Genomic DNA, 230,686 nt, shown 5'->3' with positions numbered 1-230,686 from the left:
TGCTTTTGATCTGGTCAATGGCCCAGGAGCCAAGTACCATCGTACCGATTTTGCCTTGAGCCAAATCCGCCTTGGAGGTCTCCCAATCCGTCGTGGTCGGGTCTTTTTCAATCAGACCATTTTTAGCGGCATCGTACATGATCTTATACAGCTCATAGTGAGGCTGACCCTTCGTGAAATTGTCGTCTGTACTCGGCTGTGTGACATTCACATATTCCTTCGTACCCGCCACTGTAGCCAAATCAGCTTCCCACTGGGTCAGTGCCCACCCGGAGGCATAGTTCGTAAACAGCGGCACTGCCTTGGTTTTGTCCTTAATCTGCAGTAGCGCTTTCAAAAATTGATCCGGGGTTTTAGGAAGTTGCGTGATCCCCGCATCCTTGAACACATTTTTGTTATAAATCACACCGGAATACGTCATTGCTACCGGAATACCGTAGACATTATTGTCCACCATACGTTCTTCAATGCCGGTATACTTGCTTTTCATCTCCTCATAAGTGCCCAGTGGTTCGAAAAATTCAGGTAGTTCTGCAATGGGAATGCTGGTAGGAATAAGCAAAACATCTCCGTAATCCCTGGTGCCCATCCGAATTTTAATTTGGCTCTCATAATCGGCTAATGCCTGAAAATTGACCTTCACCTTCGGATAAAGCTTGTTAAATTCCTTGGCGTAGTCCTGAAACACCGTATCCACAATGTCTGTCCGTTGTGTAATGACCGTGATTTCACCCTCCACATCCTTCGGATCAGAGCTGGCTGCTGGCGTATCTGATCCCTTTGGGGCACAACCTGCAAACAACCCCGCTAACAATAGCACCGATAGTAACGGCACCAAAACCTTGGACAACTTCATAAAACGACCCCTCCTGCTTTTCGAAATAAGGTTATCGTTAAACTAACAAAATCATTTTATTATGACAACGCTTACTATGTCAATTTTATTATTTTGTGAATATATAAGCAGAGCTATAAAAGTTTCATAATTTCAATACAATCCGGACAGTGCTTCCCACCCAGAGTAATAACGATAGCAGCACAGCTGCCCTGCAACATAACCATTAGCCTTGGGGTAACAGTTATGTTTCAGAAGAGTTGACAGCTTTGAAATACGTGATTATGATTTTAAATAAAGTTAACGATAACCTAATATAATTTACTAAGGAGGGTTTTGCCTCTTGGACACGTTGCTACATGAGATCAGACAGGAATGGAAGGATCATATACTCCCGTTCTGGCTAAGGTTGAAGGATGAAGCGCATGGTGGATTTTATGGTGAGGTGGATGTCGATCTGCACATCCATACGGAGGCGAACAAGGGTGGGATTGCTACTGCACGGTTACTCTGGTCATTCTCCGCGGCAGCCCGTGTGACCGGGGAACGCATCTATAAGGATGCCGCACGACACGCTTTCCTGTTTCTGCAAGAACACCTGATAGACCCGGTATATGGAGGAATGTACTGGATGGCAGATCATACGGGCCGTCTTGCCGACACATGCAAGCACGTCTATGCACAGGCATTCGCCATTTATGCCTTGTCCGAATATGCGCGGGCAACGGGCGACCCCGATGCACTGCCACTAGCTAAGGAGCTGTTTCACCTGCTGGAGCAAAAAGGATATGATCGCACCCGCCAGGCATACGGTGAACAATTTGACCGTATGTGGAACACACAGCCTAATGAGCTGCTCAGCGAAAACGGGGTTACTGCGCATATCACCATGAATACACATATTCATGTTCTGGAAGCGTATACCCAATTACTGCGCGTATGGCCGGATAAAAGCGTGCGAGATGCACTGGCGAATGTACTGGACATTTTATACAGTCGTGTTTACGATGCTTCCGCCCGGCGGTTGGGGGTATTTTTCGACAGTGACTGGCGCTCTCTGCTCGACCTGACCTCGTACGGTCACGACATTGAAGCTAGTTGGCTGATTGAGGAAGCTATGAACGTACTGGGGCACCATCCCCCGGAATATGTAGACATGATGGTGGATATCGCCCATGCGGTAGCCGAACGTGCTATTCAGCCAGATGGTTCACTGATCAACGAACGGGAAGGCGATCAGGTAGACACCTCGCGCATATGGTGGGTACAGGCAGAAGGAATCGTCGGCTTTTACAATGCGTATCAACGAACACAGGACGAACGTTTCTTACAGATTGTACGGGATTTGTGGGCCTACACTCGGCAGTATATCGTAGATCCACGTCCTGGAGGTGAATGGTTCTGGTCCGTTCAAGCGGATGGCAAGCCTGATCCAAAAGAAGTTGCTGGGCCTTGGAAATGCCCTTATCACAACAGCCGATTTTGCATCGAAATGCTGGAAAGGATGGGAACGAAATGATTCATACCCAATACAATAAGCTGCTTGCGCAACAAGAGGAACTGATTACACGCCCGAATGAGGTCAACACCACCTTTTACAATGGCATCTACGAACGCTACCGTTACCCTGTACTCACACGTCATCACGTCCCGCTGCACTGGCGGTTTGATTTGAACGAGCAGACGAACCCGTTTTTCATGGAGCGTCTGGGTGTGAATGCAGCGCTAAACCCTGGCGCGATCTATCATGAGGGCAAATATATTCTGGTTTCCCGCACCGAGGGGCTGGATCGGAAATCGTTTTTTGCCCTGGCCGAGAGCGATAACGGTATTGACCAGTTCCGGTTCATCGATGCTCCATTAATATGGGACGATATCGACCCGGACGAAACGAACATGTACGATATGCGGCTGGTGAAGCATGAGGATGGCTGGATCTACGGCATTTATTGTTCGGAGAAAAAGGACCCTGACGCACCAGCACACGACACCTCCAGCGCTGTCGCTCAGGCCGGACTGGTCCGCACCCGCGACCTTCGCACATGGACCCGTCTACCGAATATCTCCACTCGATCACCGCAACAACGTAACGTTGTCCTGCACCCCGAATTCGTGAACGGCCAATACGCCTTTTACACGCGTCCGCAGGACGGATTTATTTCCACCGGCTCGGGCGGCGGCATTGCCTTCGGTCTGTGCGAGGATATTACACAGCCTGTGATTGAGAGCGAAGCAGTGATTGACGAGCGCTGCTATCATACAGTGTACGAAGCCAAGAACGGACAAGGGCCCGCTCCGATCAAGACCAGCCGCGGCTGGATTCATATCGCTCATGGCGTACGCAATACCGCCGCTGGTTTGCGATATGTGCTGTACACCTTTGCCACCAGCCTGGAGGACCCTTCGCGCGTCATCGCCAAGCCCGGCGGGCATTTTATAGCCCCCTATGATGAAGAGCGTGTCGGGGATGTCTCGAACGTTATTTTTTGCAATGGAGCAGTGGTTAACGAGCAAAATGAAGTCTTTATTTACTACGCCTCCAGTGATACCCGTATCCACGTGGCAACAACGACCGTCGCCCGCTTGGAGGACTACACGTTCAACACACCGCCTGACCCACTGCGTTCACTCGGCAGCGCCGCTGTCCGACGTGAGCTGATTCAGCGGAATGAAGCGCTATTGCAAGCACGCCCTCATTCTTCGCAGCGGACATAAGCCGCAAGCTTTATCCTGCCTGCGGAACCATGTATACTATCCAGAGAACAACTGTTATCCGCAGGCTAATGGTTGTTCTCTGGGCAGCTATGCTGCTAATCTTTATGTTTACAGGGCAGCCATGCTGCTGATTTTTTCTCGATAGGGCGGCTACGCTGCTGATGTTGATCTTTTTTAAATTGGAAGGCGGAACAGGAAATGAAGAGCAACGTAACGATGCGGGATATTGCAGAAAAGCTGGGGGTTAGCAGCGTGACCGTGTCGAAGGCGCTCAATGACAAGGATGGAGTTAGCGATGAGCTAAAGGAGCGCATCAAGACGCTTGCGGGCGAAATGGGCTACCGTTTCAATACCGCTGCCAAGTCCATGAAGGAGGGCCTCACCTATAACATTGGTGTTGTCATTCCCGAGCGTTTTACCGGCCCCGGCCAATCGTTTTATCTGCACATCTATCAGCAAATTTCGCGGGAACTCGAGCAATACGGCTACTACGGCATTCTTCACATCCTCCATCGCGAGGACGAAGAACAGCTTCATCTGCCACGTATCTATTACGATCGCAAGGTGGATGGCTTCATTCTTCTGGGACAAGTGAGTAAGCCATATATTGAGCTAGTGCAGTCCATGGACCTGCCCAAAATGTTTCTTGATTTTTATGATGAGCATGCCGATATTGACTCCGTAGTAACCGATAATTTTTACGGAGCCTACGAGCTGACCAACTATTTGATCGCCCAGGGACACCGGGACATCGCATATGTGGGTAATCTCTACTCCACCAGCAGCATTCAGGACCGTTTCCTCGGCTACTATAAATCCTTGCTGGAGCACAGGCTGCCCCTGTGTAACGAGTGGGTGCTCAGCGACCGGGACGACGAGGGCGTATACGTTGATATGGAGCTGCCTCAGCCACTGCCGACCGCCTTCGTATGCAACTGTGACCAGGTCGCGTACAACCTGGTGCAAAAGCTCATTGCTCTGGGATACCGTGTGCCTGAAGATTGCTCTGTGGTTGGCTTCGACAACGATGTATATGCCACCCTTATTGTTCCGCAACTGACTACCGTTGGAGTGGACATTGAACAGATGGCACGTACTGCCATTGAATCGATGATGAAAAAAATAAGCCATCCCGGCAGTCGTTTTGGCCGGGTCCTTGTACAAGGTCACATCGTGTATCGCGATTCCGTGCAGCGCATGGAGAGGCCGTGATCGATGTATGCCTTGGACAATTGGCCCTATTCTCAAAGCTTCACAACCAAAAGCCGCTCAGCATGTCGCTGGAGCGGCTTTTGATGTTCATAGATTCTACACACGTGGTCAACATACTCGCCTTTACTCAGGAGCGTTGGGCCACAAAAGAGTTGCCCGTTCGATTGAGAATCGGGAGCATCCGCGTTTCCTGTCCCATGGAGGCTTGGCAGAACGGACAAACCGGTTCGCTCAAAAAGGTGAAATCCGTCCGCATCCAGCCGTTGCAACCCTCGTTGGTACACGACCAAATCGCCGTATCTTCCTCTGGGATAATCTCCGGAGCCTGGCGTCTGTACATCTACATTCCCCCCTCGGTTTTATGGGGTAATCCCCTACATTAGAAGGGAGCCCCGCCCAACGAAGCGGCAAAGAGGCTCCTCTGATCCAGCTCGTCCTGACCGTTTTTAGCTGGTCTTGGTGACATGCTCCGCCTGCGGCCCGCGCTGGCTTTCCACCACGTTAAATTCCACATGCTGGCCTTCGTCCAGCGTCTTGAAGCCTTCGCCGTCGATAGCGCTGTAGTGGACAAAAATATCCTGGCCCTCTGTCTCGATAAAGCCGAAGCCTTTATCTGCATTAAACCATTTGACTGTTCCTGTTGGCATATTGTTAAATCCCTCCTGTGCGGGTATTAATATGCTCCATCCTCTGAAAAATATGCGTATTTTTCCAAAATGTTTACTTGCGGATCGCCTTGGTCCAGAAACCGCCATGAAACTGCTTCGGCTCCACTGTAATGACAAAGGCCTTGGGATCAATATCCAGAATGGATTGGTACAGCTTGTTCTGATTTTTTCGCTTAGCCAAAATTTCCATCACCAGTCGATCTCCATCCCGCCCGCTGCCCAGCCAGGCTGTAACACCGTACCCTTTGTCACGCAGCGCATTGGCGATACCTCCGTTGACCTCATTGCTGATCACCTTGACAGTTACGTAGCCGAGCGCTATTTTTTCCTCAATCCATGCTCCAATGAGAATACCAAGCGCATAGCCGATGGCGTAAACCGCGAGACTTGCCACCTGATCCAAATACTTAAGCACCATGTTCAGGCCCAGCACATAGATCGTAACTTCTACAGTACTTATGAGCGCAGCAACGTACTTCTGTCCTTTCAGCGTCAAAATCATACGCAGTGTATACGCAGATACGTAAATAATTTGAATAACAAAAATAAATAACAAAATTTTAAGCATACGCCCACTCCTCATTTCACGTTCTGATTTGGCCTGTATCCATCATTATACCCTTGTATGTCGCACAGCTTTCCGTTTCGCATCACCCTCGTTCGGGTAAAGACTAACTACAGCATGCTGAATGAATGTTCGATCATTATAAGGAGGGCTACAACATGAAGGATAACGGAATCAGCGATAAAATCAAAGGTAATGTTAACAAAGCCAAAGGTGAAATCAAGGATCAAATCGGGAATGCCATGGATAATAAATCCCTTCAAGCCGAAGGTAAGCTGGATAAGGCCAAAGGCCATCTTCAGGAAACAGCAGGCATGCTGAAGGACGGCAAATAATTCGTGCTTTGGATATGAGCTTTGACGCAATATTTTCCCATCAAGCCTCGCTGTCTTGTGCAGCGGGCTTATTTTGTTTGACTTGTTTTGTTTGACAACTTTTCAAAAAAACTTTTACGAAAACAGGGCAACTTTTACTGTTGCTGTTGCGTCTAACCAATATAAGCACATCTGCTAATATCCCTCCAAACGTGTTGGATTTTGTAGGCATTAATGTTACTCTAGTCTATGAACTAGGCTATAATTCTTAAATAAAGGGGTAGACCAACGAATGAAATCATTGAAATCTATGAAAAAGCCTGTCATCATCACTGCCGTATCCGCCTTGGCCATATCGGGGGCTCTTTTCAGCCAATCCACATATGCCGCGCAAGTGACTAAGCCGATCCAAGCAGTTTATAACAATATCAAAATCATCTACAACGGAACTGAGGTTCCTTATGATGCAAAAACAGAACCATTTATGCTGGATGGCGTGACTTATCTCCCGCTTCGTCTGGCAGGTACAGCTTTGGATAAAAAAGTAGATTGGGACGGTACCAACAAACGCGTAGTCATTGCTGACAAAGGCGTTCCGATTGATCAATCTACAGTTACAGCATTGAACAACCAGATTACGACGCTGACTCAGGAACTGAACACAGCGAAAGCAGCGAACACAACTAAAGACGCTACCATCGCTCAATTGCAAAAAGACAATCAGACGCTAAAAGATGACGCAAGCAAAAGCAGCTCTAGCTCCTTGAAGGATCTTCAAAAGGAACTGAACGATGATCACAGCGATGACTACAACACCAACTCTGATATCTCGCTCAGTGGCAATAAAAACTCTATTACCGTGACCATCGAAATGACGAAATCCAGATGGACTGACCTATCCAGCAGTAAACAAAAGAGCTACCTGGAGGACATCGTTGACGATATTTTGAAAGAGTACAAGGATGCCGATGTTGACGGTACGGTTAAGAATTCCAGCAATAACGATAAATTAGCGAGCTTCTCAACCAACAGCAGAGGCGATGTTACGATTAAAAAAATAGGTACATCTTTCGACGCAAGCACGATCCAACGTTCTTTGTCCGACAGATACGGCAACTACGCCGGGTACGGCTTTGATTTCAACGTAAGAGGCGACAGCAGTGACGCCTACGTGGATGTGTTTGTAAATTCGGATGATTGGAATAAGCTCTCGAATTCGCAAAGAAGCAACCTGACAGATGGCGTTACTGATTATCTGAAAGACAGAGAGTCCATTGATAGAGTCAGTGGAACTATCCGCAACAAGGACAACCGCAACCTAATTACTAACTTCTAAATATAAATAAAAAAGCGACAAAGGCTTTATAGCCCTTGTCGCCTTTTTTTATGATACACAACCATCATGCATTCAATTATTTAATCAGCCTACCCACAGAAGTAATATATTTTATATAATCTTTATCCGCATCGGTTGTATCGATATTTCTCGTATAAACCAAATTACCGGGGCTGGTTATGTTAACTTTATAATTCATATTGAATTTAGAATAAGGATTTACACTATAGGTCCCTTTGCTATAAACAATCATAGGATTAAAGTCGATTTGCCTGGGAGCAGGTGATAAGCCGCCCTCGTACATAGCATAAATATCCAATATGCCTTTCTTGCGATCCCAATCAAAGGAAGTAAGATCAAACGCATTCGCATCCATGACCTGGGCCAAGTCTTGTCCCTTAAATTTCATAAGAACTGGACTTTCCGTAAAGCTATCATGCCTTAGTTTCCATAAGCCACGCTTGGGATCCCACTCCATCTTCGCATCTGTATCTTTCAACAAAATGGATACCGGCAAAAACATCGCATTACTTTTCATGATGGGGACTGTGTCCATTGTCACTGGCTCACCATTAACCGATATTTCGGGTGATCCGATCATAGCCGTTACATTACGGCCCAACAGATCAACAGAAGCGGTTTTGCTCGCTGCATTGAAAGTTACTTTACCACCCAGTATATCCTCAGCCGCTTGGAGCGGTATAAGCAGTCTGTCCTTCTTATCCAAAAAAGGTGATGCAGGGTAAGTATATAGAACGTAATGATCATTGACCTTCAAGTGTATGGGGGTTTGGCCTTGAGCTTGAGCAGATGCCAAATTCGTGTTTGTAGCAACAAAATTCAATACGATCATAAGGCAGATTAATAATCTAATTTTCATAATGCCCTCCTAGTTATTTTTTCGTAAGTAGTCTACTCCTACAAACATAGAATTTCAACCAAAATTTATAATATTTACCTCAATAAAGAATATTTATTTTTACACATAATGATGTATAGAAGGTTCAATTACATAACAAAAAGAGAGCACCGTTCAGCGCTCTCTTCGAATAAAGCATATAAAATGTAAGGAATATTAATAGGCCAATGCAAAAAGTCCTTTGATGTGGGACAGGTAACGGATGTTACTGCCTTCCTTCATCAAAGTGGCTACAGCGCCTTTCAGTTGGGTGCCATTCGCACCAACCGTACCGATCGCGTCTGTTCTGCCCAAGCTGCCCAGCGTACCGGAGAACACTGGTGTGAAGCGTTCCATTTTCGCTCCGTTGAAGTAAGCAAAAATGTTGTAACCAACCGTTTCGCCCATTTGCCAAGCCAACTGTGCAGTTGGAGGGTATGGACGCTCGCCTTCATCTGGGAACACCACTGCGCTGTCGCCAGCGAGGAAGATGTCTTCATGGGAAGTGGATTGCAGTGCACCGTTCACGGTTGCGCGGCCACGGTTCACTTCGATACCGGATGCGCCAACCAGTGCGTTGCCTTGTACGCCGCCTGTCCAGATCAGGGTGTTCGTTTGGATCGAACGTCCGTCTTTGAGCAGAACTTCGTCGGCTTTCATTTCTGTAATTGGAACACCGGCTACGATTTGAACGCCACGTTTTTCAAGGCTTGTTACTGCACGATCAACCAGTGCTTGAGGGAAGCCTGCCAAAATAGATGGTCCAGCTTCTACGCAATACAGGTTAATATCTTCGTAGTTAATGCCTTTTTCACGACAAACCGCAGGCAGCTTGTCAGCATATTCGCCCACCAGCTCGACACCAGTCAGACCGCCACCACCGATAACGATTGTAGCGTCCGCTTTGTTGCCGGATTGCTTGTAAGCATCCAGACGAGCTTCTACGTGTGCGCGAATGCGATTCGCTTCTGCCACTGATTTCAGCGTGAAGCTGTGTTCTTGCAGCCCCGGAATACCGAAGTAAGCCGTTTCGCTGCCCAGGGAAATGACGAGAGCATCATAGCTCAACGTAGCGCCACTGGCCAGAGTTACTTTTTTATCATCCGGTTTGATTTCCGAAACCGTATCCACTTTCAGGATAATTTCTTTGTTACGCAGCAGTTTCTCCAAAGGAAGCGCAACAGCTTTCTCGGCAATTGTACCTGCCGCCAAACGGTGCAGCTCCGTAATAATTTGGTGAGACGCAAAGCGGTTTACCACTGTAATGGTTGCTTGGCTAGCGTCCAGATGCTGGCGTGCTGTCAGAGCGGCCAGCAAGCCGCCGTATCCGCCGCCCAAGATCAAAATTTGCTTCGACATGTCCATCCTCCGTTCTTGATCAGGTAATTATTTGCTCTCGCGTTGGCGCTCATTCAGAATATCCAGGAAAGCCTGGCTGAAACGCAGCGTTTTTTGTACATTTGGATCTTTAAGCATTTTGAGCAGGCCAAACAGACCTACACTGCCGTCTGTAGTTTGTACGCGGTCTCCTGCTTCAATGGCAGCAGAAGCCAAGCCTTTAGCCGACTCTGTAACAGGCTTCACAAACTCTCCCATGGAACTTTTCATATCGCCGATAAATACAGGGTCGGTTGCCAAACTACGGGCTACATCATAAGCGTCGGTCATCAAAGTAACCATCTCAGTCAACTTGGGCAGATTCTCAACCAGTACGGTCAGCGATTGCTGAACCTCCGGTTTCATCAATTGGTCCAATACATCCCGAGACTCTTTAGTAGCTTCTTGTGTTACAGCCACCTCTTGTTGGTTTTCAGACATGCGTGAACGTCCTCCTTTACTGTGAAAATAGAAGTCCATTCCTTTCTCGTAACCTGTATCCATAAACTCTAGCAATAAAACGTTCATTGAATTCACGCCCTTAAACATGCAAGAAGCACAGCTAAAACCGGCCTATACCCAATGGGGCAAGACTGATTCATCGCAAACGCCAATTGTATATGTTCAGACGGTATTCTGTTGTTACTGCTGCGGAATATCCCACGAAGCGCTCCTTCGTGACTACAACAGGCCGAAACGGAACCCTATACCTCTATATTACACTGTTTACAACACAATCGTCGAAGAAATTTTAAATTTGCACAAATTTCTACAAAATTTTTATTGTTATTTTAGATAAAAATTAGAATAAAATTAGATTTTGTCCAATTTTCCGCAAAAAAAGGGTCATTTCATAGCATGGAAGGGTGATAGAGAGAGTGAATTTCATATCGCGATCACATGAAAATCACCACAAAATATGTATACGGAGGTTTGATACGATGGCTAAAACATTTTCAGATAAGGCGGAACAACCGCATGGAAGGAATCCGGCTTTGAGGTCGAGCTGTACTCAAGACCGAGAAACCGACACCCTCAGAAGCGCCGCCCGGCTTTCATAGGGAGTCCTCAGGGGGCATCGGAATCATCAGGAGATGGCAACGGCACACCAGATTCGATGAATTCATCGACATCACGGGCCGCCTTGAATTGATTGCATTCGTTGCAAGCACATACACAATTGACGGGCGTAGTGTGTCCCCCTTTGGCACGGGGCAGCAAATGATCAATGGTAGCACCATAACCCCCGCAGAAAAAGCAGGTATAGCGATCACGCTTGAGCACATATTGACGGAATTCCTTATTGCTGTAGAGTCTGCGGATGGTGTACGGATTAACAACCACTGCCATGCGCTCTCTGACCAGTGTAACCGCCAGATCAAATTCAATCTCCTGATGCCAACGTCTCCCCTGATCAGTTTTGCCCCTTAGCCGAATCATACCGTTACGGTTGAGCCGCAGAACCTTGGTATCCGCAGGCTTCAGCCTGCTGAGCAAATGTCGAACGCGCTGCCGATGACGCTCACGGGCTTTATCCGTGACTGGCTTCCTGCGTGGCGGCTGAGGCTGCACGTCAGGCTGTGCGGACGCCTCCATGCCTTGCACGACTGCCTCATCCCCAGCGCCATGCGATGCCAGGGAAGCCGTGAGGGGCTTTCTTCCCTCGCCGGAAGGAGCGGACGCAGACGCACGTTCTTGCGCCGCTAACCCCCGGCAGGAACGACAAGGACCACGCCGGGAATAAGGACCGGCCCGGCGACCGGTTCTGCGCTGAAATTCCGTTAAAGGCTTCAGCTCCTGACAATACGTACATTTTTTCATCAGCGGTTTACCCGCTTCGTTACTGATTGACTGCGATTCCGTCATGTCCGCCCCTCCTTTCCCTGTTGCTCACGTTTACCGAATACCTGAAACCCGAACCTTTGTTAAGTTAAATTCATTCTACCGTTTTCACGTTCCCTTTTCTAGCTATCGAATATATATACTCTCAAGGTATAACAAATTTTAATCATTTGGCATACGTTATACAGCGATCCCTGTTCTTCGTTCGGCAGCTTATTAACCGCCTGACGTTTAGCCCCCCTTGCTTGGTGGGTAACTTGTTATATATGAAGGAGGGACGCATGATGAAAAGGAACCATACGATGATGCAGTTTTTCGAGTGGAACGTCGAGGCTGACGGCTCCCACTGGAAGAAACTTGCCCGCCTGGCACCGGAATTGAAGGCCAAAGGAATTGACGCGATATGGATTCCACCTGTCACCAAGGGCCAATCCCCCGAGGATACGGGATACGGCGTCTATGACCTTTACGATCTGGGTGAGTTTGATCAAAAAGGTGCGGTGCGCACCAAATACGGTACAAGGGAAGATCTGCTGGAGGCTATTGCTGCCTGCGTTTGCCACGGTGTAGCCGTCTATGTCGATCTGGTCATGAACCATAAAGCTGGCGCGGATGAAACCGAAGTATTCAAGGTCGTCGAGGTCAACCCGGATAACCGCAATGAGGTCATTTCCGAGCCGTTCGATATCGAAGGCTGGACTAAATTTACGTTCCCCGGTCGTCAGGGTCAGTATTCCACATTTCAATGGAATTTTGAGCATTTTAACGGAACAGATTACGATGCAAGTCAGGACCGAACGGGAATTTATCGTATTTTAGGCAAAAACAAAAGCTGGAGCGAGCATGTAGATGATGAATTCGGTAATTATGATTATTTGATGTTCGCCAATATTGACTATAATCATCAGGAAGTGCGCAAGGAAATGATCCGCTGGGGCAAATGGCTGGTGGATACCCTACAATGCAACGGATTTCGGCTGGACGCAATCAAGCATATCAATCATGAATTTGTACGGGAGTTCGCGACGGAAATGATCAAAAAGCGCGGACAGGACTTTTATATGGTCGGCGAGTTTTGGAAACCCGATCTGGAATCATGTCAAAAATTTCTGGACACCATTGATTATAAAATCGACCTGTTTGACGTATCCCTCCACTACAAACTACATAGCGCTTCCTTGGGTGGAAAGGATTTCGATTTAAGCACCATTTTCGAGGATACGCTAGTCCAGACTCATCCCCTGAACTCCGTTACTTTTGTCGATAATCATGATTCCCAGCCCCATGAAGCTCTGGAATCGTGGGTAGAGGACTGGTTTAAGCCCAGCGCCTACGCGCTCATCTTGCTGCGCAAGGACGGTTACCCCTGCGTATTCTACGGCGATTACTATGGCATTCAAGGGCAAACGCCCGTGAAAGGCAAACAGGCCGAGCTGGATCCGCTCCTGTACGCCCGATATCATAAAGCCTATGGTGAGCAAAAGGATTATTTGGATGATCCCCATACGATTGGATGGGTTCGTCAGGGCGTGCCTGAACTGAAGGGCTCCGGCTGTGCCGTGGTAGTCACCAACGCCGACAACGGAGAGAAGCGTATGTTTGTGGGAAAACACCGCGCAGGAGAGCATTGGACCGATCTGACGGGCCGTCACGACCATATCGTACAGATTGAACAGGATGGCTACGGCGTATTCCCGGTTCGTGCTGGCAGTGTATCGGTGTGGGCGCTTCCCGCCGAGGATGACAGCCCGGAAGCAGACGACGAAGTGGACGCTTAACTTATACCCAACCCAAAGAGGACAGGATGCGAGGATGCGCCCTGTCCTCTTTTTTTATCGAAAATCACTCCGTCACCTTGCTTTGGTTAGCCACAACCTGTTTTTTCGCCTCCACATGACTCGGATCACCAAGATAGAAGCGCCGAATGGGATCTATATGCTCGTCCAGCTCATATACCAGCGGAATGCCAGTCGGAATATTCAAATCCAGCAGTGCGGTTTCGTCCAAATTCTCCATGTACTTGATCAATGCCCGCAGGGTGTTGCCATGCGCGGAAATAATGACCCGTTCCTTTTTTTGCACCAAGGGCACAATCCGCTGCTTCCAAAACTCACCGACCCGATGCACGGTATCCTCCAAACTTTCCCCAAGCGGCAGCTCTTCCGGCTTAATGTTACGGTATCGTTCCTCCCTGTGAGGACTGCGTTCATCCTGTTCATCCAGCATGGGAGGCCGTACCGTCAGGCTGCGCCGCCAGATATGAACCTGCTCCTCGCCGTATTGGACGGCAGAATCCAGCTTGCTGAGTCCCTGAAGAGCACCATAATGGCGTTCGTTCAGTTTCCACGACTTCTGCACGGGTATCCACAAATGATCCAGCTCGTCCAAAATGTGATACAGCGTACGAATGGATCGTTTTAGCACCGAAGCGAACGCCAGATCAAACGTATACCCGGCCTCCTTGAGAATACGGCCCGCCTCTATAGCTTCATGGGTTCCCTGCTCGGTCAGGTCGACATCCGTCCAGCCTGTAAACAGATTTTGGCGGTTATATACGCTTTCTCCATGCCTCACCAGCACCACTTGATACATAGGCCCCACTCCTTTACTTACTGTCGTTATGTTTTACCTAACTTCTATGTATTTAACGTAAAATGCAGTTTTTAAACAGGTTCTTTTACTACTCGCAAAAATAGGAGGTTTCTCCATAGCCTGATCACACAAATTTGTGTGCTTTTTTTGGATAGTTTTTGTGGACAGGATTTTGCAAAATTCGATTCCAGTCGCTCCGAAGTGCAATATATAGACGAACTAGACCATCTCGATCTATATATTGTTCATTGGAAGTCGCTTATTTGATTTTTGCAAACTCCTCGGGAATGAAATACTTAAAAAATGGAACAGCAACTCAGAGTTAAAAACAAAAACAAACAACTTTGACCGATGACGAGAGCAGCTCGCAGCAGAACTTCTTTAAATCAGCTTCATCCAGAACCATTTCCCAGAGATCATCCGAGGCTTTACGGCACGTGCAGGCAGGCAAGGTACCAGTTAACCAGCGGAAACATGAACAGCCTGGTCAGAACCCTTGCGCGGTTCAATTCCGTAGCGTGCCTCATTAAGATATTGGAAGTTGATTAATCAAGGCTTTTCTATCCTTATCTTGGAAAGAGGGGATCACTTTTATTAACTCAATAAGGAAATTTATGACTGGTTTAGAGTAAAAACAAAATTTGAAAAAGAGAGTAGGTTTTGTATATGAAGAACATTAAAAAGGCTTCTTTGCTTTCGGTCTTGTCTTTAGCTGTTGCAATTCCATTAACTGCTTCTGCAGCAGCTACGACTGATGTGAATGCGCCAAAAGTGGGGGATCACGTCATTACTCCTCAGGCCACTAATAAGGTACTAGCTAAGTCTCTTGGGAATACTGACATGTCAGAGCGTTTCTACATTGATCCGGGATATGGATATGCTAGAGTGTTTGTGTCAAATGACGGGAGTGCCCCAATTAATATAACAGTAACTCAGGGATCAGCTAGTGGTCCAGTTAAGATGAGTGGAAAAGTACAGCCGGGTAAAACATTTGATGAAATTAACGGAAGCGCTTGGTCTACTGGTAATTTCTATCTTAACCTTACTTCACCCGGAGGTATTATGAAGGGCGGATGTTTCATTGGGCATCCGATTCTGTACTGAATGTTTCCAGGCCATGAAAAACGGTGAGAACATGGGCAAGCGTACCGCTTGGGACAATTAGCATTGAGAAAGTGAGCAAACGCCAGCTTCTTGTGGTTTAATCGTTCATTTTCCGGTTTCTACCGATTTTTGCTCTTTGACGGTCATTTTCAGTAATCAGTAAAATGATCTTGTCATTCCTCTCTAGTAACTAAGTACAAATGCTTTTATGCAACAGCACAGCGTTTTGCATCCCGCTTACGGGAATAGGTCTTATTGCTGTTTCTTTTTCGGGTTTTAAATAAGCGCCTGTGTTCATTTGGTGCACATAAAGTATATAAAGCTTAATATAAAAGTCAGATATCGGTATTCTCATGCTGATAACCGTAATACATAGACAGATAAGTCGCTCAATGATGAGTGGCTTTTTTTATTGCCTTTTGAAAGGTTGAATAGGTTTTGAAGAAAGCAGCTCATACGCAGCCATGAGGTCATTCACTTCCTCCAAGGTCAATTTATTATTCTGTCCACTCTCTCCTAAATGATATATCCACCGACAACCATAGCCTTTTCTGAGTCTGTTCCATCAGATATCACACTTTGCAGTTAATAAAAAAACAAATTTTATATTTTATTACATAGGAATGTATTTTTATTTTTTTCTCAAATAATTCATTTTATAGAATAATTATGAGCGTTATGTGGGATTGGGAAGAGGAATATTTTTGCATACAAAGGATGTGGCTTCTAAGGTTTCTGACTGAACATAGTGGTGATGTAACTTCTTAGTCTGATACATACGATTGTACTGATTAATTAGTTCGTCCAAAATCATAGCCTGCTCAAGTACGCAAGCATGTCCAAAACCATACTGTTCATAAAGATCATGCAATCGTTGACGTGCGCTTTCCAACTGTTGATTTATCGTTAAAGTTTCATCTATGTTCATGCCTTCAACCTCCTAATGAATTTCATTTTAGAGGATAATGAACAAATACAGCATGATCATTTTTTAGCCAAAAAGCTACAAAAAAAAGACCAGCCAAAGGCTGGCCTATGGTAATAAATCGATACTTGCTTAAAATGTCCCAATGTGTCCTTGAACTTGGATTGTGCTTGAGCTTGGGATTCCGATTGGAACTGGTAGTGCGAATACCAGTAAAAAGCTAATCGCTACAAATAGCAAAGCCGTCTTTTCGATCATTTCTTTCCCACATGTTGTACCGAACTAGTATTCCAGGTTCAGCATTTGCTCTGAAACGCTCAAACAAACCAACACAATTAGCAATAAGAAGTGCATGTTTAAGAGTAATGGCTTTTTCAAAAGCATCTATTAAACATTTGAAACCATATGAGTATCTGCCTCTATTCAGGTTGTACTTGGCTAACTTATACCAGAATCGTACATTTTCTTCGAGTATAACTTGCCGCTCTGCTAATGTACTCGTATAAGCTTGGTTTCGATAAGCTGCAATTTGGGGTTCAAAGTGCTGAAGAATATGATCAATGTCGATGTCGTATCGATTAGCTACTTCTATGACGTTTAAAAGTTCAGCAAAAATATGTTTTTCGCCTAATATGTGCTCAACGTAATCCGGTAGAACGCTAATATCTCCAGACATAAGCCTGTTTACGTAAGTATTAATTTTAGCCCATTGCTGAAATTGGTTTTTCCAATAAAGTGATTCATCGTCATTCTCTTTTACCCAACTTAGATCAGCATAACCTTGAATATGTTCTATTGCCTGTTTATGGTTTCCTTTCGCATCACAAGCATGTGCGCACATCAGTTCAGCGTAGGCTATGTATGCAAACAGTGGTCCAGAACGCAGTTTAGTTTTCGGCCTAGTTTCTTTTTTAGAGTTATGAGCCAAATCATATTGAATTTGTCCTAATTTATACATTTGGCATGTTTGCAACAACGGAACAGCTGACAAAGTATCAAAATATCTTACAGGGAGTGCATTCACATGAGAAAAACATTAGTAGTTACATTTATGCGGATGACATTTTTTAGTATTTTGAATCCGGTTTCTTTTCCTTCTTCAAATTCAACCATTGTTCCTTTCAATCACGGTGTTAACGGGTAACTGCAAAGGCCACTTGCATCAGCAGGTGGCCCTCAGCCGTCCTCTTCTCCTTATCCTGCACCTATCAGCACGTGAAGTGAAACTATTCATGAATCGCAGACACTTAGTCTCTCTTACTGAATTTGGACAACAGCTCCAAAATCCGCACATACAGCCACACTAAAGTCACCAGCAATGCAAACGCGCCATACCACTCCATATATTTCGGTGCGCCTTGATCCGCTTGCTCCTCGATGAAATTAAAATCCAGCAGCAGATTCAAAGCCGCTATCACAACGATAAACAGACTGATACCGATACCAAGCCAGCCTGTCTCATGAATATACGGAACATTCATCCCGAAAAAGTTCAAAATAAAGTCGACCAGCGTCACCAGGAAAATCGCCAACGTACACAAGACAACGAAGGAGATAAAGCCCCGGGTAACCTTAATGATTCGCTGTGTATACATAAAGAGCATCAAAAACAAAATGCCCACCGTCAGCAAAATCGCATTCGCCACGATGCCGGGATAGTCATATTCCATAAAAGCTGAAATTCCGCCTAAAGCAAAACCGCTCAGAATCGCGTAAACAGGCGATAGAAACGGGGCCGATTTTGGAAAAAAGGATATAGCCAGCGCTACTCCGACCATGCCAAGTGAGCCTGCGGTGATCAAGGATAATACCTCTACTGTACCTTGGTAGGTCATATACCAGGTGATACTGCCCGCGATAATCAGCAGAACCAGCAGGAGCAGCGTTTTGTTAATCGTGCCCCCGATGGTCATGCGTTGTTCGCTAGCTTCTCTTTCATCTTCACGCACGAAGATGTCATCACGTAAAACCGGATTGCTAAAGCTCATAAAGGGGATGCTCCTTTTCGATGTGTATTTACTATGCCATATGTATATATCGGCACAACCTAAAAAAAGTTTCAGAAAATTTTCAAAGCAAAAAACTCTAGCTCACCTTACGGCAAACTAGAGCTAGAGGAACAGATCGTTACAGCTTAAAAATCAGCTGTCGCAATCTGGATCGTACCCGTAGCTGCTCCAGCTGCGGTAGTCTGAAGAGCGGCTACCAGTAGTAAAGCAACAGCCAACGTGAGACTGTTAGTTGGAGGGATAACATAAGTGATCACGGGTGCGTTGACACGAGTAACGACAAGATTGATCGGAGCCGGACCGTTATTATTAACGGTAATTGTAGCATTCGCGCCACCGTTCAGGTTTTCAAAGTATGATTTACCAATATTAGCAGCGAGAGAATAGAATTGCTGAGGTAATAGAATCGCCATAGGATTCACCTCCCTTGCGCTTGATAGTGTATTCTATGCTTCCAATCTATGAACGCAACGTCAACTGACTCAGCAATAATACACAAATTAACAGACTCATAGATTAGAGTCCCTATACACAGGCCAAAAAAGGGTTGCCTTCTCAGATCCTTTGCAGAACCTGATCGACAACCCCTTCTTAAATAAACGAAGAAATAACCTACATCATATATCGTTAAATGTTCTTCATTTTAACTCTACTGCACATGAATACTCACTTCCTGCGGACTAAAACGAGATGGCGCGGAAACCTTCACGCGGATATTGCCAGCCTCACCCTTCGTACGAATCCAGAACGCAATACGCCCACCAATTAGCGATAGGCTGGACGGACCGATTAATTCACCCGCTCCCTCGACCTCCACGGAAACCGGATCAGCATAGAACGGCAAGACGTTGCCGTATTCATCCAGAGCATCCACTACAACTCGCGTGACATCCCAATCTCCCGCTTCCAGCACTGTATCGTCGGCAGCTACACGCAGCTCCGTGGGTACGGGATTACGGGAATAGCGTCTGCGAACGACCTCTTGACCGTCCACGTACCCGATGAACACGGCATCTTCCCACTTCATGCCCCAGTGGCCTGTCAGCTCGTCGATGACGACGGGAGGATTCGGAAGCGCCGGATACTTTTCCTGGTTTGGACGATAGACGCCCTTGCGCTCGTCACCATAAATGAATTCCACCTCATCACAATTGGTGAACACAACCAGCGGCACAACGCCCCCGATGTTCCGTTCGCCACGTGACCAGTAAGTGACTGGCTCCAAAATGACTTCCTGCTCGACCCGCTTCTGACTGCGATACACGTTCGCTGCGAATTTGGGCAGGCGGAACATATCCATGACACCGTGGTAGCAGATTTTATCGCCAGAACCAAAATCCGCGTGGGTATTGTAGTCAAAAGCGCACCAGCCAATCGCACCAGCAATACCTTCATCGGCATAGGAGGCGTTCTGGACCCGCGTATGGCGCAGCGCGTGCTCCATTACCCGTTCCTCCTGATCAAAACGTTTGGTCGGATACATATGCCCGTTATATTCCGTCACCAGATAAGGGACTGGGTGATCCAGCTTCGTGACGAGGGAAGGCTGACGCAAGCCTGTCGTTTCGCCATCTACGCCTTCTGTATCGTCGTACGTATCGAAATTGCGAATTTCCTTCGCCAAATATTTTTTATGCCCACCGTCATGAACAAAATCGTTCATCGTATACACATCTTCCAGCAGCTCGCTGCCTACAATATAGCGCACGCCGCCAGTCGCACGAGTCGGATCAAGCTTGCGTGCAAGCTCATTAGTACGTGCGTACAGCTCATGATCATCCTGCGATTCATTAATCCGCACGCCCCAGATCACAATAGACGGATGATTACGATCACGGATAATCATGTCCTCTACATCCTTTACCGCCTGTTCCTTCCACGCTTCGCCGCCGATATGCTGCCAGCCCGGAATTTCCTCAAAAACGAGCAATCCGATCTCATCGCAACGGTCCAGGAAATGACGGGACTGCGGGTAATGCGATGTCCGCACCATATTCAGGCCCAATTCCTCTTTGAGTACATCGGCATCACGGCGCTGCGCTCTTTTCGGCATGGCATAGCCGACATACGGGTAAGACTGATGGCGGTTCAAGCCGAGCAGCTTGATCTTTCGCCCGTTCAGGTAAAATCCATCCGGCTGGAATTCGGCTTCGCGGAAGCCAAAGCGCACATTCAGCCGATCCAGCTCTTCCCCGTCTCTTAGCAGCGTCAGCTCTGCTTCATACAGCTTGGGATCATCTATATCCCAAAGCTGCAGGCCGCCCAGCTCGTTCAGTTCCAGCGTCACCTCCGCTGCCGCCACTGCTGTCGGCCCGGTCTCCGCCTTCACGTTCGCTCCGTCCAGCAGTCGCAGGGCAACCGTCAAATCGTTCTCCTGATCACCAATCCCCTCCAGCTCCAAGACCACGCGTACCGCCTTGCTTGCCGCAAGCGGCTCCGGTGTTTGGAGGAATACCGTGCCGAGATGCACAGGCTCGACAACTCGCAGCTGCACCTCGCGGTAAATACCACCGTAGGTCAGATAGTCAATAACTGCCCCAAAAGGAGGGATGTCATCCCGTTCCGTGGAATCGACAATGACCGTTAGCACGTTGGAGCCGCCATATTCCGCAAGTCCGGTCAATTCAATACTGAACGGCGTGTAGCCACCTTTATGCTCCCCCGCTTTTACCCCATTCAGATATATCTCCGCATAAGTCATGACCCCTTCAAAATCGACGTACACCCGTTTCCCCTTGGCATCCGTCGGAATGTCCAACTCCCTTTTATACGTGGAAACAAACTGAAACGCCTTGTCGTCAAAATAGTTATACGGCAGCTCTACATTGGTGTGTGGCAGCAGAATGGGCTCATACCGACTCGCATCAATTCCTGCGCTTATTTCGCTCTCAACATATTCAGGACGGTAAAACCACTGGTCATTCAACGGCAAAATGGTACGCATGGGCAGTCACCTCAACCTTTTATTTTCCAATCTGATACCATAGTAAAATATTCAAGTAAAAATAACGAGTAAAACTTAGTAAAATAAATATATTTTTAATGTAAGCATTTACAAAGTATTTGTCAATTCCGTTTTTTTCATCTGTCCATACAAAAAAACAGCCCCGGCATCCGGAGCTGTGAAGATCATGAAATACACAATGGAGCACATTTCTATATCGAAGCCGTAAACGGCGACGCACTGCTGTTACGAATCATCAGCTCGGTCGGAATGGTGACCTTGCGACCGACCTCATTTGGACCGTTGCGCACCGTATGCAGCAAGAGCTGAACGCCCGTTTCTCCCATCAATTCGGTATACGTCTTGACCGTCGTCAGCGACGGTGTCAAATATTCCGCTGTCGGAATATCATTGAAGCCGACGATTGAAATACGTTCAGGGACAGCAATTTGGTGCTGCTCCAGCGCCTTTAATACGCCAATCGCCACCGAATCGCTCGCAACAAAGAAGGCTGTAGGCAGGTTCCCTGGCCCCGCCAGAATGGCCGCTTCCATCGCACGAAAGCCGTCTGCCGCCGTTCCGCCGCACACATGAACGTCGTTCGACGTGCATAGCCCATGCTGCCCTTTATACCGCAAAAAGGTCTCATAGCGGGCATCCATCTCCGCCTGATCGGAATCATGGGCCTGCTCATCCTTACCCATGCCCACATAACCGATGTGGCGATGGCCCGCGTCCATCAAATAATCCAGCGCGTCCGCCGCAGCACGAGCGAGGTCAATGACGACATAGTCCGCCCCCGTACGCTCTACCGGGTGATCCAGAAAAACACAAGGAACAGGAAGCTCCAGCATACGCTCCACTTCCTTGCTGCTAAAGTGCCCGAGAACGATCAGCCCGTGCAGCTCTTCGGACAGTGTCTTTAGTGCGGACAGGTCTTCCCGCCGAAAAATGCGCTCCAATTGCGCTCCGCTCTGGCGGCATTCCTTTTCCACGCCGAATCGGATGGACAGATAATACGGGTCCTCCAGTTCCTGATACGCGCTAAACCAATGAACCATACCGAGCCGGATCGGCCCCTCGGCCTTTTTACGAGGCTGACGCCCGATACCGCCATTTTTACGTTTAACAGTCGTATATTTCATCCGTTCGGCAACTTCAAAAATTTTACGCCGCGTTTCCTCTGACACTGACAATGTTTCATCATAATTCAATACCCGAGAGACTGTTGATATGGAAACTTCCGCCTCCTGAGCAATATCTTTTAACGTAGGCATTGCATACTCCTTTGATGGTTTTACTCCATTTTTACGTTCTTTTACTGTTATCTTACTCGTCGTCTCTGTACAACACAAGCTGTCGTTTTAGAAGGTTAAGCCAAATTTTTCATATAACAAGTCCAATCATGATAAAATATGGTTCATATCAGAAATGACACCAAGGAGGATATACGTATGAAACAGGAACTGATTGAACGCCTGACCACTTATGTTCAGGTAGATACCCAAGCCGATGAAAGCAGCAATACTTGCCCAACCACGCCCGGACAGCTCACACTGGGCAACCTGCTGGTCAACGAACTGAAAGCCATTGGTATGGCGGACATAACTATGGACGACAACGGTTATGTCATGGCAACCCTTCCTTCCAATACGGATAAAGAAGTTCCGGTTATCGGCTTTTTGGCCCATCTCGATACCGCTACCGAAATGACTGGCGCAGGGGTAAAGCCTCAATTGATTGAAAACTATGATGGGGGCGACATTACGCTGAATACGTCGCTGGGTGTGACACTCTCTCCGCGCGAGTTTCCCGAGCTGCCTCAATATAAAGGTCACACCCTGATCACAACGGACGGTACCACATTGCTTGGTGCAGATAACAAAGCCGGGATCGCAGAAATTATGACAGCCATACATTATCTGCTGGATCACCCGAAGATCCAGCACGGCAAGATTCGCGTCGCATTTACACCGGACGAGGAGATTGGAAGAGGACCGGAACGGTTTGATGTAGCTGCTTTTGGTGCTGAATATGCGTATACAGTGGATGGTGGACCGCTTGGAGAACTGGAATATGAAAGCTTCAACGCCGCAGCCGCCCATATTACTATTCATGGCGTTAATGTCCATCCTGGTACAGCCAAAAACAAAATGATTAACGCCGTCAAAATTGCCATGGAGCTGAACGGACGATTGCCGGCGAATGAAGCTCCGGAATACACGGACGGATACGATGGCTTTTATCATTTGCTGGAATTTGAGGGTACGGTAGAACAAGCCAAACTGTACTATATCATCCGTGATTTTGATCGTGAAAGCTTTGAAAACCGGAAGGCTTACTTAACGAACGTGGTGAAAGAGCTGCAAGCCGCATATGGAGAAAACCGTATCGTTCTGGAGCTGAGAGATCAGTATTACAACATGAAGGAGAAAATCGAGCCCGTCAAGCACATCGTGGATGTTGCCCATGAAGCGATGACAAAGCTGGGCATTGATCCGATCATCAAGCCGATTCGCGGCGGTACAGATGGTTCACAGCTGTCCTATATGGGACTGCCTACACCGAATATTTTTACAGGTGGGGAGAACTACCACGGCAAATTCGAGTATGTCTCTGTGGACAACATGGTGCTTGCAACCAAGGTCATTGTCGAAATCGTACAATTATTCGAACAGCGCGGCGAGTGAACCGATTACAAGAAGCTTTTGCATCATCATAAAACGAAAGGGCACATCATTTCCTTGCTGGAAACGGTGTGCCTTTTTTCTGAAACTCTCATACTCGTTAAAATTTTCAGTACTTTTATTACTTTTATCATTCTAAAGACCGATAATAAATATATAACTATAAAAAATATATTTAGTAAAGAAAGGTAGGTAATCTATTTGAATACAGTAGATGCATTAATTGCATCCATTTCCTACATACAACAGATTATGCGTGAGAAGGTAACCCTTTGCCTCTTTGACCGTACTCATGTACTGGCTTATAGCGAGTCGGAGGGGATGGAGCTCGGCTTTGAAGTCGGCTCAGAGCTGCTCAAGGGCTACCAAAATTTTTCCATGCTTAAAAATGGGCGTGAGCCCAGCCTGACCCACGTTCCTGCTGAACTGCTGGGGTATCCTCTTGATATGGTCAGTATTCCTGTGTTTGACGAAAATGGCGAGGTCGTTGCAGCATTTGCTGCTTCCTATAATTTGACTAACAAGAATCAGTTGGATCAAATCGTCACTGAGAACCTTTCCATCACCGAGCATCTCATTGACATGGTGCAGCATGTAGCAGCGCATTCCGAGGAGCTACAGGCTACCAGTGAGCAGATTTTGAAGAATACCCAAATTGCCGTACAAAACTCGGGTAAAATCAATCAGGTCGCTGTATTCATCAAAGAAATCTCCGACCAAACCAACCTGCTTGGATTAAATGCTGCCATTGAAGCGGCACGTGTCGGAGAAGCAGGAGCAGGCTTTGGTATCGTCGCTCAAGAAGTGCGTAAGCTCTCGGTAGAATCCAAAAAAGCGACAGTTGACATTGAAGCGGCTCTCAAGGATGTACAAAACTCCGTTCGTCAGATGGAAGAGGAAATTGAGCAAATTGTTGCTTCTTCGCAGGAGCAAGCGACGCTCGTAAACTCTTTTACCGAAATAATGGAGCGTATGCAACAAGCGAGTGAAACGATGCAGCATCTGGCGAAGAACTTGACTTCCTATATCGTAAAATAACATAGTTTACACATGAGGAGTTTGCAAAATCCTGACATGAAAAAGGGAGCCACTTATCGCATCATTTCACATGCGTTAAAGTACGCTCCCTTTATTTACAAAATCCCTGCCGGGACTTATCAATCCAATCAAGTTTAAACAGTAACAGAGAACACCCCATGATTGGCAGGATTCACGGGGTCTAGCTCACCCAGTACAGTTCCCGCCGGAATCACAATACTAAGAAACACCAAGACCATAGTTACCGAGATTAAAGCCTTTTTCATTATGAAGCCCCCTTAATAAAATGGTTTGATATTGCTCTTGCTGTGACGATGTTGCCAAATCTCGATAAGCCTCAAACAGAGCGACCAGTGTCCTGAAATCGGCATCTGCTTCTACACTAACAGAGAATTGCAGAGAAGCAAGGACATAATTTAACGCAACCGTGTACTGCTCCTGTTTGAAATAATAAATGGCTAATTGGTTAACCAGCTTTAAATAATATACGCGGTTTCCTCTATCTTCATAACCTTCAAATATCTCAATATCATGGGCAAAGTCATTCAGCAGATCGTCAATATTCCAATTATTCAAATTAGCTGCTTCGGCAATACCGACCAATCCTGGAAGCAGTTCCTCATCATTGGCGTGAAGAAATTGAACATATTCGGGCAGAAGCTCCCGTTTTCCCGAAAGCAATTCAATCGTGTACAGGTTGGCCTTGGCGAGAAAACGAAATCTTTCCACTTCTTCATGGCCGCTCTCATCCAGCCCCATAAACCAACCCATTTCGCCGTACTTCATAATATATTCTCTGGCTTCTTGATACTTACCCTTATTCTGAAAATAAATAGATTTAGCCAAATAACTGTATGCATAATAAAATACCAATGGATGTTTGGTATTCAATATCTCGTGCTTGCCGTCCGCAGCATTTCTCAGTTGGATGTGATACAGGCTTTCAGCCAAAGCATGCAGATAGTCTGCAACCTTGTTCGCTTCATCCCAATCGTTATGTGTGTAGCTGATTCTAAACAACTCACAAGCCTTGTCGAGTTCGTGGCTGTCCGACAACAAATAAATAGCTTCCCTTTGATTCAGGACCTCTTCCACTAAAACCCGCCTCCCTATCCTGAAAATGACGTTTACCCATGTATTCTCATCAGGAGCATCCGCGTTGTCATTCCTCTAGCATACCAGTATATTACAAATATAGACAAAAGCTAACTTGAAGTCAATTCAATCATAGATATGCAGTTTCTTTTGCAACCTAACATAGTCATGTATGGTTTATAGCCGATGAATAAATGAATCCTGCTATAGAAATAATCCATAACAAAGATGTGAATCAGGCCCTCCAAAGGAGGTCAAAAAGAAGTCATAGTATCGTCAGGGTAACTACGTTACGAAATAGTGCGTACTTTTCAATCGGATACCGGGGGCTTACAATCAAACCTGTGCATGAAACCAAAGTATTCACAGCACTCAACAGAGCATGTACCTGTTCATCCAATACAAATTCACTAAAGGAGTGAAGTTAATAACATGGAACTTCAATTGGCTTTAGACTTAGTAGATATCCCGCAAGGCATTGCATTGGTAAAAGAAGTAGAATCGTATATTGATATCGTAGAAATCGGTACGCCGATTGTCATTAATGAAGGACTTCATGCGGTAAAAGCAATGAAAGAAGCATTCCCGAATCTGAAAGTGCTGGCTGACCTGAAAGTTATGGATGCAGGCGGTTACGAAGTGATGAAAGCTTCCGAAGCTGGCGCAGATATCGTTACGATTCTGGCTGTAGCTGAAGATGCAACGATCAAAGGTGCGGTAGAAGAAGCGAAAAAACAAGGCGGCAAAAAAATCCTGGTGGACATGATCGGTGTTAAAAACCTGGAGCAACGCGCGAAAGAAATCGACGCTCTCGGCGTAGACTACATCTGCGTGCATACAGGCTACGATCTGCAAGCTGAAGGACAAAGCCCGTTCGAAGCACTGCAAACGGTTAAAAAAGTCGTGAAAAACTCCAAAACAGCGGTTGCTGGCGGCATTAAGCTGAGCACACTGGCTGAGGTAGTTAAGGCTCAACCGGATCTGGTTATTGTGGGCGGCGGGATCACTGGCGAGGACGACAAAAAAGCCGTTGCTTCCCAAATGCAGCAGCTCATTAAACAAGGTTAATTCCAATGGAAACCTCTCAATATTTATCCGAGGTGCTCAAGGAGCTGCAATGGGTTCCACAGCTAGTCAGTGATGAGGAATCAGAGCAACTGATCCAGTCCATTGCCTCAGCGAATAAGGTGTTTGTCGCAGGCGCAGGCCGTTCCGGGTTCATGATCCGTTCGCTGGCGATGCGGCTGATGCATATGGGTGTTCAGGCTTATGTGGTCGGGGAAACGGTAACTCCCGGCTTGGGCGAAGGCGACTTGCTGATTATCGGTTCAGGCTCTGGTGAAACCAAAAGTCTGACCTCGATGGCAGAAAAGGCGAAAAAGCTGGGGGCTTCTCTGGCACTTCTGACCACTTCCCCTGGATCGACCATTGGCAAGCTGGCTGATATTATCGTCAAGCTTCCAGGCGCACCCAAGGACCCATCCAACAAGGATTACCAAACCATTCAGCCCATGGGTTCACTATTTGAGCAAACCTTGCTGCTGTATGGCGATGCATTGGTGCTCAAAACGATGGAGCTACGCAAGCTGACTTCTGAATCTATGTTTGGTCAACACGCCAATCTGGAGTAGAGTCGCTATACTTTTACGATAACCAGGCAGGCCGTCTTTTACATGTCACATGAACATACGAAGACGGCCTGTTTTTCTGCGCTATAAAGTCGGAAGGTCCATCGCTTTACTATGCTGCTATTCGTTTCTCCCCGCAGGCAAGGGTGGTACTTTGGACGGGTCAACAAGCGCCCAATAGGCATATTTGGCCTTTAACCGTTCGTCGAACAGCAGCGGCTTATCCAGCCGGGCAATCGGGAACATACTGAGCCACGTATTTCCATCATCCGTACCCCAAATCGTCACATTACTGATATGCTCCTGCTGCCTTGAAAACATATCGAACAACGCCCGATAGCGGTAAGCCTGCCGGATCAGCATGGCTTCAGGTATCGTTTCGTAGCGATCTGTATCATTAGAATACAGGCCCATATCCAGCTCCGTAATCTGATTATCCAGGCCGAGCGAAGCAAACTTTTCAATGGACTGCTCAATCTCGCCAACAGCAGGAAACTCCAGTCGGATATGTGATTGGTGACCTACGCCATCGATCGGTACACCTTTAGCGAGCAAATCACGCACTAAATTGTATAGAAAATCCCGTTTCTTCGGTTCATGCGTGTTGTAATCGTTAATGAACAGTCGGGCGTTCGGACCTGCCGCTTCCCTCGTGACACGGAATGCTTTGTCAATATAATCCGTGCCGGTAATCTGATACCACTTGCTGCGGCGCATACCGTCCGGCTGGTCGGGATCAATGACTTCATTCACCACATCCCAGTCGGTGATTGCATTTTTATAACGGGCTGCAACAGCACGAATATGCGTCTCCAGCCGATCCAGCAAAAGCTTTTTATTTTCCGCGGTCGGTGTCATCGGCTGTCCATTCTTATCCTTAAACATCCAGTCCCCGGTCTGGTTATGCCACACCAGTGTATGGAAACGGATAGCAATCCCATGCTGCTGTGCAAATTGCACAATCCGGTCTGCTTCTTCCCAATGGAACTGTCCTTCGGACGGCTGCAAGGAGATCGGCTTCATCGCATTTCCGGCGGCGACGCTGTTAAAATGCTTCTGCACCAGTTCCCCGTAAGCCCCTTCTGTCTGGAAAGCTTCAATAGCCGTACCGAGGCTGAACTGTCCCTGATACAATCCATGCAAAGAGGGAATGTCCTTCTCAATAGCCAGCGGCGGCACAAGCGACAGCTCGAAATCATCCATGTAAAAGGAAGCCTTACCTTCTGCCGTTTCAAAATACATAGAGACGGTATCTGCCTCATGCGCGAGAGTATACGTTCCGGACAAATGCGTCCATCCCCCAGTTGTGATAGCCGTGTTGCCTACCACAGTTTCATACGTACTTTCACCTTGATGATCGCGCTGCACGCTGAGCCGCACCTTGGCAGGCTGCTGCTCGCTCGGTGCCAGCTTTACCCAAGCGCTGACCATGTAACGGCTGCCTTTTTGCACCGTAGCAGTCACGTCCAGCTTTGGCCCGGCATATGTTTGTTGTCTGCCTGTCGTCAACAGACTGTACGATCCGGTTCGTGCATCGACATTCGACACCTGCACCGTCTCGGTACCCATACGGGATACCCAGCCTTGAGCCGTACCATCTTCGAAACCGGATACGATACCACTTGTCGGCTCCGTTGGCGTTTCTGATACCTGCCTGATTTCCACCTCATCCAGATAATAGGCCTGCGCGGGATTCGAGCTTTCCACATACAGCTTCAATGCATCCATCCCCCCGGTGAACGTATATGTTCCTTGAAGTTTGACCCACGATGTATCCATCGTCTCCTTCTGCGCAATCGTTTTCCATGTCGTAGCCCCGCCTGTCGGCTGCTGCTCCATCGTAAACTTAATCAAGCTCGGCGTCGTAGAATTGCCGTCCAGCTTCACATAGCCGCTAATCTCATATTCCACACCCGGCTGCAACAGCGACTTCACAGCCAACTCCGCACCGTTCCAAACCTCCGTGCGAGCGGTTACCTTCAGGCTGTGTACGCTGCCATATGCAGCTTCTGAGACGGATGCGATTTGGGTATAAGTCCCTCGAGGCTTCCAGCCCTCACCGTTGCCTTGCTCAAATCCATACGTCCCGATGGTCTTATTCACACTTCCAGTCGGCAGAACCGTATCCGCAACTGGCGGGGAATGTTCCACAGTTGGGGTCGCCTCCGCTACAGACGGGCCCCACCACCCCACTGGCAATAACAGCACCCCGACCAGCACCAGACCAAAAGATTTGTACAAAAATGACCTCAACACAATCCCTCCCATGCCCATATTTTCAAAATATAAGAAAGTGAGTTTCACACATTTCCGGTCCTTGCTTATCCCTTGACACCACCCAAAGTCATACCCTTCACAAAATATTTTTGCAAAAAAGGGTAAACTAAAATAATAGGCACAGACGCCACAATCGTCATCGTGGCACGAATGGAAGTAGGAGTGACCGACTTCGCCAGATTTTCCGAGCCTGCGAATTGGCTGGCATAATCCTGAGCGTTCACGGACGTGTTGGAATTTTGCAATATTTTCATCAGCTCATACTGGAGGGTGCTCCACTGCTCATACGACGAATTGTACAAAAATACATCGAACCAGGAGTTCCATTGCGCCACCGCCGTGAACAGCGACACCGTTGCCAGCACCGGGACACACAGCGGCAAAACGATACGCATAAAAGTCGCAAATTCGCCCGCCCCATCTATACGCGCCGACTCCAAAATCCCTTCCGGTAAGCCTTCAATAAAGGAGCGAATCACAATCACATTGAACACCCCGATCAGCCCAGGCACGATATACACCCAGAAGCTTCCAAGCATCCCCAGCTCACGAATCAGGAGAAAGTTTGGAATCAATCCACCGTTAAAATACATCGTCAAAATAAAAGCAATCGAGACAAATTTGCGCAGCACATACTCCGGCCGACTGATCGTATACGCCACCATCGCACAACAAAACACCGAGGTCACCGTACCCGTCACCGTACGCAGCACAGAAATTAACGTGGCATGAAAAATCGTCGCTTCCTTGAATATAAATTCGTAATTACTCCACGTAAATTCACGCGGCCACAAATAAATACCACCCCGAATCGAATCATTCGCTTCATTCAGCGAAACCGCCAGCGTATTCAAAAATGGATACAGCGTGAACACCATCAGACATAGCATAAATACAATATTGCACGCATCAAACATCCGATCCGATGGCGCCCGAAACCGCCCATGCAACGCTTTTCCTTTGCCCATAACTCCCTCTCCTTTCTAAAAAATAGCTTAAGCACTCTAGTTCGATTAATTGTTATTGGAGCTGTTGGTACTGTTATTTGGAACGGTTATATGAGTAGTTAGATGTGTGGCAATTTGAGTGGATTATTGGGGATTATTATCTCTATTAGAAGTTGTAATTCAGTTCGTCCATAAGGCCTTGGTAAGGTCCGCGAAGCGGCCTGTTAAAAATCCACTGACCTGCACCTGTAATATGCATGAACACGCACCTTCTGTTATCACCACCACTAGCTCAGTCCTAAAAACAAGCGATAGCGAAGCTGAGCCATCCATCATGACGCAGTTACCCAAGGGAGCGCGAGCACGCGCCTTCCCTCAAGTTCTCCCCTGCTACCACTCTCAGTTCTTAAAAAAAGTGACTTTATGGCGGGTAGCAGCGGAGCGGGCAGAATTGTTCTGAAGAAGCGGCAGCGGTCGGAAGAACAATCTGCACGCGAAGCGACGATACACCCTCCCCATAACTCACTCTTTTCTCAGAACAACCTCTCCTCCCCTAACCGCTTCGCAATATGATTGGCGCTAAATAGTAAAATAAAGCTGACTACTGTTTTAAACATCCCGGCAGCAATCGAAAGCGAGAAGTTACCCATCTGAATACCATATTTCAGTACAAAAATATCCAGATTTTCCGAGTAATCCACGTTCATGCCGTTACCCAATAAATATTGCGGCTCAAAGCCCGATTCCAGCAGGTTGCCGATGTTCATAATGAGCAGGATGATGAACACAGGCTTTAATCCTGGCAAGGTCACATGCCAAATCCGCTGAAAACGCCCGGCTCCGTCCATCTCAGCCGCCTCATACTGTGACGGATCAATCATCGTCATCGCGGCCAAATAAATGATGGTGTTCCAGCCGACATTTTTCCATACTTCCGATGCACCGAGAATGCCCCAGAAATAGCTTCCCTCGCCCAGCCACAGGATAGGCTCCTTGATCAGCCCCAGCCACATCAGCACCTCATTGACAATGCCGCCATCCGCAGACAGCGCCGTACTGATAATGCTCGCCGCGACGACCCACGAAATAAAATGCGGCAAGTAGCTGACCGTCTGCACCACTCGCTTGAATACGATCTGACGAAGCTCATTCAGCAAAATTGCCAATATTATAGCAGTTACAAAGCCCAGCACCAGATTAATGAAGCTCATCGCCAGCGTATTGCGCATCACCCGCAGAAAGTGTTCATCCTGAAACAGAAAACGGAAATGCTTCAACCCAACCCACTGCTGATCGAGCAGCTTACGGGCAGGCTTAAAATCCTGAAAAGCAATCGTCCAGCCCCAGATAGGCAAATATTTGAAAATAAACAACCAGATTAAAAAAGGGATGGACATCCATACCAGTGCCCGCTGCTGGTTCAGCTTGTGCATAAATCCGCTAAAGCCAGTTCGCCGTGAGGGCGGCAAATGGCTCTGTGAGGTCGTGACAGGTGCCGTGTTGCCCATAGCTGCTTCCTCCTTTATTTTTTACCAGCAGTTTCGATTTTTTTGGCAACCTCCTTCGTAATCAGCTCCTCATACTCCTTCACATCCAGCTTGATGAATTCAGTAGTGTACTCATTCCAAATCGCCTCAAACTGCCCCGGTGCAGACAGCACTAAACGTGGGAAATATTTGCGTTGCAGGTCGCCCTTCTTTTGCTGGAAGAGCTGCGCAGGTGAGCCTTGGGCAATCGGGATACTCCAAGCCGGATACCATGGGCGCTTGTCTGGGGCAGAAAACATTTGCGAGAAGGACTCTACACCATAGGCTTTTAGCAGCTTTTTATCTCCCTCCGTGTAGGACATACGCGCAACCTCAGGCTGCCGCCCCGGGCCAACCGAGTTACCATCAGGCAGGGAAGAACCGTTGCCATATCGCGGCCAATTGTATTCAAAATATTTGAACCCGAATGTCTCGCGGAACGCATCCTTACCAGTCTCAGTAATCTGCTTCTCAGTACGATAAAAGCGTCCCTTTTCATCTACCTCATAGGTCTCGCCCTTGATTCCCCAGTTGGATAACACCTGATTTTCATCTGTCAGCAGGTTGTCAAAAAATTGGATCATACGCACCGGGTCCTTGGCGCTAACCGTAATTCCAATGCCCCGGTTATTAATGAATGATGGAGGATCAAGATACTGATCCTTAATATTTTGATCGTACACAACGGGCAAAGCCACATATTCCAGATCGTCATTACCTGATTGCTTGGAAGCTTCCTGAAGATTACTCAACGCCTGCCCCGCCTGCCAGCGATAATCGAAGAAGCCAAGCACCTTGCCCGAAGTCAGCTTCGCCAAATATTGATCGTAATTGTCCACAAAGGACGATTTATCGAACAGGCTCTCTGTGTTGAGCTGATTCAGCTCTTTCAGATACCGTTTAGTGATGTCCTCATCTCCGTAATCCGTGGCCTGGTGCGATTGCATATCAATAATCGTGCCGCCATCGTTTGGATAGCCTGCCAGATGCATCGGCGCGTTCGTAAAAGCAAAAAATTTATCCTGCGTTGTTAACGCCAAGTATCCGGTCAATCCTTCGCCTGCATGCTTTTTCGCATAGTTGCGAATCAGAACCACATATTCGTCGAACGTTTTAATTTTTGGATATCCCGCTTCTTTCAACACCCTGCGTTGCACCCAAAAAGCTCCCTGCTCAATATTGGGCGCGGGCAAATAATCGCCTATCACCGCACTGAGCGGCAAAAAATAAATGTTCCCGTCCTCCGCCTTCATCAGGTTGTAATAAGGTCCGTATACGCGCTTGATATTCGGTCCATATCTGTCAATCAGGTCATTGAGGGGAATGAAAGCTCCGGCATCCAGCAGCTTATCAATCGTGCCCTCAGGTACAAGTGCGTCCGGGTAATCATTACTGGCAATGAACGTACCGATCTTCGTGTTGGCATCCCCCACCAAATGCTCCAGCTTCCAGTTTACCCCCGTCTGATCCTCCAATATTTTGCCGATCCGCGTCTCATTCGTGTTCATGTCCTTGCCCGAGTTAGCGTTAAAATACGTAAAGGTCACCTTTTCCTTGCTATCTCCCGGCGCAGGCTCCTTGCCCGAGCTTCCTGAGCAGGCAGCGATCATAGATGCCATCATGACCATAACTAGACTGATGATCCCGAACCTTTTGCTTGTCATGTCAGACTTCCCCTTTCAGCCTCTTTTGTCGGTTGTGTGTGAACATTGTACGGACATACCTCAAGCACTGGAAATTCCGCACACTCTAAATTGTAAGCACTTTCATTTTATAAAATGCCGTGAATTTCGTTCACCCACCAATCTAAAGGTGTTACTTAGGAAACTAAAGGAAGCAGGCCTCATTTCACATCTGCCGGAATCAAAATACGAATCTCTGTCCCCTCGCCGGGTGCGCTGCAAATATCAAGCTCAAAGCGGCTTCCGTAGTAAAGCTTCAGACGATAGATGACATTCTGCAGACCGATACGCTCGCCCATTTCCTCCTGTCTGTGCATGTAACCGTACAGCCGTTGTACCTGTTCCACAGACATGCCAACTCCATCATCTCGTACCGTTAGCATCAGCCGCTCCTCCCTGTGCTCAAAATGAATCTCGATGCGCCCCCCATGCTTCAGCGGCTCAATGCCATGAATGCTTGCATTTTCAACCAGCGTAAGCACAACCATTTTGGGAAGCAGATAGTCCAGGTCCTCGGGGCTCGCCTGCACTTCGTACTGTATCCGATCCCCAAATCGATATTGCTGGATTTCCAAAAAACAACGAATGAGTTCCAGTTCCTCCCGCAGCGTGACCCTGTCCTTGTTCCACACCAACGAATTGCGGAAAATTCGTGCCATGTTATGGATAATGCGGGCTGTCTCGTCTTCATGCTTCATCAGGCTTCGCATACGTATCGTCTCCAGCGCATTGAACAGAAAATGAGGGTTAATCTGGCTGTGAAGTGCATTCAACTGGGCATGCCTGCGTAGAATCTCCAAATTTTTTCGCTGAATATCCGCCACATAGACATCGTTAATCAGTCGCTTTATTTTCAGTGTCATCCGATTAAATTCACCTGTTAACTGCCCAATTTCATCTCGCGATTCTGTACCGGGGATCAGTTCAAAATGCTGATTTTTCACCTTTTTCATATGCTTCAGAATACGATGAATGCGCACGTTCAGCGAACGTGTAATCCAGATGATGATCAAGGTAGGCAGCAGCATATTCATGCAGGTTAACAGCAGCACAAAATTGCGGGATTTCTCCATTTCATACAGCACTTCATCGCCCGACACCGCAGTCACAATGCTCCAGCCATTGAGATTACTCGTCAGCACATAATTTGTCTTGAACTCTATAGTGTCCTTGGACTGCTGGAGGGTGCTATAGGCCACGACCTTATGATTGATATCAATCCTGGAATCGGTCGTATATTCGATTTCCCCCCGTTCGTTGAGCAGAAAGAGACTGCCCCGCAAATTCAGATTATGGAAAATCTCTTGAATGGACGACATTCGCAGCTCTATTTTCAGTATTTTCTCGCGGCCATTTTGGGAATAAAAATAGTTCATCCGCCGAATCAGGCTAAAGGGGTGCAGTTGTTCGCCCGTACCGTCGTCAGTACGTACAAATATAGGCTTGGACTGCCGTCCGGGCGGGATTTTGGCATACCAGGACAAGCTTTTAACCCGCTCATCTATAAAGCTGATTCCCCCGGAATCCAGTAGAGTCGGATTATCTGTGTAGATCGTCATTCCACCCACAGAATGGTATACAGGACTGTAAGTATTGTTTAACATACGACGTAAATAAGAATCATAGGCGGCAATATATTCAGCAGGATGGGGGTATGTTTGCTCCAATAGTTCGTTTAGCTGATGATCGGTATAAAAGATAGACGAGATCTCCATCGCATCTTCAAACTCACGGTAAAACTCAATTTTGATCTGCTCCAGCGCACGGGAAATATCCTGCATACGCTGTTCCTTCACATTTTGCGAGGTGACGTGGTAAAAAATCAGATTGGTCAGCACCACTGGCGCAAATACACAGAAAAAATACAGCAGCAGCATTTTATCCCGCAGGCGGACATGGTCAAGGGTTGAGCGCAGCATACTCATTCGCTGCCCCTTTGCGGCTCCACACGGGTATTCAGGCTACTGCGGTATTCGCTTGGCTTGGCCTGCACCAATTTCTCAAATTGGGTGACAAAATAATCCGGGCTACCAAAGCCCACACGCTCGGCAATTTCATAAATGCGCAAATCGGTCTGACGAAGCAACCGTTTAGCCTCCTGAACCCGCAATTGCAGCAGGAATTCGTTAAAGTACACCCCGTACGTTTTTCTGAACAATTGGCCCAGGTAGACCGGATTCATGTAAAAGCGGGCTGCTATACTTTTCAGGTTAATATTCTCTGCCGCATGCTGCTCAATGTAGGTGCGGATGTGCTGAATTCCTCCCTGTTGACGCTCCTTGCGCAACACCCCAATCATTCGACTGCTTTCCTCGGCAAAAGCTGTAAATAGCCGCTGTAATTCACCCAGCGACAGGTTCATATCCTGCCAGCCCATCATCGGTTCTAAGGACAGAAGCGAGCGTTCATCGCCCTGCATATTTTGAATGACCCGCACGATGCTGATTACGCATTGATGCAAGTTCATTTTCACACCCTCCGGGGCGTAATGTTGCTCACGAAAGCTGCAAAACAGATGATCTACGGTCGAATATAGCTCCTCCAACCGTATCTCCTCTATCTGCTCCGTCAAGCAATCCAGTACATCCTGATGGATCGTCCTATAGTGGAGCGTTGGCATTCCCTCCTCCTGATACAGGACAATGCCGCTGCGGTCATGAATGTATTTATGGAGCGCCGCTTCCTTGGCACGTTCATAGGACCGATGGATATCTTGCAATCGTTGAACAGGGCTTCCCACGTATATAAAGACCCGGTTCCCCATCTGATTTTTCAGTAACTCCAGCTCCTCCAATTCTCGTTGTAGCGCTTTCATAAAAGCGTCTGCCCTGGATTCAAAGCACTTCAAAAAGAAGTCCGGCACTATGATGCCAATCCGATTACGGTGCTCATGGACATAGAGAGGATACTTACCGTCAATCAAACGATAAAGTGCCTGCTCTACAAGCTCTCTGAATTGGAAAAGCGACAGCGGAACAGCGTTGCCATCGGGACGCCACGGATGTTGATCATTCAGCTCGACGAGCACATAGTACATATGTGCAGCTTCTCCAAGACGTAGCTGCTGTTCCCAAGCCGTCACCACGACGTCATCTTCCCCATTCATCATCAGTGTCTCCAACAGCTCACCTGTACGGCGACTCTGATAGAGCTGTGCATTCTGCTGCTCATGATGCAGCCTTTTACTCAGCCTGCGCAATGTAGCCGAAAAGTCCTTCTCATCAATCGGCTTGAGCATAAAATCGTGAACCCCGTAACGAAGTGCCTGCTGTGCATAAGCAAAATCGCTGTAGCCGCTCAAGATAATAAACGCAGGATGATCCGCCCCCCGTCCGAGTACACAACGGATCAGCTCCAATCCGTCCAGCACAGGCATACGAATATCGGTGATGACCAGATCAGGATGGACGCTGCCGATCAGTTCAAGTGCATCCTCACCGTTATCCGCCTCCCCAACGACCTCAAAGCCGCAGGCTTCCCAATCCATGAGTTGAAGCAGTCCTTTGCGAGTGAATATTTCATCATCCACTACAATGGCTCGATGCAGTTGCATAACCTACTTCCTCCTTTTGGTTTGTGCATCACTTTATTTTGGTTAACTATTCCAATTGTCTCTAGCAATATGGTAATGTGGAAACATCGGGAATTGGAAATTGCTGTTACACCTATCATATGACAAATGGGGCGGTGCAAAGCATGCGCATGGTATTTCGTTGGTTCGGTGAAGGAAACGATACGGTAACGCTGGAGCAAATCCGACAAATTCCGGGGGTAGAAGGGATCGTGTGGGCGCTACACGATATTCCAGCCGGAGAAGAATGGCCTTTGGAGCGTATTGTGGCATTTCGAGAGCAGGTTGTACAGGCGGGATTTCACAATGAGGTCGTTGAAAGTGTGAATGTGCATGAGGATATCAAGCTCGGACGATCGACGCGCGATCAGTATATCCGTAACTACATACGTACATTGGAAAAGCTCGGCCACAACGGCGTGAAGGTCGTCTGCTATAATTTTATGCCCATTTTTGACTGGCTGCGCACCGATTTGCAGAAGGAACTGGAGGACGGCTCGACGGCTCTCTTCTTCGAGAAGTCACGAATTGAAGATCTTGATCCGTTCGAACTGGTACGCCGAATTAACGAAAATAGCTCGTTAACCATGCCCGGTTGGGAACCGGAGCGACTGGAGCATCTGACGGCTTTGTTTGAAGCGTACACCCACGTCACGGAGGAAGACCTGTGGCGGAATCTGGCTTACTTTCTGGAGGCCGTTATTCCCGCTGCCGAACGCAGCGGCATTCGGATGGCTATTCACCCCGATGATCCGCCATGGTCTGTATTCGGACTGCCACGCATCATCACAAGCCAGGCTCATTTGCGCAGGCTGCTGGCGCTGTACGACAGTCCCGCGAACGGGATTACCCTATGCTCTGGCTCGCTGGGAGCCAACCCCAAAAATGAAATCGTTTCTATGATTTATGAGTTCAAGGATCGTATTCCGTTTGCCCATATCCGCAATGTGCGTGTTTCCGCTAACGGAGATTTTATCGAAACATCTCACCGAACTCAGGATGGAACCGTCGATATTGCGGGCATTGTCCAGGCGTATCACGATGTTGGCTTTACGGGCTACGCCAGACCGGACCATGGTCGCCATTTGTGGGGAGAACAATGCAGACCCGGATATGGACTGTATGACCGCGCACTTGGGATTATGTATTTATGGGGGCTGTGGGATGCATTGACATGTAACCAGGTCCGACACAATTCTCCTGTTTCCAGGACGGAAACCACGCTGACCGGATCAGTCCATACGAAGGAGTCGACCCTATGAGCACACTTTCTCTACACCCTTCACTGGCAGGCAAAACAGCAGTAGTTACAGGCGGTGCCGGAGTGCTATGCAGCGCGATGGCCCGCGAGCTGGCAAGGCAAGGCGTGAAGGTCGCTATTCTGAACCGAACGGAAGAAAAGGGCCTGCATGTAGTCCATGATATTCAGGCCGCAGGCGGAGAAGCGATGGCTGTGGCCTGTGACGTCACCGAAGCTGACAGCGTTCGGCGGGCCGAACAGGCGGTACGCAAGCAATTCGGCGCTTGTGATATTCTGGTCAACGGAGCCGGAGGGAATCATGCGAGCGCCAATACCACCCGCGAAACATTCCGGTTGGAGGACTTGACGCAGCCCGATATCACCACCTTCTTCGAGCTGAGCATACCCGGTTTTCGCCAGGTGCTGGACGTCAATTTTATCGGAACGCTCATTCCGACACAAATATTCGCACAGGGCATGACAGGACGTTCAGGAGCAGTCGTGCTGAACATTTCCTCTATGAGCGCTCCCAGCCCGATGACCAAAGTTCCGGCTTACAGCGCAGCCAAGGCTGCCATTAACAACTTCACACAATGGCTGGCTGTCCATCTGGCTGAAGCGGGTATTCGCGTCAACGCTATAGCACCGGGCTTTTTTCTCACAGAGCAAAACCGCAGTCTGCTAACCCGCGAGGACGGCTCCCTCACTGAACGTGCGGATAAAATCATCGCCCACACCCCCATGCGCCGCTTCGGCGTACCGGACGATCTGCTTGGCACCCTGCTGTGGCTCGTGGATGAACAGACATCCGGCTTTGTTACGGGCACAGTGATTCCGGTAGACGGCGGGTTTATGTCGTATTCCGGGGTATGAGCAGCACCCCAAAAGCCGCTTGAGCGCTTGAGCCAGGCGGCTATCGACACAGCTTTCCTTTCCTATCTTTTTCCCGATTACATAGACTCCGAGAATCGCTTGAAAACAACCTGCATCACACCTCCACAACACGATCGAATCCTTCAATACTCTAAATTTAAAAAATTCGATATTGACTATTTCTATCATTATTAAGTATATTGATAATGATAATCATTATCATTTTAGACGAATGATGATGCACATCAATGGATCCTAATGGATTTTTTTACTATACCAATATATTTTCAGGAGGGAACAAGATTGCTGAAGGTTTGGAAGAAAAAATGGATTGCAGGCTTTCTCATCGCCTTACTCGTAAGCAACACCCTGTTTGCCGCAGGATTAGGCTTCGCGGCGGCAGCTACAGATGAGAATAACGTTGTACCTACACTGGCTAGTACAGATCAGACAACCAGTGCAGTAGCAAACGCAGACCCTAGTGAACCTAGCTTTAAAGAAAAGCTAGAAAACGGGACCCTAAACAACAGCGGAATAGGCAAGAAATCCGTTGCAGAAGCAACCTATGAAGCATCAGAAGAAACCAACGTTACACAAGCCACCTACGAACCCTCAGGGAAAGTAACCGTGATTGTGGAATTACAAGGAGCTCCGCTCATTTCCAGTGCTTCCCCCAAAGCTTTCGGCAATCAGCTGAATGCTCTAAGAAGCAGCGAGCGCACCCTCACAACCCAGCATGAATCGGTAAAAAACCAGATTCGTGCACTCTCCATCAAAGACTCCTCTTCGTTAGGCGCTTTAGGCTTAAGTAAAGTCTTGGCCCCCAAACTAGAAGTCATTTACGATTATTACATGGTTATGAATGCGATTTCGGTAAAGGTAGACTACCAAGAGCTGAAAGAAATTCGAAAATTGCCTGGCGTGAAAAACGCATGGGTAGCCAACAAATATGAAAAAATCGTTCCTAAACAGTCTATGGAGACTTATATGGCCAATAGCTCCGCGATGATCGGTTCTCCTGAGGCTATTGCAGCAGGATATACAGGAAAAGGTACGACTGTAGCTGTCATCGACACCGGTCTGGATTGGAAGCATGAAGCATTTTCCACGCATATGCCTCCCGCATTGACCCTGAAACACACCCGCCAAAAGGTTAGCGACATTCTGAGCAGTGCCGATATGTCTGCAGGCAAAGTAAGCATAGATGATGTCTACATGGATGATAAAGTTCCTTTCGCCTATGACTACGCAGATAAAGACACCAATGTCATTCCTTCTGCCAGTTCTGATAACGCCCACGGTACCCATGTGGCAGGCACCATCGCCGCTAACGGCGATAAATTAAAAGGGATTGCTCCTGACGCCCAATTAATGATCATGAAGGTGTTCGATGATCTCAATGGATTCACCACGGATGCTGACATTATTGCCGCCTTGGATGATTCCGTTAAAATGGGCGCAGATGTCATCAATATGAGTCTTGGTTCCAATGCAGGCTTTTCCACAGCCGGGGAAGCAAGTAAGGATGACATGTACAGCAGGATTGCGAACGCTGGAATCAATCTTGTGGTAGCTGCTGGAAACAGTTACAGCGCCGCTTATCAAAACCAGTCCGGTTCCAACCTTCCCTATGCGAACGAGCCTGACAATTCAATTGTTTCTGCTCCTTCCACATACGATGCTGCTCTATCCGTAGCAAGTATGATTAATACCGCTACATCAGATGCCCCTTATATTCTGGCAGGGGATCGAAAGATTATATTCAACGACACCTCCACTGCCGCTGACCCCAAAATACAGGCACTAAACCGTACATATGATTATGTAGATGCCGGTTTTGGAACTGCGGAAGACATTAAAAAGGCGGGGGATTTAAAAGGTAAAATAGCCTTGATGTCCCGTGGCAACCAAATAGGCTTCCAGCAAAAGGTCGGCGCTGCGTATTCTGCTGGTGCCGTTGCTACCGTTATTTATGATAATGAATCAGGCAGAGCCAACATGGATATCAGCTCCTACTACATTCCAGCCGTATCCATTACCAAGGATGACGGACTGTATCTGTTGGAATTGGCAAATAAACAACTGACGCTGGATGAAAAATTCAAGACAGACGCACCCAATGCGGATGCATATAAAATGTCGGAATTTTCTTCATGGGGCGTTTCGCCGGACTTAAAACTGAAACCGGAAATCACTGCACCCGGTGAAAATATCTACTCTACCGTTCCCGGCAATAAATATGAAAATATGAGCGGTACGTCTATGGCATCTCCTCATATCGCCGGAGCCGAAGTCTTGGTGAAAGAGTATGTTACCAGCAAACTGAATATTTCAGACCCTATTGAACGAGAAAAGCTGGTACATACCCTGCTGATGAGCACTGCCCATCCAGCCAAGGACGAGGATCAGCAATATTATTCTCCCCGTAAGCAAGGCGCGGGCTTGGCCAATGTGAACGGAGCAGTCACTACCGGAGCCTATTTGACTGTACAGGGTAATGACAGACCCAAAGCTGAATTGGGCTACAACAAGGCAGGTGTCTACTCCTTTACCTTCGATATTCACAGCATCTCCGATCAGGCGTTGACCTATGACCTGAATACGGCCACTTTATCGGAGAAAATAGTGACGAAGGATGGCAAGAACCTCTTTTCACAGCACTCCACAGATTATGCTGGCAAAGGCATCCAAGTGCAATACAGCGGTGTAACGGACGGAAAAGTAACCGTACCTGCACGCGGCACAGCAACGGTTACCGTGAAAATTACGTTGTCGGATGCACTCAAAGCACAGTTCGATCAGGCTACTAAAAACGGAACCTTTATTGACGGGTTCGTTATGCTGAATGCGGAAAAAGGCGTGAACCTCTCCATGCCGTTCGTCGGCTTCTATGGAGATTGGGGACAACCTCGCATTTTCGATGGTACGGAATATGGCAAAGATGGATACTCTATTAAAGGCAGTTCCCCTTATAATTTGTACCCCGGTCAAGGGTATCTTCTGGGCCAAAACCAAGTAGCCATTGCGCTTGGTCAGGAGTGGGGTGTCATGCCGGAGAAATTCGCTATTTCGCCTATAAGTCTGGGCAATTCATACAGAATATTGGGAGTGGCAACAGGTCTTTTGCGTAATGCGGAAAGCCTGAAATATACCATTACAGACCGAGACGGGAATATTGTCAAGGAATTCGATTATTCGCAAGTGCCTAAATCGCTTTATTATGTAAGCTCCGGTGTCGTTAGCTGGGCGGAGGCTCTTCTGAACGATAAGCCTTCCTTTGACGGACTGGATCAAAATAATAACGAAGTACCGGAAGGAATATATGCCTTTAAGGTTACCGGGGTAGTCGCAGGTACAAACGGGCAGGGAACCGATTCCTGGACCTTTGATTTTGCCTATGACAAAACAGGCCCTACCTTAGCCGATTACAGCATTTATAAGGAAAACGGTAAGACGTTCTTAAAAATGATTATCAAGGATAACCACTATACCAGCGGATTACAATTAGCCACAGAAAATGGTGGTGCCCTGTCCAATCTGGTGGCTATCAAGGATGCCGATGAAAAGCTGGCGGACGGAACATCCGTCAATACGGTGACCATGGATATCACCGATCTGAAGGATAAGCTGACGAATAATGGCCTTCCTACCGACAAGATCCAAGTAGACATGTTTGACTATGCATTCAACAGCAGTAGCGCAAGTATTGTTCTTGAACCGATTGGAACGGAGGGCATCACGCTGGATAAGGAAGCCCTATCCTTAGTCGTCGGTACAACCGAGGATCTGACAGCGAATATTACGCCAGTTAACGCTACGTACAAAACGGTTACCTGGGCAAGCTCTGATCCGGCCATAACCACTGTAGATACAGAGGGAGCCGTTACAGGCGTAAGTGCGGGAACGGCCAGGATTACCGCCACAACTAATGGAAAGTCCGCTTCCAGCCAGGTTACGGTCACACCGATCGGAGGCCAGGGAATTGTGCTGAACCGGGCTGCGTTGAAGCTGACCGTTGGCTCGAACAAGCCCTTGAAAGCCACAACCAATCCCGAAGTGGTTTCTGGTCCGATCACCTGGACCAGCTCCAATGAGTCCGTTGCCAGTGTGGATCAGAATGGAATGGTGAAGGCAAAAGCGGCCGGAACGGCAACCATTACAGCAACAGCCTCGGGGAAATCCGCCACCAGCCGAATCATGGTAGAGGGAGCCTCCAGCTCCGAATTCACTATCGTGAGTGGAGTTTTGACGAGCTATAACGGCTCTGGCGGCCACATTGTCATTCCAGATCATGTGACGGAAATCGGCGAAGAAGCCTTTGCCTACCGTGAAGATATTTTGTCCGTGAAGATTCCGGACTCGGTGAAAAAAATCGGCAGGGCGGCATTTGCCTATAACAAGGAGCTTAAAGTTGTCACCTTATCGGAGGGACTGGAAGTGATCGGGGAAAGCAGCTTTTCCGATCTCGCCAAACTTGAACAAATTACGCTGCCAAGCACGGTGAAGGAAATCGGCGATAATGCCTTTGCCCGTGACACAGCTCTGAAAGCGATGCATCTGCCGGATGGTTTAACCCGAATTAATCAGGGCGCCTTCCGGGAAACCAGTAATCTCGTTTCCATTAATATTCCGGACAATGTAACGGAAATTGGCGACCATGCATTTTTCCTTACGACAAGCTTGAAAGAAATTAAGCTACCAAGCCATCTGACCTCGATTGGCCGTGCAGCCTTCTCTTCCTCGGCGATCAGATCCGTCGAAATACCGGACTCCGTCACTTCCATCGGGGACGAAGCCTTCTGGGGAAGTCGTATCGCTTCCGTCAAATTGGGCAGCGGGCTACTCACCATTGGGCAAAGGGGCTTTGCGGAAACGCTGATCTCTTCTGTTGTCATTCCGGACAGTGTAACCACCTTGGGCTACGCCGCATTTGCCGAAAATGCGAAGCTGGCCAATGTTTCCATCGGGAAGGGCGTAACCCAAATGGGACAGCAGGCATTTGACAGCACGGGAAACTCAAGCCTAAAAAATATCGAAGTGTCTGTGGGCAATACAGCCTTCTCAAGTCAGGACGGGGTGCTTTTCAACAAGGACAAAACGACCTTGGTCCGCTATCCCGCCGGACACAGCCGAGATGCCTATACGATTCCTGACACCGTGACCAAAATTGAAGACTTTGCCTTTCATGTTGCAGCCAATTTGAGCTCCATCACGCTTACGGATGGCCTGCAAAGCATTGGAAATCAGGCCTTTGATTCCAGCGTCAGCTTGCTTTCCCTGACGATTCCCGACAGCGTCAAAACGATCGGGAAAGCGGCATTTACCCACTCCGACAAGCTGGAAAAAGTGAATTTGGGAGATGGGGTAGAAGAGCTGGGTGCGTATGCATTCGCTTATAACTTCAAGCTGACCAGTATCGATCTTGGCAAGGGAGTCAAAAAAATTGGCGACTATGCCTTCCAATATAACAGCAGTCTGGTGGAAATCACCTTCCCGGATCAAGTGCAGTCTCTGGGCAGCAATGTACTGGGCAACTCCGAGCGGCTGTCCATTGTGAATATTGGAAAAGGCGTGACCTCCATCGGCGGTAATCCTTTTGCCAGCTCACTGATGATCAAGAGTGTCAATGTTGCGCAAGATAATGATTTTTATGCCAGTGAAGATGGTGTGCTGCTGGATAAAGCCAAAACCAATTTGATTTTATACCCTGCGGCTAAGCCGGATGCTTCTTATCAAATTCCGGCGACCGTAAAGGAAATCAGTAATTATGCTTTCCAAAGGGCACAGTTCCTTACAGACATCCAATTTCCTGAGGGATTGCTGACCATTGGTACTTCTGCCTTTAGCAGAACCAGCAATCTGAAATCTGTTAAACTGCCTGACAGCTTGACGGAAATCGGAAGCTTTGCTTTTTCCGATACAGGCATCGAATCACTTGTGTTGGGAAGCAACCTAACGAAAATTAACGACTGGGCTTTCGCTTTCTCCAATCATTTGAAGTCAGTCGCCATTTTGGACAGTAATACTACACTCGGAGGCTTTGCCTTTGTCGGCTCCCCCAACCTCAGAGTGGTGATTTTGGGCGAAGGCGTGTCCAACATCGGCTGGGGAGCGTTTAATGATACGACAGATCTTACCCTTTACGGTTGGCAGGGTTCTGCGGCAGAAGAGTACGCCGGAAGCAACTCCATTCCATTTAAGGTGTATACGCCATTATCCGTACATTTAAAAGCCAATCATGAAGCTTCAGAAGGCACCATTGCTTTGAGTGCTGAGGCTACTGGGGGGATCGGGAACAAATCGTACTCCTTCCGGGCGTGGAATGAAAGTACACAGCAGACTGTAACGCTCGACACTTATTCTGCAGGCAATGCCTACCAGTGGCCGACTCCACAGGCCGGCAAGTATATCGTTTATGCAGATGCGAAGGATGAAACCGGAGTAAGCAAAACCGGTACCCGGCAAATAGAGGTGCTGGCGTCGGGTGAAGTGATTATTTCGGCCATTCCGACCACGATCAGTCCAACAACCCACAACTTTGACCTTGACCATCCAATGGATGTGACCACGGAAATTACCTGGAACGAAGCCCATAGCGTCACACAAGCGGTCTATGGAGTGAACCAAGGTCCTAGCCGAAGTGTCACAGAAGCTGTTTATGACAGGGACGCTCTGATCCAAGGTCATGATTATACCGTTAACGGAAATACTCTGACGCTGAAAAAAGGCTTCCTTTCCGGCTTAAATCTGAAAGAAGGCGACACCGTCAGTGTTGAGTTGCTCTTTGACTTTGGAGACAAAGCGGTATTGACCATTCGGGCCATCCAAAATCCTGTGGAGGTAGATGCAAGCATTAGCCCGAAAACAGCCAGCTTTGACAAAAAAGCGAGCAATCAGGCAGATGTAGAAACGACCATCACCTGGAACAGTGCATCGTCTATTACAGATATCAAGCTGGAAGGGGCATCCATTGGAGAAGCGGCTTACACCGTAAACCAGGATGTGCTCACGATTAAGAAAGAGTATCTGGCAACACAGCCGAAGGGCAACCTTCCGTTGGAAGTACAATTCGATAAGGGCAACGATGCTATATTGATGATTAACATTTCTGACACAAGCAGCAACAAAGATGACGACGACAGCACGGATACGGATTCTAGCCCTGATACTAGCACAGGCAGTGGTACTGCTATTAGCGGTGCTGGTAGCAGTTCCAGCGGCAGCTCCACAACCGGGACACCGAGCACAGCCTCGTCTGTCCGCGTGTTGGATGCCAAGGGTAATGCCATTGAATCATTTAGTACCAAGCTGAACACCAGCACAGGTGTAGCTACGATAACGATGGATTCTGACTTCCTGAACAACGCCTTCGCCACATCCCAAGCGGATGGCAAAGGAATGAAAACTGTAGAGGTCACCGTGGAATCCAATCAAGCGAAATCCTATGAGCTGACACTGCCAGCAAGCTTTGTAACCGCAGCGGATGCTTCCCGTGCCATTAAAATCAAAACGGGTATCGCGGTTGTAACCCTGCCAGGTAACATGCTTGGAACGGCTGGAGCAGCAGGTGCACAAAACATCACGCTCGAATTAAGCTCCGGCAGCAAAAACAAGCTGGATGCACAAGCGAAGTCCGACATGGGTACTCGCCCTGTCGTTGAACTGAACCTGAAAGCAAACGGCAAGCTATTGCCTTGGAGTAACAACAATGCAGCTGTAACTGTAGCTATTCCTTATACACCTACAGCAGCCGAGCTGAAAAATCCAGAGCATATAGTCATCCAATATGTAGATGCAGCAGGTCATGCAACTCCGGTGACTTCAGGAAAATATGATGCGGTAACTGGACAAGTCAGCTTTACCACTCATCATTTTAGCCAATTCGCTGTAGCCTATGTCGAAAAATCCTTCCAGGATTTGAGTCAATATGCTTGGGCCAAGAAACAAATTGAGGTACTGTCTTCCAAGGGAGTCATCAATGGAACAACAGATACTAAATTCTCCCCTGCGGCCAAGATCACGCGGGCGGAATATCTGACACTATTGGTGAAAACACTGGGATTAAGCACAAGCTTCGATAGCAACTTTGCCGATGTTAAGCAAGGAAGCTATTACTACGAAGCAGCAGGCATAGCCAAAAAACTGGGTATCGCAGGCGGCTCCGGTGACAACAAATTTAATCCCAATGCACCTATATCCAGACAGGATATGATGGTCTTGACGGACAAAGCCCTGCAAAAAGCAAATAAACTGGCGATTACATCTTCGACGGCTGCACTCGAATCCTTCAGTGATCGGGCAGACATCGCCAATTATGCTGCTGCAAGCTTGGCTGCGCTGGTGCAGGAAGGTCTCATTACAGGATCAGACGGCAAAATAGCTCCGAAAGCACCAACTACTCGTGCCGAGGCTGCCGTATTCCTGTACAGAATCTATAACCAAAATTAAAATCTTCAAAAATAAATTTAGTCTGACATAGCAGCACATTCACAAAAGGAGACGAATCCCTGATTGGGGTTTCGTCTCCTTTATTCCTATTTGCCCAAAAAAGCTTCATTATTCTCCTATTCGGGACTTCAGACTATCGCTCAGCGATTATACTGACCGCTTGCAGATGGTCGGCGTGCTTTACAAATTGTTTGCGCATACCCATAACTCTAGCTCGGGCAGCGCGGTTTCGCATAAGGTTAAAGGCAATTTTGCCAAATCTCAACCAGCCCTCATCCTGAATGATACGTGGCAGATGCAGTAAGTGCATGGGAACCGTATAGATTTTAACAACCTTAAAGCCTTCCTCTTTCAGCAGCTGTTCCCATTCCAGTACCGTCAACGGTGTCGCATTAACTCTCATGGCTACAGCTAAATCCTTGTAAATCTGCTTTCTGATCTCAGGCTCAATATCATTTGAAGCTAAGCACATCTCATGAATAGCATACTTCCCGCCCGGTTTCAGAAGTCGTTTGGCTTCCGAAATAATCTGTGCTTTCTTGACCCTTGTCTGCATAGTCAGCATAGCTTCCCCATATACCACCGTCGCAGAGGCATCCGGCAACGGAACCTGTTCAGCATCGGCAATAATCACTTCCCGGTTTGCTCCACTTACATACGTTTTCACGATAGAAGCCGCCTTCTCATTCTGTTCAATCGCAATATAACGGCGGGGATTCAGTTGCAGTGTCATTTGGGCAGTTATGCCCAATCCGGGAGCAAACTCAATAACCTCATCTTTCCCGGTTACGTCAAGCCCTTCTATCATCCAGCGTGTCGTTTTCAACCCTCCGGGCCTGAGCACGCGCTTACCGAGACTTGCCAATATCCAGTGCCCTGGCACCTGTGTGTAATCTACTGTCTGCATCGGCCACAAACACCTCTTTCAATAATTTGATAATGATATTCATTATCAATATATGCGTAAAAAAATTTAACACTTTTTATTTTTATAATTTATATAGCTACGGTGATGTACCCTCTTTATATATTTTGCGCATAGCTTTCACTTGGCGTTTTGGTCAACACCACATGCAGGCTGGAATTCGCCTCCGCACCACCGCGATAGGAAAAGCGCTCATCTCCTGTAACATGGATCATATCCCCTTGGACAACTTCCGTTTCTTCACCATTCACAGTTACAGTACCGGTACCTTCAAGAACAAGCAAATATACATTCGCTTCTGGATGATTATGTGTTGGCAGCTCAGCATTAGGAGTAAAGTTGAGAATAAAAATTACATTGTCGGCTTCCTTATGCACAATTCGTTTTGTAAACGCAGCTTCTTTATATTCCTGAAACTGAATGAGGTTTGATTTCTTCATGTAGGTTCACTCTCCTGTTTGAAATTGATTTGCCTATGATGGATTGGATACCTGGCATGTTCTCAGGTTTCAATCTATATGGTCTTATTGTATTTGATTATTACGCTCGCCTTGTGATTGCAATCACAAATATAAATTTAAGTAAAAAATACTTTTAAATATTCAAAAATTTGATTTCAATCCTCTTTTCCATCGACACATCCAACTAGAATCGAATGGTGTTAGACAAACAAAAACAAGCAGGAGGTTGTTCCTATGAAGCCCGGATTTCAACTGGCAAAGGATATTTATTGGGTAGGAAAAATTGATAATCGCGAGGTTCCCTTTCATCGTCTTCTACTATCTAAGGGTACAACCTATAATGCATATCTATTGAAAACTGGAAAACCAACCATTGTGGATACCGTGGATATGGCGTTTGGCAGGGAATTTGCCGAAGCTGTAACCGAATTGATTGATCCGCTGGACATTCAATATATTATCGTCAATCACACGGAACCAGATCATTCGGGCGGATTGGCAGCACTTGCTTCCAAAGCAACGAACGCTACGATTGTCTGCACTGAGATTGCTGTTCCGGAAATTCAACAAATGTACAAGCTTCAGCATCGCAACTTCCTGGTGATCAAGGACGGGGATCAACTGGATATTGGAGGCAAGACGCTGCTGTTCAAGGAAACACCTTACCTCCATACGGAAGAAACCATGATTACGTACTGCATAGAAGATAAAATCTTGTTCCCTTGTGATATTTTCAGTACACACGTGGCTGTAGAGCATCTATTTGCCGATGAGGCGGGTTTTGATATTACCGAGGACTTTATCGGATACTATCAGGCTATTATTCATCCGCATCGCAGATATGTGCGTAAATTAATCGAAGCTGTTTCTGACCTGGATATTGAGATGATTGCTCCTTCCCACGGCTTCGCGATCCGACATGACATTGCCAAGTTTATTGATTTGTACGCCTCTATGAGTACCGAAACTAAGGATGATAAAAAAGTAGCGATTGTCTATGCCACTTTAAAAAATAATACTAAAAAAATGGCAAACATCCTGAAAGACTGCTTTTTGGAAAACCAAATCAGGGTGGAGCTATGGGATGTAGATAAGGCGGATGAAACGGAGATATTGAATAGTATTGCCTCAGCGGATGCTGTTTTCGTCGGTAGCTCTACCAAATATGCGGACATGACGGGCAAGCTGGAAGACCTGCTGCAAAAAATGCAAAAGATGAATCTGGAAGGTAAGCTTGCCGCTGCCTTTGGTTCCTACGGCTGGAGCGGGGAAGCCATTGAAGTCGTACAGGATTACTTAATCGGTACCAATATGAAGGTCCAAAGCACTTCTGATGTCATCAAGTCGACTGGTATGACGCATGTGGAATTCCCGGTACGCATTCGCTTCTCTCCTACAGAAGATGAAAAAGTAAAGAAAATTAAAAATGCCGCTGAATTTGTCTCAGATTTACTGCTTAGCGTCATTTGAACAAAGGCAGCGTATAGCGAAATAGGAGAGATGCTGAATGGGTAACCAACATTACGTTATTATCGGAGGCAGCGTTGCCGCCGTCAACGCGGCGAAAGCGATTAGAGATCATGATGAGCTAGCCGAAATTTCTATTTACGGGGAAGAAACATCCCTTCCGTATAACAGAGTCAAGCTTTCCAAGGGATTATTCACTGACTTGCACAGCGACAAAATCCTGATCAAAAAGGAAAAATGGTTTGCCAATCAACGAATTAATGTTTATTCCGGCATAAAGGTCACCGCGATACATGCAGAGGACTGCACCATTGAAACAGCAAACGGGCAAATCGTTGCTTATGACAAGTTACTGCTGTGTACAGGAGCCCACAACCGTAAGCTTTTACTGGACGGAGCTTCACTAAGGAATGTTCACAATATCCGTTTTCGACAAGATGCAGACAGACTTAAAACGGAATTGCAGAAAGGAGACCGGATATGTATCATCGGCGGTGGTATTCAGGGCATAGAAACCGCCTGGTCCTTCCAGCAAGCCGGGTATGCTGTAACCATTTTGGAAGCTTCGCACCGGCTTATGCCACGCCAGCTAGATGAGAAGGCCTCTTCTATTTTGACCCATCGGATTACTGAACGGGGCACGAAGGTAAGCCTTGGACAAGGCGTAAAGCGTATTACAGGCACAGATCATGTAGACGGTGTAGAACTACAGGACGGCTCTGTAATTCCCTGCGGGCATGTCGTGTATTCTATCGGAATTGTACCTAATACTGAGCTTGCTCGCCAAACCGGACTTGATATTGGACACGGCATTCTGGTGAATGCACAGATGGAAACCAGCTTCGCCAATATATATGCGGCAGGTGATGTAGCCGAGTTTCACAATAGAGTGGATGGATTATGGGAAAGTGCTATAGAGCAAGGAAAAGTAGCAGGAGCTAATATGACGGGTGCATCCGTCAGCTACCAGTGTCCCATCCCTGTAACTCTATCGAACAGCTATGAATCCCCTCTCTTTTCCATTGGCCTAGTAAATGAACAGGAATGCGACACCAGCCTGACCAGTGAAAATCAAGCTTCTTATACACGAATGTTCATACAAAACGACTCTATCTGCGGCGTGATCGGTTTTGGGGATGCCCTCACTTCACTTCCATACAAAACAGCCATCATTCAGGGACTCAAACCGGACGCGCCAGAGCTTACAAAAATTTTTGGTGACAAGGAGAGCTAAAGATGAAAAAATATGTATGTCAACCCTGTGGATACATTTATGATCCTGCTTTGGGGGACCCCGATGAAGACATTATGCCCGGTACAGCGTTTGAGGACCTTCCGGAAGACTGGGTTTGTCCAGTCTGCGGTGAGGATCAAAGCCATTTTGCCCCAATAGATGATACAGAATAACAAGAACGCACTATACTTTTTAGTTTCCGGTTTATGAATGGAGTGAATGAATGTGAATGAGATGTCCTGCCCCTGCCAGTGCGAAAAGGAGCCCTGTGCCCGCAAAGTGCCTATCTTTTCCTCTTTGTCCTGCGAAGATTTGTGTAAGGTCAGCTCCATGATCCGACACCGGAAATATCAGAAAGGCGAGGCCTTGATTATCGAGGAACAAGCATCCGATACGCTGTACATTATTAAAAGCGGGCATGTCAAGCTTCTGAAAATGACACCTCAGGGCAAAGAACAAATTCTGCACATTCTGACAACTGGCGATTTTTTTGGCGAGTTGAACATATTTAACAGCGATGAGCTGAGTAACTTTAGTGCGTATGCCTTAAAAGATACTGATATTTGTATGCTCACCAAGGATGATATGGAGCAGTCGATTCACAACAATCCCGATATCTCTTTGAAGCTGCTCAAAACCATTACTAAACGCTTGGCACATACCGAAAAGCTGGCTCAAAGCCTGGCTACCAAAGACCCGGAAATCCGTATCGCTTATATGATTCTTGAGCTTGGGCATAAATACGGAAAACCGGACGGCTCCTACATTAAAATAAATCTCCCCCTTTCACGCGAAGAAATGGCTAATTATGTGGGTGTCACACGCGAAACCATCAGTCGCAAATTCGCAAAATTTGAACAGCTGGGGATTATTCATATTAAGGGTACACGAGAGATTACCATTTGCGATGTACAGAAACTGAACGAATATATGGATTGAGGTACATCCAATGTTGTTCTGGCATGAAGAGCAACAAAAAAGCCGCTTCTTTGGCTTAATGGTTTATGGCTGGTATACCTGCCACTTCCATTTCGCCAAAGGGCGGTTTCCTTTTTTTCACCCTATATAATGGGCTATCTTTCAATCGTTGTGTTCACACCTTGGGGAGACGCTCCCCATACGTGCTTCCCAGAAGGAAGCTCCGGTGCAGCCGTGTCCTCGGCGGACTTGGCCTGAATCGTGGCGGACTTGGAGCAATCCCATACCACTTTGACCAGATATCCAAACAGCAGCACGTTCAACAACGAGGTCACACATAGAATAACTCCATAGCTGTCCTGAGAGTTCGAGCTATAGAAAATATCGAAGGTGTTCAGGAAAATCGTGAGACTGAATCCACCCGCAAGCCATAAAAATCTCCGGTCCCGCAAATACAGATACGCCAGCACTGCCAACGCCGCGGCCGGGAACAGATACCGTTCATGCATGCTGGAAGCGAAGGTGAACACACCCGCAATCTGCACCAGTGCAGCCGCGGCCACAAACTCTGGTTTGCCACTGCATGCATACATCCACCACGTAAACAAAGTCACCAACACAATGCCGATCATGCCCCATGTGTGGTAGCTGAACAGGAACAACGTCGTTGTGTCCTGCGTGTAGTTGCCACCAATCAGTGCGAAGAAATTATATGCGTTCACAGAAGCATACGGATACTCACCAACCGTTCCTTTGTATAAATCAAGCAGCCATAATGGCTCCTGCCCCCATGAAAATGGCAGCACGACCAGAATTGTCGTCACAACCGCTGCACCTACAGCCAGCAACCAAGGTTGTACTTTGCGTTGTCTCAGCAGCTCGAAGAACAGAATCGGGCCATAAATAATCCCCTGTGGCTTCATCAACACCGCTATCGTAAACAATACGGTGGACCAGCCTACTCTGTTTTCCACCAACAACACAACCATACCCACAATCAGCAATGTAAAGAATGAATCTACTTGTCCCCAGAAGGTCGAATTGATAAATACCGCCGGGTTAAATACATAGAACAATGCCAGCCCGATGCTGATTCCAAAGCCGACTCGTTTGCTCGCCAACCGATACAGCATGTACGCTGTCGCGATATCGGCTAATATATTCGGAAGCCGTAGCAGCACGGACATATAGGGACTGAAAGCGTCCGTAGAGCCGATTTTACCGATCACATATAAAATATAAATATAGAACGGCGGATAATCACTTGATCCGTTCGTGTAAAATCCCGTTAAGCTGTCCGCTGCCGTTGTAGCCCAGTTACGGAATAGCATTAAATCCATGTGCCCCGAAATCCACGGCGCTATCGCCATTCTTAAAAAGAATCCCACGCCAAGCACGGTCCATAACATCAGCCCCCGGTTACGTTCCCCGATCTTCCATACACTGGCCCGAAAACGGTACACAATGAATACAAACGCACCGAAGAACAAAGCGGCAAAGATCGCCAGCGGAGTCGCATAAGCAGATGAAGACTGTCCGCCTCTTCCACCACTCATACCACCGCCGGGTCCGCCCATGCTCATACCAGGGCCGCCGTTACCGGACATACCGCCCGGACCTCGCTGTTGCCCGTCTCTGACAGCACCGTTGCCTCCGGAGGTAGATGTGTCATTCCCGGCCGTTGTACCTTTGTCACCCGATGTCGATGTACCTTGGGTGGATGAATCGGCAGATTGGCCTGTCGTACCTTGACTCTTACCGTCAGAGCTGTCCATGGTATCCGTCGATGTCGAATTGGAGCGGGTATCCTGCCCTACATTTCCTGCTCCACGATTTCCAGCGCTCTGTCCGTTCGAGGGGCGTTGCCCCGGCGCTCCCATGCCTCTACCGGGTCCGCCGCCTCCTCCAAATCCGCCGGACGGGCCCTGTCTAATAGCAGCAGACTGGGATGCCGAGCTGCCAGAATAACTCCATAACGAAACCACACTAACCACAGCACACAATATGAGACTGAACAGAAGTATATATTTCAGGCGGTTCTCTTTCCACACGTTCAAATCCGATGCACCTCTCTCTGTATCTATTTTCCTCATATTGTATCTGTCATAGCTGAGGGCATCGTGAGTTCTGGCTGAAAGTTGGCTGAATACAGAATCATTTCTTCACAAATTGCCGCTCCATCTCCTGAATGGCCCGTTCGATTGAGTCCTGTGGATGTTCAAGCAGGTTGCCATGTCCGACAGCCAGTAGAGATGGCTTGAATCGCGCCAGCTTTTTGGCGCTTTCCAGTGAAATTTCCCTGTTCCAGGTGGCCAGTGCGGGAAATGGAAACAGCGGCTTAAGCCTCCCTGACACCGCAACGCCGCCTCGGACCTGGAGGGCATCGCCTGCAATCAATGCACGGGTACGAGTGTCCAGAAATGCCATCGAGCCTGGCGTATGTCCCGGTGCGCTGATCGCCAGCAACGAACCCACATGATCCCCTTCTTGCAGCAGAACGTCAGGCTGTGTACGGATGTTTTTGGGCACACTGCCCCGAATCGGAGTATTCGGTTCACCCGTATCCAGCGATACATCGCCCTTTAACAGCCGCGCATCCCGTCTGGAAATGAATACTTGCACATCCGGATGCCGTGCCTTCAACCTATCCAGTGCACCCACATGATCCTCATGGGCATGAGTAAGTACAATTCGTAGGATTGGCTGCCCCATCCGCGCAACAGCCTTCTCGATACCATCTGCACTATAAGGAAGTCCGGCATCTATCAATGTTAGCCCCTCCTTTTCCTGCACCAAATAGCAGTTCACCGGGAACAGTCTCGGCAGAAACGTCAATTGAACTACATGCTGCACCTGAACAACACGCATCCATCTCATCTCCTCATCTTGTTTAAAACTAATTATATTAGTATTATAAATAATATCATTAGTTTTAAACAAATCTTTTCGCAGATATTCCGCAGCAAAAAGGCAGACCCGGAATAACATCCCTGGTCTGCCTCTCTCCAACTATGATGTGAATGCTCCTAAATCCATCAACCCTGCTGGACAGCCTCAGCAATGGGCGTGCTGCCTGACGCCAGATTAATCGCACGGTGATACGTCTGCCGTTCATCCAGTGCCGCTACTACCACTGCGGCTACATCCTCACGGGAAATGGTACTAACGGAAGGATCATCCTCCGTAGCGACCTTTCCAACACCGGGATCATCTGTCAGTCCACCCGGACGAAAGATCGTGTAGTCCAGATTACTCGCTTCCAGCAGGCGGTCTGCATAATGCTTCGCCACGTAGTACGGCTTAATCGACTCAGGCCATTGCTCCCGATTCTCCGCATGCCTTGCGCTGACCATAATGAAGCGGCGGATGCCCGCCTGCTCGGCAGCCTCCATAGCCTTGACCGCTCCATCGAGGTCGATGAGCAGGGTTTTGTCCGCGCCTGTTTTGCCACCGGAGCCAGCCGTGAACACGATAGCGTCGCTACCCTTTACGGCTGCGGCAATGTCGTCAACCGTTCCTTCGAGGTCAGCTATCACCGTTTCCGCGCCCAAGCGTTCAAGCGCTTCGGCCTGATCCTGATTGCGGATCAACGCCTTTACGCGATGCGCTCCATTTTCACCCAACAGACGAACGAGATGTCTGCCTACTTTTCCATTTGCGCCAATCACCAGTACGTTCATAATATCCCTCCTGTATTCGCAGTCTCTCTTCTACATTATACAGAAGTATTTTACCCGTATGGTTCAGGACGCAATCAGATGGGTACGCCGAGTTTGTGATCAAGCGTTGCCTTAAAGCTTGGTTCCCCGCTCCCAGCACTCCACTTGCTCTAGCCCCGGAATGCTATCTTTATAGAAGACAGGGTCCTGACCCGCCTTTTTCTGCCGTGAATAATCCTTTAAAGCTGCAAAAGCGACTCGGGATAAAAGGGCAATGGCAATCAGATTGACAACGACCATCATCCCCATGAATAAATCGGCAATATCCCACACCAGCTGCACCTTGGCCACTGCTCCGAAAATCACCATGCCAATTACAGCAGCGCGATACAGCCATACCCAGATTTTCTTCGATTTCATAAACTCAATGTTCGTTTCGCCGTAATAGTAGTTACCGATCAATGTGCTAAAAGCGAACAGGAATACCATAATGGCAAGAAAACCGGACGCCCACGGGCCGATGTGCACACTCAGAGCCGCCTGGGTCAGCTCAATCCCGCTAAGCCCCGGCTTCGTATACGCCCTGGATAACAAAATAATCATTGCCGTGCTTGTACAAATAATAAGCGTATCCGTTAACACTCCAAAAGCCTGAATCAAGCCTTGCTTGACCGGATGGCTGGTGTCTGCGGTAGCTGCCGCATTCGGTGCGCTCCCCATTCCTGCTTCATTGGAAAACAAACCACGCTTGATGCCGTGCATCAAGGCTGCCCCGAGGGAGCCTCCCGCAACCTGCTCGAAACCGAACGCACTGCGTACGATCAGGGACAACACCTGCGGCAATTGCTGAATATTAATGATTACAATAAACAGCGCAATTCCGATATACAGCACTGCCAGTACAATGACGATATATTCCGACATTTTGGCAATCCGCTTGATCCCCCCAAAAATAATGACCGCAAACACAGCCGCCATCAGCAGACCCACAACCAGCCGACTCGTGCCGAAGGCATTTTCGAAAGCTAGCGTAATCGTGTTGGACTGCACCGCGTTAAAGACCAGACCAAAGCTCAGTGTAATCAGTATCGCAAAAACAATACCCATCCACCGCTTCTTCAATCCGATCTCCATGTAATACGCGGGGCCACCGCGGAATCCATCTTTGTCCTTCACTTTATATACTTGGGCTAATGTGCTTTCAACGAAGCTGGAGGCTGATCCGATAATCGCAATGATCCACATCCAGAACACCGCACCCGGCCCACCCAGCGCAATGGCAAGAGCAATCCCCGTAATGTTACCCGTACCCACACGTGCCGCCATGCTGATACAAAATGCCTGAAAAGGCGAAATGCTGTCCCTGGAGCCGCGTTTTGACTCTTTTAGTACCCGGAACATATCTCCGATCATTCGTACTTGCAGACCCTTAGTGCGGAACGTAAAAAATAGTCCCAATGCGATCAGCATGACAATTAACAACTTGGACCAGAAAAAGTCGTTAATTACACCGAGCACATCCTGTAAAACCTGTTGCATCCACAATCCCCCAATATCCCTTGATTCATTCTCTCTGTAGAACCGGTTCCATACTCGGCCGTTTAACAGTATTTTTTGAGTATACCAATTTTTAGCCACACAGAACAGATAATTATACATTTTATTTTATAGAAGCCATTAACAGGAAACCTCACAGAGTTTGAACCTCATGTTATACTCATTTCTGTTGCACACGCAAACCTGCCAAAAAAGTGTTCATCATGACTTCAATACTCCGATCCACTTCTACGGGTAAACCGAAGCCGCCCTTCTGTTCGAGCGAGGCAAAACCGTGAAGCAGACTGCGGAATCCCCTCGCCGCATGAACACAATCCTCTTCCTTAAATCCGTAGCCGCTGGACAGAACAGAAATGACAAGCTCCGCCACACGATCCGCAGCCTGCCTCACTTCGGTATTATTTCGATCAGTTGCATACAGCATCGCTTCATACAAACCGGGTCGCTCGCGGGCATATCGCATATAGGCTTTCCCCATAGCGGTCAGTGCATCGTCACCCGCTCTGCCAACCGCCGCGCTCATCAAAGCTTCTTCCAACTGTCCCAGGCTGTGTAGAGCCAGCACTTGGCGCAGTCCGTTCAACCCGTCCACGTGGTTATACAAAGACGGGGGGCGAATGTGCAGCTTCTGCGCCAGCGTGGTGAGCGTGACATCGCCCATCCCCCGTTCATTGGCAATGTCCTCGGCAGCCTGTAGAATATCGTGCAGCTTCACTCCGTTTCTGGGTGACATCAGCATTTCTCCTTTAATCGAATTTCTAATTTCTATGTAAGGCATTGACGTGAGCATTTTGCATAAAGCGTCGGGAATCGAATGATGCAAAATGCTGACGTATAAAAATACAAAATGAGCCTGATTTCTATTTTAGCTAATCCTATTAGTTTACCTATTAGTTTATACAAAAAAGCTATGGTTTGAAAGCATATCAGCTTTTACTGATATAATGAACGAAGCAAGATCATAGAGCGGGTCTGACCACTTTTTCGATCCCATGTAAAGGAGATAGCTATATCTATGGATCCCAAGCCACTTCCAGCCATTGAATTTAAGCACATCACCAAATACTTCATCGGGTCTGAACGTCAACGTGCTGTCCTGAATGGAATTACGGCAAAAGTTTCTCCCGGCAAAATCACCACGCTGGTTGGCCCGTCCGGGTCTGGTAAAAGCACGCTGCTTTCACTGTGTAATCTTCTACTGACGCCGGATGAAGGGGAAATCAGCGTATTCGGCAAGCCCCTTTCCGAATGGGAAATCCCTGAACTGAGACGAAAGGTCGCACTGGTTTTTCAGGATGCCCCCATGCTGCAAGGAACCGTTCTGTATAATCTTCAGACCGTAGAACGGTTGCATGGCACGGTGCTGCATGATCCAGGCGACTTGTTAGAGCGTGTAGGGCTTACCCGCGATCTACTGGAGCAAAAGGCGCAGGAGCTATCCGGAGGTCAAAGACAGCGCTTGGCCTTGGCGCGAACGCTTGCGAACCTCCCGGATATTTTACTGCTGGATGAGATTACTTCCGCACTGGACCCGGCCTCGGTCAAAGAGGTAGAGGAACTGTTGCTTCAAATGAACAAAGAAGAGGGAACGACGATGATCTGGATTACGCATCATATGGAACAAGCCCGCAGAGTAGGCCATGAAACATGGCTGATGATCGACGGAAAGCTCGTAGAGCAAGCGGATACCGAGGCTTTTTTCGATGCACCACAGCACAATGAAACCCGCAGGTTCATAGCAGGAGAATGGGTATGACAATTGTTGCCCTGATTCTTTCTCTCGGTTTTGTGTTCATCGCCATCGTCATGTCCAAATCCCTCAAGCTCGGTTTGGATCGGGATATTATCATCGCCACGATCAGGGCATCGGTTCAGTTGCTGGCCATCGGCTATGTGCTGCACTTGATTTTCGGGATGCAGAGCTACGGATTTATCGCATTATTCATTCTGCTCATGATCACCGTAGCCTCCCAAAATGTGGCACGCAAAGGACGATTTATTCCCGGCCTGATGTGGAAATCATTCCTGACGCTGCTGTGTGTGGAAATCGTTACACAGGCATTCCTGATTAGCCTGCATATCATTCCGGCGACAGCCCGGTATATGATTCCGATTAGCGGCATGATCATTGGCAGCTCCATGATTTTGTCCAGTCTGCTGGTGTCCCGGCTCAAGTCGGAGGTGCTGCTGCGCAAGCCTGAAATCATGCTCATCCTGGCACTAGGTGGCACACCGAGACAAGCCATTTTCCCTATACTCAAGGATTGCATACGCTCCAGTATGATTCCAACCATTGAGGGACAGAAAACGCTGGGGCTTGTCCAACTTCCCGGCATGATGACCGGGCAGATTATCGCAGGAGCCAATCCCATTGCCGCTGTCCGTTTGCAGCTGCTGATCGTATTTACCACCATGACCTCTGCTATTCTGACCAGCGTGCTGCTCAGCCTGTTCATTTATCCGGCATTATTTACCCGCCAGCAGCAGCTTCGCACAGAAGCATGGGAACGCTGATCCCTATCAAACTCCGGCGCAAAGGCGTTGAAATCCAAAGACATGGAGTTTATATCGTTTTATTGTGCAAAAGTCTATCTGCCAGATGATCGGCAGGTAGGCTTTTTAGTGTATATTCTGGTCCCTGCACGACAAAAAATACTGTGATTTATACCAACATCAGGCTTATAATATACATATATAGGTTAAATATCAATTAACGTTCATTTTTCATCAAGAGAGTAAACTATTGCAAACATTATCCTTCCGAGAGGGGGCATAGAAGCTTGGGTTTCGTGCAGAGCAAAAGGGCTAATTTTGATATTGTATGCCTCGTCATCTAACAACACACAAAGGAGATAAAAAGATGAACCATCGCTTATTAATCCAAAACGGCTGTGTACTCACGCTCGATAAGACAATGGGTGATTTTAAGAAAGCGGATATTCTTATCGAGGGAAAAAAAATTGTCGCTGTTCAACCGGAGCTGGAAGCATCCGATTGTGAAGTTGTTGACGCTACAAACATGATTGTTATGCCGGGATTCGTAGATACACATCGTCACACCTGGGAGTCTGTCGTTCGGAATGTAGGTACTGATTGGTCTCTCGAAAAGTACCTGGGGCGTATGTACTATGGCAATATTGGAGCTAAATTACGTCCGCAGGATGGACATGTAGCGAATCTGCTGGGCGCGCTGGAAGCGTTGGATGCAGGGGTTACCACGCTACTAGATTGGTCGATGATTAATTCACCCGAGCATACGGATGAGCTGATCCGGGGCTTGCAAGAATCGGGAACACGAGCGGTCTTTGCCCACGGAGTTCCTGGTGATGGCGAATATTGGTCCAGAGAAAGCCAGATACGACAATCCGATGACAGCAGACGGGTGAAAAAGCAGTATTTCTCATCAGATGACCAGTTGCTTACCATGGGGTTAGCCATAAGAGGACCAGAATTTAGCGCATGGGAAACAACAGTTGATGAGATTCGATTCGCTCGGGAGCTTGGTGTGCTGTGTACAATGCATTTAGGGTTCGGGACATGGGGTTCGGTGGATCGATCGATTGAAAAATTGCATAAGGCTGGACTGCTCGGATCGGATCTTAACTTTGCCCATGCCAATACACTCAGCTATGAGGAGTATAAGCTAATCGCAGATTCGGGCGCCTCCATTTCCGTTACTCCAGAAATCGAAATGATGATGGGACATGGCTATCCGGCTACAGGGCTATTTATGGAGAACGGAGGAAGACCCTCACTAGGAGTCGATGTTGTAGTATCAACCGGTGGAGACATGTTTGCACAAATGAAGTTCGCCTTGCAAGCAGAACGTTCCAGAATCAATGGAAAGATTTTATCCACAGGAGAAATGCCGGTGGAACTCACCATTTCAGCACGGGACATTATAGAATTCGCGACGATTGACGGTGCCCGAGCATTGGGACTGGATCATAAGATCGGTACGTTAACTCCGGGAAAAGAAGCCGATCTGATTATGATTCGAACCAACGATCTGAATATGTTTCCGGTAAATCATCCAATCGGTGCTGTTGTGCAATGTGCAAACACGAGCAACGTCGATTCAGTGTTTGTGGCTGGGAAAGCTGTCAAACGGAACGGAAAAATGCTGCATGTAGACATCCAACGCTTGCGCAAGTTAGCCAATGAGTCCAGAGATTATATTTTCGCACAAAACGGGGTGCCTGAAGAAGCATGGCCAATCTGATTTGCTGTAGGGTGCCATGCAACTCAAGTCAAATATTCCTGCATTCCGCCTGTTAAGATGGAATCGAAAGGAGGGAACCATCGTGTACGAATGGAACGAAATGGTCCAACTCATGATTGATTGGATTGATAATAATCTTACTTCAGCACCATCGTTGTTGAGAATGTCCAATCAGTTAGGCTACTCTCCTTATTACTGTACAAAACAGTTCCATTCTCTTACAGGAATGACGTTAAGGGATTATGTGTGGATGCGCAGGATTAGCCGTGCAGCCCTTGAACTCCGGGATAGCAATGCCCGCATCCTCGACGTTGCCATAAAGTATGGGTTTTCTTCACAGGAAGCTTTTACACGAGCATTTGTAAAAGCCTTTGAAGTAACCCCGGCTGTATATCAAAGAGGGCCAAGACCTATTCCGTTAGCGATTCGTGTTGAAGTGTTCTCTCCTTATCATTATCATTTGAAGGAGCGGGATCAGATGGTTAAGGAACATTTGCAAGAAGCCGAAATCAAAATTGAGCGTATACCAGCACACAAATTTATTGGAATCTGGGATACCTCTTCTCGAAACTACGGTGATTTCTGGAGAAACGGTCATAATTGTGATGAAATTTGCGGAACACTGGAAAGCATGTCTCATCTCAAGCTACCCGAACAATTGGGTCAAACCGCAGGCTGGTTCTATCAGGATGGTCAGAAGGGCTATCTCTATGGAATACCGGTTGCCGCTGATTACGCTGGAGAGATTCCAGCAGGAATGGAGTGCCGGAGCATTCCCGAATCAGATTATCTGGTGTTTTTTCACCCGCCCTTCAATTATTTAAAAAACAATGGAGAGGTTATGAGAATTGTGGAGGAGAAGGCTTGGAGCTTTGACCCTACCAGCATGGGATATGAATGGGATGAGGAAACGAAGCAGGATTATCAACGGCATTTCCCGGAGGGATACGGCTACGCAGTGTTACGTCCAGTGAAAAAAGTGTAGAGAAAAAGAATCCCAAGAAGCAGCTACGATCAGGATGCTGTTAATCGTCTTGCTAAAGTCTATTGAAAAATAAAAACGGTTTATTACTAACGGGTTCCGTTTTGAGGTGCAATACACATCGCATTGACATTGTGGACACAATACGATGTAAATATAGAATAAACCGATCACTGAATCATACAGTTGTCGGTTTATTCTTGATCAGTATTTTTATTTTGCAAGTGAATATCAATGATTTTAACCCAATCCGGTAAAAATGCCACATGATGTTTTATCGTTTCACTATCTGATTCCAATACAATCACGCCATCTGAGCTGCTGTTGTCAATGACAATTAAATGATCGATAAGCTTCAGATGTGATAGTAGATTACCCAGTGAGGTCTGATGCCGTCTTATAATATCAGCGGTATCAATATGGTGACCCCCATTTCGAACTCGTGCAGCAACTCGCTCGATATTAAGACGATAATCACCTAGACCCACATAAAACATGATGACTTCAAAGCCATTTTCTTTTGCCACACGCATTTGTCGAATCACATTGCCACCAGCAAGTGTCGTCTCTACGGTAAAATCCCGTTTATTTCTTATACAATCCCGCGCTAGTTTAATCGCTTCCTTTCCTGCCGATACTTTGCGTCGATCAGGGTTTTCACGATCAATCCCTCGTGCTAATGCATCGGGATCGATATTAACACTTACACCAAGTTTATCAACGATTAGATTACGTATTGTACTCTTACCACTTCCGTTGTTCCCTGCGAATACAAACATAGTAGCAAACGGATCACTCATGATAAATATCCTGTTCATTGATTCGTTCAACTTGACCATTACTGTACTCTTTAACAAACTGACCATCCGGCGTTTTATAGACAATATAGGTGCCATTTGCTTTAGCGTCTAGTTTAGCTCTATCTCCAGTTAGTTTGATTAACTTGCCTAGGTCATGTGTACGATTCATTCAGCCATCACCATCCAATTCAAATTATATATCGAGAGTATATCATAAATCGAAAGGCCATAGAGAACTCATTCAAAAGCATACCGATACCAGACAATATGACTATGCAAATTAGTGGGACCAAAAAACACACTATCCAAATCTTATAGCTTTCCCTCTACTTTCAGCTTTTTTATTCGTCTATAACAACAAATACAATTACGGAGGTATAGAAAATGAACTCCATCTCGAAAATGGCTTGCATATCTATTTTAAGCCTTACTTTACATGGTCCCATTAAATGCTGTTCAAAGTTTACCTGGTGTATCCATCCACCAAGACAGTGACAATAGACCGTAGCGGTGAAAAAACGCTATTGAAAGTTGGACAAAAAAATGCAACGCTTGGTTCAAAAAATATAAGCTTGCCCGTTGCCACTACTTTGAAAAACGGACGGGTTATGGTCCCTCTCCGATTCATTGCTGATTCATCCGGTGCGTATGTCTCCTGGAATCCAAAATCTCAGACGGCCTATGTAGCGAAAGCAAGCAATGAAATAAAAAGCAAATATACATCGGATAAGCTTAATGTATCCAGAGGAGCAGCAATCAAACTTCCTAAAGTTAGCAATTTAAAAGAATTTACACCCAAAGGGTATGAAAATCTGAATACAGACTATTATTTTCCTGAAGGCAAATCAGATTCGTTTTTTATTCAGGAGATGGATGTAATTTCATACTATAAAATTAGCAACGATCGTAGTGAATTAATATGGACAGCACGTTTTGACTCAACAAAAAAAGAAAGCAGCGGTCTATCCTTTTTGCCTTATAAATTGCTGGAACAAGACGGCCAGAAACCTACAATCCAAGGTCGAATCAACCATTTTAATTTCATGGCCGCCATTGGAGAAATCAGTTACAATCTCATTGACAATAATGGGAAAGAAATAAACCCAGGGCAAAAACCAGTTGATCCAACAAATTTCTTTTTTGATATCCCTGATGAACAAAAATAAATCGAATTGACTTTGCATGCGTGCTCTATAATAGCCTAATGCTTTCATGATGCCCGCATGCGGATAGCTACAAATTATCTTCTAAATTATCGTCTACCTTCTCAGGCTCATACTCGACCGTTTTATAGTCAGGGGATGAAGGAATCATATTTACCACAACATTCCTCATCTTTAACTTGTACTTCCCTTCCTCAAAAGCAAGAATATGCTTGATAGGAGGTAACTCCATATCCGCATACTTCGTTATCAACGAAACGATAATCATCAGACAGTGAAAGCATCTTATCGTAATCGCGACTCATAGAAGCGTTCATATATTCTGAAAATGTCGAGACAGCAGCTTCTTTGGGCTTATCGGGAAGTTTATAAGGTTCTTTATTCCCTCCAAAACCTGTAGCCATTACAGTCAAAATCCCTCCCAAGACAACCAAGCAAGCCAACTTTTTGCATGGTCCTTCACGCTAAGCCTGAAGGAGCTCATACAGAAACATCCCGATGCCAGACAATATGACTATGCAAAATGGCTTGGCGTGTCACAAGGACGTGTATCTCAACTTAAAAAGTTACTGTAAAATGCAGCATAACTTCTTGAAAACCCCATTCATTTAAATCCAAGGCCATCCTTTTAAAATAATTTTATTTTAACGTGAATACTCACTGAATACCTTTGTTACCTTATGTAAGGTCGTCTTCTCATCCTGTAAACTAAGTTTCATCAAGCGATAACCGCTGGATCATAGAGAGGATGAGATATTCATGAGTGTAGAAAATAGAGTTTTAGCGATACAAGATGGTCTGGACGGACGTGTGAATGCAGTCATAGATCAAACCCTTGCCGAGAAGCGCCTGGTTGGCGCAGTCGTCATGATATATATGGATGGTTCACCCGTGTATGTGCGAGCGGCCGGGCTGGCTGATCGAGAAGAAAATATTCCTATGCGCGAGGATGCTTTATTTCGGCTCTCTTCTGTATCCAAGCCGATTGTATCTACAGCGGCCTTGGTTTTGGCAGCCCAAGGACAGATTGGACTCGATGAATCCATTGAACGCTGGTTGCCGGACTTTCGCCCCCGCTTGATCAGCGGCGAGCAACCATCCATTACGGTACGGCAATTGCTCACACATACTGCCGGGCTGACCTATGGCTTTTTAGAGGAAGAAGGCGGAGGCCCCTATCAACGTGCAGGCGTATCGGATGGCATGGATTTCTCAAATCTTACGCTTGAAGAGAACTTGCAACGTTTGGCTTCTGTGCCTCTGTTGTATACACCGGGTAAAGCATGGGGTTATTCCATTGCCACCGATGTACTCGGTGCAATCATTAGTCGCGTATGCGGCACAACCCTTGAGCAGGCTGTTAAAAAGCTCGTTACAGAACCTCTCGATATGCATGATACCCGTTTCTCGGTCGCTGATGCCGGACGACTTGCGGCTCCTTATGTTAACGATACAGCCGAACCCCGGCGGATGCGTGAGCTTGAGGTTCCGCAGGTGTTTGAAGGCACGGCGGGACTTCGTTTTCAGCCTGCACGCGCCTTTGATCCCACGGCTTTCCACTCTGGCGGCTCTGGTATGATTGGCAGCGCAAAAGACTTCATGCGGCTGCTGGAAACACTGCGAAACGGCGGCAATCCATTACTTTCAGAGGAATGGGTCCGTGAAATGGGCACCATCCAGACCGGGAATCTCTCCTTGGCAGGCTGGCCGGGGCGGGGCTTTGGACTGGGATTCACCGTACTCCAAAATCCCGACGAAGGCGAAACAGCAGAATCCCCCGGAACGTGGCGCCTCGGAGGAGCTTACGGTCATTCATGGTTCGTTGATCCCGCGCAAAGACTCAGCGTTGTTGCCTTTACCAATACAGCATTTGAAGGTATGTCGGGTCCGTTTACAACCGAGCTTTGCCAAGCCATTTACGGCAGCTCAAATAGGGTCTAATAAAGCGGGAGTTACATGTTTAAGCTCTACAGGCGAGGATAAGACGATTAACGTGGTAGAGTGACCGTGCTTTCCGCACTCATCCCCGAATTGCTCCAGCTTAAGCATGGATTCGACCATAACCTTAAGTAAATAATTTTGCTCACCGCTAATTCGATGACACTCAATGACTTCAGGCGCAGATTGGCAAAACTCAACAAATGAGTTGCATTGATTCGTGTGCACGAGCACATGAGCCATGATCGGCTTTCCGACTTTCTCATGTGAAACCATGGCACGATATCCAGTGATAATGCCTTTATCCTCCATGCGCCTTACTCTTTCCGTGACAGCGGGCTGGGAAAGTCCAACCTCCTTGCCCAGCTCGGTCATAGAGATGCGTGCCTGGTTTTGTAGACATAACAAAATTTTATGATCCACTTGGTCCATAGGTAATCTACTCCTTAAATACAAGGTTATATTGCATATATACTTTATTTTTTATCATCTATTCAGACAATGGCTTTGAATTATATCCAACAATCGAATATTACCATGTAAAACTATGACGGTAAAGAGAACTGCTATAGAGAAGGACTTGATACCCTATAGCCAAAGAAAACCGGCTAACACGATGCATATGTGTTAGACCGGTTTTTGTTTAGAAAACAGGTTCCCTACCTGTTGATTGCGTGTGGCTTGGATTAGATCAGCGTGTAGCCGCCATCCGGGAACAGCACGCTTCCGGTGGTGAACTTGTTCGTCATCAGATACAGCACGGTATGCGCGATTTCCTCGTTATAACCCACCCGATGGAGCAAGGTTACTTCCTTATATTCCTCAAAAGCTTGCGCCCGCTGTTCGCCCTCGGGACCGTCTCTCCAGATGGTGCCGGGAGATACAACATTGACCCGTACCGGAGCCAATTCTACCGCCAAAGCTTTACCCAAGCTTTCGATTGCGCCGTTAGCCGCCCCGTATGTAGCGCCAAAGCCCATCGGCCGCTGGCTGAATGCTCCAGACATGAGGACGATGGAGCCTTCCTTGGAAATATGCGGAACCGCATGCTTGGCAGCGAAATATTGCGGCCAGAATTTCCCCTCAAACGGCGTCTTCGCCTTTTCCGTATCAATCGTGATCGGACCACGTGTGTAGCTCGCGCCTGGTGTAAACAGATGGTCGAATGCGCCGACCTTTTCAAAAAATGCCTGCACTTCCTCCTCCTTCTGATTATTCAGTTGGAAGGTTTCCACCAATTCGGCAGGGATAACTTTCTTCGCCTGCTCCAGTTTCTCCGCAGAACGTCCAGCGATCACGATACTCGCTCCCTGCTTTGCTGCTTCTATCGCTGTTGCCAGCCCTATACCTGCACTGCCGCCAATGACGACGACACGTTTATGATGTAAATTCATACAATTCTCAGCTCCTTTGTACGGATTATATCATAACTATTTTATTAGCATACATAATTTTATTCGGATGGGCTTTCCTGCACCGTGCTTTTGCGGTAGGATGTCGGCGACTGACCGGACCAGCGCTTGAATTGCCTGCTAAAATGCGCAATGTTCCCGTAGCCGAGCATATCGGTAATTTGCTGCACCGTCCATTGGGGATCTGCTAATAGTAACTTGGCCTCGTGCAGGACAAGGCCAGACAGATACACACGGGGAGATACACCGAAGACACTACGAAATACACGATTACAATGGGAAACGCTAATCCCTAATTCCGATGAAATGCCTTCAATCCCATCATGCTTTTCTACAGAGTCGATTTGTCCAAAATGCTGATTCACTCTGCCCTGAAGTCGGCTGGCAATCTGATAGGCAAGCTCAGCCTGCACGTATCCGCGCCCCGGCAGATGTGCCGCTTCACTGGACACCGCCTCCCACAACGTAGCGAACAGCTCAAATACGGCAGATTGTATCCGCATACGCTTCGCCACCGAATCTCCTGCTTTTTCGGCATCGGGCGTGGAGAGGTCGAGCAGCTTATCCAGCGCTGGTCCCATCTGCCTCGCTACCGCACCTTCGGCTGGAAACAGCACTTGCTCCAGACGACTCAGCAACGAAAGAAACAACTTGTCATCAATGTCGAAATGCATGCAAAAATACGTAAAGCCCTCCCCGCTGCTGTGGCTGGAGTGAAAGATTCCCGGTCGCAGCAGCACCAGATCCCCCTGCCGCTGTGTATAGCTGCGACCATTCACCACCATCACCTGCTCTCCTGCAAGCACGATATTAATTTCATATTGAGGATGCTCGTGTGGTGGGTAGTTCCAGTCCCTTCCGACACTTCGCGTATGAATGGCAAACAGATTGACCGTCGTTCGCACATCGGGAAAAAAGAATTCCTCTCCAGTAGCTGTAGGATCTGGATGGTCTGGGCGATTCGGTACACGTGGTGACGACATGCTTCCCCTCCTTGCGTACATAGGATTTTACTCCAGTATATCGTTTTCGGCGCGATTTAGATAAATTAATGCGCGATTTGACAATGGCTCCCCGGAGCGTAGCATGCTAGGCTCTATATGAGATCAAGTGAGTATAGCATATGGCGAATATATGAACATGCTGCAAAATACTTTTGTATATGAAAGTCACTCTTTATGTTGAAAGGGGTTTCATTATATGACGAAAAATATATTTTATAACACGCAACACTCACCTATCGGAGCCTTCTCCAGCTTTACGCTCGGGTTCAAAGGTAATCGGGGTGGACTCGGCCTGGAGCTGGGCAAGCCAGCAGATGAAAATGTATATATCGGGCTGCAATCCAGAGACGGTGAGGTATATGAGGCGCTTCCCTTTTTTACAGTCGCACAGGACGAAAGCGCCCGATACGATGTGGAGAAAAAGGATAAACGAACGGAGCCGCAGCTCGGTGCCTTTGCCGATCAAGACATTACCCGTGAGCTGAAAGCGGGCACGGATACATGGAGTGCTGGAGATTTAACGTTCCGGCTGTATTCTCCTGTCCGTCCGGTGCCGGAGCCGGGAAAAGCGGATGCGGATGAGCTGCGGGCAGCGCTGGTTCCGGCGGTATTTGCCGAGCTTACGGTCGATAATACGCAGGGAACGGCTGCGCGGAGAGCTTTTTTCGGCTATCAGGGCAGTGATCCGTACAGTGGCATACGCATTGTAGGAGAAGACCCACGCAGGGACGCTGTGGATTCTCCCCACTCGCAAAGACTCACGGGCGTTGGCCAAGGGCGCAGCACAGCTATTGTGACTAATAGCAGCGAAGCGATACCTGCAAGTGGATTTGCAATGGAGAACCTTCTCGGGGAAAGCATGGACGAGAATTTATCCTTTGGCCTGGGCGTGACGGGTGCGCTCCTCATGGACGTTCCCGCAGGCGAAAAGCGCACGTATTCCTTCGCCATATGCTTCTATCGCGGCGGTATCGTGACGACAGGCATCGAGGCGACGTATTACTATACTCGTCTATTCAAGGATATTGAAGACGTGGCGAGCTATGCTTTGGAGCATTTTACAGACCTGACCGCAGCCTGTATTCAGACTAATCGCTGGATGGAGTCGGTAAGCTTGAGCCCGGATCAGGAATTTATGCTCGCGCAGGCGATTCACAGCTATTACGGCAGCACCCAGTTGCTTAGTCAGCAAGCGGATGGAGAACCGATCTGGATTGTGAACGAAGGCGAGTATCGGATGATGAATACGCTCGATCTGACGGCGGATCAGCTCTACTATGAATTGATTTTGAACCCGTGGACGGTACGCAACGAGCTGGAGTGGTTCGTCAAACGGTACAGCTACCGGGATGAGGTACGGTTTCCGGCAGACGAACAAACCTATCCGGGCGGCATCACGTTTACGCATGATATGGGCGTGGCAAATGTGTTCTCCCGTCCGGGGTACTCCTGTTATGAGCTGGCAGGGATTGACGGTTGCTTCTCTTATATGAGCCACGAAGAGCTGGTGAACTGGCTATGCTGCGCCACAGTGTATATCGAACAGACACAGGACCAGGCGTTTACGACGCGTATGCTGCCTATCTTGCGTGAATGCTTTGATAGTATGCTACAGCGGGATCATCCAGACCCGGCACAACGAAACGGCTTAATGGGCTTGGATAGCTCCAGAACCCTTGGAGGCACAGAAATTACAACCTACGATAGTCTGGACGTATCGCTGGGCCAGTCCCGCAACAATATTTATTTGGGCAGCAAATGCTGGGCGGTATATGTTGTGCTGGAAAAGCTATTTGCCTCAGAAGGGCTTGCTTCCCTTTCACGGGAAGCAGGCTTACAGGCAGACAAATGCGCAGCAGCGATCACGGCGCAGATGACAGACAAGGGCTATATTCCTGCCGTCATTCAGGAGGGCAATGATTCACAGATTGTCCCTGCGATTGAGGGGCTGATCTTCCCTTACTTCACAGGCTGCGAAGAGGCACTTCAACTCAATGGGCGATTTGGCGGATATATCCAAGCGCTGCGACGCCATTTGGAAACGGTGCTGGCACCGGGAGTTTGCCTGTTCAAAGATGGAGGCTGGAAGCTGTCATCAACCAGTAACAACTCCTGGCTGAGTAAAATCTATCTGTCGCAGTTTATTGCCCGTGAGCTGCTGGAGCTGCCTTGGGAGGAAGCAGGGCAGGCCGCAGATGCTGCCCATGTCTCATGGCTCCTGCACCCTGAGGAATCCTATTGGTGCTGGAGCGACCAAATGCTCTCCGGTATTGCCCACGGCAGCAAATATTATCCGCGCGGAGTTACCGCTATTTTGTGGCTGTATGAAGGCAAGGGCAACCGTCTGGTTCTTCCCCGGCACATGAGTCTGGATCAGGAGCAGCATGCCTGACACTAACCTTCACCTGCCCAAAAGGAGGCCCCAAATATGAGCAAGCGCAGGGATATGCAAAAAGAGAGCGGCTATGACGCTTGGCTGCATTATCACCGCAATCGCAAGGTGGAGGATTTGCCCGCTTGGTGCAGAGTCATCGTGGTTCAAGAGGCAGATGAAGTGCTTCACACGGCTGCGAGTGAGCTTCAGCACGGATTGACCTCCATGTTCGGACAGCAGCCGAAGATTAGTACCGTTCCTGTGAATGCGCCATTCATTGTGCTAGGTACGTTCGGAGGGCACCCGTTGGCGGCAGAACGATTTAGCGCAGAAGAACAGGCAGATGTGAGCGCAGAAGGCTACCGAATTCGTGGGATAGGGATTCCGCACCCGGCACATTCAGCTTCGTATGACTACGATGATGATGACATAAAGAGAGCGTACGTCACGATCGCCGGGCAGACCACCAAAGGCGTATTATACGGGGTTTTTCATCTGCTGCGCTACCTGCAAGGAGGACTGGATGGTGAGCTGAAGCCCGTCACCGAATCCTTGCACGCCCCCCTTCTGGATGTGTTATCCAATCCGGCTAATCCCATCCGCATGATCAACCACTGGGATAACATGGACGGTAGTGTGGAACGCGGATATGCGGGAACATCCATTTTTTTCGAAAATAATGCCTTTACTACAAATATGGACCGCCTTCGAGACTATGCCCGTCTACTTGCCTCTGTTGGCATTCAGGCGCTGTCCATTAACAATGTGAATGTCCATCACGTAGAAACAGAGCTGATTACAGACACATTTCTACCAGATGTGGCCAAAGTGGCTGCGGTGTTTCGCGCCTATGGCATCCAAATCTATTTGAGCATTAATTATGCCAGCCCTATTCAGCTCGGCGGGTTAACCACCGCGGATCCTCTGGACCCTGGCGTAGCTGAATGGTGGCAGGCCAAAGCCCGGGAAGTTTACGCCGCCGTTCCTGATCTGGGCGGCTTCGTGGTAAAAGCCGATTCCGAGAATCGGCCCGGGCCGTTCAGCTACGGGCGTCATCACGCCAATGGAGCCAATATGCTGGCAGATGCGTTGCGGCCCTGCGGCGGACGGGTGATTTGGCGTTGCTTTGTCTATGACTGCAAGCAGGACTGGCGTGACCGCAAGACGGATCGGGCTCGCGCGGCCTTTGACCATTTTAAACCACTGGATGGGCTGTTTCGGGAAAATGTCATTTTACAGATTAAAAATGGTCCCATGGATTTTCAGGTGCGGGAGCCTGTCTCCCCCCTGTTTGGCGCGCTGGAAGCTACCCAGGTATTGCTGGAATTCCAGATTGCACAAGAATACACGGGACAGCAGCGGCATCTGTGTTACCTTGTTCCGCAATGGAAGGAGGTACTGGATTTTGACACCTACGCACAGGGAAAAGGCTCCACCATCAAGCGCATCGTGAACGGCGCTCTGCATAGCAAGAGCGATTCTGCTTCTCCTTCCTCCACCAAACACACCAACTATGGGATCGCAGCTGTATCCAATATTGGAGCGGACACCAATTGGACCGGACATCTGCTCGCCCAGTCCAATCTTTATGGCTACGGTCGGTTGGCATGGGACCCGGAGCTATCCGCAGACGAAATCACTGATGAGTGGGTTCGGCTGACGTTTGGCGGACAAGGAAAGAGTGACAGCGATACAGATTTCATTCCTGCTATTAAGCAAATGCTGCTCGATTCATGGAATATCTACGAGTCCTACACCGCCCCGCTTGGGGTCGGCTGGATGGTCAGCCCCGGTCACCACTATGGGCCGGATGTAGACGGCTACGAATATTCGATGTGGGGCACCTATCATTTTGCTGATTGCCGTGGCATCGGGGTGGATCGCACGACCGCAACTGGAACGGGCTATGCAGGACAATATTTTTCTCCCCATGCCAATATCTACGAATCTACTGAAACCTGCCCGGATGAGCTGCTATTATTCTTTCATCATGTTCCTTATACGCACGCGCTCCACTCTGGTCAAACCGTCATTCAACACATTTATGATACACATTTTGATGGTGCAGAACGTGCGGTCGGCCTCAGAGACACATGGATTAGTCTGCGGGATCATCTTGATGAAGCGATCTATGAACAGGTACTGGAGCGGCTGGAGCATCAGGCTGAGCACGCCAGGGAATGGCGGGATCGGATCAATACGTATTTTTACCGAAAAAGCGGCATTGCTGACCAGAAGAATCGCCCTATTTATTAAGCCTGGATTTTGAAAAATCCTCAAGCAGTAATAACCCTTGCAATACTTTCATACAGGCTGGAACAAAGCTTCTATACGTCTAGGTTCTCTTTCCCCTATGCTGGCATTGGCTATCCGCACATTACTAAAAGGCATGCGTCTTACTCAGACCTATGCCTTATTTTTTTGCCTGAACTCATATTAAGGACACGGTTGCTAACTCAAAATGTCATATTTCTCCACCTCGAGTGTGCAATAAATTCTTCTTTTTGTGCAACCGCTTGCTTTATAATCATTTTGTAAACGTTTACAGAATGTTATCGAAATAGACTATGCTTTGGGGAGGATGATCGGTTTGACCTTGTATCGAAGTCTATGGAACAAAGGGTGCCTGATTCTGCTAAGCCTTGTGCTATCTCTGACCGCCTTCATTGGCTCACCCTCCAATACGGCAAGCGCTGCGGTTGCTGACGATTTTCAGGCTTCCGTCATGGGGCCGCTGGCGAAAATCAATGACTGGGGCGCATTCAAAAAGCAACTGCAAACGCTGAAAAGCAATGGCGTGTATGCCATCACCACCGACGTCTGGTGGGGTTATGTGGAGAGTGCAGGAGATAACCAGTTCGATTGGAGCTACTACAAGACCTATGCAGATGCGGTTAAAGAAGTGGGCCTGAAGTGGGTTCCCATCATCTCTACGCATAAGTGCGGTGGAAATGTAGGTGACGACTGCAGCATCCCGCTGCCAAGCTGGCTGTCTAGCAAGGGCAGTGCAGATGAAATGCAGTTCAAGAACGAAAACGGCTATGTCAATAATGAAGCCCTTTCGCCGCTATGGAGCGGGGTCGGCAAGCAATATGATGAGTTGTATGCCTCGTTTGCTGAAAATTTTGCCGGGTACAAAAGCATCATTCCCAAGATTTATTTAAGCGGTGGCCCTTCCGGTGAATTGCGATACCCGTCCTACTATCCGGCGGCAGGATGGAGCTACCCGGCACGCGGCAAGTTCCAGGCCTATACCGAAACAGCCAAAAATGCATTCCGCACGGCCATGAATGAAAAGTATGGATCATTGGACAAGATTAATGCGGCTTGGGGTACCCAGCTAAGCAGCCTTAGCCAAATCAATCCGCCGACTGACGGGGACGGATTTTACACGAACGGCGAGTATACTTCCACCTATGGGAAGGATTTCTTGTCGTGGTACCAAAGCGTGCTTGAAAATCATCTGGGCGTCATCGGAGCAGCTGCCCACAAAAACTTCGATTCTGTGTTCGGTGTCCGCATCGGAGCGAAGATTTCCGGCCTGCACTGGCAGATGAACAACCCTGCAATGCCTCACAGCACAGAGCATGCAGGTGGATATTATGATTACAATCGTCTTATTCAGAAATTCAAGGATGCCGATCTGGATTTGACCTTTACTGCACTGGAGATGAATGACAGTGGCACAGCACCAAATTATTCGTTGCCGTCCACACTGGTAGATACCGTCTCCTCGATCGCGAATGCCAAGGGCGTTCGCCTGAATGGTGAAAATGCGCTCCCAACGGGTGGCAGCGGATTCCAGAAAATTGAAGAGAAAATCACAAAGTTTGGTTATCACGGCTTTACGCTATTGCGCATCAACAATCTCGTCAACAGCGATGGCTCACCAACCGGTGAACTGGATGGATTCAAACAGTATATTATCAGCAAGGCCAAGCCAGGCGATAACGGCGGCGGTACAGGCAACAAAGTAACTGTATACTACAAAAAAGGCTTAAACTCGCCTTACATTCACTACCGCCCGGCTGGCGGAAGCTGGACGGCTGCACCTGGCGTGAAAATGCAGGATGCCGAAATTAGCGGCTATGCTAAAATCACTGTCGATATCGGCTCTGCCTCCCAATTAGAGGCTGCCTTTAATGATGGCAATAACAACTGGGACAGCAACAACACCAAAAACTACCTTTTCAGCACGGGGACTTCTACCTACACTCCAGGCGACAGCGGCAAAGCAGGAGCCGTCACATCAGGTGCTCCATCCGGTACCAATCCCGGAGAAGGCGGCGGTACAACCAACAAGGTAACTATATACTACAAAAAAGGCTTCAATTCGCCTTACATTCACTACCGCCCGGCAGGCGGGAATTGGACTGCCGTGCCTGGTGTAAAAATGCAGGATGCCGAGATTAGCGGCTATGCTAAAATTACTGTCGATATCGGTTCTGCCTCCCAATTGGAAGCCGCTTTTAATGACGGTAATAACAACTGGGATAGCAACAACACCAAAAACTACTTCTTCACCACAGGTACTTCTACCTACACGCCCGGCTCTAACGGAGCCGCAGGATCTATCCAAACGGGGTCGCCTTCGGGCGGCTCCACTCCCACCGAACCGAGTAATCCCCCCAATCCATCTCCCCTTGGTACAGACTGGAGCAAGCAGAGCATTTACTTTATCATGACAGACCGATTCAGCAACGGGGATACATCGAACGATAATTACGGTGGCTTCAATTCCAACAACAGCGACCAGCGCAAATGGCATGGCGGCGATTTTCAAGGCATTATCAACCAGCTCGACTACATTCAAAATATGGGCTTTACCGCCATCTGGATTACTCCGGTAACGATGCAAAAGAGCGAATTCGCTTACCACGGCTATCATACGTATGATTTTTATGCGGTAGATGGACATCTTGGTACAATGGACAAGTTCAAGGAGCTGGTCCGTAAAGCACACGATAAAAATATGGCTGTTATGCTGGACGTAGTCCCCAATCACACGGGCGATTTTCAACCAGGGAACGGCTTCGCCAAGGCTCCTTTTGACAAAACAGACTGGTATCATCACAACGGCGACATCACAGGGGCAGACTACAGCTCCAACAACCAATCGAAAATCGAAAACGGTGACGTGGCCGGATTAGATGACCTGAATCAGGACAACCCCGCAACAGCAAACGAGCTCAAAAACTGGATCAAATGGTTGTTGAACGAGTCAGGAGTCGACGGACTGCGGGTGGACACTGCCAAGCATGTACCCAAAGGCTTTTTGAAGGATTTTGACCAAGCAGCCAATACCTTCACCATCGGTGAGATTTTTAGTGGCGATCCCGCTTATGTGGGGGATTACACCCGATATCTCGATGCCGCACTGGATTTTCCAATGTATTATACGATCAAGGATGTGTTTGGACGCGATCAATCCATGACCAAAATCAAGGAACGCTACTCGGATGATCGTCACTATCGCGATACCCAGACCAACGGCGTATTTATCGACAATCATGATGTGAAACGTTTCCTCAACGAGGCCTCCGGCAAGCCTGGTGCCAGCTCTGACAAATGGCCGCAGCTCAAGGCCGCCTTGGGTTTTACTTTGACATCGCGCGGGATTCCAATTATCTATCAAGGCACCGAGCAAGGATTTAGTGGCGGAGATGATCCTGCCAACCGGGAAAACGCCGTTTTTAACGCCAATCATGAGCTGTACCAGTACATTGCCAAGCTGAACCGTGTGCGCAACAGCCACCCTGCCCTGCAAAACGGCAATCAAAAGGAAAAATGGGCAGATGACTCCTTTTACAGCTTCCAGCGCTCTAAAAACGGCGACGAGGCCATCGTACTCATCAACAACTCGTGGAACAGCCAAACCCGCACGATCGGCAACTTTGACAACCTGTCCAACGGCACCCGTCTGACCAACCAATTAAGCAACGACTCCATTCAGATCAACAACGGTTCGATCACCGTGACTCTCGCTCCGAAGGAGATTAAAATTTTCACCAAATAACCGCCGCATTTGGTTACATCGATTATTCAAATGTGCTAAAATAAATGATAGAAGGATATACTAAAAAAGAGCAAGGATGCTGGTAACATCCCTACTCTTGGCAACAGCCGCTTTGAAGAGCGGTCGGCTGAACAGGGCTAGCTCTATTAGAAATAGACCGTTTTTCCTTGTCCAGGGCGGTCTATTCCTTTTTGTTTTGGTTCAACGCAATAACAATCGTAACGATTAATCCGATCAACGCTACTAATAGCGTGCCGAACATCATCATTAATGTCAGAGCATCTTTAACCTCCACAGGCATCACCTCCCTTCCGGGAGACTTAGCCGACCGCCACCTAAGCCATTCTGTTGTTAATAGAATTATAGCACGTAAAAACGTCCTTCGGCGACTGTATTTTACAGTTGACTCTACTAACCTCAGACGATCATTCATCATCTTCCTTCTCATACATACTCTACTTCTTCTCTAATGGATAACCTATAAAACAAAACAGGGCACCTGCAACGAAGCGTACACTTCGTTGCAGGTGCCCTGTTTATATATAAACAACGTGGGATTACTTAGGCCTCAGTAGCCACGTTGATATTGTTCAGGAGCAGAAGAACGGAAAGAGATTCCCCAGCCGAGGTATCTCCGTATTTTGCGTTATGTAGCTATGATATATGTTGTATGTCGCAGATATATTGTACACAATCTATTATCCACAACTTAATAACTTTTTGCAAGTATATATTTAAATAATATTAGATATTTTTTTGTTCAGATAAGTTAAACTCAAAAACTATACAAAAAAAAGACGCCCTTACGGACGCCTTAGCGCGAAACCAGTTTTATTGTGCCGAGCCTAATTGCACCCATGCTTTTTCAATCTCAGCAACTGCCTGATCCTTGTTCATGTTGCCGCTGATATAAGCCTGCATCAGCTCACCAAATTTTTGATGGAACGTGTCCAGCGAGTAGTTGACAGACAGATCACCAGACTTCGACGTTTTCAAAATGCTTTCCATTTCCTTAGGCATTTCCAGATCAGGAAGCGGCGCATCCTTGATTGGAGGAATGACCTTGGCTACCTGAGAGAACCAGTTCTTACCGTATTCCGAAGTGTACAGCCAGTTGAAAAATTCAATCGTCTCCTTGGCTACTTCCGAATCCTTGTTAATACGCAGCGCTTGGTCAGCACCGGTAATGATGACCGATTGATCAGCCTTGTCACTTACCGGATAGCCCATAATGCCAATCTTGAGGTCAGGATTAATCTTCTTGATCGCTTCCTCATCCCATGCGCCTTTCCCCGTCATAAACGCAGCTTTACCGGATGCAAAATCACTCACTTCCGCATTACTGTCTCGTTCCAGCGGCTTATCCGTGCCATGCTTCACCGTCAAATCAATAAAGCTAAAGAAGTTGTTGTACAGCACCGGATAGTCCTTGATTTTCGCTTTGCCTGCAATAAAATCATTGACGAGCTGCTTCGGCTCTACACCTGCATCCTGCGCGGCGGCATCTACATAGTGCTGGAAGATGTGCTTCCATACCCACCACTCTTTATATGCATTTGCAAATGGTGTAATGCCCTTCGCCTCAAGCTTGGTGACTGCGTCCTGCATTTCTGCAATCGTCTTCGGCGGGGAGGTTACCCCAGCCTTGGTAAGCAAATCCTTGTTGTAAATCAGCGTAAACAGGTTCCCCTTCACCGGGAAGCCCAGCACTTTGCCGTCACTGGAGCTCATATTCGCTCGAACGGCATCCGTCATGGCTGCCGCCAGCGGCTCATTCGTCAGATCGGCGCTATAATCAGCATACGTGTCGATATCGCCTCCTGCCGTGGTCTGGAATACATCTGGTGTACTGCCTGAGGCAATTTTGGATTTGAGAATGGTGTTATAGTCCGCCTGCATAATTTCCAGATTGATCTTCACATTTGGCTTGACCTTCTTATACTCTTCGATATACGCGTTAAAAGCATCGGTATACTCCGGTGAGGCTGTGAACATATTTATTGTAACCGTTTTCAATTCTTCTTTGCCGCCAGCATTCCCTTTCGCCGCATCTGAGTCGCCGCTGCTTCCGCATCCGCTCAACAAACCGACCGTCAAAAGCAAACTGCCGGATAACGCCATCATCTTCTTTAGCATGGATACTCCCCCATTTATTCGTGATCAACGTCCATGCGCTCATTCTAAAAAATATAGTCCGATTTAAAAAGGCAGATTAGTGAAGCATTAAGGGTAAAAAAGTGGTTTATTGCAAGCTCACACGATACTCCGACGGTGACACCTGATAATAATTACGAAAAGCCTTGCTAAAATAATTCTTGTCCTTGTAGCCAAGCATATCGGAAATCTCTTGAATTTTCAGGCTGGAATCGCCTAGCAGCTCCTTCGCCTTGTCCATTCTGACCTTCTGCACATATTCGTGAATGCCGTAACCAAACTGCTGCTTGAACAGCTTCATCAAGTATTCCCGACTTAAAAAATACGTTTCGGCAAAAAATGAAATTTTGATATCTTCAAAGTAATATCGGTCAATATGCCGTTTGATCTCCGTAATATCAAAGGGCTGACTCCCCCCTTGAGCATGCTGAACCCCGGCAATGTAAAGCTCCAGCATCCGATGCAGCCGCTGTCCATACTGGCCAAAGTCCGTAAAGTCCGCAGCAATATCGCCCTCAGCCACGCTTTTTCTCTGTTCCCCCGAAGCCCCCTCCGGCTCAGACACAGATGCAGATACATATATGAATGCACCCGGCTCCGTAGCCGCTTCTCTCAGTAAAAAATGAAACTCGCCCATCATCCGATCTGCATCCTGCAAACGAAAAGCAGAGCCAGATGCCAACTGCTTCAGCAGGTCGTTTAGCAGTACCTTCGCCCGATTCGCCTGGCCTGTCTGGGCATCCTTCTGGATCAACAGCAGCCGATCCGTCCACGACACTTCCTCTGGCATCATTTCCTGCCGGCGCACGGTATGGATGACCGATGTCCCTGTCAGCTTCAATACGTCCGTGCTGTGGATATGCGCCTTGGCATCCGTATAAGCAGCTGCCAGATCCAGTATGTCCGTACAAGGCTTACCCACCCCCGCAGCTACCACCATGCCAAACAATCCATGCAGATTCGTCACCGCCTTCTGTGTCACTTGTGCCAGCAGAAGAGGCATATGTTCTTCCTGCCCCGGAGACAATGTGCAAATCGAAACGACCTCGCGCTCCCGTCTCGGATGAGGAAAGCTAAAGCAGCTCAGTCGCTCATCCGAAGTCTGAGCCATGACGTTCGTCACGGCAAAATCCATCAGATCGGTCTCCCCGTGAAAACGTGTCATGCGAACCTCATCCCTGTTCAGCAACCGCAGCACGATCACCCCAAAGCGGTTCCCCGGTTGATCTGCACCGATCATGGGGAGTAACGCCGCATTCGCCTGTCTCTTAAAGCTACCGTCCAGAATGGACAAATATAGCTTCTCCTTGAGCTTCGGCAGCGACATATTCAGCGTAATGTTCTGGCTAATGAATTTGCTTTCGCTTTGCTTGCGGCTTTCCAATATATCTACCGCTGTGCGCAGCGCCTGATTCAATTCCTGCCGATTGATCGGCTTGAGCAAATAATCTACCACTCGGGATTGAATGGCTTGCCGTGTAAACTCAAAATCGTCATAGCCGCTAATGACAATCGTCAGCAAATTAGGATACGCCTTCTCGATGGCACGAAGAAATTCGATACCGTTCAGCTCCGGCATTTTCATATCCACCATGACCACATCTATTGGGTGCCGTTCCAGCAGCTCCAGTCCAAGTCTGCCATTCGTCGCCTCAAACACCTGCCCGATGCCGAGGTTGTTCCAGTCTCCGACAATGCGAATAGCTTCGCGCAGCGGCTCCTCATCGTCAATGATCAATACGTTATACATGACTACTTCCTCCCTGGGGGATGCGCATTTGGATTTCTGTTCCCGTTTCATCCGTATGTATGGATAGTCCCGCCTGATCTCCATACAACAGCTTCAATCGTGTATTCAGATTTTTTAAGCCGATATGCTCACTCTCCCGTTCCTCCCATTTCTCTTCGAACGAATCCAGCACCTGTCTAAGCTTATCCTCCGAGATCCCCGGGCCGTTGTCCCGGACTGTAATCGTGGCATCTGTAGAGCTGGATTCGGCTGAAATGACAATCAGAATATCGCTTGATACCTTTTCCAGCGCATGCTTGATCGAATTTTCTACCAACGTTTGTACGGACAACCTCGGGATTCGCAGCTCCATCAGCGTGTCCTCCCACTCCAGCTCGATTCGCAGTCTTGTCCCGAACCTTGCCTTTTGCAATCCCATATACCGTTCAATATGCTGGAGTTCTTCGCGGGCAACCACGATATCCTTGCCGTTGATGGAATACCGCAGGGTTTGGGCCAACGCATCGACCATATCCGCCATATCGAACATCTCACGCTTTAATGCCTGTGTGGATATGGCTTGTAGCGCATTGTACAGAAAATGGGGATTAATTTCAGCCTCCAGCGCCTTGAGTATAGCGTTTTTCTCGACCAGCTTCATTCGGTAGCGCTCATTAATTAATTCTTCGGTTCTTTGGACCATTTCGTTAAAATGCAGCGACAAATACGCAATCTCGTCATGGCCCTTCACAAGGGCAGTTGCCCCGAAGTCCCCGGTACTAAACCGCTTCATCTGGGTGGACAGCTTGTGTAAGGGACTAGTAATGGCATTCGAGGTCAGCGTTACCAAAATAATAGACACCCCTAAAAACAAAATCCCGATCACGTAGCTCCAATTTCGTGTCGTCGTAGCCGCTTCGTAAATTTGACGGTATGGGATCGGCTTGACGAGCCGCCAGCCTTCTTTTTTCCCGGCATCATACACGACCAGATACTCCTGGCTGCCGCTACTGTCCGACCATGTTACTCGTCCGCTCCCTCCCTGTCCAATCTGTGCCAGCACCCCCGAGTCCCGCATTCGCTCGTATAACGGAAGGCTGTCCACGTAAAAGGGAATACGTTCAGGACTTAGCAGCATGAGATGGTCCCCTTTGCCGAGTGGAATGTTCTTCATGATATCGTCCACAGCGCTCGTATTGTAATAAAAGGACAACACCGCCTGCGGGTGACGAGATGCAATCGACCTCAGCACCCGATGGTACGCCATAAAGCTGGCCTGTGGTGCTACATACCCCATATCCGAGCGGGAACCCACAAAGGATTGAAACGATTCGTTGGCCGTGCTCGCCATCGCCTCCTTATACCAGGGCAGCTTGGGAATATCCGTGTTCATCCCTTGGCGCACCGTAATATTGTACGTCTCCCGGGTCACCACATAATATTGATGGCGATCTGCCACGTACAGATAAATAGCTTCCAGATCACTGCGGGAATAAAACATGCTGCGCAAGTAATTTTCAATGACCATTCGGGAAGCATAGTCCCGATTTTCATTCGCAATCGCGTTCATAATATCGTTATAACGAAGCTGCGGCAGGGCCAACTGCTGCATCCCCTCCAGATAATCCTCCAGGTTCTGATTAACCAGCAGCAGATTATTCGTTGTGCTGGCAATGCTATGATTCACCGATTCCCTTTCAATCATCTGATAGGAGATAATCGTCAGCGAGCCTACCACCAGAATGATCACCGAGGTAAAAAGCAAAATAAGCTTGTTCACCAATTTTTGCGTTATTCGTCTCCACATGGATCTGAGAACTGCACCTGCTCGTTCTGGTATCACGATAAAATCGCCCCTTTTGAAAGCGTACACATTTTTACCCTCAACTGTTTTCTTAAATCCATTGGTCCGGCCCCAGGGGCTATCCTATACTTTCATTATATCTCAAACGGCTTGGAACGAAAGATCGGAAAATGTTGAGAAAAAGAGGTGCGTTATGCTGAAAAAAAGGGGAAGCCGGGGCGATAAGGGCAGTAAATTGGAGTTTGGCTTGTTCACACTGCCCGTCATCCTGTGCATTACGATTGCATTTTATATTCCGTTTTTGATGACGATACGCTATTCCCTGACCAAGTGGAATGGAATATCCAAGCATCCGAAATTTGTAGGCCTGGATAATTTCAAACAAATCCTGCTCGGAGACGCCAACTTCGCCCATGCGGCCTGGTTTACGGTCAAATATGCGATTTTGTACATTGTGCTGGTTAACGTGCTGGCTATCTTGCTGGCACTCGTCCTCGACATGAAGCTGAAAAGCTCGGCTTGGCTGCGGGCGGCCTTTTTTATCCCTTATATCCTCAGTCTCGTGATTGTCGGATTTATCTGGAAGTTTATCTTTATGCAGGGCTTTGAGTCACTGGGAAACAGCACAGGCTGGGGCATCTTCCAGCTCAGTTGGCTGGGGCAAGAAGGGCTCGCGTTTATTTCCATTTTGGCGGTATCTATCTGGCAATCCATTGGCTTTTATATGGTCATTTACATTGCAGGCTTGCAGTCCGTACCGGAGGATCTGAAGGAAGCCGCTATTGTGGACGGAGCGGGGCCGATTCGGAGATTTTTCAGTATTACGCTGCCACTGCTGGCCCCTTCCATCACGATCTCGGTTTTCATGGCTCTGACCAACTCGATCAAGGTGTTCGACGTCATTCTATCCCTGACTGGCGGCGGGCCGGGAGGTACAACATACAGTATTGCGTATGATATTTATCGGGACACGTTCCAGAACAATCTGTACGGCTATGGAACAGCCAAAGCGTTATTATTATTCGTCGCAGTGCTGATCATTACGATCATCCAATTGTCTATTTTCAAACGCAGGGAGGTTGAAGCCTGATGCAACGCAGACGTATGGGACGTATTTTGCTGGAAGCGGGCATGATTGTATTATCGCTGTTATTTTTGTATCCGCTGTTTCTTGCCATTAACAATTCGTTCAAAAGCTTCGCTGAGGTCATGACCGACGTCATTGCGCTGCCCAAGCAGCTTTCGCTGGATAACTACGTATATGTATGGAAATTCATTAACTATCCACGCTTATTTCTGAATAACACGATCATTACCGTAGTCGGGCTAGCAGGTATCGTACTGGTATCCTCTATTGCCGCCTATAAGCTGGCACGGACCAAAAGCAAATGGAGTTCCGCAATCTACATGCTGTGCATTATGCCAATGTTAATCCCGTTTCAGTCCATTATGCTGACTGTCTTGCGACTCGCGAAAGACCTGCATCTGGCGGACAGTACCTGGGGACTTGGCCTGCTGTATTGGGGCTTCGGCGCACCGCTGGCGGTGTTTATCTACCACGGGTTTGTCAAAGGGATTCCCAACGAGATTGACGAAAGCGCCAAGATCGACGGAGCCTCAGGCTTCCGGCTTTTCTTTTCGGTGATTTTCCCCTTGCTAAAATCCGTCACCGCCACCATTGTGATCATCGACGTGATGTGGATTTGGAACGACTTTCTGCTGCCCCTGCTCATGGTTAACGGCTCACCCAGCACCAAAACGCTTACGCTGGCGGCCTATACCTTCGTCGGACAGTATACGTCAGACTGGCAGTATGCCATGACAGCAATGGTGATGGCTGTGCTGCCTTCCATCGTCGTATTTATTTTCCTGCAAAAATACATCGTCAAAGGTGTTGTCGCGGGAGCGGTCAAAGGCTGAGTACAAAGTGGCGATACCTGGCGAATTTAAAAAGCCGACGTATACGAGTATATGAAGCCAGATAGCCAAAAAGAGGACTTGCGTGTTGTTTGCGCAAGTCCTCTTGGTTTCAGTCTGGATGCCCGGAAGACTCTGTTATCTAACACTTCCCGCTAAGGAAGCGGGATGAATCGGTGTATCCGAAATTGAAATTCTATCCATAGATGTACGTCTGGTGGACGTGCCGCGCCCGCCATTCGTATCCTTTGGATGAGTCGAAGCCGAGGCCCTGTTCTCGTCTGCATCGTTTGTAATGCGGAAATGCTGTATTTCCGACATTAGCTGGGCAGCCATATGACGCAGCGAATCGGCAGAATCTGCGATGACCTTCATAGAAGCGAGCTGCTCCTCGCACACAGCCGCAGCCGACTCCGATTCCTCTGCAATCTCACTGGACAAGCCTACCAGCTTTTGCTCCGAGTCCAGCAGTTGCCCGGTAATGGCAGACAATTCTTCGGTCGCAGCCGACACCTCCTGCGTATGCTCAGCGACCGTTTGTACTGCTTCATGTACTTTGCTAAACGTCTGCCCGGTGCGATGAATCAGATCTGTTCCAGCCTCAACCTCGCTGGAGCCTTTCTGGATCGAGTCCACGGCCTGGTTCACTGTATCCGCCATGGCGTCCATAAAGACAGCAATCTGCTGGGATGCTTGACCTGTCTGTTCCGCCAGCTTCTTCACTTCACCCGCCACGACAGCAAAGCCCTTACCCGATTCCCCGGCTCTGGCCGCTTCAATGGAGGCGTTCAATGACAGCAAATTGGTTTGCTTGGCGATATCGCGAATGAACTGCGTTACACTTTGGATTCTCTTCGATTGCTCGCCCAAGTCCTGAATGACCTTGACCGAGTCCTTCATCGTATCCTGAATATGGCGCATCTGCATAACCGTTTCCTCCAGGTCTGCATTGCCGCGCTCTGTCTCGTGAATCGCCCGCTCGGACAGCTCTGCGGTAATGGATGCGGATTGGGCAATCTTTTGAACGCCTTCTGCGCTTTCCTTGACCGCCTGCTGGTTTTCACGATTTCGCTCAACCTGATTGCCCGCCGAATCATGGATTCCCTGTACCGTCTCCGCCATCTGCCGTGTACCTTCCGCCACCTGTCCGGAGCCATTGGACAGCTCACCCGAAGCCAGCGTAACTCCCTGTGCGTTTTGATAGATCACTTGCAGCAGCGAACGAAGCTGGCGTTTCATATCGTTAAAGCTCTGCGCCATTTCACCAATTTCATCTTTCTGCCGAATTTGAATATCCTCCTGTGTCAGATCCCCTTCTGCAATACGCCGCGCAGCTTGAGCCACCTGAACCACCGGACGGGCAATCATACGGGTGATTACATACGCCAATACGATCCCGATTACCAGTGCAAGCGCCATCGCAATGATAATCATCGTCTGTACATATTGAAGCTTCTCACCCTGCTCGACTTGGGATTGATTCAGTAGGTCCATCTGGTATTGCTCCATGACCTGTGACTGCTGCTCCAGTGCAAGTGCCATCGGCTTACATTTTTCCTCCACTAATCTCGTGTAGGTCGAGACATCCCCCTGCTGCTTATATGAGGTAATTTCCTTTACGATATCTGCATATTCAGCCTCCATCTGCTGGAGCTTTGCTGCCATTTGCTTGGGCTTGTCCAGTGCTGGCGTTGATTGCAGCTTCTTCATGGTCGTTGCAAAGGTTTCGCGTGCTTTCAGATAACTGTTCATTTCATCCTGATCGCCAGTCACCAGATACCCGCGAAAATACTTAGTCTGGCTCGCAGCATCATACTGCAATTCTTTAATAATCAAAATTTTATCGACTCTGTCATCAATCATGCTTTGATAAGATGTATGTAAAGACGAAGTAGCATACTCACCAATAACGCCCACAACCAATGTAAGCAATAATACGGCTGCAAAACTAATGGATAGTTTTTTACCAATCTTCATTCTAAAATATCTCCTTTGTATGGGACAATTTTCTTAGGTCTAATGAGTTATTATACGCCTATTTGTCATTTGAAGCAGTTAAATATAATTCGTAAGTTTCAATTATTGAAATACAACTTTTCAGGTATGATACGGCACCCAATAACATATAGATCACTTCCTTTTGTTCATTTTTTCTCCCCTTTCCTTACAGCCTCCCTTGACATTTCCCTTCATTAATGATTTACTGATTTTATTATTCGTAATTATTACGATTAAAAGAAACCGACAAGGATAGCATTGTAGCTTCCCTATCTGACATTGTAGCCACTACAACACAATCAGCATTTCATGAACACTTTCGAAGGGATGAGTGATTATGTTGGCAAACACTATGGAATTGGAAAAGAAAATACCGGTGACGGTACTTAGCGGGTACCTCGGTTCAGGCAAAACTACGCTGCTCAATCATGTGCTGAATAATCGGGATGGCTTGCGGGTAGCTGTCATTGTCAATGACATGAGCGAGGTGAACATTGATGCCGATCTCGTTCGGGACGGCGGAGGATTATCCCGCGTTAATGAGAAGCTGGTGGAAATGTCCAACGGCTGCATCTGCTGCACCCTGCGAGAAGACCTCTTAAAAGAGGTAGAGCGGCTGGCGCTGGATAAAAAGTTCGACTATATCCTTATTGAGTCCACAGGCATCGGCGAACCCATCCCGGTAGCCCAAACGTTCAGTTATGTAGATGAAGAAAACAACATCGACCTGACCAAGCTGACCCGGCTGGATACGATGGTTACTGTTGTGAATGCGCCGGAATTTTGGAAGGACTTCTACTCCAGAGATTCCCTCAAGGATCGCGGGCAGGAGGTTGCGGACGAAGATGCGCGCGGCATTGTTGATCTGCTGGTAGAGCAGGTGGAATTTTGTGATGTGCTGATTATTAACAAATGCGATCTGGTATCCCCCGAGGAGCTGGAGCGACTGGAAAAAGCGCTGCGCGGTATTCAACCGAACGCCAAAATCATTCGTTCCGAGTACGGTAAAGTGGACCCGAAGGAGATTTTGAACACGCATCGCTTCGACTTTGAAACAGCCAGCCAATCGGCAGGCTGGATCCAGGAGATGAACAAGGAAGAACACGTACCGGAGACAGAGGAATACGGTATTGCTTCGTTTGTGTACAAGCGCAAAATCCCGCTTCACCCGGAACGTTTGTTAAAATGGCTGGCCAAATGGCCTGCCGAGGTTGTCCGTTCCAAGGGATTGGTGTGGTTCGCTACGCAGAACCGTACCGCTTTTACATTCAGTCAGGCGGGCAGCTCCAAGCAATTTGCACGCGCAGGACTATGGGTATCTGTTTTGACCGAGGAAGAACGGCAATACTATCTCGGAGAAGATTTTGAGAAAACGCCAGACTGGGATGAAAAATACGGGGACCGGGTGACCAAGCTCGTATTTATCGGCATAGACATGAATCGGGAAGAAATCGAGCGTACGCTGGATGAGACGCTGCTGACTCCTGAAGAGATGGAGCAGGACTGGCGCAAGCTGCCTGACCCTTTTACCCAAAAAATATAACAGCTTCAGAGACACGCAAAGCGCCTAAAACGGGGAACAGCATTCCGTCTTAGGCGCTCTTCTATTCATCATGCTTTACCCACTGCGCGCTGCCCAGCGGCCAGAAAACCACATCCGCACGTCCAACAATATCTTTAATCGAAACAAAGCCAATCGCACGACTGTCTCTACTATTATTACGATGATCGCCCATGACAAAAATAGTACCTTCGGGAACCTTGGACTCGGTTATCGTTGCATTCGGAAAGTCCACATTGTTGTACAGCTCGCCCTTGGCATGTGCTTCTTGGACAGCTCCCTGAATGTATGACTCTTCCACCTTCTTACCATTCACGTAAAGATTGTCGCCTTGATATTTAATCGTGTCTCCTGCAACCCCAATAACACGCTTAATGAAGTCCCTTCCTTCCTTTCTCACATGGAATACAACGACCTCACTGGGCTTGGGATCACGAAAATCGTAAATCAGTTTATTCAAGACAACCCGTTCATTTGTTTTGAAATTCGGCTCCATGGATGCTCCCTCAACGACAGATGGCGCAAACAGCAACCCGTGCATAATGAACACGAGAACAACACCCACCGTAATCGCTTTAAGCCAATCCACGATCTCATTTTCAACTTGCGGCTGCTTGTCCGAAACTTTCCGTGTAGCTGGACTCGTCAAATGATTCCCGTTATCCATGCGTCAGACCCGCCTTTTCTCATAGATTCTATTCCTAATATGTGTATATTGTATAAGTGTAATCAATTTTTCCCAGCTTGGCAAAACCGTTTTTTAGTTGAAACAAAAGTGTGAACTTTTTTTCACAATCTTAAAATATCATCAAAAAACAGTTGATGCAAACGTTAACATATATTAAACTGAGCTTATACTTCTTAGAGCGTTTTAGACATATGCCAGTTAATCCGTCACCCAGGGAGGTGCCCTCGTTTCACATGAAAGACAGCATAAGTCGCTTTTATAGTGCTATCTTCTTTTAAAATAAAAGATGAAATAAGGAGGAATTTACATGTTTAAACGCAATGAACGTCCAAAAAACGGGTTTAACGCTCTGAGGCTCGGTGTTTCTTTTGTTTTCGCTTCTTCTTTTCTTATTGGAACCGCTTACGCAGATACGTCATCCAATGCTCCTTCTTCTTCCCTTTCAGAAGAGGCTGCCAGTGCAACGGATTCATCTGCTATCTCCACCACACTGGCGGCAGGCGACTTGTATGTAGCGCCAAATGGTAACGTGTCCAATCCAGGCACCATATCCAGTCCTACTACTCTTGAAGCGGCACTTGCACAAATTGCTCCTGGTAAAACCATTTACCTGCGCGGAGGCAACTACGCCTATTCCTCAACGATTACCGTTCAGCATGGAAATAATGGCAGCAATGGCTCCCTCAAAGGGTTGGTTGCTTACGGCAGTGAAAAGCCTGTACTTGATTTTTCGGGTCAAGCCTTTGGCTCCGCTAACCGTGGACTCCAGCTTTTCGGAGACTATTGGCTGGTAAAAGGCCTTGAAGTAAAGGGTGCCGGGGATAACGGTATCTATATCGGCGGCAGCAACAACCGGATTGAAAACGTGGAAACTCACCATAACCGGGACACCGGTCTTCAACTCGGACGCTATTCCACTACAGCCGCTAACAGTGAATGGCCTTCGAACAACCTAATCTTGAACTCCTACTCTCATGATAATGCTGATCCTGACAACGGTGAGGATGCCGACGGATTTGCCGCCAAGCTGACCGTAGGACCAGGGAATGTGTTCGATAACTGCCTGGCTGCTTACAACGTAGACGATGGCTGGGATTTGTACACCAAAACGGAAACGGGTCCTATCGGAGCGGTAACGATCTTGAACAGTGTCGCCCACCACAACGGACAGACTTCTGACGGAACGTCTACCGCTAACAGTGACGGCAATGGTTTTAAGCTGGGCGGGGACAAAATCAAGGTCAACCATATCGTGAAAAACAGCATTGCCTTTCAGAACAAAAAGCATGGCTTTACCTACAATAGCAACCCCGGCTCCATTACCCTGACTAATAATACCTCATGGAGCAATGGCGAAAGCAATTTTGCTTTTGACAAAGGGGAACACGTGTTCGTTAACAATCTTTCCTTTGAAGGAACAGCCAGTGACAAGACCAGTGGAACCGATCAGGACAATTCTAATGTCTGGTGGAAAAGCAAAAAAAGCACCAATGCCAAAGGTCTTCTCGCCAGCGCCGCTGACTTTGTCAGTCTCGTTCCTTCCGTTACTAGAAGTGCAGACGGTTCCATCCAGCTAGGTAACTTCCTCAAGCTGGCTTCAGGAAGCGATCTGATCGGCTCGGGCACTCCGAGCGGCAACAATATAGGGGCACGTTAAAAGCCCCACCCAATCAGGACGCCCTGGCCCATCTACCAACATAGACATACTGCATAATATAGCGACCGGTGATAGTCCTCATAACCAGACAAAATATGAGGTGAACAGATCATGGAACGAAAAATCACAATGAAACATACACTCGCCTACGGAAGCGGCAACATGCTGGGAAGCGGTGCACTTGCTATTAGTGGCGCATGGTTAATGTACTTTTATACAACCTTTTGCGGACTGTCTCCCGTTCAGGCCGCAGCCATTTTCTCCGTTGCCAGCATCATCGATGCAGTCAGCAATCCGATCATGGGCTTTATTAGCGACAACTTTCATCGAACCCGCATGGGCCGTAAATTCGGCAGACGCCGTTTTTTCATTATGATGGGTATTCCACTGATGCTCGTGTATCCGTTGCTTTGGGTAGATGGGTTGGGTTTCTGGTATTACCTAAGTACGTACGTGCTGTTTGAACTGGTGTATACCTCTGTCATGGTGCCCTATGAAGCACTCGCTTCAGAGATGACCCGGGACTTCGGCGCGCGCTCCAGATTGACCGGATGGAAGGCCATGTTCGGTAAAATTGCCAATTTTGCCGCCGCTTTTATCCCTGGTCGCTTTATCGCTGAGTATGGCAAAGACTCTCCATTGCCCTTCTTTTATACCGGACTCGTGTTTGCAGGTATCTTGCTCATTGCGATGGCATTTTTGTACAAAAATTCTTGGGAACGGCCTACGGAGGAACTGCAAAAGGAACTGGAAGGTGAGGCTCCGCTTTCCTTTATAGATTCCATGAAAAAGCTGTTTATTGACATTTCCTCTACCTTCCGGGTGAAGACGTTCCGTCATCATCTGGGCATGTATCTGGGCGGCTTTTCAGCCGAGTGGCTGTTCACTTCTGCCTTTACGTACTTTATTGTGTTTTCCCTGTTCCAAAGCTCGGAGATGGTATCTAATCTGAATAGCTTTAACTCTGTCATTCAATTAATTTCCACCTATTTCTTCATCCAGTTCTGTGTGCGCAAAGGGTTCCGTATGCCTTTTATCGCCGCACTCGTCGTCGTTTGCTTTAGCGTAGCTGGTTACGGCCTGCTCTATATAACGGGAGCCTCCAATACGATGGTATGGCTATATGTCATCACACTGTTTATGGGTCTTGGTACAGGCGGGGTCTACTATATTCCCTGGAATCAATATACGTTCCTTGCTGATGTAGATGAGGCACTGACTGGTCGTCGCCGGGAAGGAATTTATGCAGGTATGATGACTTTCGCAGGTAAAATGGTTCGAGCCGTCGTCGTCTTCATACTTGGCTGGGTGTTACAGCATTTCGGATTCGTATCCGGGGCTGATAGTCAGCCGGTCGCAGCTCAGCATGCTATATTTTACGTGCTCGTCGTTGGAACCATCGTTTTGGCGATCATCGGTATGATCGCGTCTGTCGTGATGAAGCTGGATATCGACAGCCACAAGAAGCTGATTACCGAAATTGACCGCCTTAAAAACGGCGGCTCCATGAAGTCAGCCAAACCGGAAGCTCGAAAGGTATTCGAGGATCTGACAGGTTTTAATTACGATCGGTGCTGGGGCAACAATAATGTAGGTTTCAAGAACAAACCTGCTGACCCTAAATCACATACGCCTTCCATGTAAGCACAAACAACGATTACCAATCAAATATTTACCAAAGAGGTGACTGTATCATGGCAAATCCAACATCACAACCAACATCTCCATCCAAAAAAACAGAGCCTTGGTCTGTACGAATGAGCGACTCTGTACTTAAACGAAGTCCGGAATTTTATGAAAAATGGGAATATGACCACGGCGTCATTTACAAAGGCTTGGAAGCGGTCGGTGAACTGACAGGCGATCCCAAGTATATGGAATATGTGAAAAAACAAATGGATCATTTTGTTGACGAAAAAGGGGTTATTCAGCGCTATAAAGTGGATGAATACAATATTGACCACGTGAACAATGGCAAGCTGTTATTCCCGCTGTATCATGCCACAGGAGATGAACGTTATAAAAAGGCGGCTGCCCATCTGCGCAGTCAGTTGGAGAAGCACCCTCGTACGCATGAAGGCGCATTCTGGCATAAGCAAATTTATCCATATCAAATTTGGCTGGACGGCTTGTATATGGGTGCCCCGTTTTATGCGGAATTTATCCGCGAATTCGGAGATTCGTCTGAATTCAGCGATGTGACCCTGCAGTTCAAGCTCTGCTACAAGCATACACGTGATCCTGAAACGGGCTTGCTCTACCACGCTTGGGATGAAAAACGTGAACAGCCTTGGTGCAATCCGCAGTCAGGCTGTTCCAAGAACTTCTGGGGACGCTCCATCGGCTGGTTCGTCATGGCGCTCGTTGATGTGCTGGACTATATACCGGAAGATCACGCCGACCGTTCCGAACTGCTAAGTATGCTGACGGAAACACTGGAAGCCCTGCTGGAAGTACGCGATGAGGAAAGCGGAGTCTTTTATCAGGTGCTCAATCTGGGCCATCTGAAGGGGAACTATCTGGAAGCCTCCGCTTCCTGCATGATTCTCTATGCGATCGCCAAAGGCGTACGCAAAGGTTATCTGCCAGAGCATTATCGTCAAGAGGCAGAAATCATCCGTAAAGGTATTATTGATGAATTTATCACGATTACCGAAGAAGGACTCGTGAATCTGAATAAAACGGTGCAAGTAAGCGGTTTGGGCGGTAAAGATCGTCGGGACGGCACCTTCGCTTACTATATCAGCGAGCCGATTGTGACGAACGATCCCAAAGGTATCGGAGCCTTCATTCAGGCGATGGCTGAAGCGGAACGGCTCTAAAGCGGACGAAATGTAATCTTCTACAATAGAAAAGGACGGGGCCAATGGCCCTCGTCCTTTTCTTGTTATCTATCATTTTTTCTTTGAAATCTAAAGTTTTCAGCTTTTCAAGTAACGCTTGAGTTCTTCATAGAAATTTTCCCTGGAACCGGCCAATATGACTACAATGAGTTCGCCTTCCTCATTTTCTTCTAGCCGATACGCAATTTCATAATTGGTACCTTTATAAAATACATTGTAGCCAAGAGTTCCGCTTAGATCACCTGTTTTGTGCTCTCCAATGGAGGGATCAAGTCGTATGGCTGTAATAGCATCCAGGTAGGCTGACTTTAACGGTCTTTCAGAAAGCTTTTTAAAATATCGTTTTGCAGGACCTAAGTATGTGACTGGAAGCATTTAATCCTCCACCACATCGCCAAATAGTTCATCCGTATCATCATCGCCAGATTTAAAATTACGGGCAGCCTCTCCGGATTCAGCAATTAATGACTTTACAGCCCCGTGAAGCTCAGCCTGTCTTTCACGGAATTTTTGAAGCAGTTCCTGATCCTTGTACCCTTCCTTAATGAGATCAGCTAAGATAAGATCAGAAAAATTGTCATTCGCAGTATTTTCACGTACAGGACGAATAATGATGTTATTTCCTTTGATCCCGAATTCCACTTCATCCTTAATTCCAGCCTGTTCATACAGTTTTTGAGGTATTGTGACTTGGCGTTTTTGCGAGACACGCGCACGTTTCCATTCCACTCGTTCCACCGCCTCATTAGCTATTACCATAGTATACTCCCCCTTTTCCACCCATTCTATTCCGAGAAACAATTTTTCTTTGTTTCTTTACTTCTCTAATTATAGTATAAGTAGTTTTCGAAAAGGAAGCAGTCTAAACATATATTCACTTCATAATCTTAAATTCATATCCCTGTTTTTTCAAATATTCTATGATGACTGGTAAAGCCTTTGCAGTTTCTTCCTTGCCATAGGTATCATGCATTAAGATCACGGCTTTTTCTCGACCCTTTACAGACTTCATGAATTGGTTTATGAGTCCGGCCGCTTTTTTGTGTCGTCCCTCTGCATCTTTAGTTAATACATTCCAATCCACTTGGTGGTAATCCTTCTTAAGTAAAGCTGCATCTAATGCGGCCATACCTTTTGGATCTTTTTTCTTCCACGTCATGTGGCCTCCCGGGAATCGAATCATTCTTGTCGAGAAGTCCGGTCCCAGAATGCTTTTTAATACCTGATTGTTCTTTTCAATATCCTTCATAACGTTGTCCGTACTTACAGCCTTGTGGGGATATAGATACTTATAGTTATGTGAATACGTATGGTTTCCTATAGCGTGACCTTCTGCAACAATTCTTTTGATGATATTCTTCGTATGTTCATTATCATCGGCTTCCTTTCCTACGACAAAAAAGGTCGCCTTAACCTTCTGTTTTTTCAGAATATCTAATATTTCAGGTGTTACCGTCACGGATGGCCCATCATCAAAAGATAAATAAGCTACTTTTTTACCGTCGGCTCCATCAGGCTTCTGCCCCAGCATTTGTTGGTTTAAATATTTCTCAACAAAGGCACCATCTTCAACTCCGGCATCGTCTTTTTGTGAAGCAACTTTACCATTCGATTCGGCATTTGCTTTACCTTTTGATTTGTCATTGGATACGGCATCTGTTTTTTTTACTTGCTCCAGTGTTTGGGCTGGTGGTTTGCTATCTGAAACCTTTAGCACAATGAGCGTAATACAGCCGATCACGAATAATAAAATAGCAATGAATATGATTCTTCTTTTGTTCCTCTTCAAGCGATGCTCTCTTGTCCTGCTATGTGTGTAACTCTTTTCCATTAGCTTATGTACCCCCACCACAATTAATATTTCCCGAAATCAGGCATGTTCGTCTAGGTAACCTTACCATAAATAAGTAGAATGAAAATTGAAAAATTGTAGCCAAATAGCAAAGAGTTGTTACCCTTCAGGCTTCAAAAATCACAAGTGGAATTCCCTGAAAATTGTCATATTCCGTCGATCCTTGTCACACCAACGAAAACCCGCTTCACTACCCGATTTCTAAAATTAGAATAGTTATGACGAAAATATAAATAACAATTCATATTTAAGATAGAGGAAACCAACTGAAATAGCTCAATAAAATAAAAAGGAGCCGTGATATTTGCGCATCACAGCTACTTGACAACGATTGCTATTTAAGATTGCTTTGTCAAAACCTGAGCCAACAAAGATGCATAGGCTTTGGCGCCTTTGGGCTTCAAATGAACTCCGTCGGGTTCAAAATACGAGTTTTTGCCAGAGCTGGCTCCGTACCAGTCGATCATCGTAATCCGTTCATCCTGGGCTGCCGCTTCGGCAAGATGCCTGTTCACGATGCTCTCCCACGGACGTGGGACACGAGTATTCACGAGGATAATACGCTTCGCATCCTTCAGACTGCCGAGCAAATCGGTCAATTGGCCCTTGGTAAAGGCACCGTTTGTGCCCAGCTCAATAATGACTGTCTTCCCTAGCTGTCCGTTCTGCCTCAACTGCTCCAGCACGGCAGGCGCTTCCGCCATCTGCCGACCGATCCGTCCGTCTACAACCGCGTCTGGAAAAGCTTGCTGAATGTATGCCTGCACATCCAGCATGACAGAATCGCCAATTGCGGTCACACCTGCGCCAACATCTGCACTAGGCGTTGCCTGTTGCTGTTGGGTCGAAGTATCCGACTGAACCTTAGCCCCATCCGTAGTGCCAGCCTTAGTCTCCGCATTCTTTGGCGCTTGGGTTTGAGCTTGGACCTTAACTGCGTCCTGCACCTTGCTGCCCCCGGATACTTGTGGTTTGGCTTTCGGCTCCTTCGAAGCCACGGATACAGTTCCGTGAAGCGGCGGCACTGTCTTCCCGCTTAGAATCCCATCGTTCGCCGCTGCCTGCGTGATTACGCCAGTAGGCGTCACGTAGAGGTGAATGGTGCCCACAAAAACTCCTATAAAAAGCACAGATGCTGCGGTTGCAGGCATCCATCTCCAGCGTGCCTGTCTGCGAACCGCTGTACGGATGCCCGCGATCCAGTGGCGAAACCCTCCGTGCCGGATCGGCTCCTCGATATATTTATATGAGAGAGACGCAAGTAATATGGTTGCTAACAGTTGTAAAATGATTCGCAGCACATGCACACCCTCGGTATCCACCTGCGGTGTCGTCAGGGTGATAACCGGAACATGCCACAGATATAGCCCGTAGGAACGTGCGCCGATCCAGCGCAGCGGCTTGAGTCCAAGCAGCTTTCCGAGATGGCTCACCGGATGTGCTAACGCTGCGACCACAATAGCAGTGACCAAAGCTATGCCCAGCAAGCCCCCCCGATACAAAGACGGGTCATATTCATTCGAGGCCCATGCCCAGTGACACAGCAGCAGCAAGCTTACAGCCCCAATACCATCCAGGAACAAGCGCGCCTTGGCAGACGCTTGCCCTTTCAGCTTGCCGCTCGGCCATACCAAAGCCAGCGCCGCACCGATCAGCAGGGCGAATCCGCGTGTATCCGTGCCATAATACACCCGGCTGGGATCAGTTCCGGGCACGTAAATTACTGCCATCAGCAGCGCGGAGATCAACGCCAGGCAAGTTACCCAGCCTGCGAGCACAATACGCTTGGGCATATATTTCAGCCCAAGCGCCAGCATTAACGGCCACAGGATATAGAATTGTTCCTCCACCGCCAGCGACCACAGATGTCCGAGCGGCGAAGGTGGTCCAAAGCTTTCAAAATACGATACCTGATGAAAAATAAACCACCAGTTACTCATATATACCAATGCAGCAGGTACATCTCCGCGCAAGGCCGTGAGCCGTGACGGATCGAAAAGCAACGAGCACAGGACAATGACGGCTACAACCGTCAGCATGGCAGGCAGCAGCCTTCTGGCCCGACGCAACCAGAAATCTTTCATTTTAAAACTATGATATGTATCCCACTGACTTACCAGAATATCCGTGATTAAATACCCCGATAACGTAAAAAAAACGCCTACACCCAACAAGCCTCCCGGCAACCAATCCGGATTCAGATGATACACAATGACTGCGATGACCGCCAGCGCTCTTAACCCGTCCAGTCCCGGCATATAACGACGTTGTGATGGCAACGGATTAGACTTCATTTCAGCCGCCATCCTTCATGCAAATTCAAGCTCCCTGTCTGTTTCAATGCTCTTCTGCCCTTTCCCTCTCCTGCACATCGTTTTGGTTCGATGCCCTGTAGCCTTTTCGTTCATTATATAAAACTTCATATTCGTAATGATTTCAATGAAGTTAAAATTAATGACAATGTTTTTATTATATCACTCCTTTCCACAGTTAGGTAACCACTGATAGATATACAAAAAAAGGCATCTCTTCCCTTGGGAAGAAAATGCCTTTTTGATGATTTTAGCTTAAAATTTGATGATGCCTGAGGTATGCAGGAATACCAGCAACATCAGGATCGGTGCAACATACCGAAGGGCAAACAGCCAGATTCGGAACCATGCAGGCTTGAGGTTCGCTTGCTCTGCTGCATTTTTCCAATAGTACCCTGCAAAGATAACGACCATCAGGCCACCGAGTGGCAAGAAGATGTTGGATGCCGTGAAATCTACAAAGTCAAAGAATGACTTGCCTCCGACCTTCAGTTCCGGCACCAGCCCCATAGACAATGCGGATGGAACACCCATCAACAGACACAGGATGGAAATAATGATAACTGAGCGGACACGACTCCAACGGAAACGTTCCATCACATAGGCGACAGGCACCTCCAACAGAGATACCATCGAGCCGATGGCTGCAACCGCCAGCAGTACAAAGAACAAACCGCCGAAAAACGAACCGAAAGGCATAGCGGAAAACGCTGCTGGCAATGCGATAAAGACCAAAGACGGTCCTTGAGCCGGGTTAATACCGAAAGAAAAGGTAGTTGGGAAAATGATCATACCTGCGATAAACGCATAGATCAAGTCGCCTCCTCCAATGGCCAACGCAGCCGTACCCAGCGATTGGCGGCGATCCACATACGCACCATACGTTACCATGATTCCCATCCCCAGAGATAGTGAGAAGAAGGCATGTCCCAAAGCAACCAATGCTGATTCTATAGTGAGCTTAGAAAAATCAGGGTTCAAAAAGAAAGCTACACCTGCGCCAGAACCTGGCAGCAACAGAGCATTCACCATCAAGACGAGCAATAGAATGACTTTGGCAGGAATGAGGATTTTATTGAATTTTTCAATCCCGTTGGATACACCCAAAATAACGACAACTGCACAAATGGCAAAAACAATCAACAGCCATGCCAGTGGTGCGTAGCCCGAAGAGAATGCGGCGAATTGTCCGGCAAAATCGTTATTGGAGAACAATTTTCCGGTGAATGCCTGTATAGCATAATGGAGCGTCCAGCCCCCTACGATACTGTAGAACGACAAAATGACAAACGGGATAATAACATACATGATGCTTAATTTACCCCAAATCGGATGACCGCCTACTTTGACCATAGCAGAAGCAGCACTACCCCGGCCAGCTCGACCAAGCGCCAGCTCAGCCAGCAATACAGGTAAACCTACAAGCAACAGACAGACGATAAACAGCATGAAAAATGCCGCCCCACCATACTGTCCAGTAATATATGGAAATTTCCAAATGTTGCCAAGTCCTGCCGCACTCCCGATCGCTGCCAATATGAATCCGGCCGACGAGAAGCGTTCATTTTTATCGTTCAGGCTGTTCTGCCCCTTGCTCAAACTCATTGTATCCCCCTCATTCTCTCTACTTCCGCATAAACATAAGCATGCGTACATAAATAATTTTTACTCATTATAGCGTAAGTAGGATGTAAGGACATACAATATTTTTCACTATTATCGAATTTATTTTCATATTGTCGGATATCTATATAATCCTACAAAAAACTACATTTTTCCTTCAACATCCTTCTTTATAATGGTCTCTCCCATGCGATTCGATACTTTTTGATAAATATACGAAATCGCCAATAATACCACACCAAAAGAGAAGTAAGCTACGATGGTGCTTCCTGTCGTTAACAGATGCAGGTCATACAGCAGCAGCTTGCCTGTCGATAACAAAGTCAATCCCAGACCAAATCTGCGAATGTAGACAACCCGTTTGCGGAAACCGTAGACAATATACAAAATGGCCAGCAACAGATACACCAAGCTGAATACAAGCCCGGCATCTCCCAGACGGAACTGAACCCCGAGGAATGCGGTAATCACACCCAGCAAATATACGCCCATGATAACGGGATACAGCTCCGTGCTTCGATAATGTCGGGTCATCAGTGCGTTCAGAAAATCCTTGCTGCTGAAAAATACCAGGACATTGAAGACAGCCAGCACCACCAGCGCCACATAATCGGCAGCCGTATTTTGCGCATAATTGTCATGCAAGGTTGGAATGGCCACGGTAACCAGCAGCCCCAACGCATAGCCGATGCCATACAACGCCAAGCTGTAGTATTTAATCACCTGATCATACAGCAGCTTCACTTTAGGTAAGGAGTAAGCCAAAACCAGCGATACACAGGTGTACAGCAGCGCTTTGTAAAAGGAATAGTGTGTGAATCCTTCGGGTACGATGATGTTATACCAATGCCCGGCTTCATACAGCAAATAACCATATACATTCACCAGCGTCACATATTTAAAACCCTGCATGATACGCATCTCGTACAGACGAATGTTTTTGAATGCATCTGGACGACCGAACTGATTCGCATAAAAGACGGTAACGATCAGCATCCCCAGCGTAATAAGCGTGTATTTGAGGCCAAAATAATCCTTCTCAAATCCCGACAGCAGATATATAGGGAAATCGACGAAAAAGAACGCCCCCAGACATAGTAATAGAATGCCCCAGCCAGCTCGCTCCAATTCCTTCAACCGATAACGGTTGCCATACAACGTCAGGAGAACGGCCTCGATTAGCCAGCCCATAGATAGCCATTTGACTCCAAACTGGAACGGAACCATCAGAATGGCGAAGGTCAAGGAGGTGGCATAAAACAATACCTTTGTCTGTTTCTCTTCCGGAATAAATCTGCTGACCCATTGCGCCAAGCCCCCATACACCAGGCAAAAGACGAGTGCCAGCAAGCCTTTGTAATCATCCAGGCCTGCATCGTCGAACAGAGAGTACAGAACGGTACAGCTTACGACTGTGTTCAGAGCCAGCAGGGAGAAATCCAGCCAGGATAGCTTTTCTTTTAATCGGAACGGCACCCAGAGCGTCATCCCGAGGTACATTGCAAATGTAATAACTGCATACAACATGCTTGCAGTCGTGCTATCCGACAACCATACCAGTACAATCATCAGGGGCGTATTCAGCAGAAAGCTGATATATTGCACGACGACCCAGCGTTTGCGGAAGGATACAAGCAGAATCAGCAGGTTCAGCAGGAACAGGTAGCCCATGGCGATGTAAACTGAGTTCCCTTCCAGCCCGTTCGCCGCCATATAGGAAAACAACGGGAGATATCCCCCTACCAATCCAAAAGAACAAATCGTTCGGGATTCATACCTTAACGACAGCAGCACAGCGGTCACCGTAACCAGCACGGATAGACCCATGCCCGTATACATCCCTATAATTTCCAGTAAGAAGTAGCTGTAAAAAATCGACCCGTACAGCACCGAAATACCGCCGCCCAATATTCCGAGCGCAAAGGTCTGCTTCTGTTTGCGGTACAACCACTCGCCGCCGCCCAGCATCAGCGCTCCTAACAGAAAGAAGGCTACGCCCTTCATATTTCCTGTAAACCAGTTGGAATATGAATATTTAAAGGCAGCTCCTACACCTAAAATAATGAGCAAAATCCCCAGCTTGTTGATCCAGTTCAAGCCCAGCTTCATTTCGAACTGATTCTGCTTCATGCGCTTCTGCATCGTTTCTTCGCTGATTTCTTCTTCTTGAAGCTGGTCCAGCCCGTTCGCCGTATGATGAAGCAGATTTTGCTCAGCCTCTTGGAAACGTCGGCGCTGCTCCATGATCCGCTCACGGATCTCCTCCGAGAACTTCCGCAATCTAGCCACGATCTCCTCCTGATCCTCTTTAAGCTCATGAGTGCTTTGCTGAATAAGCTGGTCTACACGATTTTTAGCCCCGTATTCAAAGGCAGTCAATCGGTTCGTCCCTTCTGCTGTTCTGGAAGCAAAATAGGTTTCCAGCTTTTCACGCGAGATGCGGATCATATTGGCCTTCTCGCTCAGCATTTGCTCCGTCAGCGCCGTGCGCAGCTTTCCATTTTCCTGCTCGATATGTTGTACCCGCTCTTCCAGACGAAGGCAGCGGGCCTGAACATCCTCAAATTTCTTCCGTAGCACCTCATTCTCCAGAATGACATCCGAGGCTTCGTAGTCCGCAATTAACGTCTGGTATTCCTTAAGCAGTTTGCTCTGCTCTTGGCGGATCGTATGTAAACGATCTTTCAAATCCTTCATGTTTCCCTCCATCGCTGCCCATTTTGGTAATCATTACATTTTACATGAAATTAAAAAAGCATTATAGAGACTATAGCCCATTTTGGACGCTGAATTGAGGCTATTACTTAAATATTCTTCCAGTTTCATCATCGCAAATGAAGTAGAATGGATATACATAAGAAATAAAGCCTACCTCTTCTCTTCGTAAACATGAAATCGGAATTGAAAGGAGAAATATACATGTATTCAATAAGTGCACTATAGCCTTGATCGCAAGCATGTCCATGTTTTGGCTTTTATACGATTTGAGAGTCAGCCATTCTGTAGGCTATAATGATGCTTTTTACTTATTCCCACTGATCTTAATCTTTCTTTGTATCTATTTTTATTGGAAGGATCATGATGAAAAAAGTAAGTCATCCAAAGAAATAAAGTAGAGTGTATAGTTCAGATTTATCTAAGCGTTCTAGATTTCCACAAAAAAAGGAAGAACCCCGTAGGATTCTTCCTTACACAGTAGCAAGGTTCCATCTTTTTTCTTGTAGATGATCCTCTCTTGCGTTTCCTCATCTGTTGACTGACCATCCAGGGTTAGCATAGATCTAGTGCCAAATGACCATTCTTTATCAAAAGAAACGATATTGTTTCCCTTCGTGCTCTCCAGGAAATTAAATGGTGCTGGTTGGAGTTCTTGAGACATATCACTGAACAAATCACGGTATTGTTTTATAGCTAAGCGATGAACTTTTCTTGATATGGTCCACTTGTACAGTTGGAGAAGGAACCTTGGGCTTGGTTTCGCCGCTATCTGGTTGTGCAGAATCGTTACAGCCCGTGACTATGAGTATACACAGGAGAGCAGATGTGAGAAAAATAATTTTTACTTTTTTCATCTTAATAACCTCCTGAATTTAAAACAGACCCTTAAATTGGTATAGCGATCTCGCCACCTTGAACCTGAGTCTGTTTATTCTCCCGATTTAATATTCCTCTGTGAATCACAAATTCTCCAAAGAAAAATCCTACACCTGTTGAACAAATCGCGCTAACTTAATATTAAAAAGGCGGCCCCAATGAGGCCGCCTCCTGAATACAATTTACTTGTTATTCTTCCTTAACATAAGTAGCGTCATATGCAATAATTACTTTGGTTTTATCTGTAGCCTCTGAAACATCGTAAACTACTTCATTTTGACTGAAGTGTTTTTACAAACAATCCATCCTTCGTTTTGGTCCTGTCAGGATGATTAAGTTGTTCTACAAAGTAGCCGTTAAGCTATCTGATATCCGCAGGCCGTGAACCGGCAATTCCATTGAATTCCGCATTAACGTTATAATCGCCACCACGCCATTGAAGAGTGTAGCTTCCTGAACGCAAACCGTCTGTGTAACCTTCATCAGTACTTCTCCAAGTAATTGAACTGCCAGGCGAGATTCTTGTTCCAGAGATGTACTCTTTACCTGAATCATTGTGCAATAAACTTACTCTAACTGGATAACTAGAGTTATTTTTCAGAGTAAGTTTAACATGGCCATATCCTCTAGGAACATCAAAGGAACTTTGGACCGTTGCACCTCCTTGTACTCTACTGCCGAAAGTATTTCCGACGTTTTGAGGAGTTACTACATGGTCACCAGTAGTTGTTGTACCAGTATCTCGGGTCGCTGTAGTGGATGTATTCGCAAAATCAGTTACTTCTGAATCCGCAAAAATTGCACTTGGTATGGCAACAGCCCCCAGCAAACTAACAGATAAGGCTGATGCAATCAATAATTTGTTCTTTTTCATAGATTATTCCTCCTTATATTAGATAAAACTACCATCAGATTACACCAAAAGATTCTATGTATTGTATTGTTTCAGCTCTAAGATGTAATGATATTCTTCAATTCCATATTAACCCTATAATCAATCGTTCGGAGTTTCTCTAAAATCTGCCCGGCTCTCCTAGACTCATTTGGAGGTTCAAAATCAAAATTGAGTTGATAAACGAAGCAAGGAAAGCTTTAGACCGAATGGACTGAAGCTTTCCTTTTTGCTTCTCTTGTCGCGTTTTACTTAACAGTAAACCTTTGTATTATACTACTACCACATTTTTTGTTTTATTAGCTAATATCGGTCGGGTATTGACCTGACACACCCCATGTTGTGACTTTCACAACGTCGCCGCCAGCTCTCCATTGTATTTCATAATCTCCTGACCGTAGCCCTTGTGAAAAAGAATCTAAGCTATTCCAGGACAACTCCCTACCAGCGCCCACAGTCTTAGAAATATATAATTTCCCACTGTCTTTATGCACCAAGCTAAAAGTAATAGTTTGACTACCTCTGTTTTTTACAAAAATTTTAAGATGCCCATATCCAGGGTCTAATTCAAAGCGTGATACTGGGTCCTTTCTGTCGAACGTGTCATTAAAAACATCTCTTGCTTTTTGAGGAGTTACTACATGGTCACCAGTAGTTGTTGTACCAGTATCTCGGGTCGCAGTAGTGGGGGGATTTGCAGAATCACTTACGTCTGAATCTGCAAAAATTGCACTTGGTATGGCAACAGCCCCCAGCAAACTAACAGATAAGGCTGATGCAATCAATAATTTGTTCTTTTTCATAGATTATTCCTCCAAATAATATTATTTTATAGAAACTTCTTTTGCATAGAAACTCACAAAAAAAGTGACTAACAACGTATAAACATGTAAGTATGTAATCTTATGTAATCGAGCAAAAAATAGAGTGAAGAAAATTGCATGCGAAAACACATTTCAAACATATTGCATTATTATTATATTCTTTTATCAATGGTAATTATTTCAATAATAATCATATCACATGATTTCTGTTTTTCTAGGCAAATGTTCAATAATCCCCTATAAATGAATCCCCTCTCCTAGATAGCTAACCTTACAAAGCTTTTAACAAGCTTGCATTGCCATTTCCTTAAGGTCAAAGGATAGGTTTTATGGGTCATTGGTTGGTTTTTGAAATTAATATGTGCATCGATTCTTACCCATACCTCAAGAAAATTATTACATTTTATGACATGTTAATGTATTTTTCTTTTAAAAAAGCCATTATATAGAATGATTATATTAGTTAGATGAGAGGAGGGATAGTTTTGCATAAACAGCATCTGTTTTATTTACTTGAACGAAACCAGGCGTCATGCTAAGGCAAGAAAAACAGTGTAGGTGATGTGGCTCTGAAAGCATGAGGATGCTTGGTTATATCAGTTGGGTCAGCTTCTTGGTCTGAAACATACGGTTGTACTGATTAATCAGTTCATCCAAAAACATAGACTGTTCAAGCACACAGGCATGTCCGAAACCATACTGTTCGTACAGATCATGCAATCGTTGCCGGGCATCTTCCAACTGTTGATTTAACGTTTCATCTGTATTCATAGCGCATCCCCTCCTAATGAATCTCATTTTAGGTTGGAATGTGGAAATATGAATCGCTATTTTAGCAATCAAAAATCAGCAAATTATAGAAAAAAAAGACCAGAGGCTAGGCTGGTCAATGGTAATGAAATAGTGCTTGGATCAAGCTCCACCAACGTGGTCTTGCGGTTTGAATGTGCCCAGGGTAGGGTCTTTAGCCTGAACTGGTAGTACGAGTACCAGTACAAAGCTAATTGCTGTCAAGAACAAAACCATCTTTTTGATCATTTTCTTTCCACACCTCCTGGTAAGTAGAATGATACTGAGCCAATATTTCAGGAGCGGCGTATGCCCTGAAGCAGTCAAACAAACCTGCACAATTGGCAATAAGTAGTACATGATTAATTGTACCAGCTTTTTCTAATGCGTTTATTAAACATTTGAAACCATATGAATATCTACCTTTATTTAGGCTGTATTTAGCCATCTTATACCAAAACCGTGCGTACTGCTGTGGTAAGAATTGTTGTGTGTACATATCCGTAGATGAAACTTCCTGATACGCCGTAATTTGGGGTTCAAAGCGCCGAAGGATATGATCCACATCAATATGATAGCGATTGGCTGCTTCTATGACGTTTAAGAGTTCTGCAAAAATCTCTTTCTCGCCAGCTATATATTCTACGTAATCCGGCAGGACACTCACATCTCCTGACATCAGCTTATTCACGTACGTATTAATTTTCACCCATCGCTGAAATTGCCCCATCCAATGGAGTGTGTCCGGGTCAGTTTCCTTGACCCAGCTTAGATCAGCATAACCTCGAAGATGTGCTAATGCCTGCTCATGATCTCCTTTTGCATCACAGGCATGAGCACACAGCAACTCGGAATAGGCTATGTATACAAAAAGTGGCCTACTTAGCTTCTTTTGTGGTTCTTTTTCCTTGCGCCCAGAGTTATGAACCATGTCATAGTATATTCTCCCTAGCTGTCCCATCTGCTTTGCATACTTATACACCTTGTCCCACTGGCTCAATGCTCTGTACACATTCGCTAAATCTTTGAGTGCATCCAGTTGATCTACTTCATGCAAACGATGGACAAACGATTCAAATTTGGCGGCGGCGTCCATATTGAGATTTTGATCCCTTCCTATCGCAATAGTGAACAAGCGATAGTGGCAGATCGCAAGTCGTTCCGAATGCTGCTGTTTTTCGCCCTCGGCGATGTTCTCGTATAGGTAAGCCGCTGCTTCCCGATAATCTTGTTCATAACAATCCTCTGCTAATGCAAAGAGATAAGGAAGATAGCCCAGATCATCCAGCAGCACACTTACTACTTTTTGCAAACAGTCTACGCGCTGAAACTGCACACAGCGGTACAAGAACGGGCTAATTCTTCTCCAGTTCAGCGGTGCATCTATCACACTTTCTTCAATATATCTTTCATAGAAATGGTCTGTTGGTAAATTCATTCCTAACGTAATGCGATCCAATTGGTGCACCGAAATGGTACGATTGCCCGTTATAATACCGCTTACTGTGCCCGGATTCATGCCAGCAATGTGTCCAAACTCGGTCATGCTCAAGCCTGCTTGTTTTAGGTATCTTTCTAATTCTGCTCTAATCTTGGGTGTGATTTCCATAAATAAACCACCCTTTCAGCGTGAACTTTAATATGATACACATTTTTTTAAAAAATATATTTTGGAAACTTATAATATGATGAAAGTTTCGACTACTCCTGATAATACCACATTTTGGAATAAGAATAAATGCTTCTATTTTATTGCTTTTTATCTTGGTAATAGGAGGTCTTTTGGCAATGCCTCATGTAAAAATGACAAAAAACTTAGACCCTACAGGGCGCTTAGTCATTCCCAAGGAAATCCTGTATACATGCGATATTTTTCACGGTCATTCTATTGAATTTTTTGCAGATGAAAAGACGGGTACGCTATTACTACAAAGATACTACGGGCAGTCTTGTCATTTTTGTCTCTCTACTGAAGAATTAAGTGGTTTCAAAGGCTCTCTCATATGTAAAAATTGCAACTATATGCTCAAGACCGTATCTATGCGTGTACAAGTCTTTCAGCCCAAAGAGATCATGGCCCAACTTCTTTTAGATCTATATGAAAGCCATCCACATGCTACACAACAGCAATATGCTGGCATGTTGGGTATCTCAGAAGCTCGCATAAGCCAGCTCATACAACAAGTGTTCGATCAGGCAAGTGCCCAACTGGAGGAATGAGCTTTGCCAAGACAGATGAAGAAGGAGGATATCATATGAAGAATACAGGTATGACTCGCTCTTTAGATCAGTTAGGCCGAATCGTTATTCCTAAAGAAATGCGGATGTCTATGGGTATCGATGTTGGCGATCCTTTAGAATTTTATATGGATATTGAAACCGGTTTTTTGAGTATGCGAAAGTATATCGGGGTCGCCTGTAACCTATGTAATGCTGTCGAAGATCTGACCTATTTTAGAAATTCACTTTTATGTAAAACCTGTATACAAGAGCTAAAAGGCAATATAGGCGTTAGTCGCACTCCTGTTCCGATGGTTAAGAAACCTGCGTACAAAGGAAAGAGAGTCAACCAATCATCACAACGATTAGTCGAGCGTCTAAGAAAAATGGTACATGAACATCCCCATGCCAAGCAGGGCGAATATGCACAATGGCTTGGCGTGTCACAAGGCCGTATATCGCAGCTTAAAAAGCTGTTGTAGCTTGATTAACCTGCCAAAAATCCGTATACTAACAAAAAAGCAAACGACATTACGCCCGTGAAGAGCATCCAACTCGGAGGCGTTTACGCCAAGGAACATACATGAGTGTACAAGATGAACATGTATTCCTAAGTAAACCGGACACCCGCCCGTTATAGCGGAGCAAAGTGGATTGGAGAGTCATGACATCTGTCATGCTGTTCGGTCAATTTGGGTGGCACCGCGAGATCAGAGCGCTCCTCGTCCCATGTGGATGAGGGCGCTTTTTGTATTTCTATCCGAAAAGGAGTGCGGTGTCATGTTGGATATCAAGTGGATCAGAGAACATCAGGAACAGGTTCAGGCAGCAGCAAATGGAAAAGGAATACAGGTCTCGGTTGCAGAGCTGCTCACCCTGGATAACCGGAGAAAGCAGTTGCTTCAGGAAGTGGAGCAACTCCGTCAAACGCGGAATCAATGTAGTCAGGATATTGGTGCATTGATTCATGCCGGGAAGAGCGATCAGGCGGAAGAAACCAAGCGGCGGGTCAAAGAAATTAACGGACAGTTAGACCGTCTGGAAGCTCCACAGCGGGAAGTGGAGGAGCAGTTTCAACAGCTCATGCTTCTGGTTCCTAATATCGTTTCGCCAGATACACCACGGGGCAGATCGGATGAGGATAATGTAGAACTGGAGCGGATCGGTACGGTTCCCGATTTGGGATTCGAGCCACGCGATCATATGGCGCTCGGTCAGCTTCACAGCCTGATCGACGTTACTCGTGGCGTCAAAACAGCCGGAACCCGGAACTACTACCTGACAGGAGCCGGAGTCACGTTGCACCGGGCAGTACAGCAACTTGCAGTGGACCTGCTGACCGAACGGGGCTTCCAGCTGCTGGACGTTCCGCTGATGGTACGCGCCGAGGCGATGCACAGCACTGGCTTCTTCCCGCTCGGGGTGGATCAGACGTACCGTATCGCAGGAGAGGATCAATGGCTCGTCGGTACCTCGGAGGTCCCGCTTGTCTCGTATTACAGCGGTGAAATCGTGGACGTTACGGACCCCATCCGGTTGGCAGCCGTGTCGATATGCTTTCGTAATGAGGTCGGCTCGGCCGGAAGAGATGTACACGGACTGTATCGTGTTCACCAGTTCGCCAAGGTCGAGCAGGTGGTGATCTGCGAAGCCAGTCTGGATGCTTCGGAGCAGATGTTTCAGGAGATTACGCGCAATGCGGAAGACCTGCTTCAACAACTGGAGCTGCCTTATCGCAAAATGGCCGTCTGTACAGGCGATATGGCGCAAAAAACTTACAAGCAGGTGGATATTGAGACATGGATGCCCAGCCGACAGGCTTACGGCGAGACGCATTCGTCGTCCCAATTGCTTAATTTTCAGGCGCGGCGTTCCAACATCCGCTACCGGGATGCGAACGGCAAGCTGCAATATGCCTACACGCTCAACAATACGGCAGTTGCTTCACCCCGTATTTTGATTCCACTGCTGGAGAATCACCAGCAAGAGGACGGCTCGATCCGTATTCCGGAGGCTTTACGCCAGTATATGCCGCAGCAAGCAGCGTTTCTGCGACCTCCCGGTCAGGACGAAACAGTCTGAGGATTAACAGCATTTAAGTAACACGAACAGCATTAATATAAACTCCAAACGTGATGATCAACAAAAGACGAAGGAAGCTATCCTTCGTCTTTTTAAACGTCTTACTTCGCTTCTGCTTCCCACGCACTGGCAGGGCCAAAAAATTCATAGTGGATATCCGAAGCAGGAATATTCCATTCCTTCAACAGACCATACACCGATTGCATGAACGCTTCAGGACCGCAAAAGTAATACTGTGCGTTACGTTCCGGTAGCACAGATTGCAACCAGGCCAGATCTAAACGGCCTTCCTTGTGAAAAGCCTGCGCCAGCCGATCCTGCTCCGTTGGTCTGCTGTAACACCACCGGACTGCGGCCTGTGCATGTGTGGCGACCAGCTTTTCCACCTCATTACGCAGAGCATGGTTATCCCCATTGACTGCTGCATGGACAAAGGTGACGGGGCGATCCGGGGCAGACTTCACCAAGGAAGCCAGCATACTGACCATCGGGGTTAGCCCGACCCCACCGCTGATCAGCACGACAGGTCTGCGATCTGTCCGATCCAGCGTGAAATCGCCGGCCGGTGCAGATACCTGTAGTACATCTCCCGCCTGCACCTGCTCATGCAGATACACAGATACTTTCCCCGCCGGACGGGACCCTACAGCATCCTCGCGCTTTACGGATATCCGGTAGTGAGGTTGGCCCGGTGCATCCGAAAGGCTGTATTGACGGATGTGGGTATTATGTTCACCCGGAATCCGCATCTGTAGGCTGATGTATTGCCCAGGCTCGAATGCAGGCAGCACCTGTCCATCCTGCGGCACCAGATAAAAGGACGTAATTTGATCGCTTTCCTTGACCTTATTCTGCACAACAAAGCTCTTAAAGTCTGGCCAGCCTCCCTGCTGCTGTTCCGCCTCCTTGTACATTTCAGCTTCCACGTCTATAAATACATTAGCGATCACACCATAGGCCTCGGCCCATGCGGCGATGATCTCGTCTGTAGCCGCTTCACCCAGCACATCCTTGATCGCGGCAAGCAGATATTTTCCGACGATGGGATAATGCTCTGGTTGAATTCCCAAACTGCGATGCTTGTGTGCAATCTGACGCACCACCGGAAGGATTTCCTCCAGACGGTCAATGTGCTGTGCAGCCGCATATACCGCATTGGCAAGCGCCCCCTGTTGACGTCCTTGCTTCTGATTCGCGTGATTGAATATATTGAGAAGCTCAGGATGAGCCTCAAACATCATCTGGTAAAAGCGTTTGGTGATTGTAGTTCCGTGTACTTCTAAAACAGGTACGGTCGATTTGATCGTTGCAATGGTTTGCTCGCTCAGCATCCTAGCATCCCTCTTCTCTTTAAAATAAGGTGAACAAAAGGCAAAAGGCGCTTCCGTAACATGCCACCCTTTGTACACCACCTAAGTACAGCCAAGTATACCGACGAGAAATCGTTGCCTGTGTGATTGCAGTCACTTTAAATTTGAAATAATTTGTGAACATGTCAATGACAAAACGCACAATCGTAAACGTTTCAGAATATAAGCAATGACCTTTCCCCTTTACGGCAGTTTCACCATTCTAAAAACTTCAATTTATTCCACTTGTAAACGCTTCCAATTAAGATAAAATCGAAGATGAGGTGCCGGACAAGCTGTTCTGGTCATCCTATCCGCATTAAGGGAGGCAGATGATATCGTGAAGTTAATCAATAGCAAATGGCTGGGCGCATGGATATGCATCATACTTGCAGTGGTCGGTACAGGGCTTCAACCGAATGCAGTGCATGCCGATACGACAGGTGTGACCCATGCAACCTATGGAGTCGAAGCGCTGAATGGTTTGGATACCATTCATGCTGATGCAGCACTATCGCTGAACGCAGCAGCAAGCACAGCTATTACAAACGGAACGGATTGGAAGGATACCGCAGGTAATCCGATTCAGGCCAACAGCGGCAATATTCTAAAGGTAGGCTCCACTTATTATTGGTACGGCGAGCATGCCGAGAACTGGAAATTTGAAAAAGTGAACGTATATACCTCAACCGACCTGAAAAATTGGTCCTTCCGCAGCACTATTCTCAGCAAGGATTCCGCCCCTGAGCTGAATTCCAGCAAAATCGAGCGTCCCAAGGTCATTTATAACCAAGCAACCGGAAAATACGTGCTATGGGCGCATTATGAAAATGGCACCGATTATTCGCTGGGCCGCGTAGCTGTCGCTACCAGCGATACACCAGACGGGACTTTTGCCTACCAAGGCAGCTTCCGCCCACTGAATTATGAATCCCGCGATATGACCGTATTCACGGATACGGACGGCAGTGGCTACCTCGTTACAGCTTCCCGCAAAAATGGCGGTGCCAACGATACGATGGCGATCTTCAAGCTGACCGACGATTATACGGGCGTGCAATCGTTCGTCGGTTGGATTTTCGAGAATGGCTACCGTGAAGCCCCTGCGGTTGTAAAAAAGAACAACACCTACTACCTGTTTACCTCGCAGGCATCCGGCTGGTATCCGAACCAGGGTGCTTATGCAACCACCAGTTCCATGACGGGAAGCTGGTCTGCGCTTTCACCCTTCGGTGATCCAGCAGCTTATGGTTCGCAAATTCACTCCATCGCCACCATTACTGGCAGCGCAGGAACCAGCTACATCTATATGGGCGACCGTTGGAATCCGCTCAATCTGAGCGACCACAAGTTTATATGGCTACCGCTGACCCTGAATGACTCCAGCAAAACGGCAACGCTGAACTGGTACAGCAGTTGGGATCTGGATGCCGCGGCAGGCAACATGATTCTGCCTTCGCTTGTGAATCACGCGCAAGGCAAAACGGCGACTGCTAACTCAGCCGCATCCGGCTCTCCGGCTTCGCTGGCGAATGACGGTAATGCCCAAACCTCATGGAAGGCTGCATCTGCATCCTGGCCCGCTTGGTGGCAGGTTGATCTCGGCAGTACGAAGACGATCAGCGAAGTGGATATTTCCTGGTTTATGTACAAAGGATCTGAAGCGTATTACAAATATAAAATTGAATACAGCGCGGATGGAGTTAACTATTCCACCATTGACCGCACAAGTAATACTGCGTATGGGTTTACCAGTGACAAGGTTAACTTCCAGGCACGCTATGTACGAATTAATCTCGTCAATGCGGTGTTATTTAATAACCCGAACAACTGGTACACCCCGACGGTGCATGAAGTAAGGTTGCTTAGTAATTAACTTTCGCATCTGGAATATTGCTTAAACCTAAAAAAATATCGCACAACTCTTGCGCAATGTTGTACTCATTTGCAGGAGTTGTGCGATTGTTGTTGAACCGCTATGTTCGAATGCCTCTCTTAAACTTCCAGAAGCGTCCCAGGCCAGGTGGTGATAGTGAGTCGCAGATCATTAGATATCAAGCGCTGCATGATATCCTTGATATATTGCAGTCGTGATCGTAGATGCCTTCACACAATCTCCGATTTGTGAAACATAAGGTGCACAATCTATTAACTCATCTACTACGTTTCTTCTAGCTCGTTGTCCAAGCGCACAAATGACTGAAGTGCCTGGAACAAGATGTTCTTCACCATTGGGATCAGCGCAAACAACACCTTCTTGTGTAACACATAGCCCTTTAAATCCTAAATGAACTTGAATGTTATTTTTTTCGATTTCTTTTAGCATAATGGGACGATGTCTAATATTAGCATCCGGAGCCAGCTCTGCTCTCATCTCTACCAGATGAACAGTCTTACCTTCCTGGGCAAAGTGAATGGCTGCTTCACAGCCTGCCAGACCTCCTCCCAATACGACTACGCTATCGCTGACCCTGTCCTTCTCCAGGTAGTAGTCATTCACAATGACTACGTTATCACCATTCAATCCAGGAATCGGAGGAACAAGCGGTGCGGAACCAACCGCTATAATTAACGCATCCACATTTTCTTTCTCCGCATACTCTTTAGTAACAGGTGTATTCAAACGAATCTCAACGCCAGCGTCTTTCGCCAGTTTTCCGAGAGTAACACCTAACTCATACATCTCATATTTAAAAGGAATCGCCTGTTCTCCCCTCAAAATACCCCCTACCTCGTCAGACTTCTCACATAGAATGACTTTATGTCCCCGTTTAGCTGCAGTAAGAGCTGCATAAAGTCCGCCTGGGCCTCCGCCGGCTACTAGAACCTTACGTGGATTAGGGGAAGGATATATTTCTGTTCCATCCATTTCACGACCAATTAATGGGTTAACCGTACAGCGTCTTGTGGATGTTTCTGCACGTTCAGCCATACAGGTGAAGCATCTCAGACATTTAATAATGTCCTCGTCGCGGTTACTCATCACCTTTTTTGGAAGCTCTGGATCAGCCAGTAATGCGCGAGCCATTTCAACAACATCCGCCTGACCGCTGGCAATGATTTCTTCCATTTGAGCCGGGTCATTTAATCCGCCGACCGTTGCAACCGGAACACTTACATGCTTCTTAATCTCTGCTGCAAGATAAACATTACTTCCATGAGGCAAGAACATCGAAGGATGTGTGATACCAAAGCCTGTCTGATAAGTTCCAGCAGATACATGGAGCAAATCGATTCTTGATTCAATTAATTTAGCAATTTCTATACCTTCTGTCAGGTCATAGCCGCCTTCAAACAACTCCGAGCCACTCATTCTAAACTCGATTGGGAAGCCAGAGCCCACCGCTTCACGGACACTGTCCAGAACCTCCTGTGCAAAACGCACCCTGTTTTCCAAAGATCCGCCATACTTGTCTGTTCTGCGGTTGAAATAAGGAGAAAAAAACTGATTAATCAACCATCCATGTCCGCCATGAACCATAATCATTTCATAACCTGCTCTCTTGGCAAGTCCAGCACAGCTACCATAAGCTGCTACGATATCATCAATTAGTTCTTGCGAAAGTTCCTTTACTTCTCTGCCGTCCGGGCGTACTCCGGGGCTGGGTCCCCACTGAGCAAGTCCTTGTTTCTTATTTTTGTCAGTCAGATAAGTTCCTGCATACTGTCCAGAATGAGATAATTCCACACTGGCAATTGCCCCGTGACGGCGAATAGCGTCTGCAGTATAGGTAAAACTAGCAAGAGAATCTACTGTCCCCAGATCCAGATGGTACATATGGGAAGCTTCCGTTTCGGGATGAACTACAACTTCACTGACCGTGACTGACGCAGCACCGCCTTTGGCTCTTAATTCATAAAAAGCTGTAGATTTCGGTCCAATAGTGCAGTCAGCTGTAATATCTGTACCTCCCATAGGAGAGCCAAACATTCTATTTCTGAAAGTCACATTTCCAATCGTGATTGGTTTACATAGGTTTGGATATTTTCTTTGCATGATTTCATTCTCCTTATCTGTATTTATTACTTTATTACATTTAATGGATATATCCCTAATTCTTACCTACAGCCATCTTCTGATTTTTTCGGGCAGCCAACTTATATACAAATGTTAGAACAAGTCCGGTTATGCCAAGTACGGCCGCAATGACAAAAGCTCTCTGATAGCTACTGTCTGTGCTGTAAACATGACTCATAATGGATGGGCCAAAGTATCCTGCTGTTGCAAATCCAATAAACATAATTCCATAATTCACACTATTATTTCTCACACCAAACTGATCGGCAGTAAATCCAGGAAATACCCCCATCAGTGCACCAAAGCATAAACCAATAACTGAAATACCAATATAGAATGTCAACACACTACCTTCGCCTGAAAAATAAAGCAATGTGAGTCCTATGACCGAAAAGACAGAGGAAAATGCCAGGGTATTGATTCGACCGATTTTGTCCGAAATATAGCCTGCAACGATTCGTCCGCCCGTGTTAAACAATGCCAATACGGAAACAACTGTCGTAGCGGCTGCCGCAGACATACCAATCATTTTCTGAGCTATAGGAGAAGCTTGTGATGTACACATGAGTCCGGCAAAAGCACCACACATTAATAACAAGATCATGATATAAAACAGAGGGCTTGAGAGCATGCCTTTCCAGTCTTTGTCGTTCTGAATAGAACGGCCAACATTTACAGTCTTGGGTGTCCATCCTGCAGGGACAAAATCAGATGGACATTTCTCAATGAAGAAAGAAGCAGCACATACAATAATAAGAAATGCTATACCGATGATAATGAACGCTGATGTCACACCAGACCTATTGATTAAACTATTGGCAATAGGAGGTATAATAACTGAGCTTATTCCATAAGCAGCCGTTGTTATACCGCCAACTAATCCTCTTTTGTCAGGGAAAAACTTAATAGAGTTGCTAATTGTGCATCCGTAAACCATTCCCGTTCCTAGGCCGAGTATGATACCGTAAGCCAATACCAGGTAACCTACAGATGTTGCAAATCCTGATAAAATCATACCGCCTCCAAACAGCAAGCCCCCTACAAAGATCACTTTCTTGGGCCCGAACCGATCATTAATCCAGCCACCTGAAATCATCGTGATAGGACCTACCGAATTTGTAATCGTAAATGCTATAGCCAAATTCCCCGGTGTTAAACTAAGTCCTGTGACGCTGCTCAAATATTCTGCCATTGGGGCAGAAAATACACTCCACGCGTAAATTGATCCAATACACAGATTAATAAAGCAGCTTGCAATCAGAATAATCCATCTCTTTTTTGTAAGTTCCACTAAGATCTTCTTCTCCCTCGTCGTTGTATTGTGAAATCATTCACATATTTCGAATTAATATTAACATGCACTTTCGAATATATCAACAGAAACATGTATGTGTTTATATGATTTGTCGAACGTGTTTTTGAATATATGTATCAATTTTATTGTGGACTCGCTAAATATGTTATACTTAACCAATAAACGACGAATATGTATAAGGAAGAGAGCCTTATGAGAACTTTAAAATATGCCATCCTAGGCTTGTTAAATAAAGAACCTATGACTGGTTATGATATCGGTAAAGAATTCAGTAGAGATTTAGGCGAATTTTGGACTGCAAAGCACAGTCAGATCTATCCAGAATTAAAAAAACTGCTTAATGAGGGACTTATCGTCTACGAAATCCAAATTAGCGGAGAGATTTTAGAAAAAAAATTGTATTCGATTACGGAGGAAGGCAAAGAAGATTTTTTACAATGGTTAAAAAAAGCAGAGCCTATTGAACCGACTCCCAAAGATGTGTTTAGGCTGAGAATGTATTTTTCTAATCATCTGGATGTAACAACCCGATTAAATCTGTTGGAACATCAGCTGCTTCAACATCAAGATAGGCTGGAACATTTACGCAAAAATAAAGAACGCTATGAAACTATTCCTCCTCTTGATAGTGATAACTTTGGCGATTATCTTGTATTAGATGGTGCTATTTTACGCGAGACTGGAATCATACAATGGTTAGAAAATTTTATTTCTTATTGTAAAAAATAGAACGTCTCCTTTTCCCCTAAATGGTTAACCAAAAGAAAGCATAAGGATCCGAGATCTGTAGCTCGAATCCTTATGCTTATTCTTTTATTCTTTACTTATCAACGCATCCGGTTCACTGTGGTAAACACAAATTTGTCGTACCGATGTCGTGAGAAAGAGTATTCAAACGGAATACCCGTATCCAGATATCCCACCTGCTCAATTTCCAAGATTGGATCATCCGCTGCACAGTCCAAATGCTCCCGATCCAGTTCTGTCGACTTGGACGCGCGAATTGTACGATGTGAACCGACAATATTAAGGCCCAGCTCCTCCTTAATATGTTTGTACACCGAGCCATACAGCACCTGCTCGGTAATACCGCTAATCAGCTTCGTGGGCATGTACGTGCGCTCGATAACATAGGGCTCACCCTCTACAACACGCAGACGGATGAGGTGATACACAGGAGAATTGGCATCAATAAATAGATGAGCCGCTACTTCCTCGGATGGAAATTGAACGTCAAAGGCTACGATTTTATTTTTGATTTCTTTCCCGCGCAGCAGATTGGTTAACCCCAGCATTTCATTCACGACGACATTAACAGGACCGTTGTGAACCGATTTGACGATAAAGGTTCCGTGTCCTCGTTTACGATTCAGCAGCCCTTCCATCACCAACGTATCCAATGCCCTCTTAATCGTCATCCGACTCACCTGAAACTCACTTGCCAGCGAAATTTCATCGGGAATCGGATCATCACCGCTATAAGTCTTATCCATAATCCGCTGTTTGACCTCTTGTGCAATCCGCTCGTATTTATTCATCAGTCTACCACCTGTACTAAAAATTGTTTTATGTCAGCATTTTACCAAAACATCGGTATCGCTGGTTCATTTTGTTCTGCAGGCGGGACGTTAAGGTGTTACGGTATAAGTAAGTATACCGAACATTACACTTTCTCACCAGCGGCATACGGCATAGTCCATTTTCGGTGATGAAGAAAAAAAGGCGGTCCAGAGGACCACCTTAAAATCCGTTATTTTCGATCACCTGCTTGAACCAGTGCCCACTTTGTTTAACGGATCGTTTGCCTCCGTCCTGCAGGTCGACAGATACAAAGCCATAGCGGTTTTTATAGGCGTTCGACCAGGACCAGTTGTCCATAAACGTCCACAGGTGATAGCCTTTCACATTTGAGCCCTCCGAGATCGCCCGTTGAACCCATTTTAGATGCTCACGGATAAAATCAATGCGATAGTCATCGCGGATCATACCCTGTTCATCCCTGAATTTCTCTTCGCCCTGAACACCCATCCCGTTTTCCGAGATAAAGCATTCAATATTTCCGTAATTCTGTCTGACATTGGTCAGGATATCGTAAATGCCCTTCTCATAGATCTCCCAGCCCCGCATCTCATTCATCTTGCGACCTGGCATCACATAATAATCAAAGTAACGTTCCGGCACAAAAGGCGCGTCCGGGTTCGGCAGACTTTCGCGGGCCTTGACTCTGCGCGGCTGATAATAGTTAATGCCTAGCAGGTCCACAGTGCCCTGACGTATAATCTCCCGATCCCCTTCTTCCGTGATTGGTAAAAATTCCTCTTGGCGCAGCAGCTCCACGAGCAAAGGATTAAATTCTCCCGTCACAGATGGGTCTAAAAAGGAACGGTTAAAGAACGCATCGCATATCTCAGCGGCCTGCACGTCTGCCGGATGCTGACTACGCGGATAGGTTGGCGTCAGGTTCAAAATAATGCCGATTTTGCCCTTGTAGCCTCCCTTTCTGTATGCCTGAATGGCACTTGCGCTCGATAACAGGGTATGATACCCCACCTGTACAGCTTTACGGAAATCCACTTCATTCGGATAGTGGAAATCGTACAGATAGCCGCCTTCCACCGGGACAATTGGCTCGTTATGCGTAAACCATTTGGCTACACGATCCCCGAACAGCTCGAAGCAGATATTGGCATAATCCACATATGCTTCGACCGTATCCCGGTTCACCCAGCCTCCCTTTTCCTGTAAAGCCATCGGCAAATCAAAATGATACAGATTCACGAACGGCTCAATATCGGCCTGACGCAATTCTTCAATGACGGCATTATAGAATTGAACCGCCTGCTGGTTTATGGCACCTCTTCCCGCCGGAAACAGACGAGACCAGGAAATGGAGAACCGGAAAGAGTTGTGACCAAGCTCTTTCATGAGTGCAATATCTTCTTTGTAACGGGTATAGAAACGGGACGTATCCGCAGGACCGACCCCGTCATAGAAACGGTTCGGCTCCTGCTCAAACCAATAATCCCATATGTTCGGTCCTTTGCCGTCTCCCTCCACGGTTCCTTCTGTCTGGGTAGCCGAAGCTGAGGAACCCCACCAGAAGTCGGATGGAAAACGGTATGAAACGGTTTGCTTCTCTGTATCTTTCATTTCGGTATGATTCACAGCTCTACTCCTCTCTCTTTTCCAATGAACAAGCTGCTAATCCAGCAGCTCATTCACGTTACATTCCAACAGTTTGATCCTTGCCTGCACTGGCTGCTTGGCCAAGCTCCTCTTCCTGTTCTTTACGAACATTTACCCGGTCGATAATTTTCAGGAACGGGAACCAGATGATAAAGACGACAGCCATATTAAACAGTTGCAGCACGCCACCCATCAGAGAGCCCGTACCCATCATTCCACTAAAGAACAACGGCATCGTCCAAGGAACCTGTATCCCGTTTGGCGGCGGTACAATCCCGGTGGACATGGCAAAGTAAGTAATCAGTGTAACGATCATTGGAGAAATGACCCATGGGACAAAAATCAGCGGATTCATCACAATCGGCAGACCGAATATGACGGGTTCGTTGACATTAAACAGACCCGGTCCAAGGGCCAGCTTACTGACCTGCTTCATTTGCTTGCTCTTGAGGAAGAATAGAATCGAGAGCACCACGGCCAGGGTCATACCTGTACCACCGATACCTACTGTATAAATATCCACAAACTGCTTAGTGATAATATGCGGCAGCTCCAAACCTTTGGAGTACGCTTCATAGTTTTCAAGTGCCAGCGTGTTCCAGATCGGGTCCATGACCGAGTTGATAATAATCTGACCATGAAGTCCAAAGAACCATAAGAGCTGGACAAAGAAAACAGCAATCAAGGTAGGGATAATGCCACTGCCCAAATGCACCAGCGGTGCCTGAACGGCATGATAAATCAAATCATGCAGGTTATTATGAAGCGTCAGAGTAACCACTACGTTGATGATTAAAAATATGCCCAGCGTAATACACGCAGGAAGCAACGCGGCAAAAGACTTGGCAACCGCTGGCGGAACCCCTGGTGGCATTTTAATAACAATCTTCTTCTGCGTCACCTTTCGGTAAATCTCAGCCGCGATAAAAGCGACGATCATCCCGAGGAACATGCCCTTGGCCCCGATCCGGTCGACCGGAATGACCCCAGCAATCGTGGCACCGCTTTCTTGTGTCAGCACGAACGGAGTCAGCATCAGGAAGCTGGCCAAAGCGATCATGCCGCCAAATATCGGTTCGACCTTATAACTTCGGGATAGATAATATCCGATCCCCACGACCACGAACATAGTCATGATATTCAGTGTTGCATTGGGCGCAATATTCAGCAGATTCTGAAAAGTCGTCAGATTGCCCTCGCCCATCCACCCTTTCAGAAACGGCAGATTAATAATAACGACGATAATGGAGCCGAAAACCGTTAATGGAAATGACAACATAAATGCATCACGCAGTACAGTAAGATAGCGGTTGTTGTTCAGTTTACCGGCAATAGGTATTAAAATTTGGCTTAATTTTTCAAACAAAGCCTATTCCTCCCCGCGAAGTAACTTGCATCAGGTTTGTTGTGAAATTTTCATGCCCCTAATTTCACAAACTCTTGTGTACAGATTATAAATTTCTGGATTTAAAAAGCTCCAGCAGCTCTTGAACCAGATCCTTCATAGTGACCGTGGACATGAGATGATCTTCCGCATGCATCAGAAGGAGCGACAAAGGAGTTGGGTTTCCTCCGGCTTCATTCTTCACCATTTGAAAATGGATATCATGCGCAGCCCGCAAATCCTGCTTCGCCTGCTTAATGAGATCGTCTGCACCTTCCGTGTTCTCATTCCGGTATTCGCTCAGTGCTTGAATCACTTTACTGCGAGCGCTTCCACTATGAAGAATGAGTTGGAAACTAATTTGCTCTTCCGTCAGATCGGCTATGTTGACTTTATCCATTTTTACGCTCCACCAGCTTCAAAGCCTGTTCATAGACTTTCTTGCCGTCCACCAGTCCGTACGCCATCATGTCGATCACTTCTACATGGATACCGTATTGAGCAGCTTCCTTTTGCAGCTGTCCTTTAAGAAAACTCATTTGCGGGCCAATCAATACCGCGTCAGCATTAGCCATGTCTTCTGTCGCCTGATCTTGACCTACTGCCCAAATTTCAGCCTCGTCTCCAATAGATTTGGCATAATCCTGCATTTTGGTAACCAGCAAACTTGTAGACATACCTGAGCTACACGCCAGTAAAATTTTCTTCATGATTGTTCCTTCCCTTCAAGGTCTGATTGGATGCTAACTACTAGAAAACGTTTACAGCGTAATTATAAATCCGCTTTTTAAATTTGTCTATACATTTAATTTATATGTATAGACTTTTTTTAAAATGACACATTTTATTTTTTTCCTCAACATTAACGCTTTCATCTCTTCTCTTTCATCTCTCAATAACATTTGAGGCTCAGAATATTAGAATAGTGCATAATTCGTCCCTCGAAGTGCGAACCGGGGGTCATATAGACGAGGAATACAAGCAGTTGTATGATTAGCAGAAATAACAGGTATTCATAGCTTCACTACATTACACGAAACGGAGGTTCCGCCCATGAATGTAACCGATAATGACAACAATACCGCTCTTTGGCTGCGATATGCGCCTTACCTGATGTTTGATCACAAGGAGCCATTTTACCCGGATTTTGTTGGTGTGACGGTGCTGGATCAACCGGGTCCTTCCCCCTCCTTTCGTCGCACATTGGAATTTTCGGACGAACGGGTGAAGCATATTGTGGAGTATGCCATCTGGTGGGACTACGAAATCGGTCACCTCTATGAGCTGGAGCATGTGTGGGTCTATGTCGGGCATGATGGTGAGGTCGTAGACTGCGAAGCCAGCTTCCACGGCAGAGTGTTCAAAGGGCTACTCAAGGACCGCGGTAATCTACTAGACGGTACGCATGTACGTCTGTACTCTCAACCGGGAAAGCACGCTTTCTCGCCGATCACGGACATTTTCGAATTGTTGCCTGACCTGTACACCAATGCGAACGAACGCGCCGGGGTGGACGGGCTGCTGACGAACGAGCTGTTCCACGGCCTGATTGCCACGAATGATGAAATTGATGGGCTTGTACGGCGCCATCTCCAATCGTTGTCCTTCGTACCAGCCATGGAATTTGAGGAATATTACTTCGCGCCGGAGCTGTTCATGCCGTGGTCTTCACTATTTCACATCATACCGGAACGAATTGAAGCCTGTGTACAGGAGCTAAAGCGTCAATATTTGTAGATGTTAGTAGGACATGCAGAAAGGGGTACGGCAGAGCGAAGGTGAGAACAGCGGGCAGGCGTAAAGCGGCGGCGGATGAATGGGTCGAGAAAAAAGGTTCGCGGATACACTGGAATCAATAGTGGAGGAAATCGAAGTATCCGTGCTGCGTGAGCTGGCGGTGAACCGTTCCCTGAAAAAGCTGGAAGGCATCACGCCCGGTGGTTACCGTAAAATGAAAATCCGCCCGCAACAGGGAATAGACTGTGGGCGGGCGGCTGAATAACCGTGCAGGACATTATATTCTGTTATGCTCTTGGAATCCGATGCGTCCTATCAGTTAAACGCCTGTCAGACGTACAAGGGACCCTTTTTCCAGATCTACATAATCAACTGTAAATGCGTGGGTCCGCACGTTGGCTTTCAGAAGGGCACGATAGGTCCCTTTTTCCCATTGGATTTCCAACTGATCGGAATTTCCAGCTTCTACGATTTTGATTTCACCATCAAAAGCAGGATAGGAATTGCGGAATTTCATCAACTGAAACAATCGCTTCAAAACTGGTCTTTCCAGGTTTTCAATGACTTCCTCTTGGGAATAGTAATGCCGATTAATGTTACGGCCTACCTTCGTTTCTTCCAATAGCGCGATGTCATTTTCACCTGCCAGCAGCCCTACATAATAGACTTGGGGGATGCCCGGTGCAAAAAACTGAATGGCTCTTGCCAGTACATAGGCATCATCGTTGTTGCCGAGTGCTGAATAGTACGTACAGTTGAGTTGATAGATATCCAGGTTATTATAGGCGGCCGTATTGTATACCCTTTTAATGTTAGCTCCCTTGGAGAACAAATTATTTTTGGTCTCTTCGATCTCTTCATCCGTCATTAAGCCCTTGGCATCCACTACTCCAATTCCATCATGAGTATCCAGCGTAGTAAACTGCTTTCTCGGACAGATGTTCAGCCAGTGAATGAGACGCTCACTATTACCGCTATACAGTGTGTGCAGCACCAGCATAGGCAGGGCAAAATCGTAAACCCAATGATCCTTCTCAGCAAGCTTCAACTGAATGGAGTAATGTTCATGAATCTCCGGCAGAACATCGACGCCGTATGGCTTCAATATCTCCTGTGCTTCACCAAGCATGTCCCAAATTTCAGGCTCCACGAAAAAACAATTGGTTCCTCTTTTTTTGGTAGCATATGCAAAAGCATCAAGTCGGATGATCGAAGCACCCTTTTCAGCCAGACGAATCAGGTTTTCTCTGACAAATTGCTGGGTCACGTCCGAGTGCAGATTAAGATCCACCTGTTCCCCATCAAAGGTACACCATACCTTTTCCGTCGTACCATCCTTAAACTCGACATCAACATAAGGCGCACGTGGCTTTCTTTTATAAATCAAATCCACTTCTTCCTGAGTGGGCTCTCCATTCGGCCAAAAATCCTTGTACCGGATAAACAAGTCGGCGTACGGCGAAGCGTCTTTATGTTGGACAAAGTCCTGAAAATACGCCGAGCTGCGAGAGATATGATTAATCATAAAATCAAACATGAGGTAAAAATCCTGAGACAGCCGTTTAATATCTTCCCAGTCACCAAAGGGTGCGTCAACGCTCTCATAGGTCATCGGAGCAAAGCCACGGTCTGCCGAAGACGGATAAAAAGGAAGCAAATGGACGCCACCGATAACCTGTTTAAAATGGCCGTTTAGCAGTTCCCCCAGCTCTTTCAAATTCTTCCCCATGCTGTCTGCATAAGTGATAAGCATAATTTCATTTTTAATGGACACGATGGTTTCTCCCCTGTTCTCCCGCTGTGGGATATCTATTATTTAGCGTTCTTTTCAAAAAAATCTAACGTATTTCTGAACAGCTGTTCCCGATGAGGTACATTTCCCCATGAATGGTCGGCACCTTCAATGATCTGAATGCCAATGGGCTGTGAATAGGCTTGTTCATATTGATAGGCATATTGAATAGGTGCTATAAAGTCCTGATCTCCATGTATAATGGTGACATTTCCTTTAAAACTTGAGGCTCTGGTGTAAATATCCAAGCTGGCTACATCCTCAATGAATCCCGGTCCAAGACGCAAACTGTTGAAATCAAAATACCCCTGTTGATCCATGGACGAAATCGATTGTCCCTGAATCGTTTTGTTGTTATTGATTTCGTCGGTTACGGTTGCCGCAGGGGACCACATACATAAAGAGTGAATGTCTTCAGACAAATCACCAGCTACTATACTGGCAACCACGCTCCCTAGGCTCATACCCATTAGACTGACTCGGGACGGGTCTACGAATTCCAGCTGCCGGACAAAGTTAACGATGGCCTTTCCCTCTTCCACCTCTCCGGAAATGGTCACGTCGTAAAAATCACCCTCGCTTTCGCCATGCCCTCCAAAATCAAACCGCACAGCTGCAATCCCTTGCTTTTCAAGCAGGCGTGAAATTTGAACAAATGAGTAAAAATATTCGATCCGGTTAGCCCCAAATCCATGAAACATAATGACAGTAGGATATTTACTGCCCTTGAGGGTCTCAGGAATATGAGCTGTTCCTCTTAGCGTCAACCCATGAACAGAAGTTTCAATATATTGTAATGACATGACAGCCACCTCAATCTCAAATTTTTTGAATATGAATATGTTAAGTTACTGAGCCGCTCTTCTTTCAATCAGCTCTGCACGCATTTGGCTTTGGACAAAGTCAATCCGGTACATATAAATGAAGAGCATACATATCGCAAATGCAATCGCAGGAATCCAGACAAAATTAGTTGTAATGGCCTGCAATGCAGACTCTGTCTGCGCCATGTTAGCTACAAACCCTCCCTTAGCCAGAATTTTGGATGTTAAAGCTCCTGCAATCCCTGCGCCAAACTGAATTCCGATCGTTCCGGCTGCCGTTAACAGACCTTGAGCTCTGACACCAAACTTCCATTCTCCAAAATCGACGGTATCGGCAAACATAACAAAAACCGTACTTTGCGCAGCCCCCAAACCAAACGATCCCAGAGCAACACCAAACAGTGTAAGAGCAACAGAAGGCTCCATCGAACCCATCCACATCACAATCTGTCCCAGAATACTGACCAGTAACCCAATCAAAACCAGATTTCGGTTCTTCATTTTCTTTACAATAAATGGAACTAGCAACATACCGATGATCATGGCACCTGCATTAATCCCATTGGCAAGCGAACTCATTCCCTCGTTTCCCATATTATATTTAAAGAAGAATATCATGGTAGACCCTTTGGCCACTACGCCGATAAAGATCACAAAATTAGTCAGTGCAAGCATCCACCATGGAAAATTGGGCAAGAGCGCCTTAATGCTGTCTCGGAAAGGAACCGGTTTGCCCTGATCATATTGAACACGCTCTCTCGTATTCCTAAACGTTAATAGAAACATAATTACGGATAACACGGAGAATATCCCCATGGTGAATATAAATCCCTTTTGGTTCGTCCCCCCTCCAAAAAAAATGACCAATGGAAGAGCAACCACACCTGATACCAACACACCAATCTGTCCGCCGATATTACGAAACATATTGGCCGAGCTTCTTTCCAGTGGATTCGTAGTGAGACTCGGTAGCATCGCCGAAATAGGTACATTGATACCTGCAAAGATAATGTTCAGTAAAATGTAGGTAATATAGGCATACGCCAGTTTATAAGAATCATCGAAATAGCCTACAGCAAAAGACAGCACCGTGATAATCCCGAATGGAATTGCCAACCATAGAAACCAGGGCCGTGCTTTACCATACTTGGAATTGGTTCTATCAATGAGAATCCCGAAGATCGGACTGGCGAAGGCATCGAGTACACGGACAATTAAAAATAACAGACCGACAGATTCGAGGCTTAGTCCTGCAACATCGGTGTAGTAAAACATGAGATATGTTGAAACAACAGTGAATACCAAATTGTAAGCGGTATCACTCAGGCCATAGCTTAACTTCTCTTTGAGGCTTAACTTATTGCTCATCTTCTTCGTCCCCTTATGTGAGATTCACGTTGCAAGTAAAGCGTTTTCAGAAAACGTTCTATAATAATTTATATTATATACTAAAGGATTGACATGTCAAACGATTGACATAAAATTTTTCAAAAAAATAAATAGCCGTTACCCAACAAAAGAAATAGGGGAACGGCCATCATTCTAGGTTGTCTGCCCAGGGATCAAATGGACCGGGAGCAGCGGATTTAAGTCCCCCGTGTAGTCCTGTCCATTAATTCGTTTGTTCAAAATTCCTACGGCTTGCCGGGCCATTTGCTGAATGGGCTGACGAATGGTGGTTAACTGTGGCATAAAGGCTTGGGCCGTCTCTGTCCCATCATATCCAACAACTTTCAACGTTTCCGGCACACGTCTACCTGTCTTCAAGGCTTCAAAATATACGTTTGCCGCCAAGATATCATCACTCGCAAAAATACCATCCACATCTGGATGCTCACTAAAAATCTGATGAATGATTTGTTTATATAATTCTTGATCAAAAGACCTTGGGACTTCGTAAAAAATGGACTCCAACCCGTGATTCTCCATCGTTTTTTGGTAGGCCTCCAAACGCAAATGTGTCTCGGTTTGCAGCATGTACGGCCCATTGATATGAATGATTTTTTGACAGCCTTTATGAATTAAATGTTCCGTTGCCAGCTTCCCACCCAAATAATTATCCGAAGAAACGACAACCGCCTCTTCAGAAATATACTGGTCAATGGAGACAATCGGGAATGAAGAGTTTACTCGCTCAAATACACCCCTGTTATGACTGCCGACAATAATTCCATCCACTTGGTTCCGCAGCAGCATGCTCAAATAATTGGCTTCCTTCTCTGCACTTTTCAAACTGTTGCACAAAAAAACCTTATACCCCAGCTCCTCGCAAGCGAGTTCAATATGAAATATCAGTTCCGCATAAAAGGGATTACTCACGGTTGGAAAAATCAACCCTATAATGTTGCTTTGTTTGGATAACAGCGATCTGGCCATTTCGTTCGGTACATAATTCAGCTCTTCCATAGCGTTGTATACTAACGAACGTGTCTTTTCACTGATATATCCCCTGTTATTCATGACTCTGGAAACCGTCGTTGGAGAAACACCTGCACGCTTTGCTACATCTTCTATTTTTGGTTTCAATGGACTAGCCTCCGTAAGCATAAGAAAATCCTAGGGTTATTTTATTGTTCTCAAATATTCACATGCCATAATTCTAACGAAAGTTTGAAAATGTCTCCACTTAATTATTTTTATATCCCGAGGTCCACAGCCGGGGTATAACCGAGTTGTGAAACGCATCTTATTACCTACGATCCATACGGGAGGGATTCATCAAAGGCCGCTGTATGAACACAAACGCGGAAACTGTGCGGACAGGCAGGTATTCTTCGAAGAAAGAGAGAACTGTATATCGTCAGGTTTGGAAAAAAATGAAAATAGACTGGCAGCTATATGCGCTGCTGGCGGTGATGCTCCATGAGCTGACCTCCTCCCGCATTCAGAAGATATCGCAAACCATTTTATATCTTCCACATTTTATTTCCTGGGTTATTATTGGCGGCATCGCCAATCTGCTCCACTGGAATTAAAAATCTCACGAAACGAAGGAGTGTGTTTATCATGTGGAAAAAAGGAAGCAAAGCATTGGCAGCAGCAATCATTCTGGGAGCGACCCTGATCGCACCCGCTGTGGCTCCATCCAAGGCAGCAGCAGCGGGTCTGAGCGCATCCGAGCAATCCAGACTTGTGGAATACTGGTCGCCTGTGCTGTATCAGGATGTAGGTAACAACCCCGAAGGGGATATTCCGATTCCCGTAAACTTTGACGGCGACTGGTCAGGGCTAAACAACTGGGATAATATCGGCAAGTATGCCAAAGGCAGCAGCTTACCCTTGAAACCAAGCGTATACTGGTCGGTCGTGGAATCAGATACCCACTATTTCATCGGTTACGATCTGTTCTACGCTACACATGATCCACGAGGGACGTTGGGAGATCATGAAAATGATATGGAAGGCATGATGTTCACGATCCGCAAGCCAGGCACAGCCAAAAAAGACGGCACCAGGGTGACCAATCCGAACGGCGAGCTGGAATTGGCTTTGATGCCGAGACACGCCAAGCTGGGCATGTATGGCCCTGCCAACAAGGCGGTTCAATATGATCCAGGAATGAGCTCAGTTTACTATGACAGCAACTTCACCACTGAAACGAACGCCTCCGGCACCCATCCCTTGGTATACAGTGCGCAAAATGACGAGTCCTTCCTCGAATCGGACGGTGATTTCGGACACGCGCTCAAGCCTTACAACGGTAAAGGCGCCAAAGGCAAATCCGGCTACATCTTTCAGGCCGGAACTCCGGTGAATCTCAACGCCTCCGGTGGACAGCTATGGGACTCCAAAATCGGTAATTTTGACGATAGCAAGCGTATGGGGTACGAGCTGATCCCGCTGGAAACCTCGCTGTGGCCGCTGCGGAACGATTTTACGCTGGACCTGTGGAGCAGCTACGGCACGTTCAAGGGCGACAACGGCCGTGCCAATGCCGCTAATGCGCCATGGGACTGGAGCTTCGAGAACTATCGCGATCTGGGATCAGGTCGGATGCTGTATGACCCTGCCTACCTGGTGGACAAGCTCTTTGACGGATTGGGTGAATTTTCGTTGACCTACAGCACCAATCTGTACAGCGCACAATAGATAATAGCCACGAGCCGTCTTGTGATCCTTTCCCCGACGGCTCAGGTCATTCCATAACGGGAACAGATACACAAAAGCGATCGTGGCTTTTTTATACCACAGGTGTAGGTGTAGTGGGAGCTGCGGTTTTTAAAACGCGCTGATTAATGCAGTACATCAGCCTTTCCTGATCGCTGGAACTCATTTCATCAAACACAAGCCCATAGGTTATAAAAGGCTGGCTAATATGCGCCTCTTTTCGGATTAAATGTGCCTGCAAGACAAAAGGCTCTTTATTTAGCTCAAATTCAACCTGAATGAGAACCGGTTTTTTCAAAGGCAGATCATAATCGCAAATCAGCTTTAGCCCCTTCACGCTAATGTCTTGTATTTTACCGATCCCTTTTCTATGAGTAAGCCTTGCCAGAGCCTCATCTCCAAAATGTAAAAACTCAAACGCACAGCCCTCATCCGGAATACCCAAGCGAAAGGCTTCCCGCCGATTCAACTTGCTGTTGGCCTCCTCCAGTAACTTCTTAATTTCCTTTTTCTCCAGCTCTTTAATACCCAATTGTTTTTTTAAATCTATGAAATGAATAATTCCATTGACCAAGCATACAACGATCATCAAAATGATAAGACCTGCGATGGTGAATACCATGGAACATGCCTCCCTCTGAATTATTGTCCAAGGGCACTCGACAGGTCCTCAGGCAGATGCAAAAACCGTTCAACATATAGCAAATCAAATTGTGTTCCAATGTGACGCCAAAGCTCCTCTTTGGCCTCCTGTATGGACATGCCCTGGCGATACGGTCGATCGGAAATCATACTATCAAATGCATCCATGATGGAACACATTCGAGCCATAGGCGGAATTTTGTCACCACTTATGCCAAACGGATAGCCCTGTCCATCCCAGCGTTCATGGTGAAATCGAACGATATCTACAATATCCTGCTCCAGCATGCCCTCTCTTAAAATAAGCTGGGTACCCAACAGGGGGTGAAGCCTCATGATTTTCCATTCTTCTTCATTTAAAGGAGCTGATTTATTCAAAATGTCATCCGGCAGCAGCATTTTTCCAACATCGTGAATGCAACAGCCTATGACGAATTTCCGTGTCTGCTGGTCATCAAAATCCAGGTAAGGAGCTATTCGCTTAGCCATATTGCCAACCCGCAGGCAGTGTTCATACAATTGTTTATCTTTAGATAGCAGACGAGTTAGACAGCTCACTAAAACATTTTCCATAAATATTCCTCCAGTTTGACGCGCGGTCAGCGATTTGCCTTAATATTGAGAATAGATATCGCACAATATTCATTGTGCGAACGAACAGGAGGAATTTTTTTATGTATACGTCTAAAATGACATCTTCTCAGCTACATGCCCCTTCCATGCATAACCCGGAGACGTACACGGATGACGAAATTACAGGATTATTTTTAAGTACTTGCACTAACTCCCCGTATACCCTGCGCAACTACAAGAGGGCCATTCAGCAGTTTCGAAATTTCACATCTGGTAAACCGTTACGGAAAGTAACATGGCAGGATATAGAGGTCTATAAAATCGGCTTATTAGAGGGTGCTTGCAGTCCTACCAAGCAAACACCTGCACCAGCGACCATTGCCAGCTTCTTGGCCCCATTAAAATCGCTATACAAGTGGGGGAGTGATCCGAGCATTCATATTTTTCAGCACAATCCCACCACAAGTGTGCGAACCCCCAGGATTCCAGTGAACAGTAAAAATCATTTCTTAACCAAAAATGAGCTGCGTCAGCTTTTAGCCTATTTAAAAACACAGGGGGAACGGAATTATCTGATCGCGCTCACGCTGGTTTTATTGGGGCTTCGGGTGTCTGAGATGGTGTCTATACAGTGGGATCACTTCCATACCGATCCGACGGAAATGTTCATGTGGCTGACCGTGTTTAACGGAAAAGGAGGCAAACAGCGCGAGGTCAAAGTACCCGCAAGACTTTGGGAGATGTACAAGCAGTACAGAGACGCTTTCCAGCAAGAGGAACCATTAAATATGCGGGAGAGGTTGTTTCCGTTGTCAGTAAGGCAAGTGGAGACGATTATTAAGCTGGCCAGGGAAAAAGCTGGGATCACGAAAAAGATAACCCCCCACTGGTTTCGCCACACGAATGCTACATTAGCCTTGATTCATGGTGCATCGTTACAGCAGGTGCAGGAAAATCTCGGACACTCCCACATCAATACGACGCAACGATACCTTCATACGGTTAGCCAAATGCAAAAAGCAGCCCCCGACTATGTGGAAGACTGCTTAAAAGATATATTATAGGTATTTAGTTACAAAAAGGAGTTGAAAAAATAGTCTTAAATAACTAAAATGAAATAAGAAAGATTCTTTTTTTAGTTCGTTTTACATATCGCACAATGAATATTGTACGCTATTCACTTCTAATATTTACCAATCAAAATAGTGTCTAGATAGTTCTTGAGATATAGGATTTCTCTTTACAATTATGCCCTTTGAGCAGAACATTAGTCGATACCATAATCATACTGATTTGTCGGTACTCATATATCCGTGATAACAATACAATGATTACTTGTAAAATCTATAAGAGGGAAGCTGTGGATAGCAGCTTCCCTCTTTCATTTACTCTGTCCGCCCATTCGCTGCTGAGCATCCGAAAGATGTAGAGAGACTACGGCTGCTGACGAAACAAAATAATAATTAAGTTAAAATTAAGCTGCTGTTTTCTTTTGGATAAGATTGAGCATTTATAATGACGGGAATACAAGGAGAATAGCTGTTGAGATAAAGGGGGATGCGAGAAGTGAAAAAATGGCTTAAAAGATTATGGAAGACGGTTATGTTCGGGTTGCTGGCCATTTTGGTTCTTCTGGCATCAGGTGTGATATATGAACAGGTAAGCACCCGGCAGGATCTGAAATCTTATACCCCCAGCGGAAAGCTATACAATGTGAATGGGCATAATATGCATTTATATACCGGAGGACAAGGGAAAGTAACGGTTGTATTCGCTTCCGGGTGGGGCACGGCCAATCCGTATGTTGATTTTTCCCCACTGTATGAGAAGCTTGCACCACATGTTAAATTCGCAGTTTATGACCGGTTCGGCTATGGGTATAGTGATACGACGGACAAGAAGCGTGACATTGATACAATAACGAATGAAATACACGAATTGCTGCAGGTGTCTGGTCAAAAGCCACCTTACCTGCTTGTAGCACATTCGCTAGGATCCCTCGAAACGCTCCGGTTTGCACAGAAATACCCGGACGAGGTACAAGGCATCGTGATGTTGGATAGCGGAAGCCCAGAATATTACTATGCTGATGCTGAGGAGCCAGTACGCGGCGGCTTTATCAATCAGTTGCTCATTAAAACAGGCGTGATTCGGATGCTTTTTCACTCTGACAGTTTTATCGAAGCCTCACGTGCAGCTCGCAACGGCTTGAAGTTCGTGCCGGATGAACTGAAGAAGATTGATCTGACAGCCTCATTGCTTAAGCTTGAAAATGCCAATATAGAGGACGAGCTGCGTCAATCGCGGACGAATGCAAAGGTCGTATTGGATGACAAACAGCCCTTCCTTTTCCCACTTACCGTGCTGACATCCGATTACTTAGGGGTTCCCAATGATGTCTGGAACAAGTACGAAAAGGAATTTACTTCCTGGTCCGTGCAATCGAAGCAATTGGTGGTTAAGGATACCGAGCATTATATTCATCAATATCGCCCTGATCTCGTTGCAGATGAAATATTAGCCTTGACCAAGCGGTAGGCTGAAGCTCGCCGTTACAGGCAGTGAGGTGAACCTGTTCACATAGAACGACCCTGCGTGTCTTGGTTTTCTCAAGATATACAGGGTTGTTTGTGCTTTGAACTTCGATATCTCTCCAGCTTTACATATCCATAATTCACAAAAAGTAATTACTTGAAAAGTATATATAATACATCCATAAGATGGTATAATATCTCCCAGAATAGCTTTATATTTTAGCATCGGATTGTCCCAAGAAATATCCTTATAGATCAGTATCTAACGGACTACATAAAACGTTACGTTAAAGGGGTTGTTACATTTGGAACCTACAACCACGATACGCACAGAACTGGAAAATTTCATGAAACAGAATGGGTTAAATATTACCCAATTCGGTCTGGTGGCAGACATCAATCCAGGCACAATAAGCGGGATCGTCACAGGCAACCGTGCACTCTCCATTCATCAGTTAGATCGCATTACAGCTACATTAGGCCACTCCAAAGGGCATTTTTACAAGAATTATATTGAGGAATTTTTGAGTTCAACAACCCCTAACATCCGTAGAGTCAGACCCCTTTTGTACAATTGCGCGGAGTTGGACATGTTGGATTGTATTGAGCAGGTCGTCAGCTTGCTGATGGAAAAGCTGGCATACGCCGATGCCCTGTTTACCATAGCTGAGGACTTTTTCCAACAAGGGAAGTTTGCAGCGTCCATCATCCTGTATGAGAGCATAGCCGTCGGTGAGAAAAAGCAGCACTCTGAGCGACTAGCCCTTTGTCAGTACCGCATTTTTATGGCGAAGCAAGGGGACGATCAGGAAATAAATTACCAGGCTGCGATCCATTTTGAAGATTACGTTGAACGGCTTGATGATGCTGACCAGCTCGACGCGTTAAAGGATTTAGTGAATACATATCGCTCATTACGGAAATGGGGAAAGGTAAACATATTCGCTAAGATCATGGGAGACAAGGCTGCCATTCAGTGCGAGATCAATCAACAGATTAAGTTAAAAAGACGGAAAAAGAAGAAAACTTCAGTCAATCCCCCATTTGTGTATTGGGCCTACTCCTATTTACTTCATGCAGGTGTCTGTGAAGCGCAAAAAGACTACAATCAAGCATTGGAGTATACGTACACTTACGCTGATTTAAGTTGGGTGAAGGAAACGGATGAACAGACCTTGCTATGGAAGGGGCGGTTTACAGAATGGGCGCAGGCTAATACTTACGTGAATAAGCTGTTGGCTGGAGATATAGGCGTCCTTCCAGACTATTTAACTTACGTTACTTCCAAGAAAAACGAGGTTCTCCCCGCATTGATTAACATAATTGAAGCGGCTAATCAATATGATTTTAATGTAGATGATGCTCTCAAGCGGTTTGAAACAGAGATCCAGTCTCTAGTTAAACAACAAAAAAGTGTAGGCGTGTACACCCAACAATTCATGTCAGAGCGCATCGCTCATTTTTTACAGGAATTAGCTAATTACAACTTACGTAGAGGTGAATATCAAGAGGGATTTAAATATTTAATTAACAGCTTGGAATTATCCTCTACAATTAAATCGAGTAGCAAAGCATCCATCATCAAGTGTGTTGAACTATTTGAACGTTTTAAAAAATATGCATCATCGCGAACAATAGATACCTACCAAAATTTGATTAATAAAGTATACGAAATTGAAAAAAGTTAGGGTTACTTTTATCGGTGACTAGCCTTCTGAAAGTGGCAATAGTCACCCTTTCAATACAATCCAAAAAAAGGGTCTATTTACAAACCATTTGAACAACATGGTGGGGTTTGATGATTTTTTGCTAAAGAATTTTATACCGTGGAGCCAGTTCTTCGAGCTGGTTTTTTCTTTTGAGGATTTGCAAAGTAAGAGAATATACATCTTTAGATTAAAAGCAGTCTAAACCCCTTATAGAAGAGGTTTAGACTGCTTTACAAAAAAATTAAATCTATATCAGGAATTGGTATTTAGAGTTTCACAGCAGAATGCTCATATTAAGGAGCTTCATACTTGGAAGTAAATCTTTCTCGATCTTTAATGATCTCGTTTTTATAGGCATCTTGATATGTTTTATACTCCTCTGTTTTGGTTAGTTCATTAGCAATGCTCTCTTCACTAAGTTTCTGGATACTGTTTTTCGAAAAAACATCTGTTTTTACCTCTATGTTAAAATTAGGTCCTGATACGAGTAAAGAACCATCCTGCTCTGCGGTCGCAGTGAACACATATACCTTTCCTTTTTGTGGTAGGGAATCATCTTCAAATAAGAAATATGTGCTCTTATCATCATTCAGTCCCCCAAATTTTTGAATAGGAATGGAAACATCCTTCTTTAAATTACCTTTTATATTACTAAGCACTTTAACGGAGTAATTTGTATAGGGACTTGTCAATACTTTGGGTCCATCCTCCGTTTCTTTCGTGACAGGAAATTTATACTCCGTTCCCGTCATTTCTTCTACGAGGCCTACAAATGCATAGTCAGTATAACCTACAACCTCTTTGGGGTTATTTATATCTATAACAAATGATGCTTGTATATAGCTAGTTGGAATTTCGCCAGACTTCGTTATATTCTTGTCTACCTTAGGATTTGAACAACCAGAAGCCAGTATTGCAACCGTAGTTAAAATGGACAAGAACATAAATGCTTTCTTCATGCTAGTTCTCATTGGTCGTACCTCCTTAATTAATATCTTTTATAAGCAAGATCGGGTGTACTATGCTAAATTAAGAAAGCCGATTGCCTTCAAGCAATCGACTGGGCGAAAACAAAAAATGCTGTAGCTTCAAAAAATTAATCTATCAGCTTAACTTTAAAACTTGCATTAGGACTTGCTGTATAAGGATTATCATCAGGTAAGGGCGAAAATGGATTAGTCAGCATGAATAAAATCATGACTTTTCCATTCTTCTTATGGTCTATAGATACAGTGATTTTTTTGTTCTCTCCTTTAGAGAGTTCATCATAAATATTTTGGTTTCCATTTATATTTACTTGCTCCCAATCGACTAGCGATACAATATAAAAATCAATTGACTCCTCCGATAAGTTGCCATATAGAACGTTGAATCTTAGATTATCATCCTCCGTTTGTAACAAGGCTTTATAAGCATAACCTTGCTTACCTACAAAAATACCATCTATACGCGCTTCTTTTAATTTTTCACTATTCACTTGTTGAGGCCGCTCCATAGGGATATCCCCCAAGTTCTTAAACAAATTCAATCGAATATTATATGTTTGAGATAGAGAATCGGCCTTTGCTAATGTGTTGCTATCTGTCACAACTTCATCTGGATTTTTGAGAATTATAAAATTTGTCGCATGGAATCCGTCTGCGATACCTTCTATTTTCACAGGAATCGTCTCACTTTGATTTTTAGCTAAAGTAAAGCGAAAGTACTGCATATCATTATCATGTATTTTAAAGTTTCTTTGCTTTCCATTATCAAAAACAAGTAATATAAATGTCTTCTCCTGATTAGTCTTATTCGCAAATATAATATTTTTTTCAAAAATTTCATCTTTTATATGAAATGAACGCTTGGCTTCTATGGTGGAATTGCTATTGTAAAGTCCTAAGGAGTAGCCCTGCTCCGTCTTTTCATTGGGTACTATGTTCTGCTCGATACTTGAATTCGTATCGTTGCTACAGCCTATAAACAAGATAAATAACAAAAATATACATAACTTTTTCAGTTTTATCCACATCCTATTTTTGAAAAAAAGACAGGAAATTGGCTCCTGCCTCTTTTTCTGTATTTAAGAGTAATTAGCGATAACTACCAACCGTTATAATCTTCTCTAGTCTCTGGATACCAACTACTATAGCCTTTACTTTCAAATGTGTGATTAGAATAACCATAAGCATCATAGCTCGGCAAAATCATTGTACCTTGCCATGCTGTAGCAGCAGCAAGATTAGTATTCGATTGTGTGTCAGAAGCAGTCGCTAATATTCCTCCATTGTGATATAAACGAGTCACTACGCCAAGTTTGCTAGCAACAAACGAAGATTTTGTTTCTCCTGTTGAAAATAGCTGTGCCTGAGGAACAGGAAATTTAAAAGCTTTTCCTAATCTTGTGCTGCATGTCCAATCAGGAGAAGCGGCCAAAGTAATCCCACTTCCGTCTGACAAAGGTGTAAAAGTTTTTTCCTGCACTTTAACTTTAAAATTGTCTTCATTAGTGTAGGAATAACTTTTTACAGATTCTGAGTCTTTTTCCGATACTTCAGTGGCAAAAGCGGAAGCAGAAAACATAAAAGTTAAAGCCAGCGTTCCCAATAAAACTCTCTTCTTCATAGTCTTTTTTCTCCTTTTTGTGAGCTTATTTATACAAAACTCTCTTACAACTCATAGTGTAATTGAGTTTGCATACCAGAACAGATAGGATACCTAACAATTAAATATAAAAAGTTGTTTTTATTAGTAATAAATGTATGTATAAAATACTGTACAGTCTCACTTCATTATTTTTTATATATCACTTTAAATGGACCATCTCGTATATCTACTTCAGTTGGTTTAAAACGTGTATCAGAACGATCACTTATGAAGATGTATGCTGTTTCTTTAACATTCGTTTTTCTTGTCTGTGTACGCTGATTTGGAAAGGTAATGGATATAGTTTTGCCATTCCTCATTAGTGGCGGTGTATTTGTCTCTTGTGAAGTAATTTGAAACTACAACATGAGAACTTTCCTCCAAGCATTTTTTTCCTCCCTAGTGTCTAAATTCGAAGTGCAAGATATACATTTCTATTTATGTAAATAACCAAATTATTTATCCATATTATAGTGTTGAAATTTCATTTTGTTATTAACTAGAAGACTATGCAAATTCCAATATAAACCAAATAAAATCCCATATTTATAGTACTTTGTTATTTGTGAATACCCATTCATTTACCTTGCTATACGCTTGATATGACAGGTTTTTTTGTAATGATTGAATCTGTACAAACAACAAGATTAGAATAATATTTAAATGTCTTTAAAAAGGGCTGCTTTTTATTTTTTAGAATAGATATCCTCATGCACTTTCACTTTTCCCAAAAATACACATGGCATCCTAAAATAAGTATCACCTAAGGAGGGATGTATGATGGGAAATGAAGAGACTTTGCAGCAGCGACTAGAGAACAATCGACAACGGCTCTATGATTTGCAAGCAAAATATGGACTAAGCCATATTGATGTACTCAGGCAATCTATGGTTTTGGACGAGCTGATTAATCAATATCATCGGATGTACTATGCACAATTAAAAAAGCCGATCGCTTGACAGCAATCGACTGGGCGAGAAACTTGTGGTGGGTCACTCGCCCTTTTATTGTAACATACATGCCAAATCATCTGATTGCCAGCTTTATCGTTTATTTTTCAGTTCATTCATACAGAAGATACAGATCCAAGCACTTTTAAAATATGTAAGATGTTGAAGCTCGCCACATAAAATACAGGCCTCCCCCACGCATCGTCGCATAATCAAGCCACTCTCCGTCATCCAAAATTCCATGGCTGTATGCTTGCCAATCCCAAGACGCCTCCTTATATCTACGGGGATGACAATCCGACCTAAGCTATCCAAGTCCCTGACCATTCCTACGCGATCCAAGAAAAAACCTCCTTATTCAAAAGACTCAATACACCCAAAATAGGCATACATGCTTTGGATAAGGAAATATTTATCATCACATGGCGTGAATTGGAAAAGAAACGGTACCTGCTGAAGAAGTTACATCGGCAGTAGTATGGGCTTCGTAATAATCAGATAATGTAACCTCTTCAACAGGAGATACACGGTTTGGTCTAATAATACCAATTTATAATTTCGCTCAGTTCGCCATTCTTAATGTAAATTGAAAAACCTCGAAAATAAACGGCGTACCCGCAATTACAAGAGCTTCTTCCAATTCAACAGTCAATGTGGTACTACTTATCTGGTACAACCTGCTTTCCTGCAGTACCCCATTAATATACAAATCCGTGTAGCTGTTCGCACCCAATTCTGGAAGCTGACTTGCCAACTGTCCATCATCATTCGTAAACTGGGAAATAGGGATTTCAACCGTACCCGTCAGATCTGAATCGGCAAAATAGAAATATCGCTGTACCTCAGGCACAACCGTGATCCCATCCAAATTAAGCGGTGGTCCCTGCTCTCCCTGTGGCCCAGCCTCTCCTTGCAAGCCTTGAATCCCTGGAACCCCCTGAAGACCCTGTTCACCTTGGGGGCCTATGGCGCCCGCCTGGCCCTGGGGTCCGGCACTACCCGGAATGCCCTGTGGCCCAGCCGGACCTTGTATGCCTTGATGCCCAGCATTACCATCGGTCCCCCTTAATCCATGCACCCCTTGAACTGCTCCTCCTGAATTGCCTTGAGGCTCCTGTTCGCCGCCTCGCAGTCTTCGTTGACCTTTGAATTTCATAAAACAGATTTTTTTATTTGATAAACCTGAGGGCACCCGCTCAGCGTGCAAATGATGTCTATAAGCGCATATTCTCTCTCTTCTTCTACCCTGTCTATAAATACGTTTATTTCCCTTTTTGTTACGAATGCAGCTCGTTCCTGTACGATAAATGGGCATAAAACGGAACGCTCCCATCTTTTGATCTCTTTCCTTCTTTTTTTTCCTTGCCACCTGGGTCAAGCGATATCTTTTACGCAACAATAAATTTCCCAATACTGACACCTCCATAATTAAGTACAGTTTCATTATCTTATGGAATCTAAACGAACCTGATTGGACAGATGACCTCCTTAAATTTTTTTCCAAAAAAATAAATTTTTAATGCTCACTTCCATTTCGCCGTTACATTATTTTTCTTTCTGAATTTACTGAAAGTGGGACTGAATCCCCTGTAATTTTTCAAAAAAATAAATTCCCCCAATTTTAGAATGGAGGTACCAACATGCCCGTTATTAAACCTGTTTATACCGCCGTTGCAACTGCACCGGTCGCAAGCGGAGGCGTAGTCACCACTACTGTAAGCCCAGCTATTACAAATTTTTTCTCAGCTGTAACTGCTGGTGATATTGCCGGAGGTGTTACAACACTTCTCGCCGCAAGCTTTGTTGATGATGCTGATGCTCCAGTCGTCGCTTTACCTGTCCTTAGCGCAGACGATTATTACAATGTATTTGTGAATGGTGTTTTGCAGCAGGCTACTTTATCCACTTTGACACCCGCCAGTCTAGTTTTGGCGACCACTGATATTGCCGTAGGTGTTCCTGTCACCCTTGCTGTAGCCAGCTTTGGGAATACGGTCTCATCCATTACGACTCAGCCAGCCATTTCGGCACCAACGGTTACGATCAGCACTTAATCAATTTTTTAAATAAAATGGATTCAGAACCATTTTCTCACATGATATACGTTAGCCTGGAGATTCTCAGTCTCGTAAACTGTGAATCTCCAGGTTTCAATAACTGGAGGTGAGATATACTTATGCCAATTATTCCTCCGTTTCAGGGATCAAAAAAATTTGTCTCCAACATTTTAGAAGGCACAGGAACAGGAGCCTCCTTTTCAATTGCGGCTATAAACTTTATTGATGATGCAGGATTGACAATAACTTCATTTCCAACAACGTTCAACTACTATCTTCTCTATATTAACGGTGTACTCCAATTAGATAATTCATCCTCCGTTTCAGCAACTGCGATTAACCTTCCGGATGGAGATACACTTGATCCGTCTGTACCGATCATGATTGAATTCATTATCAGGTAAATTTCGATGTTCATAGAAGGGAGTGGTACATCCATGAGTCCAACAATTCAACCGATATACAACTTATCAGGCGTTTCACCAACACTGAACTCAATGACTGACAAGTTACAAACGGCTGAAGCAAGTCCTCAGTTCAACTACGCTTCCAATTATGGTATTTCTCAGTTGAGGGATATTGTCACCACAAACGGCGGAGGAAATGTGCAAAATTCAGCAGAAACGTATCAACTGAGTACATCAGCAGCTTCCAATGATCGTGCAGAGCTCCAAACAGCGGAACGCGGACAATTTCTTAACGGGGCGGCATTTGAATCCGGTATTAATGTACAAGTTCCCAGCCCCCCCACAGGAACTCAGCGGGCTGAATGGGGATATAGCGACAATACAAATGGGGCTTATTTTGGACAAGATAGCAGCGGCGTATATGTGGCTCTGTTACAAAATGGAGTAGAGACGTTGAAGGTTTATCAATCCTCATGGAATATTGATACGATGGATGGAACCGGTTCTAGTCGGGTGACCCTGGACACAACTGACGGCTATCTTTACCAGGTTCGCTACAACTATACCTACGGACAAGTAGAATTCCGTATCGTTGCAATCAATCCTCAGCTGTTTCAGCAAGCCGTTACAGTGCATCGCTTCACTCCGTCAAGCGCTGCACTACTGAAGGACGCTAACCAGAATATCAGGGCAACCGTTCTCAACGGCACATCCGGGGGAGCCTTCAGCATCAATGTAGGCGGAAGGTATTTTACCAACCTGGGTTCCATCTTTAAGACCTCCCGAATCACATCAGAAACCCGGATCAATGCCACGATATCAAGTACTGCCTTCACTCCTACAGTGAGCTTCCGAAGAAAACTCTTTTTTCCAGACAACAGCACCCAGGTAAACTCTATAAATTTGGGGGCTGCCAGCTTTGATATATTGGCTTCGGCCGATCTCCAATGGGAAGTCCGGGTTAATTCAGTCCTCACTGGCGCATCCTTCGGAGCAGTGAGCGGGACTCCCTCTTCCGAGAGCTCCTTGCAGTCGGATATCTTGGCAACGGCTATGAATACGTCTCAAGGAGTTCGGGTTTTGGGGGGCCTGTCACTTGCAGGAACGATAGAGGGTGTCACCAATGTACAAGTTCCTTTTACACTTCCCGGAAACGGTAATTTAACTCTGGCCTTGCGAACATTGAACAATGTCAGCGGTAATGCGAGCGTGACCCTACGCTTGGAAGAGTTTTGGTAATCAGACGGATCTGTTGATAACTACAATTTGCATCATGTATAGGAGGATGGCCCATATAAGAGGTGTTATATTGCACTTTTACGGACTTGACTGGCAAATACACTTCGACATCTGTGTCAAAGCGTACTTGTCGGTCAATTCCGGCTTCAAAAAAGTCAGATATACGATTCTTTTTAGTGATCTGTACGTACCTCTCATTCTTCACTCCGCCCGTTCAGCCACTTGAACCAGTGGAGCAAATGACTGAATCGGTATTCATGCTGCGAAGCGTAGGTCCACACCTCTGGCTCCTCACCGGGCTCCTTCCAGACCAGCATGGAAAAGTGGCCTTCCTCCTCATTGGCGACCGACAGCAGCGAAAGACGATCATCCCCAAATCGGTATGGGGCCGATTCCACCCAATAATTCCGCATGTCGCTGATCCAGCTGCGAAACCGCTCTGTGCTTGAGATCCGTAGCACGTCATCCGGCAAGAGCATATGCTCTCCCATGTCCTGCCAGTACCCGGCATAACGGTAGCGTGCTTCCAGCATCGGACTGAGCGGCCGGGCTTTGCCGGGAGCCAGCGTGGGCATACACGTGACGGGAACGACCGGACCGATGCTCTGGATAGCATAAGAGCGGGCCTCCCCCTCACTCAAGCCGAGATACATAGCCTCCGCGAGAAAAGCGTTCCGTCTTACATCAAACTGATGCTGATACTGTGACATTTCATTTTGTAGCTCCAAAACCATACCCTGTACTGCATCTGTTCCGATCATTCCCAAGCACCTCTCATTCCAAAATATAGTCGTGCAGCTTGCGCTGTGCCCGATATTCAGCCCAATTGAACGCTGGCCATGCCGTTTCTTCCCTCGTCATGCTCATCAGACGACCTTGTAGAAACTCATCCATCGCTCCGTGTTCCTTACGGCTAAATTCAATCAGCAGCGGAATAGCATCCGCCGATAGCCCACTCAAATATTCCTTATCGATCACCGAGGTAGTGCGATACCGTTCGAGATTATTTTCAGCAATCCGTACATCAATGCCCACATAATTCACGACGAGATACGCCACCAAAGCGAGTACAACATAATATTTTGCCAGCGGAAGCTGACGGACATGAATGCGCACTGCTGCGATGAGTAGCAGCAAGCCCAGAAAAATCATAAACGCGTGTACCAGATAACGGGTGTACGTATATCCGTAGGCCTCTTCGTACATGACCAGCCGGGTATAGCCTGAATACAGCATCACGCCCGAGCAGCCCACGAGTACATACAGCAGGCCGTTGTTCATTTTTTGCAATATATTTGAGCCGAATTCGGTCCACTTTAGCACACTGATCATCAGGACAAAGTTGATGCCTGTCACCATAACCAGCTCCCCGAAGCCCCTTCTCGCATATTCTGCATACGAGGTTCCTTCCGGCAAGGCACCTTCCCATGCACCAAACAGATATCCGAACTGCAATACGACGAATACAACATACACCAGATTCATAACAATCAGCACCGTAGCGGTAATCACAGGATCAAACTTGATCGCGACCGACTCGTGGTAAGGCACTGCTGATTTGTTAATCATCACTGAAGAGTGACCATCATACTCGGTGGTTTGACCATTCGTGCGCTCGTCTAACCCATGCCATGACTGAACCTCTCTCTCCGTATTACGCGGAGCAGGCTGTACAAATCCCCACAAATAGCAGAAGAAACAGAAGGTAAAAAAACAGGTCCAGATTAGCCGCAGCATTCCGCTACCAAATGACAGCGTGCCGATCCATGAAGGTATACCCGATAACAGTTCCTCGAACAGCCCATCCGCTGATGCCAGCAGAGATATAATGATGAACAGCAGTGGCAGGGCGATCAGCAAACCAACCATCACTTTCCCCAATACACGCTTGCGCTCATCCTTTACATTCCGAAAGGCTGCTGTCTTGAACATCCGAAACGGAGTCACGACATGCCGAAGATTTTGATAAAACAAATGGCTTAACGCCTGACCAATGATACCGGGTTCCGACCAGCTATGCCTCTTCTCCCCGAGCAGCATCACCATATGTACACTAATCAGAGCAGGTATAGCCAATGCATTTAACACATATAGGACCGGATTATCGAACAGCGCATATGTCAGCGACAGCAGCACAATCACGGCAAACAGCAATTTCCCCATCCATAAGTCAAGCCGGATACGATCCCGGTTATAGACATACATATAGGTGTAGAACAGAATGACAAAAATCGGCAGAGACACGCCCAGCGCATGCCCGTAAAACAGATATTGATGAACCAGCGCCAACACAATCGCAGCAGCAAAGGCGGACAGGAACGACGGTTTCGGCAAAGACGTTCCACTCAACTTGTCATGCATGGTAAATACCTCCACAAATATGCTTTATAACCCTTATTGTAGATGATAAAATAAGAAGATAAAGAGAAATTAATCGACGTAAAATTTCCTATTTTATATAAACGACTGCACTTTAATCATCCATAGGGGAAACGGAGCAACCATTTATGAAACTTCATGCCCAATTTTTACGGCTTCACTCGCACACCGCTGACGACAGGGATGAGAACCATACAATAGAGACTACGCTGGATGAGCTGGCGGTTATTTTTGACTGCACCCACCGCAATGCCTTGATGATCATTCAGAAAATGGAAAAGCATGACTGGATACAGTGGACTCCCCGCCGAGGCAGGGGCCGCCGCTCCAGCCTGCACTTCCTGATTCAGCCGGAGGACATTGCGGTGCAGTCCATGATGCAGGCCATCGACCGCCACGACATCAAACGCGCATTGGATGAAATCCGGACCCATTCGCGTTCATCCACGATGCAGGAGCATTTGCAAGGCTGGCTGCTGAACTACTTCGGGCATCACGCAGAGGTTCGCAGCGATCAGCAGCAGATTGATACGTTGCGTCTGCCCATTCGCCAGCAGCTATACACGCTGGACCCGCTATATATGAACTGGCTCGCGGAGTCCTTCGTATCCAGCCACGTCTTTGACGGGCTGGCCCGCCGGGCGAACGAGAGCGGTGAGATATTACCGGGACTGGCGCACGCTTGGGAGGTGGACGCTACCCGTACGCAATGGACCTTTTTCTTGCGTAAGGAAGTACTGTTCCATAACGGCAAAATACTGACCGCCGAGGATGTGGTTTATACCTTTGAGCGGCTGAGCCGTGCGCCGGGACGGAGGCTGTACCATTTTATCGTTCGGCAAATCGAGCACGTACAGGCGCTAAGTCCGACGATGGTACGCTTCGAGCTGAAGGAGCCGAATGAGCTGTTTCTGTCCTTCCTGTGTACCAGTCGTGCCGCCATCGTGCCTCGTGAGCTGAATCAGGCGGGTGAAGCGGCCTTTGGCATCCGCCCTGTGGGCACAGGGGCTTTCAAGGTCACGGAGATGAACGAGAGCTTATGCATACTGGAGGCATTCGCTCCTTATTTTCAAGGCCGCGCCCATCTCGACCGGGTGGAAATTGTTCAGCTCCCGTGGGCGGCCAAGCCGGAATCGGCGGCGGATACCGCAGATACAGCTTCGCCCTTTCATATCATCCACAATCCCGTATTGGCCGGGAACACGGATACTGCATGGAGTCAGATTCACTCGGCAGCTTCGGTGCGTAAATTTATTACATGCAATACACACAGGGACGGGCCGTTACGTAACCCGGAAGTACGTGCCCGTATCGTGGCGTGTCTGGATCATCGCAGCCTCCCTCCGATGGTGGATGCATCCGACGACTCGTATGAACCCCCGGCAACGTTGCAAATTGCGACCATTCCCGAGTATAGAGCCGATGCGGACCGGGTCGCGGCCCAGTTGGAATCGTGCGGATATACTTGTAATATCGTGGCTGCATCCATGAATGAATTCAAAAGCTCCTCCATCCGTATGGAATCAGACCTGATCATCTTTTCTCTGTTTCGTGACCGTGATGAGCAATTGCGCCTGTTCGATCTGTATCTCAATGTATCCGGGCATGTCGAGCCGCATAGCCGCGTTGATATCGAAAGACTGCTGAGAGATATTGCACGAGAAGCGGATCATACGGTCAGGGCGCGTCAATTCGAGCATATCGAAACCCGACTTATTCATGAGCACCAGCTCCATATCTTATATGAAAAGCCAGTTCAGACAGCATATCTTCCTTCCGTGCGCGGCGTTTCCTTCAACAGTCAGGGGTGGGTGGATCTGCGTCATGTCTGGTTCCCGCCTGCTCAAACGCAAATATCCAAGCCTTAATGGAAAAGACTTCATTCGCGAGTGTTCCGCCACAATAAAAAAGGTATCCTCTTTTACAAGAGAATACCTTTCATGTGCTACCCAGCCTAATTTAAGCAGAAGTATCCCGGGATGAAAATGACCAGCCACCCATCCCATGACTGTGAGCTCCGCTAGGATCCTCTACAGGGGGAGCAATGGGTGAAGAATTCAGTATGATAAAAAAATTAAACGCGAGCAGAAAAAAAATGATCTTTTTTATCATTAAAGTGATCTACCTCTCTAAGTAAATTTTTATATTCCTCCGTCTCCTCAGGCGAGGCAGTATGCCGGAATTTCTCAAATAAACCTACACATTTAATCGTTACAGGATTACCATTCAGCACCACGGAATAGGACAGGCTTTCCAACAGAAATTTCATACCTTTCGCATAACGCTTATTATCGAGATCGTAGCAAGCCAGCTCTGCCAGGAATCGTGCATAGAGATCCGCTGACACTTGCTCCGTATAGGTGCCTACCTTGGTATGGTGATCCGCAAATGCAGCAATCTGTTTCTCGAAACGTTGCAATACGTCGTCCACATTAAATTCATAACGGTTTGCGGCCAGCATGATTTTGAACAATCCCATCAGAATCTCGCCTTCGTTTCTTTCCAGATAGGCCACATACTGTGGAATGACGTCCAGTTTACCGGACATAAGCTGATACAGATATCCGTTAGCCTCAGCCCAGTTGCTACACTGTTCCTTCAAGCGGCGTGCTTCTTCCGTATCCTCCTGCACCCAGCTTAGATCAGCGTACAGGGAGACATATTCCAAAGCCTTTTCGTAATCCCCTCGTTCGTCACAAATACCTGCACGCAGCACGTAAGAGTATACAATATACATAAACAAAGGACCCTTTGTTTGCTTGTCACGCTCTGTTTTTCTTGTTTTTCCATATTTTTGATCATACTGTACTTTAGCCCTGCGACACATTTTATCAGCTAACGCGTCTACTTTATCCCACCGACGCAGCGAAACATAAGTATTGGCCAAATCTTTTAATGCATCCAGTTGATCCACTTCACCCAATCGATCTACAAAGCTTTCAAAGTGTGTGGCGGCCCACAAATTTTCATCCTGATCATCACCGACAGCGATTGTAAATAACCGATACTGGCAGAGAGCCAGACGCTCGGAATGCTGATACTTCTCACTTTCCGAGACATTTTTATAGATGATAGCCGCTGCCGCAAACTTGCCTTCTCTGAACAATTCTTCTGCCGTCTCAAACAAGGCCGGAGCGTAAATCAGATAGTCCATCATAAATTCCACGACTTGTTCAATACAGTCCAGCTTATTCAGCTCTGCACAACGATACAAAAATGGGCGAACCCGTCGCCAATTTGGTGCTGAATTCCGTATAAATTCTTCAATGTACAGCTCATAGAGACTTCCCTCTTCAAGCCCCATGCCTGCCGCAATCCGATCCAATAGCAACATCGCAATCGGCCGATTACCGTTGATAATGGCACTGATCGTGCCCGCATTAATACCTGTGTTCTCCCCAAACTTACTAATCGTGATTCCTTCACGTCTGATATACTGCTCCAGCTCTGCACGAATCGTGGTTGTTTCCTTCAAATCAGGCACCCCCAGGGATTACTTGTATGTTTTCAATTCAAAAAAAGAAAATTCCCGTGAATATTCCCTTTATTATACAAAACAAAACCCACTTCGCCAACTGCATAAATTCGTTTACTTAAAATTTATTTGGACAGAGTCAACCGTTTCTTGAAATCACATGAATCACAAGCTTAGCGATGTGGATTGCTCACGTAGTTCTTAGAGTAAGGTCCCTTGCTCCCTCTTACGCGCCCCTTACAACAGTTAATTGCAATAAAACACAACAATGATTACTATTCTAAAATATAAAAAACTAAAAACATATAGTTCATAGTATTTATTTCATAGATGTATAAATATGAATAATAAGTTGCGTATTTACAAACTACTCAAAACCAATTCCCAAATAGGGGCTACTACCGACTGATTTGGTAATTTCCTAGTTTGCGTATACTATATGGAGAGTGAATTGAAAAACACTTATCTTACCATAGGTCAATATAGCTATAATCCGGTGCATTATGGAACGAAGGAAAGGATATGACAAATCAAATGGACAATACCCTTACAACAGAACAGCAAATTGCAGCATGGATGGTCGCGCAAATTCGGGAAGTGGGAACCTTGAAACAAGAAGACGCGATTGCATATGTACGCTCTGAGTATGGAGAGCAGTATGTGTTTATAAGTGAGCACGGTCATGTATCTCTCGAAAAGGAAATCAAAAAAGCGTTTCGCAAGCTTCATGGCGGTAAAATCGCCTGGGATCGTGACGGATTCCTCTGGGCCTGGACGTAACAAGCAAAAGCATCTGCCATAGGCAGGTGTTTTTTTGATAATTTATATATATTTTTTCTGGAGTTGGCTGATTTGCCCCTTCACAAAATGCCGAAGGGTTGCAGGCTCTACGATTTCAACCCGGCCAATCCAATCCATTGCATCACGACAGGCCGCTTCATAACTGTACATGTTTACGGTCAGAAGCAAATGGCTCCCTTCCTGTGCGGACTGGAGAATTTCCAGTCTTTTCGCTACGATTCCAGCTTGCGCCTCATTCGTCCGGATCACAACCGGGTAGTATTCTTTCTCTCTGCACAACTCCTTAAATGTTGTTTCTTGCTTCGTCCAGTGATTTTCCAGCGAAAAATCCACAGGAACCTCAAAGAACTCCGCAGACGGCTTAACCTTAACCGCCATGATTCGCCCGCACTTAAAGGTCCGAATCTCCTGCCCAGCTTCACAAAAGGCAATGAGATACCAATCTCCCTTTTTCACCACAAGTCCATAGGGATGTACATGCCGTGAAGAACAGACTCCGTCCGCTCTACGGTACTGAATGGTTATTTTATAAGACCCCCATACCGCAGCTCTCACGACCTCAAGGCAGGGAATCGCTACGCGCTCCGTCCACCAGGGCGTATCATCAAAATAAAACCGCGCTTTGGCCTTCCGAATATCTGACTGATAAGAGTCCGGCATTGTCTGTTCCAGTTTGAGCAGTGCATTTTTTAGCTTTAAGCCCGATTCCGTTGGCCCGCCTGTATAAATGCCCATACCCGTTAAGTACAACTGAATGACATCACCGCCATTTAACTGTTTAAGGTTCGCCGTATAGCCCTCCATCAAGTAAATTCCGCCCTTTGGGCCCGTTGCAGTAACAATCGGAACCCCGGCTTCAGCCAAAAGGTCGATATCCCTGTAGATTGAGCGTACAGAGGTTTCCAGTGCGGATGCCAATTCCTTGGCCTTCATTCTTCCTCTGGATTCGATACATAATAAAATCGCAATCAAACGATGCAGTCTCACAATCATACCTCCACCATAGATGGTTAATCCGAATTGAACAGATAGTACATAGATTGTTGACACCCCGTTGGCAAAAATAGGAGCGTATCATAGAAGTAAAGGGGTGTAATAGATAATGAATATTGGAATATTGGGGACGGGATTCGGTTCGTATCATGCGTCACTTTTAAACAACCATGCCCAGGTGAACAGAATCGTCGTATACGGAAGAAATGAAACCAAACTGCACAAGCTGAAAAAGGAGCTGAACGTAGAGGTTACACAAAATATAGAGGATATTCTGCTTGATCCATTCGTAGACATCGTCGATATATGCCTGCCCTCTCATGCACACAGGTCACATGCCGTTGATGCGTTGAAGCACGGAAAGCATGTATTTTGTGAAACACCGGTTTGCCTTAATCTCGAAGACACTCTCCTTATACAACAGGCTGAGCAGCAATATGGTAAAAAGGTTCTCGTCAACCAGTTCATTAAGTTTGATCCTGCCTATACCTTTCTTTATGAGGCTCACCGTCAACAAAAATACGGGAAGCTCATTTCCTTGTCCTTGAAAAGAGAAACGCCTCCCCTATGGGGGAACCTTGGGCTAAGCTCCATCCCTACTCAGTTCATGATTCATGAGCTGGATTTACTCACATGGTTGTTGGGACCCAGTGACCCGTGTACAGTCTGGGGTACAGAGGTGGTCAATCCTGAGCAGGCGCAGGTTCGGGCCTATTTTCAGCATCAGGATACGTTCACAGAAGTCATCGCTTCTTCCCATATGCCAGGAGGTTACCCGTTCACGGTGGCCTATGAAGCTTATTTTGAAAAGGCCAAGCTGGTATTTCATGAAAGCGACGAAAACGATCTTATACCCACCGCATTATATGAGTATACCGCATCAGGGCAGCAAAAAATCAACCTCGAATCTGTCAATCCATACGAAAAAAGTTTAGAACATGCACTTGAATGCTTTGGTGGGCATTCAGAATGCCAGATTCCACTGGAGTCAGCAGTACAATCGTTGGAACTGGCTATTCAGATTCAAAATAGACTGGGGCAGGCTCAGCGTTAGCCGGTTGCCCCTGTCACCTGTCCTGATTCCTGTTCCTGCTACGGAGATCAGCCTCCCTTCCTTACAGGGAGGCTGATCTCCGTAGGCAAGGAAACCTCGTCCGCATAGTTCGTGGCCATAATTTTTGCTACTCCCGCAGGGTCAGTGGTCTGACCCAACGCCCACATCATTTTAGTCACAAGTGCCTCCGTCGTCATGTCATAACCCGGAATAACACCCTTTTCCAGCACCTTCTGCCCCACCTCGTAAATCGTCAGATCGCCGCCCTCATAAGGACATTGAGTGGTCACGACGATACTCATGCCATCCTTCATTAATTCCTCAATTTTGCTGATCAGGCTTCTTTCCTTGAAGGGCACGCCACCCATGCCAAAGCCCTCAATCACGATCCCTTTATAGCCCAAACCCTGAATGGCATCGAAAATCGCCGGATTCGTACCCGGAATCAGTCTGAGCAGAAATACCTCCGAAGCATACACGTCATTGTACGGATGGAGAACTGTACCGCGATTCGCAAATACGCCCTCTGTATAGACCACCTTCCCGTCTTCCACGAGGCCGATATACGGATAGTTAATACTCTCAAAAGCGTTATAGCTGCGCGTTCTGATTTTGGAGCTGCGGCTGCCGTTGATGATTTTGCCGTTAAATACGACAAATACTCCCGCTACCTCGCCACATGCGGTCAGGAACGAGTCGATTACATTTTTTTTGGAATCACTGTGCTCAGCCAGAATGGACACCTGCGACCCCGTCACCACGACTGGCTTGTCTACGGTTCCCAACATGAAGCTCAAAGCCGAAGCCGTATAAGCCATCGTATCCGTGCCATGGGCAATGACGATGCCGTCGTACTGATCGAGGGAACGATGTACCATTCGGGCGATGGAGGCCCAATCCTCCGGTTGTGTGTTCGTGCTATCAATGCTCATCAGATTATGGGCATCAATTTCACAGATTTCCTTCAACTCTGGAATTTCCGCCAAAATATTTTCAGCCGATTGGGTCGGCGTCAGGCCGTTTTCCTGATAGGAGGAAGAAATCGTCCCTCCTGTATTAATGAATAGAACCTTTTTCATGTACCCTTGTTCCTTCCCGATTACATCTTCACTTTATTGTTCTTAGAATTTATCATGAATAAGTGTGAGAAGCTACTTTGCTAAGGAAAAGAATGAATGAAGAATGGTGCGTTCATAAATCTGGAGCTGCAATTCTACATGTCTAGTTTCCAATCATGATCGAACTAACTTTGATCCGAAAAGGGGAAATAGATTATAGGGCAATATTTTGACTAATCTTTTTCGATAAAAAACAAAAGAGCCAAGTGCAAAATACACTTGTCCCTTTTATTCGGAGAAACGGTATTTAGTTAAGTGAATCCACCAGCGTCTTCAATTGCGGATTGAGCTTCAGCGCATTCAGGATGATTTGCAGAGCTTCTGCACGTGTGGAGTTGCTCTTGGGATCAAACTTTCCATCTGCTCTACCGCTGATGATACCTGCTTGTGCTTCAGCTTTGATCTCGTTTGCTGCATAAGAACCCTTCAAGTCATCGAAATTGCCTTTGGTGGTGTCCTTCGATACGTTGTTAAGGTTTAAGATGCGGGATAAAAGAACAACCATTTCCTCCCGGGTGATCGTGTTATCTGGCTTGAACGTACCGTCCTCATATCCGCTGATGACCCCAGCCTCTACAAGTTTCTTGATTGCGTCTTTTGCCCAGTGGCTGCCAACGTCCTTCAATGCGACACTCGTATTGTTGCCACCTTTGATATCGAACACGCTACTCAGAATCACTGCAAATTCAGCGCGTGTAATCTTACCATCCGGCTTGAACTTACCATCGTTGTAACCTTCAATCACATGCAGCTTTACGAAAGTATCGATAGTCTTTTCAGCCCAGTGCCCTTTAGTGTCCGAAAGAGTTAATGTAACCGGAGTTTTTTTAGCTTCCTGAATCCGAGTCTCAATGTTCTTAATAACATTGACGTCACCCTTCACTACATCTGACTTGAACACATCCTTTGCAGGATCAGGTGTCGGAGCCGGTACAGGTGCAGGAGCCGGTACAGGAGTCGGTACAGGTGCAGGAGTCAGATTAGTGTCAGTTGTAGTAGAACTACCACCACGGCTAGAAGAACGTTTGTCGATCGTAATGACCTTCGTTCCCACAACACCTGATCCATCACGAGCAACTGCCTGAATTGTAATAGTACCAGCTTGAGTGGCAACAAGTACACCATCAGCATTGATCGTTGCTTCCCCTGTACCAGGAATTACCGACCAGCTAAAGGTTTTATCCGTTGCATTGTCAGGAGTTACATTTGCCTTAAATTGAAGAGAGTCTCCAACGGACATTGTTCCACTAGCGCCGGACACTGTGATAGCAGTAACCAACCGGGGAGCCCGTGTGACATTGACCGTATAGCTTTTCGTCGTTCCATCCTGTGCAGTCACTACAAAGCTAATGATATTTGACCCCACACTTAGACTAATCGGATTGTTAACCGGAGTCCCATTGAGCTGTAAAGCAGCCGTCGCGTGGCTATCAGTAGTTGTATACGTAGCTGTCGTGACCGAAACATCGTTAGGCACAGTTGCAGTATAGGCGTACACACTTTCACTTACCGTTTGATCGAGCGTAATGCCGCTTAAATTCAGCGAGCTTAAGGCAGCATGATTTGAACCAGCTCGTGTAACAGTTACCTCATAGCTTTTCGTCGTTCCATCCTGTGCAGTCACTACAATGCTAATGACATTAGATCCCACACTTAGATTAATCGGATTGTTAACTGGAGCCCCATTAAGCTGTAAAGCCGCTGTCGCGTGGCTATCAGTAGTTGTATACGTAGCTGTCGTGACCGAAACATCGTTAGGCACAGTTGCAGTATAGGCGTACACACTTCCAGTTACCGTTTGATCGAGCGTAATGCCGCTTAAATTCAGCGAGCTTAGTGTGGCATCCGAATAAACAGGAGGGTTCTGGCTACCAGCCATAGCCGTAGAAACCATGAAGGTACCGACCATAAAGGGACCATTGCTTAAAGCTATAGTCTGAATTACCTTATTATCGGATGTTCTGATTACGCTCATGTTGCTGCTGCTATAATTGACCGTAAAGGCTTTACTGCCATCAGCCGAAATACCGACCACATAGGGATTAGAACCAACCGCTACGGTGCTTTCCACTGTATTACTAGCGGTATTGATTACTGAAACAGTTCCAGAGCCACTATTAGCCACGTAAACCCTGCTCCCGTCGGGAGACACCTCAGTAGCCGATGGGTTGCTGCCCACAGGGACAGTTGCTTCCACCGTGTTGTCCACAACGTTGATGACAGAAACTGTATTGTTCCCTTGATTAGCTACATAAATCTTGGTACCCGCAGGATTAACCGAAAGACCATACGGGCGGGCTCCCGCCGTAATTTGACTGGTAATCGTATCGTTGGTAAAATCCACGACTGCTACTTTGTTAGCGCCAGACTGAGTCAGATAAAGCTTTTGGCCTGCCACTACCATGGCTACAGGACTTGATAATACACTTATTGTACCCGTAACTGTAAGCGTTGCTGTATTGATTACTGACAGTGTGTTGCTGCTCATATTAGCTACATAAGCTTTGCTGCCATCCGAGTTAAAGGCTACTCCGTGAGGTTGTGAGCCCACTGTTATTGTGCCGACCACCGTATCAGTAGCCGGATTAATCACCGAAACAGTTCCACTCGTTCTGTTGGTCACAAGAACCTGCGTACCGTTCGGGTTGAACGCTGCGCTATTGGGCTGACTCCCAACCGTAATTTTGCCCAATTCCACCGTACCGCTTTCCAAATCCACCACATCAACCTTGCCAGTATTGTAGCTTGTAATATAGGCTTTCTTTAATATGTCAGTAGTAGCCGCAGAAGCGGCATTAAAATTACCTAACAAAGTTGAAATCATACATAGAATAGCTATCACTGCCACAAACTTCATTTTTTCTTTTCTAAACATTTTGTTCCCCCCTGATCGTTTCGCAGAATGAATTTTAAAGCGTTGAATCTAAACAAGTCTAAAAAAAGCAAAAAGAGAACCCATAAGAGACCGACTATTTTCCCCTATGCCTAACGTCCCCTTCTGGTCTTTCCGTTGCAGGATCTCTGCTTGCTAACATCTGATTCATGTATCGGCTGAACAATAGCGTCTTCATTGCGGAATGGGGATGCCCCCGCTTTCCACATTTGATAGTTTCCATAATCTTATATATATTTCTAGTGCTATCTACTGTCGCAACTTACGTGTTTCTGCTCGTCCTGATTATATATCGTGATTGAAACGCTCGATTTGCCAGAACTCCCAACAGTATCGCTTGATTCACTCGCCCCATATTGCCTCCCCCCATTGCAACATTCTATCAAACTGTTCTCACAAAATTCTCACAAAACCACGAATAATGTCGAAAAAAAAGAGACTATTCCCTAATAGACTCTTCAACTGGGAATAATCACTTTCTTATTAATCCAGTATTCAGTTTTCGGTAAAAACGGTCGGACAAGATTACTCCAAATACGACGCCTTCTGGCTTCTCAGCTCCTGCGGCGGCTCCAGCCCCAGTTCCTTGCGATAAGAAGCCTCGAACTGCGCGTAATGCCTGACGATTTTCTCCTTGTCCCCACTGCTTGCATAGATGCTCAACAAAGTCTGATTCATCTCCTCATGCAGGGGATACATGGTCAAATACGAATCAATCTTCTGCTCCGCCTTTTTCCAATCCTCCCTGGCGAGATCCTGCTGGATCAAGCTGCGTACAAGCGATGTGTACTGTTTGCAGAATACTTCCTCCAGCGGAGATTTCCAGAAGTAATCTTTTCTATCCAGTAGCGGACCTTTGTAGAGCGAGCATACATGTTCCGCTTGCGCCGCATCCTGAAATCCTCCCACAAGAGAAAAGTCATACCGCTCATATTCCAGCACATCGTACGTTCGATCCGATGGTTCCAGCATGTATCCTTCGTTCGTTTTCTGAATCTCCATGCCGATCTCTTGCTCTTTCAACAGTTTCTTTAAACGATACATCGTGTTGTGCAAATTATGCGACGCGCGGTCCTCGCTCATATCCGGCCACAGCAATTCCGCCAATCGCCACTTGTTGAGATTCTGACCCGGATGGCAGAGGAAATAAGCGAATAACTCCTCCGTCTTGCGTGTCGGAAAGCGGATTAGCGATCCTTCCCGACTTCGGACCTCGAATCCTCCAAAGCACCGAATCGAGGCAAGCCCCACCTGCTGTTCAGCATTGCCGACAGGTCGATGCAGCTTGACCAGCCGGTTTGCGACCCGCTCGATCGCCGCGGGTGTCACAGGCTTCAAAATATAGTCGAAGGCATAAACCTTGAATGCATCCAGCGCATAATGCTTGTAAGCCGTCGTGAAGATGATTTTCGTCTGCTCCGACGCTTCGTTGATATTTTCCGCGAGTTCCAGCCCGTTCATCTTTGGCATTTCCACATCGAGGAAAGCGACATCCGGCCGAAGCTCAGACAGGCTGGCCAGCGCCTCAAGCGAGCTTGTAAAAGCACCTATGATCGTAAAGTACGGGTTTTGCCCGATGACATATTTCATTAAATTCAAAATCGGTATTTCGTCCTCCACAATGACCGCATTAAACAACCTCGCTCCTCCTCCGTTTACCCGAACCGATCTTTTCGTTATTCCTTACAGGCAAATACATCGTTATTTTAGTTCCTCTTCCCCTATCGGAGCTGATGTTTAGCGTTGCCCCTGGGAGAGAGTCCAGACGCTTGCGGATATTATGGATGCCGATGCCGCAATCCTGCAGGTCTCCTTTGGACATACGGTCCAACAGATCATCCGGTATGCCGACGCCGTCGTCTTCGACTACCACCCGGATATAACCGTCTCCCTCGTTGATCGCAAGCGTCACCTTGCCGTGTCCTTCCTTCTCGAACAAACCGTGCCGAATCGCATTCTCGACAAAAGGCTGGATGCATAAAGAAGGAATTTCCAAATGCTCTATACGGTTATCGTAGTGAAAGTCGTAGTCGAACCTCTCTCCGAAACGGGCTTTCTCAATCTCAACATACGCCTGGATTAACTCCATTTCCCGGTAGAGAGGGACGAACAGCGTGGAAGAATCCATGTCCAGGATGTAGCGCAAGTACTGACTGAGCATCGATAACAAGTACGCAGCTTTTTCCCCGTCCGTATAGCAAAATGAAATAACGCTGCTCAAGGCGTTGTAGAGAAAATGCGGTTTGATCTGCGCTTGATGAAACGCCAGCTCATTGCGAATCGCTTCTTGGAGCGATGTTTTCACAGCGATCAGGGTCTGGATTCTGGCAATGAGCGTTTCCGCCTCAAACGGCTTGGTCAAATAATCGTTCGCCCCGGCCCTGAAGCCGAGCGCGATGTCTTGCGGCGTATCCTTAACCGTTGCGAACAAAATGGGCAGATCGAGAATGGAGTAGCTGCTTCGCAGTCTCTGACACAGCTCAATGCCCGAGATCCCCGGCATCATCACATCGAGAATGACAAGATCGACTTGCGGGTACTCTTCTATTTTCTCCAATGCTTCTTTTGCTGAGAAAGCGGTGACGACATTGTAGCGATGCCGTTTCAAAATATTCAACAAGGTGTGGATATTGGAGGCTTCATCGTCAACAATCATTACGGTATGCTCGTGTCCATCCCAAATATTCAGCTCCTGATCCTTATCGGTATATCGCTGCTGCTCTTGCAACGCATATGCCGTTTCACGATTAGCCGGTACTTGGACTGCGCTTGGCAATGTAAACGTCATGCGTGTGCCTTGACCGACCTCCGACCAATCCACCCAAATTTCTCCACCCATGCGTTCGACCAACTTGCGGCTAATATACAAACCAACGCCCATTCCTGTATATCCATCCTTAGGCAGCGGCCCGTCAAGCTGCTCAAAATATTCGAAAATTACAGCATGTTTATCCTTAGGAATCCCTGTTCCAGTATCCTCGACAGAAATCGTAACAATTCCCTTGGCAACGCTCGACACCACCTTGATCGACCCTTTGTCTGTATGCTTAACGGCATTGCTGACCAGATTGTACATGATTTGACGCAGCCGATTCTCGTCCGCTTGCACCCAGACATCGGGATCGACTTGATTATCCAGTTGCACAGCTTTGCCCAAAAGCTCAAATTGCAGTACATCGAATACAATCTGTGTTACCATTCTGGCATCCACAGCGGTCGGATGCAGACTCAGTTCCCCGTGCCTCAAACGGGTAACATCGACTAAATCGTGAATGAGCATGGACAGCTTGATAGATGTATCCTTGATCAGCGAAAGATTCCGTTTTTGCTTCGGCGACAGATTTTTTTCCTCATCATCCAGTAAATAAGACGTCATATTCAGGATGCCATGCAGTGGAGTCTTGAGCTCGTGGGATGTGTTCATCAAAAACTCGTCCTTGAGCTGGTTGGAAACCGTCAATTGATAGGAAAGTAGCTCCGTCTTCTCATAAGCATTCGAGAATCGAACCACGAGCAGGATATTCATGATGATGATGAAACAAACTACTCCGAGTTTTCCCACCAGATCGGTCGAAACCATATTCTCCGAATAGAGGCTTCCGTCCACCAAAAAGATCATCATCGAAACGCTTCCGCCAATAAAAAGCATTAATTCCTTCCGATCGGATGAGCCGCCTTGGCTTTGAATGTACAGATACGCCATTCTGCCAATAATGTATAGGAAAACGATGATTAAGTAAAAAAAGAAAACGTATTTTCCCTGGATATGCACACGATAAGGCAACACGACAACCGCCGTAATATATAGGCCTAACGGAGTCAGTATCAGCTTCATCATCCGAGACGACATGAGGCGGGCTTCAACTGAACTGAAAAACAGGATGAGCACCACAGCGCCGACAAATTCGCTTAAATCCAGCAGCTTGTAAACAATATCAAAAGGGAGGCCAGGCAGTACCCTCTGTAAAATCTTTTCGCCAAAAAGTGCTTTTTCCAATAAAAGCAGCAGCAAATACAGCCCGCTGAGCCAATATGTTTTCTCTCTTCGCCCTAGCAGACAGAAGCTGAGATGATACACGCCAAACATGCCAAGAATCAAAATAATTCCGATATCGGTGCCGATCTGTATACTGTTTAGCTTCGTCACATCTTCAGCCAATCCGAATGGGATCGAGCCAGCAATACCACCGGTGACAAATACGTAGTTAGACACTTGAATTACAATGTCGATTTCTTTGGCATCCGTGTGAAAAAACGCGCTGTAGGGCGTATTTCCAGGCTGATGCTCCTTGATATCGACTGCTGGGCGCCCACTTTCGCCTTCTAACTTGCCGTTAATGAACAATCGATGGGAAAGGCGAATACTCCTTATTTTTAAACCTAAAACTTCATCCGTATCTTTAATAAGCACTTTCAACCGGTACGTACCATACCCTGTTCGGTTCATACCGCCATTCGCTGATTTTCCTTTCCACGTGCCAGGTACGGATAAATACGAGACCTCTGTACGCGTCCCTTCGCGAAAATCGGCAGGCTCCAGTAATTCACCTTCATAAAATTCCCACTCTCCATCCAGGTTGACCCATCCCTGCTTGTGGAAATCCCAATTCGACAAATCCAACACTCCCCGCTTCACAGGCGGCATGTCCTGATCCGGTATCGTTTGGGAATAAATAGCGACGAACAACACAATGGAGAGCGAAAAGATCAAGCCAATTCCGATGGCCTCACGAAATTGCCCCCTTTTGATACATAGCTCCCCCTCGGAATTCATTTCAACACTTTTCATTCTATACATTACGTACTTCACAAAAAATCACAAGACTGATTTAAGTGAAATTGGAAATAAGCGTGGGTGAGTACACAATTTATTTTACAGACTCTATGTGTACAAGCACGGATGGCTCAGTCATCTTTGAGGCTCAGCATGTAAAAGAAAAAGCAACCATCACAGAGGAAAGTCTGCGACAACTGCTTTCTGGCATTCAGGACCACATCTCCAGCCGAAACCTTTCTGAGATCAAGAAGTTCATCGACAGCTATGTAGAAAAGCTGATTGTCTACCAAGAGCATGTAGAAGTCATCTTTAAGCTACAAGTTGTGGATTTGTACGATAGAGGCGAGGGGGAGTGGATACCCCTGTCCGAAGATAACGACACATAAGCTTCTACGGATGTAATGACAGTTTTGATGTCACCCTACATAATATATCGCTAAAAATGTCGATATCACAGAGGAACTACCAGGTCCTTAAAAGATGTTTTGAAACAGTTGACAAAGCAACTACTGAATCATGGTCATATTGGAATGCAGGAGGATCTATAGTCTCTAACATCAATGGTAAGTACACAAAGATGAGCAGAGTTATTATGGGCATTGCAGAACAACCAAGTCAATTTGTTCTTGTCGCTAATCGTGATCCACTAGATTTACGAAAAGAGAATCTAGCTGTAGGAACAAAAGAAGTTATTAGTAAGGAGTCTTTTAAAGCACGACTTCAAGAGCTTGCTGCCCTACTCCCCGCACTCCCTAGAAAAGATGCAATAAAAATGCTATCTAATGACAAAAAAGATCAGGAGGCTTCAGCTGCTAATCTAAACCCTCCTGATACGGTGTACATTGAGAAAAATATTCTCACTGGGCATATTTCATTTACTGTTAAAGAAAAGAAGCGAGTACTTCTAAGTCTTAACGAACAAGATGCAACAGCCCTAATTGATATTTTTAAAGACCTCAATGTGAATATAGGCTAAACCATCTTAAACATAGCTGTCAATCAAAAGAGAATTAAAAAGAAGTGCCTCGGTTTCGAGTCTCTTCTTTTTAATTCCTTGACATTACATTCAGTATGTCTTTAAATTCGATATAGAAATACCCTTAACTATTCTTGCTCAAGCCTTTGATTTCCTGTTCCGTTAATCCAGTGGCCTTCACAATGGTCGTTATATCCAGATTCATTTCGAGCATATTCTTGGCCACTTTCTTAACACCTTCCATTTCTGCACTTTCCAGCATAGATGCCTCATCATGCAGATACTTCTGTCTGGCCTCATACAATCGTCTGGCATCCGAATTCTGACTCAAATATTGCAGGGTGTCCATCGCCTTCTCCAAACCTGGCTCATTCATCTTCAGCACCTCCCAATATGAAGTATCGGCACTTTTTAGAAACAACAGCCAATTGATCAATCCGCCTTCAGACGGAACGCTATGCTCATCCAGCTTAGGCAATTCCAAGAAATGAACCTCAATGTCATCAATCAAGGATATCCCTGTCCGGTCTTCCCGCAAATGAAATATGTTATGATATTGCTCATTCTTCAAGAACGAATAGTTTAAAATGTTGATCGTCACGCATTTCTTCAGTTCTCGGTACTTATCGCCCTCGCTGAGTTGACTCGCATATCGTTTGGACCAATAAAACAGCGTTCGTTTCTCAATATCATACTTATTAAAAAGCTGCATTTCTATATCAATTAGTTTACCTTCAGAGGTCTTGGCGTAAACATCAAAGATGGACTGTTTGTCGAGCGGATCATCTTTATCCGTATAGGGATTCATCAGGATGATCTCAGTCAGCGGCGGCTCGCCAGCTTCGGTGAAAATACGGTTAAGAAACGCCAGTAGCACATCCTTATTGTTCTCGCTGCCAAATATCCGTTTGAATACAAAATCTACACGTGGGTCAAGTAAATCCATCGTTATCAGCTCCATTCGTTATTATTATATCATTTTTCAAGGGTTTTGAGCCTTACAAAGGTGAGTAAAACCGCTCAGCTTGAATCAGCTTGCCGTGTTGGAACATATTAGGCATAAGTGAGCAGTTTAGTAAAAGAAAACTAAAAAGCTTTGGAGGTTTTAGAGAAGTAGTTTTAACGAATCGAAGTACGGATGAGGAGATATGGAAGGCGGCTATATTTAACACTGGTTACGTGACGGCCAAACTTGCCCCCCATCTTCGCATAGCATCAGTGAAACTCACTGTATTCATTAACCGCAAGCCCCAGAAATCGTGTTATAGCAAGCTTTCTAGCCGCCATGTATATAGCCCAAAACAGCCACTGAAATGAAAAAAGACACCATTTAAGGTGTCTTCACTGGTACTGCATATGGAGGTGAACCTTGTTGTACCCCGTTCCACGTATTTTACGAAGATATCGGTTGCTCCTGTGGCGCTCTCTGTACCAACGCTTTGCCCAGGAATTGTCGTGTCCGTTCTTCCTTCGGATTGGTGAAAAACTGCTCCACCAGGCCCTGCTCCACGATCACACCATGCTCCATCAGCACGACCCGATCCGCGACATCCCTCGCAAAGCCAAGCTCATGCGTGACGATAATCATCGTATTGCCTTCACTCGCTACCTTTTGAATCACCGACAGCACCTCATCCACCAGCTCAGGGTCGAGTGAGGACGTCGGTTCGTCGAACAGCAACACCTGCGGATTCAGCGCCAAGGCGCGGGCAATTGCCACACGCTGCTGCTGTCCACCCGAAAGCTGGGCAGGGTAGTAGGTCATGCGATCCTTCAACCCGACCTTTTCCAGAATGCCTTCACTGATCTCCCTCGCCTGCTTGCGGTCCAGCTTTTTGACACTGGTCAGGCCGATCATGACATTGTGGAGGGCATTCAGGTTTTTGAACAGTTGATATTGCTGAAATACCATCGCCGTTGCCGTGCGCAGTCCGAGAATGTCCTTTTTCCCCGCCTTGGCTGCATCCACCTTCACACCGTCGATCTCAATGACACCGCTGGTCGGCTGCTCCAAGAAATTAATGCTGCGCAGCAATGTGGACTTGCCCGATCCGCTTGGCCCCAGAATAACCACGACTTCTCCCTTGCCTACGGTCAGGTCTATTCCCTTCAACACATGATGCTGTCCAAAATGCTTATGAATTTGATGAAGTTGAATCATGCTCTTACTCACTTCTTTCGTAAATTCGAATACGCTTCTCCAGCACAACAAGCCCGCGCTCAATAATGATGCACACCAGCCAGTAGATCAGAGACACCGCAACGTATACTTCAAAAAAGGCCAGCGCCCGCGCGCCCATAATTTTGGCCTGTCCCATCATATCAACGACACCAATCATAAAGATAAAAGACGTATCCTTTACCGTACTAATCAGCGTGTTCCCCAAATTGGGCAAAGCCACCGTTAGCGCCTGTGGCAGCACAATTTTAAGCATAATCTGTGTTTGGCTCATCCCGATGGAATTGGCAGCCTCAAATTGCCCACGATCCACCGAATTAATCGCCGCTCGGAACGTCTCCGACAGATAACCCCCGAGATTCAACGAAAATGACAACAGTGCGAAAATCTCGGGTGGAATCACGTAGATATTTAATTGCTGCAAGAAACCGTATTCGCTCTGAAAATAATATAAAAACTTGGGTATTCCATAATATACGAGAAATAACTGCACGATGAGCGGCGTTCCCCGAATGTACGAGACATACAACGTAGACAATTGCGCCAATACAGGCACCTTGTATATCCGAATTAAGGCCGTCCCCAACCCGATGATCGAACCCAGCAGCATGGACAAAAATGCAATCCATAGCGTAACGGGGAGATACTCCACGATCCGGGGAAGGCTTTTCAGCATATAATCAAGGTCAAACAGCTTTTCCATAGGAACCTCACTTTACCCATTACATTGTTGTTACTGCGGGATATATTCCCCGCCTGTCCATTGTTCAGACAGCTTTTTCAGCGTTCCGTCCGTTTTAAGCTCTTTAATAATCGGGTCGATTTTAGCTTTCAGCTCTTCGCTCTGCTTATCCTTTTTGAACACCAGATTGATATCATCCGTTTGCACAGGATCACCTATCGCTTCGACCTGCAAACCTTCCTTCTTGATCGTAGCAGCCGTCATGACTGGATCATTCACATAAGCGTCCACCCGGCCATTTTGCACGTCTTGAAGGTTATCGGACGAAGTGCCTGTATCATTGTATTTCAAAATAATTTTATTCCCATTCTTCGCATTATATTGTTCCAGCAATTGTGTGTAGGAATCGCCTACTGATGCAGCTACCTTCTTGCCTTCCAAATCCTTGAGAGAGTGTATATCCGTTCTGCCTTTTTTCACAACAATGACGGATTGTGCCTGAAAGTAGGATTCATCCGAGAACAAATATTTTTGCTCACGCTCAGGATTTTTGGCGACTTCATCTGCTACGACCTGAATCTTGTTCGATTCCAGCGCCAGGAAAATTCCGTCCCAGCCGGAAGGTACAAACTCAAACTTGTAGCCGTCCAGCTTCTTGTCGATCTCCTTGACCACTTCTACATCGTATCCGGTCAGCTCATTTTTATCATTCGTAAAAGCGAACGGCGGGTAGTCATTTTGTGTGCCCACATAAATAACCTTATCCCCCGATGCTGCTTCCTTCGAGGAACACCCACTCAAGGCTCCCGTCAATAGCACGAGAGATAGGCCAATCGCTGCAACAAAAGCAGATTTCTTCATATGTGATACCCCTTCTTAATCCAAGTAATTTACTATGATTTTATATTATAACGAGTTATTCAAATAATACAACAGGTAAATTTGATTTCGATTACTTATCCATATGTTGCACAAAAAAAAGGACCCTTGCGGGTCAACTCTCATTCATGGAGTGAAAGACGGTCTGCTGGATGTTCCGGCAATATGGACGAGATCAACCGTTGCACAGCCGGATGAGCGGATTCAAAAATCTGGTCCTTCTCGTCACAGCGCTCGATCAATCTCCCCTTCTCCATCACAGCAAAGCCATCACAGACGGCGTAAGCCGCCCGAATATCATGTGTGATGAATAGATACGACAATCCAAACGAGGATTTCAGCTCTCCCAGCAGGGATAAAATGTGCATCTGGTGAACCATATCCAGGCTACTGACGGACTCATCCAGCACAATTAGCTTTGGTTTGAGTGCAATCGCCCGGGCGATGTTGATTCGCTGCAATTGTCCGCCGCTGAATTGATGCGGAAGTTTATTCCTATCCTCCGGCTTGAGACCAACTCGTTCCAGCAGGTGCTCAACCGTTCTCTTTTGCTCCTGCACCGATAACCGCTCGTAATTGTCCAGAGGCTCCCCGATAATCTGTCCGGCGGTCATCCGGGGATTTACAGCCGAATAACAGTCCTGAAATACGACCTGCATATCCCGTCGCAGCCCCCTGCGGGCTTGTGTGCTTCCATTATAAATGTCCTGACCCTGAAACAGTACCCGGCCCTCCTGTGGCTTCTCCAGCCCCAGAATGACCTTGCCCAGCGTGCTTTTACCCGCTCCGCTGGTTCCAAGCAATCCCAGGCAAAATCCGCTCTCTATGGTAAGCGAAACGTCCGCCAGCACAGGGGGGCGTGGTTCGGAGCGGCCCGACCATTTGCGCCTTCCATAGCTATGAGTTACTTCCTTCACTTGTAGCACGCGCATTCGCTCCCCTTTTGAAAGTATAACCGTCCACAGGCGACTACTCGCCTACCTGATTCACGCCCCGTAGGGACAACTTGGGCCTGGCATGCAGCAGCATTTTCGTATAATCATGCTGTGGCTGATCGAACAACTGATGAACCTCCGCCTGCTCAACGATACGTCCCCGCTGCATAACAGCCACTTCATCCGCCATTTGGGATATGACGCCCAGATCATGCGAGATCAGCAAAATGGAAGTGTCGTATTCCGTACGCAAGCGATTCAGCTCTCTTAGCACCTGTAGCTGATTAACGACATCGAGCGCCGTCGTTGGTTCATCTGCAATAACTACCGCTGGCCGCAGGCACATAGAAATGGCAATCATGACCCGTTGCAGCATCCCCCCGCTCAACTGAAACGAATAACGTTTCATCAGCTTGGTCGGGTCGGGCAGGTTCATGTTTTCCAAAGCTGATATGGCAAGGTCGCGGGCCTGTCGTGTGGTCAACCCGGTGTGCGTGCGGATCGTTTCCATAAACTGAGACCCAATCGTATACACCGGCGTAAAGGCGCTCATTGGATTTTGCATAATAAACGCGATGTCTTTGCCCCGAATACGCCGTATCTCCTCTGAAGCCATTCCATTCAGCTCGCGCCCGTTCAGACGGACACTGCCTTCCACGTCCATCGTCTGGCGATCCAGCAACTGGAGCAGCGCGTTACAGGTTACCGTTTTGCCGCTGCCACTCTCGCCGACAAGACCAAGAACCTGTCCCTTTTTCAGCTCAAAATGGATCGGCTCCAGCAGAGACACCGCCCCTGCATCGGTTTTGAGCTTCACCTGCAAGCCGCTGACCTCCAGCACCTTCGACTTCGCCCCGTCATCCATTGTTGTTCTCACTCCTGTTTTACTGACGTTTGGCAATTCCGTATCGGTCGGACAGCGCCTCCCCCAATATATTGAAGGCCATTACCACCACCAGAATCATGACGCCCGGATAGATCATTAATTCCGGATGACTGCGGATGTATCCCGTTCCTTCATGGATCATCGCTCCCCATTCGGGGGTCGGCGGCTGGATGCCCAGACCGAGGAAAGACAACGCCGAAATATCCATGATCGCCCAGCCCATTTCCAGCGTACCCATGACCACAATCGGCCGCAGTACATTCGGAATGATATGCCGCCGGATAATGGCTCCTGAGGAGGACCCGCTAATCCTTGCGGCAGCTATGAAATTCCGCTCTTTCAGACTGACGACCATATTGCGGCACATTCTGGCATAATACACCCACTGCACCATCATCAAGGCGAGCAGTACCTGCATGAGACCCGGCCCAAAAATACCGACAATACCCAGCACCAGCACCAGATTCGGAAACGCCATAATGCCTTCGCAAAACCGCATCAGTACACTATCGACCCAGCCGCCCAAATAACCTGCAACCGATCCGATCACGACACCGATACTAAGCGAGGACAAGAAAATTAATGTCGCAAAACCGAGCGAAATCCGCGCTCCATACAGCAGCCGGGACAGATTGTCCCGACCCAAATGATCGGTTCCCAGCCAATATTCTTTCGAAGGGCCTTCCAGCTTATGCAGTAAATTGACTTTAACCGGATCATGGGGAGCCAGCCACGGGGCCAGCGCCATAATCATAAAAAGAATCAAAAGCACTACAGAGCAGACCACGATCACCTTTTGACCCTTGAGCATTGTACGCAACCTTATCATCACTGCTCTGTTCGTCCCTTCGATGAAATTCGGGGATCCATATACAAATGCACCAGATCAACGAGCAAATTGCATACGATGAACAGGCATGCCGCCAAAAACACATAGCATTGTATGACGGGAATATCCCGGTTAAAAATCGCTTCCACAAAATAACGGCCAAACCCGGGCCATGAAAACACCTGCTCGACAATAATCGTTCCGGTCAGCAGCTTGCCCAGATTCATGCCCATACCCGTAATCAGCGGGGCAATGGCAATTTTGAGCACATGCTTGAGCATGATCACCCGTTCACGAATCCCTCTGGTTCTGGCATACTGCACATACGTTTCCTGAAGCTGCTCCAATACACTGGAGCGCAGCAGGCGCGTATATAGAGCAATCAGAACCAGCGACAGAGTCAACGTAGGCAACACCAGATGCTGCCATGTCCCCCGCCCCTCTACAGGCAGCCAATCCAGCCTCACGGAGAAAAAGAAGATCAGCAGATATCCCAGCCAGAATTGAGGAATAGACGCTCCAAAATAAGAAATTCCCCGACTAAGCATGTCGATCCAGCCATTTTTACGCATCGCCGCCAGTACGCCCAGCGGGATACTCACCACGATAGATAGCACCATACTGCTCAGCGCCAGCTCGACGGTGGCAGGCAGCCGAACCTTCACCTCATCCCACACCGGCTTGTTCGTCAGATATGAAGTACCAAAGTCCAGCCGACTGATTCTTTGCAGCGTCTGTATATACTGCGTCAGCAAAGGCTGATCCAGCCCAAACTCATGTCTTTTCTGCTCCAAAATTTCCGGAGTTGGATAGATATGAGCTGCCGTCAAATAGGCTTCGGCCGGATCAACTGGTGAAATATGAATGAGTGCAAAGGTAACGAGGGTGGCAAAGAGAACAATAGGAATGACCGCTACCATTCGCTTCCCGATATAGCTGATCATGAGTTGTCCTCCTATCCTGTAAACTATCGTTACCCTTCGGTTTCAACTACTTCCCGATTTCAATTCCCTCAAACGGATTTTCATCCCGATTGGCCGGGAATACAAAATTCGTAATCTTTTTCTGATATACTGCGGTTTTCTTAATATATGAAATAGGCACAATGGCAGATTGCTCCTGAAGAGTCTTCAGAATCGAAGCATACAGCTCCTGACGCTTGGTTTCGTCTGTCGATGAGAGGGCTTCGTGTACTTGCTGATCCAGATCCTTCTTCATCGGAAGAGCGCTCAGTACCTCGGAAATCCCAAAGCTCTTCTTGGCAATGACATTAATAAAGGAATGCGGATCATAAGGCGCACCATAGTTGTACCAGAAGTACAGATCAAACTGATTGGATCTAAGGCGTTTGATTTGAACCGTCAGCTCCAGTCCGGTCAGGTTCACCTTGACACCCAGTTCTCCCCATTCCGCCTGAATGGTTTCGGCCATCGCCTTTTGGATCGGATCGGTCTTATCAAAAATCAGCTCAAAATCCAGCTGTTGTCCGTCCTTCTCCCGTACCGTGCCGCCTGCGGGCAGCTTCCAGCCAGCCTCATCCAGCAACGCTTTGGATTTTTCCACATCATAGTCAACGGGCTGTAAGTCCACATTTGTATACGGATAGTTTTTGGATAAAACAGTATCCGCTTTTTCCTCCAGCCCCGAGGTCACGCCTTCCACCATCGCCTGCTTGTTAAAGCCATGCTGGAGCGCCAGACGTACCCGAAGGTCTGCCAGCTTGGGATTGGATGAGTTGAGCAACAGGCTTCTTGTACCGACAGGCTCGGACAGCTTGGTCACATAATTATTCGTGTCGCGAAGCTGCTTGAAAGCATCCAGACTGATGACGCCCTCTCCGTAAATCAGGTCCAGATCGCCTTTCTCAAAAGCCATTACACGTGTTTCGCCATCGGGAATGATCTTTACGATAATTTTATCCACCTTCGGTGCGGTTCCCCAATAATTCGGGTTACGCTTGAAGGTCGCATATTCGTCTTGTTTGTATTCATCCAGCATCCAAGGTCCGGTACCTACCGGTTTCTTGATGCCTTTGGACGTATCTCCATCATCCGGGAACCCGGCTTCACCCAGAAAACGGAACGGACGAACGACGGACAAGTCCTGAAGCACCGGATAGTACGGCTCTTTGAGCGTCATGCGGAAGGTGCTGTCATCTACAGCTTCAGTTTTGTCGAGAACGCTTACTATACCAAGCCAGCTGTGCGTTTTCTCATTTTTCATGATAGCGTCAAAGTTTTTTTTGACAATAGCCGCATTAAATAGCGTTCCATCTGAAAATTTCACGCCTTTGCGCAGCTTGAACGTATATGTTTTGCCGTCCTTTGAAATGGTCCAGGCTTCAGCCAAAGCAGGCTCCAGCTTGCCACCTTGCTTGTAGCTGACTAACGGCTCATAAATCATGGATTGTGCAAAAAGTTGGGAAGGATTGTATACGTGAGGATTCATCGTACCAATGTCACGCGGCCACGATAGTGTGATCGACTTTTCATTGGCAGCTCCGTCAGTTGAGGTAGATGCAGGTGTATTCTCCTGCTTCGCGCAACCCAAAATAACGGATAATAAGAGGATTGCCACCAGCATAATGGTGGCAGTCTTGCGGTGTCGAACGGACATCAATGTATTTCCCCTTTTCTATATATGTGATAATGATTATCATAATCATATTTAGAATAGGTATCACATCCTATTTTGTCAACATATTCGACAAAGAAAGCTCATATTTATTTTAAATTTGTAGAATATCAGAGGTATGGCTCATTCCGTCAACGTTTGAAACAGAGTACGCGTGTATTCATGCTGTAACAGGTCTTTATCCCACTCCTGAAATATCTCCACAATCTCCCCCTGATACATGACGGCAATCCGATCACAAAACGGACGGGTGGATTGAAGATCATGGGTGATAAAAAGATAGGATAGCTGGCGCTCCTCCTGTGCTTTCTTGAGCATGTCCAGTACGGAAGCCTGCGTTTCCGTATCGAGATTGGCGACGGACTCGTCGAACAAGATGATTTCCGGCTCCACCGCCAGCGCACGGGCGATGCATACCCGCTGCTTTTGTCCGCCGCTTAGCTGCGATGGGTATTTCTCCAGACATTCCGCGTCCAGCCCCACCGATTCCAGTAAAGACAGGCAGATCTCCAGCGCTTGCGCTTTTCGTTCGGGAAAATAGTTACGGATCGGCTCCTCCAAAATATCTCGTATGATCATGCGAGGATGGAGCGAGGAAGACGAATCCTGTGCGACCAGCTGGATTCGTTTGTACAGATGGATATCCTTCATCCTTCCAGTGTGAATGGGCTGATGATCCAGCCAAAGCTCCCCCGAGGTCAACGATTCCAGCCTTAGGATACATTGTACCAGCGTACTTTTGCCGCTTCCGCTTTCGCCAACCAGTCCAAGGCATTCTCCCCGTTGCAGCTCCAGACTCACCTGCTTCACGGCGGCCTGCCCGCTTTCTTGCTTGTTGAACCAGCCTTTTCTCCGTCTGCGGACAGGATAGGCTTTGGTCACTTGCTTTAGTTCCAGTATCATTCGCGCATCCTTCCTTCCGGGCCCATCTCCAGTACACGATCCGCCACACGACTCACACCCTGACGATCATGAGAAATCAGCAAAATGGTGAGATCCAAGTCCTCTCTCAACTGTTGGAATAACGCCAGAACCTTGTCCCGGTTGATAACATCCAGCGCCGTGGTAGGCTCATCGGCAATAAAAAGGCGCGGACCGGAGCTTAGCATCGCAGCCAGCAGTACCCTTTGACACATCCCTCCGCTTAATTCAAAAGGGTACGAGGACAAAATATGCTCAGGGTCTGCAAACCCGACCTTGCTCAATAAAGAGCACAGATAATCCTCCTGCGCTTGAGTAGCGCAGCCTCCAGCCAGCTGTGCAATCCGTCTCAGCATCTGCCACATCCGGGGCAGCACGCCCTGTGGGGGGGCTTGATGCTGTACAGGGCGGGGTAGGTTGCCCAGCCCCCTCTGGTCGGGCGGCATCCAGCGCCGCCCGTGCAGTCTAAGCGTGTCCGTCAGCTGTGCGCGGACGGTACGGATCGGATTCAACCCGCTCAGCGATTGTTGAATGAGCAGGGCAATGTCCTCGCGGCGCAGCCTTTGCCAGCGCCGTTCATCGAACGGGACGATGTCCTCCCCGTTGTAGTACATATGCCCCTGCGTAACGCCGATCCCCGGCTCCAGCATGCCCGAGATTGCGTGCGCGGTCAGACTCTTGCCACATCCGCTCGGCCCGGTTAGAGCCACAATTTCCCCCGGATACACGGAAAAGCTGACATCCCGGAGCAGCGGTTGGTTGACGCTGTTCCGTATTGTTTTCCCATTCGCACCCGGCTTCCCACCTGCGTACGCACCTGCTGCTGCGCCAATACGTGTACCCGCTCCTGTGCCTATGGGGCATATCTCCAGATGTTCCACGTGCAACATTGGCTTGCGCCCTACCATATTTCCTTTCATCTGTCCTGTCCCATCCTTCATTCTGCCGCCCCCTTTTCGGAGAATCGGTCTCCCAGAAGCTGGCACGCAAGCACAAACAGCATAATCGCCAAGCCCGGAAAAATCATGACATGCGGCGCCACCTGAAAATACGACGTCGCATCATGCAGCATCACGCCCCATTCCGGCTTAGGCGGCTGTACGCCCAGCCCCAGAAAGGAAAGTCCGGCAACCATAAGCACCACTCGCCCGATGTCCCAAACCGCATACACAAGCAGCTGTGGCAGCACTTGTGGCAATACATAACGTCTCAGTACGCGCACATGTGAATTACCGGATAAACGGGCGTATCGGACATAGTCCTCCTGACAGGCTTTTTGAACAAGGGTGCGAATATACCGAACATACCCGGCCCACCGTACCGCAATAATGGCTAAGGTCATGTTTACAAAGCCCGGACCCAAGATACCCACAATCGCCACCGTCAAAATAATATCGGGAAAAGCAAGCACTCCGTCAATCACCCGCATGACTAGCTGATCCACACGCCCGCGCACATAGCCAATGAGCAAGCCTATCGGCAAACTGATGCAGAGCGTGGCTGCTGTAATCGCACAGGCAATCAGTACGCTTGTCCGAATGCCGTAAATCAGCCGTGACAGTACATCCCGACCCAGATGATCCGTACCAAATGGATATTTCCGACTAGGTGGTGCCAAACGGTTCAGAAGGTCCACATCAAGAGGATCGTGAGGAGCAACCCATGGAGCCAGTACCCCGAGCAGCACGATCAGGCCCAGCAGCACTCCTCCTGTCAGTAAGCTCCCTTTGAAGGACAGCCGCATGTTTTTCATTTTCAACTTCCTCCCCTAACGCAAACGCAACCTTGGATCTACAGCCGCCTGGACCACATCTACCAAACACTGAACACCTACGATTAAAAATGCAGCAAAAATAACATACCCCTGAATCACTGGATAATCCCGCTGCGTAATCGCATCTATAAAATACTTGCCTAAACCCGGCCATGAAAAAATCGTCTCTACGATGACATTGCCCGCCAGCATAAATGACAGATTCGTGCCTAACAGCGTGATGATCGGCAAAATCGCATGCTTGAATATCTCAAAAAACAGAATATGCGTGCGGGAAAAGCCTCTGGCCTTCGCCGCCTTCACAAAATTCCGGTCACCCAGCTCCAGCATTTGGGCACGCAGCACACGGGCTTGCACAGCCCCCAAACCTGCCCCAAGGGTCAGCGCTGGCAGTACCAAATGAGTCCAATCTTCCCGACCCATGGACGGGAGCCAGCCCAAACGGACGGAGAACAGGTAAATCAGCAGAAAGCCAAGCCAAAAAGAGGGGATGGACGATCCGAGCAGTGCAAACAGCCTTCCCAGACGATCCAGCCAACCGCTGGATTTTACCGAGGCAGCCAGCCCCATCCCAAGAGTCAGCAACGTCATGACGGCAAAGCCCGCCGAGGCCAGCTCCACGGTAGCAGGCAGTCTGTTCCACAGCTCGGTTAGCACCGACTCCTTGGATACATAGGAGGTGCCCCAGTGCCCTGTGAACACATCCCGCAGCCAGTTTACATACTGAATATGAAGCGACTCGCTCAAGCCCAGCTCCTTCCGCAGCGCCGTCAACGCCTCCTCAGAGGCAGGCACATTATGCGCGGTGAGCAGAATGGTAGCAGGGTCGCCGGGAGCCAGCCTCATCAGCACAAACGTCAGCGTGGATACAACGAACACAATGATGACAAGCTGCGCCACACGTTCCAGAATAAAACGAATCATAGGGTACGCAGCCCGTTATTCCGCAATATCGGATTGCGCCGTAATGTAGTAATACTCAATCGGATGCGGTGTAAAGCCCTCAACCCCTTTTTTCACCCCAAATACATTATCAGGGTGAACAATAAACGACTGCGGCAAATCGGTATTAATGATATCCAGCGCTTGCAATGTCACGGCATTACGCTGTGCTGTATCCTTCGCCAGCTTCAAGCTGCCAAGAAGGTTCTCCAGCGGTTTGGAACCATAACGGCTTACATTGGCCTCGCTTTTAGAGGAATAAAACATGTCCATAAAATATTGCGGCTCCCCCGTATGGGCAGTCAGCATACTGTACATGGCAAAATCCCAATCGTTTTTGGTTAGCGCCTCGTCGATATTTTCCACCTTGCGGATCTTCACCTGGATGCCCTCTTTCAGCAGTTGGCTCTGAATCACCTCAGCCATGACCGAAAGCTCTGGACGCTGAGGGAAGGTCAGCAACGTAACCTCGAACGGCTTGCCTTGCTTGGTCCATGTACCTTGGGCATCCTTTTGCCAACCATCCTTCGTCAACAACTGCTCCGCCGTTCCGTCCAGCGCTTTACGTTCCACCTTGCCGAAGAAGAGAATGCTCGGGAATGGGCTGCTTGCCTCCGTACCATAGCCTCTCATGATCGCACTCACAATGGATGCACGTGGTATCAGGCTGTCCACTACTTTGCGGTTCGCGGCATCCTTGAACACAGGCGACTCCATGTTATACACGATCATATGAGTGCGCAAAGAGGGAGCCGACAGCACTTGCAGCTTATCGTTCTTTTTTAATACCTCCGCGTTATCCACCGGAATATCAGTCGCTACATCTACTTCGCCAGATTGCAGCGCCAACAGGCGTGAATTGCCGTCCGTAATGAACTTCATCGTTGCTTCAGCCAGCCGTGCCTTCTCGCCCCAATATTCGTCATAACGCTCTACGACCAATGACTGATCCTTGTTGAACGCTTTAATTTTAAAAGCACCTGTCATCGCAGGGTAGCTCTGCTCATCCTTCATAGACGCTACATCCAGCACAATCGTCGATGGATCAGCCAGATTGGACACCAGCGCTGAATTGGGCTGGTTTGTCGTGATTTTCAACGACAGCGGCCCAGTTACATCAATCGACTTTACGTCTAGCAAATCCTTTGCCAAATGGCTTTTCTCGATGGAGCGCAGCAGGGAAGCCTTCACACTTTCCGCGTCCATACTCTTTCCGTCATGAAAAGTGACCTTATCCTGCAAGCTGAACGTCCAAACTGTGGGACTGTCCTGCTTCCATTCCTTGGCCAGCCAAGCCACTGGTTCCAGCTTTTCATTCAAACGGACAAGTGTCTCACCTGCGCCGGACCGCATGACATCCCAGCTATTGTCTCCGTGCGGGTCAACGCCCGACGGTTTCCACGTATACGCCATCACCAGTTTCTTATCTGCTGTAGCCTGTTGTGTGGATGTGTTCTCGCCCTTGCTGGGGCTATCCGCCGTCTTATTAGTTGTCGAGCATCCCGCAAGAGCCATAACTGCCAGCAGTAGCATCAACCCTGTACATATAAACCATGAACGCTTTTTACGATTGCTTATCATTCTATTGACTCCCCTCATCTTGTAATCTCATACATACCTAACGCGAAAAAAGCATCCCCGACCGCTTAATCAGCAGTCAGAAATGCTTTCATTATAAAATGCCTAAGCTCACCCTCTTCACCCTCTAAAAACAAGGGGGATCGGATCGGTTTCAGACATTCCCGTATGCAGCACGCCTAACCACCTCCCCAGCATCCCGTGGGTCTGACAGTGATGTTAAAACAGGCAGGTCTCCTGACTTCAGGCTTATCTCTCAGTCCTTCCCGGTTCTTCACAGTTCCAGTGGCTGTTCCGAAAGCTACAGCAATTCCCTGCTGATGCCTGTATACAGTGGCGGGTCCGTGTCGGAATCTACCGAACTTCCCTTTTAAGTGAACACGCACAACAGCCATCTACATGATTTCAGCGAAACCCTGTAGGTGGAAAGTCCGGTTCACACCTGTTTTCTTCCTTTATTCCTCTATATTACGAATTAGGACTATCTTATTTTGTTGTTACAGGCTTGTCAACAAATGTCGCATAATAATTTAAATTTTAATGATACAGCGAGAAACAAGGCTGTGGCTTTGCGTTGCGTGTACGCAATGGACGTGATAAAATTAGGTATAGAGATAACCACCGTGTCCGTATACTAAAAAGAGTCTTCGCCGCTACCAACGGCAAAGACTCTTAGGACTTGAAAGGCTGTGGATCACCACGGCGCGCTAAATGCTTAGCTAAACCCACCGTTAGGCGCCTAACCTAATTACGCGGTGGGTTTTCGCTTGTTCCGAAATTTCCGACGTAGCCAGCGATAAAGTTTACGAATACTAAACACCAGGCTTAGTAACGTAACCATCCAACGCAACACATCGTAGCACGACACAAGGTTGACCATCGGCTTCACCCCCTTTCGGGAAGCTGCGCCGTGGTCTGAAAACATCCACCACTATTCAAAATCCATAAGGTAGATTATACCATGACCTCGCCTACCACTCTAGCAAATTCTTCTAATAGAATCTCAAACCCCGATCTTCATACAGGAAGAGGGTTTTATCAATAACTCTATGCCAAAAAGCCGGAAAAAGAGGCTTACGTCCTCTCTCCGGCGGTCTTTATCTAATCCTAATTATCAAACCTTCTGCGGAACCTCCGCCACCGTCCCGCCTTCGACTGACTCGCCCTGTTTTTTCGTTAAAACGATATTCAAGACAATCGCCGTAATCGAGCCGGATACGATGCCGTTTTGCAGCAGCATTTTGGCAAAGCTCGGCAGTTGGTCAAACATTTGGGGCAGCACGGCAGAGCCGAGGCCCACCGCAATGCTACATGCCGCTATCAGCAGATTGCTTTCCTTCCGCAAGTCCACTTCTGACAAAATAGACATGCCCGACGCAGCAACCGAACCGAACATGACGATCATCGCCCCTCCCAGCACAGCATTAGGAATCACTGTCGTTAAGGCAGCCAGTTTGGGCAACAGACCAAGAACAACCATAATACCACCCGCAGCAAAAATAACGTTCCGCGACTTGACACGTGTTAATGAGATCAGACCTACATTTTGCGAGAATGCCGTGTAAGGAAACGCATTGAAAATACCCCCGAGCATAATCGCAAGTCCCTCAGAGCGCAGCCCATTGACGATTTGCTTCTGCTCTACCTTCTGGTCAATCGCCTTGCCCACTGCCAAATAAACGCCCGTAGACTCGACCATGCTGACAATATTAACGATAATCATTGTACATACTGCCATAATGCTAAACTCAGGCTTACCAAAATAAAACGGCTGTGCAACACTCACCCAAGACGCTTGCGCCACTGGAGCAAAATGTACCATCCCCATCGCATAAGCGACCACGGTACCCGCAAACAGGCCGATGAGCACAGAAATCGAGCGCAAAAAGCCCTTGGCCAACCGATTCACAAGTAAAATAACCAGTAAAGTAACTAACGCCAGCAGCAAATTACGCGGCTGTCCAAAATCCGCGCTGCCCTGGCCCCCTGCTACGTTATTCATCGCCACCGGAATGAGGGACAGGCCGATAATCGTAACCACCGAGCCCGTAACCACCGTCGGGAAAAAGCGTAGCAGCTTGCCATACAACGGTGCCGCGAGCACCACGAATATACCGGATAAAATAATGGCTCCGTACGCGGTCGCCAAATTCGAGGTCGACGCAATCGCGATAATCGGACCCACCGCCGTAAACGTACAGCCCAGAATGACAGGCAATCTACTGCCGAAAAACCGTGTGCCCATAATCTGCAACAACGTGGCAATCCCACAGGTGAACAGATCCGCAGCTACCAGATAGGCCATTTGGGCTGGCGTCAGGTGCAATGCTCCCCCTACAATCAGAGGTACGGCAATCGCTCCGGCATACATCGCCATCACATGCTGGAAGCCCAGCGCGAATAACTTTTGTTTGCTTAGCATCCCACATTCTCCTTAACGGAAGGAATCACCGCACCCGCTTCTTCTATAAAATGAACCTCGCCAGGTGCCATCGAAGCGATACGTGCAAGAGAACGTACGGCAATACCTCTTTGCTCCAGCAGTCCACGGCCTTCCTGAAAGCTCTTTTCAATCACGCAGCCGACCCCGGCCAGCTCCGCTCCTGCTTCCTTCACAATATCCGTAAGTCCGACCAATGCTGCGCCAGTCGCCAGAAAATCATCCACGATCAGCACATGGTCGCTGGTATCGAGATATTTTTGGGAAATACTCACCTGATAGGTTTCCTGCCGTGTAAACGAGTGGACCTCAGCGAAGTAAACCTGCTCGTTCAGCGTGATTGCCTTCTTTTTCTTCGCATAGATGAACGGAACACCCAATGCAATGGCTGTAGCCATGGCAAACTGAATGCCGCTTGCTTCAATCGTAAGCACCTTCGTAATGGGAGCACCGCCAAAAAGACGTACGAACTCCTTACCAATCTCCAGCGCCAATGCTGTATCTACCTGATGATTCAAAAATGAATCTACCTTTAATACCGTGTCGGATAAAATCTGTCCCTCTTGACGAATACGTTCTTCCAAAACTTTCATGATGCGGGTATCGCTCCTTCTTAAATAGAATAAATCTGCCAAAACCAAAAAAAGGACAGGCTCCCTTGAGTTGTTTCTCAAGTGAAGCCTGTCCCTGGGGTTGTAATCCCTGACGGATTAGCGCACAAATAAATGCCGCATTCATCCGAAGCCGATGCGCTATCACTCATAGTCGGACGATTACTGTGGTCGTCCGGTAGAAACTTTTGGGCCATATCCCCAATATTATACGAGTCATATGAAATTGATACCTTGTATACTACACCCTCTGGCGGGCGGTTTCAAGACTATTTTTCATACAGACAGCGGCACTTGAAGAACATTCCACAATTCGAACATTACAAAACAGCGTCCCCCTCCGATTAAGGTACATATATTGTAGAAAACGGATATTAATGCACATAAAACCACACAAACAATATTATATTTTATTTATAATTTGAAAAACAAAAATAAAACCATATATTATGTTTCCGTTTGTGTTGACTACACAGAAAAACGGAAGTAGTATTGAATTATATAAGATGTAAAGAGGCAGGAGCTTCGACTGCCGGGACTTCACCCACGTAAGGAGATTTTATATGGATAACTATCTTGCTGTTGATATTGGGGCTTCAAGCGGAAGACTCGTAAGTGCAACCCTGCAAGGTGGCCAGCTTCACTTGGAAGAGCTTCACAGGTTCGGCAACTCCTTTACGGAAAGGGACGGACATGATTACTGGAATGTCGATGATCTGTTTGACGAGATCATAAAAGGACTGCAAAAAGCCAAACAGAAAGGGATTCATTCCTGCACGCTCGGCATAGATACATGGGCTGTAGATTACGTCCTGCTGGATCAGGAAGGTCGTCGCATTCATGATATCTACGCCTATCGCGATGCACGAACTCTTCATGCACCCGAAAAGCTGCACCAGCTCATAAGCAGAGAAGATGTATATGAGAAGACAGGCATTCAGGAGCTGAACTTTAACACGCTGTATCAACTGTTCGTCCATGATCGGGAACAGCTCGCCCAAGCAGATAAAATTCTGATGGTTCCCGATTATCTGTATTACCGCCTTACGGGCATCATGATGAATGAAACGACAAATGCATCTACCATGCAGCTTTTAAATGTGAATACCCGGGAGTTGGATGAAGAACTACTGTCCCTGCTCCGTCTTCGCCGTAATCAATTTGCAGCGCTTACCAAGCCCGGTCAGACTCTGGGGGCAATCTTACCGGAGCTTGCTCAGCAGTACGATCTTCCAGACTGCCAGCTCATTGTCGTGCCTACACACGATACAGCATCGGCTGTGGCGGGTGTTCCGTCGAAGCGGGAAGAATCGTGGGCCTATATCAGCAGCGGAACGTGGTCACTTCTGGGTATGGAGCGGCGACAAGCCTTGAATACCAAGGCAGCCATGCAGGCGAACTACACCAATGAGTGGGGAGCTTACGATACGTACCGTTTTCTGAAAAACATTATGGGCCTATGGATGATTCAGGAGGTAAGAAAAGAGGGCGATTCCGCTCATAGCTTTGCCGAATTGGCCCAACTGGCTTCGGCAGAAACGCCGTTTGCCAGTCTCGTTCTCTGTAACCTGCCCGCATTTTTAAACCCGGATAGCATGACCCTTGAAATTCAACGGTTCTGCGAGGAAACGGGGCAACCCATTCCCCGGACACCGGGTTCGCTCGCCCGCTGTATTTTCGACAGCCTGGCCTTGAGCTACCGGGATGCCTTACATGAGCTACAGCGTTTAACAGACGAAACGGTTACTCAATTGCACATTGTCGGCGGAGGCGCTAACAACGAGTTACTATGTCAGCTAACAGCCGATCTTTTGGGGATTGAGGTTCACGCTGGACCTTCCGAGTCGACCGCCATCGGTAATATTGTCGTGCAGCTCATCAGCACTGGTGCTCTTGAGGATCTCCAGGCTGCTGGCAGTGTCATTGCCCAATCCTTCCCGACTCAGTTATATCAACCGAGGACAGTGGATGGACTGGAAGGAGTTCTGGAACGCTGGGAAAATCTCAGGAAGCAAACAGCGTCCTCTATTCAGATATCTCGATAAAGGAGTAAACCCATGAATCAAGCCATTGAAGTCAGTTATAACGAAGCAAAAAAGCTGTATGCCCGCCACGGTATTCAGGTGGATGACGTTTTACGGAAGCTTTCAGAGATCAAAATATCATTACACTGCTGGCAGGGAGATGATGTTCAGGGGTTCCTGTTCAAAGACAAACAGCTTAGCGGGGGCATTGCTGTAACAGGCAGCTACCCGGGCAGAGCAGGTACACCGGATGAATTACGTCAGGATTTAGAGAAAGCCCTGTCGCTCATTCCGGGTCAACACAAGGTCAATCTGCACGCGATCTATGCGGATACCACAGAACAAGTGGATCTGGATCAATTGGAGCCGCGCCATTTTCAGAACTGGGTAGACTGGGCCAAACAGCAGGGATTGGGGCTTGATTTTAACCCCACCTTGTTCTCCCATCCCAAAGCGGAAGACGGCTTCACGCTGAGCCACAAGGACCCTGAAATTCGCAATTTCTGGATCACACACTGTAAAAAATCACGTAGGATTGCGGAGTATTTTGGAAAAGAGCTCGGTCAGCCATGTGTTACCAACCACTGGATGCCGGATGGTTACAAGGATACCCCGATTGACCGCTTGGCTCCAAGAGAACGCCTTAGAGATTCTCTGGACGAGATTTTCAGTGAAAAAATCAGTGAAGAATACAACATAGATGCGGTTGAAAGCAAGCTGTTCGGCATCGGTTCGGAAAGCTATGTCGTTGGCTCGCATGAATTCTATATGGGTTATGCGCTGACTCGGGGTAAATCCATTTGTCTCGATTCCGGTCACTTCCATCCGACTGAAGTCATTTCAAATAAACTGTCTTCCGTGCTGATGTTCACCGATCAATTATTGCTCCATGTCAGCAGACCCGTTCGTTGGGACAGCGATCATGTGGTGACCATGGACGACGAATTACTCGACATTGCCCGTGAGCTGGTTCGCGGAGAATTGCTTTCCCGAACCCATATCGGCCTAGATTTCTTTGACGGCAGCATCAATCATGTGGCTGCATGGGTCATCGGAACACGCAACACGATCAAAGCGCTCCTTCGCGCTATGCTGGAACCGATTGAAGCATTGAAGCAGGCGGAAGAGGAACGGGACTTTACCACTCGTCTTGCCCTTGTCGAAGAATTCAAATCATATCCGTTCGGGGCCGTATGGGATTACTATTGCGCTCAAAACGGTGTCCCCGTTCGTGAAGAATGGCTGGCCGAAGCAAAAAACTATGAACAACAGGTACTGCTAAAACGGTAATTACCGCATGTATAAGCTTGTATGTTTAAATCATCCAAAGGGAGAGATCATCCATGACTACTGTACTGGAGAATCATAAAGAACGGAAATCGGAGCTGGATATTCCATTCGTCCGCGAGATGGCGGAAATTACGCAAAACATGTGGAAATTCGGCTGGGATGAGCGTAACGGAGGGAATGTCAGTTATATTCTGGATGAAGCAGAGGTATCCAAATATCTTGATATCCATCATGTTATTCGTACGATCAAACCTGCTTTTCCTGTGAATGAGTTGGCAGGCAAATATTTTATCGTCACCGGATCAGGCAAGTATTTTAAAAACGTAATCTCCGATCCAGAAGCCAATTTAGGTGTCCTCCGTGTCTCGCAGGATGGCGAGCAATTGGAAGTCTTGTGGGGCCTCAAGCATGACGCGGTACCTACCAGCGAATTGCCGTCTCATTTTATGAGCCACATTGAGCGCTTGAAGGTCGATCCTAACCATCGTGTTGTAATCCATAATCATGCCACCCATGTCATTGCCATGACCTTCATTCATAGTCTGGACGAAAACCAGTTTACCAAAACACTGTGGGAAATGTGTACCGAATGTATTGTCGTCTTCCCAGACGGTATCGGCGTAATCCCTTGGATGGTACCGGGCTCCAGCGAAATCGGCCGCGAAACGGCCAAAAAAATGAAGGATCATCACGCCGTATTATGGCCTCATCACGGTATTTTCGGAACAGGCAGCTCCATTGATGAAGCGTTTGGCCTGATTGAAACGATTGAAAAAGCGGCGCAAATTTATATGCTCATTGCTAAGCATGATATCCAGCAGCGGATTACGGATCAGGAATTGGCGGATCTGGCCAAAGCCTTTAACGTTATTCCAAAAGAAGGAATCCTCAACGTATAAACATAGGCTAACCTCATAGCTCACAACTTAAAAAGCTCCACGGCTTGTCTCAAACCAGCCATGGAGCTTTTGTTATGCATATCGGGATATTACACTTTATGCTTCTCTCTATATTCATTCGGAGTTACGCCGAAATAGTCTTTAAATTTTCGGTAAAAAAAGCTCAAATTATCATAGCCGATATCGGCCGCAATATGATAGACAGGTGTATCCGTATTGGAAAGAAGGAGCGAGGAACGCGTCATTCGGTGGATCAAAATCAATTGTTTAAACGATCGTCCGGTCGATTTTTTAAGTAGCGCACTCAGGTAGTTCGGATGGAAATTAAAGTGCTCTGCTGTAGAAGCAAGCGTACACGTTTGGAAGTTCTCTTCCAGGTAGTGAAGAATCTCAATGACGGATGGATGGGAAGACGATTTGGCATGCTTCTGGTTCGTATCAAATTGGAATACGCGCAATAGTTCAGAAAAGATCAAGACCATATAACAGTCGATCATCTCTTCAGAACACAGGGATTGATCATAATATTCACACAGAAGCTCCCGCATAAACAAGCCGAGCTTTCTGCTGTTTTCGGAATGAAAAATAATGTATCTGTTGTGCGTCTGATTATCCGAAATTGCATTCACCAGAAAGTCCGTAATCATGCTGCGACTGGACAAGCGACTTAGAAAAGAAGTTGAGAAATATTCTCTGCTCATTGAAATGTTCACAATAATATCATTCTCGCCTGTCGCCAAAATCGCATGTGGCGCTTCGGTATCTACAATACAAATTTGGCCCTCGGTTAATGTCACCGTCTGATTGTTGATGATCTGTGTACACTGCCCCGAATAGACATAATTCATTTCAATATCATTGTGGATATGCATAGGAACCTCAGCAAATCGACTGTGCTTTGTAATCTTGATTTTGCCGCCCTCCAAATAAAACACAAACACTTTTTGGCCGTTATATTCAATCTGTTTAATGCTGTTATATTTCTCGGACAGATACGGATGTTCTCGATAGGCTTCCTCACTTGCCGTCAATTTACGCAGCTTGCGATCCAATTCATCATGTTCCATTAACCCCATCACCCCTCCTATTATTATAACCTTAAGTTTGGACAGTCAACAACTTGTGTTTCGGTATTAATATCCCTAAATAAAAGCGTTATCATGTGAGTATAGAAAGAGAAGTTATCATTTATATCTAAAATATTACAATACACATAAAAGTACACTATTAAGAATATTTTCTTCGGCAAAAAAGTAGTATTCCATAAAAAAAATTATAAATATTCCGGGGGGATATCCATGAAAAAAATAGAAGACGTGCTCGCCGGTCGGCAAGACAACTATATACTCCCTTTCTTTTGGCAGCATGGTGAAGATGAAAGTACGCTGAGAGATTATATGGAAAAAATGCAAAGTACGGGCATTCAAGCCGTATGTGTCGAGTCACGGCCGCATCCTGACTTTGTCGGGGACAAATGGTGGCGAGATATGGACATTATTTTAGATGAAGCCCGGAAACGGAGCATGAAGGTGTGGATTTTGGATGATTCCCATTTCCCAACCGGATATGCCGTCGGGAAAATCAAAAGTGATTTTCCACATCTGCAAAAAAGCTTCCTGAAAACACATCAACAGGATTTTGCAGGTCCACTGAAGCACGCCAGTTTTCTGGTTAAATGGGCGGCCCCGCACCCGGGAGACCGGATTATCGGTGTCATTGCTGCCAAGAAACAGAACATGGATGAGGTTGACACTGATACTTTGATTGATATTAGCCAGTATTTGCATGATGGCAAGGTGTACTGGGATTTGCCGGAGGGAGAATGGCGAATCTTTACACTGGTGCAGACTTTTTACGGTGGAGAAAAGGAAACGGAAGGCTACCTGAATCCGATTGTACCGGAAGCGACGCAGGTCCTGATTGATACGGTATACGAAGCGCACTGGCAGCATTATGAGGCGGACTTTGGTTCCACTATTGCAGGCTTTTTCTCCGATGAACCCCGTTTTGGGAATATGCATGGCGCGTTCGGTTCCATCGGGAGATTCGATATGGTGCTGCCGTGGCGCGACGATATGCTTGATCTGCTGAAGCCGCTGCTATCTGGAGAGGTTCTGCGTTTGCTGCCTTTGCTGTCCGTAGATGGGGGAGCGCAGGCGCACAACGTCCGTTATGCCTACATGAATCTGGTCAGCCAACTGTATGCCGATCACTTTACCGGCAAGCTTGGCGGATGGTGCCGTTCGCATGGGGTCGAATACATCGGTCATTTGATCGAGGACAACAATGCTCATGCGCGACTTGGCTACGGAACAGGGCATTTTTACCGGGGATTGTGGGAACAGGATATGTCCGGTATTGATGTGGTGCTGCATCAAATTATGCCAGGCATGGATCGTGGAACCTTCAAATCCTTTACCTCAAAGGGCTGGGATGGAGAATTTTTTCATTATGGATTGGCGAAAATGGGGGCTTCTCTGGGGCATATAGATCCCAAAAAGAAAGGCCGTACGATGTGCGAAGTATATGGCGCTTATGGCTGGGCAGAAGGACTCAAGCTGATGAAATGGATCACGGACCATATGCTGGTTCGGGGAGTGAACTATTTTGTTCCGCACGCCTTTTCGCCCAAACCGTTCCCTGACCCGGATTGCCCCCCACATTTCTATGCAGACGGGAAAGATCCGCAGTTCAGATACATGCACATTCTGATGCAGTATATGAACCGCATGAGTCACTTGCTGACGGATGGCATCCATATCGCTCAGGCAGCAATCCTGTATCATGCAGAAGCAGAATGGTCAGGGGATTATATGCTGTTCCAAAAGCCGGCACGAGAGCTGACTCAGCATCAAATTGAATTTGATATTGTGCCTGCTGATACGCTAGTTGACGCAATCGTCACAGATGGACAGCTCGTTGTAAACAGCGAACGTTTTGCATGTGTGGTCATTCCTTATGCTGAAGCGCTCCCCTACTCCCTTTTAACCGCATTAGGAGACGGGCTGGATCAAGGACTGCGCGTATTCTTTGTAGGAGGCTTCCCTGAGCGCTTCAGTGAGGGCAGCGGTGCAGAAACAGTGCTGGACAAAATCCGTCAACACAAGAATTCCAGACTGGTTTCATTGGAAACTATAGCTGAAAAACTGCGTGATGAAGGTATCTATGAAATAAATGTATCGGATCACCAGCCGTATCTGCGCTATTATCACTACCAGCAAGCGGACGGAGATGTGTTCATGTTTTTTAACGAGCACCCCTATGAGTCTATGACTTCATCCATTGATATTCCATTGTCCGGCAACGTATATGAGTATGACGCTTTGACGAACCAGCTTGTACAGTTGGATTCGGGTGTCCATCCCGCCGGAACGACTCTGTCTCTGACACTGAGTGCATATGAATCCAAAGTTTTTATATTCAACAGCAGGTTGGATGAGAAACTGGTATCCGTGTCAACTCCAAAAACCAACTTATCTGATGCTACAACAACGATAATCGGGGGAAAGTGGAAGGTTTCCTTGGCCTCTGCGGAGCAATATCCTCACTTTGGCGAACAGATTGAACTGAAAGAACTGGTGAATTTAGCGACCCCGGATTTATACCCAGAGTTCGTAGGAAGCGTGAGATACCAGATTGATTTTGAGGTCACAGCTATGCCAAAGCAGGCGCGATTAGCACTTGGGCAAGCATATGAAGTCGCTGAAGTCTGGATCAACGGTCACTCGGTCGGAAGCCGGATCTGCCCACCATATGATTTTGATGTCACCAAAGCGTTGGTCCCAGGTATAAATACGCTGGTCATTGAAGTAACCAACACGCTCGTCAAAGAGCAAGCCGACTTCCTTTCACAGTATCTGTTACAGGAGCCTACTGGCTTGATTGGACCCGTTCAGTTAACGATGCAGCCATGATGTGATGTTCATAACCCTGGCTCTTTCGAGATTGGAAGAGCCAGGCATTAAAGAAGTATGCTGGAGGGGTTAAAATGGATAAGCAGAAATTAGCCAAGGATATCCTGGAGGGCGTCGGCGGCGAGGAAAACGTCGAGAGCGTCGTTCATTGCATGACCCGGTTACGTTTCAAACTGTATGATGAAAGCGTACCCAACAAAGAAAAAATACAGAAATTGAAGGGCGTTAAAGGAGTTACCCTAAATGGCGGACAATATCAGGTCATTATCGGTAACGAAGTAGCCGACGTCTATGAAGAGCTTGTGAAGTCTGCTCAATTGGGTTCAGGGGATAAAAGAGGTTCATCTGCTCCCAAGAAAAAGCAGAATTGGTTCAATAATATTCTGGAGACGATCGCGAGCTGCTTTACACCATTGCTTCCTGCACTGGCTGGAGCCGGGATGGTCAAAGCGCTACTGGCTATTCTCACCACACTCCATGTACTTTCCGAAGACAGTGGTACTTACCAGATATTAAACGTTATTGGAGACGGCATATTTCATTTCTTGCCTATACTGCTTGCCATAAGCGCTGCCAGAAGGTTTAAATCCAACGAATTTATAGCTGCAACGATTGCCGCGGCGATGCTCCATCCCAATTTACTGGATTTAAAAAACGGCGGTGCCAGCACGATTGATTTTCTCGGCCTGAACATCCCTCTGGTGAATTACGCTTCTACGGTCATTCCGATTTTGCTAACCATCTGGTTAACGTCTTATGTCGAAAAATTTGTTTACAAACGTACACCTAATGTACTAAAAATCGTATTAGCACCATTAGTAGTGCTTTTGGTTATGATTCCTCTAGCCCTGTATGCCATCGGACCTGTGGGTACGTATGCAGCTCATGGAGTGACAACCGCCATTAATTTCTTGTTTAATACGTCCGGACTGTTGGCCGGGTTTATTCTGGGTGGCTCCATTCAAGCCCTCGTCATCACAGGCATGCACTACGGACTAATCCCAATCATTGTGCAATCCCTGGCTGTGAATGGCTATGATTATACAATACCGGCAACATTTATGGGGGTTATGGGGCAAGCAGGTGCGATCTTAGGCGTTCTGCTACGCACCAAAAACAAAGAATTGAAATCACTCTCCGGCTCTTCTCTGCTCTCCGCCTTGTTGGGGATTACGGAACCCGGAATTTATGGAGTCACACTGCGACTGAAGAAACCTTTTTATGCAGGCATGATTGGCGGGGCCATTGGTGGAGCTATTCCCGGCGCTGTAGGGGCCAAAGCGATTACGATGGCTCCAAGCGGTTTACAATCCCTGCCTATCTTTGCTGGCCCGACATTTGTTTATGTGATTATTGGTATCGTCGTCAGTTTTACCATCGGGGCCGTTGTATCTTATCTGCTTGGATTTAAAGAGCCTGACAATGTGGAAGACGAAGGTGACAATGAAAAGAATACTTCAGACGAGATGAAGCCGCTATCAGGAGAAAAAGTGCTATACGGTCCTCTGAACGGAACTATCATTGAACTAAGCGAAGTTAGCGATCCCGGCTTTGCTGCCATGGGCAAAGGGTTGGCTATTATCCCGGATCACGGACGGGTGATCGCCCCATTTCAGGGTAAAATCGCTACCGTAGCTAAAACGAAACATGCGGTAGCCATTGTCGGCGATGACGGAACCGAGGTGCTGATTCATGTAGGCGTAGACACCGTGAAGCTGAAGGGTGAATTTTTTACGACGTATGTTCAAGCAGGTGATGAAGTACAGACGGGAGATGTACTACTGGAGTTTGAAGCGGGCCCGATCAAGGCTGCCGGGTACGACACCACCACCTCTATCGTCATTACGAATAGCGATGAGAACACCGAGATTTTGAACAATGCCGGGGCAACAGCCGTTGAACGCGCTCCATTTATGACCGTTATTGCGAAATAACCCGGTATGCTGAGAGACAATAGAAAACAGGACTCCTGTGCTGGTGTGCATAAGGAGCCCTGTTTTCGTTTCGTTACCTATTCTTTTAATTCATGACAGTTACTTGAATTCGGATGTTTCACGAATGGCCCGATCCGTCAGCTGGTTCAGGACAGCGTCCTCCATCGGCTGGTTATGCAGAAGTTTTGATTTTATAACCCTAAATTCCAATGAATTAACTTGTAATTATACATTCCTTTATATACAATAAAATCAAAACCCCCTTATCTCCACCAAAGGAGAGGTGACATTGTTGTGAAAAGAGTAAAGAACGAAGATCACTTCGACATCGTGGAAGACCATTATTTCACAGCTACTGAATTGGAAAAATCCAGCGCGATATGGCCAGTCAGGCTCGGTATGGATATTTCCAAGACCAGCTGTCATGTCGGCCCCAAGGCTGTGCCTTATTTCTATTTAATTTTTGTGCTTGACGGTCAGGCTGAGTTTATTTATAAGCAAAAGAAATATCATGTGCAAAAGTCCGACCTGTTCTGCTTCTTCCCGCATCTTGCACATGAATATTACACGGATCAGGAGAACCCGCTGCAAAAGGTATGGATTGCTTTTGAGGGACCCAAATCCCTTGCGCTGCTGGAGCGAATCGGGATTAAGCCCTGTACGCCTTTTTTGGCCAACGCAGTAAGCGAGGAAGTCACTGGACTCATCTCGAATTTGTTTTCCATTGTAAATGACAACAGCAGACGTGACAGCGATCTCTCGCGTCTCATTACACTGCACCAGATTTTCGAGGAGCTGTCCCGCAACACATCGGACACACTACGCAATTCTGTATGCTCCGACTATTGGCTACAGCAGGGGAAAGATTACATTGATATGCACTATTGTGACCGAATTACGATTGAACAGATTGCCGAGCATGTAGGCGTGGATCGCGCGCATTTTTCACGCAAATTCCATTCCACCTTCCTGATTTCCCCCGCCAAGTATTTGCAAAACCTCAAAATCGATGAGGCCAAAAGATTGCTGGAGCAAACGACTTACAATTTGTCGATCATTGCCCAGTCCATCGGCTACACGGATATGTCCACCTTTTCCAAGGCATTTAAGAAAACGGCAGGGATTCCGCCACGTGAGCATCGGTTCCGACATCAAGCCCGGCAAGAGTTCCACACGCCAACGCTTAGCATGTAGCGAGGCGTGGCAAGGTGTGGAAAAACAGCATCTGGATAATAGTATGGGTATGCTTGCATGGAGTTCAGCAGCGATACAGGAGAACAACCGTGTACGGTGGTTCTCCTTTTTTTATGACCTGATCCTAATTCCGATTTGGTTCTTAGCCCTTTCAACGCTATAATAGGCATCAAACCAACAGGAAAGGTACGTGAAACAAATGCTGCGATTCAATGCGATACGTACGGGCTATCTGCTGGGCATCTCACTGGTACTGGCCGCGATTATTTATTTTTTCGCCTCCAATTGGGGTGGGCTGGATCGGACGGCCAAAATTGTGCTGGCTGCTGCGCTTATCGTTCTGTTCTATGGTTTGTCCTTTGTATTTGCACGTGTACGCGCTGTTCCCAGTCAGCAAGCCTTTCTGTCGAATGTATTTCTGGTAGCTGGCTGTATAGCCTTTGGCGTTTCCGTGGCGTTGCTTGGTCAAATATACAATTCCCACGCGGATAGTTACGGGTTGTTTTTAATTTGGTCGGTTCCGGCTCTGCTGCTAAGCTGGATTACCCGCTACAATCCTTTTTATATGCTGTCTTTTGTGCTGATTCATCTCGCCTTGTGGCTCTACTTTTACCCTACGATGCAAAGCGCGCCTTACAGCGAACTGGAATCGTTGTCCATCGCCGGATTGTTCGCACTGGTCAATCTGGTGTTGTTTCTATTGACGTTCCTTCATCGTATACATTCTGGACCGCTGAAAAATATGAGCTTTATCGTTTTCCATATAGCCGTTCTGACGATGACTAACTCTTTTGCATTGGATGAATATGGTCTCATTATGAACATACCATGTATCGCTGTAATCGCTATTGGATTTTATGTGTTTACCAAGGTCCGACTGAGTAAAACGCTGCTCACCTTGAATGCATTGGCGACCTCCGCTTTTGCTGTCTTTAAATTTATCGAGCTGGCGGAAGCGTACTCTTCATCGCTGTTCTTTGTCTTTGGGTTGATTTTTGTGGCGCTGCTGTTGACGGGTAATGTATGGTTTTTCCGTTATTTGAATCGTTTGGGGAAAACACCGCCGGAAGCTGGGGAAATATCCAACGAGAACAAAGGGGATATCGCAAAATCCGATACGGAGACAACGGGCATCAGTACATCAAAGACTGAGACAACCGTTCCCGAAGAACGTAGCAGTGAATGGATCAGCAAAACCGTATCCCGCGTGATCAAAGTGGTTGGAGTGCTGATTGGAAGTATATCCCTGATCGGACTGATTAACATTAGCACGAATGTAAACCACACCGAATATGTACTGTTGGGTGTGTCGTTGCTGCTTATGATTTCGATGATTGTCATTCCGGAATCCAAGCTGGATTCTGTAATACGTTATACCCTGTTGACGATCAGCTATATTACAGGCTGGGCAGCCATTTTATGGTCAGATATAACGTTGCTTTCGGTATTATTTCTGATCGTTTCCATCGCCGGATGGTTTCGCTCCAAAGGGAAAAGGCAACTCTTTTTTACCTATACCTTTGTAAACCTGAATTTGGCGACCATTCTATTTCAGCAGTTTCAGGAGTGGGATTCTTGGAACTGGTCCTTTGAGTACATTATCCTTTCTCTTTTCTTGGTCAATGCTGTGCTGTATGCAGCAAGTTATTTTATACCCAAGACGGCATCGCGGGAACACCTTCGGGATAGCTCCTTATTTTTCAGCTTGCTGTTTATGTTTTGGGCGACCTTTTTCAAGGATGTCATTCCACACTCTTATGTGCTGATTAACATTCTTTATTTCGTTATCGTTACAGGCATGGTCTTTGCCTTCATCCGACTAAAACATAGATCGGAGGCCATCACAAGCGTAGCGTTCTGGTTTATTTTTATTGGCTTCAAATACTATGATTTGTTGTGGACGCTACTGTATAAGTCCTTTACGCTGGCGCTGCTGGGTATCATTGCACTCGGAATTACGTGGTGGGCGGATCGGCGGATGGCCCATAGCGGCAAGACAGCGTTTGAGGCCGACCACCGCAGCTTTAGCTTCATGCGCTTAAGCCCGCTGCTGATCGCTGTAGTCATCGTGCTACAGCTCGGTGTGATCGGCTATCAGACCGTGAGAAGTGAAACCCTGCTTACCACAGGCGCTTCCATCAAGCTCAAACTGGCTCCTGTAGACCCTCGCTCTCTGTTACAAGGCGATTATGTCATGCTGAATTACGATATCTCTACCCCTTTTTCGCAGGACAATTGGAACCGGGGCAAGGTTAAAGTCGTTCTCACGCCGGGTAGCCAAGGAGTATATATCGCTGATCGACTGTACCAGGATGGTGAAAAGCTTGCCAATCATGAGGTTATTCTAAATGGACAATGGAATGGTTCACGTATTCAGTACGGTATTGAGAATTATTTCATCCCTGAGGGAACCGGGCGTAATGTTGAACAGAACGCTCATTATGCCTACATTCGGGTAAGTCAGAACGGGGATGCGTTGCTGGAACGGCTGTCAGACAGCTAACCGGAGATCATGGAGCACATCGTACCCAGTGGGGTCTTATCCTGCTGTTGTACGTCACGCCTGCATGATGCGAAGATCCAGTCGTCATTACAAAAAACAGGCTGAACCAAGCCCCTCCATTACTGGAGAGTCACTTGGTTCAGCCTGTTTACTTTTACAGTACATTGGGAGGACGCCCCTTATGAATTGCCTTCTTCATCTTACGCTCAGCCCCGCCTATGCGTCTCTCGACCATGCCACAATCCCTTGGATATCCTCCGGCTGAGTCCGGCAACAACCACCAATCAGACGGGCTCCTGCTTCATACCATTGGCGGGCACTCTGCCCGAACGTCCCGGTACAGCTCGTACCGTGCCATGTCTTGGTAACCGGGTCATATTCCTCCCCCAGATTGGGATACACCACCACGGGCTTATCTGTATGACTGCGCATTTCGTGGATGAGTGATGGAATGTACTGCGGCAAAGTACAATTAATACCTACGGCAGCCACTTGCTCATGCTCATCCAGCCATTCGGCGCAATCAGCGGCGGACTCCCCATTGCTGATGTGCTGCCCATCCTTTGCACTAAAGCTGATCCAGGCATACGTACCGGGAAATTCCTTTAGCAATCGCGTGATGGCCTTGGCTTCGACCAGACATGGTATTGTTTCACAGGCTAAAATGTCTGCGCCCGCCTCAATCAGCGCTTTCATACGCGGTCGGTGAAACTCGACAAGCTGCTCTTCGCTCAGCTTGTAATCACCACGGTATTCAGATCCATCCGCCAAAAACGCCCCGTAGGGGCCGACGGAGGCCGCGACCAGCGGTTTGGGACGCTGCTGTTGTTTTGCACCAGCCGTAATGTCTGCCCAAAATTCATCCCGCGCCTGTACGGCAATCCGTACCGAGGACTGAATCAACTCCAGCGCTTCATTTTCGCTTAAACCCCGTTTGACGTAGCCTTCAACGGTAGCCTGATAGCTCGCAGTGATCGCGCAGTCTGCCCCCGCTTCGAAATAGTCTCTATGCACACGCTTGATAGACTCCGGGTGCTCATGAAGTATTTTAGCCGACCATAAGCTGTCGTTCAGATCATGCCCGTGACGCTCCAGCTCCGTAGCCATTGCGCCATCCAGCACGATCAACGAAAATTCGTCCAGTATATGCTGTATCGGATTCATAGGTTCCTCCTGCTTGTTTCCTCTATTTAACCCACTGATTAAGTGGGGTTTAATGATTTATATTATAGCATGTATGTTGGTGAGTACCTCTCATTTTCCCATCTGATGTAACGTATAAATTTTTTAAATTAGTTTCATAAGTTAAATTAATTACATATTGTTCTTTTTTTCACAAAGTCATTTTACTATAAAGGTGCAAACCAACACTTTGGCCAAAAGATCAGGGAATTGCATAGTCACTTTTGTGAAAAAAGGTACAAGAGAGGGTTTTATCTATGTCTTTACTAGAAATGATTACAGCGACCTTAACAGATAACAAAATTGTCAGTTCTATTGCTTCCACCGTTTTTATTATCCTTCTTGGTTTCTTTTGCCGCAAGAAGGGGATTTTTAACGCAGCAGTAGGAAAGTTGTTATCCAAGGTTGTTCTAACCGTGGCTCTACCAGCACTAGCCTTTAATTCTTTCATGCAAGATATTAATCCTATAATGTTAAAACAAGGTATGAATGTTTTAATATGGGGTATTCTCATTTATATTATTCTCATCTTTATTTCAAAACCTTTCTTCCTGAGCTACGACAAGGATAAACAGGATGTTTTACGAGTGTTGACTATTTTCGGTTCTACTACTTTTTTCGGAATTCCAATTGTCGGGGCCATTTATGGGCCTACCGGAGTTATGTACAGTTCCATTTTTAATATAGGCTACCGCATTTTCTTATACTCCTATGGCTATATCAAAATGAGCGGCTTAAAAATGGAGCTTAAAAATCTCAAAACCATGTTTTTAAATCCGATTGTTATCGCCACTTTTCTAGGCTTATTTGTTTGGTTGCTTCAGGGCTATTTGCCACAAATGAGCGTAGCTACAGAGGATGGGGCCATTCAGCAGTTTGCTTTTCTAAGAATTGATCAAACCGCTGTCTGGTTGTTCAAGCCCATGACCTACCTTGCTGGGCTAGCTTCTCCATTAGCCTGGTTATCGATTGGCTCGACATTGGGTGAGATCAGCTTCAAATCGGCAGCTACTGATAAGACCTCTTGGTATTACAGCATAGTTAAAGTTTGGCTTGTACCCATTGTTAACATCATTTTACTGGCCTTGTTGACTGTATCTCATATTCTGTCAGTCGATTCTGTCGCTTTATCTACTATTGTCATTATGATGGCTACTCCTACAGCTACCGTAGCGGCAGCCTATGCCATCAGTTTTGACAAGGAAGCCATATTGACATCCAATGCATCGCTTCTATCTACTATAACTTCTGTCGTCATGATTCCAGTTTGGATCATCACGCTAAATATCATTGATAAAATTGGCATTTTCTAAATCAGGGGGAAAACAACATGTTAAAAATCATTTGCTATGGTGTCCGTTCTTATGAGCAACCATATTTCCATGACCTCAATAAATATAACTTCCAACTAACGTTGGTAGAAGAACTGTTAACCTCCAGCAATGCAGAGTTGGCACAGCATCACGATGCCGTTTTGTTAAGAGGAAACTGTGCCGCGAATCGAGAGAATCTCACGAAATTTAAGGAATACGGCATTCAATATGTTTTCACCAGAACGGTCGGAATCAACCACATTGATTTGGATGCCTGCAGCGAATTCGGAATGAAGGTCGCACGCGTGCCATCCTACTCTCCGAATGCCATCGCGGAGCTATCCTTAACTCTGGCTATGATGCTGTTTCGTCATACAGCTTATATGACTGCCAAAAGCTCGTTCAAAAATTTCATTGTGGACGAGCATACATTCAGCAAAGAGATCCATAACTGTAAAGTTGGGATCATCGGGGTCGGTCGCATTGGTCTGACGGAAGCCAAATTGTTTAAAGGCTTGGGAGCATCTGTTATTGGCTATGATGTGTACCAATCCGACATAGCCAAGGAAGTCATTCCATTTACAACCTTAGATAAACTACTGGCAGAGAGTGATATCGTCAGTGTGCACGTTCCTTATCTGCCGGGACAGAACGACAAAATGATTAATGCCAGCTTTTTAGAAAAAATGAAAAAGGGCTCTATTCTAATCAATACTTCACGTGGCGAATTACAAGATAACCAAGCCATTTTGGACGCTTTGCTTAGCAACCATCTGGAAGGCTTCGCTACGGATGTCTTCCCTAAAGAAGATGAATTATTTTTCAGAGCATTTGACCCATGGCAAATGCTCCCCGATCCAACGATCCAGAAGCTTATTGAGCTGTATCCAAGAGTTTTGGTTACGCCTCATGCCGGCTCGAATACCGTTACGGCGCTATCCAACATGATTGAAACCAGCTACGACAACTTCCATGATATACTCACGACCCAATCTTCGGATAATCTGGTCCCACTTCCTGTTCTTTCTATGAACTAATCAGGAAGCTCAACACTCTCGTTGGACAAAAGAGAACCGCTATTTCCAGAATTACAATGGAAATAGCGGTTCTTTTAAATTAGGATTCACCTGATAGAGCATTAGCGGCCTTCCAACCTTGTGGTATTCTATAGATTCAATCAAGAAGCTATCCTCCACCAGGAATTGGATATATTTTTTTACCGTAATACGAGACAGGTCCACTTCTCTAGCTAAGGCTTCGACGGAAAATGGACCGTCCAGCTCTTGGATGCTTTTCAGTATCGTGGTCATGGTCAGTTTCGACAAATTTTTGGACAGGTTTCTGGAAAGATTCTTGGATAGGTTTTCAGAAGGTTCTTTCTTCTCCATACCCGTATGCTCTTCTTTATTAAAATAGTGATCAATGACAGCTTGATTAATTCCGTTCCCTTCCTCCATCACCGTAGCCAAACGCTGGATTTTCTCAACAGCCAGCTTAAAGCGTTCGAATGTAAAAGGTTTAATTAAATAGTCCGCAACTCCATAAAAAACAGCTTCCTTCACCGTTTGAATATCTTTTGCAGCCGTAATTAAAATAACCGACGCGTGATACTGATGCTCCTGAATATGTGATAATAAGGTCAAGCCGCTTTTTCCGGGTAAATAAACGTCCAGTAATACCAGATCTGGTGTCCATTTTTGAAGACAATCCTGTGCCTTCTTGACAGTATCTGCCCTACATACAACATCCAAATTGTCCATGCGTTCAATAAACTGTTGATTTAGCTCAGCAACCATGGGATCATCCTCAACAATTAAAACCTTCATTCATTTGTCACCTCCAATGTACAGGGCAACTCTACATATATACTTGTTCCCAGGCCCGGTTGGCTATCAAGCTCAATGATCCCCTGATGATTTTCCACCATGGTTCTAACCAGATTCAAGCCGTAGCCTCTATCTTCACCTTTGGTTGAGAAGCCATGCTCGAATATTCTTTTTTGCATTTCATAATCAATCCCCATACCATTATCTTTCACTTTCAGAATGAATACATTTCCCTCACATTCATAGTTCAATTTCAACTCAATTCTACCAGGTTGTTTTTTTTGTAAAATCGAGTCTATGGCGTTGTCAAAAAAATTGCCCAGTATGTGTATGACATCATGAACGATGTCCTGCATCTCCACATTGGAGACGTTTGAGCTATCTTCAAGAAGAACCGAAATATTCTGTTCGCGTGCTTCGTTGATTTTACCCATAATAAAACCTGCTAATGCCGGAACTTTAATTCTCTCGGTCAGAAAGCCTACCTCATTTTGATACCGGTGATTTAGCTGCTGAATATACTGACTGACCTCTGCATATTGCCTCATCTCAATCAGTCCGGATATGACGTGCATTTTGTTCATAAATTCATGGGTCTGTCCGCGCAGGGAGTTAATATAATATTTTGTACCACTTAACTGGTTGCTAAGATGAATCATCTCGGATTGGTCTCGCAGCGTTGCAACTGCTCCAAAAAACTCATTTTCAATATACATAGGGGTTACTGTCGCAATGACTTCTATACCATTCACATAAAATGAGCGATCCTTGATCTTCTTCTTGTCATCAAACACTCTCTTGAAGAGCACATTATAAAAGTTGGTATCGACCTGCTCGCCAATCGGGGCTTCCATGTCCTGGTTCGCCAATTGATACTTGGCCTGAGCTTCTTTGTTCATGAGTATAATTTTCTTGTCAGCCGAAATGGCTATAATTCCTTCAGCGACCTCATTTTCAATAATTTCTTTTTCACGTAATCGTGCTGCTATTTCTTGCGGCTCAAGCCCGAATAAAATCGTTTTGATTTTTTGAGCCAGGATGATAGCGCCCAGAACCCCACTAAAGAGCCCAAGCATCAGTCCTCCAAAAATGGTATACTGCGCCTGCATCAAATCATGATTCAGGGTTCTCATGGTCAGTCCTACACATACAATGCCAATGACCTCATTCTGTTTATTAAATATCGGCGTAAAATATCGGTAGCCTTTGCCTAAAATACCTATATTTTCGGAAAAATGGCCCTGACCGGATAGCGCTCTTCTGGCATCATTCAGATCAGAGAACGGTTTGCCAACCATCGTTTCATCCGGATGGGATAGTCGAATTAAATCACGGTTCAGAATGACAACAAAATCTACATTAACGTTATTCATTACTCTGAGCGAATAGTCCTGGATCTGCTTCACAGGAACTCCATGCTCAACATTTCGAATGACATCGCTGTCACTTGCAATGACCTTGGCAATACCCGAAAGTTTTTCCTTCGTATTATCAAAATGCTTGTTAATCACGAAATTACGAATGAGAAGCAAGGATATAATTAAGGAAATAATAATAACTAAAACAACCAAAATAATAATCATAAACTGTAGCGAAACTTTGAATTGTCGTCTCGGTTTCGACTTACCTTTAAATCTCAACCCCATCACCTAGCTTCTTTCTCAAGCTCTCCATTGGGAAGAAGAGCATGTCTTCTATCCTATTAATTCCTTGATATTCGACACTGTTTGACAATTTCCCTCTTAATCTGCAAACTCTAAGAGCTCCAATGACAACAAACGGAGCCTCTATCTGAAATAAAACAATATGCTGAATAAGGAAGAACTAATTCTCCATTTCGTTCATTTTGAATAAGTGAGATATTGCTCACTAGATACACATGGATGTTTCGGTAAAATAAACATAAAACCCCCTTGTCTTGAACAGACAGGGAGGTTCTATGTGCTTTCATTATGAAAATGAGGAAGTATTTTATACGATTCCCCGTATCTCGTCCAACGTCTGCACCTTTTCCCGCAGCATCCATTGTTCAAGACCGTAGACCAGCTCGGCCCCTGCGTGCAAGTGGACAAAATTGTATGTTCCCACCTGAATCGCAGCCGCTCCTGCCATCGTAAATTCGATAATATCCTCCACCGAGCTGATGCCCCCCATCCCGATTACCGGAATGGATACTGCTTGCGCCACCTGATGAACCATGCGCAAGGCAATCGGCTTGATCGCCGGGCCAGAAAGACCTGCATACGTATTCGTAAAAACACTTCGCTGCCGACGTATATCAATTTTCATCGCAGAAAATGTATTGATCAGCGAGACACCGTCTGCGCCTTCTTCCTCGCACATGACCGCCATCTGCGTAATATTCTCTGCATTTGGGGACAACTTCACGACAAGCGGAAGCGCCGTTACATTGCGCACCTGCCGTACTACGTCCCGCGCCACCTCCGTCTGAATGCCGAATTGCATTCCGCCCTGCTTTACGTTGGGACAGGAAATGTTCAGTTCCAGCATATCGACGCCTCTGCGATTCATCGTGCGCCGTTTTTGCGCATTTTCCGTAATCATGGCTACAGCCTGAACGTACTCCTCCAGATTCGAGCCACCGACATTAGCAATCACAGCCGTGTCCCAGCGCGTCATGTCATCCAGCTCATCCTTCAAAAAGGCCGCAACCCCCGGATTTTCCAGTCCCACACTATTGAGCATACCAGATGCTGTTTCATGTATGCGTGATCCGGTATTGCCCGCCTTCGGATGAAGGGTTAATCCCTTGCCAACGATGCCCCCCAACAGTTCAGGAGAGTAAAATTCCGCATACTCACGCCCGAACCCAAATGTACCGGATGCCATGATGATCGGGTTCTTGAACGGTACGCCCGCAATATTACACGCCATGGAGATCATCAAAATCCACCTCCTCTACCGGGAATACAGGCCCTTCCTTACACACCCTCTTATTACCTCCACGGGTATGCATGGTGCAGCCCAAACACGCGCCAATACCACAGGCCATATGTCTTTCTGTTGAAATATATAAACGGGATGACGAGCCTTCTGTCTTCTCCGCAAGCGCTTGTAGCATCGGAGTCGGCCCACAGGAAAACATATTCGCATAGAGATGAGGATCGACCTTCTCGACGATGCTTCCCCCTACACGAACCTGCACAGATGCTGCCACAGCTTCAAAAGCATCCACCCCAAAGGCTTGCAGCGCAAATCCCAGATAAACATGTGCATGCGGATAATGCTTTGCAGCCAGCAGCAAGGGGGCCGTGCCCATACCACCGCCGATTAAGGCCAAGCTGCCTTCTACCTGAGGAAAGCCATTGCCGAAAGGTCCTTCCAACTGAATCTCCTGCCCCGACTGCAACTGGGAAAACAAATGGGTCCCTTCTCCAACAACCCGATATAAAAAGGAAATGTCCTCATCCCCGATATCGTAAATGCTGATAGGTCTAGGTAGCAATGGGTACCCGGTTCCGCTGCGCAGCATGTAAAACTGGCCCATTTCCCCTTTAAAGGTTCCCTCTATTTTCATCATATAAATGCCCGGAACGAGCGCCACATTCGAAATTACGTTAGCCATATAACCCCTCCACTAACCACTCACTATAACGTAAAAACAGCCATGATTACGTGACTATTTTCACATTTATAGACTAAGTTAGGTAGGAGCGCTTTTCTTTCTCCTCAATAATCCAGGCATAAAAAAGCGTACTCCTGTTAAAGAGTACGCTTCTGTATTAACTAATCGCCTCGCGTTCCGGATTGCGACTACCTTTTGCATCCTTGCGGATTTGCTTGCTGCGCAACTGTCCGCAAGCCGCGTCAATGTCGACTCCATGCTCCAGCCGAACACTACAGCTAATGCCTTGTTTTTTCAAAACATCATAGAAGCCCGTAATCGACTCCGACTCACTCCGCTGGTATTGGCTATGCTCATCCACCGGATTGTATGGAATCAGGTTTACATTTGCCAAATTACGACGGTGGCCTACCAACTCAGCCAACTCCAGCGCATGCTCCTTGGTATCATTAATATCCTTCAGCAAAATATACTCCAGCGTAATACGACGATTTGTTTTGTCCAAATAATAATCAATCGCCTGCATCAGCTTCTCAATCGGGATCGCCCGATTGATCTTCATAATGCGGGTACGAGTCTCATTATTCGGTGCATGAAGGGAAATCGCCAAATTGACATGCAGATCGGAATCGGCAAATTCAATAATTTTATCGGCAAGTCCGCTCGTGGAAACTGTAATATGACGCGGACCAATCGCCAGCCCTTTATGATCCTTAATGACTCGGATAAAGTCGGACAGGTTCACGAAGTTATCAAACGGCTCACCAATCCCCATCACGACGACGTGACTGACCCGGTCGCCTGGACGTTCCTGATCCAGATACAACTGCACCTTCATAATCTGCTCGACGATTTCACCGCTGGACAGGTCACGACTCTTCTTCAACAGCCCGCTCGCGCAAAAGCTGCACCCGATGTTACAGCCCACCTGCGTTGTCACACATACCGACAGCCCAAACTTGTGCCGCATCAATACTGTCTCAATCAGATTTCCATCCTGGAGACGGAACAAGAATTTGACCGTCCCATCCGCCGACTGCTGCTTTACGTGTTCCTCCAATGTTTCAATCGGAAAATGCTCTGCCAACAGGCGGGTACAGTTCTCATGAACCTCCGTCATCGCGGCAAAATCAGTAATCCGTTTCCGATAAAGTGCGTCCCATACCTGCAACGCCCGGGATTTCTTATGTCCACGCTCGATGAGCCATGCTGTCAACTGATCTAGAGTTAATCCATAAATGGATTCTTTTTTCATGTTCGATCCTCTTTTCAAAACGTTAAAATTCGTCTCAGCCATCATTGCATCATAGCATGTTTAAGCAGTCTTCGCTATTTAAACGCTTCTTTCATTGTCCCAAATTTTAATTATGAACACAAGAGGGAGAGACGAATTGTATCTTCCAAAATTTCAGTATGAAATTCCGACTTGAAACAGAGTATGCGTCCCATTAAACTAGGCGACAGAGTCTGTTCAACAAGAGCACGCAAAGACAGGATTACGGACACCGCTAATGATATGATTACAACCAAGGAAGGTGATGCGGTTGGAATGGTTACTTCGGATCAAGAACGCGCTGGATCTGATGGAAGAAAGAATGCAGCAGCCGCTGGATATCGACGAAATTGCAAAGGCAGCCTATTCGTCTCCCTTTCATTTCCAACGTATGTTTCATATGCTAACCGGCGTCACTGTAGCCGAATATATACGTAAACGTCGATTGACCTTGGCTGCACAGGAATTGAGTCTTTCTACCACCAAAGTCTTGGATGTAGCGTTCAAATACGGATATGATTCCCCCGAATCTTTTTCTAAAGCGTTCCGTAAGGTACATGGTATATCTCCCTCTGAGGCCAGAAGCCCTGGGGTGAACCTGAAAGCCTTTCCACGCATTACCTTCCATCTATCGTTGAAGGGAGATCAGGATATGGATTATAAAATTGTAGAGAAAGCGGCCTTTACGGTCATTGGCAAGTCCATCCAAGTCACAACGAAAGACGGTGAAAATTTCCGGGAAATCCCGAAATTCTGGGACGAGCTGAACGCTGATGGTACATCGGATCGGATTCAAGCCTTGGGAACAAGCGACGATATCCTCGGTATTTGTTTGGATTTCAAGCATGGGGAAGAGAAATTTACGTACCTGATTGCCGCCGAAGGCAGTGAGGACGTAGCTGCTTCCAACGGATTGGATGCCAGAACGATTCCGGCCGAAACTTGGGCCGTGTTTACATCCATCGGCCCTATGCCTCACTCGATCCAAAAGGTATGGCAACGAATCTATCAGGAATGGTTCCCGGCCAGCAATTATGAGCATTCAGGCGGACCTGAGCTGGAGGTATATATGATGGGGGACTCGCGGGCTGAGGACTATCGCTGCGAGGTATGGATTCCGATTATCAAAAAGTAAACCCATAACAAAGCTGATAAACATCTATAAGCAAGTACGAGACAGAAAAACCACCAGGAATAGGTTCGAGAGCCTAACTATCCGGTGGTTTTTCATACTGTATGGATTTCTCGATGTGTCTGCTACGCAAGCAGGCATTTTTTTGTTGTATACAATTGCTCGGAAAATGATCGAAAATGGATCTCCGGTCAGCCTACAATAACTTTTTGAGTTGAGATATACGGCCTTGCGAAACGCCAATCCATTTGGCGTATTGGCTTTGCTTGGCATTGGGATGTTCACGCATCAATTCCCTTAGTTTCTCGATCAAGCTTTGTGTCGGCTGATACGTTCGTTTTTCTCTTTGTCTTGGCTCCTTAATCTTGGGCACTGGTATTGTACTAATGCCTATATTCCCCTTCAATTCAGTTATGCAGTTCGTACATAAAAGCTTGCCCTTGAAATAGGTTAGACGTTCAATTGAGCCACACAGCTTACAAGAAGTGCCGACATACTTTTGCAGACCAAAGAAGCTCCCTTCATCATCCACAAGAAATTCAATACCATCACCAACCTCCAAGTTCATGGTTACGCGCATTTCTTTGGGGATAACGATCCGAAATAACGTATCTAGAGAGCGTATCATACCTGTATTTTTCAATGCTAGCCTCTCCTTTTGAGTATGGTAGAATTGATGCCCGGATTGGACTTAATCTCTTTCTCAGCATTTTGCTGCTGTGAAATTGTTTGACAAAGATTCCTTAAACGAGCTATTGGTATGCGTAACATATCAGAATATTCCTGTTGTAAGCGTCAGGGTACTTTTCTAGCAAAACCAAAAGCAGCTGTGTCATCACCTCTTTTGGTTGTGGATTCCGTTTATCCTTTTGAGTAGCTATCAATTGACTTTTACATTCATTGCATATGAGAGAATTTTTAAAGGTGCTTAATACTTCGGTTGATTGGCAAAATTTACAGGATTGGCCGATGTATTTACCTAGTGATATTGTGCTCGCTTCTGCATCCATAAAAATTTCCACTGAATCGCCTGGTCTAATATCAACCATATATAGTATTTCTTTAGGCATTCCGAATCGTCCTAGCGAGTCTATCTTTCTTGTCATTGCTATATTTCTCATTGAAACAACTCCTATTACCAAGATAAAAAGCAATAAAATAGAAGCATTTATTATTATTCCATAAGATGGTATAATTAAGGAAAGGCAAAAATTTTATTATATTATAAGATTTCCAATTAATTTTTTTATTAAAATGAGCATCATATTATAGTTCACGCTGAGAGGGTGGTTTATTCATGGAAATCACACCTAAGATAAGAGCAGAAATTCAAACATATCTGAAAGAAAAAGGCTTGAGCAAGACTCAATTTGGGCACATCGCAGGCTTGAATCCCGGCACGATGAGTGGCATTTTGACGAGCAACCGTCCTATTTCCGTTTACCAATTGGATCTCATTACTGCGGGCATGAATTTACCACCGGATCATTTTTATGAAAGGTATGTTGAAGAGTGCACTGTAGATGAACCGATTAACTGGCGAAGAATTTGCCCCTTCCTGTACCGATGTGTGCAGTTTCATCGGCTGGATTGTTTGCAGCGAGTGGTAAGTGTTCTACTAGATAATCTTGGCTATCTTCCCAACCTTTTTGAATTAGCCGAAGCTTCTTTCCAAAATGGGTATCAGGACGCAGCCGCTTACCTGTATGAAAATATAGCCGAGAGTGAAAAGCAGCAGCATTCCGAACGACTTGCCTTGTCCCATTATCGGTTGTTTCAGATTGCGGTTGGAAAGGATCAGAATCTTAACTTGAATGCAGCGAATAAGTTTGAGACGTTTGTCCATCGCTTACATGAGATAGATCAACTGGATGCCTTAAAAGATTTAGCAAACGTGTATAGATCATTAAGCCTGTGGGACAAGGTTTATGAATTTGCATACCAAATGGGTCAATTAGGACAAATTCAATATGATTTGGTTCATAACTCTAAGCGAAAAGGAACAGAGCCGCAGAAAAGTCCAAGTAAGCCGCTGTTTGCCTACATAGCTTATTCTAAGCTGCTGTGTGCTAATGCTTGCGATGCAAAAGGAGATCATGAACAAGCATTAGCACACATTCGCGGTTATGCTGATCTAAGTTGGGTAAAGGAGAATGACCCAGATTCACTTTATTGGAAGAATCAATATCAGCAATGGGCGAAAATTAATACGTACGTAAACAAGCTTATGTCTGGAGATATTAGTATCTTGCCCGATTATGTAGAGTATATAGCAGGCGAACAACACATTTTTGCTGAACTCCTAAATGTCATGGAAACGGCCAATAGATACAATATTGATGTGGATCATATCCTCAAGCGTTTTGAATCCCAAATCGTAAACTATCATGAATCTTCATCGGATGACGTATTCACACAACAAGTTTTACCAGAGGAATACGTACGATTTTGGTATAAACTAGCAAAATATAGCCTAAATAAAGGTAGATATCTATATGGTTTCAAATGTCTGCTAAATGCATGGGAAAAGGCTGAATTCATTAATAAAGGACTACTTTCGCATAATTGTGCAATGTTATTTGAACGATTCAAAGCGTATGCCGTTTCTGAAACACGAGATCAGTTGCACAGTCTATGGGAAAAAATTGATCAAAAAGATGGTTTTCTTCTTGGCGGTAATTAGCTTTTTACTGGTATTCGCATCACAATCTCAAGCTGATTATCCAATTCCTGGACACTCAAGCCCTGGCACGATTGAAACTCAAGGTCACATTGGTGGAATGTGATCCGGTTTTTAATTTTATTACCATTGACCAGCCTAGCCGCTGGTCTTTTTTTGCTATATTTTGCTGATTTTTGATTGCTAAAACAGCCATTCACATTTCCACATTCCAATCTAAAATGAGATTAATTGGGATGGAATGCGCTATGAAACGTTAAATCAGCAGTTGGAAGCTGTCCCAATTTCTTTAGCCAATCACAATGATTTCAGTTCATGTCTACAGGCGATACAAACAAAGGAATCTCTATATGGCACCAGACTATCTTTTGAGCCACATAACCCACATTGTTCTTTGTCTATTTGGTGTAGGATGATGCCTTGTTCTGTTGAGGACAATGAGAACGCGTCCTGCTTTACAATGCCTAATTCCCTCCTTATATCCATCGGTATAACGACTCTTCCCAAGGTATCTACTTTTCTAATCCATCTTGATGTATGCAAAAACAACCCTCCTATCACTTAATGAATATTATTCTATAAAGTGTCTTATTTTATAGTTAAATACATTCTCATTCCAAAAATTAACATGCACAAAAAATGTAATGTAACTGTTCAATCATAAATCCGCATGTTGGCTGGATTTTCCTGACCATACACCCAGTGATCAGAAGGCAAGGCACTCGCACGATGACCATGCTAAAAAGCAGCTCACCACATACAAGAATATTAACCCTTTATTATTGAACTTTTTTATATAGAGACAGATTGTCAAACCAAGTGCGACAGTTACTCTGAAAAGGATTCGTGAGCGGTTTTCCACCCCAAACATTTTCGGGGTCTATGATTAATTAGGCGGAGAGCTACTGATGTGGATCATATTCTCCAGCGCTTTGAACCTCAAATTACGGCGTATCAGGAAGTTTCATCTACGGATATGTACACACAACAATTCTTACCGCAGCAGTATGCACGTTTTTGCTATATTTTGCTGATTTTTGATTGCTAAAACAGCCATTCATATTTCCACATTCCATCCTAAAATGAGATACATTAGGAGGAAATGCGCTATGAATACAGATGAAACGTTAAATCAACAGTTGGAAGATGCCCGGCAACGATTGCATGATCTGTACGAAACAGTATGGTTTCGGACATGCCTGTGTGCTTGAACAGTCTATGCTTTTGGATGAACTGATAAATCAGTACAACCGTATGTTCCAGACCAAGAAGCTGACCCAACTGATATAACCAAACATCCTCATGCTTTCAGAGCCACATCACCTACATTGTTTTTCTTGCCTTAGCATGACGCTGGTTTCGTTCAAGTAAATAAAACGGATGCTGTTTATGCAAAACTATTCCTCCTCTCATCTAACTAGTATAATAATTCTATATAATGGCTTTTTTAAAAGGGAAATACATTAACAGGAAATGGCAATACAAGCTGTTAAAAGCTTTGTGAGGCTAGCTATCTAGGAGAGGGGATTCATTTGTGGGGGATTATTGAACATTTGCGTAGAAAAACAGAAATCGTGTGATATAATTATTATTGAAATGATTACCATTAATTAAAAATTTATGTATTTTTGTAACGCAAGATGTATACACCTCCTATCTACTTCAATAGTGCATAGGAATTTGTATAAATATCACTTAACAAGGTATTTAAGCTACTTGTTTGGAAAGGAGTCCTGGCTGTGAAAATGTAGTGACATACGAAGCAAGATCAATCGGTAGAGTGACCGGGTCAAGGGCAGCGAAAATGCCACCCAAGACCGAATGTGTGCATCAACCGGTCAAGAAGGGAGGGGATATAAGTGTCTGGATAATGAGATGAAGGATCACCTACTTTTTTGCATCATGATCCTTCCAATAAAAATAAATACAAAGAACAATTAAGATCAGTGGGAATAAGTAAAAAGCATCATTAAACCCTGCGGAACTGATGTGTTCTAAATAGTATAAAAGCCAGAACATAGACATGCTTGATATTAAAGCTATGGTGCCGCTTACGGAATACATGTATATCTCTCCTTTATGAAGTGTGATAAAACGTCCGCAAAACAGATGTTATTGTTATCATTATAATGTAAATATATGACCAGGAGGAAATCTTATGAAAAAATTCGCGATTATTCTTTCTGCTTTACTGCTTTTTGTTGTGGGTACACCTAACATTTACGCAGCACAAAATGATGCAGCAGTACCCCAACCGGATGTTGTTTCTGCGACTATTGTGGTTGATGGAGCCTATAAAACGGTTTCTTTGGATAACGGCGATGTAGTGTCCTTTTTGACAAAAGAAGATTATGATTCTTACGTAGCTGCCTCAAATGATAAGAATACCACAGTCCAGTTAGAAGCTGTCGACTCTGTAATACGGCCTTCCAGTACCCACATTGACAACACGTTTATTTCAGGTACTACAAGAGATCACCAATTTATCAATTATCATAAGAATACTCCTTACTGGGCCAAAGCAAGTAATTATACAGTTAATAGTGGGGAAACCTATACCGCTTCTACTACGCTAAAATACGACGATGTATCTTTTACTGTCGGAGTTTCGTACTTGTATTCAGTAGCAACGCAAATCCCGGCAGACCCGAGTAGATTTAGTAGACTAGGGGTTTCGGCTGACTTAACTCTTAAAAAGTATAGAGCCGTTCAGTATGATGATTACACTGGACAAAGAATAAGCTCATGGGATTTTGTCGCTACGAATGTTCGCAATACTTACCTTGCACCTGCTTACCAATAACAACTGAGTAGGGCCAGCAACTTTCTGATTTTTTAAAACAATGCTACTGAAAAACAGAAAAGTCACGAAGGACGTCTCTGGAATTGATCTGGAGCGTCCTTTTTAGTTCGTGAGATTCTGAATGTTCAACAGTTACACTTCCTATCCTATTCTTTCAATAATGGACGGGATTTGTCACGCCTATTGACTTTTCATATCAGGAAATGGGTTTACAAAATAATTAGAATGGATGTGTGGCTGTGAAATTCAAAGCAACAACTTGGGGGCTCATTATTTTGGCAGTAAGTGCTAGTGTATTAACTGTTGTTATTACAAATAGTGTGCTTGCTGATCACGATGCCCCTATTCCAAACGAAAGCGTTACTTACGATCCTGTTCCCCCTGCTGACGTACTAGACAGACTTTATCATCCTGATAGGATTTCTGCGAATATATCCACTACAGCGACCCAAGATGCAAGTACAACAACTACTGGTGACCATGTAGTAACTCCTCAGAGCGTGGGGAATTCTTTTAACTTTACTGTAGGGGGAAGTGCAACTGCACCAGGTAGCTTCGAGGTTCCTAAGGGTTTTGGGCATGTTAAATTGCGCATTAGGAACTATGTTAATGCCCCGGTTGATTTTACTGTACAGCACAACGATTCTGGTAAAGTGTATGTTGACGGCAAGACAATCAGCAAAAACAGTGAAACAGTTTGGAGAAGTACTGATGCGGGAATTTCGGACGGTTTGCGTTCTGGACGATATACAATTCAGTTCCGCGGTGGTACAAACAAAGTTAATGTGGAAATTTGGGGCGTAGCCGGTTCATTGCCTTCGGACGCAAAATAATAATTGACCTAAACAAAGAAAGCTCTGGGCCTCAGGTCTGGAGACTTCTTTGCGTTGTTTCTTAGGGTTCACGTTGTAGTTTGAGAAAAGCTTAATCATATCAAATAATTCAAAAGAATGTATTTATGTAAAAAATAAATTGACCACAGATTAATTAATGTATATATTTTCAATAAATTAATCTCATTTCTGGAAATTACATCTTAGAACAAGTGAAACACTCCCTATAATTATCAATTTTGCTTCTTCGTTAAAGTGAATGTTAAATGTCTGTTTAATAGAGAAAGTGTTCATACTGTCTATAAATATTAATTTCAAAAACCAACCAATGACCAATAAAACCTATCCTTTAACCTAAAGGAAATGGCAATACAAGCTTGTTAAAAGCTTTGTAAGGTTAGCTATCTAGGAGAGGGGATTCATTTATAGGGGATTATTGAACATTTGCGTAGAAAAACAGAAATCGTGTGATATAATTATTATTGAAATGATTACCATTGATAAAAAATTATAATAACAATGCAATATATTTATAATATTATTTCACATGCCAAGCCCTTTACCTACTCATAGATCTGGGCAAGTTTCTGTTACTTTAGTACAGGACACCTATAGTTCTAGTAAACCAGCTAGAGTTAACTATCAATTCATGACTAAAGATTATAAAAATAAATCTGATACAGTTCAGGTTTATGGCAATATTAGTGACGGCAATAAGACAACAATTACATTTTATAATGTTCCTAAAGGAACATCAGATAACCCAGTGTATTTACTCATTGGAAATCACTCTGGCGGAATTTCTATATCTGGAAATGGATATACAAAATAAATAATAATTTGTGAGGTTTCTATGAAATTAAAACCAATAACTTGGATGCTGGCTATTTTAACAGTGAGTGCTGTTGCATTCACTGGATGTATTATAAATAATGTAAATGCCGAAGCTGATATCCTTAGAAAATCGGAAAGTGTTACTTACGAGCCAGTTCCGGCCGATGTTGTAGAACAACTTAATCATCCTGACAGGATCAAAACGAAGGATGGATTGTTTGTAAAAACACTTCAGTCAAAATGAAGTAGTTTACGATGTTTCAGAGGCTACAGATAAAACCAAAGTAATTATTGCATATGACGCTACTTATGTTAAGGAAGAAGATAACAAGTAAATTGTATTCAGGTGGCGGCCTCATTATTATTGAACTTTTTTACATGATTGTAGTGAACATTTATTCCAAAACGACGTAAGGTATATTTATCTAAAAAAAGAAAGGATGGAATATTAATGAAATTTTCAAGCTTTAATGGTAAAATAAAAAAGACAATGTTATTGATTTCTTTGCTTGCAATGTCCGTATTTCCTGGTCTTACTGGCGCCGAGAGTGCTTCTAATGAAGAATTAGCCAAACAATCAATAAAAAACTATGTGGAAGCCGCAATATCCGGAGATGCTTCGGAAGCCGCAAAATGGGTGATAGATACGAGATTTAATAGCGAACAGGAACAATTGAAAGAGTATAAGGAATCAGTAAGCAATAATCCATTTTCTGATGTCAGCATCAAAAATGTCGTTTCAGCTTCTGATGGCACCTATACTGCTACGGTTGAATTAACTAGAAAAGATGATGGTTCAATAAATACAGTCACATACCCCATCATTAAAAAGGGCGATAGTTGGAAGGTACTGATAGGCGGGCAAGAGACAAAAAGCAAAAAGGTTGAAAAATTAATTCAGTCTCAATCAAAAGAGAATAGTACATCGTCTGTCAAGCCATCAGCTGTTGAACTTACAAGTTATGGAGTGAACTTTTAGTTAGAGATGAAGAAGAAGCGGAGGAAGATTTAGAAGAATTAGAATATAGATCTCTGCCGACTATCCAGAAAATGCTAACACCATTTAAGACTCATCTTACTTGGATTATCCCCCTTAGTGTGATTACATTCTTTGTTCTAGCTTACGTCTTATTTATATATGTATCTTTATGGATTGAAGATTATTAAAGACGTCTTTGGGAAACCAGAAGCGTCTTTTTTTTTTTAGCATTACTCGCGCTTGGCTTCTGGATCGGTGAGCAGGAGAGCAGGCAAGACAAGAGCAGGGGGAGTAGTCTGCTCCTATAATGATCTTCACCATTCTAATCATCTTGTCTTTTCCATACCGGAATATTAACTCCTTCATTGACTTTATTGACCTCATCAAGAACTGAACCATCCAGCTGGTTATATTCTTTTTCCGCAGCCTCATGTAAACGAATATCAAACAATTCTTTCATTCAGTTTAGGTAGTTCGACGGATATCTTTCCAGGATTTCGCGGATGCTGGGTCCCGATCAAGACTTTCTATACGTTCGACTAATATACGTTCTTCCTCTTGTTGCTCCAATTGAGTTAAACGATCGTACAGTTGTTCAAAAATTTCATATCCCATTAAAACCGAATCAACTGAACCATTATCCGTAATAAGGAGCCTTCTCATGATTTTGAGCGGCTTCTTTTTACATAAAATACCACCATTATGTACAACTCAACTGGAGGATGAAATTATGAATATTACAGATCATTTTATTCCCGTATTTGCGAGTAATCTGGAGTCGGCTGTAGCCCATTATGAAAAAATAACAGGAAAGCCGTCGGACAGACAATGGGCTATTCCCGACGCCGAGCTTCAATTAGCCACGGTCTATCCCTATGTCATCGTTTCGGGGACCGAGCAAGCTTTGGAGCTTGCCAAAAACCTGCGCTCTGTAGTGTATGTGGACTCCATGACAGAGCTTAAAGCCATTCTGGCCGCAGAAGGGACCCCGATTGTAAGGGATCAGCACGGTCCTGTGGGGCCGAGTATTTTTGTAGAGCACCCGGATGGCACTTTTATTGAATATGTTGAACCGCGAGGCCAATGACCACACTATAAAACAAGACAAAATAACACATCAGCCTGAATTCGGCTCTTGATGAGGGCCGGATTCAGGCTGAAAAATGGAGTATAACTTTATACTAATGTTTTTCAATCCGACGTTTGTTTCTCAAAATGTTGTGAATCATCTTATGATTGGGGAGCTGCTTGAACAACTTATGTCCGGGATGCGGATTGGCCTCGATAATCCAGATTTGACCATTCTTCTCAATAGCAAGATCAATACCCAGCTCGCGAAACGGATGATTTTTATCTATCGTGTCGGCAACCATTTTAGAAAGTTCGATGATCTGATCCAGAGTCTCTTTCATTTTCGTTCTGTCATTTTTAAAGACCTTTAAAAGCACTTTGGACAATGGTGCCGCATGTCCTCCTTTGCGGTAATTGGTAACCACTTTTTGGGGTGCGGCAACACGACCGGTTATTCCTGAAATGACCCATTCCGATTCCGGCTTCTGCATATACACTCTAACATCAAAAATCGAACCTTTGTACTTCGCTAACCGAAGTCCTTGCTGTACCAAATAACGGCGATGAGGCCTCCGATGGGTTTTGATCGCTCTTCTCACCGCGTGGGATCTGACAATTCTTCGACTGGAGCCGCAACGAATCTCATACCTCCTCCCCAGCTTTTTGGCCCGTATAATACCAGTCCCCCCGCTTCCATAATTAGGCTTAATGAAAACCGTCCGATATTCGTCCAGCATGCGCAAAGTTCTTGCATTGCTAATCCAACGGGTCTCCGGCAGATAAGAACTTAAAACGGGATGTTGTCGCATTTCCTTATATTGAATCATCTTTCCAATGGGCACGAGTATCCCTCGATTCTGTTGGGTTTTTGCACGCATTACATGAATATGCATCCATATTCTATCTTGGTAACGGCGAATGCCACAGTTTGCTATGAAAGAGGCAAATCCCCTTCTACCTATAAAGGTCATTCGAATAATATATTAGACCAATAGACACTCTGGATATATGATGTATAAAAAGTAATATGAGGAGGGATTTTAATATGTCTATTTATGATTTTCAAGCAACCTCAATTAACGGGAAGCCGATTAAACTGTCAGACTACAGCGGGAAAGTTCTCCTCATCGTAAACACAGCCAGCAAATGTAGCTTTTCCCGTCAATTCGCTGATCTACAGAAGCTCTATGAAAGTCGACGGGAACAGGGTTTTGAAATTCTCGCGTTTCCTTGTAACCAATTCAATGAAAAAGAGCCGGGTAGCAATTCGGAAGTTCAGGGAGTCTGCCAAATTAACCATGGAGTAACATTCACGCTATTTGAGAAAACGGATGTAAGAGGTCCATCTCCTCATCCTTTATTTCAATATCTGACACAACAGGCACCGTTTCAAGGCTTCGATACCCAAACCAAGGACGGTCAATGGATGGAGGATTTCTTGAGGGATAAGTATCCGGAAATATACGCTGGCGACGGGATCAAGTGGAATTTCTCCAAGTTTCTGATCGATCGCGATGGTCATGTAAATGGAAGATTTGAATCAACGACGGAGCCCTTTGAAATAGATTCTGTCATCGAATCACTGTTGTAGGGTTTCAGTTTACTCCTTTGAATTAGTTTAGAAGAAAAAGAGTATCAAATGACAAAAATAAATATTTGTCATTTGATACTCTTTTTGATATCCTGACTTCAAGGAGGTGACTCACACGGCAACTTGACCGTGTCTCTATGGAAAAATCCTCAGATATTTTAACCAAGGAACAGATTCTCATCGCTACAGAAGACACACTTAGACGTTTTGGTGTAGCCAAAACCTCCGTGACCGATGTTGCCAAAGTATTGGGAGTAAGTCATGGCACCATTTATCGACATTTTAAAAGCAAAGCCGAGCTTCTTGAAGGCGTGACCGAAAAATGGCTGAATGAAAAGATTATCGCTCCGTTAACGGAGGTGTGTCAGGATTCATCCCTGCTGGGAACGCCGCATTTACAACGATATACACAGACCTTGATCGAACTCAAGCAGTATTATGCCCGCGATGACGAGGAAATGTTCGACATGTATACCCGGGTCACCGAGCAAGCCACTGATTTAATCGACCAGCATATCGGCCACATTGTAGATCAGCTCGCTGACATCATTGTACGCGGGGGCATCACATCGGATCAGCCAGCCCAACTGGCGCGTACCCTTTTCTATGCCACAGCCCGTTTCCATCATCCCGCTCATGCTTACGAATGGAAGAATCCTGCGATTGACCAGGAGTTTTCGGATGTATGGGCGCTTTTAGAAAAAGGAATCTCTTAAAAAATATATGGAAAGAAGGTTAAGCACATATGAAGCATTTGGACGGAAAAACAGCGATTATTACCGGTTCCTCCAGAGGAATTGGACGTGCCATTGCCGAGCAGCTGGCCGATCTGGGCGCTAATGTAGTCATCAATTATGCCAGCAGTCCGGACAAAGCCAAAGAAGTCGTGGAGGGCATTATTCAAAAAGGCGGCAAAGCCATAGCACTTCACGCTGATTTGGGCAAGATGAGTGATATTGAAGCATTATTTACAAATACGATTACTGAATTTGGAAAAGTGGATATTCTGGTTAACAACGCAGGGCTGATGATTACCAAGCCGCTTGCAGACGTGACAGAGGCCGATTTTGACAAACAATTTGCACTGAATGTAAAAGGCACCTTCTTTGCTTGCCAGCAAGCGATGAAGCATATGGAGAACTACGGAAGAATCGTGAATATTTCCACATCCGTGATTGGACAAATGTTTCCTTCGTATAGCGTATACGCGGGTACCAAAGGCGCCGTTGAGCAATTTACCCGTCAGCTTGCCAAGGAGTTCGGAAGCAAACAAATTACGATCAACGCTGTGGCCCCCGGCCCCGTGAATACCGAGCTTTTTCAAGAAGGGAAAACCGAGCAGCAGATCGAAGGTATGAAAAAAATGAATGCGTTCGGCCGTCTCGGTGAACCCGAGGATATCGCGGATGTGATTGAGTTTCTGGCCAGCGCCAAATCACAATGGGTTACCGGGCAGACGATCCGCGTCAACGGCGGGTTCATCTAAAAACCGAAATACATGAAATGGAGGCTGTTCACGTTCATGATATTACACAAAGGGGAGACCCTATTTCGACAAGGAGAATCCGGCCCTCTGTATCAGTTAAAGAGTGGCTTGTTAAAAATCATCCGAGTCCATGAGGATGGCTCACAAATTTTAGTCAACGTTATTGTGCCCGATGAAATTATCCCGCACCACTCCCTAATCAGCCCCAATCCTTATTATGGTACAGCGGTGGCGCTGGTAACCTCTGAGGTTGAGGTTCTGTCGCAAAAAGAATGGTATCAGGCGCTGGAGCAGGACCCGGCTCAATGTCGGGCTATCGCTTTGCAGCTACAGGACAAGTTGCGCATGATGCAGCAACGAATTGACCAGCTCACCGAGGTGTCACCTGCCGAGAAGCTTCGGAAGCTTCAACGCTGGTTCCACTCCTATATCGCCCCCGCCACGTTAACGGACGTGCTGACGCAGGAGGAAATCGGCCAGTTCATCGGGCTGCGCCGGGAGACGATTAACCGGCTATTGCGCGCTTCAAGCGCTCCTTCTGCAAAAGATGATGGCGATAATGCATCTCGATAAGCGTAAACCACTCTCCAGCGTTCAACGCGCCGAATCTGGGATGAGAAACGGTAGACTTCCCTGCTGTTTCCCCAACGTTCGGCTCAATCTCTCTCATTTTGCCAATTACAACGTTTAATCCCTCCACAATTTCTTCTTTGCCAGTCGGTTGCGGGGGAGTGTACTGCGGGGATGGCGGGACCTGGATACGCACGGGCGGAAAGCCTCCCAGATCAAAAATGGCCGTGCCTGCCTCCGTTTTAGTCCCTATCTCTCCATCTGGCTTTAGACAAAGATCAATGTTCTTCAGATGCATATAAAGAGCAGAGTTCACCAAATGAAGGTACATTTGTCCAAGCGACCATTCGCCCTCCTGCGGTGTGTACTGCAATTGCTCCAAGCTAAAGTGGTCCAATTCAAGAAGATAATGTTGTACCGTTTGTTCAAAACGCTGCAATGTTTCGGTTGTTGTATTCATATACTATTAACTGCCCCTCTCCTTCAAGTAGCTTTACTATACAAAAATGCTACTGACAGCCTTATGTCAGTAGCATTTCAACATTTTTTCGACTTCCGATCGTACCCGATCCCGGAGCGATTCAGGCTCCAGCACGACCATATCTGCACCCCACCCGAGTATCCATTGTAGTAATTCCTCTGGCTGCCTGACGCGGAAAAGTACATGCAGTCCATCCACACGCTCCTCTACAGCCTCCATGTAAAAATTGTTCGCTTCCTTCACTTTATCAGCGATATCCGAACGGGCTAATATACGAACACGTACATGGCGATCATCGGTTTGCTTATAATCCTGCAAATTAAAATCGATGGGGAACTGAAACCTTTCTTCCAGCACGATAAGCTCGTCCATCCGGGACAAGCGGAAATGGCGAAGTTGCTGCCGCAATTCGCATTGCCCAATCAACATCCACGAACCACGAATCAGCACAAGCCCATAGGGGGCGACCACACGCACACTTTGACGATTCCCGTCAGCCTCTGGCATTCTTTTGGAATAGCCGAACCGTACCTTCCGTTTTCCCAATATAGCGAGACGCAACGTTTCCAAACAGGTTTTCTCTTTAAGGTTTGCCCCTTCACCCACCGCGAGCAGTCTGATGGTCGTACGCACCCGGGAAACTTCCCTGTGAACACTCTCCGGTAGAATAGCTTCAATCTTTCTGCGAGAAGCCTGCGCCTTAATGCCGTAATCTGCATCAAATTTTTGTTCAACAAAATCTGTCCCGATTAGCAACGCTACGGCTTCTTCCACGCTAAAGCTCACCGGGGGCAAAAAATATCCCTCCATCAGGGAATATCCAATGCCGGGTGCACCTATAATCGGCACACCCGATTCGCTTAGTGCCTGAATATCCCGATAGATGGTTCTCACACTTGTTTCGAATATGGCCGCCAAATCCTCGGCTCGTAAAATATCTTTACGTTGCAATTCTAGCAAGATAGCTAGCAGGCGGTCTGTTTTGTTCATACCACGGCACCCTCTCTGGAAGGATCTAAAATACAGTAATACAAAAGAGCAATAAGGGCAGTACAATCACTGCAACTTATTGCTCTTTTTTTCATACGAAAGTTACTTCATTACTTGAAAAACACTTTTTCGACGTTATATTTAGCCTTTTGTAAGTTGATGATGTAGGTTTCATAGATTTCTCGCTCCACCGCATCTTCTACAATACAAACCTCAATAATCGCCACTTCGTTGCGATTCGCCTTAATCGGCGATACGGTATCTTCAAAATGCTTTTTGATTCTTTGTCTCAGCTTTCTTGCTTTACCAACGAACAATAATTCCTCCTGCGCGTTGTAAAACATAAAAATACCACTCTTATCTCTGGGAATCAGGTGGAAATCTGTAAATCCGTAAATATGGCTCAGTTCAGGGTTAACCTGTTTGGTAATCGTGATGTCCGGGATTGGAATCGTTATGTTTATCACTTTGTCACTTCCTCATTTTATATAAGTGTAAATATTATCACAAATCCCGACGTAACACCATTCAAGATAGTCAGAGAGCGTCCCCTGGGACAGGCTTCGTCGTTTTGCCTGCCATTCTTTCCAGTACCCAGACAAGAACCCCCACTGCAAGGCTGGCGATGACCGCCATGATCGCGGATCCGCCAGCATGTAGCAGCAACACGGGAACCCAAAGCAATCCCAGCAAACGATGCACGGTCCGCATCCACTTGTTACGAACTTTGTTAATGAAGAAGCCATACCCGGCGATTGCCAGCAGAATGGCAAAGCCCGCAAGCCCGGTGTAGGTTTTGTGATCTTGAAGCTTGGTAATCAAGAAATAGATACCGTGAACAGCAATCAGGATCAAGGTCGCCCAACCCAGCAGCTTATGCAGGGAATGTAACAACTTCCCGGCTTTTCTGACCCATATCGATGGCGATCTTAGCTTCTTCTTAAACCAGAACCAAGAAAAAGCGGCCGCGCCAAGGAATACGGAGATCGTACCCAAAGTCTTGAATATTTCCCCATTGCCCCCACCTTCTCCACCGGGACGTCTGCCCACAGGCCCTGTAGGCAGGTTACTTACGCCGCCTTCTGGCGGTCGCGGACCAGGTCCGCCGCCGGAAACCGAAGACATGTAGTAATAGTAGATTACGAGCAGAGCTGCTGCCGTCACTGCGATTATTGCTGGAATCCAAACGGTCTTTTTCGTTTTCATTCGTTATGTGTCCTCCCCAGGAAAATTGCCTTGAGTGTACCTGGTCAAGCTGAAAATAAAATTAAAGCAAGCTGAAAGTTAGAAACCCTCGTTTTATTTAAGTTAATACTTGAAATATAACCCATTTTGACCGAAAATATAAAGGGTAATTATGGTATTGTTTCAACATATTTAACATTGGGAGGGGAGATTCACGCATAGGCTTTGCATGAAACAAAAGTTTCTACGATTACAAAAAATCTGACAGGAGTGTGCAAAATGTTAAACATCTTTAATCGGAAGGCCAGGCTCAGCTTGTTGCTGGTAGCTGTCATTGCACTCGTTATTCAAGGCTCTATAGGAGGAAGCTCGCATGTGGCCCAAGCAGCCGACAATGTAATTAATGCCAAGGATCTTGGCGTTAAACCCAATTCGAATTCATCACAATCCAGGGAAATCCAAAATGCGTTGAAGTATTTTTATGATCGTGGTACAGAGGGAACCGTGTACTTCCCGGCAGGTACATATCTGGTCGACGATTCGATCCGTTTATATGCCGGGGTGAGTCTGAACGGTGACGGAATGGGCAAAACGATTTTCAAAAAAACAGGGTCTAAAAACCAATACGTGATTGGGAATCCGATTCTACGAAACAATTCTGACCGACTAGACGTGAAGCTATCGAATCTCACCATTGACGCAGACCGTGCGAACCGTGAAGCTCGTGGCGAAAGTCAGGTAGGCGGTATGATTATAGATGTGGCCGTCTCGCACCTCACGCTGGATCGCGTGGAGATTAGCGATACCACAATCGGAGCCCTTCTTCGCAGAACGAGAGATTCAGAGATTACCAACAGCCGCTTTGACCAGAATAATGGACATGCCATTGCCACCGGACATGAAAGCTATCCGGCAGGCGAGTTCCGTAACGTCAAAATTACGAATAACCAAATTACCAATTCGGGCGGCGGCAGTGGAATCAATCTGTCACGCGCAACCTACACAACGGTCACCGGAAACCAAATTATTAACAAAACCCATCAATCCGACGGATATGCTGGCATTCGTATCCCTAATAACGGTGCCCACAACACCGTCAACAATAATGTAATTGAAAATTATCCTCGGGGAATCTTTGTACTGACTGGAGCAACAGACAATAATGTATACAAAAATACGATAAAAAATGCATCCCTGCAAGGTCTTCTGGTTCAATCGGACGGCAATACTTTTACAGACAATGAGTTTTTTCAAACCAATTCTTCACTTAATCCTGACACAATCATTCGCCTTGCTAACGCAAACAACAACAAAATTATTGGTAACGAAATGACCACGTACTCCGGATTTTCCAACATAGGAATACGTGTCACCGATTCCAGCTCCAATGAAATTAAGGACAACATCACAGATACTTCAGGCAAATCAGTCAGTATTGAGGGTGGGAGCAATAATGTGAATAAAGGCAACCGCAATCGGTAGCAGAATTATGTACTATGCTAGTTCCTCTGTTTCCGTTACAATATGTCAGTGTGATTCTGGCATCGGCAGATTGACGCGTACTTGAACATTATTGGAGGCTTCTATTTTTTCATGCAAAACGAATCTCATTCTAACGTAAAAATCGTAACGGCCGATCCGAGCGCGATCGGTCTGTTTGGCTTGGCTATTGTAACGCTTGTCGCTTCATCCCAAAAGCTCGGTCTCACTGAGGGCTTGAGCTTCATCATCCCTTGGGCTATCTTCCTTGGTGCCTTTGCACAGCTGTTTGCCTGCATTCAGGATGCAAAGCATAACAACACCTTTGGCATGACGGCTTTTGGTGCTTACGCCTTCTTCTGGTTAGCCGTAGCTAGTAGCTGGATGATCAAAATGGGCGTATTCGGCCCTGAGCTGGCGTCTGCTGTAGACGGTAAGCAGCTCGGCTTTGCCTTTGCCGGCTACCTCATCTTCACGCTGTTCATGACCATTGGAGCGATGGAGACGCATAAGGTCCTATTCTTTATCTTTGTCCTGATTGATTTTCTGTTCCTCGGTCTTAGCTTTGATGCATTCGGCGTTGCACCAGAGATTTTCCATACCATCGCCGCTTATGCTGAAATGGGTATTGGTCTACTCTCGCTATACGGTACAGGAGCCGCTGTTCTGAATGCACATTTTGGCCGTACGTTCCTGCCTGTAGGACGTCCCTTCGGTATTTTCAAACCACGACCATAGCTGTATATGTAAGCCCCGCAAAGCCGCCTTTCGCGCCGATCCGCGTTAAGGACGGCTTTTTGGGTTATAAAGCTGGAATTATTCGGCTTGCCAATTCGGCATCCGCTCTGCCGCATAACGAAGGCCAGCTGCCATTCCTTTGGGAATGATCTCGTTAATATTTTCCATTTCCTCCGTAGATAAAGAGATATCGACTGCCCCCGCATTTTCCTCTAAATAAGTAACCCGCTTGGTGCCTGGAATCGGTACAATTCCCTCTTGCGCAAGTAGCCATGCCAAGGCCAGTTGAGAAGGCTTGACCCCTTTTTGAGCAGCGAGGTCCTTAATATGCTGTACGAGATCGAGATTTTTCTGGAAATTCTCAGGCTGAAAGCGTGGCACGGTACGACGGAAATCATCTTCTGCAAAATCATCAAACTTCTGAATTTGCCCGCTCAAAAAACCGCGTCCCAGCGGACTGTATGCTACAAACTCAATTCCCAGCTCCTTGCAAGCGGGTATAACCTCATCTTCCGCTTCCCGGCTCCATAAGGAGTATTCCGTTTGCAGAGCCGTGATCGGGTGAACCTTGTGAGCACGCCGAATGAGTGCAGGAGAAGCCTCGGACAGCCCCAAATAGCGGACTTTCCCCGCCTGAACCAGGTCACTCATCGCTCCAACCGTTTCCTCGATAGGTACATTCGGATCGACACGGTGCTGGTAGTACAAGTCGATGACATCGATTCCCAGTCTTTGCAGGCTGCGGTCACATGCCTGTTTTACATATTCAGGACGGCCGTTGACACCCAAGAATGCCCCATCCTCTCCGCGCATAATGGAGAATTTGGTAGCTAATACCACCTCATCCCGGTGGCTCCGCAGGACTTGACTGATCAGTTTTTCATTTTCTCCCACACCATAGACATCCGCTGTATCCCAGAAGTTGATCCCCAGCTCCAACGCACGATGAAGCGTTTTGATCGACTCCTGATCATTCAACTCGCCATAATATTCGGACATTCCCATGCAGCCCAGACCCAGTGCAGATACTTTAAGGTCACTTTTACCCAGTTGTTTCTTTTTCAATTTCCATCACTCCTATATCAAAAGAATGTCATCGGCCTTTCTGATCACCATCACGTTACATCCAGTATGTTACTACTTAAAGTTAACTTGAAGTCAAGCGTTGTCTCATTACACGCTATATCAAATATTTTTAGGAAAATGTGATTTCGGGTTGTAAGAGACGGCAGTAAATTTCCTATATATATGAGAAACGAATTATCGCGCGAGATTCGGTTTCAAAAGAATCCACCAGGAGGTTGCCCATAATGCCAACAAACTACTCTTATACCAAAACATCCGATGGTTTTCATGTGATCATCACGCCAGCTTCGAATATTCAAAATAAAAATATTAGAAGCCGAATCACACAGCAAACCGACTATGGGATTAATGGGGGCTTCTTTAACCCCATCAGCACAACAAAGCCGCCGACTGAGTGCCTATCGATTGCGGTCACACCCAATAATACCCATGACAGCAAGGCAAATGCCAAAGGGAATAGCCGGGGTACAGCATTTGTGTACACGGAGAGCAACAAAACAAAAATGGGAATTACCCGTGCTTCAAGTGTAACGGATCTCAAAAAACAAATGGGGACTTCGATTACGTATAAGTCTATTATTAGCGGCGGCAGCCTGTCGCTGAAGATGGAGGAAAAAGAATGGCTTGAGGCTTTGAAAGATATTGAAAAATTCGATTTGAATGGAACCTTGCGATACACCGATTCCACCGGGCGAACTGGCTTGGGCTTCAAAGTCGTGAATAATATTTGGCAGGTCTACCTGGTTGTTCATGAAAATGCGACTCTGAAACAGCTTCGCAATTATTTTATTAAACAGGATTGCTTTGAAGCCATTCTTCTTGATGGTGGAGGCTCGACCGGTATTCAAGTTAAAAACTCTGCAGGCACTATGGTGAAGTATGAGCAAACACGTTATATCTACAACATGGTAAAACTCATTAATATCACCTAAGCCTTACGATGTAATGTGCTTCCATAGGAGTAAGGAGGCCTTACCAGCCTCCTTTATCATTCATCCAGCACGATGATTTCCAATGCCAGGAAAACAGGTGTTACAGGGTACACATAAGAGACTTCAATGGGTTCCCCCACCTGTAATTCTGCTGGATTGATTAATTGCCTGCGCTGATCATCCATCTGCTTATAAATATGTGTATCTGGAACAGATATATACACCGACTGGATAGGCTTTTCGGTTGGATCATCACTTTTGGGCAGTCCTTTAGCAAATTGAACAGGCTGTTCAAATCGGATCAAATAGTCCATGGTGGGGGCAGCTAATGGTTGTTCTACTTCTTTTTCAATCTTTTCAATACTTTCGATTTTAGCACGCCCCGTGTATACCGTTGTGCTTTCCAGACGATCTAAATCAAAAATAGATTGAGCTACCGATTCGTTAGATTCGTTAACCAACGTAACCGATTCTGTTTTAGAACATGCCGACAATAATGCTGCTGCAAGCAAGATAAGGGCAAGGGCAGAAACTCTATTTTTCATAAGTGATCCTCCCTAATCTGGTTTATAAAATACGATTCACTATTAAGACGTGGGCAGGAACAATTTGGTTGCTGTAATCATGTCAGTATTATCCATTATATTTCGAAAGGTGTGTTTAGTAATATGTTAAAAAAACTAGGTTTCGCAGCTCTCGCCGCATCCACACTTCTGATGGGAAGTTCCATTACAGCAAGCGCTGATTCTACTGTAAATTACGATCATTTGCTCTCGGCAGGGACAACTAATGCTTTCCTGGCCATGGAAGATGGATCTTCATTTTATGCAACGGGAAGTAACAGTAATGGCAAACTCGGCGTAGGCGCTGGTGGAGGAAATAATAAAACAAGTCCGATGCAAGCGGCTGTATCTGATATCGCTATGATTGATGCTGGTGATTTGCATTCAACCTTGCTCAAAAAAGACGGAACCATCTGGTCTTGGGGTTTTGCAAGTTACGGCGAGCTGGGCACTGGAAATAAGAGGGATACGGCAAGAGAGCCTGTTAAGAACAAATATATTAATGATGTTAAGGAAGTGAGAGCAGGAGGTCAATTCACACTGGCCTTAAAAAATGACGGAACCGTATGGGCCTACGGAGAAAATAACTTTGGGCAACTCGGTATTGGCACAAAAGGGGTTTCCGCCTTTTCCGTTAAGCCTGTCCAGGTACAAGGTTTGGAGGATATTGTAGCCATTGACGCTGGCGATAGCTTTGGTGCAGCTTTAGACAAAAATAATCAGCTATGGGTATGGGGAAAAGGTTATGATGGCGCACTGGGACAGGATGATAAAGAAAACCAGCTTACCCCTGTTCAATATCGAATTGATGATATCAAAACCTTTACTGCCGGGGCTGACCGCATTTATGTTTTAACGAATAGCGGAGAAGTATACGCTTCCGGTAGCAATACTTCTGGAAAGCTTGGGGACGGAACCTCTACTTTTAGAAGATCACCCGTATTGATCAATATTTCCGATGTAAGTAGACTGAAAGCAGGCAAATCCCAAACTTTTGCCCTTAAAAATGACGGAACTCTGTGGGGATGGGGAACGAATAATGATGGGCAGGTAGGTGATGGAACCGATGTATTTTCTATTAAAGTCCCTACCCAAGTGGTAGATGAAATGAATACTCCACTTACTGATGTAGTAGCATTCAGTGCAGCAGGCAACCATTCGCACGCTTTGACAGCGGATGGAACGGTCTGGTCTTGGGGATATAACAAAAATGGCGAACTTGGAATTGGCAATACCAAGCAACAAAATGCAGCCACTAAAACGAATTTCCCCAACCCTTTTTCGGAATAAATAACATTTTCATATATTAAGAAAGTGTTCAAGGACTATGCATGAAGAAAAGAGCAATAAGGGCAGTTTTAATCACTGCCACTTATTGCTCTTTATTTTTATACGGGGGTTACTCCATTACTAAAAAAAACATCATTATGTATGAACAGAAGCGCTTCTGTAGCTTCTGGACGGTAAGAAAATTCATTTATAGTGCTAAGGCTTCTTCCGTAATCTTTTTAATATCAATGGATGAAGGCGTTTCTTCCTTAACCATATCTGGCAAAATATTTTCCAAAAAATAATCAACGCATTTTAATCGAATATTTTTGATTTTAACGAGCGCATTACGATACATGACTATAAATTCTTTTTCAGTATTTCCCCGCTGTAGTTCGGCAAATGCTTCGTACACCTGATCCATCTTGTCAGCAACTTCAAGGATCAAACCTTCTACTGAATTGTCTTTGCCTTCCCGTAACTGTTTGCGGAAAATGGCTTTAAACTCCTCCGGAATGTTCTCTTCAATAAAATACTCAATCATGCCTTCTTCGACCTGCTGGATTAATAACCGAAGTTCCTTGGAGGAGTGCTTAACAGGCGTTTTAATGTCTCCAATAAAAATCTCCCCATAATCGTGACTACTTGTGATCTCGTAAAGCTTTTTCCAGTCAATGCTTACGCCGTTTCGCTCTTCGATATCAGCCAGCGTTTTGGCATACTGTACCACTTTCCAGGAATGAGCAGATACGCTGTGTTCTTCAAATTTAAACTTGCCTGGACAGCGGATGATCCTTTCCAACTCGTTTAGTGATCGAAAATACGTATGAATCCCCATACTTGCATCCATCCTTTAGTTTATATGATATTTGTGGATATAGATCCTACTATAGGGCTCAACTATTAACAGCAGATTAGCGCAGTATAAAGTGGAGAATTACACATATAGCATGCAAACCAATTTTGCTATACACTTTATATAAAAAAGTTAAAAGTGCGGTGAAATCGTTGTTTAAAATCTTGCTAATTGAAGATGATGAAACTTTATTTCATGAAGTTAAAGATAGATTAACTCAATGGGCCTATGATGTGTATGGCATCCAGGACTTTAGTAAGGTAATTCAGGAATTCACAACGATAAAGCCTGATCTGGTCGTGATTGATATTCAATTACCGAAATTTGATGGGTTTCATTGGTGTCGAATGATTCGATCCCGTTCTAACGTCCCTATCCTCTTCTTATCATCACGTGATCACCCTACGGATATGGTGATGTCGATGCAGCTTGGAGCGGATGATTTTATCCAAAAACCGTTTCATTTTGATGTACTCATTGCAAAATTACAGGCGACACTTCGCCGCGTGTACAATTACAATACAGAACCTGTCTCCCTGAAAACATGGTGTGGAGCCACGGTCGATTACGAAAAAAATGTAGTTGCCAATGAGGCTGGCTCCATCGAATTAACCAAGAACGAAATTTATATTTTAAAGCTTCTAATTGAGCAAAAAAACAAAATTGTCTCCCGGGAGGAATTAATTAAAAGCCTTTGGGATGATGAACGTTTTGTCAGCGACAATACCCTGACCGTCAACTTGAATCGCCTGCGAAAAAAACTGGATGAGCTGGATTTGGGCCGTTTCATTGAAACGAAGGTGGGGCAAGGCTACATGGCTACAGAAGAGGCACATGCCTATGATTAAAAAATATCTTATGGAAAGGCGAAGCTGGATTCTACTTTTTGTATGTCAGCAATTCCTTATCCTGCTCATCGCTTATGTGGATGCAGCAATCCCGTTTATGCCGATCCTATATATTGTCTTCTTATCTATGATGGTATTCTTGGGTTTTTTAATTATCCGCTACCCTAAAGAAACCAAATTCTATAAAACACTAGAAGAATGGGAAATCCCTCTCGAATTAACGGGTATAGGCGAACCGGAGAGTCCATTTGAGCAAATCATTGAACAAAAAATCACCGACCAGACCGAACGATTACAACAAATCATCTCGCAAAATCAATTGACACTTGAACACGAAAAAGATGAACTATTATCCTGGATTCATGAGGTAAAAACACCTTTGACCGCCATGCATTTGATGATTGAGCGATTGGACGATAAATCCCTAAAGGCTCAACTAACTTATGAATGGTTACGAATTCACTTACTGCTGGATCAGCAGCTCCATCACAAACGCATATCTTTTATTGAAAATGATTTGTATGTGGAGCAAGTGAATTTAAAATCTCTGGTTTTTAAAGAGATTAAAACATTACAATCATGGTGCATCCAAAAAGGGATCGGTTTTGATATCCAACTTGAGCAAATGGAAGTGCTGAGTGATGCCAAATGGCTTGCTTTTATCGTTAGGCAGCTCTTAACCAATGCCATCAAATATAGCGATGCCAGTGATATTATCATTCACAGCTATGAACAAAATGATCGAATACGGCTTGAGGTCCAAGACTTTGGTCGCGGTATTGATCCGAAGGATATACCCCGTATTTTCGAGAAAGGTTTTACATCCACGACCCAACATTCTGATCATACTTCAACGGGCATGGGGTTATATTTAACGAAAAAGGCAGCAACGCCTTTGCTCATACATATAGATATGCATTCCAAACCGGACGCCGGTACAACCTTTACTTTAATTTTTCCCAAACAAAATGATTTCGTGAGTATGGTGAGCATGTGACAGAGATGTCACATGCTTTTATGTATTGTTCGCTCAATCAAAGGAAAAGCAGCATCCCTATTTTTATAATAAAGTTACAAGAACAAAAAGGAGTGCATCGAAGTGAATATTTTAGAAGCCCATAAAATTCATAAAAGCTACGGTAATAAGTTAAATATGCAGGAGGTATTAAAGGGAATTGATATCCTTATTGAAGAAGGCGAATTTGTCAGTATTATGGGAGCCTCTGGTTCAGGTAAAACCACTCTGCTGAATGTCCTTTCCTCCATTGATCACGTGAGCCACGGGTCCATTAAAATCAATGACATCGAAATGACGAAAATGAAGGAAAAGCAACTGGCTGAATTCCGCAAAAAGCATTTAGGGTTTATTTTTCAAGAGTATAATCTGCTGGATACGCTAACCGTGAAGGAGAACATTCTTTTACCCTTATCCATCACCAAAACGCCTAAAAAAGAGGCCAACCGAAGATTTCAGGACGTGGCTACAGAACTGGGAATTTATGAGTTGAAAGATAAGTACCCCAATGAAATCTCGGGTGGACAGAAACAGCGTACATCTGCGGCCAGAGCGTTTATTCATGAGCCCAGTATTATTTTTGCCGATGAACCTACGGGTGCGCTGGATTCCAAATCAGCTTCCGATTTATTGAACAAGCTGGGCCAGTTAAACCAGAAGCGCAAGGCAACCATCATTATGGTCACGCACGATCCCGTCGCTGCCAGCCATTGCAGTAGAGTCATTTTTATTAAGGATGGACAAATGTATACACAGCTTCATAAAGGTGAACAAGAAAGACAAAGCTTCTTCCAAGATATCATGAGAACCCAAGGGGTCTTAGGCGGGGTCCAATATGAACATTAATCTGCTCATTCTAAAGAATTTGAAAAAAAACCTGAAAAATTATTACCTTTATGTTTTTGCTCTCATTTTCAGTGTTGCGCTCTATTTCGCTTTTGTCACATTACAATACGATCCCTCCATGGACGAAGTGAAGGGCTCTGTTAAAGGTGCAGCTTCCATACGGGCAGCATCCGTCCTGCTGGTCGCTATTGTCTGTATTTTCCTTTTGTATGCTAATAATATCTTTATAAAAAGACGCAGCAAAGAAATTGGCCTATTTCAATTGATCGGAATGACTAAAAACAAAATTTTTCGCATCCTAAGTGCTGAAAACTTAATTCTATACTTCAGTTCACTATTCATTGGCATTGTGGTTGGATTCTCCTTTTCCAAATTAGTGATCATGATTTTATTTAAGACGACGGGCGTCGAAGCCATTGCCACTCTATATTTCTCTAACCAAGCACTGACTCAAACACTCATCGTTTTTGGTATCATCTACCTGTTGATCATGGTCATGAATTATTCCTTTATCAAAAGACAGAGTATTTTGTCTTTGTTCAGAGTGACCTCAACCACCGAAGGGAAAATCAAGGAAATATCTATCTTTGAGATGATCATTGGGATCATTGGAGTTTCATTCATCGCTTTAGGATACTATGTTTCTTCCAAATTGTTTGGTGGAGACTTTACATCCATGAATGAATTATTTATGGCTATGGTGTTTATTTTGGGCTCTGTCATCATCGGAACACTTCTTTTTTATAAAGGATCCATCCGCTTTATTTCAAATATCATCAGAAAAAGTAAAGGCGGCTATTTAAACATTAATGAGGTGCTGTCTCTCTCATCCATTATGTTCCGCATGAAATCCAATGCTTTGTTGTTGACCATTATTACGACGGTATCGGCACTTGCCATCGGTTTACTCTCCTTAAGCTATATCGCCTATTATTCTGCGGATCAAGCGGCTGAGGGCAATGTACCTTCCCATTTTGCAATGACGAATGTAGCGGATGCGGAGAAATTCAAAACGTTACTTCAGGAGCATGACATACAGTATCGTGAAAAGAAAATTGAAGTCATTCAAGTCAGTGTGAACGCAGCGCAAATTATGGAGACCCCTCTGGAAGGATTAAATATCGGTACGAATTCCATGACGCTGCCTGTCATAAGCGATCAATCTGTGGAGGCTACGGATGTATCCCCAGGTCAAACGATTTTAACGGGCTATAATGATCTGTTACAGAAATTTATGTCCTTGAAAAGCTTTGGCCCATTGGACTTGAAGGGGAAAAAGGAAGTCATACATCAACAATATTTGGGTCTAAAAAAGGAATATGTTATTCCCTACTATTTTACAGCCGGCGGACTACCCACTGTCATTGTAGACGAAACCATCTTTGAGCGGTTAAAGAAAGATGCAAATCCTGAGATTCAAAAGAAATCATCCTTATATATTGGAATTGATATGATGAATGAGGACCAGATCAAAGAAGCCGATCGCCTCTTTAAAGCCGCCAATTTTAATGACCAACAAACATCACGCCTTGAAATGAGCAGCAATCAGAAGAGAGATATGGGAGTGATCATGTTTGTAGTTGGATTTTTAGGACTCACCTTTCTCATTACATCAGGCTGTATCCTTTATTTTAAGCAAATGGATGAGAGCGAAGACGAAAAAGCCAATTATACGGTGTTGAGAAAGTTAGGGTTCACACAAGGGGACCTGCTTAGAGGCATCAAAATAAAACAAATCTTTAACTTCGGCATTCCATTAGTAATCGGCCTTTCACACAGCTATTTCGCCGTCCAATCCGGCTGGTTCTTGTTTGGAACAGAAGTTTGGATGCCTATGATCATCGTTATGGTACTATACACCGCCTTATATTCCATTTTCGGGATACTATCCATCCTGTATTATAAAAAAGTCATTAAAGCAGCATTATAATTGGTCAAAAGCTCCAGACGAAAGTACTGGGGGCAAAAGGTATTGATGCTAGGGTTGCTGGAAGCCCTATGGATTTTCGTCAGTCAAAATGGCTGTTGCCCATCTTTTTCGATCCGATAGATCTTAGTAAGAAACAAACCTCATTGTAGTGAGCGGGATTGTATTTAGTGTGATTTCGGGTATTTACGCGATGCTTGAAGCAAGTTAAAAAATCTCGCCCTTCTCTGTTACGGACAGGAAGAGCGAGACTTTTTTATTGATGGTCCCCCTCTACAGGGGCTCGTGTGAATGCTTAACGCAAAGGCTCGAACCCCTCTGCTTGCT

The 230,686-nt window shown here is 46.2% G+C and carries 196 protein-coding genes, 3 pseudogenes and 2 riboswitches (2 of these 201 only partly in view); of the genes and pseudogenes, 86 read left to right on the top strand and 113 right to left on the bottom strand.

The window, feature by feature from the left end:
* Nucleotides 1–856, bottom strand: partial view of an ABC transporter substrate-binding protein gene (locus ABH897_RS08155; protein WP_404591580.1) — the 5' portion only. It extends 467 nt beyond the left edge of the window; 856 of the gene's 1,323 nt are visible here — the first part of the coding sequence; it begins with the start codon at nucleotides 854–856; its stop codon lies off the left edge, out of view.
* A 322-nt stretch (nucleotides 857–1,178) separates the two neighbouring features.
* On the opposite strand from ABH897_RS08155, the gene ABH897_RS08150 reads away from it, so the two are divergent.
* The 3 genes from ABH897_RS08150 to ABH897_RS08140 all read left to right on the top strand — a co-directional run bounded on the left by ABH897_RS08150 (nucleotide 1,179) and on the right by ABH897_RS08140 (nucleotide 4,762).
* Nucleotides 1,179–2,354: an AGE family epimerase/isomerase gene (locus ABH897_RS08150; protein WP_404591578.1), complete on the top strand. Its 1,176-nt coding sequence runs from the start codon at nucleotides 1,179–1,181 to the stop codon at nucleotides 2,352–2,354.
* Nucleotides 2,351–3,550 (top strand): glycoside hydrolase family 130 protein, encoded by a 1,200-nt coding sequence (locus ABH897_RS08145; RefSeq protein WP_404591576.1) that lies wholly within the window; start codon nucleotides 2,351–2,353, stop codon nucleotides 3,548–3,550. Before ABH897_RS08150 ends, ABH897_RS08145 begins: the two co-directional genes overlap by 4 nt.
* 198 nt (nucleotides 3,551–3,748) lie before the next feature.
* Entirely contained in the window at nucleotides 3,749–4,762 is a 1,014-nt protein-coding gene (locus tag ABH897_RS08140; RefSeq protein WP_404591574.1) for a substrate-binding domain-containing protein, read from the top strand.
* Between the two features lie 127 nt (nucleotides 4,763–4,889).
* Here ABH897_RS08140 and ABH897_RS08135 read toward each other — a convergent pair whose 3' ends face one another.
* From ABH897_RS08135 to ABH897_RS08125, 3 genes are all read right to left on the bottom strand, one after another.
* The gene (locus ABH897_RS08135; protein WP_014278674.1) at nucleotides 4,890–5,102 is read right to left on the bottom strand and encodes a cold-shock protein; all 213 of its coding nucleotides are present in this window, start codon (nucleotides 5,100–5,102) and stop codon (nucleotides 4,890–4,892) included.
* 106 nt (nucleotides 5,103–5,208) lie between these two features.
* The gene (locus ABH897_RS08130) at nucleotides 5,209–5,409 is read right to left on the bottom strand and encodes a cold-shock protein (RefSeq protein WP_044644292.1); all 201 of its coding nucleotides are present in this window, start codon (nucleotides 5,407–5,409) and stop codon (nucleotides 5,209–5,211) included.
* Between the two features lie 73 nt (nucleotides 5,410–5,482).
* Nucleotides 5,483–5,998 (bottom strand): DUF2179 domain-containing protein, encoded by a 516-nt coding sequence (locus ABH897_RS08125; RefSeq protein ID WP_025683910.1) that lies wholly within the window; start codon nucleotides 5,996–5,998, stop codon nucleotides 5,483–5,485.
* A gap of 155 nt (nucleotides 5,999–6,153) precedes the next feature.
* Here ABH897_RS08125 and ABH897_RS08120 point away from each other — a divergent pair, with 155 nt between their 5' ends.
* Both ABH897_RS08120 and ABH897_RS08115 read left to right on the top strand, forming a co-directional pair.
* Nucleotides 6,154–6,330 carry a CsbD family protein gene (locus tag ABH897_RS08120; protein WP_404591572.1) on the top strand — a complete coding sequence of 59 codons (177 nt, stop codon included), beginning with the start codon at nucleotides 6,154–6,156 and terminating at the stop codon, nucleotides 6,328–6,330.
* Nucleotides 6,331–6,601: 271 nt separating this feature from the next.
* Nucleotides 6,602–7,645, top strand: a complete 1,044-nt coding sequence (locus ABH897_RS08115; RefSeq protein ID WP_404591570.1) for a stalk domain-containing protein — start codon at nucleotides 6,602–6,604, stop codon at nucleotides 7,643–7,645.
* Nucleotides 7,646–7,721: 76 nt separating this feature from the next.
* On the opposite strand, the gene ABH897_RS08110 is transcribed toward ABH897_RS08115, so the two are convergent.
* The 4 genes from ABH897_RS08110 to ABH897_RS08095 form a co-directional block, all read right to left on the bottom strand.
* The gene (locus ABH897_RS08110; RefSeq protein WP_404591568.1) at nucleotides 7,722–8,525 is read right to left on the bottom strand and encodes a copper amine oxidase N-terminal domain-containing protein; all 804 of its coding nucleotides are present in this window, start codon (nucleotides 8,523–8,525) and stop codon (nucleotides 7,722–7,724) included.
* Between the two features lie 195 nt (nucleotides 8,526–8,720).
* Entirely contained in the window at nucleotides 8,721–9,902 is a 1,182-nt protein-coding gene (locus ABH897_RS08105) for an NAD(P)/FAD-dependent oxidoreductase (RefSeq protein ID WP_283653763.1), read from the bottom strand.
* A 27-nt stretch (nucleotides 9,903–9,929) separates the two neighbouring features.
* Nucleotides 9,930–10,361, bottom strand: coding sequence for a DUF1641 domain-containing protein (locus tag ABH897_RS08100; RefSeq protein ID WP_044644287.1), 432 nt, complete (start codon nucleotides 10,359–10,361; stop codon nucleotides 9,930–9,932).
* 627 nt (nucleotides 10,362–10,988) lie between these two features.
* Nucleotides 10,989–11,786, bottom strand: a complete 798-nt coding sequence (locus tag ABH897_RS08095; RefSeq protein ID WP_404591566.1) for an HNH endonuclease — start codon at nucleotides 11,784–11,786, stop codon at nucleotides 10,989–10,991.
* Between the two features lie 260 nt (nucleotides 11,787–12,046).
* On the opposite strand from ABH897_RS08095, the gene ABH897_RS08090 reads away from it, so the two are divergent.
* Nucleotides 12,047–13,540, top strand: a complete 1,494-nt coding sequence (locus ABH897_RS08090) for an alpha-amylase (protein WP_404591564.1) — start codon at nucleotides 12,047–12,049, stop codon at nucleotides 13,538–13,540.
* Nucleotides 13,541–13,604: 64 nt separating this feature from the next.
* Here the strand turns inward: ABH897_RS08090 and gpmA are convergent, their stop codons facing one another.
* Nucleotides 13,605–14,354, bottom strand: coding sequence for a 2,3-diphosphoglycerate-dependent phosphoglycerate mutase (gene gpmA, locus ABH897_RS08085; RefSeq protein ID WP_283653765.1), 750 nt, complete (start codon nucleotides 14,352–14,354; stop codon nucleotides 13,605–13,607).
* A 666-nt stretch (nucleotides 14,355–15,020) separates the two neighbouring features.
* Between gpmA and ABH897_RS08080 the strand changes: the two genes are divergently transcribed.
* Nucleotides 15,021–15,458 (top strand): hypothetical protein, encoded by a 438-nt coding sequence (locus ABH897_RS08080; protein ID WP_283657438.1) that lies wholly within the window; start codon nucleotides 15,021–15,023, stop codon nucleotides 15,456–15,458.
* A 676-nt stretch (nucleotides 15,459–16,134) separates the two neighbouring features.
* On the opposite strand, the gene ABH897_RS08075 is transcribed toward ABH897_RS08080, so the two are convergent.
* From ABH897_RS08075 to ABH897_RS08050, 6 genes and pseudogenes are all read right to left on the bottom strand, one after another.
* Complete coding sequence (locus tag ABH897_RS08075) at nucleotides 16,135–16,386, bottom strand: aspartyl-phosphate phosphatase Spo0E family protein (RefSeq protein ID WP_283653767.1); 252 nt, start codon at nucleotides 16,384–16,386, stop codon at nucleotides 16,135–16,137.
* A 217-nt stretch (nucleotides 16,387–16,603) separates the two neighbouring features.
* Nucleotides 16,604–17,344 (bottom strand): annotated as a pseudogene (locus ABH897_RS08070) (transcriptional regulator); the annotation flags it as partial.
* A 286-nt stretch (nucleotides 17,345–17,630) separates the two neighbouring features.
* Nucleotides 17,631–18,371 (bottom strand): Bax inhibitor-1/YccA family protein, encoded by a 741-nt coding sequence (locus ABH897_RS08065; RefSeq protein WP_283653768.1) that lies wholly within the window; start codon nucleotides 18,369–18,371, stop codon nucleotides 17,631–17,633.
* Nucleotides 18,372–18,517: 146 nt separating this feature from the next.
* Nucleotides 18,518–18,805, bottom strand: a complete 288-nt coding sequence (locus tag ABH897_RS08060) for a hypothetical protein (protein WP_044644281.1) — start codon at nucleotides 18,803–18,805, stop codon at nucleotides 18,518–18,520.
* A 236-nt stretch (nucleotides 18,806–19,041) separates the two neighbouring features.
* The gene (locus ABH897_RS08055; protein ID WP_404520453.1) at nucleotides 19,042–21,336 is read right to left on the bottom strand and encodes a glycoside hydrolase family 2 protein; all 2,295 of its coding nucleotides are present in this window, start codon (nucleotides 21,334–21,336) and stop codon (nucleotides 19,042–19,044) included.
* Between the two features lie 212 nt (nucleotides 21,337–21,548).
* Nucleotides 21,549–22,613 carry a LacI family DNA-binding transcriptional regulator gene (locus tag ABH897_RS08050; protein ID WP_404520454.1) on the bottom strand — a complete coding sequence of 355 codons (1,065 nt, stop codon included), beginning with the start codon at nucleotides 22,611–22,613 and terminating at the stop codon, nucleotides 21,549–21,551.
* Between the two features lie 177 nt (nucleotides 22,614–22,790).
* Between ABH897_RS08050 and pepT the strand changes: the two genes are divergently transcribed.
* Entirely contained in the window at nucleotides 22,791–24,026 is a 1,236-nt protein-coding gene (pepT, locus tag ABH897_RS08045) for a peptidase T (protein WP_404520455.1), read from the top strand.
* Nucleotides 24,027–24,224: 198 nt separating this feature from the next.
* On the top strand, nucleotides 24,225–25,061 hold the full coding sequence (locus ABH897_RS08040) for a methyl-accepting chemotaxis protein (RefSeq protein WP_283653772.1): 837 nt from the start codon (nucleotides 24,225–24,227) through the stop codon (nucleotides 25,059–25,061).
* Between the two features lie 219 nt (nucleotides 25,062–25,280).
* Here ABH897_RS08040 and ABH897_RS08035 read toward each other — a convergent pair whose 3' ends face one another.
* On the bottom strand, nucleotides 25,281–26,156 hold the full coding sequence (locus ABH897_RS08035; RefSeq protein ID WP_283653773.1) for a DNA-binding protein: 876 nt from the start codon (nucleotides 26,154–26,156) through the stop codon (nucleotides 25,281–25,283).
* 432 nt (nucleotides 26,157–26,588) lie between these two features.
* Between ABH897_RS08035 and hxlA the strand changes: the two genes are divergently transcribed.
* Both hxlA and hxlB read left to right on the top strand, forming a co-directional pair.
* Nucleotides 26,589–27,224 (top strand): 3-hexulose-6-phosphate synthase, encoded by a 636-nt coding sequence (gene hxlA / locus ABH897_RS08030; protein ID WP_044644275.1) that lies wholly within the window; start codon nucleotides 26,589–26,591, stop codon nucleotides 27,222–27,224.
* Nucleotides 27,225–27,229: 5 nt separating this feature from the next.
* Nucleotides 27,230–27,787, top strand: coding sequence for a 6-phospho-3-hexuloisomerase (gene hxlB, locus ABH897_RS08025; RefSeq protein WP_283653774.1), 558 nt, complete (start codon nucleotides 27,230–27,232; stop codon nucleotides 27,785–27,787).
* A 117-nt stretch (nucleotides 27,788–27,904) separates the two neighbouring features.
* On the opposite strand, the gene ABH897_RS08020 is transcribed toward hxlB, so the two are convergent.
* The 6 genes from ABH897_RS08020 to ABH897_RS07995 form a co-directional block, all read right to left on the bottom strand.
* Nucleotides 27,905–30,052 (bottom strand): endo-1,4-beta-xylanase, encoded by a 2,148-nt coding sequence (locus tag ABH897_RS08020; protein WP_283658044.1) that lies wholly within the window; start codon nucleotides 30,050–30,052, stop codon nucleotides 27,905–27,907.
* A gap of 53 nt (nucleotides 30,053–30,105) precedes the next feature.
* Nucleotides 30,106–31,029 carry a carbohydrate ABC transporter permease gene (locus tag ABH897_RS08015; RefSeq protein ID WP_283653776.1) on the bottom strand — a complete coding sequence of 308 codons (924 nt, stop codon included), beginning with the start codon at nucleotides 31,027–31,029 and terminating at the stop codon, nucleotides 30,106–30,108.
* A gap of 512 nt (nucleotides 31,030–31,541) precedes the next feature.
* Nucleotides 31,542–32,516 carry an ABC transporter permease gene (locus ABH897_RS08010; RefSeq protein ID WP_283653777.1) on the bottom strand — a complete coding sequence of 325 codons (975 nt, stop codon included), beginning with the start codon at nucleotides 32,514–32,516 and terminating at the stop codon, nucleotides 31,542–31,544.
* A gap of 14 nt (nucleotides 32,517–32,530) precedes the next feature.
* Nucleotides 32,531–34,198, bottom strand: a complete 1,668-nt coding sequence (locus ABH897_RS08005; protein ID WP_404520461.1) for an ABC transporter substrate-binding protein — start codon at nucleotides 34,196–34,198, stop codon at nucleotides 32,531–32,533.
* A 179-nt stretch (nucleotides 34,199–34,377) separates the two neighbouring features.
* On the bottom strand, nucleotides 34,378–36,141 hold the full coding sequence (locus ABH897_RS08000) for a sensor histidine kinase (RefSeq protein WP_283653779.1): 1,764 nt from the start codon (nucleotides 36,139–36,141) through the stop codon (nucleotides 34,378–34,380).
* Nucleotides 36,138–37,769, bottom strand: a complete 1,632-nt coding sequence (locus tag ABH897_RS07995; protein WP_404580969.1) for a response regulator — start codon at nucleotides 37,767–37,769, stop codon at nucleotides 36,138–36,140. Before ABH897_RS07995 ends, ABH897_RS08000 begins: the two co-directional genes overlap by 4 nt.
* Nucleotides 37,770–37,912: 143 nt before the next feature.
* Between ABH897_RS07995 and uxuA the strand changes: the two genes are divergently transcribed.
* From uxuA to ABH897_RS07980, 3 genes are all read left to right on the top strand, one after another.
* A complete protein-coding gene (gene uxuA / locus ABH897_RS07990; protein ID WP_404581043.1) occupies nucleotides 37,913–39,049 on the top strand; it encodes a mannonate dehydratase in 1,137 nt (378 codons plus the stop codon).
* Nucleotides 39,046–39,900, top strand: a complete 855-nt coding sequence (locus ABH897_RS07985; RefSeq protein WP_283653782.1) for an SDR family oxidoreductase — start codon at nucleotides 39,046–39,048, stop codon at nucleotides 39,898–39,900. Before uxuA ends, ABH897_RS07985 begins: the two co-directional genes overlap by 4 nt.
* Before the next feature lie 303 nt (nucleotides 39,901–40,203).
* The gene (locus tag ABH897_RS07980; RefSeq protein ID WP_404580970.1) at nucleotides 40,204–48,348 is read left to right on the top strand and encodes a leucine-rich repeat protein; all 8,145 of its coding nucleotides are present in this window, start codon (nucleotides 40,204–40,206) and stop codon (nucleotides 48,346–48,348) included.
* 133 nt (nucleotides 48,349–48,481) lie between these two features.
* Here ABH897_RS07980 and ABH897_RS07975 read toward each other — a convergent pair whose 3' ends face one another.
* Entirely contained in the window at nucleotides 48,482–49,255 is a 774-nt protein-coding gene (locus tag ABH897_RS07975) for a class I SAM-dependent methyltransferase (protein WP_404580971.1), read from the bottom strand.
* A gap of 116 nt (nucleotides 49,256–49,371) precedes the next feature.
* A complete protein-coding gene (locus ABH897_RS07970) occupies nucleotides 49,372–49,713 on the bottom strand; it encodes a cupin domain-containing protein (protein WP_404580972.1) in 342 nt (113 codons plus the stop codon).
* A 255-nt stretch (nucleotides 49,714–49,968) separates the two neighbouring features.
* Between ABH897_RS07970 and ABH897_RS07965 the strand changes: the two genes are divergently transcribed.
* The 4 genes from ABH897_RS07965 to ABH897_RS07950 all read left to right on the top strand — a co-directional run bounded on the left by ABH897_RS07965 (nucleotide 49,969) and on the right by ABH897_RS07950 (nucleotide 53,374).
* Nucleotides 49,969–51,204 carry an FprA family A-type flavoprotein gene (locus ABH897_RS07965; RefSeq protein ID WP_404591561.1) on the top strand — a complete coding sequence of 412 codons (1,236 nt, stop codon included), beginning with the start codon at nucleotides 49,969–49,971 and terminating at the stop codon, nucleotides 51,202–51,204.
* A gap of 37 nt (nucleotides 51,205–51,241) precedes the next feature.
* The gene (locus ABH897_RS07960) at nucleotides 51,242–52,435 is read left to right on the top strand and encodes an NAD(P)/FAD-dependent oxidoreductase (protein ID WP_404580973.1); all 1,194 of its coding nucleotides are present in this window, start codon (nucleotides 51,242–51,244) and stop codon (nucleotides 52,433–52,435) included.
* Nucleotides 52,436–52,437: 2 nt separating this feature from the next.
* Entirely contained in the window at nucleotides 52,438–52,608 is a 171-nt protein-coding gene (gene rd / locus ABH897_RS07955; RefSeq protein ID WP_192511049.1) for a rubredoxin, read from the top strand.
* 61 nt (nucleotides 52,609–52,669) lie between these two features.
* Complete coding sequence (locus ABH897_RS07950; RefSeq protein WP_404581044.1) at nucleotides 52,670–53,374, top strand: Crp/Fnr family transcriptional regulator; 705 nt, start codon at nucleotides 52,670–52,672, stop codon at nucleotides 53,372–53,374.
* Nucleotides 53,375–53,508: 134 nt separating this feature from the next.
* On the opposite strand, the gene ABH897_RS07945 is transcribed toward ABH897_RS07950, so the two are convergent.
* The 5 genes from ABH897_RS07945 to ABH897_RS07925 form a co-directional block, all read right to left on the bottom strand.
* Nucleotides 53,509–55,233 (bottom strand): glycosyltransferase 87 family protein, encoded by a 1,725-nt coding sequence (locus tag ABH897_RS07945; RefSeq protein WP_283656343.1) that lies wholly within the window; start codon nucleotides 55,231–55,233, stop codon nucleotides 53,509–53,511.
* A 274-nt stretch (nucleotides 55,234–55,507) separates the two neighbouring features.
* Nucleotides 55,508–56,221, bottom strand: coding sequence for an MBL fold metallo-hydrolase (locus ABH897_RS07940; protein WP_283653790.1), 714 nt, complete (start codon nucleotides 56,219–56,221; stop codon nucleotides 55,508–55,510).
* Nucleotides 56,222–56,388: 167 nt separating this feature from the next.
* On the bottom strand, nucleotides 56,389–57,033 hold the full coding sequence (locus ABH897_RS07935) for an SDR family oxidoreductase (RefSeq protein WP_404580974.1): 645 nt from the start codon (nucleotides 57,031–57,033) through the stop codon (nucleotides 56,389–56,391).
* Between the two features lie 111 nt (nucleotides 57,034–57,144).
* On the bottom strand, nucleotides 57,145–58,551 hold the full coding sequence (locus ABH897_RS07930) for an alanine/glycine:cation symporter family protein (protein WP_404580975.1): 1,407 nt from the start codon (nucleotides 58,549–58,551) through the stop codon (nucleotides 57,145–57,147).
* Between the two features lie 178 nt (nucleotides 58,552–58,729).
* The gene (locus ABH897_RS07925) at nucleotides 58,730–59,302 is read right to left on the bottom strand and encodes a TetR/AcrR family transcriptional regulator (RefSeq protein WP_404580976.1); all 573 of its coding nucleotides are present in this window, start codon (nucleotides 59,300–59,302) and stop codon (nucleotides 58,730–58,732) included.
* A gap of 282 nt (nucleotides 59,303–59,584) precedes the next feature.
* Here ABH897_RS07925 and ABH897_RS07920 point away from each other — a divergent pair, with 282 nt between their 5' ends.
* The 4 genes from ABH897_RS07920 (at nucleotide 59,585) to ABH897_RS07905 (ending at nucleotide 63,776) form a co-directional block, all read left to right on the top strand.
* Nucleotides 59,585–60,325, top strand: coding sequence for an ATP-binding cassette domain-containing protein (locus tag ABH897_RS07920; protein WP_404591559.1), 741 nt, complete (start codon nucleotides 59,585–59,587; stop codon nucleotides 60,323–60,325).
* Nucleotides 60,322–61,083, top strand: coding sequence for an ABC transporter permease (locus tag ABH897_RS07915; RefSeq protein WP_404591557.1), 762 nt, complete (start codon nucleotides 60,322–60,324; stop codon nucleotides 61,081–61,083). Before ABH897_RS07920 ends, ABH897_RS07915 begins: the two co-directional genes overlap by 4 nt.
* 346 nt (nucleotides 61,084–61,429) lie before the next feature.
* Nucleotides 61,430–62,791: an amidohydrolase family protein gene (locus tag ABH897_RS07910; protein ID WP_404591555.1), complete on the top strand. Its 1,362-nt coding sequence runs from the start codon at nucleotides 61,430–61,432 to the stop codon at nucleotides 62,789–62,791.
* 82 nt (nucleotides 62,792–62,873) lie between these two features.
* Nucleotides 62,874–63,776: a helix-turn-helix domain-containing protein gene (locus ABH897_RS07905; RefSeq protein ID WP_404591553.1), complete on the top strand. Its 903-nt coding sequence runs from the start codon at nucleotides 62,874–62,876 to the stop codon at nucleotides 63,774–63,776.
* Nucleotides 63,777–63,967: 191 nt separating this feature from the next.
* On the opposite strand, the gene ABH897_RS07900 is transcribed toward ABH897_RS07905, so the two are convergent.
* Both ABH897_RS07900 and ABH897_RS07895 read right to left on the bottom strand, forming a co-directional pair.
* A complete protein-coding gene (locus ABH897_RS07900; RefSeq protein ID WP_044644251.1) occupies nucleotides 63,968–64,573 on the bottom strand; it encodes an ATPase in 606 nt (201 codons plus the stop codon).
* Nucleotides 64,566–64,742 carry a hypothetical protein gene (locus ABH897_RS07895; RefSeq protein ID WP_200893372.1) on the bottom strand — a complete coding sequence of 59 codons (177 nt, stop codon included), beginning with the start codon at nucleotides 64,740–64,742 and terminating at the stop codon, nucleotides 64,566–64,568. Before ABH897_RS07895 ends, ABH897_RS07900 begins: the two co-directional genes overlap by 8 nt.
* 322 nt (nucleotides 64,743–65,064) lie before the next feature.
* Here ABH897_RS07895 and ABH897_RS07890 point away from each other — a divergent pair, with 322 nt between their 5' ends.
* Nucleotides 65,065–65,739, top strand: a complete 675-nt coding sequence (locus tag ABH897_RS07890) for a copper amine oxidase N-terminal domain-containing protein (RefSeq protein WP_404591550.1) — start codon at nucleotides 65,065–65,067, stop codon at nucleotides 65,737–65,739.
* 191 nt (nucleotides 65,740–65,930) lie between these two features.
* Here ABH897_RS07890 and ABH897_RS07885 read toward each other — a convergent pair whose 3' ends face one another.
* Complete coding sequence (locus tag ABH897_RS07885) at nucleotides 65,931–66,140, bottom strand: hypothetical protein (RefSeq protein WP_152643752.1); 210 nt, start codon at nucleotides 66,138–66,140, stop codon at nucleotides 65,931–65,933.
* Between the two features lie 60 nt (nucleotides 66,141–66,200).
* Between ABH897_RS07885 and ABH897_RS07880 the strand changes: the two are divergent.
* Together ABH897_RS07880 and ABH897_RS07875 are read left to right on the top strand one after the other, a co-directional pair.
* A pseudogene (locus tag ABH897_RS07880) lies at nucleotides 66,201–66,311 on the top strand (AbrB/MazE/SpoVT family DNA-binding domain-containing protein); the annotation flags it as partial.
* 184 nt (nucleotides 66,312–66,495) lie between these two features.
* Nucleotides 66,496–67,677, top strand: a complete 1,182-nt coding sequence (locus tag ABH897_RS07875) for a serine hydrolase domain-containing protein (protein WP_404591548.1) — start codon at nucleotides 66,496–66,498, stop codon at nucleotides 67,675–67,677.
* Here the strand turns inward: ABH897_RS07875 and ABH897_RS07870 are convergent.
* From ABH897_RS07870 to ABH897_RS07860, 3 genes are all read right to left on the bottom strand, one after another.
* Nucleotides 67,663–68,106, bottom strand: coding sequence for an Lrp/AsnC family transcriptional regulator (locus ABH897_RS07870; RefSeq protein ID WP_283653802.1), 444 nt, complete (start codon nucleotides 68,104–68,106; stop codon nucleotides 67,663–67,665). The genes ABH897_RS07875 and ABH897_RS07870 overlap by 15 nt on opposite strands.
* 254 nt (nucleotides 68,107–68,360) lie before the next feature.
* Entirely contained in the window at nucleotides 68,361–69,068 is a 708-nt protein-coding gene (locus ABH897_RS07865; protein WP_404591546.1) for an SDR family oxidoreductase, read from the bottom strand.
* Between the two features lie 59 nt (nucleotides 69,069–69,127).
* Nucleotides 69,128–70,069 (bottom strand): helix-turn-helix domain-containing protein, encoded by a 942-nt coding sequence (locus tag ABH897_RS07860; protein WP_283653804.1) that lies wholly within the window; start codon nucleotides 70,067–70,069, stop codon nucleotides 69,128–69,130.
* Between the two features lie 217 nt (nucleotides 70,070–70,286).
* Between ABH897_RS07860 and ABH897_RS07855 the strand changes: the two genes are divergently transcribed.
* The 3 genes from ABH897_RS07855 (at nucleotide 70,287) to ABH897_RS07845 (ending at nucleotide 78,480) form a co-directional block, all read left to right on the top strand.
* A complete protein-coding gene (locus tag ABH897_RS07855) occupies nucleotides 70,287–72,482 on the top strand; it encodes a glycoside hydrolase family 52 protein (protein ID WP_404591544.1) in 2,196 nt (731 codons plus the stop codon).
* Between the two features lie 36 nt (nucleotides 72,483–72,518).
* Nucleotides 72,519–74,720, top strand: coding sequence for an alpha-glucuronidase family glycosyl hydrolase (locus tag ABH897_RS07850; protein ID WP_404520476.1), 2,202 nt, complete (start codon nucleotides 72,519–72,521; stop codon nucleotides 74,718–74,720).
* Nucleotides 74,721–75,054: 334 nt separating this feature from the next.
* Nucleotides 75,055–78,480, top strand: a complete 3,426-nt coding sequence (locus ABH897_RS07845) for a family 14 glycosylhydrolase (RefSeq protein ID WP_404591542.1) — start codon at nucleotides 75,055–75,057, stop codon at nucleotides 78,478–78,480.
* Between the two features lie 181 nt (nucleotides 78,481–78,661).
* Here ABH897_RS07845 and ABH897_RS07840 read toward each other — a convergent pair whose 3' ends face one another.
* From ABH897_RS07840 to ABH897_RS07825, 4 genes are all read right to left on the bottom strand, one after another.
* Nucleotides 78,662–78,775 carry a putative holin-like toxin gene (locus ABH897_RS07840; protein WP_283653808.1) on the bottom strand — a complete coding sequence of 38 codons (114 nt, stop codon included), beginning with the start codon at nucleotides 78,773–78,775 and terminating at the stop codon, nucleotides 78,662–78,664.
* Between the two features lie 536 nt (nucleotides 78,776–79,311).
* Nucleotides 79,312–80,616, bottom strand: coding sequence for an ABC transporter substrate-binding protein (locus ABH897_RS07835; RefSeq protein ID WP_283653809.1), 1,305 nt, complete (start codon nucleotides 80,614–80,616; stop codon nucleotides 79,312–79,314).
* Nucleotides 80,617–80,722: 106 nt separating this feature from the next.
* The gene (locus ABH897_RS07830) at nucleotides 80,723–82,384 is read right to left on the bottom strand and encodes a response regulator (protein WP_404591540.1); all 1,662 of its coding nucleotides are present in this window, start codon (nucleotides 82,382–82,384) and stop codon (nucleotides 80,723–80,725) included.
* On the bottom strand, nucleotides 82,377–84,170 hold the full coding sequence (locus ABH897_RS07825; protein WP_404520646.1) for a cache domain-containing sensor histidine kinase: 1,794 nt from the start codon (nucleotides 84,168–84,170) through the stop codon (nucleotides 82,377–82,379). Before ABH897_RS07825 ends, ABH897_RS07830 begins: the two co-directional genes overlap by 8 nt.
* Nucleotides 84,171–84,360: 190 nt before the next feature.
* Here ABH897_RS07825 and ABH897_RS07820 point away from each other — a divergent pair, with 190 nt between their 5' ends.
* On the top strand, nucleotides 84,361–85,257 hold the full coding sequence (locus ABH897_RS07820; RefSeq protein ID WP_082067081.1) for a carbohydrate ABC transporter permease: 897 nt from the start codon (nucleotides 84,361–84,363) through the stop codon (nucleotides 85,255–85,257).
* A complete protein-coding gene (locus ABH897_RS07815; protein WP_192511029.1) occupies nucleotides 85,257–86,087 on the top strand; it encodes a carbohydrate ABC transporter permease in 831 nt (276 codons plus the stop codon). Before ABH897_RS07820 ends, ABH897_RS07815 begins: the two co-directional genes overlap by 1 nt.
* A 135-nt stretch (nucleotides 86,088–86,222) precedes the next feature.
* On the opposite strand, the gene ABH897_RS07810 is transcribed toward ABH897_RS07815, so the two are convergent.
* Entirely contained in the window at nucleotides 86,223–88,061 is a 1,839-nt protein-coding gene (locus tag ABH897_RS07810; RefSeq protein ID WP_283653810.1) for a methyl-accepting chemotaxis protein, read from the bottom strand.
* Between the two features lie 361 nt (nucleotides 88,062–88,422).
* On the opposite strand from ABH897_RS07810, the gene ABH897_RS07805 reads away from it, so the two are divergent.
* Complete coding sequence (locus ABH897_RS07805) at nucleotides 88,423–89,625, top strand: GTP-binding protein (RefSeq protein WP_404591775.1); 1,203 nt, start codon at nucleotides 88,423–88,425, stop codon at nucleotides 89,623–89,625.
* Nucleotides 89,626–89,686: 61 nt separating this feature from the next.
* Here ABH897_RS07805 and lepB read toward each other — a convergent pair whose 3' ends face one another.
* On the bottom strand, nucleotides 89,687–90,310 hold the full coding sequence (lepB, locus tag ABH897_RS07800) for a signal peptidase I (protein WP_283653811.1): 624 nt from the start codon (nucleotides 90,308–90,310) through the stop codon (nucleotides 89,687–89,689).
* Nucleotides 90,311–90,638: 328 nt separating this feature from the next.
* Between lepB and ABH897_RS07795 the strand changes: the two genes are divergently transcribed.
* From ABH897_RS07795 to ABH897_RS07785, 3 genes are all read left to right on the top strand, one after another.
* On the top strand, nucleotides 90,639–91,988 hold the full coding sequence (locus tag ABH897_RS07795) for a right-handed parallel beta-helix repeat-containing protein (protein ID WP_283653812.1): 1,350 nt from the start codon (nucleotides 90,639–90,641) through the stop codon (nucleotides 91,986–91,988).
* 111 nt (nucleotides 91,989–92,099) lie between these two features.
* On the top strand, nucleotides 92,100–93,632 hold the full coding sequence (locus ABH897_RS07790) for an MFS transporter (protein ID WP_404591538.1): 1,533 nt from the start codon (nucleotides 92,100–92,102) through the stop codon (nucleotides 93,630–93,632).
* Nucleotides 93,633–93,682: 50 nt separating this feature from the next.
* Nucleotides 93,683–94,810, top strand: a complete 1,128-nt coding sequence (locus ABH897_RS07785) for a glycoside hydrolase family 88/105 protein (protein WP_283653814.1) — start codon at nucleotides 93,683–93,685, stop codon at nucleotides 94,808–94,810.
* A 99-nt stretch (nucleotides 94,811–94,909) separates the two neighbouring features.
* On the opposite strand, the gene ABH897_RS07780 is transcribed toward ABH897_RS07785, so the two are convergent.
* The 12 genes from ABH897_RS07780 to ABH897_RS07725 form a co-directional block, all read right to left on the bottom strand.
* Nucleotides 94,910–95,206 (bottom strand): type II toxin-antitoxin system RelE/ParE family toxin, encoded by a 297-nt coding sequence (locus ABH897_RS07780; protein WP_044644232.1) that lies wholly within the window; start codon nucleotides 95,204–95,206, stop codon nucleotides 94,910–94,912.
* A complete protein-coding gene (locus ABH897_RS07775; RefSeq protein WP_044644231.1) occupies nucleotides 95,207–95,590 on the bottom strand; it encodes an AbrB/MazE/SpoVT family DNA-binding domain-containing protein in 384 nt (127 codons plus the stop codon).
* Nucleotides 95,591–95,705: 115 nt separating this feature from the next.
* Nucleotides 95,706–96,662: a polysaccharide deacetylase family protein gene (locus ABH897_RS07770; protein ID WP_404520487.1), complete on the bottom strand. Its 957-nt coding sequence runs from the start codon at nucleotides 96,660–96,662 to the stop codon at nucleotides 95,706–95,708.
* Between the two features lie 359 nt (nucleotides 96,663–97,021).
* Entirely contained in the window at nucleotides 97,022–98,977 is a 1,956-nt protein-coding gene (locus ABH897_RS07765; protein ID WP_283657450.1) for an acyltransferase family protein, read from the bottom strand.
* Between the two features lie 273 nt (nucleotides 98,978–99,250).
* Nucleotides 99,251–100,600 (bottom strand): sodium-dependent transporter, encoded by a 1,350-nt coding sequence (locus ABH897_RS07760; protein ID WP_283653816.1) that lies wholly within the window; start codon nucleotides 100,598–100,600, stop codon nucleotides 99,251–99,253.
* A gap of 162 nt (nucleotides 100,601–100,762) precedes the next feature.
* Entirely contained in the window at nucleotides 100,763–103,315 is a 2,553-nt protein-coding gene (locus tag ABH897_RS07755; RefSeq protein WP_404591536.1) for a DUF2339 domain-containing protein, read from the bottom strand.
* Between the two features lie 448 nt (nucleotides 103,316–103,763).
* Nucleotides 103,764–103,997, bottom strand: a complete 234-nt coding sequence (locus ABH897_RS07750; protein WP_404559628.1) for a hypothetical protein — start codon at nucleotides 103,995–103,997, stop codon at nucleotides 103,764–103,766.
* Nucleotides 103,998–104,010: 13 nt separating this feature from the next.
* Nucleotides 104,011–104,190 carry a hypothetical protein gene (locus ABH897_RS07745; protein ID WP_404520492.1) on the bottom strand — a complete coding sequence of 60 codons (180 nt, stop codon included), beginning with the start codon at nucleotides 104,188–104,190 and terminating at the stop codon, nucleotides 104,011–104,013.
* A gap of 383 nt (nucleotides 104,191–104,573) precedes the next feature.
* Nucleotides 104,574–105,086 carry a hypothetical protein gene (locus ABH897_RS07740; RefSeq protein WP_404520494.1) on the bottom strand — a complete coding sequence of 171 codons (513 nt, stop codon included), beginning with the start codon at nucleotides 105,084–105,086 and terminating at the stop codon, nucleotides 104,574–104,576.
* A 317-nt stretch (nucleotides 105,087–105,403) separates the two neighbouring features.
* Nucleotides 105,404–105,907, bottom strand: a complete 504-nt coding sequence (locus ABH897_RS07735) for a hypothetical protein (protein WP_404520496.1) — start codon at nucleotides 105,905–105,907, stop codon at nucleotides 105,404–105,406.
* 612 nt (nucleotides 105,908–106,519) lie between these two features.
* Nucleotides 106,520–106,699, bottom strand: coding sequence for a Spo0E family sporulation regulatory protein-aspartic acid phosphatase (locus tag ABH897_RS07730; protein ID WP_404520498.1), 180 nt, complete (start codon nucleotides 106,697–106,699; stop codon nucleotides 106,520–106,522).
* A 229-nt stretch (nucleotides 106,700–106,928) separates the two neighbouring features.
* Nucleotides 106,929–108,326, bottom strand: a complete 1,398-nt coding sequence (locus tag ABH897_RS07725) for a helix-turn-helix domain-containing protein (RefSeq protein WP_404591533.1) — start codon at nucleotides 108,324–108,326, stop codon at nucleotides 106,929–106,931.
* Between the two features lie 179 nt (nucleotides 108,327–108,505).
* Here ABH897_RS07725 and ABH897_RS07720 point away from each other — a divergent pair, with 179 nt between their 5' ends.
* From ABH897_RS07720 to serS, 3 genes are all read left to right on the top strand, one after another.
* The gene (locus ABH897_RS07720) at nucleotides 108,506–108,937 is read left to right on the top strand and encodes an AbrB/MazE/SpoVT family DNA-binding domain-containing protein (protein WP_283653823.1); all 432 of its coding nucleotides are present in this window, start codon (nucleotides 108,506–108,508) and stop codon (nucleotides 108,935–108,937) included.
* A gap of 35 nt (nucleotides 108,938–108,972) precedes the next feature.
* Nucleotides 108,973–109,419 carry an AbrB/MazE/SpoVT family DNA-binding domain-containing protein gene (locus ABH897_RS07715; RefSeq protein ID WP_283653824.1) on the top strand — a complete coding sequence of 149 codons (447 nt, stop codon included), beginning with the start codon at nucleotides 108,973–108,975 and terminating at the stop codon, nucleotides 109,417–109,419.
* A gap of 298 nt (nucleotides 109,420–109,717) precedes the next feature.
* Nucleotides 109,718–111,019, top strand: a complete 1,302-nt coding sequence (gene serS, locus ABH897_RS07710) for a serine--tRNA ligase (protein WP_404591531.1) — start codon at nucleotides 109,718–109,720, stop codon at nucleotides 111,017–111,019.
* A 101-nt stretch (nucleotides 111,020–111,120) separates the two neighbouring features.
* On the opposite strand, the gene hmpA is transcribed toward serS, so the two are convergent.
* The gene (gene hmpA / locus ABH897_RS07705; protein WP_404520504.1) at nucleotides 111,121–112,350 is read right to left on the bottom strand and encodes an NO-inducible flavohemoprotein; all 1,230 of its coding nucleotides are present in this window, start codon (nucleotides 112,348–112,350) and stop codon (nucleotides 111,121–111,123) included.
* Nucleotides 112,351–112,708: 358 nt separating this feature from the next.
* Between hmpA and ABH897_RS07700 the strand changes: the two genes are divergently transcribed.
* Nucleotides 112,709–114,244: a family 43 glycosylhydrolase gene (locus ABH897_RS07700; protein WP_404591529.1), complete on the top strand. Its 1,536-nt coding sequence runs from the start codon at nucleotides 112,709–112,711 to the stop codon at nucleotides 114,242–114,244.
* Between the two features lie 171 nt (nucleotides 114,245–114,415).
* Here ABH897_RS07700 and ABH897_RS07695 read toward each other — a convergent pair whose 3' ends face one another.
* Both ABH897_RS07695 and ABH897_RS07690 read right to left on the bottom strand, forming a co-directional pair.
* Entirely contained in the window at nucleotides 114,416–116,365 is a 1,950-nt protein-coding gene (locus tag ABH897_RS07695; RefSeq protein WP_404591527.1) for an oxidoreductase, read from the bottom strand.
* 55 nt (nucleotides 116,366–116,420) lie between these two features.
* On the bottom strand, nucleotides 116,421–117,677 hold the full coding sequence (locus tag ABH897_RS07690; RefSeq protein ID WP_404591525.1) for an L-lactate MFS transporter: 1,257 nt from the start codon (nucleotides 117,675–117,677) through the stop codon (nucleotides 116,421–116,423).
* A 216-nt stretch (nucleotides 117,678–117,893) separates the two neighbouring features.
* On the opposite strand from ABH897_RS07690, the gene ABH897_RS07685 reads away from it, so the two are divergent.
* On the top strand, nucleotides 117,894–118,430 hold the full coding sequence (locus ABH897_RS07685; protein ID WP_404591523.1) for a PadR family transcriptional regulator: 537 nt from the start codon (nucleotides 117,894–117,896) through the stop codon (nucleotides 118,428–118,430).
* 98 nt (nucleotides 118,431–118,528) lie between these two features.
* On the opposite strand, the gene ABH897_RS07680 is transcribed toward ABH897_RS07685, so the two are convergent.
* The 5 genes from ABH897_RS07680 to ABH897_RS07660 form a co-directional block, all read right to left on the bottom strand.
* Nucleotides 118,529–119,239, bottom strand: a complete 711-nt coding sequence (locus tag ABH897_RS07680; protein WP_283653830.1) for a GntR family transcriptional regulator — start codon at nucleotides 119,237–119,239, stop codon at nucleotides 118,529–118,531.
* A 202-nt stretch (nucleotides 119,240–119,441) separates the two neighbouring features.
* A complete protein-coding gene (locus tag ABH897_RS07675; RefSeq protein WP_283656345.1) occupies nucleotides 119,442–120,851 on the bottom strand; it encodes a glycoside hydrolase family 1 protein in 1,410 nt (469 codons plus the stop codon).
* A 73-nt stretch (nucleotides 120,852–120,924) separates the two neighbouring features.
* Nucleotides 120,925–122,253, bottom strand: coding sequence for a PTS cellobiose transporter subunit IIC (gene celB / locus ABH897_RS07670; RefSeq protein ID WP_283653831.1), 1,329 nt, complete (start codon nucleotides 122,251–122,253; stop codon nucleotides 120,925–120,927).
* 85 nt (nucleotides 122,254–122,338) lie between these two features.
* Nucleotides 122,339–122,671 carry a PTS sugar transporter subunit IIA gene (locus ABH897_RS07665; RefSeq protein ID WP_283653832.1) on the bottom strand — a complete coding sequence of 111 codons (333 nt, stop codon included), beginning with the start codon at nucleotides 122,669–122,671 and terminating at the stop codon, nucleotides 122,339–122,341.
* Entirely contained in the window at nucleotides 122,664–122,981 is a 318-nt protein-coding gene (locus ABH897_RS07660; RefSeq protein ID WP_044644206.1) for a PTS sugar transporter subunit IIB, read from the bottom strand. The genes ABH897_RS07665 and ABH897_RS07660 overlap by 8 nt, the downstream gene beginning before the upstream one ends.
* Before the next feature lie 343 nt (nucleotides 122,982–123,324).
* Here ABH897_RS07660 and ABH897_RS07655 point away from each other — a divergent pair, with 343 nt between their 5' ends.
* Together ABH897_RS07655 and ABH897_RS07650 are read left to right on the top strand one after the other, a co-directional pair.
* Nucleotides 123,325–124,008 carry a hypothetical protein gene (locus ABH897_RS07655; protein ID WP_404520513.1) on the top strand — a complete coding sequence of 228 codons (684 nt, stop codon included), beginning with the start codon at nucleotides 123,325–123,327 and terminating at the stop codon, nucleotides 124,006–124,008.
* A 79-nt stretch (nucleotides 124,009–124,087) separates the two neighbouring features.
* Nucleotides 124,088–124,273 carry a hypothetical protein gene (locus ABH897_RS07650; RefSeq protein WP_283653834.1) on the top strand — a complete coding sequence of 62 codons (186 nt, stop codon included), beginning with the start codon at nucleotides 124,088–124,090 and terminating at the stop codon, nucleotides 124,271–124,273.
* A gap of 54 nt (nucleotides 124,274–124,327) precedes the next feature.
* Here the strand turns inward: ABH897_RS07650 and gtfA are convergent, their stop codons facing one another.
* The 4 genes from gtfA to ABH897_RS07630 all read right to left on the bottom strand — a co-directional run bounded on the left by gtfA (nucleotide 124,328) and on the right by ABH897_RS07630 (nucleotide 129,150).
* A complete protein-coding gene (gene gtfA, locus ABH897_RS07645) occupies nucleotides 124,328–125,782 on the bottom strand; it encodes a sucrose phosphorylase (protein WP_404591521.1) in 1,455 nt (484 codons plus the stop codon).
* 38 nt (nucleotides 125,783–125,820) lie between these two features.
* Nucleotides 125,821–126,603 (bottom strand): alpha/beta hydrolase family protein, encoded by a 783-nt coding sequence (locus ABH897_RS07640; RefSeq protein WP_283653836.1) that lies wholly within the window; start codon nucleotides 126,601–126,603, stop codon nucleotides 125,821–125,823.
* 45 nt (nucleotides 126,604–126,648) lie between these two features.
* A complete protein-coding gene (locus ABH897_RS07635) occupies nucleotides 126,649–127,992 on the bottom strand; it encodes an MFS transporter (RefSeq protein WP_283653837.1) in 1,344 nt (447 codons plus the stop codon).
* Nucleotides 127,993–128,166: 174 nt separating this feature from the next.
* Nucleotides 128,167–129,150, bottom strand: a complete 984-nt coding sequence (locus tag ABH897_RS07630; protein ID WP_283653838.1) for a LacI family DNA-binding transcriptional regulator — start codon at nucleotides 129,148–129,150, stop codon at nucleotides 128,167–128,169.
* 206 nt (nucleotides 129,151–129,356) lie between these two features.
* Here ABH897_RS07630 and ABH897_RS07625 point away from each other — a divergent pair.
* Both ABH897_RS07625 and ABH897_RS07620 read left to right on the top strand, forming a co-directional pair.
* Nucleotides 129,357–129,575 (top strand): annotated as a pseudogene (locus ABH897_RS07625) (sugar ABC transporter permease); the annotation flags it as partial.
* Nucleotides 129,576–129,630: 55 nt separating this feature from the next.
* The gene (locus ABH897_RS07620; RefSeq protein ID WP_404591519.1) at nucleotides 129,631–130,713 is read left to right on the top strand and encodes a hypothetical protein; all 1,083 of its coding nucleotides are present in this window, start codon (nucleotides 129,631–129,633) and stop codon (nucleotides 130,711–130,713) included.
* Between the two features lie 91 nt (nucleotides 130,714–130,804).
* On the opposite strand, the gene ABH897_RS07615 is transcribed toward ABH897_RS07620, so the two are convergent.
* Both ABH897_RS07615 and ABH897_RS07610 read right to left on the bottom strand, forming a co-directional pair.
* On the bottom strand, nucleotides 130,805–131,353 hold the full coding sequence (locus tag ABH897_RS07615; RefSeq protein WP_044644198.1) for a PilZ domain-containing protein: 549 nt from the start codon (nucleotides 131,351–131,353) through the stop codon (nucleotides 130,805–130,807).
* Between the two features lie 20 nt (nucleotides 131,354–131,373).
* A complete protein-coding gene (locus ABH897_RS07610) occupies nucleotides 131,374–131,946 on the bottom strand; it encodes an HD-GYP domain-containing protein (RefSeq protein WP_283653841.1) in 573 nt (190 codons plus the stop codon).
* Between the two features lie 101 nt (nucleotides 131,947–132,047).
* Between ABH897_RS07610 and ABH897_RS07605 the strand changes: the two genes are divergently transcribed.
* The 3 genes from ABH897_RS07605 (at nucleotide 132,048) to ABH897_RS07595 (ending at nucleotide 136,168) form a co-directional block, all read left to right on the top strand.
* Nucleotides 132,048–133,010, top strand: coding sequence for a tyrosine-type recombinase/integrase (locus ABH897_RS07605; protein ID WP_283653842.1), 963 nt, complete (start codon nucleotides 132,048–132,050; stop codon nucleotides 133,008–133,010).
* Between the two features lie 502 nt (nucleotides 133,011–133,512).
* Nucleotides 133,513–134,484 carry an alpha/beta hydrolase gene (locus tag ABH897_RS07600; protein ID WP_404591517.1) on the top strand — a complete coding sequence of 324 codons (972 nt, stop codon included), beginning with the start codon at nucleotides 133,513–133,515 and terminating at the stop codon, nucleotides 134,482–134,484.
* Nucleotides 134,485–134,866: 382 nt separating this feature from the next.
* Nucleotides 134,867–136,168 carry a tetratricopeptide repeat protein gene (locus ABH897_RS07595; RefSeq protein ID WP_404591515.1) on the top strand — a complete coding sequence of 434 codons (1,302 nt, stop codon included), beginning with the start codon at nucleotides 134,867–134,869 and terminating at the stop codon, nucleotides 136,166–136,168.
* 314 nt (nucleotides 136,169–136,482) lie between these two features.
* Here the strand turns inward: ABH897_RS07595 and ABH897_RS07590 are convergent, their stop codons facing one another.
* From ABH897_RS07590 to ABH897_RS07580, 3 genes are all read right to left on the bottom strand, one after another.
* The gene (locus ABH897_RS07590; protein ID WP_404591513.1) at nucleotides 136,483–137,160 is read right to left on the bottom strand and encodes a hypothetical protein; all 678 of its coding nucleotides are present in this window, start codon (nucleotides 137,158–137,160) and stop codon (nucleotides 136,483–136,485) included.
* Nucleotides 137,161–137,285: 125 nt separating this feature from the next.
* A complete protein-coding gene (locus ABH897_RS07585; RefSeq protein WP_404591511.1) occupies nucleotides 137,286–138,203 on the bottom strand; it encodes a hypothetical protein in 918 nt (305 codons plus the stop codon).
* A 71-nt stretch (nucleotides 138,204–138,274) separates the two neighbouring features.
* A complete protein-coding gene (locus ABH897_RS07580; RefSeq protein WP_404591509.1) occupies nucleotides 138,275–138,796 on the bottom strand; it encodes a hypothetical protein in 522 nt (173 codons plus the stop codon).
* A gap of 801 nt (nucleotides 138,797–139,597) precedes the next feature.
* Between ABH897_RS07580 and ABH897_RS07575 the strand changes: the two genes are divergently transcribed.
* Entirely contained in the window at nucleotides 139,598–139,777 is a 180-nt protein-coding gene (locus ABH897_RS07575; RefSeq protein ID WP_404580983.1) for a Spo0E family sporulation regulatory protein-aspartic acid phosphatase, read from the top strand.
* Between the two features lie 553 nt (nucleotides 139,778–140,330).
* Here the strand turns inward: ABH897_RS07575 and ABH897_RS07570 are convergent.
* Entirely contained in the window at nucleotides 140,331–140,924 is a 594-nt protein-coding gene (locus tag ABH897_RS07570) for a DUF4183 domain-containing protein (RefSeq protein ID WP_283653850.1), read from the bottom strand.
* 484 nt (nucleotides 140,925–141,408) lie between these two features.
* On the opposite strand from ABH897_RS07570, the gene ABH897_RS07565 reads away from it, so the two are divergent.
* The 3 genes from ABH897_RS07565 to ABH897_RS07555 all read left to right on the top strand — a co-directional run bounded on the left by ABH897_RS07565 (nucleotide 141,409) and on the right by ABH897_RS07555 (nucleotide 143,471).
* A complete protein-coding gene (locus tag ABH897_RS07565; RefSeq protein WP_283653851.1) occupies nucleotides 141,409–141,822 on the top strand; it encodes a DUF4183 domain-containing protein in 414 nt (137 codons plus the stop codon).
* Between the two features lie 122 nt (nucleotides 141,823–141,944).
* Nucleotides 141,945–142,229, top strand: a complete 285-nt coding sequence (locus ABH897_RS07560; protein WP_283653852.1) for a DUF4183 domain-containing protein — start codon at nucleotides 141,945–141,947, stop codon at nucleotides 142,227–142,229.
* A gap of 33 nt (nucleotides 142,230–142,262) precedes the next feature.
* On the top strand, nucleotides 142,263–143,471 hold the full coding sequence (locus ABH897_RS07555; RefSeq protein WP_283653853.1) for a hypothetical protein: 1,209 nt from the start codon (nucleotides 142,263–142,265) through the stop codon (nucleotides 143,469–143,471).
* Nucleotides 143,472–143,665: 194 nt separating this feature from the next.
* Here ABH897_RS07555 and ABH897_RS07550 read toward each other — a convergent pair whose 3' ends face one another.
* Both ABH897_RS07550 and ABH897_RS07545 read right to left on the bottom strand, forming a co-directional pair.
* Nucleotides 143,666–144,232, bottom strand: coding sequence for a hypothetical protein (locus ABH897_RS07550; protein ID WP_283653854.1), 567 nt, complete (start codon nucleotides 144,230–144,232; stop codon nucleotides 143,666–143,668).
* A 13-nt stretch (nucleotides 144,233–144,245) separates the two neighbouring features.
* A complete protein-coding gene (locus ABH897_RS07545) occupies nucleotides 144,246–145,832 on the bottom strand; it encodes a DUF4153 domain-containing protein (RefSeq protein ID WP_404520527.1) in 1,587 nt (528 codons plus the stop codon).
* Between the two features lie 146 nt (nucleotides 145,833–145,978).
* Here ABH897_RS07545 and ABH897_RS07540 point away from each other — a divergent pair, with 146 nt between their 5' ends.
* The gene (locus ABH897_RS07540; RefSeq protein ID WP_404591507.1) at nucleotides 145,979–147,718 is read left to right on the top strand and encodes an ABC transporter substrate-binding protein; all 1,740 of its coding nucleotides are present in this window, start codon (nucleotides 145,979–145,981) and stop codon (nucleotides 147,716–147,718) included.
* Nucleotides 147,719–147,924: 206 nt separating this feature from the next.
* On the opposite strand, the gene ABH897_RS07535 is transcribed toward ABH897_RS07540, so the two are convergent.
* Nucleotides 147,925–149,325, bottom strand: a complete 1,401-nt coding sequence (locus ABH897_RS07535) for a transcriptional regulator (RefSeq protein ID WP_404591505.1) — start codon at nucleotides 149,323–149,325, stop codon at nucleotides 147,925–147,927.
* 534 nt (nucleotides 149,326–149,859) lie between these two features.
* Between ABH897_RS07535 and ABH897_RS07530 the strand changes: the two genes are divergently transcribed.
* The gene (locus tag ABH897_RS07530) at nucleotides 149,860–150,105 is read left to right on the top strand and encodes a DUF6953 family protein (RefSeq protein WP_137060821.1); all 246 of its coding nucleotides are present in this window, start codon (nucleotides 149,860–149,862) and stop codon (nucleotides 150,103–150,105) included.
* A 42-nt stretch (nucleotides 150,106–150,147) separates the two neighbouring features.
* Here ABH897_RS07530 and ABH897_RS07525 read toward each other — a convergent pair whose 3' ends face one another.
* The gene (locus ABH897_RS07525) at nucleotides 150,148–151,176 is read right to left on the bottom strand and encodes a helix-turn-helix transcriptional regulator (RefSeq protein ID WP_483874954.1); all 1,029 of its coding nucleotides are present in this window, start codon (nucleotides 151,174–151,176) and stop codon (nucleotides 150,148–150,150) included.
* Between the two features lie 49 nt (nucleotides 151,177–151,225).
* Between ABH897_RS07525 and ABH897_RS07520 the strand changes: the two genes are divergently transcribed.
* On the top strand, nucleotides 151,226–152,173 hold the full coding sequence (locus ABH897_RS07520; protein ID WP_404591773.1) for a Gfo/Idh/MocA family protein: 948 nt from the start codon (nucleotides 151,226–151,228) through the stop codon (nucleotides 152,171–152,173).
* Nucleotides 152,174–152,220: 47 nt separating this feature from the next.
* Here the strand turns inward: ABH897_RS07520 and ABH897_RS07515 are convergent, their stop codons facing one another.
* The 4 genes from ABH897_RS07515 to ABH897_RS07500 form a co-directional block, all read right to left on the bottom strand.
* Nucleotides 152,221–153,252 (bottom strand): asparaginase, encoded by a 1,032-nt coding sequence (locus ABH897_RS07515; protein WP_404591503.1) that lies wholly within the window; start codon nucleotides 153,250–153,252, stop codon nucleotides 152,221–152,223.
* Between the two features lie 286 nt (nucleotides 153,253–153,538).
* Complete coding sequence (locus tag ABH897_RS07510) at nucleotides 153,539–156,166, bottom strand: S-layer homology domain-containing protein (protein WP_404591501.1); 2,628 nt, start codon at nucleotides 156,164–156,166, stop codon at nucleotides 153,539–153,541.
* 543 nt (nucleotides 156,167–156,709) lie between these two features.
* Complete coding sequence (locus ABH897_RS07505; RefSeq protein ID WP_283653861.1) at nucleotides 156,710–157,822, bottom strand: response regulator; 1,113 nt, start codon at nucleotides 157,820–157,822, stop codon at nucleotides 156,710–156,712.
* Complete coding sequence (locus ABH897_RS07500) at nucleotides 157,815–160,958, bottom strand: ATP-binding protein (protein ID WP_404520648.1); 3,144 nt, start codon at nucleotides 160,956–160,958, stop codon at nucleotides 157,815–157,817. Before ABH897_RS07500 ends, ABH897_RS07505 begins: the two co-directional genes overlap by 8 nt.
* Before the next feature lie 77 nt (nucleotides 160,959–161,035).
* On the opposite strand from ABH897_RS07500, the gene ABH897_RS07495 reads away from it, so the two are divergent.
* Together ABH897_RS07495 and ABH897_RS07490 are read left to right on the top strand one after the other, a co-directional pair.
* Complete coding sequence (locus ABH897_RS07495) at nucleotides 161,036–161,347, top strand: hypothetical protein (protein ID WP_283653862.1); 312 nt, start codon at nucleotides 161,036–161,038, stop codon at nucleotides 161,345–161,347.
* Nucleotides 161,348–161,538: 191 nt separating this feature from the next.
* Complete coding sequence (locus tag ABH897_RS07490; protein ID WP_404591499.1) at nucleotides 161,539–161,937, top strand: hypothetical protein; 399 nt, start codon at nucleotides 161,539–161,541, stop codon at nucleotides 161,935–161,937.
* A 124-nt stretch (nucleotides 161,938–162,061) separates the two neighbouring features.
* Here ABH897_RS07490 and ABH897_RS07485 read toward each other — a convergent pair whose 3' ends face one another.
* The 16 genes from ABH897_RS07485 to ABH897_RS07410 all read right to left on the bottom strand — a co-directional run bounded on the left by ABH897_RS07485 (nucleotide 162,062) and on the right by ABH897_RS07410 (nucleotide 179,209).
* A complete protein-coding gene (locus ABH897_RS07485) occupies nucleotides 162,062–162,898 on the bottom strand; it encodes an Rpn family recombination-promoting nuclease/putative transposase (protein WP_481857682.1) in 837 nt (278 codons plus the stop codon).
* A gap of 432 nt (nucleotides 162,899–163,330) precedes the next feature.
* Nucleotides 163,331–164,098 carry an amino acid ABC transporter ATP-binding protein gene (locus ABH897_RS07480; RefSeq protein ID WP_283653865.1) on the bottom strand — a complete coding sequence of 256 codons (768 nt, stop codon included), beginning with the start codon at nucleotides 164,096–164,098 and terminating at the stop codon, nucleotides 163,331–163,333.
* 4 nt (nucleotides 164,099–164,102) lie between these two features.
* Nucleotides 164,103–164,819, bottom strand: a complete 717-nt coding sequence (locus ABH897_RS07475) for an amino acid ABC transporter permease (RefSeq protein ID WP_149094332.1) — start codon at nucleotides 164,817–164,819, stop codon at nucleotides 164,103–164,105.
* Nucleotides 164,820–164,849: 30 nt separating this feature from the next.
* Nucleotides 164,850–165,659, bottom strand: coding sequence for a transporter substrate-binding domain-containing protein (locus ABH897_RS07470; RefSeq protein WP_283653867.1), 810 nt, complete (start codon nucleotides 165,657–165,659; stop codon nucleotides 164,850–164,852).
* A 140-nt stretch (nucleotides 165,660–165,799) separates the two neighbouring features.
* Nucleotides 165,800–166,609 carry a nickel import ATP-binding protein NikE gene (gene nikE, locus ABH897_RS07465; protein WP_283653868.1) on the bottom strand — a complete coding sequence of 270 codons (810 nt, stop codon included), beginning with the start codon at nucleotides 166,607–166,609 and terminating at the stop codon, nucleotides 165,800–165,802.
* Nucleotides 166,610–166,646: 37 nt separating this feature from the next.
* Nucleotides 166,647–167,477: a nickel import ATP-binding protein NikD gene (gene nikD, locus ABH897_RS07460; protein WP_283653869.1), complete on the bottom strand. Its 831-nt coding sequence runs from the start codon at nucleotides 167,475–167,477 to the stop codon at nucleotides 166,647–166,649.
* Between the two features lie 19 nt (nucleotides 167,478–167,496).
* Complete coding sequence (gene nikC / locus ABH897_RS07455) at nucleotides 167,497–168,327, bottom strand: nickel ABC transporter permease subunit NikC (protein ID WP_283656350.1); 831 nt, start codon at nucleotides 168,325–168,327, stop codon at nucleotides 167,497–167,499.
* The gene (gene nikB, locus ABH897_RS07450; protein WP_283653870.1) at nucleotides 168,327–169,271 is read right to left on the bottom strand and encodes a nickel ABC transporter permease subunit NikB; all 945 of its coding nucleotides are present in this window, start codon (nucleotides 169,269–169,271) and stop codon (nucleotides 168,327–168,329) included. Before nikB (ABH897_RS07450) ends, nikC (ABH897_RS07455) begins: the two co-directional genes overlap by 1 nt.
* Nucleotides 169,272–169,317: 46 nt before the next feature.
* Nucleotides 169,318–170,943 carry a nickel ABC transporter substrate-binding protein gene (gene nikA, locus ABH897_RS07445; RefSeq protein ID WP_283653871.1) on the bottom strand — a complete coding sequence of 542 codons (1,626 nt, stop codon included), beginning with the start codon at nucleotides 170,941–170,943 and terminating at the stop codon, nucleotides 169,318–169,320.
* Between the two features lie 141 nt (nucleotides 170,944–171,084).
* Nucleotides 171,085–171,864, bottom strand: coding sequence for an ABC transporter ATP-binding protein (locus ABH897_RS07440; protein WP_283653872.1), 780 nt, complete (start codon nucleotides 171,862–171,864; stop codon nucleotides 171,085–171,087).
* A complete protein-coding gene (locus ABH897_RS07435; RefSeq protein ID WP_404520545.1) occupies nucleotides 171,861–172,823 on the bottom strand; it encodes an ATP-binding cassette domain-containing protein in 963 nt (320 codons plus the stop codon). Before ABH897_RS07435 ends, ABH897_RS07440 begins: the two co-directional genes overlap by 4 nt.
* The gene (gene nikC / locus ABH897_RS07430; RefSeq protein ID WP_283653874.1) at nucleotides 172,820–173,635 is read right to left on the bottom strand and encodes a nickel transporter permease; all 816 of its coding nucleotides are present in this window, start codon (nucleotides 173,633–173,635) and stop codon (nucleotides 172,820–172,822) included. The genes ABH897_RS07435 and nikC (ABH897_RS07430) overlap by 4 nt, the downstream gene beginning before the upstream one ends.
* A 15-nt stretch (nucleotides 173,636–173,650) precedes the next feature.
* Nucleotides 173,651–174,580 carry a nickel ABC transporter permease gene (gene nikB / locus ABH897_RS07425; protein ID WP_404520547.1) on the bottom strand — a complete coding sequence of 310 codons (930 nt, stop codon included), beginning with the start codon at nucleotides 174,578–174,580 and terminating at the stop codon, nucleotides 173,651–173,653.
* Nucleotides 174,581–174,595: 15 nt separating this feature from the next.
* Nucleotides 174,596–176,179, bottom strand: a complete 1,584-nt coding sequence (locus ABH897_RS07420; protein WP_404520549.1) for an ABC transporter substrate-binding protein — start codon at nucleotides 176,177–176,179, stop codon at nucleotides 174,596–174,598.
* A gap of 207 nt (nucleotides 176,180–176,386) precedes the next feature.
* Nucleotides 176,387–176,584, bottom strand: a riboswitch (cobalamin riboswitch).
* Between the two features lie 706 nt (nucleotides 176,585–177,290).
* Complete coding sequence (locus tag ABH897_RS07415) at nucleotides 177,291–178,598, bottom strand: nucleobase:cation symporter-2 family protein (protein ID WP_404520551.1); 1,308 nt, start codon at nucleotides 178,596–178,598, stop codon at nucleotides 177,291–177,293.
* The gene (locus ABH897_RS07410) at nucleotides 178,592–179,209 is read right to left on the bottom strand and encodes a xanthine phosphoribosyltransferase (RefSeq protein WP_404520553.1); all 618 of its coding nucleotides are present in this window, start codon (nucleotides 179,207–179,209) and stop codon (nucleotides 178,592–178,594) included. Before ABH897_RS07410 ends, ABH897_RS07415 begins: the two co-directional genes overlap by 7 nt.
* A 149-nt stretch (nucleotides 179,210–179,358) precedes the next feature.
* A riboswitch (purine riboswitch) is annotated at nucleotides 179,359–179,462 on the bottom strand.
* Between the two features lie 328 nt (nucleotides 179,463–179,790).
* On the opposite strand from ABH897_RS07410, the gene rhaB reads away from it, so the two are divergent.
* From rhaB to rhaD, 3 genes are read left to right on the top strand one after another with little or no spacing between them, the layout of a single operon-like run.
* Nucleotides 179,791–181,272: a rhamnulokinase gene (rhaB, locus tag ABH897_RS07405; RefSeq protein WP_404520555.1), complete on the top strand. Its 1,482-nt coding sequence runs from the start codon at nucleotides 179,791–179,793 to the stop codon at nucleotides 181,270–181,272.
* Between the two features lie 12 nt (nucleotides 181,273–181,284).
* Nucleotides 181,285–182,541, top strand: a complete 1,257-nt coding sequence (gene rhaA / locus ABH897_RS07400) for an L-rhamnose isomerase (protein ID WP_404520557.1) — start codon at nucleotides 181,285–181,287, stop codon at nucleotides 182,539–182,541.
* 53 nt (nucleotides 182,542–182,594) lie between these two features.
* On the top strand, nucleotides 182,595–183,440 hold the full coding sequence (rhaD, locus tag ABH897_RS07395) for a rhamnulose-1-phosphate aldolase (protein WP_283653881.1): 846 nt from the start codon (nucleotides 182,595–182,597) through the stop codon (nucleotides 183,438–183,440).
* A gap of 89 nt (nucleotides 183,441–183,529) precedes the next feature.
* Here rhaD and ABH897_RS07390 read toward each other — a convergent pair whose 3' ends face one another.
* A complete protein-coding gene (locus ABH897_RS07390; RefSeq protein WP_404520560.1) occupies nucleotides 183,530–184,516 on the bottom strand; it encodes an AraC family transcriptional regulator in 987 nt (328 codons plus the stop codon).
* 222 nt (nucleotides 184,517–184,738) lie between these two features.
* Between ABH897_RS07390 and ABH897_RS07385 the strand changes: the two genes are divergently transcribed.
* The 4 genes from ABH897_RS07385 (at nucleotide 184,739) to ABH897_RS07370 (ending at nucleotide 192,985) form a co-directional block, all read left to right on the top strand.
* Nucleotides 184,739–187,354, top strand: a complete 2,616-nt coding sequence (locus ABH897_RS07385) for a glycosyl hydrolase (RefSeq protein ID WP_404520562.1) — start codon at nucleotides 184,739–184,741, stop codon at nucleotides 187,352–187,354.
* A 74-nt stretch (nucleotides 187,355–187,428) separates the two neighbouring features.
* Nucleotides 187,429–189,288 (top strand): beta-glucoside-specific PTS transporter subunit IIABC, encoded by a 1,860-nt coding sequence (locus ABH897_RS07380; RefSeq protein ID WP_404520564.1) that lies wholly within the window; start codon nucleotides 187,429–187,431, stop codon nucleotides 189,286–189,288.
* A gap of 294 nt (nucleotides 189,289–189,582) precedes the next feature.
* On the top strand, nucleotides 189,583–190,482 hold the full coding sequence (locus ABH897_RS07375; RefSeq protein WP_404520566.1) for a helix-turn-helix domain-containing protein: 900 nt from the start codon (nucleotides 189,583–189,585) through the stop codon (nucleotides 190,480–190,482).
* Between the two features lie 199 nt (nucleotides 190,483–190,681).
* On the top strand, nucleotides 190,682–192,985 hold the full coding sequence (locus ABH897_RS07370; protein ID WP_404591770.1) for a GDYXXLXY domain-containing protein: 2,304 nt from the start codon (nucleotides 190,682–190,684) through the stop codon (nucleotides 192,983–192,985).
* Between the two features lie 216 nt (nucleotides 192,986–193,201).
* Here ABH897_RS07370 and mmuM read toward each other — a convergent pair whose 3' ends face one another.
* Entirely contained in the window at nucleotides 193,202–194,149 is a 948-nt protein-coding gene (mmuM, locus tag ABH897_RS07365) for a homocysteine S-methyltransferase (RefSeq protein WP_283653886.1), read from the bottom strand.
* A 275-nt stretch (nucleotides 194,150–194,424) separates the two neighbouring features.
* Here mmuM and ABH897_RS07360 point away from each other — a divergent pair, with 275 nt between their 5' ends.
* Entirely contained in the window at nucleotides 194,425–195,480 is a 1,056-nt protein-coding gene (locus ABH897_RS07360; RefSeq protein ID WP_283653887.1) for an AEC family transporter, read from the top strand.
* Nucleotides 195,481–195,497: 17 nt separating this feature from the next.
* On the top strand, nucleotides 195,498–196,517 hold the full coding sequence (locus ABH897_RS07355) for a 2-hydroxyacid dehydrogenase (RefSeq protein WP_404520568.1): 1,020 nt from the start codon (nucleotides 195,498–195,500) through the stop codon (nucleotides 196,515–196,517).
* 51 nt (nucleotides 196,518–196,568) lie between these two features.
* Here the strand turns inward: ABH897_RS07355 and ABH897_RS07350 are convergent, their stop codons facing one another.
* The 5 genes from ABH897_RS07350 to rlmN all read right to left on the bottom strand — a co-directional run bounded on the left by ABH897_RS07350 (nucleotide 196,569) and on the right by rlmN (nucleotide 202,147).
* Nucleotides 196,569–197,306 (bottom strand): response regulator, encoded by a 738-nt coding sequence (locus tag ABH897_RS07350; RefSeq protein ID WP_283653889.1) that lies wholly within the window; start codon nucleotides 197,304–197,306, stop codon nucleotides 196,569–196,571.
* A complete protein-coding gene (locus ABH897_RS07345) occupies nucleotides 197,303–198,889 on the bottom strand; it encodes an ATP-binding protein (RefSeq protein ID WP_404529675.1) in 1,587 nt (528 codons plus the stop codon). The genes ABH897_RS07350 and ABH897_RS07345 overlap by 4 nt, the downstream gene beginning before the upstream one ends.
* Before the next feature lie 388 nt (nucleotides 198,890–199,277).
* Entirely contained in the window at nucleotides 199,278–200,210 is a 933-nt protein-coding gene (locus ABH897_RS07340; RefSeq protein ID WP_404520573.1) for a dihydroorotate dehydrogenase, read from the bottom strand.
* Complete coding sequence (locus ABH897_RS07335) at nucleotides 200,191–200,892, bottom strand: dihydroorotate dehydrogenase electron transfer subunit (protein WP_283653891.1); 702 nt, start codon at nucleotides 200,890–200,892, stop codon at nucleotides 200,191–200,193. The genes ABH897_RS07340 and ABH897_RS07335 overlap by 20 nt, the downstream gene beginning before the upstream one ends.
* 157 nt (nucleotides 200,893–201,049) lie before the next feature.
* Nucleotides 201,050–202,147, bottom strand: a complete 1,098-nt coding sequence (gene rlmN, locus ABH897_RS07330) for a dual-specificity RNA methyltransferase RlmN (protein ID WP_283653892.1) — start codon at nucleotides 202,145–202,147, stop codon at nucleotides 201,050–201,052.
* A 283-nt stretch (nucleotides 202,148–202,430) separates the two neighbouring features.
* Here rlmN and ABH897_RS07325 point away from each other — a divergent pair, with 283 nt between their 5' ends.
* Nucleotides 202,431–203,300, top strand: coding sequence for an AraC family transcriptional regulator (locus ABH897_RS07325; protein ID WP_404520575.1), 870 nt, complete (start codon nucleotides 202,431–202,433; stop codon nucleotides 203,298–203,300).
* Nucleotides 203,301–203,493: 193 nt separating this feature from the next.
* Here ABH897_RS07325 and ABH897_RS07320 read toward each other — a convergent pair whose 3' ends face one another.
* Entirely contained in the window at nucleotides 203,494–203,940 is a 447-nt protein-coding gene (locus ABH897_RS07320; RefSeq protein WP_404520576.1) for an AbrB/MazE/SpoVT family DNA-binding domain-containing protein, read from the bottom strand.
* Nucleotides 203,941–204,203: 263 nt separating this feature from the next.
* Between ABH897_RS07320 and ABH897_RS07315 the strand changes: the two genes are divergently transcribed.
* From ABH897_RS07315 to ABH897_RS07280, 8 genes are all read left to right on the top strand, one after another.
* The gene (locus ABH897_RS07315; protein WP_404529676.1) at nucleotides 204,204–204,482 is read left to right on the top strand and encodes a hypothetical protein; all 279 of its coding nucleotides are present in this window, start codon (nucleotides 204,204–204,206) and stop codon (nucleotides 204,480–204,482) included.
* A gap of 112 nt (nucleotides 204,483–204,594) precedes the next feature.
* Nucleotides 204,595–205,980 carry a transcriptional regulator gene (locus tag ABH897_RS07310; RefSeq protein WP_404520578.1) on the top strand — a complete coding sequence of 462 codons (1,386 nt, stop codon included), beginning with the start codon at nucleotides 204,595–204,597 and terminating at the stop codon, nucleotides 205,978–205,980.
* A 1,161-nt stretch (nucleotides 205,981–207,141) separates the two neighbouring features.
* Nucleotides 207,142–207,267: an aspartyl-phosphate phosphatase Spo0E family protein gene (locus ABH897_RS07305; RefSeq protein WP_235332259.1), complete on the top strand. Its 126-nt coding sequence runs from the start codon at nucleotides 207,142–207,144 to the stop codon at nucleotides 207,265–207,267.
* A gap of 868 nt (nucleotides 207,268–208,135) precedes the next feature.
* Nucleotides 208,136–208,780 (top strand): hypothetical protein, encoded by a 645-nt coding sequence (locus ABH897_RS07300; RefSeq protein WP_283653896.1) that lies wholly within the window; start codon nucleotides 208,136–208,138, stop codon nucleotides 208,778–208,780.
* 239 nt (nucleotides 208,781–209,019) lie between these two features.
* Complete coding sequence (locus ABH897_RS07295; RefSeq protein ID WP_283653897.1) at nucleotides 209,020–209,613, top strand: hypothetical protein; 594 nt, start codon at nucleotides 209,020–209,022, stop codon at nucleotides 209,611–209,613.
* 649 nt (nucleotides 209,614–210,262) lie between these two features.
* Nucleotides 210,263–210,445: a hypothetical protein gene (locus ABH897_RS07290; RefSeq protein ID WP_152643799.1), complete on the top strand. Its 183-nt coding sequence runs from the start codon at nucleotides 210,263–210,265 to the stop codon at nucleotides 210,443–210,445.
* A 21-nt stretch (nucleotides 210,446–210,466) separates the two neighbouring features.
* Entirely contained in the window at nucleotides 210,467–210,691 is a 225-nt protein-coding gene (locus ABH897_RS07285) for a hypothetical protein (RefSeq protein ID WP_283653899.1), read from the top strand.
* Nucleotides 210,692–210,898: 207 nt separating this feature from the next.
* A complete protein-coding gene (locus ABH897_RS07280; protein WP_283653900.1) occupies nucleotides 210,899–211,426 on the top strand; it encodes a nuclear transport factor 2 family protein in 528 nt (175 codons plus the stop codon).
* A gap of 322 nt (nucleotides 211,427–211,748) precedes the next feature.
* Here ABH897_RS07280 and ABH897_RS07275 read toward each other — a convergent pair whose 3' ends face one another.
* Nucleotides 211,749–211,886 (bottom strand): hypothetical protein, encoded by a 138-nt coding sequence (locus tag ABH897_RS07275; RefSeq protein WP_404520579.1) that lies wholly within the window; start codon nucleotides 211,884–211,886, stop codon nucleotides 211,749–211,751.
* 270 nt (nucleotides 211,887–212,156) lie between these two features.
* Between ABH897_RS07275 and ABH897_RS07270 the strand changes: the two genes are divergently transcribed.
* Nucleotides 212,157–212,513 carry a VOC family protein gene (locus ABH897_RS07270; RefSeq protein WP_404520580.1) on the top strand — a complete coding sequence of 119 codons (357 nt, stop codon included), beginning with the start codon at nucleotides 212,157–212,159 and terminating at the stop codon, nucleotides 212,511–212,513.
* 94 nt (nucleotides 212,514–212,607) lie between these two features.
* On the opposite strand, the gene ABH897_RS07265 is transcribed toward ABH897_RS07270, so the two are convergent.
* Entirely contained in the window at nucleotides 212,608–213,390 is a 783-nt protein-coding gene (locus ABH897_RS07265; RefSeq protein ID WP_404529677.1) for a YheC/YheD family protein, read from the bottom strand.
* A gap of 152 nt (nucleotides 213,391–213,542) precedes the next feature.
* Between ABH897_RS07265 and ABH897_RS07260 the strand changes: the two genes are divergently transcribed.
* The 4 genes from ABH897_RS07260 (at nucleotide 213,543) to ABH897_RS07245 (ending at nucleotide 216,147) form a co-directional block, all read left to right on the top strand.
* Nucleotides 213,543–214,088 carry a glutathione peroxidase gene (locus tag ABH897_RS07260; RefSeq protein ID WP_134911868.1) on the top strand — a complete coding sequence of 182 codons (546 nt, stop codon included), beginning with the start codon at nucleotides 213,543–213,545 and terminating at the stop codon, nucleotides 214,086–214,088.
* Nucleotides 214,089–214,225: 137 nt separating this feature from the next.
* The gene (locus tag ABH897_RS07255; RefSeq protein WP_404520583.1) at nucleotides 214,226–214,804 is read left to right on the top strand and encodes a TetR/AcrR family transcriptional regulator; all 579 of its coding nucleotides are present in this window, start codon (nucleotides 214,226–214,228) and stop codon (nucleotides 214,802–214,804) included.
* 29 nt (nucleotides 214,805–214,833) lie between these two features.
* On the top strand, nucleotides 214,834–215,574 hold the full coding sequence (locus ABH897_RS07250) for an SDR family oxidoreductase (RefSeq protein WP_404520584.1): 741 nt from the start codon (nucleotides 214,834–214,836) through the stop codon (nucleotides 215,572–215,574).
* 36 nt (nucleotides 215,575–215,610) lie between these two features.
* Nucleotides 215,611–216,147, top strand: coding sequence for a Crp/Fnr family transcriptional regulator (locus tag ABH897_RS07245; protein ID WP_283653907.1), 537 nt, complete (start codon nucleotides 215,611–215,613; stop codon nucleotides 216,145–216,147).
* Here ABH897_RS07245 and ABH897_RS07240 read toward each other — a convergent pair.
* From ABH897_RS07240 to ABH897_RS07225, 4 genes are all read right to left on the bottom strand, one after another.
* Nucleotides 216,080–216,604, bottom strand: coding sequence for a DinB family protein (locus ABH897_RS07240; RefSeq protein ID WP_404520585.1), 525 nt, complete (start codon nucleotides 216,602–216,604; stop codon nucleotides 216,080–216,082). The two genes, ABH897_RS07245 and ABH897_RS07240, sit on opposite strands and share 68 nt — an antisense overlap.
* A gap of 66 nt (nucleotides 216,605–216,670) precedes the next feature.
* The gene (locus tag ABH897_RS07235) at nucleotides 216,671–217,615 is read right to left on the bottom strand and encodes a helix-turn-helix transcriptional regulator (protein WP_404591496.1); all 945 of its coding nucleotides are present in this window, start codon (nucleotides 217,613–217,615) and stop codon (nucleotides 216,671–216,673) included.
* Between the two features lie 110 nt (nucleotides 217,616–217,725).
* A complete protein-coding gene (locus tag ABH897_RS07230; protein ID WP_404591494.1) occupies nucleotides 217,726–218,082 on the bottom strand; it encodes a nucleotide excision repair endonuclease in 357 nt (118 codons plus the stop codon).
* A gap of 70 nt (nucleotides 218,083–218,152) precedes the next feature.
* Nucleotides 218,153–218,821, bottom strand: a complete 669-nt coding sequence (locus ABH897_RS07225; RefSeq protein ID WP_404520588.1) for a hypothetical protein — start codon at nucleotides 218,819–218,821, stop codon at nucleotides 218,153–218,155.
* Nucleotides 218,822–219,079: 258 nt separating this feature from the next.
* Here ABH897_RS07225 and ABH897_RS07220 point away from each other — a divergent pair, with 258 nt between their 5' ends.
* Both ABH897_RS07220 and ABH897_RS07215 read left to right on the top strand, forming a co-directional pair.
* A complete protein-coding gene (locus ABH897_RS07220; protein WP_404591492.1) occupies nucleotides 219,080–220,282 on the top strand; it encodes a glycosyl hydrolase family 28-related protein in 1,203 nt (400 codons plus the stop codon).
* Between the two features lie 111 nt (nucleotides 220,283–220,393).
* On the top strand, nucleotides 220,394–221,017 hold the full coding sequence (locus ABH897_RS07215; RefSeq protein ID WP_137060860.1) for an acetate uptake transporter: 624 nt from the start codon (nucleotides 220,394–220,396) through the stop codon (nucleotides 221,015–221,017).
* A 78-nt stretch (nucleotides 221,018–221,095) separates the two neighbouring features.
* On the opposite strand, the gene ABH897_RS07210 is transcribed toward ABH897_RS07215, so the two are convergent.
* Nucleotides 221,096–222,082, bottom strand: coding sequence for an aldo/keto reductase (locus ABH897_RS07210; RefSeq protein WP_404591490.1), 987 nt, complete (start codon nucleotides 222,080–222,082; stop codon nucleotides 221,096–221,098).
* A gap of 245 nt (nucleotides 222,083–222,327) precedes the next feature.
* Between ABH897_RS07210 and ABH897_RS07205 the strand changes: the two genes are divergently transcribed.
* Nucleotides 222,328–223,035 (top strand): phosphodiester glycosidase family protein, encoded by a 708-nt coding sequence (locus ABH897_RS07205; protein ID WP_404591488.1) that lies wholly within the window; start codon nucleotides 222,328–222,330, stop codon nucleotides 223,033–223,035.
* A gap of 56 nt (nucleotides 223,036–223,091) precedes the next feature.
* On the opposite strand, the gene ABH897_RS07200 is transcribed toward ABH897_RS07205, so the two are convergent.
* Nucleotides 223,092–223,580, bottom strand: a complete 489-nt coding sequence (locus ABH897_RS07200) for a hypothetical protein (RefSeq protein ID WP_283653915.1) — start codon at nucleotides 223,578–223,580, stop codon at nucleotides 223,092–223,094.
* Between the two features lie 123 nt (nucleotides 223,581–223,703).
* Between ABH897_RS07200 and ABH897_RS07195 the strand changes: the two genes are divergently transcribed.
* The gene (locus ABH897_RS07195) at nucleotides 223,704–224,888 is read left to right on the top strand and encodes an RCC1 domain-containing protein (protein WP_283653916.1); all 1,185 of its coding nucleotides are present in this window, start codon (nucleotides 223,704–223,706) and stop codon (nucleotides 224,886–224,888) included.
* A gap of 187 nt (nucleotides 224,889–225,075) precedes the next feature.
* Here ABH897_RS07195 and ABH897_RS07190 read toward each other — a convergent pair whose 3' ends face one another.
* The gene (locus tag ABH897_RS07190) at nucleotides 225,076–225,705 is read right to left on the bottom strand and encodes a YfbR-like 5'-deoxynucleotidase (RefSeq protein ID WP_404520598.1); all 630 of its coding nucleotides are present in this window, start codon (nucleotides 225,703–225,705) and stop codon (nucleotides 225,076–225,078) included.
* Nucleotides 225,706–225,875: 170 nt separating this feature from the next.
* Here ABH897_RS07190 and ABH897_RS07185 point away from each other — a divergent pair, with 170 nt between their 5' ends.
* The 4 genes from ABH897_RS07185 to ABH897_RS07170 all read left to right on the top strand — a co-directional run bounded on the left by ABH897_RS07185 (nucleotide 225,876) and on the right by ABH897_RS07170 (nucleotide 230,362).
* A complete protein-coding gene (locus ABH897_RS07185; protein WP_283653918.1) occupies nucleotides 225,876–226,571 on the top strand; it encodes a response regulator transcription factor in 696 nt (231 codons plus the stop codon).
* Complete coding sequence (locus tag ABH897_RS07180) at nucleotides 226,564–227,568, top strand: sensor histidine kinase (protein WP_283653919.1); 1,005 nt, start codon at nucleotides 226,564–226,566, stop codon at nucleotides 227,566–227,568. The genes ABH897_RS07185 and ABH897_RS07180 overlap by 8 nt, the downstream gene beginning before the upstream one ends.
* Before the next feature lie 102 nt (nucleotides 227,569–227,670).
* Nucleotides 227,671–228,432 carry an ABC transporter ATP-binding protein gene (locus ABH897_RS07175; protein ID WP_283653920.1) on the top strand — a complete coding sequence of 254 codons (762 nt, stop codon included), beginning with the start codon at nucleotides 227,671–227,673 and terminating at the stop codon, nucleotides 228,430–228,432.
* Entirely contained in the window at nucleotides 228,422–230,362 is a 1,941-nt protein-coding gene (locus ABH897_RS07170; RefSeq protein WP_404591485.1) for an ABC transporter permease, read from the top strand. The genes ABH897_RS07175 and ABH897_RS07170 overlap by 11 nt, the downstream gene beginning before the upstream one ends.
* A 292-nt stretch (nucleotides 230,363–230,654) precedes the next feature.
* Here the strand turns inward: ABH897_RS07170 and ABH897_RS07165 are convergent, their stop codons facing one another.
* A protein-coding gene (locus ABH897_RS07165) for an aldo/keto reductase family protein (protein ID WP_404591483.1) crosses the window boundary here: on the bottom strand, nucleotides 230,655–230,686 show its end. The gene runs 943 nt beyond the window's last position; the window shows 32 of its 975 coding nt (coding positions 944–975); its start codon lies beyond the right edge, outside the window; the stop codon is at nucleotides 230,655–230,657.

Origin of the sequence: Paenibacillus sp. RC73 (assembly GCF_044908085.1) — a bacterium.
Taxonomy (GTDB): domain Bacteria; phylum Bacillota; class Bacilli; order Paenibacillales; family Paenibacillaceae; genus Paenibacillus; species Paenibacillus terrae_A.
Note: the sequence above shows the minus strand (reverse complement) of the source record. Positions and strands in the feature narration are given on the sequence as shown.

Coding starts and splice junctions, on each gene's coding strand:
- ABH897_RS08145 (WP_404591576.1), top strand. CDS start 2,351: ATGATTCATACCCAATACAATAAGCTGCTTGCGCAACAAGAGGAACTG.
- ABH897_RS08140 (WP_404591574.1), top strand. CDS start 3,749: ATGAAGAGCAACGTAACGATGCGGGATATTGCAGAAAAGCTGGGGGTT.
- ABH897_RS08135 (WP_014278674.1), bottom strand. CDS start 5,102: ATGTACAGACGCCAGGCTCCGGAGATTATCCCAGAGGAAGATACGGCG.
- ABH897_RS08130 (WP_044644292.1), bottom strand. CDS start 5,409: ATGCCAACAGGAACAGTCAAATGGTTTAATGCAGATAAAGGCTTCGGC.
- ABH897_RS08125 (WP_025683910.1), bottom strand. CDS start 5,998: ATGCTTAAAATTTTGTTATTTATTTTTGTTATTCAAATTATTTACGTA.
- ABH897_RS08120 (WP_404591572.1), top strand. CDS start 6,154: ATGAAGGATAACGGAATCAGCGATAAAATCAAAGGTAATGTTAACAAA.
- ABH897_RS08115 (WP_404591570.1), top strand. CDS start 6,602: ATGAAATCATTGAAATCTATGAAAAAGCCTGTCATCATCACTGCCGTA.
- ABH897_RS08110 (WP_404591568.1), bottom strand. CDS start 8,525: ATGAAAATTAGATTATTAATCTGCCTTATGATCGTATTGAATTTTGTT.
- ABH897_RS08105 (WP_283653763.1), bottom strand. CDS start 9,902: ATGTCGAAGCAAATTTTGATCTTGGGCGGCGGATACGGCGGCTTGCTG.
- ABH897_RS08100 (WP_044644287.1), bottom strand. CDS start 10,361: ATGTCTGAAAACCAACAAGAGGTGGCTGTAACACAAGAAGCTACTAAA.
- ABH897_RS08095 (WP_404591566.1), bottom strand. CDS start 11,786: ATGACGGAATCGCAGTCAATCAGTAACGAAGCGGGTAAACCGCTGATG.
- ABH897_RS08090 (WP_404591564.1), top strand. CDS start 12,047: ATGAAAAGGAACCATACGATGATGCAGTTTTTCGAGTGGAACGTCGAG.
- gpmA (WP_283653765.1), bottom strand. CDS start 14,354: ATGTATCAAGTGGTGCTGGTGAGGCATGGAGAAAGCGTATATAACCGC.
- ABH897_RS08080 (WP_283657438.1), top strand. CDS start 15,021: ATGAAGAACATTAAAAAGGCTTCTTTGCTTTCGGTCTTGTCTTTAGCT.
- ABH897_RS08075 (WP_283653767.1), bottom strand. CDS start 16,386: ATGAACATAGATGAAACTTTAACGATAAATCAACAGTTGGAAAGCGCA.
- ABH897_RS08065 (WP_283653768.1), bottom strand. CDS start 18,371: ATGAGCTTTAGCAATCCGGTTTTACGTGATGACATCTTCGTGCGTGAA.
- ABH897_RS08060 (WP_044644281.1), bottom strand. CDS start 18,805: ATGGCGATTCTATTACCTCAGCAATTCTATTCTCTCGCTGCTAATATT.
- ABH897_RS08055 (WP_404520453.1), bottom strand. CDS start 21,336: ATGCGTACCATTTTGCCGTTGAATGACCAGTGGTTTTACCGTCCTGAA.
- ABH897_RS08050 (WP_404520454.1), bottom strand. CDS start 22,613: ATGCCTACGTTAAAAGATATTGCTCAGGAGGCGGAAGTTTCCATATCA.
- pepT (WP_404520455.1), top strand. CDS start 22,791: ATGAAACAGGAACTGATTGAACGCCTGACCACTTATGTTCAGGTAGAT.
- hxlA (WP_044644275.1), top strand. CDS start 26,589: ATGGAACTTCAATTGGCTTTAGACTTAGTAGATATCCCGCAAGGCATT.
- hxlB (WP_283653774.1), top strand. CDS start 27,230: ATGGAAACCTCTCAATATTTATCCGAGGTGCTCAAGGAGCTGCAATGG.
- ABH897_RS08020 (WP_283658044.1), bottom strand. CDS start 30,052: ATGGGAGGGATTGTGTTGAGGTCATTTTTGTACAAATCTTTTGGTCTG.
- ABH897_RS08015 (WP_283653776.1), bottom strand. CDS start 31,029: ATGGGCAAAGGAAAAGCGTTGCATGGGCGGTTTCGGGCGCCATCGGAT.
- ABH897_RS08010 (WP_283653777.1), bottom strand. CDS start 32,516: ATGGGCAACACGGCACCTGTCACGACCTCACAGAGCCATTTGCCGCCC.
- ABH897_RS08005 (WP_404520461.1), bottom strand. CDS start 34,198: ATGACAAGCAAAAGGTTCGGGATCATCAGTCTAGTTATGGTCATGATG.
- ABH897_RS08000 (WP_283653779.1), bottom strand. CDS start 36,141: ATGAGTATGCTGCGCTCAACCCTTGACCATGTCCGCCTGCGGGATAAA.
- ABH897_RS07995 (WP_404580969.1), bottom strand. CDS start 37,769: ATGCAACTGCATCGAGCCATTGTAGTGGATGATGAAATATTCACTCGC.
- uxuA (WP_404581043.1), top strand. CDS start 37,913: ATGCGCATGGTATTTCGTTGGTTCGGTGAAGGAAACGATACGGTAACG.
- ABH897_RS07985 (WP_283653782.1), top strand. CDS start 39,046: ATGAGCACACTTTCTCTACACCCTTCACTGGCAGGCAAAACAGCAGTA.
- ABH897_RS07975 (WP_404580971.1), bottom strand. CDS start 49,255: ATGCAGACAGTAGATTACACACAGGTGCCAGGGCACTGGATATTGGCA.
- ABH897_RS07970 (WP_404580972.1), bottom strand. CDS start 49,713: ATGAAGAAATCAAACCTCATTCAGTTTCAGGAATATAAAGAAGCTGCG.
- ABH897_RS07965 (WP_404591561.1), top strand. CDS start 49,969: ATGAAGCCCGGATTTCAACTGGCAAAGGATATTTATTGGGTAGGAAAA.
- ABH897_RS07960 (WP_404580973.1), top strand. CDS start 51,242: ATGGGTAACCAACATTACGTTATTATCGGAGGCAGCGTTGCCGCCGTC.
- rd (WP_192511049.1), top strand. CDS start 52,438: ATGAAAAAATATGTATGTCAACCCTGTGGATACATTTATGATCCTGCT.
- ABH897_RS07950 (WP_404581044.1), top strand. CDS start 52,670: ATGTCCTGCCCCTGCCAGTGCGAAAAGGAGCCCTGTGCCCGCAAAGTG.
- ABH897_RS07945 (WP_283656343.1), bottom strand. CDS start 55,233: ATGGGAGCGCCGGGGCAACGCCCCTCGAACGGACAGAGCGCTGGAAAT.
- ABH897_RS07940 (WP_283653790.1), bottom strand. CDS start 56,221: ATGCGTGTTGTTCAGGTGCAGCATGTAGTTCAATTGACGTTTCTGCCG.
- ABH897_RS07935 (WP_404580974.1), bottom strand. CDS start 57,033: ATGAACGTACTGGTGATTGGCGCAAATGGAAAAGTAGGCAGACATCTC.
- ABH897_RS07930 (WP_404580975.1), bottom strand. CDS start 58,551: ATGCAACAGGTTTTACAGGATGTGCTCGGTGTAATTAACGACTTTTTC.
- ABH897_RS07925 (WP_404580976.1), bottom strand. CDS start 59,302: ATGTCACCCAGAAACGGAGTGAAGCTGCACGATATTCTACAGGCTGCC.
- ABH897_RS07920 (WP_404591559.1), top strand. CDS start 59,585: ATGGATCCCAAGCCACTTCCAGCCATTGAATTTAAGCACATCACCAAA.
- ABH897_RS07915 (WP_404591557.1), top strand. CDS start 60,322: ATGACAATTGTTGCCCTGATTCTTTCTCTCGGTTTTGTGTTCATCGCC.
- ABH897_RS07910 (WP_404591555.1), top strand. CDS start 61,430: ATGAACCATCGCTTATTAATCCAAAACGGCTGTGTACTCACGCTCGAT.
- ABH897_RS07900 (WP_044644251.1), bottom strand. CDS start 64,573: ATGAGTGATCCGTTTGCTACTATGTTTGTATTCGCAGGGAACAACGGA.
- ABH897_RS07895 (WP_200893372.1), bottom strand. CDS start 64,742: ATGAATCGTACACATGACCTAGGCAAGTTAATCAAACTAACTGGAGAT.
- ABH897_RS07885 (WP_152643752.1), bottom strand. CDS start 66,140: ATGGCTACAGGTTTTGGAGGGAATAAAGAACCTTATAAACTTCCCGAT.
- ABH897_RS07875 (WP_404591548.1), top strand. CDS start 66,496: ATGAGTGTAGAAAATAGAGTTTTAGCGATACAAGATGGTCTGGACGGA.
- ABH897_RS07870 (WP_283653802.1), bottom strand. CDS start 68,106: ATGGACCAAGTGGATCATAAAATTTTGTTATGTCTACAAAACCAGGCA.
- ABH897_RS07865 (WP_404591546.1), bottom strand. CDS start 69,068: ATGAATTTACATCATAAACGTGTCGTCGTCATTGGCGGCAGTGCAGGT.
- ABH897_RS07860 (WP_283653804.1), bottom strand. CDS start 70,069: ATGTCGTCACCACGTGTACCGAATCGCCCAGACCATCCAGATCCTACA.
- ABH897_RS07855 (WP_404591544.1), top strand. CDS start 70,287: ATGACGAAAAATATATTTTATAACACGCAACACTCACCTATCGGAGCC.
- ABH897_RS07850 (WP_404520476.1), top strand. CDS start 72,519: ATGAGCAAGCGCAGGGATATGCAAAAAGAGAGCGGCTATGACGCTTGG.
- ABH897_RS07835 (WP_283653809.1), bottom strand. CDS start 80,616: ATGCTAAAGAAGATGATGGCGTTATCCGGCAGTTTGCTTTTGACGGTC.
- ABH897_RS07830 (WP_404591540.1), bottom strand. CDS start 82,384: ATGTATAACGTATTGATCATTGACGATGAGGAGCCGCTGCGCGAAGCT.
- ABH897_RS07825 (WP_404520646.1), bottom strand. CDS start 84,170: ATGTGGAGACGAATAACGCAAAAATTGGTGAACAAGCTTATTTTGCTT.
- ABH897_RS07820 (WP_082067081.1), top strand. CDS start 84,361: ATGCTGAAAAAAAGGGGAAGCCGGGGCGATAAGGGCAGTAAATTGGAG.
- ABH897_RS07815 (WP_192511029.1), top strand. CDS start 85,257: ATGCAACGCAGACGTATGGGACGTATTTTGCTGGAAGCGGGCATGATT.
- ABH897_RS07810 (WP_283653810.1), bottom strand. CDS start 88,061: ATGAAGATTGGTAAAAAACTATCCATTAGTTTTGCAGCCGTATTATTG.
- lepB (WP_283653811.1), bottom strand. CDS start 90,310: ATGGATAACGGGAATCATTTGACGAGTCCAGCTACACGGAAAGTTTCG.
- ABH897_RS07795 (WP_283653812.1), top strand. CDS start 90,639: ATGTTTAAACGCAATGAACGTCCAAAAAACGGGTTTAACGCTCTGAGG.
- ABH897_RS07790 (WP_404591538.1), top strand. CDS start 92,100: ATGGAACGAAAAATCACAATGAAACATACACTCGCCTACGGAAGCGGC.
- ABH897_RS07785 (WP_283653814.1), top strand. CDS start 93,683: ATGGCAAATCCAACATCACAACCAACATCTCCATCCAAAAAAACAGAG.
- ABH897_RS07780 (WP_044644232.1), bottom strand. CDS start 95,206: ATGCTTCCAGTCACATACTTAGGTCCTGCAAAACGATATTTTAAAAAG.
- ABH897_RS07775 (WP_044644231.1), bottom strand. CDS start 95,590: ATGGTAATAGCTAATGAGGCGGTGGAACGAGTGGAATGGAAACGTGCG.
- ABH897_RS07770 (WP_404520487.1), bottom strand. CDS start 96,662: ATGGAAAAGAGTTACACACATAGCAGGACAAGAGAGCATCGCTTGAAG.
- ABH897_RS07765 (WP_283657450.1), bottom strand. CDS start 98,977: ATGAAGTCTAATCCGTTGCCATCACAACGTCGTTATATGCCGGGACTG.
- ABH897_RS07760 (WP_283653816.1), bottom strand. CDS start 100,600: ATGAGTTTGAGCAAGGGGCAGAACAGCCTGAACGATAAAAATGAACGC.
- ABH897_RS07755 (WP_404591536.1), bottom strand. CDS start 103,315: ATGAAGGATTTGAAAGATCGTTTACATACGATCCGCCAAGAGCAGAGC.
- ABH897_RS07750 (WP_404559628.1), bottom strand. CDS start 103,997: ATGTCTCAAGAACTCCAACCAGCACCATTTAATTTCCTGGAGAGCACG.
- ABH897_RS07745 (WP_404520492.1), bottom strand. CDS start 104,190: ATGAAAAAAGTAAAAATTATTTTTCTCACATCTGCTCTCCTGTGTATA.
- ABH897_RS07740 (WP_404520494.1), bottom strand. CDS start 105,086: ATGAAAAAGAACAAATTATTGATTGCATCAGCCTTATCTGTTAGTTTG.
- ABH897_RS07735 (WP_404520496.1), bottom strand. CDS start 105,907: ATGAAAAAGAACAAATTATTGATTGCATCAGCCTTATCTGTTAGTTTG.
- ABH897_RS07730 (WP_404520498.1), bottom strand. CDS start 106,699: ATGAATACAGATGAAACGTTAAATCAACAGTTGGAAGATGCCCGGCAA.
- ABH897_RS07725 (WP_404591533.1), bottom strand. CDS start 108,326: ATGGAAATCACACCCAAGATTAGAGCAGAATTAGAAAGATACCTAAAA.
- ABH897_RS07720 (WP_283653823.1), top strand. CDS start 108,506: ATGCCTCATGTAAAAATGACAAAAAACTTAGACCCTACAGGGCGCTTA.
- ABH897_RS07715 (WP_283653824.1), top strand. CDS start 108,973: ATGAAGAATACAGGTATGACTCGCTCTTTAGATCAGTTAGGCCGAATC.
- serS (WP_404591531.1), top strand. CDS start 109,718: ATGTTGGATATCAAGTGGATCAGAGAACATCAGGAACAGGTTCAGGCA.
- hmpA (WP_404520504.1), bottom strand. CDS start 112,350: ATGCTGAGCGAGCAAACCATTGCAACGATCAAATCGACCGTACCTGTT.
- ABH897_RS07695 (WP_404591527.1), bottom strand. CDS start 116,365: ATGCAAAGAAAATATCCAAACCTATGTAAACCAATCACGATTGGAAAT.
- ABH897_RS07685 (WP_404591523.1), top strand. CDS start 117,894: ATGAGAACTTTAAAATATGCCATCCTAGGCTTGTTAAATAAAGAACCT.
- ABH897_RS07680 (WP_283653830.1), bottom strand. CDS start 119,239: ATGAATAAATACGAGCGGATTGCACAAGAGGTCAAACAGCGGATTATG.
- ABH897_RS07675 (WP_283656345.1), bottom strand. CDS start 120,851: ATGAAAGATACAGAGAAGCAAACCGTTTCATACCGTTTTCCATCCGAC.
- ABH897_RS07665 (WP_283653832.1), bottom strand. CDS start 122,671: ATGGATAAAGTCAACATAGCCGATCTGACGGAAGAGCAAATTAGTTTC.
- ABH897_RS07660 (WP_044644206.1), bottom strand. CDS start 122,981: ATGAAGAAAATTTTACTGGCGTGTAGCTCAGGTATGTCTACAAGTTTG.
- ABH897_RS07655 (WP_404520513.1), top strand. CDS start 123,325: ATGAATGTAACCGATAATGACAACAATACCGCTCTTTGGCTGCGATAT.
- ABH897_RS07650 (WP_283653834.1), top strand. CDS start 124,088: ATGGGTCGAGAAAAAAGGTTCGCGGATACACTGGAATCAATAGTGGAG.
- ABH897_RS07640 (WP_283653836.1), bottom strand. CDS start 126,603: ATGTCATTACAATATATTGAAACTTCTGTTCATGGGTTGACGCTAAGA.
- ABH897_RS07635 (WP_283653837.1), bottom strand. CDS start 127,992: ATGAGCAATAAGTTAAGCCTCAAAGAGAAGTTAAGCTATGGCCTGAGT.
- ABH897_RS07620 (WP_404591519.1), top strand. CDS start 129,631: ATGTGGAAAAAAGGAAGCAAAGCATTGGCAGCAGCAATCATTCTGGGA.
- ABH897_RS07615 (WP_044644198.1), bottom strand. CDS start 131,353: ATGGTATTCACCATCGCAGGTCTTATCATTTTGATGATCGTTGTATGC.
- ABH897_RS07610 (WP_283653841.1), bottom strand. CDS start 131,946: ATGGAAAATGTTTTAGTGAGCTGTCTAACTCGTCTGCTATCTAAAGAT.
- ABH897_RS07605 (WP_283653842.1), top strand. CDS start 132,048: ATGTATACGTCTAAAATGACATCTTCTCAGCTACATGCCCCTTCCATG.
- ABH897_RS07590 (WP_404591513.1), bottom strand. CDS start 137,160: ATGAGAACTAGCATGAAGAAAGCATTTATGTTCTTGTCCATTTTAACT.
- ABH897_RS07585 (WP_404591511.1), bottom strand. CDS start 138,203: ATGTGGATAAAACTGAAAAAGTTATGTATATTTTTGTTATTTATCTTG.
- ABH897_RS07580 (WP_404591509.1), bottom strand. CDS start 138,796: ATGAAGAAGAGAGTTTTATTGGGAACGCTGGCTTTAACTTTTATGTTT.
- ABH897_RS07575 (WP_404580983.1), top strand. CDS start 139,598: ATGGGAAATGAAGAGACTTTGCAGCAGCGACTAGAGAACAATCGACAA.
- ABH897_RS07570 (WP_283653850.1), bottom strand. CDS start 140,924: ATGAAATTCAAAGGTCAACGAAGACTGCGAGGCGGCGAACAGGAGCCT.
- ABH897_RS07565 (WP_283653851.1), top strand. CDS start 141,409: ATGCCCGTTATTAAACCTGTTTATACCGCCGTTGCAACTGCACCGGTC.
- ABH897_RS07560 (WP_283653852.1), top strand. CDS start 141,945: ATGCCAATTATTCCTCCGTTTCAGGGATCAAAAAAATTTGTCTCCAAC.
- ABH897_RS07555 (WP_283653853.1), top strand. CDS start 142,263: ATGAGTCCAACAATTCAACCGATATACAACTTATCAGGCGTTTCACCA.
- ABH897_RS07550 (WP_283653854.1), bottom strand. CDS start 144,232: ATGATCGGAACAGATGCAGTACAGGGTATGGTTTTGGAGCTACAAAAT.
- ABH897_RS07545 (WP_404520527.1), bottom strand. CDS start 145,832: ATGCATGACAAGTTGAGTGGAACGTCTTTGCCGAAACCGTCGTTCCTG.
- ABH897_RS07540 (WP_404591507.1), top strand. CDS start 145,979: ATGAAACTTCATGCCCAATTTTTACGGCTTCACTCGCACACCGCTGAC.
- ABH897_RS07530 (WP_137060821.1), top strand. CDS start 149,860: ATGGACAATACCCTTACAACAGAACAGCAAATTGCAGCATGGATGGTC.
- ABH897_RS07515 (WP_404591503.1), bottom strand. CDS start 153,252: ATGAAAAAGGTTCTATTCATTAATACAGGAGGGACGATTTCTTCCTCC.
- ABH897_RS07510 (WP_404591501.1), bottom strand. CDS start 156,166: ATGTTTAGAAAAGAAAAAATGAAGTTTGTGGCAGTGATAGCTATTCTA.
- ABH897_RS07500 (WP_404520648.1), bottom strand. CDS start 160,958: ATGAATTCCGAGGGGGAGCTATGTATCAAAAGGGGGCAATTTCGTGAG.
- ABH897_RS07490 (WP_404591499.1), top strand. CDS start 161,539: ATGAGCAGAGTTATTATGGGCATTGCAGAACAACCAAGTCAATTTGTT.
- ABH897_RS07485 (WP_481857682.1), bottom strand. CDS start 162,898: ATGGAGCTGATAACGATGGATTTACTTGACCCACGTGTAGATTTTGTA.
- ABH897_RS07480 (WP_283653865.1), bottom strand. CDS start 164,098: ATGATTCAACTTCATCAAATTCATAAGCATTTTGGACAGCATCATGTG.
- ABH897_RS07475 (WP_149094332.1), bottom strand. CDS start 164,819: ATGGAAAAGCTGTTTGACCTTGATTATATGCTGAAAAGCCTTCCCCGG.
- ABH897_RS07470 (WP_283653867.1), bottom strand. CDS start 165,659: ATGAAGAAATCTGCTTTTGTTGCAGCGATTGGCCTATCTCTCGTGCTA.
- nikE (WP_283653868.1), bottom strand. CDS start 166,609: ATGCGCGTGCTACAAGTGAAGGAAGTAACTCATAGCTATGGAAGGCGC.
- nikD (WP_283653869.1), bottom strand. CDS start 167,477: ATGGATGACGGGGCGAAGTCGAAGGTGCTGGAGGTCAGCGGCTTGCAG.
- nikC (WP_283656350.1), bottom strand. CDS start 168,327: ATGATAAGGTTGCGTACAATGCTCAAGGGTCAAAAGGTGATCGTGGTC.
- nikB (WP_283653870.1), bottom strand. CDS start 169,271: ATGATCAGCTATATCGGGAAGCGAATGGTAGCGGTCATTCCTATTGTT.
- nikA (WP_283653871.1), bottom strand. CDS start 170,943: ATGTCCGTTCGACACCGCAAGACTGCCACCATTATGCTGGTGGCAATC.
- ABH897_RS07440 (WP_283653872.1), bottom strand. CDS start 171,864: ATGATACTGGAACTAAAGCAAGTGACCAAAGCCTATCCTGTCCGCAGA.
- ABH897_RS07435 (WP_404520545.1), bottom strand. CDS start 172,823: ATGAAGGATGGGACAGGACAGATGAAAGGAAATATGGTAGGGCGCAAG.
- nikC (WP_283653874.1), bottom strand. CDS start 173,635: ATGAAAAACATGCGGCTGTCCTTCAAAGGGAGCTTACTGACAGGAGGA.
- nikB (WP_404520547.1), bottom strand. CDS start 174,580: ATGATTCGTTTTATTCTGGAACGTGTGGCGCAGCTTGTCATCATTGTG.
- ABH897_RS07420 (WP_404520549.1), bottom strand. CDS start 176,179: ATGATAAGCAATCGTAAAAAGCGTTCATGGTTTATATGTACAGGGTTG.
- ABH897_RS07415 (WP_404520551.1), bottom strand. CDS start 178,598: ATGCTAAGCAAACAAAAGTTATTCGCGCTGGGCTTCCAGCATGTGATG.
- ABH897_RS07410 (WP_404520553.1), bottom strand. CDS start 179,209: ATGAAAGTTTTGGAAGAACGTATTCGTCAAGAGGGACAGATTTTATCC.
- rhaB (WP_404520555.1), top strand. CDS start 179,791: ATGGATAACTATCTTGCTGTTGATATTGGGGCTTCAAGCGGAAGACTC.
- rhaA (WP_404520557.1), top strand. CDS start 181,285: ATGAATCAAGCCATTGAAGTCAGTTATAACGAAGCAAAAAAGCTGTAT.
- rhaD (WP_283653881.1), top strand. CDS start 182,595: ATGACTACTGTACTGGAGAATCATAAAGAACGGAAATCGGAGCTGGAT.
- ABH897_RS07390 (WP_404520560.1), bottom strand. CDS start 184,516: ATGGGGTTAATGGAACATGATGAATTGGATCGCAAGCTGCGTAAATTG.
- ABH897_RS07385 (WP_404520562.1), top strand. CDS start 184,739: ATGAAAAAAATAGAAGACGTGCTCGCCGGTCGGCAAGACAACTATATA.
- ABH897_RS07380 (WP_404520564.1), top strand. CDS start 187,429: ATGGATAAGCAGAAATTAGCCAAGGATATCCTGGAGGGCGTCGGCGGC.
- ABH897_RS07370 (WP_404591770.1), top strand. CDS start 190,682: ATGCTGCGATTCAATGCGATACGTACGGGCTATCTGCTGGGCATCTCA.
- mmuM (WP_283653886.1), bottom strand. CDS start 194,149: ATGAATCCGATACAGCATATACTGGACGAATTTTCGTTGATCGTGCTG.
- ABH897_RS07360 (WP_283653887.1), top strand. CDS start 194,425: ATGTCTTTACTAGAAATGATTACAGCGACCTTAACAGATAACAAAATT.
- ABH897_RS07355 (WP_404520568.1), top strand. CDS start 195,498: ATGTTAAAAATCATTTGCTATGGTGTCCGTTCTTATGAGCAACCATAT.
- ABH897_RS07350 (WP_283653889.1), bottom strand. CDS start 197,306: ATGAAGGTTTTAATTGTTGAGGATGATCCCATGGTTGCTGAGCTAAAT.
- ABH897_RS07345 (WP_404529675.1), bottom strand. CDS start 198,889: ATGATTATTATTTTGGTTGTTTTAGTTATTATTATTTCCTTAATTATA.
- ABH897_RS07340 (WP_404520573.1), bottom strand. CDS start 200,210: ATGATCTCCATGGCGTGTAATATTGCGGGCGTACCGTTCAAGAACCCG.
- ABH897_RS07335 (WP_283653891.1), bottom strand. CDS start 200,892: ATGGCTAACGTAATTTCGAATGTGGCGCTCGTTCCGGGCATTTATATG.
- rlmN (WP_283653892.1), bottom strand. CDS start 202,147: ATGAAAAAAGAATCCATTTATGGATTAACTCTAGATCAGTTGACAGCA.
- ABH897_RS07325 (WP_404520575.1), top strand. CDS start 202,431: ATGCGGTTGGAATGGTTACTTCGGATCAAGAACGCGCTGGATCTGATG.
- ABH897_RS07315 (WP_404529676.1), top strand. CDS start 204,204: ATGAGAGAATTTTTAAAGGTGCTTAATACTTCGGTTGATTGGCAAAAT.
- ABH897_RS07310 (WP_404520578.1), top strand. CDS start 204,595: ATGGAAATCACACCTAAGATAAGAGCAGAAATTCAAACATATCTGAAA.
- ABH897_RS07305 (WP_235332259.1), top strand. CDS start 207,142: ATGATCTGTACGAAACAGTATGGTTTCGGACATGCCTGTGTGCTTGAA.
- ABH897_RS07300 (WP_283653896.1), top strand. CDS start 208,136: ATGAAAAAATTCGCGATTATTCTTTCTGCTTTACTGCTTTTTGTTGTG.
- ABH897_RS07290 (WP_152643799.1), top strand. CDS start 210,263: ATGACTAAAGATTATAAAAATAAATCTGATACAGTTCAGGTTTATGGC.
- ABH897_RS07285 (WP_283653899.1), top strand. CDS start 210,467: ATGAAATTAAAACCAATAACTTGGATGCTGGCTATTTTAACAGTGAGT.
- ABH897_RS07280 (WP_283653900.1), top strand. CDS start 210,899: ATGAAATTTTCAAGCTTTAATGGTAAAATAAAAAAGACAATGTTATTG.
- ABH897_RS07275 (WP_404520579.1), bottom strand. CDS start 211,886: ATGAAAGAATTGTTTGATATTCGTTTACATGAGGCTGCGGAAAAAGAA.
- ABH897_RS07270 (WP_404520580.1), top strand. CDS start 212,157: ATGAATATTACAGATCATTTTATTCCCGTATTTGCGAGTAATCTGGAG.
- ABH897_RS07265 (WP_404529677.1), bottom strand. CDS start 213,390: ATGCATATTCATGTAATGCGTGCAAAAACCCAACAGAATCGAGGGATA.
- ABH897_RS07260 (WP_134911868.1), top strand. CDS start 213,543: ATGTCTATTTATGATTTTCAAGCAACCTCAATTAACGGGAAGCCGATT.
- ABH897_RS07255 (WP_404520583.1), top strand. CDS start 214,226: ATGGAAAAATCCTCAGATATTTTAACCAAGGAACAGATTCTCATCGCT.
- ABH897_RS07250 (WP_404520584.1), top strand. CDS start 214,834: ATGAAGCATTTGGACGGAAAAACAGCGATTATTACCGGTTCCTCCAGA.
- ABH897_RS07245 (WP_283653907.1), top strand. CDS start 215,611: ATGATATTACACAAAGGGGAGACCCTATTTCGACAAGGAGAATCCGGC.
- ABH897_RS07240 (WP_404520585.1), bottom strand. CDS start 216,604: ATGAATACAACAACCGAAACATTGCAGCGTTTTGAACAAACGGTACAA.
- ABH897_RS07235 (WP_404591496.1), bottom strand. CDS start 217,615: ATGAACAAAACAGACCGCCTGCTAGCTATCTTGCTAGAATTGCAACGT.
- ABH897_RS07225 (WP_404520588.1), bottom strand. CDS start 218,821: ATGAAAACGAAAAAGACCGTTTGGATTCCAGCAATAATCGCAGTGACG.
- ABH897_RS07220 (WP_404591492.1), top strand. CDS start 219,080: ATGTTAAACATCTTTAATCGGAAGGCCAGGCTCAGCTTGTTGCTGGTA.
- ABH897_RS07215 (WP_137060860.1), top strand. CDS start 220,394: ATGCAAAACGAATCTCATTCTAACGTAAAAATCGTAACGGCCGATCCG.
- ABH897_RS07205 (WP_404591488.1), top strand. CDS start 222,328: ATGCCAACAAACTACTCTTATACCAAAACATCCGATGGTTTTCATGTG.
- ABH897_RS07200 (WP_283653915.1), bottom strand. CDS start 223,580: ATGAAAAATAGAGTTTCTGCCCTTGCCCTTATCTTGCTTGCAGCAGCA.
- ABH897_RS07195 (WP_283653916.1), top strand. CDS start 223,704: ATGTTAAAAAAACTAGGTTTCGCAGCTCTCGCCGCATCCACACTTCTG.
- ABH897_RS07190 (WP_404520598.1), bottom strand. CDS start 225,705: ATGGGGATTCATACGTATTTTCGATCACTAAACGAGTTGGAAAGGATC.
- ABH897_RS07180 (WP_283653919.1), top strand. CDS start 226,564: ATGATTAAAAAATATCTTATGGAAAGGCGAAGCTGGATTCTACTTTTT.
- ABH897_RS07170 (WP_404591485.1), top strand. CDS start 228,422: ATGAACATTAATCTGCTCATTCTAAAGAATTTGAAAAAAAACCTGAAA.